General features: G+C 53.4%; 235 protein-coding genes, 1 tRNA gene, 3 pseudogenes, 1 riboswitch and 1 other annotated feature (2 of these 241 running past the window's edge). Of the genes and pseudogenes, 38 read left to right on the forward strand and 201 right to left on the reverse strand.

The window, feature by feature from the left end; all coding sequences use genetic code 11:
- Positions 1-817: the 3' portion of a YitT family protein gene (locus PCH01S_RS08605; protein ID WP_042228413.1), read on the forward strand. The gene continues 62 nt to the left of window position 1, outside the view; the window shows 817 of its 879 coding nt (coding positions 63-879); its start codon lies off the left edge, out of view; its stop codon occupies positions 815-817.
- Here the strand turns inward: PCH01S_RS08605 and PCH01S_RS08610 are convergent.
- From PCH01S_RS08610 to PCH01S_RS08915, 63 genes are all read right to left on the reverse strand, one after another.
- Positions 814-1,683, reverse strand: a complete 870-nt coding sequence (locus PCH01S_RS08610; protein ID WP_042228414.1) for a sporulation protein YpjB — start codon at positions 1,681-1,683, stop codon at positions 814-816. The genes PCH01S_RS08605 and PCH01S_RS08610 overlap by 4 nt on opposite strands.
- A 43-nt stretch (positions 1,684-1,726) precedes the next feature.
- Positions 1,727-2,386 carry a DUF1405 domain-containing protein gene (locus PCH01S_RS08615; RefSeq protein WP_042228416.1) on the reverse strand — a complete coding sequence of 220 codons (660 nt, stop codon included), beginning with the start codon at positions 2,384-2,386 and terminating at the stop codon, positions 1,727-1,729.
- A 101-nt stretch (positions 2,387-2,487) separates the two neighbouring features.
- Positions 2,488-3,378: a menaquinol-cytochrome c reductase cytochrome b/c subunit gene (locus PCH01S_RS08620; RefSeq protein ID WP_042228418.1), complete on the reverse strand. Its 891-nt coding sequence runs from the start codon at positions 3,376-3,378 to the stop codon at positions 2,488-2,490.
- A 20-nt stretch (positions 3,379-3,398) separates the two neighbouring features.
- On the reverse strand, positions 3,399-4,070 hold the full coding sequence (gene qcrB, locus PCH01S_RS08625; protein WP_009675629.1) for a menaquinol-cytochrome c reductase cytochrome b subunit: 672 nt from the start codon (positions 4,068-4,070) through the stop codon (positions 3,399-3,401).
- 18 nt (positions 4,071-4,088) lie between these two features.
- Positions 4,089-4,634 carry a QcrA and Rieske domain-containing protein gene (locus PCH01S_RS08630; protein ID WP_016423998.1) on the reverse strand — a complete coding sequence of 182 codons (546 nt, stop codon included), beginning with the start codon at positions 4,632-4,634 and terminating at the stop codon, positions 4,089-4,091.
- Between the two features lie 255 nt (positions 4,635-4,889).
- Positions 4,890-5,339, reverse strand: a complete 450-nt coding sequence (locus PCH01S_RS08635) for a DUF2487 family protein (protein WP_042228420.1) — start codon at positions 5,337-5,339, stop codon at positions 4,890-4,892.
- A gap of 207 nt (positions 5,340-5,546) precedes the next feature.
- On the reverse strand, positions 5,547-5,735 hold the full coding sequence (locus PCH01S_RS08640) for an IDEAL domain-containing protein (protein ID WP_042228421.1): 189 nt from the start codon (positions 5,733-5,735) through the stop codon (positions 5,547-5,549).
- A gap of 54 nt (positions 5,736-5,789) precedes the next feature.
- Positions 5,790-6,305 (reverse strand): gamma carbonic anhydrase family protein, encoded by a 516-nt coding sequence (locus tag PCH01S_RS08645; protein WP_042228423.1) that lies wholly within the window; start codon positions 6,303-6,305, stop codon positions 5,790-5,792.
- Between the two features lie 103 nt (positions 6,306-6,408).
- Positions 6,409-7,524, reverse strand: a complete 1,116-nt coding sequence (locus PCH01S_RS08650) for a hypothetical protein (protein WP_042228425.1) — start codon at positions 7,522-7,524, stop codon at positions 6,409-6,411.
- Positions 7,525-7,697: 173 nt separating this feature from the next.
- The gene (locus PCH01S_RS08655; RefSeq protein WP_174446792.1) at positions 7,698-8,288 is read right to left on the reverse strand and encodes a histidine phosphatase family protein; all 591 of its coding nucleotides are present in this window, start codon (positions 8,286-8,288) and stop codon (positions 7,698-7,700) included.
- A gap of 49 nt (positions 8,289-8,337) precedes the next feature.
- Complete coding sequence (locus PCH01S_RS08660; RefSeq protein ID WP_042228427.1) at positions 8,338-8,964, reverse strand: anti-sigma factor family protein; 627 nt, start codon at positions 8,962-8,964, stop codon at positions 8,338-8,340.
- Positions 8,961-9,557 carry an RNA polymerase sigma factor gene (locus PCH01S_RS08665; protein WP_042228429.1) on the reverse strand — a complete coding sequence of 199 codons (597 nt, stop codon included), beginning with the start codon at positions 9,555-9,557 and terminating at the stop codon, positions 8,961-8,963. Before PCH01S_RS08665 ends, PCH01S_RS08660 begins: the two co-directional genes overlap by 4 nt.
- A 441-nt stretch (positions 9,558-9,998) precedes the next feature.
- The gene (locus PCH01S_RS08670) at positions 9,999-11,087 is read right to left on the reverse strand and encodes a prephenate dehydrogenase (RefSeq protein WP_042228430.1); all 1,089 of its coding nucleotides are present in this window, start codon (positions 11,085-11,087) and stop codon (positions 9,999-10,001) included.
- 25 nt (positions 11,088-11,112) lie between these two features.
- Positions 11,113-12,213, reverse strand: coding sequence for a histidinol-phosphate transaminase (gene hisC, locus PCH01S_RS08675; RefSeq protein WP_042228431.1), 1,101 nt, complete (start codon positions 12,211-12,213; stop codon positions 11,113-11,115).
- A 50-nt stretch (positions 12,214-12,263) separates the two neighbouring features.
- Positions 12,264-13,091, reverse strand: coding sequence for a tryptophan synthase subunit alpha (gene trpA / locus PCH01S_RS08680; protein WP_042228434.1), 828 nt, complete (start codon positions 13,089-13,091; stop codon positions 12,264-12,266).
- A complete protein-coding gene (gene trpB, locus PCH01S_RS08685) occupies positions 13,078-14,283 on the reverse strand; it encodes a tryptophan synthase subunit beta (RefSeq protein ID WP_174446793.1) in 1,206 nt (401 codons plus the stop codon). The genes trpA and trpB overlap by 14 nt, the downstream gene beginning before the upstream one ends.
- Positions 14,283-15,008: a phosphoribosylanthranilate isomerase gene (locus PCH01S_RS08690; RefSeq protein ID WP_042228437.1), complete on the reverse strand. Its 726-nt coding sequence runs from the start codon at positions 15,006-15,008 to the stop codon at positions 14,283-14,285. Before PCH01S_RS08690 ends, trpB begins: the two co-directional genes overlap by 1 nt.
- 93 nt (positions 15,009-15,101) lie before the next feature.
- Positions 15,102-15,905 (reverse strand): indole-3-glycerol phosphate synthase TrpC, encoded by an 804-nt coding sequence (gene trpC / locus PCH01S_RS08695; protein WP_042228439.1) that lies wholly within the window; start codon positions 15,903-15,905, stop codon positions 15,102-15,104.
- A complete protein-coding gene (gene trpD / locus PCH01S_RS08700; RefSeq protein WP_042228440.1) occupies positions 15,895-16,935 on the reverse strand; it encodes an anthranilate phosphoribosyltransferase in 1,041 nt (346 codons plus the stop codon). Before trpD ends, trpC begins: the two co-directional genes overlap by 11 nt.
- A 111-nt stretch (positions 16,936-17,046) precedes the next feature.
- A complete protein-coding gene (trpE, locus tag PCH01S_RS08705; RefSeq protein ID WP_042228442.1) occupies positions 17,047-18,591 on the reverse strand; it encodes an anthranilate synthase component I in 1,545 nt (514 codons plus the stop codon).
- A 350-nt stretch (positions 18,592-18,941) separates the two neighbouring features.
- Positions 18,942-19,319: a chorismate mutase gene (gene aroH / locus PCH01S_RS08710; protein ID WP_042228443.1), complete on the reverse strand. Its 378-nt coding sequence runs from the start codon at positions 19,317-19,319 to the stop codon at positions 18,942-18,944.
- A 2-nt stretch (positions 19,320-19,321) separates the two neighbouring features.
- The gene (aroB, locus tag PCH01S_RS08715) at positions 19,322-20,416 is read right to left on the reverse strand and encodes a 3-dehydroquinate synthase (protein ID WP_042228445.1); all 1,095 of its coding nucleotides are present in this window, start codon (positions 20,414-20,416) and stop codon (positions 19,322-19,324) included.
- A gap of 1 nt (position 20,417) precedes the next feature.
- Positions 20,418-21,581: a chorismate synthase gene (gene aroC, locus PCH01S_RS08720; protein WP_042228446.1), complete on the reverse strand. Its 1,164-nt coding sequence runs from the start codon at positions 21,579-21,581 to the stop codon at positions 20,418-20,420.
- 195 nt (positions 21,582-21,776) lie between these two features.
- Entirely contained in the window at positions 21,777-21,941 is a 165-nt protein-coding gene (locus PCH01S_RS30840) for a hypothetical protein (RefSeq protein ID WP_164977121.1), read from the reverse strand.
- A gap of 62 nt (positions 21,942-22,003) precedes the next feature.
- Entirely contained in the window at positions 22,004-22,783 is a 780-nt protein-coding gene (locus PCH01S_RS08725) for a CheR family methyltransferase (RefSeq protein ID WP_042228447.1), read from the reverse strand.
- Positions 22,784-22,902: 119 nt separating this feature from the next.
- Positions 22,903-23,346, reverse strand: a complete 444-nt coding sequence (gene ndk / locus PCH01S_RS08730; RefSeq protein WP_009671982.1) for a nucleoside-diphosphate kinase — start codon at positions 23,344-23,346, stop codon at positions 22,903-22,905.
- 124 nt (positions 23,347-23,470) lie between these two features.
- Positions 23,471-24,445 carry a polyprenyl synthetase family protein gene (locus PCH01S_RS08735; RefSeq protein WP_042228449.1) on the reverse strand — a complete coding sequence of 325 codons (975 nt, stop codon included), beginning with the start codon at positions 24,443-24,445 and terminating at the stop codon, positions 23,471-23,473.
- A complete protein-coding gene (locus PCH01S_RS08740) occupies positions 24,442-25,305 on the reverse strand; it encodes a menaquinone biosynthesis protein (RefSeq protein ID WP_042228450.1) in 864 nt (287 codons plus the stop codon). The genes PCH01S_RS08735 and PCH01S_RS08740 overlap by 4 nt, the downstream gene beginning before the upstream one ends.
- Positions 25,265-25,900, reverse strand: coding sequence for a UbiX family flavin prenyltransferase (locus PCH01S_RS08745; RefSeq protein WP_042228452.1), 636 nt, complete (start codon positions 25,898-25,900; stop codon positions 25,265-25,267). The genes PCH01S_RS08740 and PCH01S_RS08745 overlap by 41 nt, the downstream gene beginning before the upstream one ends.
- Complete coding sequence (locus PCH01S_RS08750) at positions 25,897-26,781, reverse strand: UbiA-like polyprenyltransferase (RefSeq protein WP_042228454.1); 885 nt, start codon at positions 26,779-26,781, stop codon at positions 25,897-25,899. Before PCH01S_RS08750 ends, PCH01S_RS08745 begins: the two co-directional genes overlap by 4 nt.
- Positions 26,762-27,511: a demethylmenaquinone methyltransferase gene (locus PCH01S_RS08755; protein WP_042228890.1), complete on the reverse strand. Its 750-nt coding sequence runs from the start codon at positions 27,509-27,511 to the stop codon at positions 26,762-26,764. The genes PCH01S_RS08750 and PCH01S_RS08755 overlap by 20 nt, the downstream gene beginning before the upstream one ends.
- 14 nt (positions 27,512-27,525) lie before the next feature.
- Positions 27,526-28,389 (reverse strand): heptaprenyl diphosphate synthase component 1, encoded by an 864-nt coding sequence (locus tag PCH01S_RS08760; RefSeq protein ID WP_042228455.1) that lies wholly within the window; start codon positions 28,387-28,389, stop codon positions 27,526-27,528.
- 82 nt (positions 28,390-28,471) lie between these two features.
- Entirely contained in the window at positions 28,472-29,005 is a 534-nt protein-coding gene (locus PCH01S_RS08765; protein WP_042228456.1) for a hypothetical protein, read from the reverse strand.
- A gap of 71 nt (positions 29,006-29,076) precedes the next feature.
- Positions 29,077-29,298, reverse strand: coding sequence for a trp RNA-binding attenuation protein MtrB (gene mtrB, locus PCH01S_RS08770; RefSeq protein ID WP_009672001.1), 222 nt, complete (start codon positions 29,296-29,298; stop codon positions 29,077-29,079).
- Between the two features lie 86 nt (positions 29,299-29,384).
- Positions 29,385-30,683: a PQQ-dependent sugar dehydrogenase gene (locus PCH01S_RS08775; RefSeq protein ID WP_042228457.1), complete on the reverse strand. Its 1,299-nt coding sequence runs from the start codon at positions 30,681-30,683 to the stop codon at positions 29,385-29,387.
- A 172-nt stretch (positions 30,684-30,855) separates the two neighbouring features.
- Positions 30,856-30,932: transfer RNA gene (locus PCH01S_RS08780), tRNA-Pro, on the reverse strand.
- Positions 30,933-31,055: 123 nt separating this feature from the next.
- Entirely contained in the window at positions 31,056-31,328 is a 273-nt protein-coding gene (locus PCH01S_RS08785) for an HU family DNA-binding protein (RefSeq protein WP_009671985.1), read from the reverse strand.
- Between the two features lie 280 nt (positions 31,329-31,608).
- Entirely contained in the window at positions 31,609-33,087 is a 1,479-nt protein-coding gene (spoIVA, locus tag PCH01S_RS08790; RefSeq protein WP_042228459.1) for a stage IV sporulation protein A, read from the reverse strand.
- Positions 33,088-33,377: 290 nt separating this feature from the next.
- Positions 33,378-34,133, reverse strand: a complete 756-nt coding sequence (locus tag PCH01S_RS08795; RefSeq protein ID WP_241688843.1) for a hypothetical protein — start codon at positions 34,131-34,133, stop codon at positions 33,378-33,380.
- 45 nt (positions 34,134-34,178) lie between these two features.
- Positions 34,179-34,532, reverse strand: a complete 354-nt coding sequence (locus PCH01S_RS08800; protein ID WP_042228462.1) for a 2Fe-2S iron-sulfur cluster-binding protein — start codon at positions 34,530-34,532, stop codon at positions 34,179-34,181.
- Positions 34,533-34,651: 119 nt separating this feature from the next.
- Entirely contained in the window at positions 34,652-35,287 is a 636-nt protein-coding gene (locus tag PCH01S_RS08805; RefSeq protein WP_042228463.1) for a nucleotidyltransferase domain-containing protein, read from the reverse strand.
- Between the two features lie 10 nt (positions 35,288-35,297).
- Entirely contained in the window at positions 35,298-35,591 is a 294-nt protein-coding gene (locus PCH01S_RS08810; RefSeq protein ID WP_042228465.1) for a 2Fe-2S iron-sulfur cluster-binding protein, read from the reverse strand.
- A 150-nt stretch (positions 35,592-35,741) separates the two neighbouring features.
- Positions 35,742-36,014: a stage VI sporulation protein F gene (locus PCH01S_RS08815; protein WP_042228466.1), complete on the reverse strand. Its 273-nt coding sequence runs from the start codon at positions 36,012-36,014 to the stop codon at positions 35,742-35,744.
- Positions 36,015-36,102: 88 nt separating this feature from the next.
- Complete coding sequence (locus tag PCH01S_RS08820; protein ID WP_042228468.1) at positions 36,103-37,143, reverse strand: NAD(P)H-dependent glycerol-3-phosphate dehydrogenase; 1,041 nt, start codon at positions 37,141-37,143, stop codon at positions 36,103-36,105.
- A gap of 35 nt (positions 37,144-37,178) precedes the next feature.
- Positions 37,179-37,775: a glycerol-3-phosphate 1-O-acyltransferase PlsY gene (gene plsY / locus PCH01S_RS08825; RefSeq protein ID WP_042228470.1), complete on the reverse strand. Its 597-nt coding sequence runs from the start codon at positions 37,773-37,775 to the stop codon at positions 37,179-37,181.
- Positions 37,776-37,787: 12 nt separating this feature from the next.
- On the reverse strand, positions 37,788-39,110 hold the full coding sequence (gene der / locus PCH01S_RS08830) for a ribosome biogenesis GTPase Der (RefSeq protein ID WP_042228471.1): 1,323 nt from the start codon (positions 39,108-39,110) through the stop codon (positions 37,788-37,790).
- A gap of 105 nt (positions 39,111-39,215) precedes the next feature.
- Entirely contained in the window at positions 39,216-39,398 is a 183-nt protein-coding gene (locus PCH01S_RS08835; RefSeq protein ID WP_042228473.1) for a capping complex subunit for YIEGIA, read from the reverse strand.
- A 3-nt stretch (positions 39,399-39,401) separates the two neighbouring features.
- Positions 39,402-40,310 (reverse strand): YIEGIA family protein, encoded by a 909-nt coding sequence (locus PCH01S_RS08840; RefSeq protein ID WP_042228474.1) that lies wholly within the window; start codon positions 40,308-40,310, stop codon positions 39,402-39,404.
- A complete protein-coding gene (locus PCH01S_RS08845; protein WP_042228476.1) occupies positions 40,307-40,933 on the reverse strand; it encodes a YphA family membrane protein in 627 nt (208 codons plus the stop codon). Before PCH01S_RS08845 ends, PCH01S_RS08840 begins: the two co-directional genes overlap by 4 nt.
- A 54-nt stretch (positions 40,934-40,987) precedes the next feature.
- Complete coding sequence (gene fni, locus PCH01S_RS08850) at positions 40,988-42,043, reverse strand: type 2 isopentenyl-diphosphate Delta-isomerase (protein WP_042228477.1); 1,056 nt, start codon at positions 42,041-42,043, stop codon at positions 40,988-40,990.
- 27 nt (positions 42,044-42,070) lie between these two features.
- A complete protein-coding gene (gene rpsA / locus PCH01S_RS08855) occupies positions 42,071-43,327 on the reverse strand; it encodes a 30S ribosomal protein S1 (protein WP_009674424.1) in 1,257 nt (418 codons plus the stop codon).
- A gap of 106 nt (positions 43,328-43,433) precedes the next feature.
- Positions 43,434-44,021 carry a lysophospholipid acyltransferase family protein gene (locus tag PCH01S_RS08860; RefSeq protein ID WP_042228478.1) on the reverse strand — a complete coding sequence of 196 codons (588 nt, stop codon included), beginning with the start codon at positions 44,019-44,021 and terminating at the stop codon, positions 43,434-43,436.
- Positions 44,018-44,701 carry a (d)CMP kinase gene (cmk, locus tag PCH01S_RS08865; protein ID WP_042228481.1) on the reverse strand — a complete coding sequence of 228 codons (684 nt, stop codon included), beginning with the start codon at positions 44,699-44,701 and terminating at the stop codon, positions 44,018-44,020. The genes PCH01S_RS08860 and cmk overlap by 4 nt, the downstream gene beginning before the upstream one ends.
- 428 nt (positions 44,702-45,129) lie before the next feature.
- On the reverse strand, positions 45,130-45,789 hold the full coding sequence (locus PCH01S_RS08875; protein ID WP_042228486.1) for a flagellar brake protein: 660 nt from the start codon (positions 45,787-45,789) through the stop codon (positions 45,130-45,132).
- 129 nt (positions 45,790-45,918) lie between these two features.
- Complete coding sequence (gene ypeB, locus PCH01S_RS08880) at positions 45,919-47,304, reverse strand: germination protein YpeB (protein WP_042228487.1); 1,386 nt, start codon at positions 47,302-47,304, stop codon at positions 45,919-45,921.
- A 134-nt stretch (positions 47,305-47,438) separates the two neighbouring features.
- Positions 47,439-47,594, reverse strand: coding sequence for a hypothetical protein (locus tag PCH01S_RS30845; protein WP_164977120.1), 156 nt, complete (start codon positions 47,592-47,594; stop codon positions 47,439-47,441).
- A gap of 65 nt (positions 47,595-47,659) precedes the next feature.
- Complete coding sequence (gene prsW / locus PCH01S_RS08885) at positions 47,660-48,358, reverse strand: glutamic-type intramembrane protease PrsW (RefSeq protein ID WP_042228491.1); 699 nt, start codon at positions 48,356-48,358, stop codon at positions 47,660-47,662.
- Positions 48,359-48,400: 42 nt separating this feature from the next.
- The gene (locus tag PCH01S_RS08890; protein WP_042228494.1) at positions 48,401-49,651 is read right to left on the reverse strand and encodes a Glu/Leu/Phe/Val family dehydrogenase; all 1,251 of its coding nucleotides are present in this window, start codon (positions 49,649-49,651) and stop codon (positions 48,401-48,403) included.
- Positions 49,652-49,839: 188 nt separating this feature from the next.
- Positions 49,840-50,445, reverse strand: a complete 606-nt coding sequence (locus PCH01S_RS08895) for a genetic competence negative regulator (protein WP_042228496.1) — start codon at positions 50,443-50,445, stop codon at positions 49,840-49,842.
- A gap of 250 nt (positions 50,446-50,695) precedes the next feature.
- Positions 50,696-51,052, reverse strand: coding sequence for a hypothetical protein (locus tag PCH01S_RS08900; protein WP_042228499.1), 357 nt, complete (start codon positions 51,050-51,052; stop codon positions 50,696-50,698).
- Positions 51,053-51,279: 227 nt separating this feature from the next.
- A complete protein-coding gene (locus tag PCH01S_RS08905; RefSeq protein WP_042228501.1) occupies positions 51,280-51,510 on the reverse strand; it encodes a hypothetical protein in 231 nt (76 codons plus the stop codon).
- A gap of 6 nt (positions 51,511-51,516) precedes the next feature.
- Entirely contained in the window at positions 51,517-52,128 is a 612-nt protein-coding gene (locus PCH01S_RS08910) for a CPBP family intramembrane glutamic endopeptidase (RefSeq protein WP_042228502.1), read from the reverse strand.
- A gap of 255 nt (positions 52,129-52,383) precedes the next feature.
- A complete protein-coding gene (locus PCH01S_RS08915) occupies positions 52,384-52,710 on the reverse strand; it encodes a rhodanese-like domain-containing protein (RefSeq protein ID WP_042228504.1) in 327 nt (108 codons plus the stop codon).
- Between the two features lie 215 nt (positions 52,711-52,925).
- Positions 52,926-53,161 (forward strand) — a binding site (T-box leader).
- A gap of 58 nt (positions 53,162-53,219) precedes the next feature.
- Between PCH01S_RS08915 and serA the strand changes: the two genes are divergently transcribed.
- Positions 53,220-54,803, forward strand: coding sequence for a phosphoglycerate dehydrogenase (gene serA / locus PCH01S_RS08920; protein ID WP_042228505.1), 1,584 nt, complete (start codon positions 53,220-53,222; stop codon positions 54,801-54,803).
- Between the two features lie 304 nt (positions 54,804-55,107).
- Here serA and PCH01S_RS08925 read toward each other — a convergent pair whose 3' ends face one another.
- From PCH01S_RS08925 to PCH01S_RS08965, 9 genes are all read right to left on the reverse strand, one after another.
- Positions 55,108-56,976, reverse strand: a complete 1,869-nt coding sequence (locus tag PCH01S_RS08925; RefSeq protein WP_042228507.1) for a sensor histidine kinase — start codon at positions 56,974-56,976, stop codon at positions 55,108-55,110.
- Position 56,977: 1 nt separating this feature from the next.
- On the reverse strand, positions 56,978-57,691 hold the full coding sequence (locus PCH01S_RS08930; RefSeq protein ID WP_016423993.1) for a response regulator transcription factor: 714 nt from the start codon (positions 57,689-57,691) through the stop codon (positions 56,978-56,980).
- Positions 57,692-57,745: 54 nt separating this feature from the next.
- Positions 57,746-59,002 (reverse strand): c-type cytochrome biogenesis protein CcsB, encoded by a 1,257-nt coding sequence (ccsB, locus tag PCH01S_RS08935; RefSeq protein ID WP_042228510.1) that lies wholly within the window; start codon positions 59,000-59,002, stop codon positions 57,746-57,748.
- Positions 58,999-60,666, reverse strand: coding sequence for a cytochrome c biogenesis protein ResB (gene resB, locus PCH01S_RS08940; protein ID WP_042228512.1), 1,668 nt, complete (start codon positions 60,664-60,666; stop codon positions 58,999-59,001). The genes ccsB and resB overlap by 4 nt, the downstream gene beginning before the upstream one ends.
- Before the next feature lie 36 nt (positions 60,667-60,702).
- Positions 60,703-61,248 carry a thiol-disulfide oxidoreductase ResA gene (gene resA, locus PCH01S_RS08945; protein ID WP_042228514.1) on the reverse strand — a complete coding sequence of 182 codons (546 nt, stop codon included), beginning with the start codon at positions 61,246-61,248 and terminating at the stop codon, positions 60,703-60,705.
- Positions 61,249-61,309: 61 nt separating this feature from the next.
- Positions 61,310-62,056: a pseudouridine synthase gene (locus tag PCH01S_RS08950; protein ID WP_042228515.1), complete on the reverse strand. Its 747-nt coding sequence runs from the start codon at positions 62,054-62,056 to the stop codon at positions 61,310-61,312.
- Between the two features lie 302 nt (positions 62,057-62,358).
- The gene (locus PCH01S_RS08955) at positions 62,359-62,895 is read right to left on the reverse strand and encodes a spore maturation protein (RefSeq protein WP_042228518.1); all 537 of its coding nucleotides are present in this window, start codon (positions 62,893-62,895) and stop codon (positions 62,359-62,361) included.
- A gap of 7 nt (positions 62,896-62,902) precedes the next feature.
- On the reverse strand, positions 62,903-63,502 hold the full coding sequence (locus tag PCH01S_RS08960) for a nucleoside recognition domain-containing protein (protein ID WP_009674409.1): 600 nt from the start codon (positions 63,500-63,502) through the stop codon (positions 62,903-62,905).
- A 28-nt stretch (positions 63,503-63,530) separates the two neighbouring features.
- Entirely contained in the window at positions 63,531-64,706 is a 1,176-nt protein-coding gene (locus tag PCH01S_RS08965) for a D-alanyl-D-alanine carboxypeptidase family protein (RefSeq protein ID WP_042228519.1), read from the reverse strand.
- A gap of 368 nt (positions 64,707-65,074) precedes the next feature.
- Between PCH01S_RS08965 and PCH01S_RS08970 the strand changes: the two genes are divergently transcribed.
- Positions 65,075-66,382 carry an ArsB/NhaD family transporter gene (locus tag PCH01S_RS08970; RefSeq protein ID WP_042228522.1) on the forward strand — a complete coding sequence of 436 codons (1,308 nt, stop codon included), beginning with the start codon at positions 65,075-65,077 and terminating at the stop codon, positions 66,380-66,382.
- A 91-nt stretch (positions 66,383-66,473) separates the two neighbouring features.
- Here the strand turns inward: PCH01S_RS08970 and ytfJ are convergent, their stop codons facing one another.
- The 8 genes and pseudogenes from ytfJ to ribD form a co-directional block, all read right to left on the reverse strand.
- Positions 66,474-66,950: a GerW family sporulation protein gene (gene ytfJ / locus PCH01S_RS08975; protein ID WP_042228524.1), complete on the reverse strand. Its 477-nt coding sequence runs from the start codon at positions 66,948-66,950 to the stop codon at positions 66,474-66,476.
- 125 nt (positions 66,951-67,075) lie between these two features.
- Positions 67,076-67,810, reverse strand: coding sequence for a DUF2953 domain-containing protein (locus PCH01S_RS08980; RefSeq protein WP_042228534.1), 735 nt, complete (start codon positions 67,808-67,810; stop codon positions 67,076-67,078).
- A 372-nt stretch (positions 67,811-68,182) separates the two neighbouring features.
- Positions 68,183-68,785, reverse strand: a pseudogene (gene scpB / locus PCH01S_RS08985) (SMC-Scp complex subunit ScpB); the annotation flags it as partial.
- Entirely contained in the window at positions 68,754-69,536 is a 783-nt protein-coding gene (locus PCH01S_RS08990; protein WP_042228538.1) for a segregation and condensation protein A, read from the reverse strand. The pseudogene scpB and the gene PCH01S_RS08990, both read right to left, overlap by 32 nt.
- Positions 69,537-69,633: 97 nt before the next feature.
- The gene (gene ribH / locus PCH01S_RS08995; protein ID WP_009674421.1) at positions 69,634-70,104 is read right to left on the reverse strand and encodes a 6,7-dimethyl-8-ribityllumazine synthase; all 471 of its coding nucleotides are present in this window, start codon (positions 70,102-70,104) and stop codon (positions 69,634-69,636) included.
- Positions 70,105-70,170: 66 nt separating this feature from the next.
- Positions 70,171-71,394 (reverse strand): bifunctional 3,4-dihydroxy-2-butanone-4-phosphate synthase/GTP cyclohydrolase II, encoded by a 1,224-nt coding sequence (locus tag PCH01S_RS09000; protein ID WP_042228540.1) that lies wholly within the window; start codon positions 71,392-71,394, stop codon positions 70,171-70,173.
- Positions 71,395-71,433: 39 nt separating this feature from the next.
- Positions 71,434-72,102, reverse strand: coding sequence for a riboflavin synthase (ribE, locus tag PCH01S_RS09005; RefSeq protein ID WP_042228542.1), 669 nt, complete (start codon positions 72,100-72,102; stop codon positions 71,434-71,436).
- Positions 72,087-73,226: a bifunctional diaminohydroxyphosphoribosylaminopyrimidine deaminase/5-amino-6-(5-phosphoribosylamino)uracil reductase RibD gene (gene ribD, locus PCH01S_RS09010; protein ID WP_042228543.1), complete on the reverse strand. Its 1,140-nt coding sequence runs from the start codon at positions 73,224-73,226 to the stop codon at positions 72,087-72,089. The genes ribE and ribD overlap by 16 nt, the downstream gene beginning before the upstream one ends.
- 603 nt (positions 73,227-73,829) lie before the next feature.
- Positions 73,830-74,010, reverse strand: a riboswitch (FMN riboswitch).
- 326 nt (positions 74,011-74,336) lie between these two features.
- Between ribD and PCH01S_RS09015 the strand changes: the two genes are divergently transcribed.
- On the forward strand, positions 74,337-74,600 hold the full coding sequence (locus PCH01S_RS09015; protein WP_042228545.1) for a hypothetical protein: 264 nt from the start codon (positions 74,337-74,339) through the stop codon (positions 74,598-74,600).
- Between the two features lie 48 nt (positions 74,601-74,648).
- Here the strand turns inward: PCH01S_RS09015 and PCH01S_RS09020 are convergent, their stop codons facing one another.
- From PCH01S_RS09020 to PCH01S_RS09040, 5 genes are all read right to left on the reverse strand, one after another.
- The gene (locus tag PCH01S_RS09020; protein WP_009674443.1) at positions 74,649-75,080 is read right to left on the reverse strand and encodes a peptidylprolyl isomerase; all 432 of its coding nucleotides are present in this window, start codon (positions 75,078-75,080) and stop codon (positions 74,649-74,651) included.
- Between the two features lie 171 nt (positions 75,081-75,251).
- Positions 75,252-76,583, reverse strand: a complete 1,332-nt coding sequence (gene lysA, locus PCH01S_RS09025; protein WP_042228891.1) for a diaminopimelate decarboxylase — start codon at positions 76,581-76,583, stop codon at positions 75,252-75,254.
- A gap of 142 nt (positions 76,584-76,725) precedes the next feature.
- Positions 76,726-78,981 carry a spore germination protein gene (locus PCH01S_RS09030; protein WP_042228547.1) on the reverse strand — a complete coding sequence of 752 codons (2,256 nt, stop codon included), beginning with the start codon at positions 78,979-78,981 and terminating at the stop codon, positions 76,726-76,728.
- 18 nt (positions 78,982-78,999) lie between these two features.
- Positions 79,000-79,419 carry a stage V sporulation protein AB gene (locus tag PCH01S_RS09035; RefSeq protein ID WP_042228548.1) on the reverse strand — a complete coding sequence of 140 codons (420 nt, stop codon included), beginning with the start codon at positions 79,417-79,419 and terminating at the stop codon, positions 79,000-79,002.
- Positions 79,416-80,054, reverse strand: a complete 639-nt coding sequence (locus tag PCH01S_RS09040) for a stage V sporulation protein AA (protein WP_164977119.1) — start codon at positions 80,052-80,054, stop codon at positions 79,416-79,418. The genes PCH01S_RS09035 and PCH01S_RS09040 overlap by 4 nt, the downstream gene beginning before the upstream one ends.
- A gap of 192 nt (positions 80,055-80,246) precedes the next feature.
- On the opposite strand from PCH01S_RS09040, the gene PCH01S_RS09045 reads away from it, so the two are divergent.
- The gene (locus PCH01S_RS09045) at positions 80,247-80,456 is read left to right on the forward strand and encodes a DUF378 domain-containing protein (RefSeq protein WP_042228551.1); all 210 of its coding nucleotides are present in this window, start codon (positions 80,247-80,249) and stop codon (positions 80,454-80,456) included.
- 132 nt (positions 80,457-80,588) lie between these two features.
- Here PCH01S_RS09045 and sigF read toward each other — a convergent pair whose 3' ends face one another.
- From sigF to PCH01S_RS09120, 15 genes are all read right to left on the reverse strand, one after another.
- Positions 80,589-81,344 carry an RNA polymerase sporulation sigma factor SigF gene (gene sigF / locus PCH01S_RS09050; protein WP_009674438.1) on the reverse strand — a complete coding sequence of 252 codons (756 nt, stop codon included), beginning with the start codon at positions 81,342-81,344 and terminating at the stop codon, positions 80,589-80,591.
- A 12-nt stretch (positions 81,345-81,356) separates the two neighbouring features.
- Positions 81,357-81,803, reverse strand: coding sequence for an anti-sigma F factor (gene spoIIAB, locus PCH01S_RS09055; RefSeq protein ID WP_042228552.1), 447 nt, complete (start codon positions 81,801-81,803; stop codon positions 81,357-81,359).
- Entirely contained in the window at positions 81,800-82,153 is a 354-nt protein-coding gene (gene spoIIAA, locus PCH01S_RS09060; RefSeq protein WP_042228554.1) for an anti-sigma F factor antagonist, read from the reverse strand. The genes spoIIAB and spoIIAA overlap by 4 nt, the downstream gene beginning before the upstream one ends.
- 36 nt (positions 82,154-82,189) lie before the next feature.
- Complete coding sequence (locus PCH01S_RS09065; RefSeq protein ID WP_272509712.1) at positions 82,190-83,449, reverse strand: D-alanyl-D-alanine carboxypeptidase family protein; 1,260 nt, start codon at positions 83,447-83,449, stop codon at positions 82,190-82,192.
- A gap of 194 nt (positions 83,450-83,643) precedes the next feature.
- The gene (locus PCH01S_RS09070) at positions 83,644-86,346 is read right to left on the reverse strand and encodes a CHASE3 domain-containing protein (protein WP_241688842.1); all 2,703 of its coding nucleotides are present in this window, start codon (positions 86,344-86,346) and stop codon (positions 83,644-83,646) included.
- A 269-nt stretch (positions 86,347-86,615) separates the two neighbouring features.
- On the reverse strand, positions 86,616-86,996 hold the full coding sequence (locus PCH01S_RS09075) for a cupredoxin domain-containing protein (protein ID WP_042228555.1): 381 nt from the start codon (positions 86,994-86,996) through the stop codon (positions 86,616-86,618).
- Between the two features lie 169 nt (positions 86,997-87,165).
- Positions 87,166-87,987, reverse strand: a complete 822-nt coding sequence (locus PCH01S_RS09080; RefSeq protein WP_042228557.1) for a purine-nucleoside phosphorylase — start codon at positions 87,985-87,987, stop codon at positions 87,166-87,168.
- Between the two features lie 251 nt (positions 87,988-88,238).
- On the reverse strand, positions 88,239-89,138 hold the full coding sequence (gene xerD / locus PCH01S_RS09085) for a site-specific tyrosine recombinase XerD (protein ID WP_042228559.1): 900 nt from the start codon (positions 89,136-89,138) through the stop codon (positions 88,239-88,241).
- A gap of 82 nt (positions 89,139-89,220) precedes the next feature.
- Complete coding sequence (locus tag PCH01S_RS09090; RefSeq protein WP_042228562.1) at positions 89,221-89,457, reverse strand: DUF4227 family protein; 237 nt, start codon at positions 89,455-89,457, stop codon at positions 89,221-89,223.
- Between the two features lie 125 nt (positions 89,458-89,582).
- Positions 89,583-90,392 carry an SDR family oxidoreductase gene (locus PCH01S_RS09095; RefSeq protein WP_042228564.1) on the reverse strand — a complete coding sequence of 270 codons (810 nt, stop codon included), beginning with the start codon at positions 90,390-90,392 and terminating at the stop codon, positions 89,583-89,585.
- 237 nt (positions 90,393-90,629) lie between these two features.
- The gene (fur, locus tag PCH01S_RS09100; protein ID WP_042228567.1) at positions 90,630-91,151 is read right to left on the reverse strand and encodes a ferric iron uptake transcriptional regulator; all 522 of its coding nucleotides are present in this window, start codon (positions 91,149-91,151) and stop codon (positions 90,630-90,632) included.
- A 102-nt stretch (positions 91,152-91,253) separates the two neighbouring features.
- On the reverse strand, positions 91,254-91,895 hold the full coding sequence (gene spoIIM / locus PCH01S_RS09105) for a stage II sporulation protein M (protein WP_042228570.1): 642 nt from the start codon (positions 91,893-91,895) through the stop codon (positions 91,254-91,256).
- Positions 91,896-92,075: 180 nt separating this feature from the next.
- Positions 92,076-92,579 carry a PCYCGC motif-containing (lipo)protein gene (locus PCH01S_RS09110; protein ID WP_084706560.1) on the reverse strand — a complete coding sequence of 168 codons (504 nt, stop codon included), beginning with the start codon at positions 92,577-92,579 and terminating at the stop codon, positions 92,076-92,078.
- A gap of 57 nt (positions 92,580-92,636) precedes the next feature.
- Positions 92,637-93,878, reverse strand: a complete 1,242-nt coding sequence (locus PCH01S_RS09115) for an endonuclease Q family protein (protein ID WP_042228572.1) — start codon at positions 93,876-93,878, stop codon at positions 92,637-92,639.
- Positions 93,878-94,444 (reverse strand): NUDIX hydrolase, encoded by a 567-nt coding sequence (locus PCH01S_RS09120; RefSeq protein WP_042228574.1) that lies wholly within the window; start codon positions 94,442-94,444, stop codon positions 93,878-93,880. Before PCH01S_RS09120 ends, PCH01S_RS09115 begins: the two co-directional genes overlap by 1 nt.
- Positions 94,445-94,660: 216 nt before the next feature.
- Between PCH01S_RS09120 and mciZ the strand changes: the two genes are divergently transcribed.
- On the forward strand, positions 94,661-94,798 hold the full coding sequence (mciZ, locus tag PCH01S_RS29675; RefSeq protein WP_084706561.1) for a Z-ring formation inhibitor MciZ: 138 nt from the start codon (positions 94,661-94,663) through the stop codon (positions 94,796-94,798).
- A 35-nt stretch (positions 94,799-94,833) separates the two neighbouring features.
- Here the strand turns inward: mciZ and PCH01S_RS09125 are convergent, their stop codons facing one another.
- Positions 94,834-95,859 (reverse strand): LCP family protein, encoded by a 1,026-nt coding sequence (locus PCH01S_RS09125; protein WP_042228577.1) that lies wholly within the window; start codon positions 95,857-95,859, stop codon positions 94,834-94,836.
- A gap of 258 nt (positions 95,860-96,117) precedes the next feature.
- Positions 96,118-97,254 carry a M20/M25/M40 family metallo-hydrolase gene (locus PCH01S_RS09130; protein WP_042228580.1) on the reverse strand — a complete coding sequence of 379 codons (1,137 nt, stop codon included), beginning with the start codon at positions 97,252-97,254 and terminating at the stop codon, positions 96,118-96,120.
- 71 nt (positions 97,255-97,325) lie between these two features.
- Here PCH01S_RS09130 and prli42 point away from each other — a divergent pair, with 71 nt between their 5' ends.
- Positions 97,326-97,427: a stressosome-associated protein Prli42 gene (gene prli42, locus PCH01S_RS30335; RefSeq protein WP_016423989.1), complete on the forward strand. Its 102-nt coding sequence runs from the start codon at positions 97,326-97,328 to the stop codon at positions 97,425-97,427.
- Positions 97,428-97,433: 6 nt separating this feature from the next.
- On the opposite strand, the gene PCH01S_RS09135 is transcribed toward prli42, so the two are convergent.
- From PCH01S_RS09135 to lpdA, 4 genes are all read right to left on the reverse strand, one after another.
- The gene (locus PCH01S_RS09135) at positions 97,434-98,843 is read right to left on the reverse strand and encodes a dihydrolipoamide acetyltransferase family protein (RefSeq protein ID WP_042228582.1); all 1,410 of its coding nucleotides are present in this window, start codon (positions 98,841-98,843) and stop codon (positions 97,434-97,436) included.
- 14 nt (positions 98,844-98,857) lie between these two features.
- Positions 98,858-99,838, reverse strand: a complete 981-nt coding sequence (locus tag PCH01S_RS09140) for an alpha-ketoacid dehydrogenase subunit beta (RefSeq protein ID WP_042228583.1) — start codon at positions 99,836-99,838, stop codon at positions 98,858-98,860.
- 26 nt (positions 99,839-99,864) lie between these two features.
- Positions 99,865-100,866, reverse strand: a complete 1,002-nt coding sequence (locus PCH01S_RS09145) for a thiamine pyrophosphate-dependent dehydrogenase E1 component subunit alpha (protein ID WP_042228586.1) — start codon at positions 100,864-100,866, stop codon at positions 99,865-99,867.
- A gap of 120 nt (positions 100,867-100,986) precedes the next feature.
- On the reverse strand, positions 100,987-102,411 hold the full coding sequence (lpdA, locus tag PCH01S_RS09150) for a dihydrolipoyl dehydrogenase (protein ID WP_042228588.1): 1,425 nt from the start codon (positions 102,409-102,411) through the stop codon (positions 100,987-100,989).
- Positions 102,412-102,730: 319 nt separating this feature from the next.
- On the opposite strand from lpdA, the gene PCH01S_RS09155 reads away from it, so the two are divergent.
- A complete protein-coding gene (locus PCH01S_RS09155; RefSeq protein ID WP_042228589.1) occupies positions 102,731-102,991 on the forward strand; it encodes a DUF2627 domain-containing protein in 261 nt (86 codons plus the stop codon).
- A 247-nt stretch (positions 102,992-103,238) separates the two neighbouring features.
- Here the strand turns inward: PCH01S_RS09155 and PCH01S_RS09160 are convergent, their stop codons facing one another.
- Together PCH01S_RS09160 and PCH01S_RS09165 are read right to left on the reverse strand one after the other, a co-directional pair.
- Positions 103,239-103,604, reverse strand: a complete 366-nt coding sequence (locus PCH01S_RS09160) for a carboxymuconolactone decarboxylase family protein (protein WP_084706562.1) — start codon at positions 103,602-103,604, stop codon at positions 103,239-103,241.
- Between the two features lie 145 nt (positions 103,605-103,749).
- Positions 103,750-103,956, reverse strand: a complete 207-nt coding sequence (locus PCH01S_RS09165; protein WP_042228592.1) for a hypothetical protein — start codon at positions 103,954-103,956, stop codon at positions 103,750-103,752.
- A 206-nt stretch (positions 103,957-104,162) separates the two neighbouring features.
- Between PCH01S_RS09165 and PCH01S_RS30340 the strand changes: the two genes are divergently transcribed.
- On the forward strand, positions 104,163-104,417 hold the full coding sequence (locus PCH01S_RS30340; RefSeq protein WP_129112474.1) for a hypothetical protein: 255 nt from the start codon (positions 104,163-104,165) through the stop codon (positions 104,415-104,417).
- Here PCH01S_RS30340 and PCH01S_RS09170 read toward each other — a convergent pair.
- The gene (locus PCH01S_RS09170) at positions 104,360-104,635 is read right to left on the reverse strand and encodes a hypothetical protein (RefSeq protein ID WP_042228594.1); all 276 of its coding nucleotides are present in this window, start codon (positions 104,633-104,635) and stop codon (positions 104,360-104,362) included. The genes PCH01S_RS30340 and PCH01S_RS09170 overlap by 58 nt on opposite strands.
- 108 nt (positions 104,636-104,743) lie before the next feature.
- Here PCH01S_RS09170 and PCH01S_RS09175 point away from each other — a divergent pair, with 108 nt between their 5' ends.
- On the forward strand, positions 104,744-105,013 hold the full coding sequence (locus PCH01S_RS09175) for a hypothetical protein (RefSeq protein WP_042228596.1): 270 nt from the start codon (positions 104,744-104,746) through the stop codon (positions 105,011-105,013).
- A 129-nt stretch (positions 105,014-105,142) separates the two neighbouring features.
- Here the strand turns inward: PCH01S_RS09175 and PCH01S_RS09180 are convergent, their stop codons facing one another.
- Together PCH01S_RS09180 and PCH01S_RS09185 are read right to left on the reverse strand one after the other, a co-directional pair.
- Positions 105,143-107,137, reverse strand: a complete 1,995-nt coding sequence (locus tag PCH01S_RS09180; protein WP_042228597.1) for an ATP-binding cassette domain-containing protein — start codon at positions 107,135-107,137, stop codon at positions 105,143-105,145.
- The gene (locus PCH01S_RS09185; RefSeq protein WP_053228681.1) at positions 107,118-108,029 is read right to left on the reverse strand and encodes an energy-coupling factor ABC transporter ATP-binding protein; all 912 of its coding nucleotides are present in this window, start codon (positions 108,027-108,029) and stop codon (positions 107,118-107,120) included. Before PCH01S_RS09185 ends, PCH01S_RS09180 begins: the two co-directional genes overlap by 20 nt.
- 118 nt (positions 108,030-108,147) lie before the next feature.
- On the opposite strand from PCH01S_RS09185, the gene PCH01S_RS09190 reads away from it, so the two are divergent.
- Positions 108,148-108,747 (forward strand): biotin transporter BioY, encoded by a 600-nt coding sequence (locus PCH01S_RS09190; RefSeq protein ID WP_042228600.1) that lies wholly within the window; start codon positions 108,148-108,150, stop codon positions 108,745-108,747.
- Between the two features lie 73 nt (positions 108,748-108,820).
- Here PCH01S_RS09190 and PCH01S_RS09195 read toward each other — a convergent pair whose 3' ends face one another.
- Positions 108,821-109,270 (reverse strand): FixH family protein, encoded by a 450-nt coding sequence (locus PCH01S_RS09195; protein ID WP_042228602.1) that lies wholly within the window; start codon positions 109,268-109,270, stop codon positions 108,821-108,823.
- Positions 109,271-109,587: 317 nt separating this feature from the next.
- Between PCH01S_RS09195 and PCH01S_RS09200 the strand changes: the two genes are divergently transcribed.
- Positions 109,588-111,420, forward strand: a complete 1,833-nt coding sequence (locus PCH01S_RS09200) for a UbiD family decarboxylase (protein WP_042228604.1) — start codon at positions 109,588-109,590, stop codon at positions 111,418-111,420.
- Positions 111,421-111,772: 352 nt separating this feature from the next.
- Here PCH01S_RS09200 and PCH01S_RS09205 read toward each other — a convergent pair whose 3' ends face one another.
- Positions 111,773-112,273: a DUF6884 domain-containing protein gene (locus PCH01S_RS09205; protein ID WP_042228605.1), complete on the reverse strand. Its 501-nt coding sequence runs from the start codon at positions 112,271-112,273 to the stop codon at positions 111,773-111,775.
- 350 nt (positions 112,274-112,623) lie between these two features.
- Here PCH01S_RS09205 and PCH01S_RS09210 point away from each other — a divergent pair, with 350 nt between their 5' ends.
- Positions 112,624-113,547, forward strand: coding sequence for a S66 peptidase family protein (locus PCH01S_RS09210; protein WP_042228606.1), 924 nt, complete (start codon positions 112,624-112,626; stop codon positions 113,545-113,547).
- Between the two features lie 72 nt (positions 113,548-113,619).
- On the opposite strand, the gene PCH01S_RS09215 is transcribed toward PCH01S_RS09210, so the two are convergent.
- A complete protein-coding gene (locus PCH01S_RS09215; RefSeq protein WP_042228607.1) occupies positions 113,620-114,057 on the reverse strand; it encodes a hypothetical protein in 438 nt (145 codons plus the stop codon).
- Between the two features lie 378 nt (positions 114,058-114,435).
- On the opposite strand from PCH01S_RS09215, the gene PCH01S_RS09220 reads away from it, so the two are divergent.
- From PCH01S_RS09220 to PCH01S_RS09240, 5 genes are all read left to right on the forward strand, one after another.
- Positions 114,436-114,747 (forward strand): ArsR/SmtB family transcription factor, encoded by a 312-nt coding sequence (locus tag PCH01S_RS09220; RefSeq protein ID WP_042228608.1) that lies wholly within the window; start codon positions 114,436-114,438, stop codon positions 114,745-114,747.
- Between the two features lie 337 nt (positions 114,748-115,084).
- Positions 115,085-116,041, forward strand: coding sequence for an LLM class oxidoreductase (locus PCH01S_RS09225; protein ID WP_042228609.1), 957 nt, complete (start codon positions 115,085-115,087; stop codon positions 116,039-116,041).
- Between the two features lie 217 nt (positions 116,042-116,258).
- Positions 116,259-116,555 (forward strand): DUF3219 family protein, encoded by a 297-nt coding sequence (locus PCH01S_RS09230; protein ID WP_042228610.1) that lies wholly within the window; start codon positions 116,259-116,261, stop codon positions 116,553-116,555.
- Positions 116,556-116,561: 6 nt separating this feature from the next.
- A complete protein-coding gene (locus PCH01S_RS09235; protein WP_042228611.1) occupies positions 116,562-117,563 on the forward strand; it encodes an LLM class flavin-dependent oxidoreductase in 1,002 nt (333 codons plus the stop codon).
- A gap of 19 nt (positions 117,564-117,582) precedes the next feature.
- Positions 117,583-118,095, forward strand: coding sequence for an LLM class oxidoreductase (locus tag PCH01S_RS09240; RefSeq protein ID WP_053228682.1), 513 nt, complete (start codon positions 117,583-117,585; stop codon positions 118,093-118,095).
- Between the two features lie 751 nt (positions 118,096-118,846).
- Here the strand turns inward: PCH01S_RS09240 and PCH01S_RS09245 are convergent.
- From PCH01S_RS09245 to PCH01S_RS09255, 4 genes and pseudogenes are all read right to left on the reverse strand, one after another.
- Positions 118,847-123,175, reverse strand: coding sequence for a polysaccharide lyase family 8 super-sandwich domain-containing protein (locus PCH01S_RS09245; protein ID WP_042228612.1), 4,329 nt, complete (start codon positions 123,173-123,175; stop codon positions 118,847-118,849).
- Positions 123,176-123,209: 34 nt separating this feature from the next.
- Entirely contained in the window at positions 123,210-124,268 is a 1,059-nt protein-coding gene (locus PCH01S_RS09250; protein ID WP_042228613.1) for an Ig-like domain-containing protein, read from the reverse strand.
- 349 nt (positions 124,269-124,617) lie between these two features.
- Positions 124,618-124,746 (reverse strand): annotated as a pseudogene (locus PCH01S_RS29685) (sporulation initiation factor Spo0A C-terminal domain-containing protein); the annotation flags it as partial.
- 498 nt (positions 124,747-125,244) lie between these two features.
- Positions 125,245-125,979 carry a YheC/YheD family protein gene (locus tag PCH01S_RS09255; RefSeq protein WP_053228683.1) on the reverse strand — a complete coding sequence of 245 codons (735 nt, stop codon included), beginning with the start codon at positions 125,977-125,979 and terminating at the stop codon, positions 125,245-125,247.
- A gap of 142 nt (positions 125,980-126,121) precedes the next feature.
- Between PCH01S_RS09255 and PCH01S_RS09260 the strand changes: the two genes are divergently transcribed.
- Positions 126,122-126,826 carry a M14 family metallopeptidase gene (locus PCH01S_RS09260; protein WP_042228614.1) on the forward strand — a complete coding sequence of 235 codons (705 nt, stop codon included), beginning with the start codon at positions 126,122-126,124 and terminating at the stop codon, positions 126,824-126,826.
- A gap of 98 nt (positions 126,827-126,924) precedes the next feature.
- Positions 126,925-127,143 carry a hypothetical protein gene (locus PCH01S_RS30345; RefSeq protein ID WP_129112473.1) on the forward strand — a complete coding sequence of 73 codons (219 nt, stop codon included), beginning with the start codon at positions 126,925-126,927 and terminating at the stop codon, positions 127,141-127,143.
- A 625-nt stretch (positions 127,144-127,768) separates the two neighbouring features.
- Here PCH01S_RS30345 and PCH01S_RS09265 read toward each other — a convergent pair.
- From PCH01S_RS09265 to PCH01S_RS09400, 28 genes and pseudogenes are all read right to left on the reverse strand, one after another.
- Positions 127,769-128,176 (reverse strand): annotated as a pseudogene (locus tag PCH01S_RS09265) (recombinase family protein); the annotation flags it as partial.
- A 299-nt stretch (positions 128,177-128,475) separates the two neighbouring features.
- Positions 128,476-129,459, reverse strand: coding sequence for a tyrosine-type recombinase/integrase (locus PCH01S_RS09270; RefSeq protein WP_042228615.1), 984 nt, complete (start codon positions 129,457-129,459; stop codon positions 128,476-128,478).
- 163 nt (positions 129,460-129,622) lie between these two features.
- Positions 129,623-130,417: a sporulation transcription factor Spo0A gene (gene spo0A, locus PCH01S_RS09275; RefSeq protein WP_042228616.1), complete on the reverse strand. Its 795-nt coding sequence runs from the start codon at positions 130,415-130,417 to the stop codon at positions 129,623-129,625.
- A 196-nt stretch (positions 130,418-130,613) separates the two neighbouring features.
- Positions 130,614-131,948 (reverse strand): SpoIVB peptidase, encoded by a 1,335-nt coding sequence (gene spoIVB, locus PCH01S_RS09280; RefSeq protein WP_042228617.1) that lies wholly within the window; start codon positions 131,946-131,948, stop codon positions 130,614-130,616.
- A gap of 111 nt (positions 131,949-132,059) precedes the next feature.
- A complete protein-coding gene (recN, locus tag PCH01S_RS09285; protein ID WP_042228618.1) occupies positions 132,060-133,796 on the reverse strand; it encodes a DNA repair protein RecN in 1,737 nt (578 codons plus the stop codon).
- Positions 133,797-133,828: 32 nt separating this feature from the next.
- Positions 133,829-134,275 (reverse strand): transcriptional regulator AhrC/ArgR, encoded by a 447-nt coding sequence (gene ahrC / locus PCH01S_RS09290; protein ID WP_042228619.1) that lies wholly within the window; start codon positions 134,273-134,275, stop codon positions 133,829-133,831.
- The gene (locus PCH01S_RS09295) at positions 134,272-134,742 is read right to left on the reverse strand and encodes a hypothetical protein (RefSeq protein WP_042228620.1); all 471 of its coding nucleotides are present in this window, start codon (positions 134,740-134,742) and stop codon (positions 134,272-134,274) included. The genes ahrC and PCH01S_RS09295 overlap by 4 nt, the downstream gene beginning before the upstream one ends.
- A gap of 129 nt (positions 134,743-134,871) precedes the next feature.
- A complete protein-coding gene (locus PCH01S_RS09300; RefSeq protein ID WP_042228621.1) occupies positions 134,872-135,714 on the reverse strand; it encodes a TlyA family RNA methyltransferase in 843 nt (280 codons plus the stop codon).
- 127 nt (positions 135,715-135,841) lie between these two features.
- A complete protein-coding gene (gene dxs / locus PCH01S_RS09305; RefSeq protein WP_042228622.1) occupies positions 135,842-137,743 on the reverse strand; it encodes a 1-deoxy-D-xylulose-5-phosphate synthase in 1,902 nt (633 codons plus the stop codon).
- Positions 137,744-137,837: 94 nt separating this feature from the next.
- Positions 137,838-138,728 carry a polyprenyl synthetase family protein gene (locus PCH01S_RS09310; RefSeq protein WP_241688889.1) on the reverse strand — a complete coding sequence of 297 codons (891 nt, stop codon included), beginning with the start codon at positions 138,726-138,728 and terminating at the stop codon, positions 137,838-137,840.
- A gap of 8 nt (positions 138,729-138,736) precedes the next feature.
- A complete protein-coding gene (gene xseB, locus PCH01S_RS09315) occupies positions 138,737-139,009 on the reverse strand; it encodes an exodeoxyribonuclease VII small subunit (RefSeq protein WP_042228624.1) in 273 nt (90 codons plus the stop codon).
- Positions 138,993-140,360, reverse strand: a complete 1,368-nt coding sequence (gene xseA / locus PCH01S_RS09320) for an exodeoxyribonuclease VII large subunit (RefSeq protein ID WP_042228625.1) — start codon at positions 140,358-140,360, stop codon at positions 138,993-138,995. Before xseA ends, xseB begins: the two co-directional genes overlap by 17 nt.
- Positions 140,361-140,363: 3 nt before the next feature.
- Complete coding sequence (gene folD, locus PCH01S_RS09325; RefSeq protein WP_042228626.1) at positions 140,364-141,236, reverse strand: bifunctional methylenetetrahydrofolate dehydrogenase/methenyltetrahydrofolate cyclohydrolase FolD; 873 nt, start codon at positions 141,234-141,236, stop codon at positions 140,364-140,366.
- Between the two features lie 148 nt (positions 141,237-141,384).
- Positions 141,385-141,846: a transcription antitermination factor NusB gene (nusB, locus tag PCH01S_RS09330; protein WP_042228627.1), complete on the reverse strand. Its 462-nt coding sequence runs from the start codon at positions 141,844-141,846 to the stop codon at positions 141,385-141,387.
- Between the two features lie 104 nt (positions 141,847-141,950).
- On the reverse strand, positions 141,951-142,181 hold the full coding sequence (locus PCH01S_RS09335) for a DUF2273 domain-containing protein (protein ID WP_042228629.1): 231 nt from the start codon (positions 142,179-142,181) through the stop codon (positions 141,951-141,953).
- 14 nt (positions 142,182-142,195) lie between these two features.
- Positions 142,196-142,762, reverse strand: coding sequence for an alkaline shock response membrane anchor protein AmaP (amaP, locus tag PCH01S_RS09340; protein ID WP_042228630.1), 567 nt, complete (start codon positions 142,760-142,762; stop codon positions 142,196-142,198).
- Positions 142,763-142,841: 79 nt separating this feature from the next.
- Positions 142,842-143,252 carry an Asp23/Gls24 family envelope stress response protein gene (locus tag PCH01S_RS09345; protein ID WP_042228632.1) on the reverse strand — a complete coding sequence of 137 codons (411 nt, stop codon included), beginning with the start codon at positions 143,250-143,252 and terminating at the stop codon, positions 142,842-142,844.
- Between the two features lie 85 nt (positions 143,253-143,337).
- Positions 143,338-144,696 carry an acetyl-CoA carboxylase biotin carboxylase subunit gene (accC, locus tag PCH01S_RS09350; protein WP_042228633.1) on the reverse strand — a complete coding sequence of 453 codons (1,359 nt, stop codon included), beginning with the start codon at positions 144,694-144,696 and terminating at the stop codon, positions 143,338-143,340.
- Between the two features lie 18 nt (positions 144,697-144,714).
- On the reverse strand, positions 144,715-145,209 hold the full coding sequence (accB, locus tag PCH01S_RS09355; RefSeq protein ID WP_042228634.1) for an acetyl-CoA carboxylase biotin carboxyl carrier protein: 495 nt from the start codon (positions 145,207-145,209) through the stop codon (positions 144,715-144,717).
- A gap of 158 nt (positions 145,210-145,367) precedes the next feature.
- A complete protein-coding gene (locus PCH01S_RS09360; RefSeq protein WP_042228636.1) occupies positions 145,368-146,177 on the reverse strand; it encodes a SpoIIIAH-like family protein in 810 nt (269 codons plus the stop codon).
- A gap of 96 nt (positions 146,178-146,273) precedes the next feature.
- Positions 146,274-146,915, reverse strand: coding sequence for a stage III sporulation protein AG (spoIIIAG, locus tag PCH01S_RS09365; RefSeq protein ID WP_042228637.1), 642 nt, complete (start codon positions 146,913-146,915; stop codon positions 146,274-146,276).
- A 43-nt stretch (positions 146,916-146,958) separates the two neighbouring features.
- A complete protein-coding gene (spoIIIAF, locus tag PCH01S_RS09370) occupies positions 146,959-147,744 on the reverse strand; it encodes a stage III sporulation protein AF (RefSeq protein WP_241688841.1) in 786 nt (261 codons plus the stop codon).
- Positions 147,745-147,886: 142 nt separating this feature from the next.
- Positions 147,887-149,086, reverse strand: coding sequence for a stage III sporulation protein AE (gene spoIIIAE, locus PCH01S_RS09375; protein ID WP_042228640.1), 1,200 nt, complete (start codon positions 149,084-149,086; stop codon positions 147,887-147,889).
- Between the two features lie 51 nt (positions 149,087-149,137).
- On the reverse strand, positions 149,138-149,530 hold the full coding sequence (gene spoIIIAD, locus PCH01S_RS09380) for a stage III sporulation protein AD (RefSeq protein ID WP_042228641.1): 393 nt from the start codon (positions 149,528-149,530) through the stop codon (positions 149,138-149,140).
- A 10-nt stretch (positions 149,531-149,540) separates the two neighbouring features.
- Positions 149,541-149,744 carry a stage III sporulation protein AC gene (gene spoIIIAC, locus PCH01S_RS09385; protein WP_009674926.1) on the reverse strand — a complete coding sequence of 68 codons (204 nt, stop codon included), beginning with the start codon at positions 149,742-149,744 and terminating at the stop codon, positions 149,541-149,543.
- A gap of 15 nt (positions 149,745-149,759) precedes the next feature.
- A complete protein-coding gene (gene spoIIIAB / locus PCH01S_RS09390; protein ID WP_042228642.1) occupies positions 149,760-150,281 on the reverse strand; it encodes a stage III sporulation protein SpoIIIAB in 522 nt (173 codons plus the stop codon).
- A 4-nt stretch (positions 150,282-150,285) separates the two neighbouring features.
- Positions 150,286-151,509, reverse strand: coding sequence for a stage III sporulation protein AA (locus PCH01S_RS09395; RefSeq protein WP_042228643.1), 1,224 nt, complete (start codon positions 151,507-151,509; stop codon positions 150,286-150,288).
- Positions 151,510-151,590: 81 nt separating this feature from the next.
- Positions 151,591-151,857, reverse strand: coding sequence for a YqhV family protein (locus PCH01S_RS09400; protein ID WP_042228644.1), 267 nt, complete (start codon positions 151,855-151,857; stop codon positions 151,591-151,593).
- Positions 151,858-152,003: 146 nt separating this feature from the next.
- Here PCH01S_RS09400 and comA point away from each other — a divergent pair, with 146 nt between their 5' ends.
- The 3 genes from comA to PCH01S_RS09415 all read left to right on the forward strand — a co-directional run bounded on the left by comA (position 152,004) and on the right by PCH01S_RS09415 (position 154,134).
- Positions 152,004-152,849, forward strand: coding sequence for a phosphosulfolactate synthase (gene comA / locus PCH01S_RS09405; protein WP_042228646.1), 846 nt, complete (start codon positions 152,004-152,006; stop codon positions 152,847-152,849).
- On the forward strand, positions 152,839-153,576 hold the full coding sequence (locus PCH01S_RS09410) for a 2-phosphosulfolactate phosphatase (protein WP_042228647.1): 738 nt from the start codon (positions 152,839-152,841) through the stop codon (positions 153,574-153,576). The genes comA and PCH01S_RS09410 overlap by 11 nt, the downstream gene beginning before the upstream one ends.
- 93 nt (positions 153,577-153,669) lie before the next feature.
- Positions 153,670-154,134 (forward strand): DUF441 domain-containing protein, encoded by a 465-nt coding sequence (locus PCH01S_RS09415; RefSeq protein WP_009674889.1) that lies wholly within the window; start codon positions 153,670-153,672, stop codon positions 154,132-154,134.
- A 166-nt stretch (positions 154,135-154,300) separates the two neighbouring features.
- Here PCH01S_RS09415 and PCH01S_RS09420 read toward each other — a convergent pair whose 3' ends face one another.
- From PCH01S_RS09420 to PCH01S_RS09455, 8 genes are all read right to left on the reverse strand, one after another.
- Positions 154,301-155,557 (reverse strand): aspartate kinase, encoded by a 1,257-nt coding sequence (locus tag PCH01S_RS09420; RefSeq protein WP_042228648.1) that lies wholly within the window; start codon positions 155,555-155,557, stop codon positions 154,301-154,303.
- A 203-nt stretch (positions 155,558-155,760) separates the two neighbouring features.
- Positions 155,761-156,555, reverse strand: a complete 795-nt coding sequence (locus tag PCH01S_RS09425) for an ABC transporter ATP-binding protein (RefSeq protein WP_042228649.1) — start codon at positions 156,553-156,555, stop codon at positions 155,761-155,763.
- Positions 156,542-157,465: an ABC transporter permease gene (locus PCH01S_RS09430; RefSeq protein ID WP_042228651.1), complete on the reverse strand. Its 924-nt coding sequence runs from the start codon at positions 157,463-157,465 to the stop codon at positions 156,542-156,544. The genes PCH01S_RS09425 and PCH01S_RS09430 overlap by 14 nt, the downstream gene beginning before the upstream one ends.
- A 64-nt stretch (positions 157,466-157,529) precedes the next feature.
- Positions 157,530-158,561: an ABC transporter substrate-binding protein gene (locus PCH01S_RS09435; RefSeq protein WP_042228652.1), complete on the reverse strand. Its 1,032-nt coding sequence runs from the start codon at positions 158,559-158,561 to the stop codon at positions 157,530-157,532.
- A gap of 225 nt (positions 158,562-158,786) precedes the next feature.
- On the reverse strand, positions 158,787-159,344 hold the full coding sequence (gene efp, locus PCH01S_RS09440; protein ID WP_042228653.1) for an elongation factor P: 558 nt from the start codon (positions 159,342-159,344) through the stop codon (positions 158,787-158,789).
- A gap of 26 nt (positions 159,345-159,370) precedes the next feature.
- Positions 159,371-160,441 (reverse strand): M24 family metallopeptidase, encoded by a 1,071-nt coding sequence (locus PCH01S_RS09445; RefSeq protein WP_042228654.1) that lies wholly within the window; start codon positions 160,439-160,441, stop codon positions 159,371-159,373.
- A 4-nt stretch (positions 160,442-160,445) separates the two neighbouring features.
- Positions 160,446-160,889 carry a type II 3-dehydroquinate dehydratase gene (aroQ, locus tag PCH01S_RS09450; protein WP_042228655.1) on the reverse strand — a complete coding sequence of 148 codons (444 nt, stop codon included), beginning with the start codon at positions 160,887-160,889 and terminating at the stop codon, positions 160,446-160,448.
- A 94-nt stretch (positions 160,890-160,983) separates the two neighbouring features.
- On the reverse strand, positions 160,984-161,541 hold the full coding sequence (locus PCH01S_RS09455) for a YqhR family membrane protein (protein ID WP_042228656.1): 558 nt from the start codon (positions 161,539-161,541) through the stop codon (positions 160,984-160,986).
- 159 nt (positions 161,542-161,700) lie between these two features.
- Here PCH01S_RS09455 and PCH01S_RS09460 point away from each other — a divergent pair, with 159 nt between their 5' ends.
- Together PCH01S_RS09460 and PCH01S_RS09465 are read left to right on the forward strand one after the other, a co-directional pair.
- Entirely contained in the window at positions 161,701-162,651 is a 951-nt protein-coding gene (locus PCH01S_RS09460; RefSeq protein ID WP_042228658.1) for a DUF1385 domain-containing protein, read from the forward strand.
- Positions 162,648-162,935 carry a hypothetical protein gene (locus PCH01S_RS09465; protein WP_042228659.1) on the forward strand — a complete coding sequence of 96 codons (288 nt, stop codon included), beginning with the start codon at positions 162,648-162,650 and terminating at the stop codon, positions 162,933-162,935. The genes PCH01S_RS09460 and PCH01S_RS09465 overlap by 4 nt, the downstream gene beginning before the upstream one ends.
- Before the next feature lie 193 nt (positions 162,936-163,128).
- On the opposite strand, the gene PCH01S_RS09470 is transcribed toward PCH01S_RS09465, so the two are convergent.
- Positions 163,129-164,094, reverse strand: coding sequence for a patatin-like phospholipase family protein (locus tag PCH01S_RS09470; RefSeq protein WP_042228662.1), 966 nt, complete (start codon positions 164,092-164,094; stop codon positions 163,129-163,131).
- 119 nt (positions 164,095-164,213) lie between these two features.
- A complete protein-coding gene (gene mntR / locus PCH01S_RS09475; protein ID WP_042228664.1) occupies positions 164,214-164,648 on the reverse strand; it encodes a transcriptional regulator MntR in 435 nt (144 codons plus the stop codon).
- Positions 164,649-164,851: 203 nt separating this feature from the next.
- Here mntR and splB point away from each other — a divergent pair, with 203 nt between their 5' ends.
- The gene (gene splB / locus PCH01S_RS09480; RefSeq protein ID WP_042228665.1) at positions 164,852-165,910 is read left to right on the forward strand and encodes a spore photoproduct lyase; all 1,059 of its coding nucleotides are present in this window, start codon (positions 164,852-164,854) and stop codon (positions 165,908-165,910) included.
- A gap of 23 nt (positions 165,911-165,933) precedes the next feature.
- Here splB and PCH01S_RS09485 read toward each other — a convergent pair whose 3' ends face one another.
- The 8 genes from PCH01S_RS09485 to PCH01S_RS09520 form a co-directional block, all read right to left on the reverse strand.
- Positions 165,934-166,647, reverse strand: coding sequence for a cytochrome c biogenesis CcdA family protein (locus PCH01S_RS09485; protein ID WP_042228667.1), 714 nt, complete (start codon positions 166,645-166,647; stop codon positions 165,934-165,936).
- Positions 166,648-166,681: 34 nt separating this feature from the next.
- Positions 166,682-167,485 carry a metal ABC transporter permease gene (locus PCH01S_RS09490; RefSeq protein ID WP_042228668.1) on the reverse strand — a complete coding sequence of 268 codons (804 nt, stop codon included), beginning with the start codon at positions 167,483-167,485 and terminating at the stop codon, positions 166,682-166,684.
- A 51-nt stretch (positions 167,486-167,536) separates the two neighbouring features.
- On the reverse strand, positions 167,537-168,310 hold the full coding sequence (locus PCH01S_RS09495) for a metal ABC transporter ATP-binding protein (protein ID WP_042228669.1): 774 nt from the start codon (positions 168,308-168,310) through the stop codon (positions 167,537-167,539).
- A gap of 66 nt (positions 168,311-168,376) precedes the next feature.
- The gene (locus PCH01S_RS09500; protein WP_042228670.1) at positions 168,377-169,348 is read right to left on the reverse strand and encodes a metal ABC transporter substrate-binding protein; all 972 of its coding nucleotides are present in this window, start codon (positions 169,346-169,348) and stop codon (positions 168,377-168,379) included.
- Positions 169,349-169,562: 214 nt separating this feature from the next.
- A complete protein-coding gene (gene metG / locus PCH01S_RS09505) occupies positions 169,563-171,581 on the reverse strand; it encodes a methionine--tRNA ligase (RefSeq protein ID WP_042228671.1) in 2,019 nt (672 codons plus the stop codon).
- 449 nt (positions 171,582-172,030) lie between these two features.
- Entirely contained in the window at positions 172,031-172,270 is a 240-nt protein-coding gene (gene yidD / locus PCH01S_RS09510) for a membrane protein insertion efficiency factor YidD (RefSeq protein ID WP_042228672.1), read from the reverse strand.
- Positions 172,267-172,680: a Fur family transcriptional regulator gene (locus tag PCH01S_RS09515; RefSeq protein WP_042228674.1), complete on the reverse strand. Its 414-nt coding sequence runs from the start codon at positions 172,678-172,680 to the stop codon at positions 172,267-172,269. Before PCH01S_RS09515 ends, yidD begins: the two co-directional genes overlap by 4 nt.
- 242 nt (positions 172,681-172,922) lie before the next feature.
- On the reverse strand, positions 172,923-173,819 hold the full coding sequence (locus PCH01S_RS09520; protein ID WP_042228675.1) for an MBL fold metallo-hydrolase: 897 nt from the start codon (positions 173,817-173,819) through the stop codon (positions 172,923-172,925).
- Between the two features lie 191 nt (positions 173,820-174,010).
- Here PCH01S_RS09520 and PCH01S_RS09525 point away from each other — a divergent pair, with 191 nt between their 5' ends.
- On the forward strand, positions 174,011-174,646 hold the full coding sequence (locus PCH01S_RS09525; protein WP_042228676.1) for a DsbA family oxidoreductase: 636 nt from the start codon (positions 174,011-174,013) through the stop codon (positions 174,644-174,646).
- 240 nt (positions 174,647-174,886) lie between these two features.
- Positions 174,887-174,979, forward strand: coding sequence for a YjcZ family sporulation protein (locus PCH01S_RS31090; protein ID WP_206735010.1), 93 nt, complete (start codon positions 174,887-174,889; stop codon positions 174,977-174,979).
- Between the two features lie 96 nt (positions 174,980-175,075).
- Here the strand turns inward: PCH01S_RS31090 and PCH01S_RS09530 are convergent, their stop codons facing one another.
- A complete protein-coding gene (locus PCH01S_RS09530) occupies positions 175,076-176,389 on the reverse strand; it encodes a hemolysin family protein (protein WP_255246833.1) in 1,314 nt (437 codons plus the stop codon).
- 389 nt (positions 176,390-176,778) lie between these two features.
- On the opposite strand from PCH01S_RS09530, the gene PCH01S_RS09535 reads away from it, so the two are divergent.
- Entirely contained in the window at positions 176,779-177,591 is an 813-nt protein-coding gene (locus PCH01S_RS09535) for a divergent polysaccharide deacetylase family protein (RefSeq protein WP_042228679.1), read from the forward strand.
- A 191-nt stretch (positions 177,592-177,782) separates the two neighbouring features.
- Here PCH01S_RS09535 and PCH01S_RS09540 read toward each other — a convergent pair whose 3' ends face one another.
- Together PCH01S_RS09540 and PCH01S_RS09545 are read right to left on the reverse strand one after the other, a co-directional pair.
- Positions 177,783-179,606: a fibronectin type III domain-containing protein gene (locus PCH01S_RS09540; protein WP_206735009.1), complete on the reverse strand. Its 1,824-nt coding sequence runs from the start codon at positions 179,604-179,606 to the stop codon at positions 177,783-177,785.
- A gap of 709 nt (positions 179,607-180,315) precedes the next feature.
- Positions 180,316-181,317: an NAD(P)H-quinone oxidoreductase gene (locus tag PCH01S_RS09545; RefSeq protein WP_042228683.1), complete on the reverse strand. Its 1,002-nt coding sequence runs from the start codon at positions 181,315-181,317 to the stop codon at positions 180,316-180,318.
- Positions 181,318-181,598: 281 nt separating this feature from the next.
- On the opposite strand from PCH01S_RS09545, the gene PCH01S_RS09550 reads away from it, so the two are divergent.
- Positions 181,599-182,714 carry an NAD(P)H-dependent flavin oxidoreductase gene (locus tag PCH01S_RS09550; protein ID WP_042228684.1) on the forward strand — a complete coding sequence of 372 codons (1,116 nt, stop codon included), beginning with the start codon at positions 181,599-181,601 and terminating at the stop codon, positions 182,712-182,714.
- 403 nt (positions 182,715-183,117) lie between these two features.
- Here the strand turns inward: PCH01S_RS09550 and PCH01S_RS09555 are convergent, their stop codons facing one another.
- The 12 genes from PCH01S_RS09555 to PCH01S_RS09610 form a co-directional block, all read right to left on the reverse strand.
- A complete protein-coding gene (locus PCH01S_RS09555) occupies positions 183,118-184,803 on the reverse strand; it encodes an alpha/beta hydrolase family protein (RefSeq protein WP_042228685.1) in 1,686 nt (561 codons plus the stop codon).
- A 159-nt stretch (positions 184,804-184,962) separates the two neighbouring features.
- On the reverse strand, positions 184,963-185,418 hold the full coding sequence (locus PCH01S_RS09560) for a Dps family protein (protein WP_042228687.1): 456 nt from the start codon (positions 185,416-185,418) through the stop codon (positions 184,963-184,965).
- A gap of 170 nt (positions 185,419-185,588) precedes the next feature.
- Positions 185,589-187,736 (reverse strand): DNA topoisomerase III, encoded by a 2,148-nt coding sequence (locus tag PCH01S_RS09565; RefSeq protein WP_042228689.1) that lies wholly within the window; start codon positions 187,734-187,736, stop codon positions 185,589-185,591.
- Between the two features lie 214 nt (positions 187,737-187,950).
- The gene (locus tag PCH01S_RS09570; RefSeq protein ID WP_042228692.1) at positions 187,951-189,126 is read right to left on the reverse strand and encodes a tetracycline resistance MFS efflux pump; all 1,176 of its coding nucleotides are present in this window, start codon (positions 189,124-189,126) and stop codon (positions 187,951-187,953) included.
- Between the two features lie 40 nt (positions 189,127-189,166).
- The gene (locus PCH01S_RS09575) at positions 189,167-189,802 is read right to left on the reverse strand and encodes a KinB-signaling pathway activation protein (protein ID WP_042228693.1); all 636 of its coding nucleotides are present in this window, start codon (positions 189,800-189,802) and stop codon (positions 189,167-189,169) included.
- A gap of 76 nt (positions 189,803-189,878) precedes the next feature.
- The gene (locus PCH01S_RS09580; protein WP_053228684.1) at positions 189,879-190,232 is read right to left on the reverse strand and encodes a DUF1516 family protein; all 354 of its coding nucleotides are present in this window, start codon (positions 190,230-190,232) and stop codon (positions 189,879-189,881) included.
- Between the two features lie 248 nt (positions 190,233-190,480).
- Entirely contained in the window at positions 190,481-191,467 is a 987-nt protein-coding gene (locus tag PCH01S_RS09585) for a Gfo/Idh/MocA family protein (protein ID WP_042228694.1), read from the reverse strand.
- Positions 191,464-192,465, reverse strand: coding sequence for a Gfo/Idh/MocA family protein (locus PCH01S_RS09590; RefSeq protein WP_042228695.1), 1,002 nt, complete (start codon positions 192,463-192,465; stop codon positions 191,464-191,466). Before PCH01S_RS09590 ends, PCH01S_RS09585 begins: the two co-directional genes overlap by 4 nt.
- A 114-nt stretch (positions 192,466-192,579) precedes the next feature.
- The gene (locus tag PCH01S_RS09595) at positions 192,580-193,824 is read right to left on the reverse strand and encodes an NAD(P)/FAD-dependent oxidoreductase (RefSeq protein ID WP_042228698.1); all 1,245 of its coding nucleotides are present in this window, start codon (positions 193,822-193,824) and stop codon (positions 192,580-192,582) included.
- Between the two features lie 143 nt (positions 193,825-193,967).
- Positions 193,968-195,641 carry a b(o/a)3-type cytochrome-c oxidase subunit 1 gene (locus tag PCH01S_RS09600; RefSeq protein ID WP_042228700.1) on the reverse strand — a complete coding sequence of 558 codons (1,674 nt, stop codon included), beginning with the start codon at positions 195,639-195,641 and terminating at the stop codon, positions 193,968-193,970.
- Between the two features lie 29 nt (positions 195,642-195,670).
- On the reverse strand, positions 195,671-196,141 hold the full coding sequence (locus tag PCH01S_RS09605; RefSeq protein WP_009677258.1) for a cytochrome c oxidase subunit II: 471 nt from the start codon (positions 196,139-196,141) through the stop codon (positions 195,671-195,673).
- Between the two features lie 54 nt (positions 196,142-196,195).
- Positions 196,196-196,369: a cytochrome c oxidase subunit 2A gene (locus tag PCH01S_RS09610; RefSeq protein ID WP_009677255.1), complete on the reverse strand. Its 174-nt coding sequence runs from the start codon at positions 196,367-196,369 to the stop codon at positions 196,196-196,198.
- Between the two features lie 210 nt (positions 196,370-196,579).
- Here PCH01S_RS09610 and PCH01S_RS09615 point away from each other — a divergent pair, with 210 nt between their 5' ends.
- Entirely contained in the window at positions 196,580-198,679 is a 2,100-nt protein-coding gene (locus PCH01S_RS09615) for a sulfatase-like hydrolase/transferase (RefSeq protein ID WP_042228704.1), read from the forward strand.
- Positions 198,680-198,763: 84 nt separating this feature from the next.
- Here the strand turns inward: PCH01S_RS09615 and PCH01S_RS09620 are convergent, their stop codons facing one another.
- The 4 genes from PCH01S_RS09620 to PCH01S_RS09635 form a co-directional block, all read right to left on the reverse strand.
- A complete protein-coding gene (locus PCH01S_RS09620) occupies positions 198,764-199,606 on the reverse strand; it encodes an SMP-30/gluconolactonase/LRE family protein (protein ID WP_042228706.1) in 843 nt (280 codons plus the stop codon).
- Between the two features lie 102 nt (positions 199,607-199,708).
- Complete coding sequence (locus PCH01S_RS09625) at positions 199,709-200,920, reverse strand: ROK family transcriptional regulator (RefSeq protein WP_042228708.1); 1,212 nt, start codon at positions 200,918-200,920, stop codon at positions 199,709-199,711.
- Positions 200,913-201,449, reverse strand: a complete 537-nt coding sequence (locus PCH01S_RS09630; protein WP_042228710.1) for a chromate transporter — start codon at positions 201,447-201,449, stop codon at positions 200,913-200,915. The genes PCH01S_RS09625 and PCH01S_RS09630 overlap by 8 nt, the downstream gene beginning before the upstream one ends.
- A gap of 14 nt (positions 201,450-201,463) precedes the next feature.
- On the reverse strand, positions 201,464-202,138 hold the full coding sequence (locus PCH01S_RS09635) for a chromate transporter (protein WP_042228713.1): 675 nt from the start codon (positions 202,136-202,138) through the stop codon (positions 201,464-201,466).
- Between the two features lie 381 nt (positions 202,139-202,519).
- On the opposite strand from PCH01S_RS09635, the gene PCH01S_RS09640 reads away from it, so the two are divergent.
- Positions 202,520-203,524 (forward strand): phosphatidylinositol-specific phospholipase C/glycerophosphodiester phosphodiesterase family protein, encoded by a 1,005-nt coding sequence (locus tag PCH01S_RS09640; RefSeq protein ID WP_042228715.1) that lies wholly within the window; start codon positions 202,520-202,522, stop codon positions 203,522-203,524.
- A gap of 152 nt (positions 203,525-203,676) precedes the next feature.
- Here PCH01S_RS09640 and PCH01S_RS09645 read toward each other — a convergent pair whose 3' ends face one another.
- From PCH01S_RS09645 to PCH01S_RS31305, 15 genes are all read right to left on the reverse strand, one after another.
- Positions 203,677-203,910 carry a CsbD family protein gene (locus PCH01S_RS09645; protein ID WP_042228717.1) on the reverse strand — a complete coding sequence of 78 codons (234 nt, stop codon included), beginning with the start codon at positions 203,908-203,910 and terminating at the stop codon, positions 203,677-203,679.
- 298 nt (positions 203,911-204,208) lie between these two features.
- Positions 204,209-204,868 (reverse strand): HD domain-containing protein, encoded by a 660-nt coding sequence (locus PCH01S_RS09650; RefSeq protein ID WP_042228719.1) that lies wholly within the window; start codon positions 204,866-204,868, stop codon positions 204,209-204,211.
- 321 nt (positions 204,869-205,189) lie between these two features.
- Positions 205,190-205,909 carry a KDGP aldolase gene (locus tag PCH01S_RS09655; protein WP_042228720.1) on the reverse strand — a complete coding sequence of 240 codons (720 nt, stop codon included), beginning with the start codon at positions 205,907-205,909 and terminating at the stop codon, positions 205,190-205,192.
- 40 nt (positions 205,910-205,949) lie between these two features.
- Positions 205,950-207,050: a DgaE family pyridoxal phosphate-dependent ammonia lyase gene (locus PCH01S_RS09660; RefSeq protein ID WP_042228722.1), complete on the reverse strand. Its 1,101-nt coding sequence runs from the start codon at positions 207,048-207,050 to the stop codon at positions 205,950-205,952.
- 76 nt (positions 207,051-207,126) lie between these two features.
- Positions 207,127-207,777, reverse strand: coding sequence for a DUF4310 family protein (locus PCH01S_RS09665; protein ID WP_042228724.1), 651 nt, complete (start codon positions 207,775-207,777; stop codon positions 207,127-207,129).
- A gap of 1 nt (position 207,778) precedes the next feature.
- Complete coding sequence (locus PCH01S_RS09670; protein ID WP_042228726.1) at positions 207,779-208,564, reverse strand: DUF4311 domain-containing protein; 786 nt, start codon at positions 208,562-208,564, stop codon at positions 207,779-207,781.
- A 77-nt stretch (positions 208,565-208,641) separates the two neighbouring features.
- Entirely contained in the window at positions 208,642-208,980 is a 339-nt protein-coding gene (locus PCH01S_RS09675; protein WP_042228729.1) for a DUF4312 family protein, read from the reverse strand.
- 3 nt (positions 208,981-208,983) lie between these two features.
- Entirely contained in the window at positions 208,984-209,349 is a 366-nt protein-coding gene (locus tag PCH01S_RS09680) for a glycine-rich SFCGS family protein (RefSeq protein ID WP_042228730.1), read from the reverse strand.
- Positions 209,350-209,362: 13 nt separating this feature from the next.
- Entirely contained in the window at positions 209,363-209,728 is a 366-nt protein-coding gene (locus PCH01S_RS09685; protein ID WP_042228731.1) for a PRD domain-containing protein, read from the reverse strand.
- The gene (locus PCH01S_RS09690) at positions 209,712-210,851 is read right to left on the reverse strand and encodes an amidohydrolase/deacetylase family metallohydrolase (RefSeq protein WP_042228732.1); all 1,140 of its coding nucleotides are present in this window, start codon (positions 210,849-210,851) and stop codon (positions 209,712-209,714) included. The genes PCH01S_RS09685 and PCH01S_RS09690 overlap by 17 nt, the downstream gene beginning before the upstream one ends.
- Positions 210,852-210,853: 2 nt before the next feature.
- Positions 210,854-212,776: a BglG family transcription antiterminator gene (locus PCH01S_RS09695; RefSeq protein ID WP_042228733.1), complete on the reverse strand. Its 1,923-nt coding sequence runs from the start codon at positions 212,774-212,776 to the stop codon at positions 210,854-210,856.
- A gap of 195 nt (positions 212,777-212,971) precedes the next feature.
- On the reverse strand, positions 212,972-214,726 hold the full coding sequence (gene ptsP / locus PCH01S_RS09700) for a phosphoenolpyruvate--protein phosphotransferase (protein ID WP_042228734.1): 1,755 nt from the start codon (positions 214,724-214,726) through the stop codon (positions 212,972-212,974).
- An 8-nt stretch (positions 214,727-214,734) separates the two neighbouring features.
- Entirely contained in the window at positions 214,735-214,992 is a 258-nt protein-coding gene (locus tag PCH01S_RS09705; RefSeq protein ID WP_009677256.1) for an HPr family phosphocarrier protein, read from the reverse strand.
- A 202-nt stretch (positions 214,993-215,194) separates the two neighbouring features.
- A complete protein-coding gene (locus PCH01S_RS31300) occupies positions 215,195-215,947 on the reverse strand; it encodes a hypothetical protein (protein ID WP_241688840.1) in 753 nt (250 codons plus the stop codon).
- Positions 215,947-216,441, reverse strand: a complete 495-nt coding sequence (locus PCH01S_RS31305) for a hypothetical protein (RefSeq protein ID WP_241688839.1) — start codon at positions 216,439-216,441, stop codon at positions 215,947-215,949. The genes PCH01S_RS31300 and PCH01S_RS31305 overlap by 1 nt, the downstream gene beginning before the upstream one ends.
- A 218-nt stretch (positions 216,442-216,659) precedes the next feature.
- On the opposite strand from PCH01S_RS31305, the gene PCH01S_RS09715 reads away from it, so the two are divergent.
- The 5 genes from PCH01S_RS09715 (at position 216,660) to PCH01S_RS09735 (ending at position 223,256) form a co-directional block, all read left to right on the forward strand.
- Positions 216,660-217,877 (forward strand): S8 family peptidase, encoded by a 1,218-nt coding sequence (locus PCH01S_RS09715; RefSeq protein WP_042228736.1) that lies wholly within the window; start codon positions 216,660-216,662, stop codon positions 217,875-217,877.
- A gap of 412 nt (positions 217,878-218,289) precedes the next feature.
- A complete protein-coding gene (locus PCH01S_RS09720) occupies positions 218,290-220,035 on the forward strand; it encodes an ABC transporter ATP-binding protein (RefSeq protein ID WP_042228738.1) in 1,746 nt (581 codons plus the stop codon).
- A complete protein-coding gene (locus PCH01S_RS09725; protein ID WP_042228740.1) occupies positions 220,028-221,929 on the forward strand; it encodes an ABC transporter ATP-binding protein in 1,902 nt (633 codons plus the stop codon). Before PCH01S_RS09720 ends, PCH01S_RS09725 begins: the two co-directional genes overlap by 8 nt.
- A gap of 326 nt (positions 221,930-222,255) precedes the next feature.
- Positions 222,256-222,546, forward strand: coding sequence for a helix-turn-helix transcriptional regulator (locus PCH01S_RS31740; RefSeq protein WP_327195255.1), 291 nt, complete (start codon positions 222,256-222,258; stop codon positions 222,544-222,546).
- An 11-nt stretch (positions 222,547-222,557) separates the two neighbouring features.
- On the forward strand, positions 222,558-223,256 hold the full coding sequence (locus tag PCH01S_RS09735; RefSeq protein ID WP_042228742.1) for a DUF4386 domain-containing protein: 699 nt from the start codon (positions 222,558-222,560) through the stop codon (positions 223,254-223,256).
- Between the two features lie 942 nt (positions 223,257-224,198).
- On the opposite strand, the gene PCH01S_RS09745 is transcribed toward PCH01S_RS09735, so the two are convergent.
- Positions 224,199-224,717: a hypothetical protein gene (locus tag PCH01S_RS09745; protein ID WP_042228745.1), complete on the reverse strand. Its 519-nt coding sequence runs from the start codon at positions 224,715-224,717 to the stop codon at positions 224,199-224,201.
- A gap of 966 nt (positions 224,718-225,683) precedes the next feature.
- On the opposite strand from PCH01S_RS09745, the gene PCH01S_RS09750 reads away from it, so the two are divergent.
- On the forward strand, positions 225,684-227,129 hold the full coding sequence (locus tag PCH01S_RS09750) for an alpha/beta hydrolase family protein (RefSeq protein WP_042228747.1): 1,446 nt from the start codon (positions 225,684-225,686) through the stop codon (positions 227,127-227,129).
- Here PCH01S_RS09750 and PCH01S_RS09755 read toward each other — a convergent pair.
- Together PCH01S_RS09755 and PCH01S_RS09760 are read right to left on the reverse strand one after the other, a co-directional pair.
- Positions 227,126-228,244 carry a sensor histidine kinase gene (locus tag PCH01S_RS09755; protein ID WP_241688838.1) on the reverse strand — a complete coding sequence of 373 codons (1,119 nt, stop codon included), beginning with the start codon at positions 228,242-228,244 and terminating at the stop codon, positions 227,126-227,128. The genes PCH01S_RS09750 and PCH01S_RS09755 overlap by 4 nt on opposite strands.
- On the reverse strand, positions 228,237-228,889 hold the 3' portion of the coding sequence (locus PCH01S_RS09760) for a response regulator transcription factor (protein ID WP_042228749.1). 34 nt of this gene lie beyond the right edge of the window; 653 of the gene's 687 nt are visible here — the last part of the coding sequence; its start codon lies beyond the right edge, outside the window; it ends in the stop codon at positions 228,237-228,239. The genes PCH01S_RS09755 and PCH01S_RS09760 overlap by 8 nt, the downstream gene beginning before the upstream one ends.

Genomic DNA, 228,889 nt, shown 5'->3' on the forward strand with positions numbered 1-228,889 from the left:
CGGAACCGCCATCTTTTCGTTCGGAGTCCATTATTTTGTCATTCCCAATGAGTTGATGGAAGGCGGGCTCACGGGCATATCGCTGCTTCTGCACTATATTTTCCTGCTTCCGCCTTCCGCGACGACGCTCGTTCTGAATGTGCCTCTCTTTTACTTGGGATGGAGGCATTTCGGCTCTAAAGCTATGGTCTACACGATTTTCGGTTCTCTTTCGTCTTCGTTTTTCTTATGGGTGATGGAAATCATGATCGGAAAAGGATGGATTATCCCTTTTGCCACCAAGCAGGATTATTTGCTTGCCGCCTTATATGCGGGTTTTACGATAGGCTTGGGACTCGGAATCGTATTCCGTTTCGGGGGAACGACCGGGGGATCGGATATTCTTGCCCAACTGGGCAACAAGTGGAAAGGATGGAGTGTCGGGCAGGTCATCCTGCTGATCGACCTCATCGTTATCGGCACGTCTTTACTCTACATACCGAAGGAAAAAGTACTCTACTCGCTGGTCAGCGTGTTTATCGGCTCCAAAATGATTGATTACATCACGGAAGGCTCGCATTCCGCCAAAGCCTTTACGATCATTACCAATGAAGCGGAAAACGTGTCTCAGGCGATTCAAAAGGAATTGGACCGGGGCGTCACTCTTTTTCCGGCTAAAGGGGCTTTCTCCCGTCAAGAGAAAGAAGTGGTCTACTGCGTGGTCTACCGACAGGAAATGCGGCGGCTCAAGGAACTGGTTAAATCCATTGACCCCACCGCATTCATTATTATCAATGAAGTGCACGAAGTATTGGGAGAAGGCTTCAAGGTTGACTAGAAGCCTTCTCTATTTTTATGCCGGACGGTATCGTAGCCGGGCTTTAACCGGAACATCCGCCAGCCGGCAAAGAGCAGGACGCCGATAATGAACGCGCCGACGACAAGCGACCAGAATACGGGCTCCTGCGTGTCGGGCAGCGGCAGGAAAGCTTCACGGTCGGAGCGGCCGAATATCCCGTCGATTGTCCTGCCGAACTCTCCCGAGGCTTGAAGTAAATTCGTTTTGTCCAGTGCCGGAGCGGCCAATCCCTTTCTCATAAACATGAGCAAGGAATCCAGCTTCTCCACTTCCGCAGGAGCACGGCTGATCAGCAGCGCCGGTCGGATGGTCGACATATGCCGGTACAGCTTGTTGTAGTCCAGTAGAGCTTCAAGCTTTTTTCGGGCCGCTACATTCGTCTCAATCCGTTTCAAGTCATCTTTGATAAGCTTGTAGTACTGGAGCCACATGGGCTGTCCCCGGTGAGTGAGCGCGTCGGCGGCCAGTCTAATCTTGGCGGCGGCAAAGCGCCCTTCATCCTGGGAAAAGGAAACAGAGGCATAAGTTTTCTTCGCCCCCGTAATCGTTTCCGTCAGTGCATGCAAACCTTCTATCGTAATCGAACCGTCATACGTCAGCTTAGTCGCAAGTTCTCCGAGCTGTTCGAGTTCGATTCTGGCTTCCGTCGTTTTCCCCTGTTCCGACAGCTTGTACAGCTCCTCTGCGGCTTCATTCAAGGATTCAGCCGTCTTCATTTGAACCGGAGTCATCGATGCCGCGGGAACTGCTTCTCTCGGGGCCGGCCCACAACCAACCGCCGCCGAAGCGAAGATTGCCCATGCTCCGAGCAATCCGATGATCCGCTTGCAAGAACTAAACAACATGTGGACATCCCTCCTACCACATCATATGGAGGGATGTCCACATTTAGACCTTGCGGAGCCGGTGTTTTTGATAAGGCAGACAGGCAAGAGCCGCAAGAATGCCTGCTGCGCTTAATCCGATGGTAAACCACTGGATCGTGTCCAGATGCGGCATTAGTACCTCGGAAAGTCTGGGAAAGATCCCTTTCGTATAGTCCATCCAATCGTTCGCAAATGCCCAGACAGCCACCAGCAGCACGGCGGAAACCGAGTAAGTCATCACTGAGGCGAATAAAAGCACTTCAATCGCCATACCCAAATGAGAAAGAGTAAGCATCCAATCCTGCCAGGCGACGGGGTCTCCCAGCGCATAACCGGACCAGATCATGGCTACGGCCCAGATGCCGTATTTAAAGGAAGTCACGAGACCGAACGCTTCAATAAATCCCCGCAGCAGTGACCGTTTCCCCAAACCGACTCCGGTCGTCCGCTCATCTCTTAACAAATACAGCAAGGTTAGCGTAAAAAACAGGCTTGCCGTCGGACTATCCGGAACAAAGGGCAGGTACCAGGCAGGCTCGAAATCATACGTATCTATTAACTGATATTTATACCAGTAGTAGCCGTAAACGGTTCCTAAAGCATTAATCCAAAACAGCAGCCATAGCATAGGCCGGCTTCTCAAGAGAGTAAGTGCCTGATGCAGGGTGGCGTTATTTCTCATCGTTCTGCTCCCCTCGGAAATCCGGCTAACGGATCTCTTGCGTACATTTCGTTTTACAAAAAAACCTGACCGTCTGCGTACGGTCAGGTTCTTAGACATGCTTATTGGGCTTTCTTTTGTTTAGCAAGCCAGTCAGCCAGTTTGTCCAAATCGGCATCGGTTAACCCTTTGGCGATGTTGTCTTTATACTGAGGCTGCATGCCCCCCTGGCCGTTCTTGATGATGTTCATGATCTGTTCCTTATCATGCTTGTCGCCCACACCGCGAAGTGCCGGGATTCCGTTGTTCGGCATCCCTTTCAGGTCGCCGCCATGACAAGATACACAGGTCGCTTTCTTGTAAATCTCAGCTGCCGGGTCGTCCGCTGCGACGACGCCTGCCGCTTTCTGCTGCTGTCCGCCACCGCCGGAAGCGGCGCCTCCGGCTGCTTTCTTCTCTTTCATTTCTTCTTCACGTTTGATGTGCTCCGGAATCGTGTTAGTCGCTTTCAATTCCAACTGGTAATGGTGCCAGGAGGTATACGTCAAGTATGCGGAAGCGATTAACGTCAGAAGCGCCAGAGAAGAAGCGATCGGGCGTCTGTAAAACCGGCGCTCTTTCCCTGTATCCAGGAAAGGTGCCAGAAGAAGTCCGCCGAACATCAGTCCGGGTACGATCAGCGTACCGATAACGACGTACTGATCCGATGTATACGGATATTTCAGCAGTTGGTACATAAACAGGAAGTACCAGTCCGGAATCGGAATAAAGGATGTGTTCTTAGGATCAGCCGGGTAGCCGAGCGGCGCCGGTTCTGAAATAACCAGACACAATACACCGACCAGAAATACAACGGCAACCATCCATTCTTTCAATAGAAAGTTCGGAATGAACGCTTCGGATTTCCCCGGATAAGACGAATAATCCGGAGGTACGGTGTTTTTTACTGTTTTCTTAACACGAGAATCGCCTACATAGACGACTTTCTCGCCATCTTTTTGTCCGTGAGCCACTTAAGTACCCTCCTTTCATTTTATAGCGGTCCGGAAATCCCCTGCCTGCGAATCATCAAGAAGTGTCCGGCCAGTAATGCGAGGAGAGCTGCAGGTAGGAAGAACACGTGAAGTGCGAAGAATCTCGTCAGCGTCTGCGCACCTACAATATCTCCACCCTGCAGGAACGTTTGAACGTATTGGCCCAAGAATGGGATCGATGCCGCGATCTTGATCCCTACTTGCGTAGCATAGTAGGCTTTGTTATCCCAAGGAAGCAGGTAACCGGTAAAACCAAGACCAAGCATAACAAAGAAGATCAGCATGCCGACGACCCAGTTCATTTCACGAGGCGCTTTGTACGAACCCGTGAAGAAAACGCGGAGCGTATGTAACAGCATCATAACGATAACAAGGGATGCTCCCCAGTGGTGCATACCGCGCACGATAACGCCGAATGCTACCTGGTGCTGCAAATAGTCAACGCTTGCATAAGCGTTGATAATGTCCGGTGTATAATACATCGTCAGGAACATACCGGACAAAATTTGAATTACAGTGACAAAGAACGTCAGACCGCCGAAACAATAAACGAAAGCGGAAAAATGGTGAGCCGGGTTGACGTGTTCGGGAACCTCGTGATCGGCTACGTCCCTCCAGATCGGCGTGATATCTAGACGTTCGTCGATCCAGTTGTACATATTTTTAAACATCTGATCGTTACGCCCTCCTTATTTCGCCCTTGTGTTAGCGTGCAGCTGTCCCAGATAGACGAATCCTTTATCGATTTTTACGTCGTATTCGTCCAGCGGAGCTGGAGCTACCGCAAGGTTTTTGCCGTCAGCGGTGTAATGCGCGCCGTGGCATGGGCAAAAATACTGGTTTTTGTACTCCGGATTGTTGTTCCAGTTAACCGTACAACCCAAGTGCTTACATGTCGGGTTCAAGGCGAAGATTTTGCCGTCTTGACCCTTGGTGATCCATGCGGTCAGTTCCACATCGCTCTCGTACCAGCCGTCCACCTGATGGACCTGAAACGTGAATGATGTGGGCTCATTCGTAATTTTGGCTTCTTCAACTACTTTGATCCAATCCGAAGCCTTCTTCGGCTGAAGCACCGGATCCACCGCGAATCTCAGCATTGGAGCTACCATACCGGCCGCCATGAAAGCGGTGGTACCGCCGAGCGTGTACGAAAGAAACTGGCGGCGGGACATTTGACGCCGTACTACTGGCTTCTTGCCATGGTGCTCATTCGAATTGTTGCGTTCACTCATTTCGCGTGCTACCCCCCTAAGCCATTCAATTTGTCGGCATGACAAATCGAACCTATATCACGTGTCGTTCGACATTATCTTACACTTCATAGACTAGGACATTACTAATAATATCCTACGACCTTTGGGGCGTCAAGGATGTAGCCGCAAGGTCTTGGGAGTGCCTTCTCGGGTTGTGTTGCGATTTTAACAAAATTGTCACAATTTCCCCCGGGAAACACGCCATCCTTTTTATCTTTACCAAATTTTCGAATTCTAACGAATCTCTTCAGATTTTTTTGAAAACCAGAGCTGTTCGATCCGTTCCCCTATCTCTTTCTTCGCTTCCTGTCCGGGATACCGCAGCGCCTCGGGGGAAATGTGTACGATCAGATCCGCATTCTGCAGCTGCCAGGCCCCGATCTCCGGATGTGCGGTTACCACGACGACATAAGTGAAACCGGCCTTCCTTAGCTGCCCGCAGGTCCTTTCCACGTATTCACGATCCGTATCCTCCGGGGTGCAGTAATGGAGAGCCGGGTACGTGACGACTCTTCCTTTGTAAGGTATCTCCAGCACGTCCAGGACGTCCCTGAGGCTTTCCAGGGCATCTCCCGCTTCCCAGGGCTGCTCCCCGCCGCCTAACCCCGTAACGGGAAGCAGACAGGTGTCCAAATACGGCTGCAGATCCGTCCAGTCTTTTTCCGTAATTTCGCTAAACTTCATCGTTCTCTCCCCTTCCGGTCAATAGAGCTACTTTACCATATCGGGACAAACGCCGGGTACCCTTTTTATCCCGTGAAAATCAAAAAACCCCCTCCTTCCGCAGAAACGCATCCACCTGGATGGTCCGCAAGAAAGAGAGGGTAATGACGGGACATGCCCGGTTGCGGCAGTCCTGTTTTTTAACAAGTTTTGTGACAACAGGGCAGCCTAGCTGGGGGATTGGATGGATTTGAGTTCGGCGGTAAGCGCTAGAAATGTAGCTTCATCACCCTCGGCTAGAGCGCTGTCAATCTGTTGATAGAGATGATTTTCTTTATATTTCCGCATGGCGTCGTCCATTACCAATTCAGCGATCAGACCCAGCAGCGCTTCATTTGAAACATTCATTCTTCCCATAGGGATCTACCTCCAGGTATCGTCCGCACAATGCAGAGCAGCGATAGGATTGTATTACTTCCCTGGTTCCATCCGGTACTCTCTTCCCTTGCCTACATAGTTATCCGTCGTGCGTTTCATCCGTTCGAGATCCTGAGGTGTTAATTCCCGCACAACTTTTGCCGGAGTTCCCAGCGACAGCGTATAAGCCGGAAGAATCGTACCTTCAGTCACGAGAGAACCTGCCCCTACTAAAGCATATTCACCGATCTCGGCGCCGTTTAGTACGATCGCCCCCATTCCGATTAATGTGCCCCTGCCTATACGGCAGCCGTGTATGAGGGCACCATGACCGACGGAAACGTCGTCTTCTACGATCAGCGGCTGGTCCGTGTTAACATGACCGATGCATCCGTCTTGAATATTGCACCGGTTCCCGATCCGGATCGGAGCCAAATCTCCTCTCAGGACGGCATTGAACCAGATGGTGGAATCTTCACCGACAGAAACATCTCCGATAATTTGTACGCCCGGGGCGATGTAGACCGAAGACGCGATAGCGGGAAATAAGCCTTTAAAAGGATGCAGCATAGCGCCACTCACTCCTCTGGATTTTTTTCTCATCATAAATGCCGGAAGGAGAGGCCGTCAACGTACCGGGCGCCCGCTAAGGACAGCCGGAGTTGACGGGGCGCTATTCTTTTAATTCGATTTTGTCTTCCTCGGCAATCATGTTGCCGGCAATCGTTTTGCCGCCCAGAGGGGTGATGCGGACCACGGCTCCGGCATGCTCTTCTTCCCCGACGGCAAGCAGTCCCAGATGCATCATCATGGCGATAATCCGCTGTTCGAAAATCGACTCCGGCGTATCGTAGTAAAACGGCCGGATTAACGGACACAGCACTTCCGCAAGCGACGCGGTCGTCACCCAAGTGCCCGCCAGCCGGGCCGTCCATTGTACGATCGACTGGAGGTTGTAGACAGGGCCTTTGTAAAGCCGGAGCCAGAAGCGGTACAGTTCGTCCTGGCCCGGCTTAATCCCGGCGTCCGTCATTTCCGCGCCTTTCTCCGTCAGGTGCAGCAGCCCGCTCCGTTCCTGGAGAAGCTCCTGGAAGAAGCAGTAATCGTAGATCAGCGAGAACCGGTTCGGATATTCCTTGAATTTGCGTCCGTAGCCGAATCTCCATGCCGTCTTGCCTACAAGCTCTTCCTTGACCGCCATGCCGCCCAGTATCTGGGACAGCTGCCGCTTGTACATGACGTCTTCATGGGTCAGCAGCACTTCATGGTCCCTGATATACCGCATTAGCTGAAGCACATCGTCAGCCATCAGGGTATGTTCCTCACGATAGACGGCAGGATCGTTCGTATAAATAAGGCGGCTTTTGTAATTGCGGGTCAGCACATCGCCGAAACGCCGCTTCAAATCATTTGGCACTTGAAAAAGATACTTGGTCTGCTGGGAATAGCCGTGAAACAGCCAGCCGTGCTTTTTGAATTTCGAGATCGTGTCGCGCGGGTTGGAATTTTCCTTCTCTTCCTTCAAAAACTTGGCTTGCTGCACGCGGGCAACGAGCTCTTCCAGACTGAGCAACCCCCGCTCTTCAAACAATAGGGTGTTTAAAAACCGGAGATCTTCCATCGTCAGCGCGTCTACCCGCTCTTCGAAAATGTCCCTGCGGCTGACCGTAGTCAATATAGACTGGATCAGCTCGTTCTTGGAATGCATATTGCACTCGCAGGCATAGGTATCCGCTATCCGGTTTAAATCGTGGATATCCGCGTAACTGAGCATATCGGCCAGATTCAAGTCCGCCACCTCCTTTCACGATTCCTGTCCGTCTTTCATGAACGCAATCCTTCTAGTTAGCCGTATACTTGTTGGTACTACTCAGTATGGGAATAAATCCCTGAATTAAACCTTTTCACGCAAAAAAAAGCACATCCGCCTTCCGGCAGACATGCTTTTCCTGTTTCCGTCGCTCACACGATTAAATGCTCCGTACAATTATACAGCGTGCATTCCCAAACGGCCGTGCCTTGGCGGACAATCGTCAAAGACGCGTTCGTAAGCGGGTCGTCCCGACGCTCCAATCTCATCGTCTCCAACGCTCGTCCGATAAACGCTCCATGGCTGACGATCAGCATCCGGCTGCGGGGGTATTTCACGCTTAAATCCGCATAGAACGAAAGCCAACGGCTGCGGACCTGTTCGTCCGTCTCCCCGCCAAGTTCGAGCTGCAGCCAGTCCGGTCCCCAGCGGTCGAGCCGTTCCTGAAGCGTCGTACCCTCTACCTGACCGAAGCCTTTCTCCCTGAGCCTGCCGTCCGTTCCGGCTATCGGGATGCCCGATCGTTCGCTGATCAGCTGCGCGCTTTCCTTCGCGCGTTTCAAATCACTGCTGATGATGCCGTCCCACGCTTCTCCGCGCAGCCGTGTACCCAGCCGCCTTGCCTGCTCTCTTCCCTCTTCGGTAAGCTCCGTGTCGAGCGCTCCCTGTATTTTTCCCAAAAGGTTCCATTCAGTACTGCCATGCCGGATTAACCCGATTGTGGTCAATATAATCTCCTCCATAAACAAACCAGCTCCGTAAGAGCTGGCGGGTGCTTTCCTAAGTTTTCTCTTATCGTTTGCCGCGTTGGATCCAGGCATGAAACAAGAAGCTCGCAAACAAGCCGATCAGCGATAACGCGATGAGATGATGAACGTAAGGCGGTAAAACAAACGTACTCTTATTCGGCATAACCGCCGAAACATTCAGGCCCGCAACGGCCTGCTTCATCGTGCGGCCGTTCATCGCCGAAGCCCCTTCCATTCCCGGCGATCCGGCATAGGCATGCTCATACGTCAAGCTTAACCCTTTCCCCAGAAAAGCGGGAGACGAGTTCAGTGAGAGGCACAGCAGTACGCCTACGAAAAGCAGCAGGCAGAAGGAAGCCGCCAAACGGCCCGCGCCGCGAAATTTGCCCGCGCGTCCGGAGCTTGCCGCGGCTCCCGCCTCTGCGGGATAACGCCACGGCTCGTAAGCGCCGATCCGCTGCATGACCGAATCCGCGATGGATACTCGCGGGACAGGCGTATCGGTACGCAGCGATAAGCGGATCAGGTCCCGGCACTCCTGCCACGCGAGGAACTGTTCCGAGCATCGCTTGCAGCTGTCCGAATGTACCCGGACGGCCTGGCGCCTCAGCTCGCTGGCCGTGCCTTCTATGCATTCAAGCAGCCATTCCTGAACATCCTCACATTTCATCTCCGCGTCATCCCCTCGCATTCTTCCAGCCAATTATCGGTGTGGTAGTAGGGCTCCATCTGCAGCTTTACACTGGCTCTGGCCCGAAACAACAGCGATTTGACCGAACTGACGGTTTGTCCCAAAATGGATGCGATCTCCTGGTAATCCAGCTGATCGTATTCCCTCAGGATCAGAGCCGATCTCTGCTTCTCCGGCAGACTATTGATCGCAATCCGGACCATGGAGACTTTCTCCTTCCGTATGACGGTCTGTTCGGGAAGCGATTCAAACGAAGTTTGAGGGGTATGTCCGCAATTGTCCAACGATATTTTAACGATTTTGTGTTTGCGCATTTCACTCAGCACGGTGTTCCGTGCGATCGTATACAACCAGGTAGAGAAGGAAGCTTCCGCTTCACGGAACGAACTCAGGCTCCGGTAAGCTTTGTAAAAAGTTTCGTTGCACAAATCCTCAGCCATCAGCTCCAGTTGGGCGCTTTTGAGCATATGATAAATAAAAACGAAAATTTTGCGCTCATAACGGTGCATCAGCTCGTTATATTTCCCTACATTTCCATCCTTAACCTCACGAATCAACTGGGTATCCGTCATTACGTGCACCCCTCCTGCACAGTACGTTCGGGTTCCCCGCTTCCGTTACATGCTTATACCGGGCGGGAACCAAAAAGTTGCGCGGTCTGCGGGCTAACTTCCATCAATCGAAGCACAACATGATATCACTATAACAAATATTGCATAGAGCTGTAAAATTTTCTCCCGTCCGCTGCGATATCGAAAAAAGGCAAAAAAAAACCACCTCTACGAGGCGGCTGCACAATGTGCGATTATCGGATAGGAGTGGAGAGAAACCATACTGTACTTTTATTATATGAATCCGTTTACAAAAAGTCAATGCTTTTTTTGAAAACGTTTACGAAAAAGTTTTTGAAGGCCGGTTGCCTCCACTAAAAAAGCCTCTCCCCCGCATAAGCCTGCATAAAGCATCTATGCATATCGGGAAAGAGACTTCATTGTTTCACACAAGAAAACGACCTAAACGTGGATGGAAAATTGCTCGCTGAGCAGGGCCGATGCTCTGTCCGCGGTTTCCTGGTCCCGAAAAGACAGACGGAGTACGCCCGGCACGTCGAGCCGGCTCTCGATGATCTGCAGGTTGCTCAAGTTGAGCCGATGCTTACCGAGCAGCGTTGCGATCTGCCCGATCATTCCCGGATGGTCCGGAATATCCGCGTAAATATCGTACAGCGGCGTAAGCATTCCTTTCCGGCGGTCCGGTACCTGCTTGCGGAATGTCCCGGCTACCTCAAACTGCTTCTCGATGCCCTCAGCGTCTTCTTTCTCGAGAAGCTCGCGGAACACCGAAATCTGCTGATCCCAGTCGTCCAGAAGCTTCAGCAGAACGGTGCGGTTGTTGATGAGGATATCCCGCCATATAAAAGGATCGCTGGAAGCGATGCGCGTAATATCGCGGAAACCACCGGCCGCCAGGTTTTTGTAAAGCTCATTGGATTCGTTGTACGTGCGGATCTGGTTAACGAGCGCGACTGCAATCATGTGCGGCAGGTGTGAGATGGCTCCCACGATATCGTCGTGTTCGCGTGCGTCCACTCGGATAATCTGGGCTTGCGTATACGCAAGGAGTTTGGCCAAACGCTCGACTTCAGCAACAGGCGTGTCCGTGCCCGGTGTCAGAACGTAGAATGCATTCTCGAACAAATGCGAAGAGGCGGCTTCCATGCCGGAACGCTCCGAACCGGCCATAGGATGACCGCCGATGAAATAAGCGTCCTTAAAGCGCAGTTTCTCCGCACACTGAACGACGGACAGTTTGGTGCTGCCCACATCCGTTATAAGGCAGCCCTTTTTTAAGGAGAACTGCTTTAACCGTTCGAGATACGTTTCCAGCGCCCCTACGGGCACACACAGAAAAATGATATCGGCGGCTTCGGCCGCCGCCTGCATCGAAGTCGTTCCTTCGTCCACGATGCGTCTTTTCACCATATTTTCCACCGACGTCGGGTTATTGGAGTGGCCAATGACCGTAATGTCCGGTTTGCCTTTGAAGCATAAAGCGAGCGAGCCGCCAATGAGCCCGACGCCGAAAATTGAGATTGTCGTCATGTTTGATAACCTTTTCCTATACGTATTATGATTCTTGGACAGCCCCGTGAAGCACAAGCTCAAGCGCACGAACGAACGCTTCGTTCTGCTCTCTGCTGCCCACCGTTACTCTCAGCATGGTCGGGAAATCGAGCTTTTCCCCGCTGCGGACGATGATGCCGTGACGAAGAAGCTCGTCAAATACCGGACCGGAAGGACGGCCGATATCCACCAGGATAAAATTGCCGTGGGCCGGATACGAGAAAAGGCCGAGTCTTCGGAACTCGCCGAGGAGATACGCGATCCCTTCCCGGTTGAGCTTGCGGCACTGCTCCACAAAATCCTGGTCTCGGATAGCCGCAGCCGCAGCCGCTTGGGCCAAACGGGTCGTATTAAACGGCTCCCGCACCTGATTGATCGTGCGAATCACGTCCGGATGTCCGATTCCGTAACCGATCCGCAGGGAAGCAAGCCCGTAAATTTTCGAGAACGTTCGGAGGATCACGATATTGGGATATCTGTTTAGCAGCTCCAGACTATCCGGGTAGGCCTCATCGGTCGTATATTCGTAGTAAGCCTCGTCGAGAGCCACCATGACATCAGAAGGAACCTTGTTCATAAAAGCTTCCAGCTCCTGTCCGGTCACTATCGTTCCGGTCGGGTTGTTCGGGTTGCAGATCCAGACGATTTTCGTCCGTTCATTGACGCGGCGGAGCATTTCGTCCAGATCGTGTTTGCCGTCTTTTAAAGGAACCTCAACCGAAATCGCGCCTTCGATCTCCGCGTTATGTTTGTATTGAGGAAACGTGTGGGTCGCCATGATCGTCTCGTCTCCGGGTACGAGATAGGCCCTGGCGATCATAAGGATCACATCGTCCGACCCGGCTCCGAAAATAAGCTGGTCCGCGTTAACGCCATAGTGACCGGCAACGGCTCGCGTCACCTCCGCACCGGCTCCGTCCGGATACAAGGTCAAGTTGTCCAGGTCAGCCAAAATCGCTTCTTTGGCTTTGGGCGAAAATCCGAACGGATTTTCGTTGGAAGCCAGCTTGATTACGTGCTTCAAGCCAAGCTCCCTTTTCACTTCGTCAATCGGTTTGCCCGGCTGGTAAACCGGCAGTTTCGTTACCTGTTGTTTGGGACGCATATCCATCACCTCTGCCAATCTCTCTGTCTGCATTCTTCGTGCTATATTCGTTAACTTTGCGTTTGATAAGACGCGCCTTTCAAGTCTCTGACAAATTCACCGATTTGCTTCAGCGCATCTTGTTTCGTACTTTCGTCCTGTAGACGGTGTTCCTGTTCGCCGATCCGGCGGACGATGGCGCTGCCTACAACGACCGCGTCGCACGTTTTCTCGAAGCGTTCGACCTGCTCGCGGTTCGAAATGCCGAAGCCGATTGCGATCGGCAAATCCGTGGCCGCTTTTACCGAAGCCAGGAAATCGTCTACACCCGCATGAAACTCGGAGCGCACACCCGTCACTCCCATGGAGGACACGCAGTAGATAAAGCCCGAAGCCCGGCTGACGATTTTCTGGACACGCTCATTGGAGGTCGGAGCAATCAGCGGAATCAGATGAATGCCGTTGCGCTCCGCGAGCTGCTTGGCTTCAGCGTCTTCTTCCATCGGCAGATCCGGAATGATCACACCGCTGATATCACTTTCTTTCATGAGTTCAAAAACGCGCTCCAGCCCGATGCGAAGGAGCGGATTGTAGTAAGTAAACAAGATCATGGGCAGCTCGGAGCCCTCGCTGCGCGCCTGCTTGGCGATTTCAATGACCTTCAGCACGGTAATCCCGCTTTTCAGGGCGCGTCCGGAGGACTCCTGAATAACGGGGCCGTCCGCGAGCGGATCGGAGTACGGAACGCCGAGTTCCAAGAGGTCCGCGCCGGACTTCTCCAGTTCATGGATAATATCCAGGGTAACGTCCGCTGTAGGATCTCCAACCGTAATAAAAGGAATGAGTGCGTTCTTGCCGGCGGATCTCAGCTCCGCGAATTTACGATCAATGCGATTCATGATCTGCACCTCCGAGATAGCCCATGATAGCTTCCACGTCTTTATCTCCGCGACCCGACAAGCAAATGATAAGAAGCTCCTCCGGGGACATAGTCGGAGCCGTTTTTATCGCCTGCGCGACCGCATGCGCGCTTTCCAATGCCGGAATAATACCTTCCGTCTTACAGAGAAGCTGCAAAGCGTCGAGCGCCTCGGCGTCGGTGATTGGCAAGTATTCAGCCCGCTTCAAGTCTTTCAGGTAAGCGTGCTCGGGTCCAACGCCGGGATAATCAAGGCCGGCCGAAATGGAATGGGCCGGAATCACCTGGCCGAATTCGTCCTGAAGCACGTAGCTGAGAGATCCCTGGAAAACACCCGGGCTTCCCTTCGTCATCGTTGCCGCATGCTCCTCGGTATCCACGCCGCGTCCGGCCGCTTCCGTCGCGATCAGGCGCACCCCTTCATCGCCGACGAACGGGTAGAACATCCCCATCGCGTTGCTGCCCCCGCCTACACAGGCGATGACCGCATCGGGCAACCGTCCTTCGAGCTCCAGAATCTGCGAGCGCGTCTCGTCGCCGATCACACGCTGGAAATCGCGGACGATCATCGGATACGGGTGCGGACCGGTTACGGATCCGAGGATGTAATACGTATCGTGCACGTTGCTGACCCAGTAGCGTAGCGTCTCGTTGCACGCATCCTTGAGCGTACGGGTGCCGGACATGACCGGAACGACTTCCGTTCCGAGCAGACGCATGCGGAATACGTTCAACTGCTGGCGCTTCATATCTTCTTCGCCCATGAACACCTTGCATTCCAGGCCGAGCAGTGCCGCAACGGTGGCCGTGGCGACGCCGTGCTGTCCCGCTCCGGTTTCGGCGATCACTTTCTTCTTGCCCATTCGTTTAGCCAGAAGCGCCTGGCCGATCGTGTTGTTGATTTTGTGCGCGCCCGTATGGTTAAGATCTTCGCGCTTCAAATAAATTTTAGCGCCGCCAAGCTTCTCGCTCAGCCTTTGCGCGTGATAAAGCCGTGTCGGTCTGCCGGAATAATCGTGCAGCAGCGTTTCAACCTCTTTCACAAATTCGGGATCCTGTGAATATTTACGGTAAGCTTCTTCCAGTTCGATCAGTGCGTTCATTAATGTTTCAGGTACATATTTCCCCCCGAAACGTCCGAATCTTCCATGTTCATCTGGTACTGCTGCCATTATCCTGTCACCCTTTCCACAAAAGCTGCAATCTTGGCGATATCTTTGACACCGTCCGTCTCGACTCCGCTCGAAACGTCGACTCCGTCGATTTCATATTGTTCAATGAGGTCGCCGACATTGTCGGGATTTAACCCTCCCGCTACAATCAAGGGCATGCCCGCGGACAACGCCCATTTACGGGCTGCGGGTATACAATCCCACGAGAATGTCCGCCCCGACCCTCCGCCGTAAACCGGATCGAACGTATCGATCAATACGGCATCCACTGCATCGCGATAAGGATCCAACCGCTGTATCCAGCCGTTCACTCCGTCTTTTATATCCGAAAAAGAGCTCTCGTTGACAGGAGGCTCTTCGTTTTTAATCGAGGATACTTTCCAAAGCTCCACACCAAATTGTTCTTTGATGCTTCTGCACGTTTCAGGCGCCTCTTCCCCGTGAAACTGGATAATATCCAGTTTGGCGACGGACAAAACATCCGCGAGCTCATCCCGGGTGGGATTGACAAACACCCCGACCGTCTTGGGAACACGGTGACCCTGCTGAGCACGTTCATGCAGAAACGAAATCATCTCGGAAGCTTGCTCCGGTGTGATTCGTCTTCTGCTGGGTGCAAAAACAAACCCGATCTGGCTAATCGGGAAATGTACGATTGATTTTAACACTTCAACGCTTTGAAGTCCACAAATTTTTACGTCCGGTCTTTTTGAAACCGATCCCATTTTCTTCACTCCCCGGCAGTCAAAAAGCCTGTTTTACCGCCATTACTTCCACTCGCTTACGAAGGAAACTTCTTCTACGGCTATTCCTTTGCATTAAAAATTCCGGGTCATACTGCGTTCGCCCATCAAGTCATGGACGGCTTGGCCGACATCCGGCTGTCTCATAAAATGCTCTCCGATCAGCACGGCCTGTGCGCCGGCTTTACGGACGAACTCCAGATCGTCCCGGGAAGATATCCCGCTTTCGCTGACTAGAATCCGGTCGTTCGGCACGATCGCCGCCAGTTCTTCCGTCGTCTTGATATCGGTCACGAACGTTTTCAGATTCCGGTTGTTAATGCCGACTAGTGTCGCGTCCTGCTCCAGAACCGTTTCCAGCTCCCGGCGGTCGTGAACTTCCACGAGAACGTCGAGCCCGACATCCTGCGCGAGCTGCTTGAGTTCCTTAAGTTCGGAAGGCTTGAGAATGGCCGCAATCAGCAAAACGGCATCCGCGCCGATGACTCTCGCTTCCAGAACCTGCAGCGGGTCGATGGTAAAATCTTTGCGGAGCAGCGGCACGTTTACCGCTTCACGGACGGCGCTTAAATAGTCGTTGGCGCCTTGGAAATAATCTTTGTCCGTCAGCACCGAAATGCAGTCCGCTCCGGCTTCGGCATAGGCCGAAGCCAACCGGACGGGATCGAAATCGGCGCGGATGAGTCCTTTGGAAGGAGAAGCCTTCTTCACTTCCGCAATGAGTCCCGTCGGCCGATTTCTTCCGTCCCGCAAGGCACGTTCGAATCCCCTGCATGCCTGCAGGCCGGAAATACGGCGCTCCAGCTCGGAGGAGCTTACCTGTCCGCGAAGCTCTTCAACTTCTCTGCGTTTGGTTGTTACGATTTTTTCAAGAAACATAGCTCAGATCTCCTGTATAGTGGGCTAATTGCTGTAATTTATCCATAGCTTTGCCGCTGTCAATGACATCGGCCGCCACCTTGACGCCTTCTTGAAGCGTGCCGGCAATTCCGGTCACGTAGAAGCAGGCGCCCGCATTGGCAAGCACGATTTCGCGGTGTGCGCCTGTGGCGCCGGTGAAAATCGTGCGGATGATTTCCGCATTCTCCGCCGCATTCCCTCCCTGGATGTCTTGCAGGGAATAAGTTTGCAGGCCGAGATCGTCCGGAGTAACGGCGTACGTGTTCACCGTTCCGTTTTTCAATTCCGTCACCTGGGTAGGCGCGGAAATGCTGATTTCGTCCAAACCGTCGTAGCTGGAAACCACGACCGCCCGTTTAAGGCCGAGCGCTCCCAGCACTTCGGCGACCAGTTCCGTCTTAGCGCGCTCGAACACTCCGAGCACCTGACGGTCGGCGCCGGCCGGGTTGGTCAACGGGCCCAGCAGGTTAAACACCGTCCGGACACCCAGCTCACGGCGGGGACCCGCAGCGTGCTTCATCGATTGGTGATACCGCTGGGCGTACATGAAGCAGATGCCGATCTGATCGAGGCACTGCGCCGCCTGATTGCCGTCGAGCTCGATGTTTACTCCGAGCGCTTCCAGCACATCCGCGCTGCCGCTGCTGCTGGACATCGCACGGTTGCCGTGCTTGGCGACCCGGATGCCCCCGGCTGCCGCCACGATAGCGGAGGCGGTCGAGATGTTGAACGTTCCTGCCCCGTCCCCTCCGGTTCCGCAAGTATCCAGCAGATTATCCTGGATGGTCTGCACCGAGGTCGCTTTAAGCCTCATCGCTTCGGCAAAACCCGTCACCTCTTCGATTGTTTCTCCCTTAATCCTCATCGCGGTCATCACACTGCCGATTTGAGCGGGAGTCGCTTCCCCATCCATAACCGACAGCATGACCTCCCTCGCTTCATCGCGGGATAAGTTCCCGCCTCCAATGAGTGTCGAAATCGCCCGCTGAATGGTACCATTCGCCGCCATCTGACCGTCCTCCTTCTTCGAAATGGATTTTAACCTGCCGTTCATCTGCCATCTATCTGCCGTTCGTTCCGTCTTCTAATTCCGGCCTTACAGGCCGCCTAACCTTCCCGCCTAAAGGGCCGGGACGTGGACATAGTAGTCGAGGTTCGGATTATCCGCCGCACGTCTAAACATCGCTTCCGCGGTACGGATCGCTGTCATCATCCCCCGCGCCTTGTTCACCGTCTCCTCGTATTCTTTCTCGGGATCGGAATCGAAAACAACGCCCGCTCCGGCCTGGATGTAAGCTTTGCCGTTTTTGAAAACGATGGTCCGGATCGTAATCGCCGAATCCATATTCCCCGAGAAGCCAAGGTAGCCGATAGCGCCGGAATAGGTGCCTCTTTTTTCATTTTCAAATTCGGCGATAATCTCCATCGCTCTTAGCTTCGGCGCCCCGGACACCGTGCCCGCCGGCAGACAGGAGAGGAAGGCATCGAAGAAGTCCTTTTCTTTGTTCATCGTCCCCGACACGTTCGACACGATGTGCATCACGTGCGAGTAGCGCTCGATCTGCATAAAGCTGTCGCAGGACACCGTACCGTACTCGGCAACCCTTCCCACATCGTTGCGCACGAGATCCACCAGCATCAGATGCTCCGCACGTTCCTTCTGGTCCGCGAGCAAATCTTGCTCAAGCTCAAGATCGTGTTCGGGCGTTTTGCCTCTCGGTCGTGTACCCGCAATGGCTCTTGTATCCACTCTCTCGTCCTCCACGCGCACCAGCATTTCGGGAGAGGTTCCCACGATGATTTCATCGTCCATTTTCAAATAATACATGTACGGAGAGGGATTCAATGTCCGAAGCACCCGGTAAACCTGCAGCGGAGAAACATCCGTATCCGTTTCGAAACGCTGGGACAGCACCACCTGAAAGATGTCACCGGCCTTAATATATTCCTGGGCCGCTTTCACATTCGATACGTACTGTTCTTTACTCAGATTGGAACGAAAACCGTTCAGATCCGCAGTCGTTTCCACTTCACTATGGGTCATCATGGTCGAAGGGAGCGGCTTTTTGAGCTTTTGTATCGTCGCGTCCAGCTTCTGACAAGTTTGCCGGTAAGCCTCCGCTATCGTTTCCTCGCTGGCTCCGTCGGGGATATGCACGTTCGCGATCACGTTCATCTGCTGTTTGAAGTGATCGAAGGCAATGACCTGGTCGCAAAACATGAACTGGATATCATCCATCTGAATATCGTCGACGCGGTGTTTGGGAAGGTTCTCATAATACTGGAGAAGATCATACCCGAAAAACCCGACCGCTCCGCCCGTGAATCTAGGCAGTCCCTCAATCGAAGGGCTCCGGAATAACGCAAGCTGGCTTTTCAAAGCTTCGAGCGGTTTTTCTTCCGTCGTGACCGTTCTTCCCTGCGTCTCCAGATGAGTCTTGCCGTCGCGTGCCCTTATAATGAGAAACGGGTCTGTACCGATGAACGAATACCGGGCCCACTTAATGCCGCCCTCTACGCTTTCAAGCAGGAACGCGCGTTTCTCTTCGGCAACATGCTGAAATACTCGGATGGGTGTCTCCGTATCCGCCAGCAGGCAGCGTACAATCGGTATCAGATTGTATTCTTTTCCTAAGCGGATCACTTCTTGAAGCTCGGTATTCATTCTTGTTTTCCCCTTTCTACGGGCAGCATTTGTAAAAATAAAAAAACCTCTACGCATCCGTAGAGGTTTGGTTGAGTTCATTTGATTGGTAAGAGTGCAGAAATTCATGGCGCACCGTCTAAAGCCATAAAGGTTCGCTAAAAGAACCGGCTGTAAGACTACTGTTCCCCGATCTGCAGAAAAAAACTACAGAACCCCCTTTGTTATCAAAGGAACGGAACGGTTATTATCGTCCTTTCGCAACTCATGCGAAATGCTAACGATAGTTATGCGCTGCCTATGCTCAACTCTACTCTTCTCAACTGATCTCATCTAAGCTCTACTCATCTATAATAACTATACTATCCGGATTAAGGATTTGTCAATTTCACAATATCCGGACGCAGAACCTGCGCGCCTTTTAAATAAACGTGCCGCATTTCATCCTGCCGTTTCGTCGTATTGGCCAGTACCATAAGCCGGATACATTTCGGAAGACTGTTGTCTACATCGATTTCGATGGAGCACATAAGCGGTACGAGGTCCCAGCCCGGCATCTGGCGGATGGCTCTCGCAGGGAACGTTGCGGTCAGTTCTTTGGTGACTGTAATAAAAACCGAGGAAATCTCATCGGGTTTCACTTCGTTCTCGCGGACAATCTTTTCCAAAAGCTCCAGCGTAGCCGCCAGAATCTGTCCTTCTTCGTTGCTTTCCACGGTTGTTGCGCCGCGGATTCCTCTAACGAACATGATTATGCCTCCCGCTTAAGTTGTTCCACGACTTCTTCCACCCATTCCCGGCGGACGTCGTTTCGGATTTCCACCTGCCCGACAGCCGTAGGTATAATGAACGTCATGGTGCCTTCCTTAAATTTCTTATCGTGCATCAATGCGCTCATAATCCGGGCCGTGTCGTACTGCTCCGGCAGACGGACCGGCAGCCCGAAGCTTTGCAGGATGCGCTTGGTCACCGTATAGATGTCCTCGGAGTATCCGAGCTTCATGGCAAGCCGCGCCGAACCGACCATCCCGATGGAGATGGCTTCGCCGTGCAAGAGCTCGTTATAGCCCGCGACCGCTTCTAGAGCATGGCCGATCGTGTGGCCGAGGTTCAAAATCGCCCGGAGACCGTTCTCACGCTCATCCTGTGACACAACCAGAGACTTGACCTTGCAGCCCTGGTAAAGCCCGTACTGCAGAGCTTCCGGGTCCAGGGACAGCAGCTTCTCCCGGTTGTTTTCCAGCCACGTCACAAAATCGGCGTCCCAAATCAGACCGTGCTTGATCATTTCCGACAATCCCGCGGAAATGTCCCGCTGCGGCAGAGTTTGTAACGTGGTTACGTCGTACAGCACCATCTCCGGCTGGTGAAAAGCGCCGATGATATTTTTCGCCAAAGGATGATTGACCGCAACCTTGCCCCCGACACTGCTGTCATGAGCCAGAATGGTGGTAGGCATTTGTACAAAGGCGATGCCGCGCATAAAACTTGCGGCAGCGAAACCGGCGAGGTCTCCGACGACGCCTCCGCCCAGCGCGACAATGGCGGACTTGCGGTCCAGCCCGGCTTCAAGGGCTGCTGTAACGATTTTCTCCAGCATCTGCAAAGATTTCGAGCCCTCGCCCGGCGGCACGATAAAAGAAGACGCCTTGTACCCGCCGGCTGTCAGGCTGTCCATGACGGGCTGAAGATGATGGCGCGCAACCGACTCATCCGTAACGACCAGCAGCGGGGCGCGTTTACTGATGGCATGTTTGTCGAAATACGCGGCACAGTCCTTCAGCAGCCCTTCTCCCAAGTAGATTGGATACGAGCGCTCGCCGAGATCAACTTTCAGCTCCATCATCTTAGTAGCTCTCCACTTGCTTCAAGTAATTCTCATAATTGCGGCGAATCTCTTCGAGAGAATCTCCGCCGAATTTCTCCATGAACGCCTGCGCGACTTCCCAGGCCACCACGTTCTCCATGATGACGCCGGCAGCTGGCACGGCACAGGTATCGGAGCGTTCCACTTGAGCCGTGAATGCTTCTTTCGTATCGATATCCACGCTCTGAAGCGGTTTGTATAGAGTCGAGATCGGCTTCATGACGCCTCTTACGACAATCGGTTCGCCCGTCGTCATTCCGCCTTCGAAACCGCCTGCGCGGTTGCTCGCCCGGCGGAAGCCTTTCTCGGGATCATATTGAATCTCGTCGTGCACGCTGGAGCCGCGCAGTTTGGCCGCTTCGAATCCGATTCCGATTTCGCAGCCTTTGAACGCCTGGATGGACAGAACCGCCTGAGCGATGCGGCCGTCAAGCTTACGGTCCCACTGCACGTGGCTGCCCAGACCGACCGGCGCTCCTTCCACGATAACTTCCACGATGCCGCCAAGCGTATCTCCGTCGGCCTTCGCCGCGTCAATAGCCGCGATCATCGCCGCTTCCGCTTCGGGATCCGTCACTCTTACCGGAGACTCTTCCGTAATCGCGATGAGTTCGTCGATCGGAAGCTGCGGAGATTTCGCCTCCACTTCGCCGATGCGGACGACATGGCTCGCCAGCTTGATGCCGAACGCTTCAAGCAGTTGTCTGGCGACGGCGCCGCAAGCTACGCGCATCGTCGTTTCCCTGGCGCTGGAGCGTTCCAGGATGTTGCGGAGGTCGCGCTGGTTGTATTTCAAGCCGCCGTTGAGATCCGCGTGACCCGGACGCGGCCGGTTAACCCGACGTTTTCCCTCGTCCGTATCCGGCTGCTCCTCTATGTTCATAATGGAAGTCCAGTGCTTCCAATCATTATTCTCGACGACCAGGGCAATCGGCGCACCTGTCGTTCTGCCGTGGCGCACACCGCCGGCAATGCTTGCGGTATCTTTCTCGATCTGCATCCGGCGTCCGCGTCCGTGGCCTTTCTGCCTTCTATGTAATTGGAAGTTCATGGCTTCAAAATCAATCGTTACATTACTCGGAAATCCTTCGATGATCGCAGTCAGCTGCGGACCATGTGTTTCCCCCGCCGTTAAGTATCTCACTACTCTTGCTCCCTTCTAATCCGTACAACTACGGTACCGACAAACACTTTAGCGCTTTCAAGTGCCTAAGTTTTTCTATCATTATAGTATACCCCTATGCGTTTGACAACCGCACGCACAAAAAACACGCCCTGCGTGCCAGGCGGCATCAAAGCGTGTTTTATCCGGTTTCCATTAGACCTGTGCTTCCGATCGTCAGCCGCCGGCAGATTGCTTCTGCCAAGGACCGGACGGACCGGCCATCTTCGGATCGTTCATCATCCCGAGAATCTGCACGGAATCTATGCCTAGAATCTGCGCACACTCCTGCATGGTGATAAACCCCCGGCGATAGGCGGAAATAACTTTTCGTTTATCCATTTGAGTCCTCCTTGAAAGACAGTACTCCAAGTATCGGTTTCAAAAGGAAAAGTTATACATTCCTACCCCTTTTTCCGGTAAAAAAAGGTATCCGCGGGTTCGAGGTCATACTGGGCCGGAGAAAAAATCTGCTCGGTGGAACCGACGAACAGAATGCCTCCCGGTTTCAACGCTTTGGAAAATTTCTGATACAGCCGGTGCTTCGCTTCTTCCGTAAAATAAATGATAACATTGCGGCAGACAATCACGTCGAAGCCGCTGTCGAAACGGTCCTCCAGCAGATTCTGCTTCTGGAATTTCACCGCTTTCTTGAGTTCGTCGGAGACGTGGAAACCGAGCTGCTCCTGTTTGAAATACGTTTTCACGTAGTGGGGCGGAACGTCCTTGAGTGATCTTTCCACATAGATGCCCCGGCGCGCCTTTTCCAGCGCTCCTTCGTCAATGTCCGTCGCAAGGATGGAGGCGTCACGCAAAGCGCCCATGTGGGACAAGATCATAGCCAGCGTATACGGCTCCTCGCCGGTTGAGCAGGCTGCGCTCCAGACCTTAAGATTCCGGCTCGCGTTTCTCAGTTCCGGCAAAAATTTCTGTTCCATCACTTCCCAGCGGTTCGGGTTGCGCCAAAATTCGGAGACGTTGATCGTCATCCGGTCCAGAAATTCGTAAAAGAGTTCTTTGTCTTTCGACATGGCATCGAAATAGGCCGAGAACGTATTGTAGCCTTTTTTGATCCGCAGCGTCGTCAGACGCCTTTTCATCTGAGCTTCTTTGTATAATGCGAGATCTATCGATGTGAAGTCTTTGATTTTGCGGATAAATAACGGAAAATCGTCGTTTTCCAAGTTGTATCCCACCTCTGATGTATTTGTCCAGGTGTTGATATTCCCTATCCCGGGCGAATTCTCCTGCAAAAAAGAAAAAGATATAGGCAAAAATGCCCATATCTTTTTCCCTAATCCGATTAAAGCCAGCGGGATACGTCGCGCTTGTAATCCAAAATTTCTTCCGGTTTGAAGAAATGGTTGATCTCGCGCTCCGCGCTCTCCGGTGAATCCGAGCCATGAATCAGGTTTAATCTCGTATGTAAGGCGAAGTCGCCGCGGATCGTTCCGGGAGCCGCTTCCAGTACGTTCGTTTTACCGTTCAGAATGCGGGAAAGCGCAATAACCTGCTCGCCCTGCCACACCATGGCAAATACGGGACCGGAAGTAATAAACTCTACAAGCGGTTCGAAGAAGTCTTTGCCTTTATGTTCGGCATAATGCTCTTCCGCCTGCTCTCTTGTCATCAGCATCAGTTTAGCGGCTACCAGCTGGAAGCCTTTCTGCTCCAGTCTCTTGACGATCTCTCCGATCAGTCCGCGCTGGACGCCGTCCGGTTTTACCATTAGAAAAGTTTTTTCCATGTAATCTGCCTCCAATTGGTAGAAAAGTAATCTCTCTTACTGTACCACCGTTTCAGCAGCACGTACAATGAACAATTGCACACATCCGTGAAACCGGAGTCCGGCGGGCCGATAAAATATAGGATTAGTGCGTGCGGTTGCCGATAAAATGGGCGACCTGGATGAGATCCTGCTTGGCCCGGATGTTCGGAAGCGTATCCAGAGCCGCAATGGCTTTAGCGATATAGCGGTCGGCAAGCGCGCTGGATTTCTCGATTCCTCCGCTGCCGCGGATCATGTCCAGAACGCGGCTGACGTCCGTCTGCCCGTCCACTTTCTGGATGCGTTCGATCTCGCTCAGAATCGGGCCTCTGAGCTTCTCGTCCTGCAGAGCGAAAATAACGGGCAGTGTAATGTTGCCCTGTTTGATATCGCTTCCCGGAGGTTTGCCGATCTCCTTCTCGGTGCCGCACAAATCCAGAATGTCGTCCCGGATCTGGAAAGCGAGCCCGACGTTGTAGCCGAAAGAATACAGCCGGTTGGATACGTATTCGTCGGCTCCCGCCACCATAGCTCCGAGCTGGCAGGATATCGCGATAAGAAGAGCCGTCTTCCGCTTGATGCGGAGAAGATAATCGCGCAGCGTCTGCTCCGTATGATAGAAGAAACGGATCTGTTCCATTTCCCCAATGGACATTTCCACAAGCGCCTTCGATAGAATCATATGGACGCGCGGGTCCTCCAGTCTGGCGGCAATCTCCAGCCCTTTGGCAAAAATAAAATCCCCTGTGTACATCGCAATCCGGTTGTCCCACTTGGACTTCACCGTATCCTGGCCGCGCCGGGTGTCTGCATCGTCAATGACATCATCGTGAACGAGCGAGGCCGAATGGAAAAGCTCCAGAGGAACAGCTATCATTTTCAACCGTTCGATATCATAGGTTCCGAATTCGCCGCCCAACAGGACAAGAACAGGCCGGATTCTTTTGCCCCCGGCCTTTAGCAGATGCATGGATGTTTCCGTCAATAATGCGTGGTCGGTCTGCAGGTTCGCTTCCAGTTCCCGCTCGATCGCGCCCACGTCTTTTTTCTTGCGCACGTATATGTTAAGAATTTTCATTCCGTCACCCGCACCCTCGTATTATCGGACCAGATCTGGATGGAGACCTCTTCCGGTAAAAAACCAAGCTCCCAAGCATAGCGGTAATACAGCTCCAGACCGCTCCACTGCTCGGGACCGAATTCGTAGCAAAGATTTCTGAAATAATGTTCCCAATAAGATTCCGTACCCCCGATTTTGAGGACGGCTTCATTAATAACGCCCGTTAGGTCTTCCAGTGACTTACGTTTGCTTTCCACGAAACCGTCGAAGATGCTTTTAACCAGTTCGGGCGACCGTTCGATGGTATCTTTGCGGACCGCCCATACGGCAAACGACATCCAATGCCCGGTCCATTCCTTCCATTCTTGCCCTAGGTCGGTTACGGTATACCCGCTGTCCTGCCAGTTGGCTTTGATGGCATGATCCCCGATCAGGAGGGCCGCGTCATTGTCTTTCATCATGTCTTCCAGTACGGGCGGAGCATAGCTGTAGGTCGGATTGCCGCCGTATTTTTTGTTCATGATGATTTTCAGCAGGTTTGTCGTTGTTGCGGAGGTCGTCGGAAGCGCAAATCTTCCGTTTTTCAATTGTTCCAGCGGTTTTTTATGAAAAAGCAGCAGTGAATTCACATGCCCGTAAGCGCTGACCGACAAATCGGGAAACAGGACGTAATCCCGGAAATTTTCTCCATAGGAAAACGAGGAGATAGCGCTCATATCGATCTCTCCCGCCGCCAGAGCCCGGTTTAAACCTGTCGGGACCTGACTTACGAACTCTACTGAATTTGCCAGCTTTTGCACCGGAAAATGGTAAAACACAGGCCAAGCATTCGTAAATTCAATTCTCCCGATGCGCAGTTTCTTCTCTGTTGTCGTCATTGCCTTCTCCCCATCTTCTGAACAATTCATGATCCAAATCCATGTTGTCTAGTACCTTCCCCACAAGAAAGGCAACGATGTCATCCAATGTCTCAGGTCGCTGATAGAAGGCCGGCATGGCCGGAATCAGCTTCACGCCCATTTTGGCAAGGACTAGCATGTTCTCCAGATGAATGGCGTGCAGCGGCGTTTCCCTGGGAACCAGAATGAGCCTGCGGCCTTCTTTCAGCATCACGTCGGCTGCCCGCTCCAGAAGGTTGTCCGAGGCGCCGCGGGAAATTCCCGCTAAGGTGCCCATGGAACAGGGCATGACCACCATGCCCTCTGTGCGGAACGAGCCGCTTGCTATGCCGGCCCCGATGTCCTGGAGCGGATAATACGTGTACGTGCCCGGAAAACCGCCGAAATGAGCTTCCAGCGTTTCTTTCCTCTTGGCGGCCACCCAATCCAGTTCTTCGTGAAGCACCCGCCAGCCGGCATCCGTAATGACCAGATGGACGGGAACGCCCCTTCTCAGAAGTTCCTTAATGAGCGTCACTCCGTAAATCGCGCCGCTTGCCCCCGTAATGCCGACGACCCAGCCGCGTTTCTTCATCGGAACGTCTCCACCAGAATATCCACCAGCGTGAAGACGAAAACGACCGTGCTGAGTATCCCGTTCATGGTGAAAAACGCCGTATTCAGCTTAGATAAATCCGTCGGTGAAACAAGGCGGTGCTCGTAAAACAAAATGATGTACGCGATGATAATGCCGACGAGGTACCACCAGCTGAGATTGGTCATAAAGAAAAGCGAGATCAGACCTACGGCGGTCAGCGTATGGAGAACGCGCGCCGTTATGAGCGCCACCGGAATACCGAAGCGGCTCGGGTAAGAATGCAGGCCTTCCTCGCGGTCAAATTCCACGTCCTGGCAGGCATAGAGCAGGTCGAAGCCGGCGCTCCACATCGCTACGGTAATGAACAGGACAAGCGCGGCCGGCGTAATTCCTCCGGTGATCGCCACCCATCCGCCGAGCGGGGCAAGTCCCAGGGTGATACCGAGAACAAAATGGCACGCCCACGTAAACCGTTTGGTGTATGAATAAAAGACAAGAAAAAAGACCGCAACCGGTAACAGGTAAACGGACAGCAGGTTGAGGTGATAAGCTGACCAGAAAAGCAAAAGGAATGAAAGAATAATAAATACCGTAACTTCCGCGACTGAAATCAGCCCAGCCGGGATCGCCCGGTTCGCTGTCCGCGGGTTTTTCTTGTCGTACTTTTTGTCTATGACTCGGTTCAGGGACATCGCGGCCGTGCGGGCGCCGATCATCGCAAGCGTAATCCACATGATCTGCGTCCACGTCGGCAGGTCCCCCGTTTCCACAACGGCTCCGAGAATAGAACCCATGTAGGCAAAAGGAAGGGCAAATAGGGAATGCTCGAATTTGATCATTTCCAAGAAAATTTTTGTTTTATGAATGAGTTGTCGCATCTGTCTTACTCTCCTGACTCGAATTCCCTTTGACGCCTATATGAAGCGCCGCAATTCCGAAGGTCAGCGGGTAAGCTTCGACTTTCTGAAGCCCCGTTCGGCGAAAAATTTCGGCAAGCTCTTTATAGTCAGGGAAACTGATTAGCGATTCCGGCAGCCATCTGTACTGCTCATAAGACTTGGCAATCAATTTGCCTAGCAGCGGAAGCACTTTCTGAAAATAAAAATAATACAAAGCTTTAAAAGGCCGCCAAGTAGGCTTGGACAGCTCCAGAGAAACGACGAGTCCGCCCGGTTTCACGACGCGCTGCATTTCACGGAGCACCTGCTCCACGTCCGGCACGTTCCGAAGCGCGAACCCGATAGTGGCATAATCGAAAGTGTTATCGTCAAAAGGGAGGCTCATGGCATTGCCGTGCACGAGGCGGATCTGGTTGTCCAGCCCCTCCTCACGAACCTTGCCCGCGCCGTAATCGAGCATGTTCTGGCTGAAATCCAGCCCGACCATCTTCCCGGTGCCGCTTGCCTTCGCCATGGAGATCGTCCAGTCGCAGGTGCCGCAGCAAATATCGATCGCGGTCGAGCCCGGCTTGACGTTCATTTTGGCCATCGTAAATTTCCGCCAGGCCTTGTGCCTGCGGAAACTTAGGATACTGTTCATTTTATCGTATTTGGGCGCGATACTTTCAAACACGGAATGAACAAATTGTTCTTTCGTTTTGCCTTGCACGGCTTTCCCCACCTTTATCTCTCTTCCAGTAATCTGGTTTTGGAAATGAAACGAAAAAATGGCTCGCCAATGTGAAACAGTTCACTTGCGAGCTTGTCCGAATCAAGCTGCTTTACTTTCGCTTCCAACTGTTGAAGCTGGGTGACAAGCAGGTTGTACAATTGGGACGGCACGTTGTATTTGTGGATCAGCGCTTTGAGTTTAGCCGGATCCTGCTCCTGCGCTTCGAGCAGCTTCCGCTCTTCTTTGGAGCCGTTCTGGATAATGTGCCAATAGCCCCAACTCCCATGAAAATCCTGAAGAGATTCCGAACGGAAAATTTCCTTGAAAATCACTTCGCAGCGGGTAAACGCTTCGAGAATTTCCGGCCATGAACGGCGGTTTACTTCTTCCATCAGTCCCCCGAACGACTTAAACAGATGGGACTTGATATCCACGGACTGCCGCACGTAGTCCTCTGTGGTGACTTTAAGATGCTTCATCGTCACATACAGATTCGTTTTGAGCCGGTTCAGCTCGCAGATGGCCGTGGACAACCGTTTGATCAGGTCGATTTGACCGGCTTGCGATAGCAGGTGGTAAAATCGGGAGCTGAAATAATCGCCGGCCAGCACTTTCAGCTGACGGGATCTGGCGGCTTTCTTCTCTTTCACCTCATTAGAAACCGTTACCTCGTCATGCGTATCGAGTCCCATCTGGACAAGCGAAGTGACGAGCGCAAACAATTCCGACGAAGGGTTAAGCCGGGAATCCCTGCTCAAAAAAGCATACAGAAGCTGCGCCCGAAAGTTCGGGAAATCAGGCAGATCCGTATGCTGGCGGATCATGTCATAATCCGTATATTGTTTAGCGATCTCAGGGATCCGATATGGGTTCATACAAAAGCCTCCGTACGTGTGCCAGTTTCATAGATCGTATCTAAGTAATTATAGCATAACCTTTTGAGTGGCGCACAAGCAATTATTCTGGAAAGTGCCGCTGCCATTTCTTTGTAAAGGTCAGAAGAAATCTGCGCTGCAGCTCGGCAGCGACCTTCTCTTCGCCGTCGGTTCCCTTCAAGGAGGACAATGCCTTCGCCTCCGTGCGTGCCGCTTCCATCGCCATGACGAGCTGCGGACCGTTCTCGCCCGGTTTTGCGCCGTATTCCACGATCCTGATGAACACCCGGCTAATGTTGGAGGTCCGGAGCAGAGACGATTGTGCGATCCGCAGCAGATCGCCGTAAACCACCTTCTTCTCGGCCGTTCCCGGCAGCAGCAGATCGAGCGAGAGAATGGAATGCGTGAGCTCCACCTTGCGCACGCGCAGTTGAAGCGGGAGTCCGTTTACGTAATCGGGCAGATTAGCCTCCGTCAATTCCGGACCGGAAATATTTCTCCAGGCTTCCGAGCCTTGACCGCCGTTCTTTCTGTCCAGAAACGGGACGAACGCCATCGTTAGCACAACTGCCGCCGACAGGCCGCCTATCGTCAGCAGACGGGCAATTTTGTTCATCGTACAAGGGCACCTCCTGTCTATATCCCATTGTACAATGAAAAAAAGCAGGCTATGCCTGCCGACGCAAATTATTGTTCGGTTTCGATATTGCCGAACTTCGTCATGATCAGCGCCTTGCCGCGGACCTTCACCGCCGAAGTGTGCTCCGTGAACTGGGCGATCATAACCTCGCCTTTGTCCAGCTTTTCGGTATGATGAAAGCGCGTGTCGTGTCCTCTTGTCAGGCCGATCACATGTACGCCGTTTTCTTTCGCCTTAATAATAAAATAATCTCCCTGTGTCTGATCCATAAATCGGTACCCCCTTCTATCCGTACTGCTTATCCGTATATGGCTTACAATTTATCATGCTTTAAAAAGAAGCCGCCTGTCAACCCTTATTCCGCGCCGGACCGCTTAGGCTTCAGGCGGATGATTTTGTCGTCGTCTCCCGCCGGTTGACCCCGCCCGTCCCGGTTGTTCGTCAGCAGGTACAGAGAGCCGTCAGGGCCTTCCGTTACCGAGCGAAGCCGTCCGAAGGTGCCCGCGAATGAGGCTTCCGCCTTGGTAAGCTTATAAACGGGTACGGAAGCCCCTGCTCCGGGAGCTGACGTGCGCTCAGGTTCAAGCGTGAACAGCAGCAGCTTCGTCCCTCTCAGCCCGGCGACGGCTAGTCGTCCCTGCCACGGACCCTGGCGGATAAACGTCATTCCCGAAGGGGCCCATGTGTCTTTGCCGCTATGCAGAAGCGGCGGGATAAGCGCTCCGGCCGCCTTGGGCGATCCCGATTCGTCCCCTTCGATCAGAGGCCAGCCGTAGTTTCCCCCGGGGACGATGACGTTCAGCTCGTCATGAGCCGACTGTCCGTGTTCGGAGCTTAGCAGGGTGCCGCTTCGGGGGTCCCACGCCAGGCCCTGTGCGTTGCGGTGACCCCAGGAGTACACGGGCGAACCTTGAAACGGATTGTCTTCGGGAATCGAACCGTCCGGCCGTATCCGGAGGATTTTGCCGCCGAGGCTGTTCTTCTCCTGAGCCAGGGGCGGGTCGTATTTCTCCCCCGTTGTGACATAAAGCATGCCGTCGGGGCCGAATTTGATCCGTCCGCCGTTGTGATTCTCCGCACCCGGTATGCCATCGAGCAGCACGCGGTCGACCAGAGCCTGATCCCCCTGCAGTTTCAGCCGGAGCACCCGGTTCTTCGTCTCTCCTTCTCCGGCGTACGTGTGGTAAACGTACAGGTAGGAATTGACGGCGAAGCCCGGATCGAGCGCCAATCCGAGCAGCCCGCCCTCCCCGCTGCTGATAAAAGGGTCTTGCAGCTTCAAAAGCGGCTTCTCCATCAGCTTGCCGTCCCGGATCATCCGCAGCTGCCCCGGCCGCTCCGTGAAAAATATGCGGTCATCCGCCGCAAAAACCAGTTCCCACGGCACATTAAGGCCGGAAGCCACGATCTCCCGCGTGTAGTCCGCAGCGTTCTGCTCGACGAGCTCGGGTACGACGGGAGCATTCCCGGAGCCGCTCCCCCGTGCCTCGCCGGCGTTGGCTGGACCGGGCGCTTCCGTACCGGCAGGGCCGGCTCCCGTGCCTCCTGTGGAAGCAGGCTTCCCTTCACACCCCGACGCCATGACGGCTATCGCCGCCGCTGCCGCTGCCGTTAAAAGGGCGCTTTTAACACGTGTTTGACCGTTCTGCCGCATCTCCGTTCCCCTCCTGCGGATTTGTTGATTCTATCGTAACACAATTGGGCGCCGCTTCCAAAAGAGACCGCTGCCTGGCCGGAGGGAGGAAGGAGCTTTCCGAGCCGCATTAAAAAATGCTTCCGTCAGGATGAGTTCCTGAGCGAAAGCATTTGGTGTATGTATGGTTTCATGGTCGGAGTAGCGGGATTTGAACCCACGGCCTCACCCACCCCAAGGGTGCGCGCTACCAGACTGCGCCATACCCCGACGCCGTATCCCTATTATACCGGATAATCGTAAGTTGTCAATGCGGAAAAAAGGGCAGATAAAAACTAAACCGCGCGCCCGAAGGCACACGGTCTACACAAAATCCATATGTAAGAGAAGCGATTATTGAATGCCGTCTCTCAGCGCTTTGCCAGGTTTGAAAGCAGGAATTTTGCTTGCAGGGATTTCGATTTCATCGCCTGTTTGCGGGTTGCGTCCTTTACGTGCGGAGCGCTCGCGAACTTCGAAGTTGCCGAAACCAACAAGCTGAACTTTGTCACCCTGTTGAAGAGCTTCGGAAATTGCATCGAATACAGCGTCAACCGCTTTCGTCGCATCCTTCTTGGAAAGCTCGGAGGTCTCAGATACTTTAGCAATCAGTTCGGATTTATTCATGCCTTTCACCTCCCTCCCAAAATATCTACTGTTTTACTTTCTGTTTTCACCGTTTCGTTAAAAAATATACATGAACCGGGCAAAAGCCCAAGCCCATCAACGAAAAACGAGTACCGAAGAAAACGAAACAAACTTATAGTAATATACGCTAGAGCTTATTTCAAGTCAAAGTCACTGATTTTGTGGAAAATGCACAAAAAAACAGGGAGATTCTTGGAGAACGTGAAGTTCTCTGAAGAATTTCCCCGCCAAAACGGTAGAAAACGAAATGTCAAGTTCGTTATAAAATAATGGCGATGAGCCCCCCGGAGCCTTCGTTGATAATACGTCCGAGTGTCTCCTGAAGCTTGTAGCGGGCATTGTCCGGCATCATGGCAAGCTTTCCCTGAATACCTTCCCGGACGATGGAGTGCAGAGAGCGGCCGAAAATATCGGACTCCCAAATTTTGAGCGGGTTGTCCTCGAAATCCTGCATGAGGTAACGGACCAGCTCCTCGCTCTGCTTCTCCGTTCCGATAATCGGGGAAAACTCCGACTCCACATCGACACGGATCATATGTATCGAAGGAGCCGTCGCCTTCAGCCTCACACCGAAGCGGGAACCTTGACGGATAAGCTCCGGCTCATCCAGAGCCATTTCCGCCAGCGTAGGCGGCGCGATGCCGTAGCCGGTCGTTTTGACCATTTCCAGCGCTTCGGCGAACTGGTCGTACTCCCTTTTCGCATGGGTGAACTCCTGCATCAGTTGAAGCAGGTGATCCTTACCGCGAATCTCGACGCCGACCACTTCGACCAAAATTTTATCGTACAGTTCATCCGGTGCGTACAGGTCGATCTCGGCCACACCTTGCCCCATATTCATTCCGGCAAGAGCCGCCCGGTCGATGAACTCATATTCGGAGAATTGTCCGACAACCCGTTCCACGTCGCGCAGACGTCGGATGTCCTGAACGGTATCCCGGACGGAATTTTCAAAATGCGTGCGCAGCCAGTGCTTCTCCGGCAGCACCATCACCCAGCTCGGCAGGTTTACGTTCACTTCGTGCACTGGGAACTCATACAGAACTTCACGGAGCACGCCGATCATTTCGTCTTCGCCCGCCGTTGCTACGCTCATCGTGACGACCGGAATGTCGTACTTGCTTTGCAGTTCGCTGCGCAGTTCCTGGGCCGGATCGCTGTTCGGTTTTTGCGAATTGATGACCACGATGAACGGCTTGCCGACTTCCTTCAGTTCCGCTATAACTCTTTCTTCCGCCAGAACATAAGACGAACGCGGAATATCTGAAATCGTTCCGTCGGTCGTCACGACAACCCCCAGCGTCGAGTGTTCCTGAATGACTTTGCGCGTGCCGATTTCGGCCGCTTCCTGGAAGGGGATCGGTTCGTCGAACCACGGCGTCGAAATCATCCGGGGACCGTTCTCGTCCTCGTAGCCTTTGGCGCCTTCCACCGTATAGCCGACGCAATCGACCAGCCTGACGTTGACGTTCAGTCCTTCCGCTACGGAAATCTGCACGGCGTTATTCGGCACGAACTTCGGTTCGGTCGTCATAATCGTGCGCCCTGCCGCACTCTGCGGGAGCTCATCCGTGGCTCTGATGCGATCGGTTTCACTCTGGATGTTAGGCAGTACAACTGATTCCACGAAGCGTTTAATGAAGGTCGATTTTCCCGTACGGACCGCTCCAACGACCCCCAGGTAAATATCTCCTCCCGTTCGCTCAGCAATGTCCTTAAAGATATCCACTTTCTCCAAGAGAATCCCTCCTACAGGTTGTTAAATGAAGCGAGAGCCACGATACGTTCTTCAGCCGGCCTTCCCTTTGCCATCCGTATGCGACATAACTCGTACATCATTTGGACTTGTAACAAATATATGTGCCGGTCGTCGAAATATGCCTGGCAATAATCTCTGAAAAAATATATGATTCCCGGAACCCGGATATGCGCCGGACGTGAAAAAAACCCTTTTCTCCATGAAGAAGAAAAGAGTTTCGAAAGCCCGTATAGGGTAAATAAAACGGCCTTGCAGACTTATACTATCGGCTATTTCATGAAGGGAACAGGTTTGCTTGTCGCGCTGTCCCATTTGTACTCAAACGACATGATAGGTACGAAATAAGAGTCTTCCACCAGAAGGGGAAGAAGGTCCTGACCGTCCTTCAGCGCGGACTGAAGCTGCTTTTCCTTGATCTTTTGAGCCAGATCGGGTGCATAATCAATCGCAACTTTGCCGGAGTCATGAACAAGGAAGTTAATCAGGCTCTGACGGTTGTAGACACTTTTGATTTCAGGCGTTTTCATGCCGATTTTGCCGAAATCCACATACTTGAAGCCGGGAGAATAGGTTTCTCCGCCCGGAACGGCGCCGTTGTTTTTACTGATATAGTCGTTTACTTTCTTCTGGATGTCAGCCGTGGTCCGGTAGGCTACCAGATCGAAAAGTTTCACTTTTGCCTTCGTGTCGGGGTCGACGAGCACATAAATAAAATCTCCGCCGCTTTCGTAAGCATTGCCCGGGAGGTTGGACAAATAACCGCTGTTTTTCAGCTTTTGAAAATCAATGACGTACTTCTCATAAAGCGGTGTTTCCATATCGCTGTTTTTAATGGGAAAGACGCTTTTCTTGGTATGATATTCGTCGATACTCTGCTGCACTACGGCAATAAACTCGCCCGGATTCGTCTGGTTCTCTTTGCGCATTTCTTTGGGATACATGCAGCCGCCAAGCAAAGCCAGCGAAAATAAAGCGGCCATCAGTACCGTCAGGCGCCCTGCTAGAGCGCCCTTTGCGATAGTCATCATCGGTTCTCCTTTGGTTTCGTTTCTCCGGATCGCTGAGAGGTTCTAAGGCCAGTCATCCTCTTCCCGCTGCTTGGCCAATTGGGCGCGCACAGCGGCTTTCAACGGGTCTTCGGGGACGGTAACCGTCACATCGCCCGTAATCCGGGCCTGACAGGACAGGCGCAGCCCTTCCTGCAGTTGGCTGCCGAGCTTGAGCCGCTCGTTCTTGCCGGGCTCGGACAGGCCGCTCTGGTCCCCGGCGTGCACTTTGCACATCAGGCAGGCTGCCTGTCCGCTGCACCGGGTGCGGATGTGCACATTGGCCCGCCGTGCCGCATCCAGCAGGGTGGTATTCAAGCGGACGGAAGCGCTGCGGTTGTCCGGCATAAATGTCACTTTCGCGTTGGTCTGGCTCATTCTCGTCCCTCCCTCTGTCTAAGGCACTTGCTTATTACCGTGGCGCGGCTCGTTCCCTTTGCGCTCCGGCTTCCCGTCATGGAGACGGAAGCCGCCGCTGCCGCAAACCGCGGGTGCTTCTATAATCCGGGAATAAGTCGCTTGACGACTGACAATGCGGGCTCTCCCCAGCTGTTTCTGGAAAGCAGATCCGTCAGGGCGGCTTCATGCCGGGATGGACAGCCGTTGATCGTCCTTGCGATAGCCTCGTACCGGTCGGGACGTTCGCGTAGGATGTTGAAGAGCAATTCATGCGCAAGCGGCATTAACGCCAGACTCTCGCCTTCCAATTGCCCCACTTCCGCGTGCTTCTCCCTCAAGTAGGCCGCTTCGACGATGTACTGCGATCCCGCCGCACATACTTTAAACCCGCCGACGAGCTCCACCTGAATGCCGCCGATGGCGTAATGGCTGAGCAGCGATTCGTAGATGCCCGTGCGGTCCAGTTTCTGCTCATCGACGGCATAGGGTTCCAGGACACGGGCCGCCGCTTCCGCCTGATCCGTATCCACATACAGGTCCAGATCCCGCGGCTGGGCCCCAATCTCCACGCCCTGCAGCGCCAGAGCGCAGCTTCCGCCGATCACCCAGCCGGTTCCCGTGCCGTTGAGAAGACGGGCCGCCTGACGCATGACCCGGACTAACGGCTCCTCCAGCGGAAGATCCGGACGCATCTCGAGCGCAATCCGCCGCTCCTTTGATCGTTCGCTTTTCATGCCGGTCCTCCTAGAAGTAAGGCTTGTGAGTAACGGAAACATCGCCGGTTTCCTGAATCACGGCCTGACATCCCAGACGGTAGCCCAGCTCAATTTCTTCGGGTTCCAGACGGTCAAGTTCCGCTTCCGTAGGCGGTGCGAGCCGCTCCCGGCCTTCTTTGACGAAACAGCGGCAGCGCGCACATGTACCGCGCTTGCAGGAATGTCCCCATTCGAGTTTATGTTTGAGGGCCAGTTCAAGTACGGTAAGTCCCGTCTCGCTTTCGACCGTCTTGTCCCCTTTTCTCGTGCGCAGTGTAATCATCTCTGTTTCCCCCTTCGAGTTAAACGATGCTGCTTCATTCCTAGGTTGATTATAGCATTTCGGCCGAAACTTTGTGAATCACGAGTAAAAGGACCGCGGGCTGCCTTACGGCCTCCTACGGTCCCCCTGCGCTTCCGCTGGCGTTTATCGTTACCTTTTCATGATGAGGTTCATCATCTGCTGCAAGTTGCCGCCGTCGAGTTTGCTGCTTTTAACCGCATGAACGATTTCTTTGACGGTTTCTTCCGCCACATCAATCCCGACAAGCTGGGAAACCTGCTTAATCAGCTGCCGCAGCTGTGCTTCATCCTGAACGGTCGACGGTTTCACGCCGCTGGCCAGCTTCTGGATATCTTTCTCGGTTACGCTTTTACCCGTTTTTTTCTTAACGGTATTAAGAATGTCTTTCGGATTTCTAGGCACGCTGCCGCCTCCCAACCATAGTGTCCGCTATAAGGAACTGGACTTGAATCTATGGTAGTGTATGAAGGCTCGGCAGGAATGGTGTAGGCTACAGAATCCATTTATCCGTCTGATTGGCGACCTCTTCGATCTCATGCGTACGGCCGCGGCCCATCAGATCTTCAACCGCCGCCCGCGGAGTTTTCCCTTCGAACAGAACGTGGTGAAGCTCGCTTGTGATGGGCATTGTGACGCCGTACTCCTGGGCAAGCGCATAGGCGGACTTCGTCGTTTTGACGCCCTCGACGACCATGCCCATTTTATCGAGAACCTGGTCGAGAGGTTCTCCCTGGCCCAGCAGGTAGCCCGCCTTCCAGTTACGGCTGTGCGTACTGGTACAAGTGACCACGAGGTCGCCGATTCCCGCGAGACCTGCGAAGGTCATCGGGTTGGCGCCCATCTCCGCACCGAGGCGTGCGATCTCGGCGAGCCCCCGGGTTAAGAGGGCCGCCTTGGCGTTGTCGCCGAAACGGAGACCGTCGGAGAGACCCGCGCCGAGGGCGATGATATTTTTGAGCGCGCCGCCCACTTCGACTCCCGTTACGTCCGGGTTCGTGTAGACGCGGAAATACGAATTAATGAACAGATCCTGCGCCGCTTCGGCGGCTTCGATCGTCGGCGATGCCACAACGACAGTCGTCGGGCATTCCCGGATCACTTCTTCCGCATGGCTCGGTCCCGACAAAACGACGATACGTCCCGGGTCGCACTGCGGAAGCTCCTCGGCCAGCACGGTGGTCATCCTTTTCAGCGTGAGCGATTCAAAGCCTTTGGTCGCGTGAATCACGAGCGTGTCCGGGCTTAAGAATTCTCTCACTTGGGACGCCACCTCGCGCATTCCTGCCGAAGGTACCACAAATACGACGGCGTCCTTATTTTCAACCGCTTCGCGAATCGATGTAGTGGCACGGATGCGCGGGGACAGCGCGATATCCTGCAAATAACGGCTGTTGGTATGTAAGGTATTGATCTCTTCCGCCTGTCCGGCGTTTCTCGTCCAAATCGTTACGTCCAGATCGTTAGCGGCCAGTACGGAGGCAAGAGCCGTTCCCCAGCTCCCCGCTACCAGTACGGATACGTGTTTAGTCATGGCTGTCTCCCTTCTAAGCCGTTTCATCGAGCAGGCTACGCCTTTTTGGAGCCGATCTTATTTTCTCGGCCTTGAACCAGTTTACTGATATTTGTACGGTGCCGCCAAAAAGTAAATACCCCGATTACGATAACGCCCCACAAGATCTCGACCGGTCTTCCCATGCCCCATACGAAAAAAGGTAAAAATGCGGTAAACAGCAGGGAACCCAGCGATACGTAACGGGTCAGAAAAATGGATGCAATGGCGATAATACCCGCGAAGATCGCGGGAAGAAAGCATAGGGTAGCCGTTACACCGATGGCAGTAGCTACGCCTTTCCCTCCCCGGAAACCGAAAAATACCGGCCAGTTATGACCGATAATGACGGCGAGCCCGCAAGCGACATGGACCCAGATCAGATCCGGAGCCATCCACTTGCCGATCCAGACAGCCAGTATCGCTTTTACGACATCCAGCACAAGTACCAGGACAGCCGGTCCTTTGCCAAGTACGCGCAGCGTGTTGGTGGCTCCGGCATTTCCGCTTCCGTGCGACCGGATATCAATCCCCTTGACCAATTTCCCAATTATAAAGCTGAAGCTGAGCGAACCCAGCAAATAAGCTGCTACTGCGGGAATGATGTAGATCAAACGAACTCTCCCCTATTCGTCGTCGGATTTTCTTCGCGTGAACAAACGGATCGGGGTTCCCTCAAAACCGAAAGCTCCGCGAATTTTGTTTTCAAGATAGCGCTCGTATGAGAAGTGCATCATATCCGGCTCATTCACAAAGAAAACAAAGGTCGGCGGCTTAACGGAAACTTGTGTGGCATAGTTAATACGCAGACGTTTGCCCTTGTCGGTCGGAGGAGGATTGAACATGACCGCATCGGAGACCACGTCGTTGAGAACGTGTGTCTGAACGCGCATCGTATGCTGCTCCGCCACCTGGTTGACCATGGGCAGGAGTTTCTGGACACGCTGGGTCGTACGGGCGGACACATACAGAACCGGCGCGTACGTCATAAACAGGAAGTGATCGCGGATTTTCTGCGTGAACTGGTGCATGGTCTTGTCGTCCTTCTCCACCACGTCCCATTTGTTGACGACGAATATAGCCGCTTTGCCCGCTTCGTGCGCATAGCCGGCGATATGTTTGTCCTGCTCGATAATCCCTTCTTCGCCGTTGATGACCACAAGCACGACGTCTGCGCGCTCAATGGCTTTCATCGCGCGCATTACGCTGTATTTCTCCGTATTCTCATACACTTTGCCGCGTTTGCGCATGCCGGCCGTATCGATAATGACGTATTTCTGATCGTCAAGCTCGAAAGGCGTATCAATCGCATCCCGGGTCGTACCGGCCTGGTCGCTGACAATGACCCGGTCTTCTCCGAGGATGGCGTTTACAAGCGATGACTTGCCGACGTTCGGACGCCCGATCAGCGCGACCTTGATGACTTCCTCGCCGTACTCTTCATCCGCATGATCCGGGAAATGGGCGGCCGCGGCTTCCAGCATATCGCCGATTCCGATGCCGTGCGCGCCGGAAATCCCGATCGGGTCTCCGAAGCCGAGGCTGTAAAATTCATAAATTTCATCCTGCCGCTGAATGTTGTCCACCTTGTTAACGGCCAGGACAACCGGCTTGCGGGACCGGAAAAGAAGCTGGGCAACTTCCTGGTCCGCCGAGGTCACGCCCGCTTTGGCGTCTACCATGAAAATAATAACGTCCGCTTCTTCAATCGCGAGCTCGGCCTGGACGCGTACGGACTTCATGATCTGGTCTTCGCCTTCGACTTCGATACCGCCGGTGTCGATGACGCTGAACTCACGGTCCAGCCATTCGCCGATCCCGTACAATCTGTCTCGGGTCACCCCCGGTTTATCTTCAACGATGGCCAGCCGATCGCCGATTATCCGGTTAAAAATCGTCGATTTACCGACGTTCGGACGCCCCACAATCGCTAGAATGGGTCTTGCCATTCGGTTCACTCCTTACTGATGGTCACTCAAATTCTCGTTATTGGAAATTTCACATTCTTCATCATAGCAAAAAAGCGCTGGATTGGCTAATGTTTTCAACGGACGCTATCCCTTGTGATCGACAAGGATGAAGGTTCCCGGTTTTAAAACGTGAGCGTTGACATCCAGAATTTTCTCCAGATTAAAAGCGAGCTGCTGGAGTTCCGCTTCATCTTTTGCATAAAAAATGGGAGCCCCGCCATCGACTTTAATGCCTTCCACAACCGCAACCGCTTTGATCGTCGCCACTCTTCACGCCTCCTTGTGGGGCCCGGCCGCCGACTCCGTCGGCATGCGGATGGCGCTTTCCAGCACCGGCACCCGTTTGAGCGCGGCGGCCGCCTTTTGTGCGTCCTTCACTTGGGGAAGGACAAAAATACCGAGCGTCCCCGAGTCCAGATGGAGCTTGGCCATCGGCATCAGGGCGGGTTCTCCGGTGTCCCTGTACACGCCGAGAACCGTGGAGATATCATGCAGAATGGCCTGGCGCTGGCCCAGATTCGCCAATGTAACGCGGGCGTCGGGATTTTTCGGTACGGCCAGCAGGCCAACTCCCTGCCTCGCGATCAGCTCCCGGTCGCTCTCCAGCCCGACGTTCATGATGTAAATATCGCCTACATACAGATTCGGCCCGTCCAGCCGTACTTCGCTGATTCGGATATCCGCAATGTGGGTCATATTTTTTCCCGTCTTAAAATAAATCGATACTCCGACAGCAGCCAGCCCGGCAACCGCCCCCCAATACCAGGCGAAAAGCAGGGTGAACAGCGAAGCCATCATCGAAGTAAAAATCACGAGATAGTTTCGGCCTTCGAAAACCATCGCAATGCCTTCAATGTACGAAACGCCCCGCGGGACAAGCTCCATCTGATCCACCTGCATCAGGCTTTGACGCTCCATATTCCGCACATCGCGGAACTGCTGGGCCGCAACGGTCAAAAAAGTGACAGCCGTGTAATTTTTGTCGAGCAGCGCGGGTACCGCCACCGAACCCAAGCCGGCTGCAATCACTCCCAGCGAAACATGAATGATTTTGCCGTGGGGATAAGTCGGATATTGACGATAATCCGTTCTTAATAAGTAGAGACGCGACGCGATCCCGAAAAACAATCCGACAAAAACCGCGACTGTTTCTTTTTGCGACAACATATGCGCAATCATTTCCTCCAACCTCGCTTTCGCTGGATCCATTGCCGGGCGGTTGTCCTGCATCCCGAATAAACCGATTCAAGGAAGACGGTCAGCAACCGCGCCGTAAAAAAGGAGAGCCACCATTTGTCCAGAAACGAGGGTGTACCGAGATGAACCGGCATCGTGCCGCCGTGCATACAGGCAAAAGCAAGGTCTCCCGCAATCATGGCTGTCGTCAGCGAGACATACTGCTCGGCCGCTCCCCAGTGCATTCCCATTACCAATACCGCAAGGACAATGGCGATATCCCATTCGGGTTTCAGCACAATCATGACGGGATCCACGCTGTACAGCTCCAGCATCAGCAAATGAACGGCCCCGAGAAGCAGACCGGTCGCGAACAGATGCCCGCCTTCCCAGAGGCTCTTTTTACGGATACCGATCAGAAGAGCCGTACAGAAGGCGACCGGCACGGTGCCGTTGATTTGAGCGCCTCCTACGTAGAAGGTCATCAAAGCGGCAGGCAGCGCGAACATAAAAAAAAGAAGTATGTCACGTCCGGATATACTTCTCATAAAAATTTCCCGCCATCCGCTGAGCAGAAAAATGACAGAGATGGCGAGGAGTACGGAAGCAAGATAACCTGGATTCATAGTTTGTCACCCTAGCTCGTTTCGTTACTCCTAGTATGACAAAACATCCCGTTTTTACTCCGCTTCCGTTCTACAGGCATATTCAGTTAAATCAATCCGGCGGGCCCTGCACCATTCCGCGGTCGATCCCGTGATAATCACGGGACGTGTCCACAGCTGCTCGATGCGTACCGCTCCTAGAGCCGTCATCATGAGAACGATGCCGTGATGCAGCTCGTCGATGTGATCGATTAAAGCTTGCGTACCTTCGTTTCGCAAAATTTTAAGCAGAGCTCCGGCCATTCCGGCCGCCGAAGCGCCGAGGGTAAGCACCTTGACGATGTCTTCGCTGGTGCGGATGCCTCCCGTCGCCATAACCCGGCCGCGTTCGTAGACTTGCAGCGCTTCGATCAGCGTCACGCTCGTCTTCATGCCCCAGTCGTTCAGCCAGTCAAGGGGCAATTTTCGCCGCACATTCTCTATCGCGGCGAAATTGGTGCCGCCGGAACCGCCGACATCCAATATTTGTACGCCTGCCGATTTGAGCAGTCTCGCGTTTTCAAGCGGGATGCCGAAACCGACCTCTTTGACGATCAGAGGCACTCCTGTACCCTCAGCAATACGGCTGACGCGCTCCAGCATGCCGTGAAAGCTGCGGTCGCCTTCAGGCATGATCAGCTCCTGCATGACGTTCAGATGGATTTGAAGCGCATCCGCTCGAAGCATGTCCACGGCGCGTGACGCTTGCTCCACGGTCGCTTCACTTCCCAAATTGGCAAAGACGAGCCCGTCCGGATTCATTTGCCGGACAATGCGGTAGCTTGATTCCTGCATAGGGTCCCGCAAAGCGGACATCTGCGAGCCCACGGCCATGGCCAGTCCCCGTTCCCTGGCCGCCACTGCTAGCTCACGGTTTATTTCTTCGGTTTCGTGTGCTCCGCCGGTCATCGCATTTACGACAATCGGCGAACTCAAATTGAGTTCGCCGATTGTCGTAAAGAGAGCGACAGACTCGGTGGAAGCGTCTGGCAGGCAGTTAGGCACCAGCTTGACATCCGTCAACCCCTGGTTGCCGGACTGACCCGTCTGGAGCGCAAACTGCACGTGATCCATTTTGCGCGATGAGCGCATCCCGCTTCCTCCTGTTCAAGTCGTCTATTATTTTTTGAATTTGGAGAGCTTGTCACCGAAACGCTCGCCGAGCGTCATGGACAGGCCTTGATTGCTAAGGGAAACATTCTCGTTGCCAGCCAGTTCTTTCTGGTGGTTGGAGGATCTTTCCGGTCTGGAAGAGTAGTTAGAAGGCGCGGAAGACGCGGTTTGAGCCGGAGCTTCTTCCGTTTCTTTGATGCTGAGGCTTACACGCTTCTCAGCCGCGTTAACGTCAAGGACTTTCACCTTAACTTCTTGGCCTTCTTTCAGAACTTCCTGCGGAGTCGCGATGTGACGGTGAGCGATTTGGGAAATATGAACCAGACCTTCAACGCCCGGAGCGATTTCAACAAACGCGCCGAAACCTGCAAGACGTTTTACCGTACCGGTAATGATTTCGCCGGTTGTGAAAGTTTTCTCGGCCTTTTCCCAAGGACCTTCTTGAGTTGCTTTCAGGCTCAGGCTCACTTTATCTTTCTCCGGATCTACTTTGAGAACCTGCACGCTTACTTTGTCGCCTTCTTTGACGATTTCGGAAGGGTGCTCAACATGGTGCCAAGCCATCTCGGAAATGTGAACCAGGCCGTCGATACCGCCGATATCCACGAACGCACCGAATTGAGTCAGACGCTGTACGGTACCTTCGTATACTTTGCCCACTTCGATTTTGCTGATGATGTCTTTCTTCTGGGCTTCGTATTCTTCATCCAGAACGTCTTTCTGGGAAAGGATCACTTTGTTCTTCTCGCGGTCGATTTCTTTTACTCTCAGGCGCAGAGTGCGGCCCTTGTAGTCGGAGAAATCTTCGACAAAGCTGCGTTCTACCATGGATGCCGGAACGAAGCCGCGCACGCCAACGTCAACAACGAGACCGCCTTTAACCACTTCGGCCACGACAGCTTCGATGATGACTTTCTCGTCCAGTTTCTGCTGCAGGGTTTCCCATGCTTTTTCACTGTCAACAGAGCGCTTGGAAAGAACCAGCTTCTCTTTGTTGTCGTCAATCGTTACGATTTTAAGCTCGATCTCCTGGCCCTCTTGAACGGCTTGATCCGCGTTCTCGATTTGGACGGAAGACAGCTCGCGAAGCGGAATCGTGCCATCGTACTTGTAACCGATATCTACGATTGCTTGATCCTGCTCGACTTTAATGATTTTGCCTTTAACGATGTCGCCTTTCTTTACAGCTGCGACTTGGCTCATCGCTTCTTGAGCTTCTTGGCTTTCGTTCGTTTGATTTTCGTTTTTGATTTCTTCTGACATGGGATACCCTCCTCGAAAATAAACACACCGACGGTTAATTTTGTATAGGCATCTGCACGGCGCAACTTGCGCGGCAGGATTTCCTTACAACCGGGTTCGTTTTTAGTTAAGCGACTTCTTTCCGGTGTTCCCGGATCAAAGTCTGAATTTCTTGCATGATGTACTCGGTCACCTGCTCGAGATCGGCCGATCCGGCTTCGCTGAACGGGGTCAAATCAAGCGGTTTCCCGTAAATGACCGTCATTCTGCCGAACACTTTGTAATCCCCGATGATTGCGGCTGGCACAACCGCCGCGCCGGATTTCAGGGCAAACATCGCCGCGCCCTTCTTTCCCACACCGGGATTTTTACGGCTTCCTTCCGGAAAGATGCCAAGTACGTTTCCATCCCGAAGCAAGTTCAGCGTTCCCTTGATCGTTTCTTTGCTGACACCCCCGCGTTTAACCGGGAAAGCGCCAACTTTACTAATTATTAGACCTAAAACCGGAATTTGAAACAGCTCCGCCTTCGCCATAAAATGGACTTTGCGTTTGAGCCGGATGCCGACAAGCGGAGGATCTAAGTTGCTGATATGGTTGGAACAGAGCAGCACGCCACCGTGCTCGGGGATGTTATCCTTGCCGATCACGCGAATCCGGAACAGCAGGGAATACACCACATTGCAGACTCCCCGCGCGAAATGGTAAAAGCTCATGCTCTTTCACCGCCTGTTCTCATCCGGCACATCTCCAGGATGCTCTCCACCACTTCGGGAATGGTCAGATCTGTACTGTCCAGCATTACAGCGTCGGCCGCTTGTACAAGGGGAGATACTTCCCTGCCTTCATCCAGCATATCGCGGCGGGCAATGTCCTTTTCCATCTCTTCGAGAGTCGTGGCCATTGCCGTGCCCTGAACTTCCTGAAATCTTCTTTCTGCGCGCTTGCGGACGCTCGCGGTCAGGAACACCTTCACTTCCGCATCGGGAAGCACGTGTGTGCCGATATCCCGGCCGTCCATCACGATGCCTTTGGAAGCGGCCATCTGCTTCTGCTTGTCTACCAGAAGCTTCCTCACTTCCGCAATGGCAGCGATTTGTGAAACCCGGTCCGTGACAAGTTTGGTACGGATATCGGAAGATACATCCCGGCCGTCTACAAACACCAGCTGTCCGTCCGGTCCCGGTACGAGTTCGATCTTCATGCCGGCAGCGGTTCTTGCGACAGCCTCCGTGTCCAGAGGGTTAACCCCGTCCTGCAGCACCTTCCAGGTGACCGCCCGATACATCGCTCCCGTGTCCACATAGACAAAACCAAGCTCGCCTGCGACCTTGCGGGCTATGGTGCTTTTGCCTGCACCGGCTGGCCCATCTATCGCGATATTAAATTTAGTCAAAACAAAGGCTCCTCCTAACAAAACCTTACGAACAAAAAAGCAGGCGTAGCCTGCTAACGCTGTAAATTATACCATAGCCGGAAGACAGATGCAAAAGTCTGCGGCCTTCCTGAATTTGCCGGAAAGCGGCTATTTCTCCTCGTGCCATACGTACGGCACTCCCTCCAGAGGATCGACCCGGGTCATTTCTTTTCGCACAGCCGGAAATTGGAGAAGGAGCTGGCTGATCAGCAAACCGGCCAACAGAACATATAGACATCTTAAAAGTATTTTCTCGACCCGCTCGGAAAATTCAACGAACAACAGTTCGTAACGTTCATAAGTTAATGGGCGTTGCTGCCCGGACCTCCGGATTTTCACTGGCATCCTCCCGCAAACGAGCCTTGTTTGGAATGCAGTGTTTCCCGAACGGGCCGATTTTATGTAAGCTATTTTTTGCGGAAATCGAATTGTTTCTCGAAGCAGTATTGAATCAGCTTCTGACGGTCGCGGTCCGTAATTTCGCTGAACTGCAGCATGACGATTTTTCGTCCCGTTTCCAGCGTTTTAACCCGGACGACCTCCGCTTTGAAAGGCAGATGCTCCAAGGTCCCGTTCTTGTAAGTCACAAGAAGCCAGCAGTTCACCTGAGTGACGTTGTCCGGAAATTCGCTGTCCTTGCAGGTGAAGGAAACCCCGCCCCCTCCGACGTCTTCCGTCAACGCTACGATAGGAACGGTTTCGCCGGCCTGTACGGAAATTTCCAGCTCGGCGGGAATCCGCAGAAAGCTTCTGCGCTGGATTTTCGTAATCGAGGCCGGATCGGGCATCGCCAGCGCGACCAGCCGGATTCCTTCCTCCTTGAAGCCGATGACCGAGGTCTGGAAATAATTTTTCACGCCTCCGTCCGTCACAAAAAAGGCGCTTACTTCGTCCCCCGTGTACAGCCGTTTCAAACGGCCCGTCCGCTCGTTCATAGGGGTTTCGATCCATAGACGGTCCGGGAGCACGTCCGAAATTCTCGCTTTGTATTCTTGTTTCGCTTCTTCCTCGTCAATCGTATTGACATGAAGATGCAGCAGCTGGTTGATTTTCATAAGCTGAGCCACGGTAACCTCATCCTTTTTTCGGTTAAATCCTTCCTGTTTCTACTTGATTATAGCATGCCGCAACCATTTAGGAAGACACAAAAAAGAGGCCCCGGGTTTCCCCGGAGCCGCTTATTCGAAAGGATTCCGTCAAGTTCCCTGCGTGACAGGCTGCTGTTTGGCCTGCTCGGCGTCTTCCTTGCGGATCGTTTCCACCTTTTCTTCCGTACCGTCTTCGCCGTTGACATAAATCCGGTACGTTTGACCGTTCAAACTTCCGATAAATTCATGGCAAAGCACTTCCTCATTCAGATCGTTGACGATAAGCGCCTTGGTGTGACGGGTCACTTTCAACTGAGGGCTCAGGTGGCTTCTCGCCTCTTCTTTGGAAAGCCTCGGCTCTTGGTCGATATTTTTGTGATTCCGGTTGGCAAACACGAAATCGGTTCCCTGGAGCCCGAGAATCTGGCCGTCGTCCAGAGCGACGTTTACGACAAGCTTCTCCGGGTAAATAACGGTATCCTTTTCCTGCTTGGCGAACGTCATATTGCAGATGTTCGAGTGACGGTCGAAGCTGACCGCAGTCATATTTTTATAGCCGTGCCGCTCCAGAAACTGGGCCGCCGCTGCACGCGTTTGCTCGACTTGAAGTTTGGTCGACTTCACATCGCGGGGATTCATGAAGTAGATCAGATGCCCGCCTTTTTTCGTAAAGTCCATCGTGATATCGGTTCCGTTCTTACCGGGCAGGGTACACGTATACGATTCGTACTCGACCGCGCCGTTGCCGTTTTTGACCACATGAAAGATGGCCGGATTGTTTACCCCGAGGAATGCCGCCGCTTTCTTACGGACCTCCTGTTCGTCGATCTCGGGACCGTCCAGCATTTGAGCCGTGTATTTCGACTGCGTCGACATGGTGAAGGGGCCTTCTTTCAAGTCGTTGTACGACCCGACTTTTTTGTCCACCGTTTTGAAACCGTCTATAATCGTGTTGTCGTTCGGTTCCTTGTTGGCTCCGAGCGCCAGGTCCACGTCCATCCAGCGCAGGTTATTGGCGATAACCTTCTCCTGGACTCCGCGCAAATCCCCCGTAATTTCCTTGGAATGCTGATACAAGGTGCTCAGCGTTTTTAATTCGCCGTCCGTCAAAGGCTTTTTCGTCAAGTCCCGCGTCGAGGTCTGGTAACTGAATTTCGATACGTTGGACAGGAACTCTTCCGTTTTGTTAAAAGGAAGCAGGCCCAGCGGCAGCTGGTTCACTTCGTTCTGCGCCTGGCTGGTCAGCCTCCAGACATTCACCAGACCTTTACGGTAGGTGTCATTCGAGGTGGAATTGATCGCCAGCGTATTGCCCAGCTCCGTATGTAGCTTCTCGACATGGTAGGACAAATCGTGAAAAGCACGCTGATACTGGTTTTCCGCCTTAATGGAGACTTGATTTTTCTGTTTTTGCTGAGAATACCCCCAAACCCCCGTACCGACCAATGCCGCAGCGCAGACTGGAAATAAAACCATACTCATTTTTCTGTACATGCTTGTAAGCTCCTTTCTTAGGCGATATTGCCGTTATTGTCTGCCTTCGAAACGAAGTTTATACAGCAAAAAAAGCCTGCACGCCATGCGCAGACTTTCTTGCTCTTCTTACTTACATTCGGTTGGATTACTCTTCAATCTTCCGTTTCAACCTCTAAATCGTGCTCATTGTCGCAGATACAGCGTTTAAAGCCGGTTTCGATTTTGCCTTTGTCGCGGCGCCCCTTCAGGATAAATCGTTCTCCGCACTGTCTGCAACGGATCGTAACTTTCACCCGGTTCACGGTCATGTGTTCACCTTCCGCGCCTTTGCTCGCGCATCAAATAAGTGTTCTCACAACCAGTATGGTCACCGTTATCCGATTTTAAACTCCTCTTCCCCGCGGACGACGCGAAGCGGAGAACGATCGTTGGCACGGTCCACTTTCCAGAGCGTGCGGATCCAGAGAAGCGTCATAAAAGGCAGCATGAACCAGATCCAGTTATTCGCCGCCACCAGCAAAATGTAGTCGAACGCCCCGTGCCATAAAATAGGCAGGAACAGGGAAGCTAGCAAATACTTGCGCTCCTGGGAACGCATAAACTTGGCTTTGCCGAGATAGTAGCCCATCATAACGCCGAAAAGCGCATGTCCCGAAACGGGAAGAAGGGCACGCATGAGCAGCGAAGACATGCTGATCCCATTGGCGAACGCATAGAGAATATTCTCCAATGTGGCGAATCCAAGGCTGACGGCCACGGCGTAAACGATCCCGTCGTACGGCTCGTCGAAAGAATCGTGACGGTATATCAAGTGGTACACGACGAACCATTTCAAAAACTCTTCCAACCCGCCGGAGATGAAGAAAGCAAAGGTAAAATGATTATCCCCGCCGATCTCCTGCATAAACGAATTCTGAAGCACCATGGCCGGAATAACGAGTAACACTCCGCACAAAAACAGCTTGCCGACCAGATGGATCGGCTCCGTTTCATAACGGTCCTTCAAATAAAAATAAGCAAGAAGGGAGATTCCGGGAGCAACCGCCGCCATTAGAACGGAAAACACGTTCATCCCATTTCCCCCTTTCCGATCCGGTGAACGATTCCGTCCTTCTTATACCCAACCACGGAAACGGGCGGCTTCCGCCATTTTGCGTACGCCGGTCATGTAGGCCGCCAGACGCATATCGATTCCGCGTGTTTTATGAATATTATAGACATTTTCGAAGCCTTTTTCCATCACTTCTTGAAGTTTGGAATGAACTTCTTCTTCTGTCCAGTAATATCCTTGGTTATTTTGTACCCACTCGAAATAGGACACAACAACACCGCCGGCACTAGCCAGGACGTCCGGAACGAGCAGCACGCCGCGCTCCGTCAAAATTTTGGTCGCTTCCAGCGTAGTCGGTCCGTTCGCCGCTTCGACCACGATACCCGCTTTAATGCGATGAGCATTCTCTTGCGTGATCTGGTTCTCGATTGCGGCCGGTACCAGAATGTCGCAATCCTGCTCCAGAATTTCGGTGCTAGGCATTACGTTCGGGAATAAGTTCGTCACGGTTCCGAAGGAATCGCGGCGGTCGAGCAAGTATTCGATGTCGAGCCCTTCCGGATTGTACAAGGCCCCGTTCACATCGGCGATCCCGACCACTTTGGCTCCGGCTTCGTGCATAAACTTGGACAAGTAGCTTCCCGCGTTGCCGAATCCCTGAACGATGACACGAGCGCCTTGCAGCGGAATGCCGCGCTTCTCCAGCGCTTTGTTGATCATGATCGTGACGCCTTTGGCAGTCGCCGTCTCGCGTCCGTGAGAACCCCCCAGCACAATCGGCTTGCCCGTGATGAATCCCGGGGAATCGAACTCGCGGATGCGGCTGTACTCGTCCAGCATCCAGGCCATGATCTGGGAGTTCGTCATGACGTCCGGCGCCGGAATGTCCTTGTTCGGACCAACCAATTGGCTGATCGCCCTTACGTATCCGCGGCTGAGCACTTCCAGCTCACGGAAAGACATGCTCCGCGGGTCGCAGATGATGCCGCCCTTGCCTCCGCCATAAGGAAGATCCACGATGCCGCACTTCAAGCTCATCCAGATAGAGAGAGCTTTCACTTCGTCTTCGGTTACGCCGGGATGGAAACGGACTCCGCCCTTCGTAGGACCGACCGCATCGTTATGCTGGGCGCGATAGCCTGTGAATACCTTGACTTTTCCGTCGTCCATCCGGATCGGAATCCGAACCGTCAGCACGCGGAGCGGCTCCTTGAGAAGCTCGTACATTTCGTCGGAATATCCGAGTTTCTTCAGGGCATCTTCAATAATCGTTTGAGTAGATTCCAGTACGTTCAAGTTTTCGGTGTTAGCCATGTTGACCACCTCGTTTATGTATTATAACGCAATGAAAATAAAGCATCCTGCAAAAACACTTGTTTTTGGAGAATGCTTTATGAAGCAGGTGCCGCCTATATCTTGTCCGGCATGCAGCCACCCGGAGCCGTGCACATTCGGGCAAGGTCGGGAATGGTCCACGCCGGTAGTTGGAGTGTAGGGCATACTCATGCGAAATGCCGGCATAATTCCTGGACCGCATTAGCTTCAATAACAGCTTTTCCATACTCTTCGAGTACAGCCTTCGTCACGTTGGTCGCATCTCCGTACTCGGATAGAACGGCGATGAGCGTATGGAACTTGCCTTCCGGCAGTTCAGTCGGTTCGAGCTGAAGGATCCATTTGTTTTTATACGTATAAAGCGCTCCACCATCCGTTAGCATCGGATTGACGACTTTTGAAGCACGAAGCAAATCTTCGAAATCGCGGAAGGCGTAAGAAACGATGTCGCTTTGTTCAAGCGTCACTTCCATCTCGTACACTTCTTCGTCATCATGGTCATCCAGCAAATCGGCTTGCAAGGACAAATCCATGCTGCCCCTGGTCACAATGACGACCATTCCTTGGGCAGGGAGCGCAAAAACTTCTACAGCTAAAGGTCCTGCAGGTTCGAAACCCAATTCGGAATAGGCCTGATCCATCATGTCGCTGAAAAGATCATGAACTTTGGGGATTTCCCTCCACATGTCGTCTTTCTGGATGCCCCGTTCCGTCAAATCATCGAATGTAAGGAAAATCCGTATTTTGTCCGGGCTTAAACGTTCGATTTTCATGACAGGATCCTCCTTTCCATGACACCTCTGTTTGAATGGTTATAAACAAAATATGCCGGTTTGAAAACCATGGTGTGTGTGCTTGCGGAAACAAGCACGCTTATGGGTGCCACCTAGTATTAGTATACCATGTTAAAGCCAAAATGTTAGCTATGCGGCAAAAATTTAAAGGCACCTTTTCTGCGGAATGCAGAAGAGGTGCCTTTCGGTCTTTCACGCTCCCCGCGGAGCGGTCAGCGCAGCTTTATACTCAGTGAGTCGCCGAGGAAGACGCGGCGTTTTTCACCAGTATTTCGTCTACTGCCGCTTTTACCTGCGAATCTTTGGCGATCAGGTTTTCCAGCGCTTCCTTGCCGTCCGAAGAATGAGATCCGCCGGATCCGTGAGAAGAGCTGGAGCTCTGATGCGACTGGTGCTTGGAGCTTTCCTTGTGGCCGGAACCGGAAACAAAATTTTTCGTCTGGCCGAATACATCGTTCAAAGAGCTGCCGATCCCGCTGCTTTCCGAACTGAACATCGCGGACCGCATGTTTTTTATCCGCTTGCCGGCATACATAGCAAGTGCGGCGCCCGCGACGCTTCCGATAAGGAAACTGCCTAAATTCATCCCGTATCCCTCCAAGTTTTTTAGAATGTATGAGGCTTAGTTAGGTTGCGTCCGATGGGCGGGGGCCATTCGCCCGCAAAGTGGGAATAGGAGGGATTCGGACTTCAGGAAATGAGCCGCCTGACAAGACAACAAAAAGCCCGACCAACCTTGCGGCAAGACGGCTTATAAACGACGCGCGTCTTCCGGGTCTGTCAGGCATCCGGATTACGGCCGGATTTGACTTGTCAAGCTCCGGATGTATATCGGATTCCCCACCAGCCGAGCCCCATGACGAGAAGAATGAACAAAAACAGAAGCAGACGGTAAAACCAGCGTGTAACTTTGGCCCGTTCGGACGGATGTACCGAGCTTCTCGGAGGCAGGTAGTGGCTTTCTTCCTCATTTTCATGCACTAAATCGCTTTCTGCGAGTATCGGCTGTTCGTACTCTATCTCCTGTGTCTTGTTGCCTTCCATGCCGGATTACTCCTCCTTGCCGTAACGTAAGATGCAGCCCGAAATAAAATCAATCATAAAATGGGCGAAAATAGCTGTCCACAAGGACCCCGTATGGATAAAAATCCAGCCGATCCCGTAAGAAATGCTAAAAACAAGACCCGTCATCAGCCAATGCTGGAGATAACGGATATGAATGGCCGCAAAAACAATGCTTGTCCAGTATGGACCCAGGTAATGTTGAAGGCCCGCGCGGAACAGGAGTTCTTCGCATATCGAAACCAGTAGGCAGATGAGCGCGATATGCCACAGCGGACGCCTGCCGAAGATACGCTTGTTCACTCCCCCGTCGTCCGTAACTTCTTCGGGGACATATTTGGACACGATCAGGTCCGCGGCCAGCACTGCCAGTGCGATACCGCCTCCCCAGAGGACGATGGACCAGCCGGGCGCAAAGCTGAAAAGACTCCGCCAATCCGCTCCTTGAACGAACAGCATAATAACGCCGATCACCAGCAGAATCGCCTGGGTTCCATATAAGTTAATAAGCAGCATCCGGTCATTAAGATCATCGACCCGGATGTCCGTCTTAATGCGGATATTTTTCAGCTCTTTCCATTTCCAGTTCCATTTTCTCATGATGGTCCTTCCCAGGGACTTCCCCTATTATCCGGTATTATTTGTCTATGATTCCGAGACTCGATACCATCATCTTCATCCTTATTAACATACCATGAATCTCACATAGAGGAAATCTTGTCCTCTTAATAGAACGGATAAGTCCGGCAAAAGTTCCACTCCGAACATAAAAAAGCGCCTATCCGCAGCGGATGGCGCTTCACTTCACTCAGCCGGGCCGCCACGCCTTTTCTAAGACATGACCGACGGCGACTCCTAATCGTAGGCAAAACCGCGCAGCATAGCCAAAGCCGCCATGCCGCCTTGAACATTGACCAGCTTGTCCGGATCGAAGCCGTTTCTCTCCAGATAACCGCACACCATCTCGCTGCGCACACCGTGCGCACACAAAACATACAGGTCGACGTCACCGGCCAGTTCATCCAATCGCTCCGGAATGGTATTCATAGGAATGAGTTCCGGTTCATCCAGATGGTAGTAGTCCCATTCGTACGGCTCGCGGACATCCACGATTTTTATCTTTTTAACCATCTCCGGTTTGTCCAGCAGCTCAAGAAATTTTTCGGGCGCAAGATGTTTCATGTAGGCTTCTCCTTTTTTTACATGCGCTTACATGTGGAAAATTTTCGTAATAACTGAAGAATAGCGAATATTACATCCGAATACAAGAGGAATAGTACGGATTTATCACCCTATTTGGCGTTTCATTTGTTAAAACGGCATGAATATTCGGTTAACCCTATTGACACGTTGCCGGGGCCATGTTACATTAAGTGAAACTTAACGACATATACCACGTTAAAGCGTTGACGGAGACACGTATGTATGACAGCCTTTCAGAGAGCCGATGGTTGGTGGGAATCGGCAGGACGCATGCTTACCAAGCACTCCGGAGCATTGAACCGAAGCGAAAGCCGCAGGCTCAATCGGCAGAACCCGTTATCGTTCAGGTCCCGACACGGACCAATAAGGCCTTGCGTGAGAACGCCGGGTGAAGTAGGGTGGCACCGCGAAGATAACTTTCGTCCCTTCATACGGGTTACGTATGAGGTTCGGGAGTTTTTTTATTTCCCAAGAGGAGGCTATATACAATGTTTAAAGTACTTGTATCGGATCCGATCAGCGATATGGGGATCCAAATGCTCTACGACGCAAGCGATGTTGAGGTAGACAAGAAACCGGGATTAAGCGAAGACGAGCTTGTTGCGATCATCGGTGAATACGATGCCCTTCTCGTGCGCAGCCAGACCAAGGTTACACCGCGCATCATGGAAGCCGCGCCTAAACTGAAAGTAATCGGCCGCGCCGGTGTCGGCGTCGACAACATCGACCTCCAAGCGGCAACCAAACACGGTATCGTGGTGATCAACGCGCCGGACGGCAACACGATTGCAACCTGCGAGCATACTTTCGCGATGATGATGTCGGTAGCCCGCTCTATTCCGCAAGCCTACAAAAAGACGGTCAGCGGTGAATGGGACCGCAAATCGTTCGTCGGCGTCGAGCTTCGAAACAAAACGCTCGGCATCATCGGAATGGGACGCATCGGAAGCGAAGTCGCCAAACGCGCCAAGGTGTTCGGCATGAAAGTCATCGGCTACGATCCGTTCCTTACGGAAGACAGAGCCGAGAAAATCGGCGTCAAGCTCGGAACGGTCAACGATATCGCGGCCGCGGCCGACTTCATTACCGTCCATACGCCGCTGACGAATGAAACGCGCCATATCGTAGGCCCGGCTCAATTCGCCATCATGAAAAAAGGCGTCCGGATCATCAACTGCGCACGCGGCGGAATCATTGACGAGAACGCCCTCGTAGCCGCAATCGAAAACGGCACTGTAGCCGGAGCCGCTTTTGACGTATTCGAGCAGGAGCCTCCTCAGGCAAGCCACCCGTTCCTGAACAACCCGAGCATTATTGTCACGCCGCACTTAGGCGCTTCGACCGTTGAAGCTCAGGAGAACGTAGCCATTGACGTTTCGGAAGAGCTCCTTCATATTCTGCGCAACGAACCTTTCAAAAATGCCGTGAATATGCCGCCTGTGCCGGCTACCGTGATGAGCAAACTGCAGCCATACTTCAACCTCGGGGAAAAGCTCGGTCTTATCGCCGGTCAGCTGACCGAAGGACCTGTCAATGAAATCGTCGTCAGTTACTCCGGCGATCTCGCCGACGTGGACACGAATCCGTTGACCCGTTATATCGTTAAAGGCGTTTTCACCCAGCATCTCGAAGGCATCAATCTCGTGAACGCCATGCATATGGCCAAAACCCGTGATATCAATGTCACGACGCAGCAATCGTCCACAACCGGAACGTTCACCAATCTCGTGACGATTACCGTTAAATCCAAACAAGGCGACCGCACACTGGCGGGTACGCTGCTGGCCGGTTACGGCGAGCGCATCGTCCGCATCGATCAATACCCGGTGGACTTTGCGCCGGAAGGCTCGCTTCTTCTCATCTCGCATAACGACAAACCCGGCATTATCGGCAGCGTAGGTACGCTGCTCGGAAGCAATGACGTGAACATTGCGACCATGCAGGTAGGCCGTACGATCGTCGGCGGATCGGCGATCATGGTTCTGACCATCGATAAAACCGCTCCGAAAGAAGTTATTGCCGAGCTGGAGAAACAGCCGGAAATCGTCAACGTTCGTCAACTGGGCATTTAAGCACTTCTCAGCCGATTTATACCGGGCCGGCGCTTGTAACATCCGTTACGGCGACGGCCCTTTCTTATCCGGCCTGCGATATGTTTCACGAACAACAAGATTTAGTTCGTTTTTTCAACAAAAAAGGCGGAAAGCTGCTGAATGACTCAGCAAGCTTTCCGCCTTTTGCATATAATCTTGCAGAGTTCGGGCCGAAACCGCCCGGAGCCTTTTACGGTTCGTCGGCCCAGCCCCCCGTTGTCGGCTCTCCCATCCCCTTTTCGTCTTTAAGGACGCTGCGGGGATTAAACGGGCCATGCGCGTCTTAACAAGCTTTGCACGGCAGGACGATCGTAAACGTCGTCCCCTGCCCGAGCTTGCTGCGCATCGTGATCGTCCCCTGATGGGCGTCCACGATGTTCTTGACGATGGCCAGTCCAAGGCCCGTGCCGCCTGTCGCTCCCCGTGTCCGGGCTTTGTCCGCTTTATAGAAGCGCTCGAACACGTAAGGGACATCTTCGGCCGGAATCCCCTGGCCTTCGTCCGTCACTTCCAGCTTGCAGCCGGGAGAAGACTTGTACGCGCAAGGCTCCGCCTTAATCGTAATCGTCTTCCCGCCCGGCGTGTGCCGGAAGGCGTTGTCGAGCAGGTTGGTCAGCACCTGCTCCAGCCGGTCCTCATCCGCCGTACAGACCAGCTCCCCCTCGGGGAGCACGAAATTCAGGCGGATGTCTTTCTCCCTCGCCAGGACCGTAAATTTGCGGTGCATCCGTTTCACGAGCCCGCCTATATCGGTCCTGCCAATGTTCATCTCGAGATGCCCCGCTTCCATGCGGGCCAGATCGAGAAGATCCCGGACGAGGCGGCCCATCCGCAGCGCCTCGTCATAGATCACCTGAGCGAGCTCCTTGCGCTCCTCGGGAGAGCCGGCGATGTCGTCGAGCAGCGCCTCGCTGTAGCCCTGCACCATCGACAACGGCGTGCGCAGTTCGTGCGAAACGTTCGCGACGAAGTCCTTGCGCAGCTTGTCGAGCCGGAACTCCTCCGTCACGTCGCGGAGCACGGCGACGGCGCCGCGTACGCCGTCGCGCGAAAGCAGCGGCGTCATCGCGACGGACCAGACCTCGTTCTCGACGTGAAGCTTGTCGGTCTGCTCCCGCGCCTCCGTCACCACCTGGTGGAACATCGGCTGCAGCGGAGCGGGAATATGCCGGTCAAGCGGCAGAGGAAGCGCGGCCGGAACGCCGCCGTTAACGGGCGGCCCGTCCGGGTTCCAGGTGAGTTCTTCCCACTCCTGGATGATTTTGTCCCCCTGCGGGTTCGTCACAATGACTTTGCCGCCGGCATCGAACGTCATGACCGCGTCGGTCATGCTCCTCAGAACACTCGAAAGATTCTCTTTCTCGTGCCGCAGGGCTTTCACGTTCTCCTGGAGATCTTCTCCCATCACGTTGAACGATTTGGCAAGCTCCCCGATCTCGTCGGAAGAAAGAATCGGAACCTTCGTGCCGTATTCACCCCGGGAGATTCTGCCCGCCGCGTCTTTGAGCTGAAGCAGCGGACGCGTGATCCGGTAGAACAGGAAGAACGCGAATACCGTCGTCATCAGAAACCCGATAATCGAAACGATCACGAACAGCCGGAATACGTCCCACTGGGTAGCTTCCAGGGATTTCAGGGATTGATACAGGACAATAGCGCCCTCCGTATCTTTGGCCCCTCCGTCCGGCGTGTGATAGAGCGGCACGGCCACGGCGATATAATCGTTGCGCTGGTTGATTTTACCCTGTTTGTTGTAGGGAATTCGCTTCTCCAGCATCTGGCCGTTCAAGACGGTTTTCAGCTCCGTGTCCGAAAAAAAGTCGGCCGTTTTGAACCGGAGCAGCTCCTGGTTTTTGCCCTCGACCGACGGATTTAGTTCTTTCAGATCTTTATCCAGCGCAATCATACGCGCATCCTGAAGTTCCAAGAGCTGATTGGCCATCTTGTAAAACTCTTCGTCCCGCAAATGAAGGGCGGCTCCGTTCGAATAATCGCCCGCAAGCTGTTTCAGATTGTGAACCTGATCCTCGGACTGGGAAAAATACTGTTCCAGCGACTGCACGAGAAACACGCCGAGCGTGATCAGAATAACCGCCACAAGACCGATAATGGTCAACCACAGCTTGCCGACTACACTGCGCAGGCTAAACACGTTACTTCGGCACCTCTAGCTTGTAGCCTACGCCCCAGACCGTCGTAATCATCGCAGCCGCTTCTGGCGATACTTTGTTGAGCTTTTCGCGCAATCTTTTCACATGGGTATCGACCGTGCGCAAATCCCCGAAAAATTCGTAATTCCAGACATCTTTGAGCAGTTCTTCCCGCGAAAATACCTTATCCGGCGATACGGCCAGATAGTGCAGCAGTTCATACTCTTTGGGCGTCAATGCGACTTCCTGGCCGCCTGCCGTTACACGGTGAGCATCGTGCTCGATAACGAGGTGCGGAAACACGATGTTGTTGCTCGAATTCGCATCCTTGGACAGAAAAGCCGTTGCGGACGAACGCCGCAGGATCGCCTTGACCCGGTAAATCACCTCGCGCGGACTGAACGGTTTCACGACGTAATCGTCGGCACCGACTTCGAACCCGTGTACGCGGTTCGTTTCTTCGCCTTTCGCGGTCAGCATGATCACCGGCGTGGACTTCACTTGACGCAGACGGGCGCAAACTTCCGTCCCGTCAATCCCGGGCAGCATCAGATCGAGCAGAATCAGATCGAAATCGCGCTCGGTCGCCAGCGTCAGGGCCGTTTCGCCGTCTTCGGCTTCCTCGATGCCGTAACCCTCTTTCTCCAGGTACATCCGAAGCAGACGTCTGATCCGTTCTTCATCGTCTACAACCAGAATATTCAATCTCTGTTCCATGACGTTCACAATCCCTTCCGTCCGTAAACGATTGTAATAAATGATTTGCTAAAATTATACACCCGAATAGGAGTGCAGGCCAGCGATGACCAAGTTTACCCCGACCAGCGTAAACATAACCACGATAAAGCCGATTACGGCCAGCCAAGCGGAGCGTTTACCCTGCCAGCCGCGGGAAAGGCGAAGATGCAGGAATACCGCGTAGAAGAGCCAGACGATCAGGGCCCATACTTCCTTCGGGTCCCAGCCCCAGAACCGGCCCCACGCTTTATGGGCCCATATCATCGCAAAGATGAGGGCGCCGAGCGTAAAAATCGGATAGCCGATAGCGATGGAACGATATCCGATCTCGTCGAGGTCCTCCGGGTCCATGCCTTTCATAATAGGTGAGATCGCCTGCCCGATCGGCTTGCGCAGGATCAGTCTGAGCAGCGCATACAGAAGGACGCCGAGCAGAACTGTCCAGATTACCGTATTGAACTTCCGGCCGGCATTTTCACCGCTCATCCAGGAAGGCGCCGTGAAGAGCGGCTTGTCCATGCCGAGGAATGTATCCATTGATTCGAGTGTCGTCTGGTATGGTGCCACGATAGGCGGCAGCACGTAAGTGACGGTCTGGCTTACTTTTTGCTGGGTGCCGTCTTTGGCCACGATTTGTTCCTTGATGAACTTAGCTTCGTAGCCTGCAGCATTGAACGTAAATACGGAAGCGATAAAAGCGATCAGCATAAAAATAATGAGCAGGGTGAATTCCACCCCTCTTTGCTCCTTGCGGTCGGAGGCCGTTTTACCCTGAAAGTTCACCGTCCGGATCAAGTACATTAAACCCGCGGCAAAGCCTACGGCGAAAAATGCTTCACCCGCGGCCGCGGTCGTTACGTGGATTTTAAGCCAGTAGCTCTGCAGCGCCGGAATCAGCGGCTGGACTTCGTTCGGGAAGACGGCCGCGTACGCGATGATGAGCACGACGACCGGCAGAGCAAATACCCCGAGAACCGGGGTACGATAGATTGCGTATACGATAATAAAGGCAATCATGATCATCATACCGAGCATCGTCATAAATTCGAACATGTTGCTGGTCGGAATGTGTCCGCCCCCGTACCAGCGGGTGAAGAAATAAAGAAGCTGGGACACAAGGCCCAAAACAGACAGGCCGTAAGCGGCTCTGCCCCATTTGCGCCCATGAACTTCGGGATCCCGGTTGCTCCATGTTTTGCCGGCGATTGAAAGTACAAACACCAGAAAAGCCACACAGTAGATAACAAATGAAACCAGCAGCGCGTTCCCGCTGAAATTTAACCAATTCATGTAGCTTTTCCTCCTTTTTCAAGCGTTTTCTGATCCACGGTAATGCCTGTTTTGTTTAGTGAGGCCGCTACTTCCTTGCGGACGCCGAACCAGTTCTTGTTCGTGTGTGCGCCGAGTACGAGCCGTCCGTCGTCGATCCGGAGCCACACTCGGCGATGCTGCCAGTAGAAGCCCATGATGAGGCCGATCATTCCGATCGCGGCCCCGATCCAGATATAAGGAAGCGCACGGTCCGTCCGTATATTCAAGTAAGAGGTAAAGGAGGAAAACGTGACGTTTTCCATCGATCCGACAGATAAGTCGAATTTGGCGCCTATTGATCCGTTAATTTCGTCCTGGCGGAACTCCTGCTTGTCTATTTGTCTCGGGAAATAGATGTAAGGTTCACCGTTTGGAGAAAGCCCTGGTCCCGTAATCTGAAAAATAAATGCAGGCGCTTTCGCTTCATTCGATTTCGTAATAGGCTCCCCTTTGTCGTCCAGGCCGAATTCCGGGAAATATCCCTTCAGCGACAGCTTGTAAGGGCCTGCCTGGTACGTATCCTGAGGATCCTTCATCGGAAGCTCGAAGCTTCCGTAAGATTCGCCCGTCTGTTTGTTCGTCAGCGTAGGCTTGACCGAAATAAGCAGCGGATCTTGCTTGTAATCGTATTGAAAAGCGAGAAGGCCTTTGTAATCGAGCGGTTCGTTCACGATAATTTTTTGCCTGTGCACTTCCTGCAGCTCCGGTTTTTTGCCGGGAGTGTCGCAGTCCGCTTTACAGGTGTAGATCACGGCTTCGGTTTCATAAATTTTCGGGACGGCCCGGTCCCTTTTTTTAAACTCTTCGGTCATTTCTTCCGGCTTGTAAAAATCGATGGTGAACTTCTCATTCTTGATATAGAGCGACGTATCGGGAATTTTCTTGATCTCCCCTTCGCGAAGCCCCATATATTCATCCATCTGCCAGCCCGGGAAGCTGCGCATCAGTACGGCCAGCAGAAAAATAATGAGGCCGATATGAAGCACGTAAGGTCCCCAGCGGCTGAACCGGTACTTCTCGGCAAGAAGCGCGGCTCCGTCCGTATGTACGCGGTAATGTTTTTTGCGGAGCTGGCGGGCCATTTGCTCGGTCCACTCTTCTTCGCTGATTCCTTCCGGAATGCGCCCGTCGTAAGCGACCTTCTGGCGGAGCAGGAAGCTGTGGTGTTTCTGGATCTTCTGCTTGGAAAGAGCCCGGTACAGCGGAAGAACACGGTCCAGGCTGCAAATGACCAGCGAGGCCCCGATCATCAGAATCAGCAGCTTAAACCACCACGATTCGTACGTGTGGGATAAACCCAGCAAATAATACACATGACCCAATGTTCCGTATGTATCCTTGTAGTAAGTGGCAGGGTTTACCTGAATAAAATTGCTTTCCTGCGGATATATGGTGCCAAGCGAAGAACCGATCAAGGTCAGGACGATAATCGTCACGGCCACCTTCACCGATGAAAAGAAATTCCAGACCCGGTCCAGCCAGGACGGATTTTCCCGCTGGGATCGACGCGCGACCCCATCATATTTCATTTCCAGCGGTTCGCTCGAAAACGCTTCTTCGGTCAGCGGCTTGCCGCACGATTCGCAGAGCAGAGTCCCAACGTGGTTCTGGTGCCCGCAATCGCACTTCGTGTTCTGAAACACGCCGCATTCCCCCTCTATGCTGTTGAAATGGATACTTTATTGGCCGCCGCCGGTACCGTCTGTCAGCTTTTTCAGCGTGTCAGCGATAAAAGCCTCGTCCATCTCGCCTTTGTGGATCTTCATGACCGTCCCGTCGGGTTTAACGAAGAACGTCGTCGGATATTCCACGACCCCGTACTGTTTCCGCACTTTCTCCTCGTTATCGAGCAGGATCGGCAGATTCAAATTGTACTGGTCCACGAAATTCTGAACCGTCACTCGGCTCGTGTCCAAGTTGACCTCCAAGAACTCCACGTTCTTGTCTTTCCAAATGTCGTACTGCTTCTGCAGTGCCGGCATTTCTTTCTTGCAGGGAGGACAGAAGGTTCCCCAGAAATTAATCAGGACGCCTTTGCCTTTGAAGTCGGAAAGCTTGTAGGACTTGTTGTCGAGTCCGGTGAGTGTAAAGTCCGGCGCTTTGGAGCCCTCGACCGGATATTTTTTATCGTCGGCGGATGTTAGGTTGTTGACGATTGTAAATACACCGATGATAAGAACAATGCCTAAAATGATAATTTGAACCCATTTTTTGTTCTTTTTCATAGCGAGCACCCTCAAAAATAAGACATAACTATCTTAATTATAACGAAAAAAAAGGCCAAGCTTAGCGGCCTTTTTGAATTTTATGTGACTGCAAGGCCGCATCGCGCAGGCTGTTAATTTCGTCATTGCGCAGGACTCTGTACTTTGCTCTCGGAAGACCGGCAAGCAGTAAGGGTCCGTATTGTACCCGTCTTAATTTGGCCACCGGAAAAGACACGGCGTCGAACATTCTTCTCACCTGACGGTTCCGGCCTTCGTAAATCGTAATGGAAATCACGCTCTCATTCTGCTCCGGGCGCACATCGACGTATTCGACCTCGGCGGGAGCGGTCATGCCGTCCTCCAGCTCAATGCCGGCTCTCAATCGGTCGAGAACGGAACCGTGCACGACACCCTTGACGGTCGCATGGTACGTCTTGGCCACATGATGCCTCGGATGCATCATCAGGTTGGCGAATTCCCCGTCGTTCGTCAAAATCAGCAGACCTTCCGTATCGTAATCAAGACGGCCGACCGGATAGACGCGCTCCTTAATCCCCGGCAGGTAATCGGTTACGACTTTGCGGCCCTTCGGGTCCGAAGCGCTCGTAATAACGCCTTTAGGCTTGTTCAGCATCACGTACACTTTCGTCTGCTGCTTAATGGCCCGTCCGTCTACCATTATCAAATCCTCAGCGGGATTCACTTTCACGCCAAGCTGCGTGACGACTTCTTCATTCACGCTCACACGGCCGGCCAGGATAAGCTCCTCGCTCTTCCTGCGGGAAGCTATACCCGCCTCGGCCAGCACTTTCTGCAATCTCTCCATCCTCAACGTTCACCTCAAAGCTAATGATAACCATCCTTGCGTGAAATCACAAGTTCTCTCCCGGCGAATCCGCAAATGTTTTTCAGGGGATACGGGGCTAAAGCCTTCCTTCCCGCTTTCATGGACGGGCGTTGACGGATAAGAGTGCGGAACCGGTCGGTTGTACCGGCGGCGTGAGTTTGGAAGGTTCTTCTGCTAATCGTTCCCTTAAGAGGAGGAAAATAATCATTTTTTTGCCAAAATACAGGCCGGGCCGGACACTTTCCCCGGAAAACGAAGAAGCCGCCCCGTCCGGGCGGTCTTCAGGTTGCGAACACGAGCAGACATATGATGATGGAAGCGATGAACCCGACGACATCGGAGATCAGGCCGACTTTGAGCGCGTAGCCGGCTTTCCGGATGCCGATAGCCCCGAAGTACACCGTTATGACGTACAGCGTCGTATCCGTGCTTCCCTGGACCGTTGAAGCGATCCGGCCGACGAGTGAATCCGGTCCGAACTGGGCGATCAGATCGGTCGTAAAGGCAAGGGATCCCGCGCCCGTGATAGGGCGCAGGACAGCCAGCGGGAGCACTTCGGGCGGAATGCCGAGAGCCTGGAACAGCGGCTTCAGCCAGCCGAGGGTCAGTTCGAGCGCCCCCGATGCCCGGAACACGCTGATCGCGACCATCATGCCGACGAGATGAGGGATGATTTTAATCGCCGTATCGAAGCCCTCCTTCGCGCCGTCGGTGAACGATTCGTACACGGGCACTTTCCGGTAGGCGGCGTACAGCGGAATGAAGACGATCAGGACCGGGATCGCCCACGCCGAGAGCACGTTAACCCATTCGTACATCAGCGGCTCACCCTTTCACTGCGGGGTTCGCCGGCAGCCTGCGCCTGTACCAGCGGTCGACGATGATCGCGGCCGCCGTGGACACGATCGTAGCCAGCAGAGTCGTCCCGACGATTTCCGACGGATTCATGGAATTGTAATTCATCCGGATGGCGATCAAGGTCGTCGGAATGAGCGTGATGCTGGCCGTATTCAGCGCCAGGAGCGTGCACATGGCGGGACTGGCCGTATCCTTATGGGGATTCAGCTTCTGCAGCTCCTGCATCGCCTTAATTCCCATCGGAGTAGCGGCATTGCCGAGCCCCAGAATGTTCGCGCTCATGTTGGACATGATGTATCCCAGCGCAGGATGATCCTTCGGAATGCTGGGAAACAGGAAGCGGACGACCGGACGAAGCAGGACCGCCAGCTTGGACAGCAGGCCGGCATCCTCGGCGATCCTCATCATGCCGAGCCAGAAGACCAGCACGCTGATCAGGCCGAAGCAGACCGTCACGCCGCTTTTGGCGCCGTCGAAGGCCGCCTGCGTTACGGCTTCCACGTTGCCCTGGACTGCGGCAACCGCAAAGCCGGTTACGATGAAAAACAACCAGATCCAATTCACCATCGTGCGTTCCCTCCTTTCCTGTACTTGCTTACACGCCGGGTGAAAGCATCGCCCGGATGGCTTTGCGCAGCGAGAGACTCCATGCGTTCCATGCGGTTACATCCGCATCGGTAGCCTGAAAACCGAACGCCGCCTTGTCGGCCGCTTTCAGCCTCGGGCTTGCCGGATCCACTAGCGGCACGGTTCCGATCAGGCGGTCATCCAGCTTAAGCCGGAGAGTCCCTTTTTCGCCGAGACGCGCGTCCAGCGATTCCAGCGGAAACGACTCCGGTTCGGAGGTGACGCGGTCTTTTTCCACGGAGAGCAGCGGGTACGAGAACTCTCTCTCCGCCACATAAGGCGTCCCTTCTACCGCCTGGCCCTTTTTCAGCAGAGGAACCAGCGGGTAATGCTCATACCCCCATCGCAGCAGCCGGGTATGGTCCGCCCAGTCATCGCCGTCGTTTAAGGTCACGACGACCAACTGCTGGCCGTTCCGAGTGGCCGAAGAAACCAGACAGCGTTTGGCCAGCTTCGTATAGCCGGTTTTAACTCCGTCGGCACCGTCGAAAAGGCCCAGCATTTTGTTTTTGTTAAACCAGGTGTATTCCCACGATTCGTTCGGGTTCGGCACTTTGATCATTTTCGTCTGGACAATTTCCTGGAAAGTCGGATTTTTCAGGCTGTAGGCCGCCAGCTTCGCCAAATCGTTGGCGCTGGAATAATGATCGGCACTCTCGTCCAATCCCGACGGGTTCGTGAAATTCGAGTGATCGAGACCGATCTGTTCGGCTTTCCGGTTCATCATCACGGCAAAACCTTCCACGCTGCCGCCTACATGTTCGGCTATAGCCGTCGCGGCATCGTTGCCGGAACGGAGCATCAGCCCGTAGAGCATATGCTTCAGGCTCATTTCCTGCCCCGCCTTCAGGTACAAGGACGAGCCTTCTTTTCCGGCGGCGCGGGTGCTCACTTTGACAATGTCCGTCAGCTTGCTCTCCTCGATGGCCACGATCGCCGTCATGATTTTAGTCAGGCTCGCTATCCTCATCGGCCTGTCTCCCCTCTTCGAGTAAAGAACTCTGCCCGATTTCACGTCGACGAGGGCCGCGGCCTCCGCATTCGTTCCTATCGCCGGGGGTTCCGCCGCCAAGGCCGCTGTACCCAGCACGTTCAGCATGCACAAAAACGCCAGCATACCGGATACCCATATCCGCTTGCTCATATGTCCTTCCTCCCATTGCCCCTCGCATCCGGGTCAAGACTTGTCTTCCATACAGGGAACTTTGTACAAGTATATGCTTGACCCGCCCGCTTATGACCCGCTTGTCTGACCGCGGGCGGTTCTTTACAAACTCCCGGTTCTCCGGTATACTTCTTTAGGATTGTTTAAGAAACGGCCAGGAACACCAAGCAACTGAATACGGAGATTACCGGAGGAGCCTGTCATCACAGGCTCCTTTTTGCGTTTTTTTCCTCTGCGTCCGTTCGGCGGGCCAGCCGTGCAGCACTCTGAATCCCCTTGAACGCACAGACGCGGGGAACGCTTGAAAACCGCTAACAAGGCCTCTAACAAGAAGGAGAGATCACCTTATGAGTCAAGTCTGGATCGCACTTATCGTTTTTCTGGCAACGTACGCCGTCATCATTTCGGAGAAAAAAAACCGCGCCGTCGTCGCCCTGCTCGGGGCCGCTATCATGGTCATTTCAGGTATCGTAGACGTCCATAAGGTGTACACGGAGTACATCGAATGGGGAACCATCGCTCTATTGGTGGGCATGATGATTCTTGTCGGCATCACCAACAAAACCGGCGTGTTCCAGTATGTAGCCGTACGCGCGGCAAAATTGGCCAAGGGAGATCCGATGCGCATTCTCATCTTCTTATCCCTTCTGACCGCAACCGGCTCGGCCATGCTCGATAACGTAACGACCGTGCTTCTGGTCGTACCGGTCACTCTGTCAATCACCCGGATGCTGAACATTAACCCGGTGCCTTTTCTCATCTCCGAGATCATCGCTTCCAATATCGGAGGGACCGCTACTCTGATCGGAGATCCGCCCAACATTATGATCGGGTCGGCCAATCCGCATCTCACGTTTAACGCTTTTCTGAGCAATCTTGCGCCGGTGACCGTTCTCATCCTTATCGCAACGCTGGCGATGCTGCGTGTCATTTACAGAAAGCAGCTTAAAACCAGTTCCGAACACAAAGAAAAACTGATGAATCTGGACGAAAAAGCCTATATACAAGATCCCGTCCTCATGAAAAAATCGCTGATTATTCTCGGGCTGACCATTATCGGATTCGTGCTTCATTCCGTCATTCATGTGGAAGCGGCAGTCGTAGCCATCACGGGCGCCGTGCTTCTGATGCTTTTCGGATTAAAGGAAAAAGAGGTCGAAGAGGCGTTTGATTCCGTCGAATGGGTCACTATTTTCTTCTTCGCCGGTTTGTTCGCCCTGGTCGGTGCCTTGCAGGAAGTCGGCATCATCAAAAGTCTGGCTCAGCAGGTGCTGAACGTTACGGGAGGGGACGTGAAGCTCGCGGCACCGCTCATTTTGTGGGGATCGGGGATAGCGTCCGCCACCATCGACAACATCCCTTTCGTCGCCACCATGATCCCTCTTATTAAAGATATGGCCGTGAACATGCAGCTTCCCGCCGATTCCATGGAGGTCAATACGCTCTGGTGGTCTCTCGCCCTGGGAGCATGTCTTGGAGGCAACGGGACTCTGATCGGCGCTTCCGCCAATGTCATTGTAGCGGGCATTGCCGCTAAAGAAGGCAAAGGATTCAGCTATTGGGAGTTTCTTAAAATCGGAGCGCCCGTTACTCTCGTTTCTCTGGTTATTTCGCAGTTGTATCTTTATTTCCGCTACATGATTTTCCTGCCCTGACAACGGAAATCCGTCACACCTGCCAAAACGGCAAAAAAGCCCGAAATCGGTTTTATCCGATTCCGGGCTTTTCGCATGACGGGAGAGGAAGTTACATTTTGATGGTATCCGCTTCAATATTAATGTTCGAAGTACCCGAACCGCCAAGGCCCGAAGCGCTGCCGCCCTGTTTGATCATAGACTGCACACGGTCCACGATTTGCGGAGCGGAGTCGATGAGACGCTCAATCAGATGAGTCTGATTATCAAGCGGCACAATCCTGACGCCATGTTTGCCTACGACAAGAAACGCAATCGGGGTAATGGAGACGCCGCCGCCGCTTCCGCCGCCGAAAGGCATTTCCACGGCCGCTTTCTCAAGACCGCCACGGCTCCCCACTTCCGGAAGAGTTTCCGTCGTGAATTCGCTGCCGCCTGCCGCGAAACCGAACCCGACTTTACTGATCGGCATAATGACGCTGCCGTCCGGCGTTTCTACCGGATCGCCGACAATGGTGTTCACATCCACCATTTGCTTGATGTTTTCCATGGCTGTTTTCATCAGCCCTTGAATCGGATGATCGGTCAATGAAGTCTCCTCCTTTGGTTCCTTCAAAGCGGAAGTTCCATGCTTGAAGGAGTGTTAGGTCTGCATCCGATAGGTTGCCCCGGGAATGATCTTCGTATGTAAACCGCCCTAAGCCCGTGCCGGTTTTACGTCGAGGCCGGCTCCGGCCTTTTGGCGCGCGTTCTGTCTCCGGGAATGACTTGACGCAGGAGCTTGAACCAGGCGCGCATTCCTCCGGGCGTCCTGAAAATCCTGTAGATCAGTCTGCACCCGGAAAGACCGAGTGCCCCCGCTTTAGCCTGAATCACACACACAAACTGGATTTGAAAAGCGGTGCGGTTATACTGAGGATTCACAGCCAGTTTCGGAACGGCGGACAGCGGCACATATTTCGTCAGCAGCCCGACAACCGCCGATTTTAGAGTCCATACGGTACCGGCCAGTATAGCGGTCTGTACCGCGTCGCCGGCCCCGACTCCCGTGCTCCATTTCAGCTCCGTGCAGCGAAAGGCGCTCATGGTCTGCTTAAACCAGGCGTTTAGCCCCTGCGTATGCCGCAGCAGATCTTTTCCTTCTCGATAAAAAGCCTTAATATATGCTTTATCGATCCTGCTTTTGCTTTTTTTAGTGATATCCATCTTATTCTGATCGGTTTGATTGATTTTTAGCGTCAGTCCGTCAACCAGATTGTTGAACTGCATGGCCGGCACATTAAAACGGTATTTAATCCAGCCGTACAACGCACGGACCTGAACGTACATTTCGTCATTTTCCCCGACCCGGTTCCAGTAAAGCGTAAGCTGAACGGAGCTGAGCATGGCCAGGACGGCCGCCAGGACCAATACAAGCAAGATGGCGGTTATTATTCCCCCGATTAACACAAGCACCCTCCTCCGGCAAACCGACCTTCCTAGTATCACCCGCTCCATCCAGATCATTCAAACATTTTGAGAGATCCGGGCATCGGTTCCAACCAAAAAAAGCGCCCCGCTTGCATACAGCAAGCCAAGACGCTTCTCTTTTGCTTATTCTTTGTCGGATACGTCCGGACCTTTGACAAGCCCTTCAGGCCGTTCCGGCAGTTCCGGCACTTCTGGAAAATCCCAATCGTTCGGTTCCGATGACGCAAAGTCGTCCGGTTCCCGAATAGAGGCGGGCTTCTCACCGTCATTTTCCAAGAACGTCAAGTCCTCCCCGTTGTCCGCGGACAAACCGGCATTCCTTGTATCCAGCTCGTCCAGCAGCTCCCGTCCCAAATCTTCGAAAGTAAGCTGGTCGGTTTCGTCCCCGTTCAATTTGTCAAAAAGAAGCTTCGTCTCTTCCTCAAGATCGAAATCGCCCACAAAAGCCGGTGACTCCGGCAAATCGTCGATCGAACTGAGGCCGAAGTATTCCAGGAAAGGCTTCGACGTTCCGTATAAAATCGGCCGTCCGATCGCTTCCGCGCGCCCCGTTTCCACAATGAGCTCCTTCGCCATAAGCGTATGAAGGGCCCGTTCGGATTTGACCCCACGGATTTCCTCGATCTCCACCCGTGTGATCGGCTGTTTGTAAGCGATGATAGACAACGTTTCAAGCGCGGCCTGCGATAAAGAGGAACGGGAAGGAGAATAGGCCAGCCGTTCGAAATAAGGCGCATGTTCCGGAACCGTCGTCATCTGGTAGGCACCGGCTACCCTCGTAATCTGAATGCCCCTGCCTCCGCGGCGCAGATCTTCCTGGAGCTCTTCGATAAGCTCGGTGACGATGTGCGCGTCCGTCTCCAGAATTTCGGCGAGCTGTTTCTTGTCCAGACCCTCGTCTCCCGCCACGAAAAGCAGTCCTTCAATAATCGATTTCATCTGTTGAAAGTCCATCCGTCAACTCTCCCTCTTTGGCCTGAATGACGATGTCTTCAAACAGCCGGTGCTGAAAGCATTGAATCTTTTTCATCTTCATCAGTTCCAATATTGCCAAAAACGTGACCACGATTTCCTCGCGGCTGCACTGCTTTTCGAAAAGCTTCGAGAACAGGAGCCGTCCGCCTTTATTGCGCAGAAGCTCCACCAGATCCGTGATCCGGTCCTTAACGGATATTTCGTCCCGGCGGATTTTGGTGACCTGGTTGCGGTGCACCATCTTTCGGAGCGTCCGCTGGAAGGCCAGCATCAAGTCATTGACGTCCAGCCCTTTAACGGGATTCTCCTGCACCTGGGGTACGTAGGGGGTCAAGTCCTCTGGCTCGCGCGTGAACACGAGGCTCCGCTCCACTTCCTTGTCGCGCAGCAGATCGGCAATCGCTTTGTACTTGCGGTATTCGATCAGCTTCTGCACGAGTTCGGCCCGAGGATCGAAGTCGTCCTCTTCGTAATAATCGAAGTCCAGATCGAGTACGGGAGGCTTCGGCAGCAGCATTTTGCTCTTGATCGCCAGCAACGTGGCGGCCATGACCAGAAATTCGCTCGTCACTTCCAGCTCCAGCTCATGCATGGCCTGGACATATTCCATGTACTGCTCCGTAATGTCCTTGATCGGGATATTGTAAATATCGACCTCGGACTTATCGATCAAGTGAAGCAGCAGGTCGAGCGGCCCTTCGAACGCTTCAAGTTTATACAGCATTTTCATGAATCTGCTCTCCCAAAAAAAGATCCCCGTCCTAAGTGGCCGGGGCTCCGAATCGCTTGCTAAGCGCTGTAGGGAGGCGCGAGCTTAAAAACCGCGGTCAGCCCTGCAGCTGCTTCGTAAGATTAGCCATTTCTATCGCGGTAACGGCGGCATCCCAGCCTTTGTTGCCCGCTTTCGTACCGGCCCGTTCAACCGCCTGTTCGATGGAGTCGGTCGTCAAGACTCCGAAAATAACCGGAACACCCGTTTTTAATGAAATGGCGGAAACGCCCTTGGCCACTTCGTTGCAAACATAATCAAAGTGAGGCGTAGAGCCGCGAATAACGGTTCCCAGCGTAATGACGGCGTCGTATTTGCCGGTTTCCGCCAGTTTTTGTGCAATCAGAGGAATTTCGAATGCGCCCGGTACCCAGGCGACTTCGACTTCGGTATCTTCCACTCCGTGGCGCTTCAGCGCGTCGAGCGCTCCGCCCAGCAGCTTGGACGTAATGAATTCATTGAAACGGCCCACAACGATGCCGTATCTTTGTCCTTGGGAAATCAGATGACCTTCATAATTTTTTACCACAATAACCGACTCCTTCTAGTATACAAATTGATGACGCAGATAAAAAGAGATTTTTAGAAAAAAGCATCAGTTTGGATCAAATTGGAGCAAATGACCGAGCTTTTCCTGCTTGGTATGCAGATATCTGGCATTATCTTCATTATGCGGCATCTGGATCGCGACTCTTTCGACGACCTCCAGTCCATAGCCTTCCAAACCTTTGATCTTGCGAGGATTGTTCGTAAGCAGGCGAATTTGACGGATTCCAAGATCTTTCAGAATCTGGGCCCCTACTCCGTAGTCGCGCAGATCGGGAGCGAATCCCAGCTTCACGTTCGCTTCGACCGTATCGAGGCCTTCTTCCTGCAGGACGTAAGCCTTAAGCTTGTTGATAAGTCCGATGCCGCGCCCTTCCTGGCGCATATAAAGCAGCACGCCCGCTCCCGCGTCGTTTATCTGCTGCAGAGCGGCAGCAAGCTGGGGACCGCAGTCGCAGCGGTGGGAGTGGAACACATCCCCCGTCAGACACTCGGAATGTACACGCACCAGCGTCGGGACCGAGGCGTCTATCTCCCCTTTGACAAGCGCGACATGCTCCTTCTCATCCAACTGGTTTGTATACGCGATGGCCTGGAACGTGCCGAAATCCGTCGGCAGCTTCGCCTCCACTTCGCGTTTGACCAGGTTCTCCTTTTCGCTGCGGTAATGGATAAGGTCTTTGATCGTAATGATCTTCAGCCCGTGAGTGCGGGCGACTTCCATCAGATCCGGAACCCGCGCCATCGTCCCGTCTTCCTTGATCACCTCGCAAATAACCGCCGCGGGATACGAACCGCTCATGCGGGCCAGGTCGACGGCCGCCTCCGTATGGCCCGCGCGGCGCAGGACGCCGCCTTTTTTCGCAATGAGAGGAAATATGTGCCCCGGCCTGCGGAAATGAAGCGGCTTCGCTTCCGGATCAATGAGAGCCCGGATCGTCAGGGAGCGCTCGTGGGCGGATATCCCCGTCGTCGTCTCCGCATGATCGACAGACACTGTAAAAGCCGTCCCGTGATAATCGGTATTCCGGGATACCATGGGAGGCAGGTCCAGTTCCTGCGCCCGTTCCTCCGTGATCGGGGCGCAGACGAGTCCGCGGCCTTCCTTGATCATGAAATTGATAACCTCGGGCGTCGTTTTGTCGGCCAGAGCGATAAAATCGCCTTCGTTCTCGCGGTCCTCGTCGTCCACGACAATAATGATTTTCCCTGCGGCCAGGTCGTTGACCGCTTCTTCGATCGAATGAAACGAATAGGTTTCTGTCTCTGTCATTGTGTTCCCTCCTTCAAAAAAATATCGTCCGGCTTGCCGTCAGAAAAATCCGTTCTCCGCCAGAAACTTCTCGGTCAGCCCGCCCTGCCCGGCGCGGGAAGGAGTCCTCCCGCCCGAACCTGTGCGGAGCAGCTTTTCTATATATTTCCCAAGCACGTCGCATTCGATATTCACGCTGTCACCGGGTTGTTTGTCCTGCAGAATCGTTTGGGACAGGGTGTGCGGAATGATCGAAACGGCAAACGCGCTGTCAGTCACGTCTATAAGTGTAAGCGAGATTCCATCGATCGTGATGGAACCGCCCGCGATCATGTAGCGGAGGATAGCATCGTCGTCCGGCTCCAGCCGGTAGACGACCGCATTCTCCTCGGGAGTTCTCGCCCGGATTCGGGCGGTCCCGTCCACGTGGCCCTGCACGAGATGGCCGCCGAAACGGCCGTTCGCCGGCATCGCCCGTTCCAGGTTGACGCGCGCTCCCGTCTGAAGCGAGGCCAGGTTCGTTTTGCGGTACGTCTCCGGCATGACATCGACGGAAAAGGTCTCCTTGTCATAGGCGACGACGGTCAGACAGACGCCGTTGACGGCTATACTGTCGCCGAGCTTTACATCTTCCAGCACCAGGCCGGCGCCGAGGGTCAGGACCATCGCCTGGCCCTGCTTGTGTATGCGGCGCATCACGCCGATTTCTTCGATTAATCCGGTAAACATGATGAAGCCTCCTTCTCGGCGTACTGCGGGTAACCCGTGAGACAGACGTCTTCGCCGACGGTCTCGACGGTCATCCGCGCCAGCCGGATCGCCTCGCTCATGCGGCCGAATCCGGCGAACGCCGCGTTGTCCGGCGCCTCCGGCCCGCCGCCGATCCATTTCGGGGCGAAAAACAGCACCGCCTTGTCCACCAGGCGGTTCTCCAGCATCGCCCCGCTGAGCCGTCCTCCGCCTTCCAGGAGGACGGAGGGCACCTCCCGCTCGCCCAGCAGCCGCATCGCGAGCGGAAGATCGACGTGCGGGCCGCTGCCGCACGCCAGCACTTCGGCGCCGAGGGCTTCAAGCGCTTCGCGCTTGGCGGGATCGGCGCCGTCGGTGGTCAGGATGAGCGTCGGCCGCTCATCCTGCTGCCGCAGCACCCGCGCGGACAGCGGCGTCCGGAGCTGCGAATCGACTACGATTCGCAGCGGGTGGAGCGCCGGCACGGACAGCCGGGTGGTCAGCTCGGGATCATCGGCAAGCACAGTGCCGATGCCGACCATGATCGCGGCGTGGCGGTGCCGCATCGCGTGGACGAGCTCGCGGGCGGGCGCGCCGGTGATCCACTTGCTGTCGCCGGTTTTGGCGGCGATCTTGCCGTCGAGCGTGCTCGCGGATTTCATCGTGACGAAGGGCAGGCGCGTCACGATGAACTTGCCGAACGCCTCGTTCAAGGCGTTCGCCTCGTCCGCGAGCAGACCGGCTTCCACGTCGATGCCCCGGCTCCGCAGTCTCGCGATTCCCGATCCCGCCACAAGCGGGTTCGGGTCTACGGATGCGACGACGACCCGGCGGATGCCGCTCTCGATGAGCCGGTCGCTGCACGGGGGCGTCTTGCCGTAATGGCTGCACGGCTCCAGCGTGACGTAAGCCGTGGCGCCTTCGGCTTCGCGGCCGGCCATCTGCAGCGCGAGCACTTCCGCGTGGCCCTCGCCCCGCTTCAAATGGGCGCCCATGCCGACAATGCGGCCGTCCTTGACGACGACGCAGCCGACGACGGGATTGATGCCCGTCTGTCCGAGCGCCGCCTGGGCCATTTGCAGCGCCAAGCGCATGTAAGTTTCGTCCTGCAGAGGGTGAAGCATGAGCGGTCTCCTTTCTTTCAGGGAGGGGCCCAAGACAGGTTCTTCTTGTGTAAGCATCCGTCAAGTTTGCCGGCTTTGGCGTCCTAACGTCCTGGCATCTTGATGCCGCACTCGTCCTAACGTCCTTACCTCTTGGCGTTATGATGTCCTGTTATGATGCCCTGTCGTCCTGTCCCAGCCGTCTTGTCGCCTGTTTCTAGTCTCTCCCGTTTCGGCCAAAATGTTGAACCTGAAAAAGCCCCTGTCCGTTTCGGACAAGGGCGGTTGGTTGGAATAGCAAGAACGCGCGTGAAGCCAGTCTGCGGGTACGGGAAAGTACCTCCGACCCCTCAATGAGGACGGATACGGGATTCTCCGGCAGGTATGCCAAAGAAACATGCTGTTACCGGACATTCGGATCTTGCTTGCAGAAAGGACGTTATCGGAAATAACGGCAGTGGAAAGATGCATAAGTTAAGGCCGCGACGGCTCACCGTCCGGTCTCGTCTCTGCAAATGAACTTCAGAGCACAAATAAGCCGGCCAAACCAGGCCGCGTATGTACCTAAAAAAGCCCTTTCTGCGCGAATGCAGGTAAAGCTGCGTATGCAGACTGAATCGTTTCGTTCTCCTTCTCCCATCCAGACTTTAACTGTCGGTCTCGGACTTTCACCAAGTCAGCCGGTTGTCCTGCGTTCGAGCGCTTAAAAACAGACAAACCGGGTCACGGACTGAGCTGCAGACCAGATAACCGGTACTGCGGCAACACCGCCGGTAGGGACTTTCACCCCGCCCCGAAGGATTGATTCAATCTTATTCGATTGTTGACTGAATAGTACCACTGTCATTTCCAAATTGCAAGTGTCAAATTGACTAGTCCGGTCGGAAAACAGTATAAGCAGGGCCAAATCGGGGAAAGGCTGGATAAGGTCTGTCATTGGGATGTCATGCGAAACGAATGCGTAATAAACGCGGAATGAACGCGGAACGGGTCTCAAATGAAGGAAAGATATGTGCCCCACCTAAATGGAGATGACAGCGAGGGACAGAAGGGTATTCAGCCATCCCGATACTCAAGCTAGTACCGGGAAAACCCGGACGATCGTCTTATACGAAAGGGAAGCCAAAATAGATGAAAAGGAACTCAGACTTTTCCCGAAAGGGCCTAAAGACGGCCAAAAATACGGCGGCTGTCGGCCTCGCAAACCTCTATCCTTGCAAATCTGACGCGATTCCCGTTATTGTGCGCGGCCATGTACTCGATGAAGGATTGGCAGTCAGCAAATGGGATAAAGCGCGCCTCTGGGACGAACTCGATAAAGCCGGTGTAGATTCCCTGCTGGACGTTGCGTACGCGGAAATACGCCGCGATGCCCTGATCCTGAAAAGCCCCTGACCAGCCGCTTGTTACAGCAGTTGTCCAGGGGCTTTTTGGGGGAGGCCATTAAACTTCTACGATTTCAACTTTCTCCATCGTGTCGCGGCCTTTGAATGCGTCCACATATTCCATACCTTTGGTTACTTTGCCGAAAACCGTGTGCTGGCCGTCAAGATGCGGCTGCGGCTGGTAGCAGATGTAGAACTGGCTGCCACCTGTATTGCGGCCGGCGTGTGCCATAGCAAGCGTGCCGCGCTCATGCTTGTTCGGGTTGATTTCGCAGTCGATCGTGTATCCGGGACCGCCGGTGCCGGTGCCTTGAGGGCAGCCGCCTTGGGCTACGAAGCCCGGGATAACGCGGTGGAAATTAAGTCCGTTGTAGAAACCGGAATTAGCCAGTTTCTCGAAGTTTGCCACCGTGTTCGGGGCATCCTTTTCAAAGAGGTCGATCAGCACTTCGCCGCCGCCTGCCATTGTGATTTTCGCTTGTTTTGCCATGTGGGACACTCTCCTTTTATGTATCGGTTGCTGCTTAGATTGCGGGGTTCATGATTGTGAAAGCAATCACTCTCATTGTACTCCATATTGGATGGATGTACAAATAAACAAGCCGGAGGCAGCCCTCCGGCTTGTCAGCCGTTTCCGGGAAATCATCCTGAAACTCTGAAATCAGCGGACCGACTGAATTTGTTTCATCCGTTCCGGCACGACATCGTTGCGGACCAGATCTTCGTACGTTTCGCGTTTGACCGCCATGTCGGCCATTCCGTCTTTTACGAAAACGACGGCGGGTCTGCGAATCCGGTTGTAGTTGCTGGCCATGGAGTAATTGTACGCTCCCGTACTGGCAACGGCCAGTATATCTCCCGTCTGCACGAGAGGAAGCTCCACGTCCCAGATCAGCATATCGCCGCTTTCGCAGCACTTGCCCGCGATGGAGACCGTTTCCTGAGACGGTTCCGAAGCCCGGTTCGCCAGCATCGCTTCGTACTGGGACTGGTATAGGGCCGGACGTGGATTATCCGTCATGCCCCCGTCAACGGAAACATATTTGCGAACGCCCGGAATATCCTTGTGCGTTCCTACGGTGTACAAAGTCGTTCCGGCATCGCCGACGATACTCCGGCCGGGTTCGATCCAGATCTCCGGCATTGGATAAGAAACGGCCTCGAAGCGGGTTTTGACCGCTTCCGCGATCGCTTCGACATAGGTCGACATCGGCAGAGGCGTGTCGCCTTCCACATAGCGGATTCCGAAGCCGCCGCCCAGATTGATGACCGAGAAAACCACGTTCAGTTCATCCCGTACCTGCGAGGCGAACTGGGCCACCTTCTCGGCTGCCACCCGGAAACCTTCGACCTCGAAAATTTGCGATCCGATATGGGAATGAACGCCGAGCAGAAGCAGATGATTCGCCGCGGCGGATTCTTGGACCGCTTCGAAAGCGGCCCCGTTCCCAAGGTCGAATCCGAATTTCGAATCGATTTGGCCGGTGGAAATATATTCGTGCGTATGGGCTTCGACGCCCGGTGTTATTCTCAGCAGAATCGGTACGCGCTTGCCTTTCGAGCCCGCAATCGCATCCAGCATGCGGAGCTCCGTGAAATTGTCGACCACGAAACAGCCGATTCCGGCGTCAAGCGCCATTTCGATCTCGGCCGGCGTTTTGTTGTTGCCGTGGAAGTGAATGCGCTCGGGAGGAAAACCCGCCTGCAGCGCCGTAAACAATTCCCCGTCGGATACGACATCCAAGGATAGTCCTTCTTCAGCTATGATGCGGCACATCGCCATGACACAGAACGCTTTGCTTGCGTAAGCAACCTGAAATTTTAACCCGGACGCCTGAAAAGCATCGACAAACTCGCGGCAGCGTCTGCGAACGAGCGCCTCATCCACAACATATAACGGTGTTCCATAGCGGGCGGCCAGTTCCGTGGTATCCACACCGCCGACTTCCAAATGGCCTAGAGCATTAACTCGGCTTGTTCCATGAAGATGCATCGTCCGTTTCCCCTCTTCGTTATCCGTATCCATGACTGCTTCCGTCTTGTTTCTCTATTACATTATTAACTAAAGTAACACAATGTCACTTAGCTGACAATACAACTTTCGCAGAAGGAGACAAGCCGGATAGGACGCGCTGTCATTCGGGCGCAGGCTGACGGGTTCCGTCTTTGGAACGCGTGATGCTGAGCCTTGTTTTGTTCTTCAGAACCGGCAGACGGAACAAGATGTTCATCAGCCCCATCGCATTGAACGGAAGGAAAGGCCACATGTACGGAGCCGTGTGCGAACGCTGGAGGGACAGGAACATCAGCCATACCGTAGTCGCGATGACCAAACCCGGAACTTTGAAGAGCGCCACTGAAAACAGCAGGATAAGCCGGACGATCCGGTTGGCTAAACTCAGCTCGTAGCTGGGGGTGGCGAACATGCCGATCGTCGCGATTGAAATGTAGAATATAATTTCATTCGTGAACAGCCCCGTTTTAACGGCAATGTCTCCGATGAGAATAGCCGCGACCAGCCCCATCGCAACGGATAAAGGCGTCGGCGTATGGACCGAAGCCATCCGCATCAGATCGATCCCGAGTTCGGCCAGAAGAAACTGGATGAGAACCGGAATTTGGCCCGGATGCTGCGGTCCGATAAACTCCAGGCCGGTCGGTTTGAGACCGGGTTCCAGTACCATCAGATACCAAAGCGGCAGAAGAAACAACGACGCCAATATCCCCAGAAAACGGACCCAGCGCAGATAGGAACCGATAATCGGAAGCTGCCGGTACTCTTCCGCATGCTGGAGATGATGGAAGAACGTCGACGGCATGATCATGACACTCGGCGAAGTATCGGACATCAAGATAACGTGTCCCTCCAGCAGATGGGCGGCAGCCACGTCAGGCCTCTCCGTGTAGCGAACCAGCGGATACGGGTTCCAGCCTTTCGCTACGATCGCTTCCTCCAACTGTTTCTCGGCCAGCGGAATTCCGTCAAGTTCCACGCTCTTGACTTTGTCACGAATGGCCTCAACCAGCTTCGGATTCGCGATATCTTCGATATAACCGATGCAGATATCGGTGCTGGTCCGCTTCCCCACCTGCATAATTTCGGCCCGCAGTTTCGGATCGCGCACCCTTCTTCTCACAAGCGCCACGTTCGTCATCAGCGTTTCCACGAATCCGTCCCTGGAGCCGCGCACGACTCGCTCGAGGTCAGGCTCTTCTGTCGAACGGACGGGGAAGTTTTTGGCGTCGATGGCGAGCGCCGTCTTTTCGCCTTCGATAAAAACACCGGTCGCCCCGGCCATAACCTGGCCGATGACTTCTTTCATCGTCTGGTACGGCGACACTTGGATGTGCGGAATGAGATATTCTTTGAGGCTCTCGGCCGGATTTTGCTCCATCGCAGCGTGATCCGCGTAACTTAGCCGGTCCAGGACCATCGTGAGAACCTGGTCTTTGGCCAGTCCGTTTACGTAGTAAAAGCCGACCCGGATCGAGCCGAACACCATCTCACGCAGCACAAGGTCAAACGATGTCCCCAGGCCCGAACGCTCTTCCAGCATATCCTTGACTTCCTGCATCGAGAGCGGGATCGGGTCGTCCACCGGCTTCGATTCATCGCCATTCGACGGCCCCTTGCCTTTCTGGCCTTGTTTATCCCCCTTGCCGCCGGAAGCCTGCTTCTGCTGCCCGGTGCTCTCGCTGCGTCTGACATCTGCCGCGGCGCTATGGTCTTCGGCGTTCGCCCGCTGTTCCCCGCCGCCTTGATCCGAAGCCGAGCGCTTCCGGGAGAAAGAAGCTTGAATTGGCCCCTTGTTCCCATCCCGCAACAGCTTCTTGATCCCGAAAGCGTCTTCTTCCATCAAGCCCGCGGAACGGTCCTGCTCCTTGCTTCCGCTTTCACGGCCCTGGGATTCTTGCTGGGATTCTTCCGGGGATCGCAGTCCGGCTGCCCGGAAGCCTTTTCTTGCCGCGGACCCTTTCCCGGATCGGGCAGCGCCGCCTGATGAGTCGTCACGGGTTCCGGTTCGTAATCCGGCGTCGGCTGCGTCGTCTCCTGTTTCACGCCGGGATTCGTCCGGTTTTCCGGCTCTTTGCGCCGGTTCCTGCCTTGCCCGTCCGGGCTCTTCTTTTTCCGGAGTCTCTTGCGGGGCATTCGCCCGGCTTTGCAGCTGATCCTCACGCCCAGTATTCCCCGCGTCTTCGTTCAGCTCCGTACCCGATGGAGTATTCTCCTCCATCTCCGGAGCGGCAAAAACGTTGCCTTCCTCATCGATCTGGAGGGCGGGTGCTTTAGATCTGTCATCGGCGTCGGCGCCGGAACCGGAAACTCCCCCCGCCCCCCCATGCCTGTGGTCTTTATCTTTCACCATCATCTTACCGATCAACTTCTTCATGCATACTCCTCCTCAGCCTCAATAAATAAACCATTCGAACAAGGAGCCCAGAACCTTGCCTGCGATCATGGCCATGAGCAGCCATACCATATAAGACGTCATGCCCACCCGTTTGGCGAGAACCGGCAGGACATTGATGATTTCCGTCAGGGCCGCGGACAGCATGCCTATAAACGCTCCCGCAAACAACCCGAAAACACCGGTCCACCAGACAGGAACGGACAACGTCCAGTTAAAGAAATCCATCACGGTAAAAACCAGCGAACCCGCAATGACCGCGATCTCGCAGCTGCGGATGCGGTTTTGAGCCCGGCTTACCTGAAGCAGCCGCGGTATGATATCCAGCACTAGCAGGAAAGCCACCATCCCGCTTCCGACCGCGATACCTCCGGCAAGTCCTGTCACGACCGCAGCAGACCAGCCCAGCAGCGTGATCATGGGGAAGACTCTCGCTTCTCGCGGTTTAAAGACTGGTATTCCTCGGCAATCGTATAACGGTCGATATTTTCCTGATAGGTAAACATCTCGACTTCGAGCGGGCTCGGCTCTTCGTTGAATTTTTTCTTGAAAAAATGATTAAAAAAGACCGCCATGCCGATTCCGATACCAAGCGAATACGGAATTTGCAGAAACAGCGGATGCTCGGTCTTTTTGCCGGTTACAAGCTCATACACCCGCTGATGCACCTCCAGCATGCTGACGTCCGCATGAAAATTCATAATCGTAAGGCCCGACCCGATAAAAAGCAGAACCCAAACCGCCGCGAGAAACAATAGATTAGGTTTACGAGTACCGGAGTCGATCTCCACGAGCGTATGCGGCTCGCCGAAATGTTCAATCTGCAAATTAGGGTGCACGTTTTTGACAGCCGCCACGATGCTGAGCATATCGATCAGAATACGGTTGCCGTCTTTGACTTTCGGTTGGACCAGAACAAGCCCCCGAAGCGTGCTTTCGTACGCGGGCTCGACGATCATCTGGGCGACCCTCCCCAAGGTGACCGGTTCCCGTGCGGGTACCCGTATTCTGCGGCGCAAGCGGATATAGAGACAGGCGTCTGCGGTTTGATTCAACCCTCATCCCCCCAAAAACATCCTTTTGCCAGTAGTATGCGGCGTATTCGGCAAAATCATCCAAGGAACAGTTCCCAAACTTTGTACGCGATGATTTCCCCGTTTAAAATCCCGCCATGAATAAAAAATTCCCGCCGTGGAACATTAGGAACGAACAAGTTTTTTCAACTTTCAAACAGGTGGTGAACACCCATGTCTCGAATTGCTCTTACCCTGATTATCGTAGGCGCGCTGAACTGGCTCCTCGTAGGTATCTTCGAGTGGGATCTGGTATCCGCGATTTTCGGCGGCGAAGTGCACCGCACCTCTTCCGCCTTCAGCCGTATCATTTATACATTGGTCGGATTGGCGGGCATTTACAGCCTTTCGTTCTTCTTCCGGGACGATGCGTCCGTACGCTAGCCGGGCATTTCCCCCGGCCCTTCTCCGGAGGGAAATCGGGGACAGGTCCACGAAACGTTTCAGCTCCCGGCGGGCGGACGATTCGTGGATTTTTTCGCGTCCGCTCCGGCAAAAAGTAAAAAGACCAGAACGCTATTGAGCGATCTGGTCTTTTATGGATTGCAAGATTTTTTTCTCCAGCCTGGATACCTGGACCTGTGAAATACCGAGCCTGCTGGCGACCTCCGACTGAGTCTGATCCCGGAAATACCGGAGATACACGATCAGCCGCTCCCGTTCGTTTAGAGCGCCGATGGCTTCGTTAAGAGCCAGCTTCTCGAACCATTTATCCTGGGTTTCGTCGGCGATCTGGTCCATCAGGGTGATGGGGTCCCCATCGTTCTCAAAAACCGTTTCATGGATCGAGGAGAGCGGCTTACTCGCCTCCTGGGCGAAGACGACTTCCTCCGGCGTAATCCCCAGCGCATCCGCGACCTCCTTGATCGTCGGAAGGCGGTTCATGCCTTTGGAGAGCTCGTCCTTGGTCTTGCGGATTTTGCTGGCCAGTTCTTTAAGCGATCGGCTGACTTTCAGCGTTCCGTCATCACGGAGAAACCGCTGGATCTCTCCGATAATCATCGGAACCGCATAGGTCGAAAATTTCACATCGTAGGACAAATCGAACTTGTCCACCGATTTGAGCAGTCCGATGCAGCCGATTTGAAACAAATCCTCGGCTTCGTAGCCGCGGTTCAGAAAACGCTGAACGACGGACCAGACGAGCCGGATGTTAGAGTTAACCAGCCGTTCCCGGGCGAGCGAATCTCCCGATTGGCTGAGTGCGATCAAACGCTTGACTTCACTGTCATCCAGGAAACTGTGCGAGGAACCTTTCAAATCGACATCCATCGTATCAAACCCCTAGTTTACCAAAGCTTTTTTGGATTCAATTCTTTTCTTCATCCGGATGCGGGTGCCGGTACCGACTTCGGTAACCACGTCGACCTCATCCATAAAGTTTTCCATAATGGTAAATCCCATTCCGGACCTTTCCAGCTCCGGCTTGGATGTATACAGCGGCTGCTTGGCTTCTTCCAGATCTTCGATACCCGCTCCGTTGTCTTCCACCGTGATATAGACCTCATCGTCCACGATTTCCGTCATGATCGTTACGACTCCGTCGGGTTTATTGTCATAGCCGTGGATAATGCAGTTCGTTACCGCCTCCGAAATGACGGTCTTGATATCCGTCAACTCGTTCATGGTCGGATCGAGCTGGGAGATAAACGAAGCAACGGCGACACGCGCGAAAGCTTCATTCTCGGACTTGCTGGCGAATTGGAGCTTCATGAAATTCGATTCGCTCATAACGCGACCTCCAGACTGGAGATAGCGGATCTCTCGTTGTCTTCAATCGTTATGATCTTGAACATACCCGATAACTCGAACAAGCGGTAAACTTCAGGCGAGATGTCGCAAACCACCATACGGCCGCCCTTGCCCGTAATCTGCTTGTAGCGCCCGAGAATGACACCCAGACCCGAGCTGTCCATGAAGGAAAGATCCTTCAGACTCAAAATGAGGTGCTTGGTATCCTGCCGGAAAATGGCATCTTCCATGCGGGTTTTGACCACATCGGCCGTATGGTGATCCAGTTCCCCTTTCAGACGAACGACCAGCGCTTTACTTCTGTGCTCAAATTCGATTTGCAAACTCATGTGCCATGTCACTCCTTCCCACATGACTCACAAGTTCTACAATCCCTTTGGCATTTCCTGCCTGCTGACAAAACTAGAAGAAAAGCGCCAAAAGCTCTTCGGAAGCGGGAAAATGCGACTTTGTTCTCCGCCGAACAGACTGCGCGCCGACCGCTTCATCAGGGTCCACCAGCCGGCTTTTTTGACATCGGCGGGAGACTCGATCGGGTACTCCGTCAGCACTTCGTTGTTCTTGTACACCACGATTTTGCCGATAGGCTGCCCTTTGGCGATCGGCGGCTTCAGATCCTGATTGAGCTGGAGCTCGTGGCGGATTCCTTCTTTGCTTTCGCCCTTTTTCATCAGAATGCTGTAAGAACGCGTTGCGGTCAGTGGCACCGAAGCGACATCGCCCTTGCTGATCTTAAGCTCTCCCAGGGCGTCTCCGGCTTTGAAAATCGGGAAATTGCTGTACTGGGCAAACGCGTAGTCGAACAGCTTCGTCACTTCTGCATTGCGGGTCTTCGTGTTCGGTTCTCCGAGCACGACGGCAATCACGCGAAACCCGTCGCGGGCGGCGGTTGCCGACAAGCAGAACTTCGCTTCGCTCGTATAGCCGGTCTTCAAGCCGTCGGCTCCCGAATAGAAACGGACGAGCTTGTTTGTATTGACGAGCCAGAAAGGTTTCGCGGAATCTTTCCGCAGATGGTCCTGATAGCTGCCGGTAAACTTCGTGATGCCGGTATGTTTGAGAAGTTCCCGCGACATAATCGCGATATCGCGCGCGGAGGTATAATGATTTTCCGTCGGCAGTCCGTTGCAGTTCGAGAAATGGGTGTTGTTCATTCCGAGCTGCTTGGCGCGCTCATTCATCATCGCGACGAAGTTTTCCTCCGAGCCCGCCAGCTTCTCGGCCATCGCCACGGACGCATCGTTCCCCGAAGCCATCGCGATACCCTTGAGCATTTCTTCAACGCTCATCTCTTCGCCGGGCTCCAGGAAAATCTGCGAGCCGCCCATCGACGCCGCATATTCACTGGTGCTTACCTTATCCGTCATCTTGATTTTTCCGCTCTCTACGGCTTCCATGATGAGAAGCATGGTCATAATTTTCGTGATACTGGCCGGCGGAAGCTTGGTATCCATGTTTTTGTTCACAATAATTTCGCCAGAATCCGCATCCATTAGAACTGCCGATTGCGCACTGGGAGTGAGATCAACCTGCTGAGGCTTCTCCTCCTTAGCCCATACGGCCGGTCCGGCTGCGGACAGCAGCAGACTCAGCGCCAGAACCGCACAGCTCATTTTCTTCCACATCGTCTTCTACCCCTCCTGCTCAACAATTAGACATACGATTCACAAACTGGGTGGCTAGTAAGTAAACCGGGAATTTCATTAAGCAGTCTTGACGGAACCGGGCAAAAATATTCCAGAGATTCCCTATCCGAACAAAAGACTTCAAGAAAAAAAGAGCGGGCTCCTCGGCCGCGCTCTTCATCCGTAACGAATTTTCAGTTTTCGTTCAACCATACATTCAGCAGAGAGATCAGCTGATTCAAATCTACCGGCTTGGAGATATAGTCGGAAGCACCGGCTTCGATACATTTATCCCGGTCGTTCTTCATCGCTTTGGCCGTGACGGCAATGAGCGGAAGATCCGCCCACTCTGCGCGTTCCCGGATGCGGGTCATCGCCTCATACCCGTCCATCCCCGGCATCATGATGTCCATCAGCACGACGTCGATATTCGGCGTACGGTCCATCAGCGCCAGACATTCGATGCCGTCGCCTGCCGTCAGCACGCGCATTCCCCTGCTTTCCAGCGCTGCGCTGAGCGCCGTGACGTTGCGGGGATCGTCATCCACGATAAGCACGGTTTTCCCCGCGATTACCGTTCCGGTTCGGCCGGAAGCTTCGCGCTTCGGTTTCGCGGGCGCCGGCAGGGCGGAGGCCTCCGCTTCCAGTGCGGACGCCGCTTCCATGCCGGCCGTATCCGCCCGGTCCAGGCAGCAGATATACAGTGTGAAGGTGCTTCCCGCTCCTTCCTCGCTCGCCAGATGGATGCAGCCGTTCAGCAGGCCGGCCAGGTCGCGGGAAATGGAAAGCCCCAGCCCCGTGCCTCCATACTGCCGGCTCGTCGCTCCGTCAGCCTGTCTGAACGCCTCGAAGACATGCTCCTGCTTGTCCTTTGGGATGCCGATCCCCGTATCCCGGACGGATATCGCCAGTGCCGTCGTCCAATCAAGGCCGGGCAGCAGGTGATTCTCTTCGTCCTCTTTCGCCCGTCGCAGCGACAGGGTTACCTCACCGTAATGCGTAAATTTAAGCGCATTAGACAGCAGATTCTTGACGATTTGCTCCAGCCGCTGTCCGTCGGTCTGGATGATCTCCGGCAGTCCCGGCTCCAGGCTGCGTTTGAACGCAACGTCTTTGTCCTCCAGCATTTTGCCGAAAAGATGTTCCATTTTGTCGGGCAGCTCCGTCAAATTGAACGGTGCGTAATTAACTTCGAGCTTGCCCGCTTCGACTTTGGAAAGATCGAGAACGTCGTTGATGAGCGCGAGCAAATCGTTGCCGGCCTTATGAATCAGCTCCGCATATTGAAGTTCCTCTTCGCTCAGCGTGTTGTTCTGATTTTCGGCGAGGAACTGCGACAGCAGCAGCATACTGTTCAGCGGTGTCCGCAGTTCGTGGGACATATTCGCCAGAAATTCCGATTTGTATTGGGAAGCCAGCTGGACCTGCTCCGCCTTGGCTTGAAGTTCCAGCGACGCCTGCTCAAGCTCCAGCGTTTTTTGTTCCGATACCCGGTACTGGGCTTCGAGTTCTTCGTTCGTGACTTGCATTTCTTCCGTCTGGGTGCGAAGCTCTTCGGACTGGACTTGAAGTTCCTCCGCCATGACTCTGGATTCCTGAAGAAGGCGCTCCACTTCCATGCGGCTTCCCACACTGTTGAGTATGATGCCGAACGAAGTGAGAAGCTCTCTCAACACTTGGCGCTGTGAAGCCGTAAACGGTTCGAAGGAGGCAAATTCCACCACAGCCGTAACCGAACCTTTGAATGAAGCCGGGGCAATCAGAATGTGCCGCGGCGCCGCTTCTCCGAGTCCGGAACGGACCGTCACGTAGTTTTCCGGCAGGTGATCGACGGCCAGCATCCGGTTTTCCTCCGCGCATTGTCCGACGAGGCCTTCGCCCAGTTTAAACATGCGGGAACGCTCCCCGTTTCCGTCATCGGACGCGTACGCCGCCATCCGGTGAAGGCCGTACTCCCCTTCCACGGTTTGAAGCATGTAAACCACGCCGTACGGGGCGTTGAACAGTTCCGCGACTTTGCGTACGAACATGCCGGACAAAGCCGCCGTGTCCGTAAAGCCCTGCAGAGCGGTCGTCAACTCGGCCACCTGCGTTTTCTCCCCGGTTTCCCTCTGCACATTGTCGAGCAGACGGTTCGTCGCATCTCCGAGGTCGCGTATTTCATCGCGTGACTTGACCTCGATCCGTTCGGAAAGATCGCCGTCCGACGAAGCCAGGTGGTCGATGGCGCGAATTACCTTACGGATCGTCCCCTGAATCGACCGGGAGATCAGGATCGCAGTCGCGACGGCTACAACGGCCACGCCGAGCATCATGAGGTACAGGGCGCTGCGCATATCCTTGTTCCGCTCGTCCAGATTAGCCACCCGGTCTAGGGTCAATTGGGTTTCCGTACTGCGGAAGGTGTCAATTATGACACGAATCCGATCCATATATTTTTTACCGGGGTCCTCTTGAAAATATTGCTGGATTTGCGGTGTATTGCCGGCCTTTTTCCACGCAATGACAGGCTGTCCCGCTTCCGCGATCCATTTCTCGATAACGGACCGCAGCTCCTCCAGCCGTTTCTGCTGGGAAGGATTGTCGGCAACAAGACCGTGAAGCGTATCGTAATCCGCCAACCAATTAGCTTGCGCTTTCTCGTAAGGCTCCAGGTAACGGTCATCCCCGGTAATGACGTACCCCCGCTGCCCCGTTTCCATGTCGAGAAGCTGCTTTTCTACCTCCGACGTCAAATCATGGACCTGAATATCGTGTTCCGTGACAAAATCGATCTCTTTCTGCAAAGAGACAATCCGTCCGTTTACGGCAAAAATCGAGGCCGCCAGGCAGATCAAGATAAGCAGATAACCGGACATAATTTTCCACCGGATACTGAAACGCCATGCTCGCGCCACTCTTACTCCCCCTAGTTACGGATACTTTTCTTTAACGAACAAAAAAGGGCACGGCTGAAAAAGGCCGCATGCTTCCTGACGGGCATGCGACTTCGTAGAGACCTGAATAACCCGGCCTTTTGCAGTTCGTAACAAACAGCTTAATTTAACTAGTATACTATTGATCGCTGTTATTTGCTAACCGGCTTTACTAGATTTTTGTAAAACTTTCCTCCGCTCGGACAAATAAAAAGGAGCCCTCCAGGGCCCCCTTTTCAAACCGACTACTCTTATTCCACTATCAGTACCGACTTCATATCGTTGTGGCCTTCGCCGCAAGGCAGGATACATTTAATTTCGTATTTGCCCGGCTTCTCAAAGTTCACTTCCTGGGATTTGTTCGTTCCGTCCAGTTTAACGTCAATGCCTTCACCCGTAATGTCGATGGCGTGCACGCCTTCTTTCATAAGGAGAGAGACTTTGGTCTGGCCTTTCGGAATTTTGTACTCCGCTTGATCGAATTTCCAGTTGGATGCTGCAATTTTGAGAGAAGCGCCGGCTGTTTCTTCCGCGGCTCTTTCCGCTTGTCGGGCATTGATATCTTGAAAGAGGAAACCCACTCCCATAGCACTCGCGCCGATAAATAGTACAAACATGATCCACTTGTACATGAAGATCCCCCCATCGCGTAATTACCTAATTATTGTACCTAAAATAACGGAAATTGCCTAATCCTTTCCTGAGGCAAACTTCGAATAATTTGTGACAATTCCGTGATATTTTGATCCGTAAGCCGCTTGGGACCGTCAACGGTCCCAAGCAAAGCCGTTTGCGTAAAGCCTACAGCTCCTCGATAATGCCGAGAACCAGCTGCAGAAACTTCGGCTTGACCCGCTCCGTCGTCTCCATCACTTCCTGATGGGATAGCGGCTGGTCCAGGATGCCCGCGGCCATATTCGAGATGCAGGAGAAACCGAGCACCTCGATGCCGGCATGACGTGCGACGATCACTTCCGGCACGGTCGACATACCGACGGCGTCCGCTCCGAGCGTACGGATCATGCGGATTTCCGCCGGCGTTTCGTAAGTAGGGCCGAGAAGCCCGAGGTAAACCCCTTCGCGCAGCGAGAAGTTCTGTTTCTCGGCAACGCTGTGCGCAAGCTTGCCGAGTCTCCTGCTGTAAGCTTCCGACATATCCGGGAAGCGAACTCCGAGCTCGTCGTCGTTAGGACCGATGAGCGGATTGCGGAACATGAAGTTGATATGATCCTGGATCACCATCAGATCGCCGACTTCGTAAGACGTGTTCACGCCGCCCGCCGCGTTGGTTACGATGAGCGTCTGAACGCCCAGCTCTTTCATGACGCGCACCGGAAATGCGACCGTTTCCGCGCCGTAGCCTTCATATTGATGGAAGCGGCCTTTCATCATGACGACTTGTCTGCCCTTTATGGTGCCGGCTACAAGCTCGCTCGCATGACCTTCCACGGTCGAAACCGGGAAATGCGGGATATCGCTGTAGTCGATAACGACCGCTTCTTCGATAAGATCGGCCAGGACGCCGAGTCCGGAACCGAGGATGAGACCGATGGTCGGACGGAAGCCGAGCTTCTTCTCGATATAGGCCGCCGCTTCATTGACGCGTTGTTTTTCTGTGCTCATGTAAGAACACTTCCTCTCTTATTGTGTCCGATTATTTGAATTTCTTGAATAAAGTTGTTCATTTGGACAACCCCCTCCGGTTGTCAAATGCGGGTTAAAAGCCCCGTAAATGTTTATGTAAGGCAAAAACAGCATGGACATTATCTCATTATTGCCTCCGGGATGCAAAAATACCCAATGCCGCATTGACGCGTTAAAGTATTTTCATATTCCGCCCAAAAGAAGAGCCCCTTAAGGGGCCGGGTAACCGTTCACGTCATTTTCGCTCTCGGATGCGTCCGGTCGTAAACTTCCTTCATCTTCGACTTCGTCACATGCGTATACACCTGTGTAGTCGAAAGATCGGCATGACCCAGCATTTCCTGCACAGAGCGCAGATCCGCCCCGTTCTCCAAGAGATGCGTGGCGAAGGAGTGCCTCAAGGTGTGCGGCGTAATGTCCTTGTCCACTTCGGCGTCCGCGGCGTAACGCTTCAACATTTTCCAAAAGCCCTGGCGTGTCATGCGCGTACCGAGATGATTCACGAACAAGGCCGTTTCCGGCTTGTGCGCCTTCATCAGCTGCGGCCGCGAGGCGGACACATACTCGTCGACCACTTTGGCGGCCATGCTTCCGAGCGGAATAATCCGCTCTTTGGCCCCGCTTCCGACGCAGCGGACAAAGCCGAGGCTCGTGTTGACGTCGCCGACATCCAGGCTGATCAGCTCCGATACGCGGATGCCGGTCGCATACAACACTTCCAGCATGGCCTTGTCCCGGATGCCGTTGCTCGTGTCCGTCTGAGGCGCCGCGAGCAGACGCTCCATTTCGTCCATGGTGAGCACCTGGGGCAGCTTCTTCTCCTGCTTCGGATTCTCGATATCGCGCGTAGGATCGAAATCCATCCTGCCGCAGCGGATCATATAACCGTACAAGGAACGGATCGAAACAAGCGTCCGGGACTGGGTCGCCGTAGCCCTGCCGAGCTGCTTGAGACGGGAGATGTAGCTGACCACATGCACCTTGCTCGTCTCTCCGAGCGTCCGGATGTTCTGCTGCTCCAGAAATTCTATATACTGCTGCAGATCCCGAGCATACGATTCAAGCGTATTCCGGGACAAGCCTTTCTCATGTTCCAGATAGTCCATGAATACTTCCAGATCTTCTCTCAAGTTTCCTTGCTCCTTCATGGCATTTCTAAGCTAGCCGGTTTTAAGTCTTTATACCATTCGTCACAAAACCGATAATTCCTCTTTATTCCCCATACCAATAAAACAAACGGAGCCTCGTCGCCATACTCTCGCTGCCTTCGGTCTGAATCGCGTGCTGCTGGAACACTTTTACCGACGTGCCGCTGGGATGACGGTACTTGTCAACGGGTTCGACCCAAACCGAAAACAGGGCAAACACCCTGTACAGAATATATGTAAGCGTGACGAACAGAATGAGAAACTTGGTCCTCTCCAGCCATTTATGTACGGATACGATCATACAACCCGTCCCCCCTTTATAACAAGCGTATGAGAGGGGAACGCCGGATATGCGGCTCCGCCGCACCTGTGTAAGGGTTTCGGGTATAAAAAGAGGGAGCGCCCCGTCGGGACCCTCCCTGGCCGTTAAAGAAGCGATTCCGCGCCGTCGATGTAAACTTCCGTCCCCGTAACGTGGCTGGAAAGGTCGGAGCCCAGGAAGACCAGCAGGTCCGCCACCTGATCCGCCGTTCCGGGACGGTCCGCCAGCGGCATGCTCGTTTCCGGATATTCCACCGGTATCCGGATTGCCTCCAGCTCCGGCGTACGTTCCGTGCTGTCCTCAATGTTCGTGTCGATCGAACCCGGACAGATGACGTTGACGCGGATTTTATAGCGGGCCAGCTCAAGCGCGGCCATTTTCGCGAAAGCTGCCTGCCCCGCCTTGGAAGAGCTGTAGGCCGTAAAACCGAAGTTTTTAAAAATCCTCGTTCCGTTGATGGAACTGGTGATCACGATGCTGCCTCCGTTTTCTTTGAGCAGCGGCACCGCGTATTTTACGGTCAAGAACGTCCCCTTCAAATTGGTCTGCAGGGTTGCGTCCCATTCCTCCGGTTCCAGGTCTTCGATCGGCGCTATTTTACCGTTAATGCCCGCATTGGCCAGCACGATATCAAGCCGTCCCCATGTTTCCTGCAGCTTCGCGTAGGCCTCTTTGACCTGTTCCGGGTCGGAAATGTCCGCTTCGGCGACGATCGCTTCTCCGCCCTTGCGCATAATAATTTCCTGGACATCCTCGGCATACTCTTTGCGGATGTCCACCAGGCAGACCTTAACTCCCAGCTTGGCGAGTCTCAGCGCCGCCGCTTTGCCTATCCCCGAACTTGCTCCCGTGATAAGCGCCGTTTTCCCGGCCAGGCCGTATTCCCCCGTATGTATGGTGTTGGTCTGCTCCATGGACCGTCCTCCTCTGAAAGCCGACACCCGCAAGGCAGCGGCATGTTGGCGATGGGTATGTTCCACTGCCTCCTTACCCGGTGGACCGCCCGAAGAAACGAAAGAACGCGCCCGATTTTCATCTGTGTGAAAAGGGCTGTGAGCGGCTGCAGACGCGCCAAAAAGCCCGCTGAACGAGCAGCGGGCTTCAAGGGGCTTGCGGGACGCATCAAGCAGACAAAAACCTTCCGCATCTGTTTAAACGAGCGTAGAAGGTTTTGCGCTTGTATGGTGATGGTGATGCTTCGGATTAGCGTCTTTATTTTTCGGCTGATCGGCGCCTTTCTCCAGACATCTGTGGCAGATACCTTGAAAGTCGAGCCGGTGATCCAGCACTTTAAAATTATATTCACGGGCGAGCCGTTCTTCCAGCGGTCCCAGCCAATCTTCCATAATTTCGTCCACTGCGCCGCACTGCACGCAGATCAAATGATGATGATGGTGATGTGTGCTGTCGCTGCGAAGATCGTAACGGGCTACGCCATCTCCAAAATTCATTTTCTCAAGCACATGCATATCGCTGAGCAATTCGAGCGTCCGGTACACGGTAGCAAGTCCGATCTCAGGAGCTTTGTCCTTGACGAGCATAAATACGTCCTCGGCGCTAAGGTGATCTTCTTCATTCTCGAGCAGCACTCGAACCGTCGCTTCCCGCTGGGGAGTCAGCTTGTAACCTTGGGATTGCAGCTGCTGCTTGATCTTCTCAATACGTGCTTCCATACTCCTCCCCCTCTTACAACGCGTCTAAACGGCGCGATAGTTTCCCTTTTTTCATTATAGAGGGAGGGAGTCACGAAAGTCAAACGACTATTTAGAATTATTCTAGTTAGTAAGAGCCGCCAGCATCGGCGTAACCCACTTCATCATCGTCGGAGATACGAATGCTTCCAAAAGCGCCGCCCCAAACATGCAGACGCCCATCGCCAGCGTAACGCCGGAGTAACGCATGAACGGGTGGTAGATGGTTCCGCTCCGGCGGACGAGCCTGTTTTTGATAATGAACAGAGAGAAACTGATGGAAACGACGCTGCAGATCAGAATGGCGGGAACCACGATCAGATTCGGGGGCGCGATGGAAACAAGGGCGAAAGCGATGCCTTTCCAGGAAAGCTGCCCGACCATAAAGCCTACGCTGAAGCCGATCAGAACGCCTTTTAGAAAATCCAGCACGAGAATAAGCGGCAGCCCGATAACGGACAGCCCGAGCGTCCAGATGAGCAGAATCCACTTCATATGAAGCGAGAACGCCGCCAGCATCGACTGCTTCCCGTCCACCTGGGCCCCGTCCTGTATCGTCCGGTAGAACGAACTGAGATAGCGCCCCAGCTCCTGCTTCTGTTCGAGAGACAGCGCATTGACCATGACGGCGCCGAACACGACACCCACAACGAAGAGGACCGAGACGAATAGAAAGAGCGTAAACTGTTCTTTGAAATACTGCTTCAGGGTCTGCATAGCCGGCATGATAAGTCCTCCTTGTCCGCTTGTTCACTATAGGCAGTATATGCGGCGGATAACCGGGATAGACCAAGCCGTACGGCAATGTGAAAAAAGCAAAAAAGCCCTCTCGACTTGAGGGCTTTTGCTTTTTGCGAATCAGCAACCGGCGGTCATCCGGCAGAAGCGGTTTCCCGCGTTCCTGTCCTACGCCTCCGGCAGAGGCGTATCGGTCGGCTTGCCCGCGGTGCCTTTATAGGTCTCGTCGATCTGCTTACGGATTTCCAGCGGCGTTTTGCCGTCCTTCTTAAGCGAGATGGCCTTTACCGCGATCTCCATGCAGATGCCGCAGCGCGTCCCGTGATCATCCCAGACGACGGAACCGTCCGCATTCATTTCGCGGATGAAGCAGTTCTGGTTGCTCTTGTGGCCGGCGCTTTCGCCGCAGCCGCAGTAGCACGGCATGGACTGCAGCAAGTCCGCGTTTTTGCCCGCCAGCTCGTAAACAAGGCGGATTTCTTCGCGCTGCTTGTTCAGAAATTTCGGCAGGACGGCGGACGAAGCCGTCTTCTCCTGCAAGTCTCCGTTGGCGGCATGATGCGCCGCGCCGTCACCGTTCGCCTCCTGCTTGGCTCCGCCGCTTTCGCAGGCGGCTGCCAGCATGCTCGCGCACAGAAGGGTCGCCGTAAGCAGGCCCCATTTTTTCATCATGTCCAGATTCCCCTCTCCCTTTGCGGGAATTCGATCGTTTCCATTACGGGCCCGTGTTTATCGCTTTGCGCGGGTCCCCTTCGTTCCCTTGTCAGCCTGCTCCGCTTTCGAGGTCGCCTTCTCTGGCGCTTTGACTTTACCGTAAGTGCCTCCGCCGCCCACCTGGAGACCGAGGACGCCCGTGCGGGCCTCCAGAATCATCCCGGCAATGTCGTCTCCCACCGTCTCGGCCAGCTCTTCCCGTGTTGCCCGGTGCAGGATGTTCATTTCGGTGCCAAATCTGGCCAGCAGCCCGTCCAGCTTTCTTTTGCCCAGTCCCGGAATAAATTCCAGCGGTACCTGGTAGTAATAAGGCGGCCGGTAATCCGGCACATACGGCTCCTCGCGGCCCGCAAGCTCCATGATGCGGTCCATAACGCCGCGGACTACTTTGGGACTGCCGCAGTACAGGCATCTTCCGACGGCCGCCTCGCTCTCGTCCAGGATGCTTTCACAGCTCAGACAGTAGGTGCGGTGATATTTGCCGAGCCGCGGATTCAGACCGTAGTTCGCGGTAACCGCGCGGCCTCCTTCTCTGCGGAGAGCGAGCAGAAGCTCCGCGAACGTAGGCTCCGCCAGCCGCAGCTCGTTGTATTCGCGGCCGATTTTCCCGAGCGAATGGGCATCCGAATTCGTGACGTACGTGTAGCGGTCCAGCTCCGGCAGATAGCCCGCCATTTCCGAATCGGAGCTGAGTCCGAGCTCGACACCCGCCAGCCCGTCCAGATCCAGCATATGCTCCATGCGGGTCGATCCGCTGCCGTAGATGCTTTTGTGCGGCGTAAAAATGTGCGCGGGGATCATGATGCCTCCCCGCCTGAGCACCTCGGCCTGAAGCTCCCTGGCCGTGACATACATGCGCTGGGAGCTCAGCTCCACATTTTTCATCCGCGGGCGCATCCACTCCGTGAACTCTTTCATCTGGGCCAGCTTCGGGAGAAAAACAAGCAGATGCACGGGGCCCATACCCGGATCGCGCACCTCGATTTCGCTTCCCAGCAGAACCGTGGTCTGGTGATAACGGATGCCACCGCCGTCCAGCTCCTTCATTTCTCCGGCAGCGAGATAGTGCTCGATCTCTTCCTGTACAGCCGGCGAATGGCAGTCGATGATGCCGACGATCTCGATTCCTTTGCGGTCGGACGCCTCACGGGCAATGTTGTAGAACGTCAAGTTCCGGGCTCCGCTGATCTTGACTGCGGCTCCCTTCTCCGTCCGGCCGATATGAATGTGAAGATCCGCGTAGTACGTCCGCAGCATCAGAACGAGCCCGTCAGCTTGTACGCTTGCCAGGCGTATACGGCCGTGATGGTTTTGGCGTCGCTGATACTCCCGCGCGCAATCAGCTCTTTCGCCTCCTGGAGGGTGATCGCTTCGCATTCCAGAAATTCGTCCTCGTCCGGCCGCGCTTCTCCGCGGACCAGGTTTTCGGCTACGAACAGATGAAGAATTTCATCGGCAAAGCCCGGAGACGTATAGAAGGAGCAGACCGGACGGACCGACTCCGAACTATAGCCGGTTTCTTCCTCCAGCTCGCGGACCGCCGCCCGGATCGGCTCTTCGCCGGGATCGAGCTTGCCGGCCGGAATTTCCACCTGGCTTTTTTCCAGCGCCTTGCGGTACTGCTCCACCACGATCATCCGGTCGTCGTCCGTTAAGGCCAGAACGGCCACCGCACCGGGATGCTTCACGATCTCGCGCGTAGCCGTTTCCCCGTTCGGCAGGCGGACATGATCCACCTGCAGCGTAATGATTTTGCCCTCGAAGATGGGCTCGGTTTTTATCGTAACTTCCTCAAATTTCCGATTATTTTGATCTGCTGACATGTCCTGCTCCTCCCCCGGGTGAATCCCGGAAACGCTTGTTTTCTCCCCTATTATATCAAATGGCTGAAAAAAAACGTCTTTACCCTGTGTTGAATTATGGCAAAACGGGGAAAGAATGAATACAGGGTTTTGTGCCTTATTTTAACAGCTGACATAACTCGTCCCTTACTCGCATAGGTTTTAACCTAAACTAATTGCGGAAATGAGGAATGAATCATGAAAAATTATACAGCTTCCGAAAGCCTCTGTCTCGTCGGAAAGGCATGGGAAATTAAACAATTTCTTCAGCTTGCCGTTCAGAAAGGCGGACGCGATCTGCCTCTCGTCGTCTTTTTGGAACAAAAATCCGGTTGAACCCGCGCAGATCTCTCCATTCAAGTATAAAACGGTTACGGCCTCCCGAACCGGTTGCCCGCCCCTGGATCAATCAAGTCGTAAATCCCGTAAGATTGTAAAGGAAGCGCGGTATTTTCCGGCTGTTTACGGATGAGCCTCTGTAATTCGGCCGCAACCCGGTTTCGCTCGCTCTCCGTTATATTCATATACGATACTCCCCCGATCATCCCTGTGGTAGCTTCAAGCGGCATTGTAACCACATCGTTTCCGGTAAGAGCGGAAAATGTGCTTGCAAACTGGAAAATAGTTCGGGCAGGTATGTCCATGCGGACATTGCCTCCCATAATTTTAAGAAGGTTATTGATCTTGGCCACGTTGCGGTATTGAACCGTCTGGGTAAGCAGCTCGCGCACAACCTGCTGCTGGCGGCGCATTCTGCCGAAATCTCCGTCCGCATCTCCCCGGTACCGGGCATAATTAAGCGTCTGCTGACCGTTCAGCGTCTGCCTGCCTTTCTTGAGATACACATGACGGTGGGTGATCCGGTCGTCGAAGTCCATATTTTTCTCCACATCAATCGACAGTCCCCCGAGCGTATCCACGAATTCTTTGACTCCGTTAAAATTAAAAGCCACATAGTAGTCTACCGGGATGCCGAAAAACGCTTCGACGGTTTTCACGGCCAGATCCGCTCCCCCGTAAGCGTAAGCGTGGGCCAGTTTCTCTTTGCCGTGTCCCTGAATGCGGATCCGGGTATCCCGCGGGATCGAAAGCAGCGTTATTTTCTGGCTTGAAGAATCGGCAACCGCCAGCATGTTCGTATCCGAACGCCCCTGCTCCACGTTCCCCGAGTCTATTCCCAGCATAAGAAACACATACGTCTCCTTGGCGAGGGTTTCACGGACCGGCGCGGGGTTAACCGGTGTCGTTTGCGGAACCCCCGTTTCGGTCCGTTCTTTGTACACCATATTCCAGCTGTGATAAGCGTTCCACGCGTAATAGCCGCCGACCGCGAGCAGCAGGGCAAGCGGCAGCACAGCCCAGAGCCAGAACCGTCTTCTTCTGCGTTCTCGTTTCATCCGTTCCGTTTCACCCCCCGATTCTGCAAAATGTGCAATATCCGTAGTATGGGGAAACCGCCGGCAAAAAAAAGATCCCCGCCCCTAACATCTTCTGTAGAAAGCGGGAAACTTTGTGAATCCGAAACAAAGACGTACGGCTCCCGGAGGAGAAGTACGTCTTTGCCGATAAAACGGGCAGAACGGAAACCTAAAGACAAAACCTCCATCCGGACTGCCTTAGGCCTGTCGGGATAGAGGTTTTTGGGTTCGAGCCGCTTATTTCGCTTGTTCCGTTACTTCGCGAACGATAGCCACGACCGCTTCGGCTGTTTTCACGAGATCGGATACCGCGATATGTTCATTGGTGGTGTGAATTTCCTTGTAACCTACCGCCAGGTTCACCGTAGGAATTCCCATGCCGTTGAAAATATTCGCGTCACTTCCTCCGCCGGAGTGGAACGTGCTGGTTTTGCAGCCCATGCCTTCCAGGGCCTTCATGGCCAGCTTCACAACCGGCGATGTTTCGTCGTGCATGAAAGCGGGATACACGATATCCGCTTCGAAATCGCACGTCGTGCCGAAATCGGCCGCCGTGTCTTTGCACGCCTGCTCCATCGCGGCCAGCTGTGCCTCCAGCTTGCTTTGAACGATGCTGCGCGCTTCCGCTTCGAGAAGCACGCGGTCGCAGACCACGTTAAGCGGACCGAGGCCGGAGAAGCTGCCGATGTTGGCTGTCGTCTCCGAATCCAGACGGCCCAGCTTCATGCGGGATACCGCTTTGCTTGCCACCTGGATGGCCGAAATGCCGTCTTCCGGGTTCACACCCGCGTGAGCGGATTTGCCGTACATGACGATCTTGATTTCGGCGCGGGCCGGAGCCGCAACGGCGATTTCGCCGATCTCGCCGTTAGAGTCCAGCGCATAGCCGAACTCGGCCTTCATGACGGACGGGTCCATCGCGCGTGCGCCTTTCAGCCCGGATTCTTCGCCTACCGTGATCACGAACTGGATCGGACCGTGAGCGATATTCTGCTCCTTCAGCACCCGGATCGCTTCGAACATCGCCGCGATACCGGCTTTGTCGTCGCTTCCCAGAATCGTGGTTCCGTCGCTGCGGATAATTCCGTCTTCACCGATTTGCGGCTTGATTCCGTTGCCCGGAGCCACCGTATCCATATGGCTGGTAAAGAAAATGCACGGAGTCGATTCCGGCGCGCCGCTGGCTTCCAGCATACAAATCAGGTTGCCGGCCCCGTGGCCGGTTTTCTCGGCCGCATCATCCGTCTGGACGGAAAGACCGAGTTCCTTGAATTTCGTCTGCAGGACTACACTGATCTCCTGCTCGTATTGCGTAACGCTATCGACCTGTACAAGCTCGATAAATTCTTTTATTAACCGTTCCTGCTGGATCATGGGTTCCCTCCGTTGTTGCTATGGTTTACAATAGAGTCAGCGAAAAGTTTGTCCGAATAGGAGTGATTGGTATGAAACGCAACCGTCTGTTCAAAATCGTCGTGTATATCATGCTGTTCAGCATGGTCGCTTCGACCTTGATGGTCTCCCTCAGCTTCCTGACAACCTCATAATACGCCTCAATACAGCTTGGTTTCAAGATTGTAGGCTTCCATATTTTCCTTCACGCGCTGCAAAAAGCGTCCGCAGATAACCCCGTCCAGAATCCGGTGGTCCAGCGACAGGCAGATGTTTACCATCGAACGGACCGCGATCATATCCTGGATCACGACCGGCCTTTTCACGATGGATTCGAAGGTCAGGATGGCCGCCTGCGGATAGTTGATAATCGGCTGCGAAAGGATGGAACCGAAGGAGCCCGTGTTGTTCACGGTAAAAGTGCCCCCCTGCAGGTCGTTTAACGACAGCTTGCCGGTGCGGGCCTTTTTCGTTAGGTTGTCCGCTTCGAGGGCAAGCCCCGCGATATTCATCTGATCCGCTTTCTTGATCACGGGCGTTAGAACGGATTCTTCCGTACCGACCGCAAGCGCGAGGTTGATATCCCGCTTGATGATGATTTTATCGACCGCCCAGACCGAGTTCATGATCGGATAGTCTTTGATGGCGTTGACCACAGCTTTCAGAAGAAACGGAAGATAGGTGAGATTGATCCCTTCGCGGCGCATGAATTCTTCTTTGACCTTGCTCCGCAGGGTCACGAGATTCGTTACGTCCACTTCGATCATCGTCCAGGCGTGCGGAATTTCCGATACGCTCTGGCGCATGCGGCTCGCGATCGTGTTGCGGATCGGCGTCACATCGATGAACGTTTCCCCCCGCGAATCCGAATTCGCGTCGAATTCGAGCGGCGTCGGCGGATTCTGCGAAAGGTGAATGCCGCTGCTGCGCACCGGAATTTGCGGCTCGGGCCTGTAAGGATTAGCAGCCGGCGCTTCCGCAGACGGTTGATGCGCCGGTGCGGATGGCGCATGCGCTTGCGGCACGGCCGGCGTCTGAACAAGCGGTGCAGCTGCTTGGCTGCCGCCGCTGGGAGCCGCCTGTGCCCCGCCCTGCGCTATGTAGGTTTCGACGTCCTTGCGCGTGATGCGCCCGCCGAATCCCGTACCCTTGACGCGGCCGAGATCCACGGCGTTCTCCGCGGCAAGACGCTGCACGGCGGGCGAGTACCGGCCGCGCATGCTTTGGTCGGCACTCTCTTCCGCGATTGCCGCCGCGGAGTCTCCCTGCGATGCAGGACCGCCGCTTGCGCCCGCGGAAGCCGCTTCTGCCGACTCCGGCACTTCCAGGAGGCAGATCGGGTCTCCTACGGCTGCGGTCTCGCCGCTGCCGACGAGAATTTTGACCAGCCGGCCTTCGATCGGGCTGGGCATTTCGACGTTGACTTTGTCCGTGTACAGCTCACAAAGCACGTCGTACTGCTGGATATAGTCACCGGGCTGCTTCAGCCAGGTACCGACCGTAGCGGAAACGAGACTTTCCGCCAGATGAGGCACCGGCACTTCGGCCAGCCGGAATTTTGATTCGCTCATATCGCGTTCCCCCATTAAAACTGCGCGAGTTCTCTCATCGCGTCCGCTAATTTGTCCGTGTTAAGCAGGAAAAACTTCTCCATCGGCGGGTTCATTCCGACGGCCGGAACATCCGGGCCGCATAACCGGCGGATCGGCGCATCGAGATCGTACAGCAGCTCTTCGGCTACGATAGCCGCAACTTCGGCCCCGATCCCGCCTGTTTTGTTATCCTCGTGGGCAATCAGAACCTTGCCCGTCTTGGCCGCCGCTTCCAGAATCGCCTCAACGTCCAGCGGCTGGATCGTGCGCAGATCGAGCACGTGGGCGCTGATGCCTTCCTTCGCCAGCTCTTCCGCCGCCTGCAGGGCGTAGTGCACGGCAATTCCGTACGCGATCACGGTCAGATCCGTGCCTTCGCGTTTTACTTCGGCTTTGCCGATCGGTACGATATAATCCCCCTCCGGCACTTCCGCCAAAAGCGAGAGGTAACATTTCTTATGCTCAAAATAAAGGACCGGGTCCGGGTCCCGGATAGCCGCCAGAAGCAGCCCTTTGGCGTCGTAAGGATTCGACGGCGCGACCATTTTGAGGCCGGGCGTTCCGAAGAATACCGATTCCGGGCACTGCGAGTGATAAATCGCTCCGCCTCCCGCCGCTCCGTAAGGGGCGCGGATGACGATCGGGCAGCTCCAGTCGTTGTTGGAACGGTAGCGGATTTTGGCCGCTTCGCTGATAATCTGGTTCGTCGCCGGAAAAATAAAGTCCGCGAACTGGATTTCCGCGATAGGTTTCATCCCGTACATAGCGGCTCCGATCGCCGTTCCGACGATAGCCGATTCGGCCAGCGGCGTATCAAGGACACGGCTCTCGCCGTACAGGTCACGCAGACCTTTCGTCGCGTTGAGCACGCCGCCTTTGCCGACGTCTTCTCCCAAGACAAACACATTTTCGTCGCGCTGCATTTCGTCCTGCATCGCCGAACGGATTGCTTCCAAATAGGTTATTACTGCCACGTTGCTGCCTCCCTCTGCTCTTACACTTACGCCTCGGCGTATACGTGCTTCAGCGTATCTTCGCCTGTCGGATAAGGAGCCGCGTCCGCATAGGCTGTCGCTTCATTGATTTCCTGCTGAATCGCAGTCAGCAGCTCCTGGTCCTTCTCTTCGCTCCAGATACCGCAGTCGATCAGATATTGACGGAATTTCGGCAGTCCGTCTTTGGCGCGGTTCTCTTCCACTTCTTCCTTCGTGCGGTACAAAAGATCGTTATCCGACGTGGAATGCGGAGGAACCCGGTACAAATCCGCCTCGATCAGCGTCGGGCCTTCGCCCCGCAGAGCGCGCTCGCGGGCTTCCTTCACCACGCGGTACACTTCCAGCGGATCGTTGCCGTCCACCTTCACGCCGGGGAAGCCGTAGCCGATCGCCCGGTCGGCGATATTGCCCGCAACCTGCTTGTGATGCGGAACCGAAATCGCGTACCGGTTATTCTCGCACATGAGAATGACCGGCAGCTTGTGTACGCCGGCGAAGTTGCAGCCTTCGTGGAAGTCTCCCTGGTTGCTGGAACCTTCTCCGAAGGTCACAAAGGAAACAAGCTCGTCGCCCTTCATCTTGGCGGCCAGGGCAATTCCGACCGCATGCGGCACCTGCGTCGTAACCGGGCTGGAGCCCGTCACGATCCGGTGCTTGCTGTGTCCGAAGTGGCCCGGCATCTGGCGGCCGCCGCTGTTGGGATCTTCCGCTTTCGCGAATACCGAAAGCATCAGTTCCTTCATGGTCATGCCCACCGAAAGAACAAACGCGTAATCGCGGTAATACGGCAGGAAATAATCTTTCTCGGCGTCGAGAGCGTATGCCGCTCCGGCCTGAGCCGCTTCCTGGCCTACGCCCGATACGTGAAAGGCAATTTTGCCGGAACGCTGCAGAAGCAGGGACCGCTCGTCGAATTTGCGCGCGAGCAGCATGGATGTATACATTTGAATGACTCTTTCATCGGAAAGTCCTAATTGCTGATGTTTAACGTATTGACCGATGGACATTGGGGCTGTGCCTCCTTTTTGTTACCTGGTCTTAATACTAGACACTATATGCTTATTATAAACGGTATTCTTGTCCAATTCAACGGACATTTGGCACAGACAGCCGTTTTCAACCTCTGGTTAAATGTGGATGGCCCGTCCTTCTGCGGCGAGAACCGCTTCCGCGAACGCCTCCGAAAGCGTCGGATGCGGATGAATCGTGCTGCCGATTTCCCACGGGGAAGCTTCCAAAAGCTGAGCCAGTGCGGCTTCGGCGATATAATCCGTGACGTGAGGTCCGATCATGTGAACGCCGAGCAGATCGTTCTTGTCCGCGTCGATCACGACTTTGATAAAGCCGTCGTTCTCCCCGTACACGATGGCTTTGCCGAGCGGCTTGAAGCCGAACTTGCCGGTCTTGATCCGGAAGCCTTTCTCCTTGGCTTCCGCTTCCGTCCAGCCCACGGACGCGATTTCCGGCCGTGTGTAGACACATCTCGGGATGCGGTGCGCCTCGTGTGTGTGCGGCTCCAAGCCGCAGATGTGCTCGACCGCGACGACGCCTTCGTGGCTGGCCGCGTGGGCCAGCTGCAGACCGCCGATCACATCGCCGATGGCGTAGATGTGCGGGATGTTCGTCTGCATGTGCCCGTTCACGCGGATAAAGCCGCGCTCGATCTTCACATCGGTGTTCTCCAGCCCGAACTGTTCCACGTTCGGCGCTCTTCCCACCGATACGAGGATTTTGCCGGCGGCGAGCTCCACGCGCTCGCCTTTCTGCTCGGCGGCGACCGTGACGCCGGAAGCGTCCTTGCGGAGCGTGTCCGCGAGTACGCTTGCGTTCGTGAGCACCTTCACGCCGCGCTTGCGGAGCAGCCGGTCCAGCTCGCGGGAGATTTCTTCGTCCTCGGTCGGCACGAGGCGGGAGCCCGCTTCCACAACGGTTACGTCCACGCCGAAATCGTTCATCATCGAAGCCCATTCGACGCCGATAACACCCCCGCCGACAATGATGAGGGAATCCGGCAGCGCTTCAAGCGCCAGAGCCTCGTCGCTCGTCAAGATGTGTTCACCGTCCGGCTCCAGACCGGGCAGGACGCGCGGCCGCGATCCCGTGGCGAGGATAAGGTGTTCCGGAATCAGTGTCTCGAAGCTGCCGTCCGGCATTTCGACGGATAGCGTCCCGCTTCTCGAAGAGAAAATCGACGGAGCCATAATGCGGCCGATTCCGTTAAAGACGTCGATTTTATTTTTTTTCATAAGATACTGCACGCCCTTGTGGATCTGAGCCACGATCCCGTCTTTACGTGACTGCACACGGGTGAAGTCCAGGGAAACTTCGGGCGCAATAACGCCGAACTCTTCCGCTTGCCTCGTTGTCGCCAGAACCTCCGCGCTTCTAAGCAGCGCTTTGCTCGGGATACAGCCGCGGTGCAGACAGGTTCCGCCCAGTTTATCTTTCTCCACCAACGCCACTTTCTTGCCGAGTTGGGCCGCACGGATAGCGGCGACATAACCGCCCGTTCCGCCTCCCAAAATTACGATATCGTACGCTTGTCCACTCATTTTTATGTTCCTCCTGTTCTTTTCCGAAGCCTTGGGTCGTTCACGGTCTTTCATGCTTTTATGTGTATGAACCTGTTATGTATGGCAGGGTTGATTCGTCCTCATTGTACAACGTACAAGGGCCTTCCGTAAAAGCCGGCTGCCGGGCAGGCGCGTGCCCCCGTACGGCCGATCCCCGTCCCGTTCATTGTAACCCCTCTACGCCCTTAAAATATAGTAGGCATCCAAAATAGACAGAACCATCCGGACACGGTATCATGGGAATAAAGGCGCTGAGCCCTCACTTATTCTCTTCTCTGATCTGTAAAGGAGCCGCATTATGAAAGATAAATTAAGCCGTTTTGTCGCGATCATGCTTCTCGTAATTCCCGGCGTTATGGCGACCTACGGTTTTCTGTCCATGAAAGACGCGTTTTTCCATCAATTCGAGGCGGAAGGCTATATTCATTGGGGCAAATTCGTCCTCGGTTTCATTCTATTCGGTCTCGGCGTCGCCTTTATCGGCGGTTGGACTTTCTTCCGGGACCGCAAGCGCAATTACGTCGCACCGCGGTTCAAAGCGAAGCGCAGACGGCAGTAATCCGTCCTCCGTCCGGCCCGCCCGGCACGAAAGAATCCTCCGCTCCCGGGCTTCCGGTTTGGCATCGCATGACGCATGACGCATGACCAAGATTACCCGTCCGGCACAGATTCATTCCGCTCCGGCCGTTAAGATCGGGGGCAGGCACCTGTGCAGCCCCCGCTACAGACAAACAGCCCCACCGCCCGAAAGGTAATCCTTTCAGCAGGGAGCTGTTTTTTTATGCCGCGTAAAAAATCATCAATCGTTAATGAACGACACCTTGGAGAGCCTGCTCTACCCGTGTAACTCCCTGGGACATGGCGTGTCCTCCGCCGATTGCGGCCGCGACCGCGACCGTTTCTCTGATTTCCTCGGCGTTCGCCCCTGCGCTCAGCGCTTCTTGGACGTGGTAGAACGTGCAGACCTCATTGTTGGCAAAAAGCCCCATGCCCAGTGCGATCAGCTGCTTGGTTTTCCCGGGAAGCGCGCCGTCTTTGAAACATTCGCCCGTAAACTGATGATAAGCGTCCGCTACCGACGGAAGTTGTTCTTGCAGCTGTGAAATTCCGGTTTTATAGGCGCCGATCTTGGCGTCCATCGCCCCGCCGCCCGCATGTGTTACAGAACTCATTGTATTCACCCCACTGGCAGATTCCGTTTTGGTCTCCTGTAGAGTGCCCCAAGCGCCTTGCGCCCATACGAAAAAGTAAATAAGGCAGCGTCGGCACCGTTCCGTGCTCCCGCACCCTAACAGCTTGAATACCGGCCGCGGCGTTTTAGCCTTCTTCTTCCTCGGGCCGCACGGGAAACTCCACGATTTCCCAGGAAATTCCGATTTCCCGGTCCGCCCAGCTGCGGATATTGATCTCAACGGCTTGCAGAAGTTCTTCCTCCGTTAAATGATCCACTTTACGATCCTCTATCTGAAGAAAAGCTTCTTTTATGTTCTCGCCGCCTACGGAAAGATCTATTCTGATTTTCACGCTTCCCTGCACCTCCCTCTATGTTCGCGATTTTTGCAGGACAACAAGCGTCCGTCCGTTTCCTGCCCGCCAGTTCCGCTTGCCCGGCCGCGCTTCATTCCCGACTTTTTCTGCCGGCACTATTCATTGTCAATCCGGCGCTTTAAGGAGTATACTAGATAAAGTATTCAAAAGTCTGCGAAGACTTAAAAGGAGGCCAATCCGACATGGCGATCAGCCGAGCACGCAAGCTGCGGGACAAACAAATCCGCGAAGGAAAACTCGATCCCGCAATCAAACGAAGATCGTGGGACGGCGTTCAACCCGTCACCAAATCCACACCGACTCTGCAGGAGAAAAAAAGAAGAGTCGCGCACAAACATAAACGGAACTCGTTCCCGCATACGGAGGACGGTTCCGTTTATTATTTTACACCGGCTTCTTCATCCGGGATCACCCAGGGCAGAGCAAGCGGGTTATGAGCGTTTAAGTAACGGACAAGCTGCTCCTTCTCGTCCGGCTTGAAGGTATATTTGCACGAAAAACCGTTAAATAGCAGCTCCAGGCTGCGGATGCGTCCTTCCGGCGAAGCCAGAATATCCACGACGTAGTAGGAATCCGGTTCGTCTTCGAAATGAACGCCGACGGCAAGATTCAGTTCGTTTTCCGCCGAAATCACTTCCGCATAATCGATCTCCAAAGGGCCTCCAACCTTTCTATTGAATACAACGTGTTGAATTTATTATAATATAAAAATCCACTGCCTGTCTTTGTCCGAAGACGCAGGAGTGACTAAGGAGGAAGAAACATGGCATATGATCCGCAGGTTGTTGAAGCAACCAAAGTAAGCGATAACCCGAAAAACGGCTTGTTTGAAGTCGTTGTCGTTCTGAAAGACCGTACACACGGCCGTATTTTCTTCGAACGCAATCTGGAATCCGGAGAAATCAAAGCATCCCGTATTTCCCGGCTTCTGAAGGAGCCATGCCCGATCTGCCGCAAAGATTTCCTTTGCAACTGCCTGGATCGGTACCTGGACAACATCTCCGGCCAAGCCCTTCAAAAAATCGAATCCTAACCCTTCCCCGGAAGGAAGCATAAAAAGCCTGTGGAACGTTCATCCGTTCTGCAGGCTTTTTATATACCGGGCGTATGAGACGGTTCAGAGCCGCTGCGTCCGCCTGTATACGCGGAAAAGCCGCTGTGTTTATCCGAGTATGCCGGCCAGGGCGGCCAGGCAGAGGAACACAAGGAGGAAAACACCCATCGCGGCATAATCGCGAGCCTTCATCCGCAGTGTCAGGCTTCGGGTCCTTCTGCCTCCCGTCCGGCTGTAGCCTCTGATCTCCAAAGCCGTCGAGAACTCGTCGGCCATGCGGATCAGAGAGAACATGAACGGCAGCGCCATAATCCGGAACTCGGCAAGCCCTAGCCCGCTTTTGCCGCTGCGTCCCTGTCCCCTGGCTTTAGCGATACGGCCGAACCGGTTCCACTGCCCGCCGATAAGCGGAATAAACCGGAACATAAGTGAAGCCGTCAGCGCAATGGCCTCAACCGGGAACTTCAGCTTCCCGAGAAAGGCCAGCCCCTGCTCCACTCCCTGCTTCATCCGCAAATAGCCCACCGTAAGCGGAAAGAGGACGCCCAGGACAAGCACCAGCATCAGGTTCGATAACGCCCGTACCGCCGAAAGGGCCGCATGCGGGTCGAAGCCTACGGGGCTTCCTCCTTGACCGGCCCCAAGCGTCAGTCCGGCAATTACAGCCGACAGGCCCGTAAAAATCAGAAAAGCGCGCAGTGGCTTCCAGACGGCTCTGAAAGGGACCTGCGACAGCAGAACGGCCGCCGCGGTCAATGCCGCGGATACAGCCAGGCCGATCAGCGAATGCTGCAGCAGGATTCCCGCCGACAAAAGCACATACCCGATCCAGAAGGTACGAGGATCGAAAAGGCGTCCGACCGTTAGGGCGCGCGGACGGGGGGCCGCTGCCGGGGCAGACGTGCCGCTTGCGGCGGAAGCAGGCTGTGTGCCGGACTCCGGTGACCGTACCTCTTCCGGGGTGCGGTCCGAGGTGCCTGCCTGTACGGTCTCCGCGGCGGACGAGTCATCCTCGATAGCCGGTGTGACTCCTCTGCCGCATTCAAACGGGCCGGCTGAACCTGCACCTGCCGCGGCGGCCTGGCTGCCTGAAGCGGCAGACGCGCCAACGCTGCCGCAAAGCATGGCCTCGCGGGACGCGCTCCCGGCGCACACGGACGCATGCGCGGAAGCCGCGGCGCTTTCCGCTTGCGCCGCCCGCTCCTCCGGCGCGGAAAGACCCGCGTCCGCATTCGCGCCGTGCCCGCGCCGCGCCCCCGCCGCCAGCGCGGCGGCAATCGCCCGCGCCGTCTCCTCCGGCGCGGGGAGACCTGCCGGCACGTCCACGCCGTGCCAGCGAAGCAGGCTGCCGAGCGCCAGCGCTTCCGGCAGCAGAAGCCCCGCGTCCCCCAGCATAGCGGGACGCGCGGCCAGCTCCGCAGGGGTACAGTCGTGCACGACTGTGCCCTGCGAGAGCATCACGATGCGGTCCGCCACCGGCAGGAACGCATCGAGATCGTGCGTCGCGACGAGCGCGCCGCCGCCTGTCCGCCGCGTCCAGTCGCGCAGCGTGCCGGTGAGCCTCGCGGCCGCCTCGTGGTCGAGGCCCGCCGTCGGCTCGTCGAGCAGCAGCCAGCGGGGCCGGGACGCGAACACGGACGCGAGGGCCGCCCTGCGCTGCGTGCCGCCGCTGAGCTCGTGAGGGCGCTCGTCCAGCAGCTCGGGGCCGAGGCCGAACAGCTCCAACGCTTCGGCTGTGCGGGCTTCCCGCTCCTCTCCGCTCAGCTTGAACGGTCTCAGCGTATAGTGGAACTCCCCCCGGACCGTTGCCGCGAAAAGCTGCTCGTGCGGGTGCTGGAAAACAAGCGCCAGCTTCCGCCTCGCCTCCCTGACGCTTTGTTTGCTGCCCGGCCACAGCCCCGTGTCCCCGTACCGGATGACGCCCCCGTCCGGAACGGACAGCCCTCCCAGCATATCCAGCAGCGTCGATTTCCCCGCTCCGCTCCGGCCGATGAGCAGCGTGATCTCCCCGGGGACCGCCGTGAAAGATACGTCCCGGACGGCAAAAGAAGCGTCCGGCCCGCCGACGGTTTTCGAAAGGTTTTTAACGTACAGGTAGTCCATATCGGTTCAAAACCTCCATCAATTCGCCCGGCGTGACCGGCCGCTCTTCAAGGCCGAAGGCCCCCAGCCTGTGAAGCTCCCTTGTGACCTCTACCGTGTAGGGGAGCTCGTATCCCAGCTCCAGACAAGGAGAAGCGGCCGCGCTGTTCCCCCGGCTTTTATCGCGAGAGTCGTCATCCGACATACTTCCATAGAAAAAATCCCGCACATCGCCCGAATAGACGGTCTTTCCTTCGTCCACAACGATAACCTTATCCGCGAGCGCGAGCTCATCCAGCCGCTGGGTGATCCAGACGATAGTCACGCCCTGTTCGTGAAGCTGCGAAAGGGCGCCTAGCACCATACTGCGCGAAAAGGAATCAAGCATCGAGGTCACTTCATCCATCAGCAGAACGGAAGCGCCGACAGCCAGCGCTCCCGCCACAGCCGTCAGCTGTTTCTGGCCGCCCGATAAAGCTTCGCAGCTATCATCGCGCTTACCCGCCAAACGGACGAGCCCCAATACATGACGGGCTGTTTCCAGCATTCGTTCGGGATCTATTCCGGCGTTTTCCATTCCGAAGCATAAATCTTCGTACACGGTCTCCCCGATAAGCTGGGTATCCGGATTTTGCAGCACCATGCGCATCCGCTCCCCTGCCGTCCAGCCGGGTTCGATAGTTCCGTCCGCCGCCGGAATGAGCCCGGCCATCACTTTCGCCAGGGTGCTCTTGCCGCTTCCGTTACGGCCGACGACGGCGAGCCATTCACCTTTGTTCAGCTCCATATTTATTTCGTTCAGAAGTGTTTGATCCGCGGCGGAAACGCCCTCCTCAGGCTCTCCTCTTTTGACGACGGACACTTCGTGCATGCTATAGGGGGATTGCATATGCTTCTCATGTTCGTATTCCATTTCCCGTGCAATACCTCCAGCCTGTTCACAAACCTATTCACAAAACCGCCCTTGCTATGCTACAATGCGGATTGTCAACCGAAATACATAATACAAAGTTAACAAATGATTGGAGAAGATGCAATTGAAACGTTCGTCATTCACCGTCCGCGGGATTACGTTCAGCGCCATGTTTGCGGCACTGCTTGTTGCGCTAAGCTTCGTCAATATTCAATTCGGTTTTTCGCAGGTGCCTTTTACGCTGGCGAATTTCGCCATCATGCTCGCAGGGGCTCTGCTGGGCGCCCGCTACGGCTTTTTCAGCATCGCTCTTGTAGTAGGCTTAACGGCTATCGGGCTTCCGCTCTTGCACGGAAGAGGAGGACTGGATCTGGTTCTCGGTCCGACAGGCGGGTTTATCTGGGCTTATCCTTTCGCCGCTCTGTTCATCGGCCTCATTGTTCCGCGTATCAAAGGCAGCGGAGTCACCGCTTTCGTGCTTACTTTCGTGACTCTCTTCGTATTCGGTTCGCTGCTGCTTTACGTTACCGGTGTGCCCTGGATGGCCCACGTCGTTTCCAACATGACCCTGACAAAGGCTTTGTCCGTCGGCTGCATCCCTTATCTCCCCGGCGATGCGGTAAAAGCGTTTATCGGGGCTTTGATCGTCCTTCCCGTCCGGAGAATATATCCCGTTTCCCGTCTGGTCGGTGCGGAGAGCGCATGGGCTTCCAGATAACGGTGCTTAGGCCCCGCATTTCACAGCAAAAGCCGTGTCTGCTTCCGCAGATCCGGCTTTTTTACGTGCACTGCTATTTTTTCTTCACATTCTCTTCAAACGTCTTGATCTCTTCGTCGGACACGTTGCCGGCAATAATTCTCTGCTTGGGCATGATGTGCTGATTGCGAGCGATTACATGAGTCCGGACAAAATAAATCCCGTCCTCTTTAAACGTGTTTTTTACGCTATAGACCCCCTTGTCCTCGTAGGTTGCAACCACATTTACGGCGGTGTCGACGTTCTTGATATTCCAGATTTCGAACTGGATATCTCCCGCATCTTTGACGGGTTCTTGCCCCTGTTTGACCTCTACCTTCAAAACGGTTTCCTGGTTCAGCGGCACTTTCTCCGGAGCCATAATGGTCACGGTTAACCCGTCCGTCGACTCCTGCTTGGTCCCGCCAGATGTGCTTGCCGTCTGCGAACAGGCCGATAGCGCTAATGAAGCGGCCAGGACGGTTAATGCGAGTATTTTTTTCATAGTAGACGCCTCCGGTTATCCGTTTAGCTTGACGGGCCGCGGTAACCTTCTATTCGTATCCACGCGTTCTCACTCTTTTAGAATAGGAGATTTAAGCACGTTAAACAAGCTTTTTTTACAAAATGTTACACGTAACGACTTTTATTACAGCAAACACAAAAAACCTTTAAAACCAGATGAAAAGGGACTATTTCCACCCGTTTCCGAAAATCCGGACGGATTCATTTGACACCCGCGCGAAATTGGCTTTAACTGATTTTAAAGGCTGGCGTCTCTCGCGTAAACAGCCGACCTCAAGAGAACGGAGACTATCGACCATGTACGCCCATTTAGAAGACTGCATAGCTGATTTGGAGAAAAACGGACACCTGATCCGCATCAAAGAAGAAGTCGATCCTTACCTGGAAATGGCGGCCATTCACTTAAAAGTCTATGAAGCCGGAGGTCCCGCCCTGCTGTTCGAAAAGGTCAAAGGCTCGAAATTCCAGGCGGTTTCCAACCTGTTCGGCACGCTGGAACGAAGCAAATTTATTTTCAGACATACATGGCAGGATGCCGAAAACATCATCGCCCTCCGCAACGATCCCGTCAAGGCGCTTAAGCAGCCGTTCAAAACCGCGGGCAACGGCCTGGCCGCTTTTAAAGCTCTTCCGTTAAAAAAATCCGGCCTTCCCGCGGATTTCAGGGAAATCTCGATTTCCGATCTTCCCCTGATTCAGCACTGGCCCATGGACGGCGGAGCTTTCGTCACCCTGCCGCAGGTTTATTCGGAGGACCCGGAGAAGCCGGGCATCATGAACTCCAATCTGGGGATGTACCGCGTCCAGCTCACCGGCAACGATTACGAAACGGACAAGGAAATCGGCCTGCACTACCAGATTCACCGGGGCATCGGCATTCATCAGGATAAAGCCAACAAGCAGGGCGCTCCTTTAAAAGTAAGCATCTTTGTCGGCGGGCCTCCCGCTCACACGCTGTCGGCGGTTATGCCTTTGCCGGAGGGCCTGAGCGAAATGACGTTTGCCGGCCTACTTGCCGGACGCCGCTTCCGCTACAGCTATGCGGAGGGCTACTGCGTCAGCCACGATGCGGACTTCGTCATTACTGGAGAAATTCATCCCGGCGAAACGAAACCGGAGGGTCCTTTCGGCGACCATCTCGGCTACTACAGCCTGACGCATCCGTTCCCGGTTCTGCGCGTACACAAAGTATACGCCCGGGAAAACGCCATCTGGCCGTTTACCGTCGTCGGACGTCCTCCCCAGGAGGACACCTCGTTCGGCGAACTCATACACGAGTTGACGGGGGATGCGATCAAACAGGAGATTCCCGGCGTCAAGGAAGTTCATGCCGTCGATGCGGCGGGTGTGCATCCGCTTCTGTTTGCGATCGGCAGCGAACGGTACACGCCCTATCAGCAGGTCAAGCAGCCTGCGGAAATTCTTACGCTGGCCAACCGGGTGCTCGGCACAGGCCAGCTGAGCCTCGCCAAGTATTTGTTTATGACGGCGGAAGACAAGCAGCCGCTCGATACCCATAAAGAAAAAGATTTTCTCGCCTATATCCTCGAACGGATCGATCTGAGGCGAGACATTCACTTTTACACGAACACCACCATCGATACGCTCGATTATTCGGGTACGGGCCTGAATACCGGAAGCAAGGTGCTTTTTGCCGCTTACGGGGATAAGAAAAGAGACTTGTGCACGGAAGTTCCCACTGCTCTGACGGAACTTTCTCCGTTCGGTGAGGCACAGCTCGTCATGCCGGGCGTTGTCGCGATGCGGGGACCTGCCTTCGAGACGTACGAGAAGGCTTCGTTGGAGCTGGAGCATCTGTGCGGTGCCATTGCTGGCAAAGGAGCGCTCCCAAGCTGCCCGATGATCGTTTTGTGCGACGACAGCGAGTTCCTGAGCGCGGACTTCGCCAATTTTCTGTGGGCCACGTTCACGCGCAGCAACCCGTCGCACGATATATACGGCGTGAACAGTGCCTACGAGTATAAGCACTGGGCCTGCGACAACGTCATCATCGACGCCCGTGTTAAGCCGCATCAGGCCCCGCCTCTCGTTCCCGATCCGGAGGTAGAGAAGAATATCCGGCGGCTGTTTGCTCCGGGAGCAAGCTTGGGCGGTGTGCTGAAAGGCTGATCGGCAAAAGCAAGCTCAACTGTTCATGCGACCGCAACTGAAAGCCGTTTCGGATTTCACACAGCCCTAGGCTGCATTTAAGCTGCAAACAGTGTGGTCAACCGACCACAGCGAAACACCGTTTATGTGCAACACCACAGGCCCGGGCCTGTGGTGTTTTTTTATGTTCAGAAGGGAACATATCGGCGGGACTAACCACTCAACCGTATTCGGCCAGGACAACCGCAAAAATAAGAGCGGCCGATTTCGGAATTTTTCGGTAGACGCTTCAATCTTTTTGCTTACTTTTTCGCGCAGTTTTTCCTTCGGCCGGCTTTAATCTTCGGTTTGTTTCGATGCGCACGCCATCGCCTTAATCGTTCATAGGACCTTTCATTCCACGTCCGCCTTTTTCGTCATCCGTTTTCATCATTCGTACTGTCCAAGCATCGAGCGAGTGCAGCATATCCCCGATTCCGCGGCTATTTTCGAGAGGAAAATAAACGGCTGCCGTACCTGCCAGCGCCCCGATAATCGGACGGAATTTTTTGCCGCCCAGCACTTCAATCCGGCTGTAGGTGTGAAGGCCTTTCTCTTCCCACTGCCGGGCCAGTTCGTCCGAAGAGATGATGCCGGCATTCGCGGCTCCGAAAGCCGTGTCGTAATTGCCAGGCACCGTATCCGCGGGCATCAGGAAGCCGTATCTGGCAGATAAAATGATCCAATCGTAGCCGCTGGCTTCCGCGTAGGCACGCGCTTTCCGGTTCAAGGTTCCGGTGTAAGCGTCTCTCGCCGATGCCGGTCCGTGGGTCGCATCCCGGTCCCATATTTTTCTTTTGCCGGGAGGGATAATGCACAAGGTGTCGGATTGCATAGTCTGACTTCTCCATTCAAGTGAGTTTGCCTTAAGTGTATCAGAGATCATCTGCCGACGCTCCCGAAACCGGATCAGATCGGATCGGGCGAATTGACCGCACAGAGACAACAGCACAGAGACAACGGTACAGAGACAGATAGAATTTACGTTTCGCCATGTTGTACAGAAACACACGGCAGTCTTCTCGACGCGTGAAAATGCCCGTGCATGATACGGCGTCAGAGGAATATAGGGTGCGGAGCCTCTATCGCTCGAATGTAAACATACGGCTGCGCCCAAGTTGCTAGCCTATTCCCTCTCCCTCTCTCATACGTTAGTAATAAACGAGCGGGAAAGGAGGCGGTTCTATGGCGATCAAGCCAGGCGCACTGCTGCCCGGCGATACAGTCGGAATCGTCACCCTGGGCAGTCCGCTGAGCGCCGAAACCATTCAGGCACGGATTGCCTATTTGCAAAGCTTGGGACTAAACGTTCTTCTGGGCCGCTACGTGTACTCCGTAAACGGGTATCTCGCCGGAACGGACCGGGAACGCGCCGAAGATTTTATGTCGGTCTACGCCGATCCACGCGTGAAAATGATCCTGCCGACAAGAGGCGGCGTAGGCGTCGCGGACATCCTGCCGTACCTGGATTATGCTTTTATCCGGCAAAATCCCAAAATCGTGACGGGCTACAGCGACATTACCGTCCTGCTCAACACCCTCTATAAGCTGGCGGATCTGATTACGTTTCACAGCCTGCTGCTCATCGATTTCAGACCGGACACGCCGTCGTACAATTTCGAGCAATTTTTTACGGCGACATCCTCCATTACGGCCCCGCGCCCCATCGCGAACCCTCCCGGCATCCCTTTAATCGGGCGAGTTCCCGGTAACGTCTCCGGCCCGATCATCGGCGGAAACCTCACCTCCCTGGTGGGGTCGCTGGGAACGCCGTTTGAAGTCGACACCGCAGGAAAAATATTGCTCCTGGAAGAAACGCACGAGCCGGTCAACACCGTGTACCGCTACGTCGACCAGCTTCGGCTGGCCGGTAAGCTCCAGGCTTGCGCCGGTATCGTCATGGGCGAATGCACCAACTGCGAGGCCGCCTACGGCAAGACGTACGAGGACCTGATCAGCGAAGTGATCGTCCCCTTGGGAAAACCGCTGCTGACCAACCTGGCTTCCGCGCATGGCCTCTACAAAGCCGCCGTTCCGATCGGCGCCAATGTGAATTTGAACGCGTCGGCCGCAGCGCTTACGCTGCTGGAGCCGGCTGTAAGGTACTGAACGTAAAAAACTCACTCCGCCACAAGGGCAGGAGTGAGTTTTTTATGTGTTTTGTTCCATGTTCCATAGTATCTACTGCTTTTCGTTAAATTTCATCGTCTCCATTAATTGCTGAAAATTCTCCAGCGAACTTTTATAAGTTTCCGTATAGGATGAGTTCCTGATCGTATAAAATTGGGAGTCCGATTTGAATACGATAAGCGTATCAATTCTGCTGTTCCAATCCAGATGATTCTTGTAAGTCAATTGCACAGCGTCATGTCCAAACACACTTATTTGTTTTTCATCCAGAATATCATCGTTAGAAATAGCCGCCTTCTTTTTGACAAAATCCACGTATTGTTTGAGCGTAAAGTTTTGGGTCTGCTGGTTTTCGGGTTCATCGGCTATAAATAACATCGTATAATTAAAATACTTTAACGCCAAGCGGATATTTTTCTCATCTTCTATGCTGATATAATCTTGAGCTTGTTCATCCACTTCAGGTTGTATGGAATCAATTCCGGTCATATTTCTCCAGAGCCCGTATGCTGTAAAGCGGAACTTGTTATCGGTACAGTATATCAGAATATTTATGGTGTTTCACCTCAAATGTATTCGGCTTTACTTGCGACAAATGCAGTTGGTCTAATTCTTGGTTCCCAGGTTATTGGGCGGCTCAATCATTTGATGGCAGAACGCAGTTTTCTTATTCTTGCATTAATTCTTTCTTGTATTAGTAGTGTTTCAGCATTGTCCGTTATTCTTTTACACGGGACACCGTAAGTATTTCATTCTCTAAACGCTATCCTTTATTTGTGGAGCTTCAATCTACTGAAGAGCTATGGTGATAACTTTTTACGGCACAACACATTGACAAATTACAATATGTTAGTGTAATATGTCTCTATGGAGCAAATTGAAGTATTTAAAGCATTATCAAATGAGGCTCGTTTGCAAATTTTAGAATGGTTAAAGAATCCGGCAGTATATTTTTCTCCCCAAGAAGGGATTGATCTTGAAGAAATTGGGGTCTGTGTAAGTCACATCACGGAGAAATTAGGTATGAATCAGTCGACAGCCTCTCAGTACCTTGCAATATTACAACGAGCTGGTCTAATTACAGCTACTCGCATTGGTAAATGGACTTATTACAGAAGAAACGAAGATGCAATTAATCAAGTAGGGTTATTTTTGAAAAAAGAATTAAAAAAAGACTGAATCCAGGTTTCAAATCTGTTTTCAGTATTTTTTTCAGATTAAATATTTACAATTTGCGATATAACAATATAATTCTATAAATTAGAAAGGAGTATAAATAATGAGTAATGAAAAACAAAATTTGGTGCTGTCATTGGGGGTCTTGGTTGGAATCATATAGCGACATCCTCTTTTATTTACCCTTTATATATTGATATATTTTAATATATTAATGTGTTAGAATGCATATTATTATTTTGTTTCATATCATCAATTCGTAATATGTTGATTCATTATGTGTACTTTTGTGATTTCTGCTTTATTGCCTAACTACATTCATGTACGGAGGATAAGAAAAATGGATAAATTTGCTTCACATACAGGCTATTCAAACATGTTTAAAGAGAAGGAACTTACTCTCGGGTTGTATTTCCCTTTAGAGTCTTATGAGGGAAGTATCGCGGAGATGGATTTGGAACATCAAATGAACTTGGCAAAAAAGGCAGAAGAAGCACGCTTTGCTTCATTATTCGTTAGAGATGTGCCGTTAAATGTCCCAAGTTTTGGAGATGCAGGACAGCTATACGATCCATGGGTTTTTCTTGGTTACTTGGCTGCCCATACAAAACAGATTTCATTGGGTACCGGGAGTATTGTCACAACGCTACGCCATCCGCTGCACGTGGCCAAAGCAGCAGCTTCTGTTGATCGAATTTCTGGGAAACGACTTGTTCTTGGAATTGCTACGGGTGATCGCCCTAGCGAGTTTTCAGCGTTTTCAGTAGACCGAGAACAACGGAGTAATTTATTTCGAGAATCTTTGGATGTCATGAGAAAAGTGTGGAATGAAGAATTTCCGGAAATTCATTCACCAAGGCTGAACCTTCGGGGTGGCGATTTGTTACCCAAACCGGAATTAAAAGATATTCCAATTTTGGTAACGGGTCATTCGACGCAGACGCCAAAATGGATAGCAGAAAACAGTGATGGCTGGTTTTATTACCCACGAAATATAAATAATCAAGCAGCGCTTATTAAAGAATGGCGTACATTAACAAATATATTTAAGCCTTTTAGTCAGTCTTTATATATAGATTTATCAGAGAACCCGAATGAAGATCCCACTCCTATACACTTAGGATTCAGAACTGGACATCAATTTTTAATTGACTACCTCCATGCTTTAAAAGAAATCGGTGTAAGCCATCTTGCATTCAACTTGAAATATGGTCAGCGGCCGGTTGAAGAGGTAATCCAAGAATTAGGGGAGGAAGTGGTTCCATTCTTCCCGGCATTATCCAATAAAGAAGTATAAAGTTTTTCTGTTAGTTACGAGAAATGGCTTAAATCAGCGAGTGGCACGAGAAAAAGGCTACGAGGATCAACTGGACATTATATGTGTATTTAACAGAAAACACATATAATGTCCAGTTTCAATTTAATATTAGAGTGAGACAAAACTTTTTGATTCAACCAATATTTACAGTTTATCCATTTTTATATTTAATATTAACTGAAGAAGGAGTGTTTTTTTGGTGAAAAAGATGTTCTTGAATGGCACTTTGATTTATTTACGTAGTTATCAGGAAGAAAAAACAAATGGATTGCATAAAGTTTCAGTTGATTTTAACGTAACAAGTGAAGAATATCATGACATTTCGACTTTGCTCTATAGCGGAACATTTGACGTGGAGATTCCCGAGAGAGACTTAACATTTAGGGGAACCATTTATGAATATTCTACTTCCCTTACTAATTTGTACGTAAAGGACCAAGTCGGACAATATAAATTGACTTTGATGGAAGTAGGTCATGAAGCAAAGGGCTGAGTTGTAATGAGATTAAGTATTTTAGATCAATCCCCCATATCTTCAAATCAAACAGCTAATGATGCATTGATTGAATCAATGAAGTTAGCGCAAGCCGGAGAAGCACTAGGATATACAAGATATTGGATTGCCGAACACCATGGTTTACCTGGACTTGCCTGCTCTGCACCTGAAGTGATGTTAAGTTATATCGGGGCTAACACGAATCGAATTCGAATTGGCTCTGGGGCTGTTTTGTTACCTCATTATCGACCCTATAAAGTTGCAGAAGTATTTAATATGTTAGCTACTCTATTTCCGTATCGGATTGACATAGGAATAGGACGAGCGCCGGGTGGATCAGCTGAAGTGACGAACGCTTTATCTGACAACTTTTTGCAAAAAGTTTGGGAGTTACCTGCGTTAGTGAAAGAATTATTCCATTTTTTAGAGGATGATTTTTCAGCAGATCATGAGTATTCGAAGATTTCCGCGTCTCCCATACCTGAAAATTCGCCTGTGCCTTGGCTTCTTGGTACAAGTGAAAAAAGTGCGCTACTTGCAGCAAGAAATGGCATGCCGTATACTTTTGGTCATTTTATGAGCGACGATGATGGGATAGCTATCATCCAGGCATATAGGGATGCTTTTAGACCAAGAAAGGAAGCACAGGCTCCACAAGTCATCGTAACTGTTTCAGCCATTTGTGGAGAAACTACGGAACAAGCAGAAGAAATTGCAGAAAGCTTTCTCATCTGGTCTCTGCAAGGGGAGGGACATCAAGGTGTTCCCTCGATTAAAGAAGCTAAGCAATACAAGTTAACTGAAAAAGAAAAGGATTCGTTAAACAAAATGAGACAGAACATGATCATCGGCAATCCTCATGAGGTGAAACGGAAATTAATGGAGTTACAAACTAATTATCAAGCAGACGAAATCATGATCAACACAATTACGTACTCTCCGAAAGATCGGATTCAATCATATAGACTAATTGCAAAAGAGATATTTTCGAAAGAAAACCTTTGAATAGGTGTCTGCTAATTCAATGAATAGTGCTGCTAAATATGCGGATGTTATGCTGGCACCACGCCTCGATTTTGGACCTAGTCAGGATCCTTCTCTTCTTTTGAATTATTATTTTGAATATACTCTGAATTTTAGTAAAGATGTTAAAAGAAGAATAGCCTTAGAAGGATGTTCACCAGAAGATTTTTTCATCGCGTCAATACAAAGACCGATTGTTGGCAGAACAGAAAAAGAAGCAGAAGAGATGTTCCAAGAATTACAAAGTTTAAAGCCTTTCTACAAGATACCAAAACCTTTATTTTTCGGTTCAGCCGAGAAAGTAGCCGATCAAATTCAGGAGTGGTATGAAGCAGGGGCGATGGATATCTTAATCGTAAGACAGGAACATCCTTCGGGTTTAGAGAATTTTATTGAATTAGTTGTTCCAATTTTGCAGGATAAAGGCATTTTCCGTACAGAATACGAATCAAATACGTTACGAGGAAACTTGGGATTACCCTTTCCAGAAAATAGATACGCAAAAAGGTATTAGGAAATATTAAAATGACTAGTCGATTCTCAAAACGTGGGAATCGACTTTTTTTGTCTTAAAAGAAGCTTATAGACTATAAAGTTTCGTGTGGTGTAATAAGTAAATTGGGTAAGAGCATTTACTTGTTTATTTAAAAATATATAAACTACCCGCTTGCGGAACTCAAAATTCGGGACTGTCAATAGGCATCAGCATAGTCAATAGTTATTCACCTACATATCTTGAAATATGAATTTTTTAATGAATACCTGATTAAAGGAGTGGAATTAAATGTCATTTTTACAACCCCCGCCGCCTCCTCATCCTCCTGCATTCGTACAACCAAATCCCTGTTTATATAAACTAACTTATGTCCAGCTCTGGACTGGAGAGAAATTCTGGTTCTATCCAATTAGTGTAACGTACAACGAAGCTTCAGGTTATATATGGACTGGAGCATTCTGGGTCCGTTATCGGTTTGATTTAAGATTAGCTTATATTTTCGATTGTTCTCCCGTTCCAACTCTTTATTGAGCCGGCTATGTAACCTATTCAATTTTTGCTTATTCATTGAACTTGCTCTTGAGGCAACTTCGCGATATTCGTACGACCTTGTTTACCCATAAAAAAACTTACGGTAGACAACATAAAGAACATCTTGGCAGAGGTCTTCATTTCGTTGTCTACCGTAAGGGGATATTACCATCGTAAGAAACTACGTGAGAAGCTCCACTTTCTTTTTTTCAATATAAAGTGCTCTTTCGAGTCCGAACTACTTCCTCAAGGATAATAAATTCAGAAGAATGACAACCGCTTCCGCACGAGTTGCCGGTGCTAGAGGAGCGAATGTCTGGTTATCCCGACCTGTAACGAGGCCTTTGCTTACTGCAGCTGCTACCCATCCCCGTGCCCAGACGGGAATATCGGCTTGGTCAACGAAGGATATTAAATCTGGAGATTCTTCCGCCAAATTCAATGACTTCACCGCCATCATCGTAAGCTCTGTTCTCGTTATATCCTTTTCAGCACGGAATGTGTTGTCTTCATAACCAGAGATAATTCCCTTTTTAACCGCCTTCGCGATGTCCGATTTTGCCCAATGATCTTTTAGATCGTGATCGCTGAACGTAAGCTCGGTCTCTTCATTCAGCTTTAATCCTCTGACGAGCAAGGAGGTAAATTCGGCGCGTGTGATCTTCTTGTCCGGCTGGAATGATCCGTCCGGGTATCCTAAAATCAACCCTTTTTTAACAGCTTCTTGTATTTTTTCTTCTGCCCAATGTCCATTCAAATCATTTAAAACAACAGCTTCTGTGTTGTCTGTTGGAATTTCGGGCTGTACATGGCCTCCATTATCCGTACCGGTACCGTTGCCATTGCCATTACCGTTACCATTACCATTACCATTACCATTACTATTACCGTTATCGGTTCCGGTTCCGTTTCCATTGCCGTTACCGTTACCGTTGCCGTTATCTCCCGGGTTAGGTTTAACCGGACCAGGCCCTTCCGTTGAATCTTGGACGCTAAAATGAAGAGAACTCGGTGTCACCGTCATTTCGCTTCCCTGTTTATCGGCAAGGATCGCTTGGACCACCTCAATCTTGCCGCTTACAGCGTCCGTTGCTTTTTTCACTTTAAATGTAAGCTTCAATAAGTCGGCGTTCCCTTGGATTTCTTGTCCCTCGCCAGCAATCGCTAGCCGCAGACGTCCGGCGTCTTCCGCCTTCGACTTGAGTATGGATACGCCTCTTTGCATAGACTCGGCGGAGACAAACTCCAGCACATGAGCATCATAATCGAGTGTCAAGTCATGGGCATACATATCGCTCACAGCTTTTTTGATTCGGTAAGTAACAATGAGTGGCTCACCTTTAACTACGGATTGATTTCCGCTCAATTCAGTATCCGCGTTGGCTAGGACGACGGTCAATTTTTGTGCTTCTTCCATATTGCCGGCCTTGTCTATCGAGCGATATTCGATGTTTTGCACGCCTTTTTCTCGAATAATGACCTGACCTGCTTTAACTGCCATCCATTTCCCGCCATTGATTCGATACTCGCTCCTCAAAACACCCCAACCGTTCGGATCGTCCACCGCGGTAAAGTGTAGGGTCACGTCCTTGTAATTCTCTTGATCGGCTCCGCTATTTCCATCGACACGCACGGAGGTTGTAGGTGCTTTCGTGTCTTTAAGCAGCACTTCCAAATAAGCTTGGTATTTTCCTTCTTCACTTTTGCGGCTTCGAATCGTTGAAGCCAAGTTGCTTCCGACCTGCTGCAGAGCAAAGCTTGCCACTTTGTCCCCTTGCTGTTGTGTCATCACGAACGGAGTCACATCGAATTTACGCCATTGCTCCGGTGTTGTGAACGTAGCCACATCAATTTGTTTACCTGGGGCCGGCTTATTCGCAAAAGTTAAGGTTGTTTCTGTCCAGCTATCATCAGGCACCTCATAAACGCCAATATCCGAGATATTACCGCTTCCGTCTTTCGTCTCCCCATATACATTCAGGCTCACAGAATGAATTTCCTGTATAGAGGAAGGCAGCGCAAATTTCAGAAAAACTTTGCGGTCCGTGTTGCCGCTTCCGTTTCGAATATTTAGAAATCCTCTTGTTCCAAAATTGTTGTTCGCATCTGTCCCGCCATTAACGAATGTATCTTCCGTGACTGGAATTCGAACCTTTGCGGCCGGATCAGGTTCATAATCGGTTTCCCCAGGAAGCTCCACTTCCTGATCCGGGTTAATTTTCAATTGAATCGTATGGCTTTTTCCCAAAGAACCTCTAGTATCTACTTCCAGTTGCAGGGTTGGCAGCGTCCGCAATACTTTAACGCTAGGATCACTTGCAAGCACCTGCGAGGCGGCGGCCGCCAGCTCCACTTTCACTTTGGACTGGGATTGCGTCGGGTCTGACACCGAGATCGTAAGCTCATCGCCTTTTTCCTTCATCATGAGCGAAACAGGCTGATAAGCGCGTATGCGATCCAGCGTCCCCGGTACCCAAAAGTGAATGCCGGTCAAGCCCAATTTGGTTTCTTGAACCGCTTGGATTTTCGCCGTGTTGCTCAAGATACGCACATCCGGGTTTTCACTATAAGATTGGGTAGCCGCCGCATTTAAAGTAGGCAGCAGCACGTAGGAATAAGATTGATCGGTCGGCTTGGTTCCATGATCAATCGCTAAGCTTGCATAATTACGCGTGATGGTGTCCGTCGGGCCTGTTGGATTGATATCTCTCCACGAACCGCTTCTCGCCTCCCGTAAAGCGCTGACATTTGCCGTTTCGGGAAAATAGTAGCCGATATCGGCTCCGGCTGCCGTACCTTGCAAGTTGGCCCATTTCACTCCTGTAAGGTTCTTGGACCAGCCCAGATTACTCGGCATCGTCTCGCCGTTCACAATCAGCTTGTTGTCTCCCGCCGAATTAATCATCCGGTTCTCGACAATCGTTTCGACTTTCCGGCTATCGGAGGTTGTGATCCCCGCTCCCAATGCAACAATCTCGTTATCGAACATAAACCACGATTTTTTTCCCGTTAATTTACTTCCTGGCGGAGCCAAGTCCATTCCTGCCGCACCATACAACTGGTCCATCGATGCTCCGCCGACCCAGCTTTTCGAGGTTACTTTACTGCCTGTCCTTGGCAAGCCGTCAGAGGTTGTTCCCGGCATCCGATAGGAATCCACCGTCGGCCAGAATGCGTCTCTGAACTGAGCGGCATCGTTATTGTACAAATACGTCATGCCGTCGCCCGTGTACCAGCCCTTCGTATGCTCGCCGTTGATTCCTCCCTCATAGTTGGAAATCCGCGAGGACGACATGCTGATCGCATAGGCATATCCCTTACGCGCATGAACAACACGGTCCATCGCCGAAAATTGATGATGGACAATCAAATCCCCGCGAGGCACGACAGACGTGTCCTTCATTAAAGCTTTGAAAAGAACAAGGTCCCGAATCGGCATGCCCTCATATTTGTTGGACACACTTGTATCAGATAAAACCCATTCTTTTACCATGCTTTTGTAACGGGCCGCAAGATCAGGAGGTGCAAATTGTGACATCCGATTAATGGTCCACGCAGTTCCGCGGGTATTGTTGTTATACCGCGATACCGCCCGCCCGCTAACCATTTCCATCATATGTCCGCTGTAAATGAGCGGCTCGAACGAATTGGTGATCCAATCGTATGTATTCGCCAAATTCGGATCTTGAATCGGCCATGGCGAATCATTCAATATCGTCAAAAGCTTAGCCATATCGCCAAGCAGGACGCTTCCGTAACTTCCGGTATACGCAATATTGTTATGCTGAATAAAAGAACCGTCGGAATAAAAACCGTCGCCGCTTGTTACCGGCGGGAACACCGGGCTAATGGAGCTGCGCGCCTGAACGATTTTCGTTTCACTTTTGCCGATAACGCCTCGAATCAGTACCGCCAATGCTTTATCCAAAAGGTTTGCGCCTGTTTCTTTCAATGTGCTGCCCAGTCGTAGGGTGGGATCGGGTATAAACTTGTCAATCGTTCGGGTATAACGGGCAACTTGCTCAGGAGAAAGGTGATCATACATTAAAGTCATGATATCGCCGAGAGACAGCGGTGATCCGATTTCCCAGTCCCACCAGTTATTGTATTTCGCTTTATTCTCATTAAAACGATTCGTATACATCCAATCCAAACCCGCAATAATATCTTGTTTTAGCTGCTCATTTCGGTACAAGTTCGAGCCTTGAGTCGAGTAAGCAATCGCCATGTCTTTCAACCGGTTATAAGAAAGGGTAATATGGCTTGAATCCGTCGTACTTGCATAATCCGCCCACAACGATTTGCGGGCCGGGTCTTTAAGGAGCAGGTCCCAAAAGCCGTTTTTTTGGTCGTTGGTTACTTTTTTGGCGTTGGCCTCCACCGCTTGACGGATATCTTCATCGTTCAAATCGATTTGCTGGCCGCCCGTCAAAAACGCAAGCCACTTGTCCCTCATGGAATCAATCGGGTCCGGCTGCTGTGCCTGAACAGTAACGGGATAAGAGGTAAAAATGAGCGCCACTATCGTTAAAGCAATGACTGCAACTTGCAAAATGGATTTTTTCATGAAAATAAACACTCCTTTCGTTCATGTAACTGACTTATGGAAAAATCCGTTCCGTGAACCACATCAGGTCACTACGATCGATTTTATGGTCTCCATTCACATCAGCAGCCTTTACCGTATCCCAATCCGGGCTGCTTGTATCTTTACCGAAATGTGCGGCCGCCATGGCTAAATCACCGACGGTTATTTTTCCATCGTTCGTAAGATCACCTGGGATGCTTGCTTCTTTTACTGTAATTTCACTTGTAGCCGCAAAAGCACCGTCATCTGTCATCACCGTTACGATCGCCTTCCCCGGCTTCAAAGCTGTCAAAACAGCAAGAGAACCTTGAGCCTCCACCTGCACAACATCTTTGTTATCTACCCGCCACTGGAGCGATAAACCGCTTACATTTTCAGGCGTCACCTTGGCCGTTAAGACGGCAGTTTGCAACTTTTCCAGCGTTACGTTCGTTTGATCCAGCGCCAGGCCCGTCACGCTGTTCCATTTGACTAAAGAAATATCATCAAACCACACCGTGCCTGTCCCTGTTTCGAAAAACGGTTCCAGCCGGATATATTTCGCTTCCTCTGGAGTGGATATGATGACTTCCCGCTTCATCCAGTCCTGGGTTCCCGTTAATTCTTCCGTCGAGGGTCCGGACCCTATCTTGTCATCTTGCGTTTTCCCGTCAAGACCTTTGATGCTTTTAAATAACTGCGTTCTAACAAATACGCCGATGCCCGAATTGACATCCTTCGTTTTTACCCAAACACTCAGTTTATACGTTTGTCCACCCGTAATCGGTAAATCTTGAGAAAGACCCGTTCTGCTCAGTGCCGCATGTTCAAGCTGGACCGCTTGAGTCCCTGTATGGTAAACATCCTTGGTCACAGAGGCCTTTCCTGTTCCGCTTGCTAGCCATAATCCCCAACCAGCGGGTTCAACTCCGGCTTCCCACTTTCCTGCCCCAGACTTTACACTTTCAAATCCCCCATTTGAAACCAAATCCGGCTGCAGCTCGCTTGCATGGACTGCCGTCCCAAATGAAAGCGCCTGCATCATGAAGCAAAAAAACAGAAATACAGAGATTCTTTTGCTCATCGAAGTCATTCCACTTTGCTCCTCTCTCATTCTGAATTTACAAGAAAAAAATTCCTCTCAATAATCATAGAGAACTATTTAGCAGCGTCATAGTTCATTTTTTTGCTCTATCGTGAACGATTTTGACTTTATTATGTCTATTTTTTACCTTAGGATGGCATCTTTTGCAATTTAACAGGATTCATATGACCTGATTAAACTTTCTTTACTTCCTCCATTTGAAATTGCTTTTTGAGATTTGTCATCAAAAAAATACCGCCCTTCATTGGATTTTTGCAAACCCAATAAATAACGGTATTGGTTGGTAGGCTGCAAAGAATTTTAACGGCTTAGAATTACTGATTCGCTTCTAGCCCTCTTAACTGACCTTGTGCTCAATCCGCAGCTTATCTGTTACCATCGCGATGAATTCGCTATTCGTCGGCTTCGACTTCGCGATGTTGATCGTGTAGCCGAACAGGTGGCTGATGCTGTCGATGTTGCCGCGACGTTTTGGCCTGTTTTGATCGTATAAACCCATCCATCTCGACGAGTGTTTGTAGGTTTAGTGACCGTTGTTTGTTGGTCTATGGAGATTATATAATGCATTTCTAAGCGAGGCAATACGTAAGCCTATAAACTCTACAATGGGGGCTACGTTGTTTTACGAAAGGATAGTCATCACGATGACCGCTAATTGGACGAGCGGCATTAATGTCGTGGCTCCAACTGATTAGGAACCGGTCACGCTGTAGTATTGCTGCATGACGAAATGACATTGAATCATGGGCGTGTATAATCTCGTAATCCCTGTTTTTTTAAACGAATTTACAAGTGCCCCTCCATTAGTAACAACGCCAACTCGAAATCCTTTTGTTATTAAATATCGAGAAATAGATTGAATGTATTTCTCGGTTCCTCCAATATCTAACCGCGAAACCAGCATCAAAATTTTCACGTTTCCACCAGCCTTAATTACCGACTTGCTATCCAGAATTGTGAATGCTTACTGTCGACCATACGCTTTTTGATACCGACAAATCTTCTGGTATATGCTCTTATCCTTTAATGTCTTAAAGCCATAAATCGCGGGTTGAGGATTAGCTTCAAGTATCCACGGATGTAATTTACAGTCAATGCCAACATCTAAACCTAATTCCTTAATTCTGGGGAATGTTTTGTTTAATTGCTTAGCTGCTCGATACCCCAAATTTTCCAACCATTTCTTATACTCTGGAATGTTCGTCACATGATCTTTAAGTAGAACCTCAATTGGCTTGGAACTGCCACCTTTGCAGACATTAGTCACAATCTTCTTTGGATGACCTAAACGACCGATTACACCGGTGGTTTCCCATTTGCCGTTTGGGTTTTTCTGAACCATAATTCTCAGGTCAAAAAGACGGTTTTTATGTTTCATTAAATGGATTCCGTGCTGAATCGCATATTTTTCACTTTTTGTTTTAATATTGATGGATTTTGCCATGCTGTCAAATGACTCAAACGTCTTAGTCATTGTATTTATTTGGTACTTATATGAACCTGCCCCTAACTTTTCTACTCGAAATATGCCCTTGCCACCAGTTCCCCTGTTTGGTTTCACGTATACCATGCTGTACTTATTCAACATTGTTTTCAGCATCGACTCGCTATATATCTTTGTCTCAGGAACATTTCCGCTAAGTAGCTCATTGGTTTGTAAAGATTTACTTACGTTATTTTTAGTTATTAGTCCGCCCATTAACAGCCAACTCCCTGTCGAAAATTATCATTCGTATAAGAGTATGTGCTTTTTGTAGTGGCTGCTTGTGCTAATGCCCACGTTGCATATGGCCTGATTGGTGCGTACATTAGTCACTATATTTTGGAGGTGACTACTGCATATGCAAATAACGAAGCATCAATTAGCAAAAGGCACAAAGTTCGAAACGCCATATTACATTATCAAAGGTAATACAGCGGGGAAAACAGTGATGATTACGGCGGGAGTTCATGGAGATGAAACAGCAAATGTACTCGCGGCTAAAAAACTTGTGGATTTACTACAGAAGAACGTTCACCATATCGACAAAGGCACACTGATTATTGTTCCAATCGTCAATCAGATTGCTTATAAACGGCGTTTTAGAGGCATTCCTGATTTGAATCGGACTTTTCCATGTAAACCTAACGTTGCAGCACGTCACCCGCTAGCGTCAGAACTATTTCGGCTAGCTAAGCAATTTCAGCCTGAGTGGTACATTGATCTGCATGAAGCTAGGGGTTTTTCAAAAATAGACCCTAGTGTTCTAGGACAAACATTGCTTACGAACCCCAGAAGTGAGGCAATACCATTAGTAAAACGAATTGTAAATCATTTGAACCGTTCCATCGCTCAGAAATCAAGGCAATTTTCAATTCGCATACGTCACTTACCAGGTTCGGGCCGAACCGCTGCGTACCGCTTACTAAAATCAAACTCCATTACAGTGGAGACGAGTACCAGTATGCCTAAAGCTATTCGGGTAGAGTACCAGATGAAGATATTACGTTACCTATTGAATGAAACTGGATTAATCAAAGACGAAAGAACCTCAGCAACAGCGTAACTTTTAGTTTTGCTGTGCAGTTGTATCGAATCGCCGACACAATAAAATAACACTTCACATCTACTGGATTATCCTTTGTAGAAATTGAGGTGGTAGATATGGCTAAAATTGCAACAGACGTAGTAGTGATCGAATTTGTAGTTGTTGCTGGTGTAAGAAGGATACAAGAATTCCGCGTTATCGGTAGTGCTAAGCCGTGTCAGGGCTTCTTGGCAGTAGGCAAACGAGTAAGAGCCGCCGAACGTTGTTTGCTGACTCATGGTTTCAAGCTTCTGGCAAGCAGCCGCGACGTTCTGGTATTTACACGTCCATCGTAATAGCAACAGGACGATTGTCCCATCATAGGGCAGTCGTCTTTTTACGTTATTGCAAGAGGAGTATGTAGCACACGGGAACCGCCCCGCCAATTGACGGTTCCATTATGTGAATGGGTACGTGTGGAGGGTAATCCACGAGCTCGACAATAACATTGTATTCTGTATATCGAGGATTCGTAACGAGTAAGTACAGTACAGATGCCTAATAAAATCGGTCAGTAAAGCAGTAAACCGACACCTGTGACCGTATATCCCCAACGATGACAGCTAGTATCCAAGATTCAGCTTCACAAAACGGACACCCATGACTATGAAACGTTCTAGCGGAAAAACGTTTACCCCCGAGGTTCTGAAATCAACCACGAAAAATTTTCTATGGAAGGCTATAATGAAAGCGATCTGGACGGAACAGGGGAGCATATAGTCGGCTAGTCGGATGGTACCGTCTCGCGGCGATCAGTTACCGTCTAGGTTCGGAAATAGGCGTCCATGTGCGTCAATCACTAGGCGTATAGGCAAATACAAAGTGGGGTCGCTCTTGCAAAGGGGTGGCAGGGAGCAGCTTAGACTTACAAAAACAGACGAACCGTTCGCCAGTTCGTCCGTTAACGTCAATTCGAATAGTTTACTGCTCCTTAATCTTCGCATAGATCGTCGAACGTGGAACGCCTGTCATGTTCGATATTTCATTGACGCTTAGACCATTCTCGTCCCGTGCCGCGTACAGCGATAACGCCTTTTTAACCTGTTTCTCGTCCTGTCCTTTGCGTCCCATATGTGTACCCTTGGCCTTCGCCCTAGCACGGCCTTCCGCAGTCCGTTCGTTGATTAAGTCCTTCTCGAACTCTGCAACGGCTCCTAGCATCGTGAACATCAATTTACCGGCTGGCGTGGACGTGTCGATCTGCTGTTTTAGAATGACCAGATGTATGCCGCGTTCTTCTAACGACTTGGCGATTCGATGCAGATCAAACGTGCTGCGTGCCAGTCTGTCTAGCTTTGTAACAACCAGTGAGTCGCCTTCGCGTAGATACAGCGGCCTTTCTAGCATCGCTTCCTTCGGCAAGGAAAAAGTCGTTCAGGTTCATCATTGTGTATTCCTCCATTTGGGTTCATATTGTCAAGGCGTCTCACCTTGCATTGATGTTTCTGTTCCGTCATGAGCAAAAGTAACGGTTAGCAAAAAATAAATGCTAAGTCACGATATAATCGCCGCGGGAACGTCCGGCTCGTTCCTTGGCGTGAATCTATCTGTCTGGAAAAGGCCGAAAGTAACGGCTGTATAAAAAAAAAGCCCGAACCAAGAATGGTCGGGACGCGTTGTCGTATAAATTATCCTTGAATTTTCCAGCGGCCAAGCGGACTATGATTCTGATACTTCTTCGCGATTTCTTCCCGCGTCAAATCCATATACGCTTGCTCCGTAACGGTAACGGAACTATGACCTAATATGCGGGATAACGTATAGAAATCGCCGCCATTGAGCAGATACTGCCTTGCAAAGTTGTTCCTAATCTGATGGGGATGGACTTCAACGCCAGCATTTCGCCCGGCATCACGCAATTGCTTCTCGAACGATTGAACGCTAAGTGTCGTACCTTTCGTTGTCGGAAACAACAAACTCGTCTCCGTATAACGATCTCGGTGCTTTAGATACTGCTTCAATTCACGACCCATTACGTTAGAGAAGTATACGTAACGCTCCTTATTCCCTTTCGTCTTCGTAAGCAAGATCATCTTGTGCTTGAAATCAATGGCGTCAACGCCTAGTTCAAGACATTCCCCGATTCTCATGCCGGTATCCTGCAATAGCAAGACGATAATTTTATTCCTATACCCGTGGAATGTGGTGTAATCGAATTGTTCAAGCAGCTTGTTGAATTCGTCCTGATTGATTCCTTTCTTCTGCCTTCTGACTGTCTTGATGAGTGAAATATTGTCAACGGGGTTCTTGACTAACTCCCCTTCCTGTTGGAGCCAGTTGAATAACACCTTGATGTTTCGGATGTAGTTATTCACAGTGATCGTCGAGATCGGCTTCTTATAGTCTGTACGGTTCTCAGGAAAATTAACGAGTTTCGACGACTCCCGATTGACTACGGTATATTTTCCCCGCTCCTGCACATAGGCAACGTACTGACGAATATGACCCGTACGAACCTCCGTTATCTTCTCAACGCCATGTTCATTCTTCAAATATGCCAGAAACAACTTTAATGTCTGGTCATAAGATAAGATCGTCTTTCTCGACAAGTTCTTGTTCTGACAGAACGTCAGAAAATCCTCTACGTAAAATTCCAAATCCGTCATTTTCATACCGCTTTCCCCCATCTCGCGAACAAACACAAAAGCCCGATAAATCAAAATGATTTATCGGGCGAGATGTGAAAAGTTTATCGGCTTCAAAACAAGTTTATAGGTTTTTATATACTGGATGGAAGCGTAATCCAGCATCATCAAACCCACGTCACCCTTACTTTCAGCTCACCTTATGCTCAATCCGCAGCTTATCCGCCACCATCGCGATGAATTCGCTATTCGTCGGCTTCGATTTGCTAATATTCACGGTGTAGCCGAAAATAAACGAAATGCTGTCGATGTTGCCGCGCGTCCAGGCGACTTCAATCGCGTGACGGATGGCGCGTTCGACGCGGCTCGGGGTAGTTTTATATTTTTCCGCAATGGCGGGGTACAGCGTCTTGGTGATGGCGCCGAGAATTTCGATGTTGTTGTACACCATCGTGATCGCTTCGCGCAGATATTGATATCCTTTAATATGCGCAGGAACGCCGATTTCATGTATGATTGTCGTAATGTTAGCGTCCAAATTTTTGCTTTTCGGCATCTGAACGACATTCGCTTTAATGGAACTGGTTGACGTGATAGCCGGCTGGTTGCCCACCAGTTGACGGATGCGGTTCGTGAGAACCTCCATGTCAAACGGCTTCAAAATATAATAGGAGGCGCCAAGCTGCACGGCTTTCTGCGTAATATTCTCCTGGCCGAAGGCCGTGAGCATAATGATCCGCGGAGCCGGATTTAAGTTCATTTCGCGAAGCTTCTCGAGTACACCCAGGCCGTCCAGATGAGGCATGATAATATCCAAAATGAGAATATCAGGCACATCCTTCTGCGATTCCATAAAACGGAGCACTTCGTTTCCGTTATAAGCGATGCCTGCAATCTCCATATCTTCCTGTTCACTGATAAATTCGGAAAGTAAATGTGTAAACTCTCGGTTGTCGTCCGCTAACAAAACTTGAATCTTTTGCAACTTGAAAGCCTCCTTTATTTGTAAAAAAATCGAGGGTTTTCTAATTCCTTGTTTTATCATTTCGACACGCCAAATCAAATTCCTTCTGTCGAAAAATTATTTTCTTTATTTTTGTGAGCCGTTATTTTATAATAGAGTTTTATTTGGGTATTTCAACATTTTTCGACAAATCGTTTGCAAAAAAAAGAACCAAAGGCTAGCTCGCCTTCAGTCCTTTCGCATCTGATTCGGGCCGGAGCAGAATGCCTGCATCCTGGAGCATCCATTCGATAAAGCAGCCGTACCCGCTGGACGGATCGTTCACGAATACGTGGGTGACCGCTCCGATCATTTTGCCGTTCTGGATAATCGGGCTCCCGCTCATCCCCTGTACGATACCGCCGGTCTTCTCAAGCAGCCGCTTATCGGTTACTTTGATGACCATCCCCTTGGTTGCGGGGTTTCCCTGCTTGGCTACATGCACAACCTCGATATCGAACTTCTCCACTTTCTGTCCGCTCACGACCGTATAAATTTGAGCCGGTCCTTCTTTTACCTCTTCCGCGAATGCGACCGGAATCGGCGTTCGGGATAAACTATACTCAGGAGCTTGTTCCATTTTGCCGAAAATGCCGAACGGAGTATTTTTCTCAATCGTCCCGATCACCTTGCTGTCCCGGAAAATTTGCGCATGCTTCTCGCCGGGCTCGCCGTTCTGGCTTTTGGCAATCGACGTCACGTTGGAGTGAACGACCTCGCCGCTGCCGACCACAATCGGGGTCTGCGTGTCCATATCGGTAATCACATGACCCAAGGCACCGTAAACGTTCTGCTCGGGCGCGTAGAAGGTCAGAGTGCCCACTCCGGCCGCGGAATCGCGAATGTACAGGCCGAGCCGGTACGACTTATCCACGACGTCATAAGCGGGCTTCAGCTTCAGTTCGAAGCGCTGTTGACCTCTTTGAACCGTCAGTTCCAGCGGCTTCTTGCTTTGACCGGCTTTATTGACGAGACCGGATACCTTGGACACGTCCGCAGAGGGACTACCGTTGATCGCAACAATCAAATCACCGACCTGCACCTTCGCTTCTTCCCCCGGCGAGATCTTCTGCTTCTCGGTCACGGCGACCAGATGATGGCCTACAACCAGAATGCCGGCTGACTTGATTTTGACGCCAATGGTTTGCCCGCCGGGAAGGACTTTCAGGTCCGGCACGACATTGACCTTAACGGTCTTGAGAGGAATGGCTCCGAACAGCTTCAGTTTCATCTCGGTGTAGCCCTGCTGGTTGGACTGGAGGGAAATCGGATCTTTCAAATTAACTTGAAATGAGTGCCGGGAGTTCCCGTTAACCTTGACTATTTCGGGGTCTTCCACCGTAAGCATGGCGTTGACCGGCATGGAAAGCCTGAGTTCTTTGGCTTGCCCGCTAAAAAGCCGGAGCTCATCGGGGAAGGAGGCGAAGCTTTGGAAAGGGGCGGATACACTTAGGATACAAACAAAGAAAACGAGCAGGAGACCAATGAATCTTCTACGACGATTCGATTTCACAAGACACCCTCCTTCTGCTTTCTTGCCCTGACGAACCCTCGTCAAATGCGTACCCTTAAGGTATCCTCCCTCCATTCGTTTTATAACTGCAAATGCTTCTAGAGACCTCAGTTAGTTCCTTGACTTTTTTTCATCCGCCAAAGCAAGCATTTCTTGAGCGTGATGAAGGGTCGTTTCCGTCACTTCGACGCCTCCGAGCATCCGTGCCAGCTCTTCGATACGTCCGCGGCGGTCCAGATCGGTCACGCGGGTAAACGTGCGTTCGCCCTGTACTTCTTTATGAATGTAAAAATGTACGTCGGCCATGCATGCCACCTGCGGTAAATGCGTAATGCTAAAGACCTGGCAGCTTCGCGAAAGCAGCGAAAGCTTCTCGGCAATCGCCTGAGCCGCGCGTCCGCTGACACCCGTATCCACTTCGTCGAAGACGAGTACGGGAATCTGGTCCAGCCGGGCGAAAATACTCTTCATGGCGAGCATAATCCGGGAAAGCTCCCCGCCCGATGCGATTTTGCTGAGTCCGCGGAGCGGCTCTCCGGGGTTCGGCGCCATCAGGAACTCGACAAGATCGATTCCGTCCCGGGTGAATTTAACGGGCTGGTCGCCAATCTCCAGCCCTCCGCCACCGGCGGGAACCGGGGTATGCGACACCTGGACGCGGAACTGCGTGCGCTCCATATGGAGGTCGCGGAGCTCCGTTTCGATTTCACCGGCCAGACGGTCCGCGATTTTTTTGCGGGAATCGGACAGCTTCCGGGCCGCTTTCGTGAGCTGGACGATTTCACGGTCGAGCTTCTCCTGCAGCTTCTGTATTATCTCATCCTTGTTCTCGATCGTGGCGAGTTCTCCGCTCACTTTCTCGCTGTACGCCAAAATCTCCGCAATCGTGTCGCCGTATTTACGGCGCAGCGAAGCGATCATATCGAGGCGCAGCTCGATTTCGTCCAGCCGCTCCGGATTGAATTCAATGTCGTCGCGGTAATCCCTAAGCTGGTAAGCGGCATCTTCAAGCTGGTAAAACGCGCTTTGCATCTGCTCCAGCAGAGGAGCGATTCCCGCGCTGTCAATTGCCGCCACGTCCTGGATGCGGGCGATGGACTTGCCTATGGCTTCCAGCCCGTTGCTCGCTCCGTACAGCGTATCGTAGGAGGCCGCCACGCTCGAATACAGCTTCTCGGCGTTCGCCAGCTTGCTTTTCTCCTCCGCCAGCGTGACGTCTTCGCCCTCCTTCAAGGAAGCCGCGGCGATTTCATCCACCTGGAAACGGTACAGGTCGATCATCTGCAAGGACTGCTTGCTCGTTTCCTGGAGCGCCCTCAGCTCTTTGCGGAGCTTCGTGTAGCGGTCGTACGATTCGCGGTATGCCGCCAGGTTGGGACCCACCTCTTTATCTCCGTAAGCATCCAGCCAGTGGATGTGTTCGTCCGATTTGAGAAGAGACTGATGCTCATGCTGGCCGTGAATATTGACGAGCCAGCCGCCGACTTCGCGCAGCATCGTCAAATTAACGAGCTGGCCGTTGATCCGGCTGGAGCTTTTGCCGCCTGCCGTGACTTCGCGGCGGATAAGCAGCTGCTCCTCCCCCTCGGCTTCGATGCCGAGCTGGGCAAGCGTCGTCCATACGGGGTGTCCTTCGCCGATTTCGAAAACAGCCTCGATCTCGGCTTTCTCGCTGCCGTAGCGGACCAATTCGGAGGAACCCCGGCCGCCGACAATCAGGCTCAGCGCGTCGATAATGATGGATTTACCGGCGCCTGTCTCACCCGTCAGAACATGAAAGCCGGATTTAAATCCGATGTGAACGTATTCGATAACCGCCAAATTGCGGATAGACAGTTCTGTGAGCATAGGTCCTCCCCTGAATTCGCTGCATGACCGAGTCAGATCAGCGACATAATCTGATTCACGACTTTCTGGCTGACATCCTTCGTCCGGCAGATGATCAGAATCGTGTCATCCCCGCATATCGTCCCCATGATTTCAGTCCATTCCAAATTATCGATCAAAGCGCAAATCGTATTTGCCGTTCCGGGCATACACTTCATGACAACCAGATTTTCGGTAAAATCGATGTTGATAAAATGATCGCTTAGCGCCCGTTTGAGCCGCTGCATCGGATTGTAGCGCTGATCAGCCGGCATCGAATATTTATATCTTCCGTCATCAAGCGGGACCTTGATCAGATGCAGTTCTTTGATATCCCTGGAAACCGTCGCCTGAGTCACGTTGAAACCCGCGGTGCGCAGCGATTCCACCAGCTCGTCCTGAGTTTCGATCTCTTGGCCCGTAATGATTTCCCGGATTTTAACGTGGCGTTGCCCTTTCATTCGAACACCTCAATGTGAAACGTAATTTGTTTGATCTTGCGTCCGTTCATGTCCACGTAAAGCACCCCGGCCGCTTCCGGCACGAGGAGCGAGTACACCAGCAGCATGTCGCGGATAGCGCTTCCTGTCATCTCGAGCGGCTTGCGTTCGCGCGCCACCTTGACGAGATACAGATTGTCCTCTTTTTCAGCAAAATAGTCGATAAACAGGCGGCTGTACAGCTCTTCCTTCTGATTCAGGGTCATCGAAATCGGGATTTTGGTTTTCCCGCCCACCACGTCAAACCCGGCACCGATCAGAAGTTCGACGACATCATCGTCTTCCGGGACTTCGTTATAGTCCGTAATGCGGTTAGGTTGGAAGGAATCAGCGTAAGGCTCATACAGCCACTTTCGGAAACTTATGCCGGCCCATGCTGCGAGAAGTCCTAAGAGCAAAATTAGGATAAGCGTATCCCCGTGCTGCATACCGGATCACCTCGACGTACCTATTCGCTAAGCGAGGCGGGGATTCCTTTTGGTTGTGACGTCTTTTTCCAAGTGTTTTCCTGTGTTTACTTGCGGAAAACCTGGCTTTCTGTTAAAACCGCCCTACCGTCAATACCGGGTTTCCGGTTTGGCGAACATGGCCTTGGCCTCCGGAACGACGCGGTCGATCAGGGATTGAAGAGGTTCCTCCAGCTTTTCCGTATCTTCGGGGTTGCAGGTCCAGTACGCAAGAAATTCAATGTTTCCTTCGCCGCCGGTAATCGGGGAAAACGTAAGTCCTTTTAAGTAAAAACCGATCTCCTTCGCGAATCCGAGGACACTTTCCAATACGTCCTTATGCACTTCGGAATCCCGGATCACTCCGGATTTGCCGACTTTCTCGCGTCCCGCTTCGAATTGAGGCTTGATGAGGGCAACCGTCTCCCCTTTTACACCCAGCATCGTTTTCAGCGGAGGCAGAATGATTTTCAGGGAAATGAAAGATACATCGATCGTGGCAAAAGACGGGGGCGGACCGGTCAATTCCTCCGGCGTCAAGTAACGGAAATTCGTGCGTTCCATAACCTGGACGCGCTCATCCTGACGAAGCGACCAGTCAAGCTGGTTATATCCTACATCGATCGCGTATACATACGAGGCCCCGTTCTGAAGCGCGCAGTCGGTAAAACCGCCGGTAGAAGCCCCGATATCGAGCATAACCGCGTTTTTTACGTCGATGTTAAATTGTTTCAACGCTTTTTCCAGTTTTAAACCTCCGCGGCTTACGTAAGGATGCACCGCACCCTTTACTTTTAAGGCGGCCGCGCGGCTAATTTTCATTCCCGCCTTATCGACAGGCTCCTCATCAGCAAAAACAAGGCCAGCCATAATGGCGGCCTTGGCTTTTTCTCTGCTTTCAAAATAGCCTTGTTCGACGAGCAGTACATCAATTCGTTCTTTATCTGTCGCCATTCCATAAGCTCCTGTTATCGTTCGTCGTTTGGGCCGGCTGCCGCCGGCACGTGTAAGCTGGTTCCCGTGGTTGACCTCGTCATGCGACGCCAAACCAGGCCCTGCCCTTCGGGTTTCTTTTGCCGCGTTAGGCGTTCAGGCCGGCGGAACGCTGGCGTTTGCGCGGCAGCAGCGTGTGCACCTGCGTAATCAGGTGCTCGGCGGTTAAGCCGACTTCTTGGCGCTGTTCTTTGATGGAACCGTGTTCCACAAAGTAATCCGGCACGCCCATCGTGCGGACACGCATGCCTTCGATGCCCTGTTTCGCATAAAATTCGAGCACCGCGCTGCCGAAGCCGCCTTGTTCCGATCCTTCTTCCATAGTGATGATCGGCATGTGCTCTTTGGCAAGCTGGAGAAGCATGGCCTCATCCATCGGTTTGATAAACCGGGCGTTGATAACGCGCAGGTTGATGCCTTCTTTTCTCAGCATATCCGCGGCTTCCAGAGCAACCTGGTTCATCGGGCCGACGGCCAGAACCGCCATCGTTTCCCCTTCGGTCAGCGTTTCCCAGGTGCCGATCGGAATCGGCTGCGGATTCTCATCCATCGGGACGCCTAGCCCGTTGATTCGGGCATAACGGACGGCGATCGGCCCTTCGTTATAGTCAATCCCCGTCCGCATCATGCGGCGGAGTTCATTCTCGTCTTTGGGCATCATGAGCACCATATTCGGCAAGCTGCGCAGGAAGGAGATATCGTATACGCCCTGATGCGTTTCCCCGTCGGGCCCTACGAAACCAGCACGGTCAATGGCAAACATGACATTCAGCTTGGGACGGCAAATATCATGCACGACCTGGTCGTAGGCACGCTGGAGGAAAGTCGAGTAAACCGCAAATACCGGTTTCATCCCTTCCGCCGCCATGCCTGCACATAATGTAGCGGCATGCTGTTCGGCGATGCCTACATCAATCATGCGCTCAGGGAAGCGGGCGGCGAAATTCATCAGCCCCGATCCTCCCGGCATGGCCGGCGTGACCGCCACTACGCGCTCGTCTTTCTCGGCAAACTCAATAAGCGTATTGCCGAATACTTCGGTGTACATGGGATTCCCCACGGCTTTAAGAAACTGGCCGGACTCGATCTTGTACGGGCTGGCCCCGTGCCATTTATGGGAATCCATCTCGGCGGGGGAGTACCCTTTGCCCTTGGTCGTAATGACGTGGATGAGCACAGGGCCCTCCACTTTCTCCGACTGCTTCAACGTTTCAAGCAGCAGAGGCAGATTATGACCGTCAACCGGACCGATGTAGTTGAACCCGAGTTCCTCGAACCAGACACCGGAAACAAGCAAATATTTCAGGCTATCCTTGACTTTCTCCGCCGTCTTGGCCAGAGTCCCTCCGATAGCCGGGATTTTCTTAAGGAGACTTTCGACTTCTTCTTTCGCTTTGCGGTAGTGCTTGTCGGACCGGATCTTGCTCAAATAATTGTGGATCGCGCCCACGTTCGGGGCAATAGACATCTCGTTGTCGTTCAGAATAACGGTCAGATTCTTCTTCTCATGGCCGATATGGTTCATCGCTTCAAGCGCCATACCGCCCGTCATGGCTCCGTCGCCGATCACGGCAAAAACACGGAAGTCTTCGCCTTTCAGATCCCGGGCCATGGCCATCCCCATCGCAGCCGATAGCGAGGTGCTGCTGTGTCCCGCTTCCCATACATCGTGATCGCTTTCCGCCCGCTTGATGAAGCCGCACATCCCCTTGTACTTGCGCAGGGTATCGAAACGGTCTTTACGCCCGGTTAAAATTTTGTGCACGTACGCCTGATGCCCCACGTCGAAAATAAATTTGTCCCGGGGGCTGTCGTACAGCGTATGCAGCGCGATGGTCAGCTCCACTATGCCCAGATTGGAGGAGAGGTGCCCGCCGGAAGCAGACAGCTTTTCAACGAGAAATTGCCGAATTTCCTCTGCCAGCTGTTCAAGCTCCGCCGTAGACAACCTCTTTAAATCCTCTGGCTGGTTAATATGATCGAGCAGCACATTAATTTCCTCGCTTTCCAAAGGTGAAAATTAGCAAAATTTATGAAATACGTTCATGTGTTCGTGTAATTGATTTCACCATTATACCATAATTTCAGCGGTCACGCTTCATCAGGTAATCGGCCAGCTCCAGCAGCCTTTGCGGTTTCGGCAGAACCCCGCCTGCGATGGCCGTTTTGGCTTCGTCCGTCAGCTGCGCGACCCGCCGCTCCGATTCCTCCATCCCGATGAAAAAAGGATAAGTCACCTTGTGCTGCTTCTCGTCGCTGCCTACGGCTTTGCCCAGCTTCTCCTGCGTGCCGGTCACATCCAGAATATCGTCCTGGATCTGGAACGCCAGCCCGATCGAGCGGCCGAAGTCCGTAAGCGCTTCAAGCTGCTTGTCGTCCGCGCCCGCAACCCTTCCGCCCGCGCGGAGAGAGAACATGATGAGATCGCTCGTTTTGTGCTGATGGATATATTCCAGGCCGCTAAGCTCCGTAATGCCCTGCTCGCCCTTCATATCGGCCACTTGCCCGCCCACCATTCCCCGGGCTCCGGAATATTCGGCGAGTTCCTCGACGATGTTCAGAACCTGTTCGGCCGGAACACCGTGCCGGCGCGCCTGTGATGCGCTGTAAAACGCCTGGGTCAACAGAGCGTCACCCGCAAGGATGGCCATCGCTTCTCCGTAAACTTTATGGTTGGTTAGTTTGCCCCTCCGGTAGTCATCATTATCCATAGCAGGCAAATCATCGTGGATCAGCGAGTACGTATGCACCATTTCAATGGCGCAGGCTACCGGCATAGCGGCTTCCTTCCGTCCCCCCAGCGCTTCCGCCGCTGCAAGAACGAGAATCGGCCTAAGCCGCTTGCCTCCCGCATCGATCGAATACTGGGCGGACTGCCGCAGCACATCCGGAATGTCCCAAAGCCGGGGGAACAGCTCCTGAAGCTCTCCCTCGACTTCTTTCGCATAGGAAGCGATATATTCTTGGATGTTCATGTCTGTGTTCAACGGGATTCCCCTTTGTCCTCGATCATATTGGCTCCGAACGGCTTCTTCGAGAGGCCGGCTTCGCTTTCTACGAGCATTTCGATCTTCTTCTCCACCGTTTCAAGCTTTTGGCCGCACAGGTGAGACAGCTTCATGCCCTCCTGGTACAGCTCGATCGCCTGCTCGAGAGGGACATCCCCGCTCTCCAGCTTCGCAACGATTCCCTCCAGCTTGTCCATCGCTTCCTCAAAGCTGATGGCGGTTTCTTCCTGATTACTTTCGTTCCCCATTTGTTTTCTCCTCCATCGCCCAGACGTGGCAATCGAGCCGTCCGTCGGTCAACTGAACTCGGACCATGTCGCCGATCTGAACCTGCTCGATTGAATTTAATACGCGTTTTTCTTTCTCGTCGTAAACAAGGCTGTATCCGCGCTGCATCACTTTAAGCGGGCTGAGCGCATCCAGGTGGCGCAGCGTGGATACGAGCTGCTGCCTGCGTCCCCTGGCGACGCCCTGCATCGCCAGCGTCAGCGCCCGCTCCGCGCCTTCGACGCGTTTGCGGGCGTAGCGTACCTGCTCCTGCGGGTTGAAGCCCGACAGGGTGCGTTCCAGACGCATGCGGCGGTCGCCGGCCCGGCCGACAAGCTGACGCATGCGGAAAGAAAGCTGCTCGCCCAGCCGGTCCAGCCGCTGGGCCGGATGCTGCAGAAGCTGCCGGTGCGGATTCGTCAGGTAAGGCGAGCGGCGGAGCCGCTCCAGCCGGTCCTGACGGCGCTGCAGCTGCTGCAGCAGGCCGCGGTGCAGGCGCTGGCCGAGATGAGCCATCTGCTGCTTCAGCTCCAGATGGTGAGGCACCGCCAGCTCCGCCGCGGCCGTAGGCGTCGCCGCCCTGAGATCGGCGACGAAGTCCGCGATGGTGAAGTCGGTCTCGTGGCCGACGGCCGAGATGATGGGGATCGCGGAGGCGAAGATGCTGCGGGCAACGATTTCTTCGTTGAACGCCCACAGCTCCTCCAGCGATCCCCCTCCGCGGCCGACGATCAGCACGTCGACTTCACCGAGGTTGTTCATCGTCTCGATCGCGCGGACGATGGACGGGGCTGCCTGAGCGCCCTGCACCAGCACCGGATGCAGCAGAATCGGCACATTCGGGAACCGCCGCTGCAGGGTGATGATGATGTCCCGGACGGCGGCTCCAGTCGGCGAAGTAATCACGCCGACGGCTTTCGGCATCCGGGGAATCGGCTTCTTCCGCTCGGTGCGGAACAAGCCCTCGCTATCGAGCTTCTGTTTGAGCTGCTCGAACGCGAGGTACAAGCCGCCGATTCCGTCGGGCTGCATCTGCGTCACGTAGAACTGGTACTGCCCGTCCCGTTCGTAGACGGAAACGTTCCCCCGGGCGATCACCATCGTACCTTCCTTCGGACGGAACGGAAGCCGCTGGTTGTACGACGCGAACATAATGCTTTTGAGGCGGCTGTCTTTATCTTTCAGTGTAAAATACATATGACCGCTGGAATGATGCGTAAAGTTGGAAATCTCCCCGCGCACCCAAACGTCCTGGAGACGGTTGTCGCCTTCCAGCTTCATTTTGATATAGCGGTTGAGATCCTTAATGGATAATACGGCGCGCTCGCTCATGCGTTACACGCCCGCTTCTGTACCCGTATTGGACGCGCGGCGGGCCGAGCTCAGCGTATTCTTGAGCAGCATCGTAATGGTCATCGGACCTACACATCCCGGAACCGGTGTGATGTAACCCGCGATTTCTTTAACGGCATCGAAATCGACATCCCCGCAAAGCTTGCCTTCGGCGTTCCGGTTCATCCCGACGTCAATCACGACCGCACCCGGTTTCACGTGCCGGTCCTCGATCACGCCGGCTTTGCCTACCGCGGCAACCAGAATGTCCGCCTGGCGTGTAATATCCTGAAGATTCGGCGTGCGGGAGTGGCAGATCGTAACCGTCGCATGCTCGCGGAGCAGCAGCATCGCCATCGGTTTGCCGACGATGTTGCTTCTTCCGACGACGACGGCGTGTTTGCCTGCCGGGGATACTCCGATTTTTTTCAAAACTTCCATGACGCCGGCCGGCGTACAAGGAAGCATGCCTTCTTTGCCGATCATCAGATTGCCCACGTTAACCGGGTGGAAACAATCCACGTCTTTCTCCGGAGTTATCTCGTCCACAACCTGCTCCTCGTTGATGTGGCCGGGAAGCGGAGACTGTACAAGAATACCGTGGAACTCCGGATTCCGGTTATACTCATGGATCAGCTTGACAAGCTCTTCCTGGATAGTGTCTGCCGGAAGACGGTGCACATGAGACTGGATGCCGACCTGGGCGCAAGCTTTTTCCTTGTTATTGACATAGACATGGGAAGCCTGGTCATCACCTACGATAATCACCACGAGTCCGGGGGTCGTGCCCCGGGCGGAAAGTTCCTCGACTTCCTGTTTGATTTCTTCCCGGATGGAACGGACGATTTCTTTGCCGTTAATCACTTCTGCTGCCATGACGGTTCTCCTCCCTAGTTATCCGTTAATGGTTTTCTTTGTTTACCTGTCGTGCGTGTTGTTTCCTTATTGTATCCCGCAATAAGCAGATAGCGCAAAGCTGTCCGGACGACTTCTCATAAGTCCCGACAACCATGCGCCCGTTTCACTACTCTTTGCCGCTGCGGATATGTTCCCTCAGCGTATCTACGTCTTTAATCATTTTGCCGAGTACGCCGTTTACGAATTTACCGGAATCGTCCGTACCGAAATGCTTCGCCAGATCAATGGCCTCGTTAACGACAACCTTTGGCGGAACATCTTCCTGAAACAGCATTTCGAATGCGGCCAAGCGCAGCACTTCACGGTCTACGCGGGACAGCCTGTCCATTTTCCAGCCTTTCAGATAACCGGCCAGAAGCTGGTCGATCCGGTCCCGGTTGTTTAACGTGCCGTCCACGAGTTCACGGATATACTCTGGCATGATTTTTTCCTTATGATCCACCTGGGCTTCGTTATCGTTCTCCGCTTCATGTACGGCAACGTTCACCGCTTCCGCCGCCGAGACCCCGTTCATATCGATCTGATACAAGCTCTGCAAAGCTATTTCTCTGGCTACTCTACGCCTCATTGTATGCCTCCCACATCTTAAACCGCTAGTTCGTTCGTCTACGTCTAGTATACGTCATTTTAAATCCAACCCAAACAAAAAAATCCAAGGATGAACCCAGGATTTCAGCGAAACATTCTCCATTTTTGCGTAAGAAATTGCCAAAGGTTCTGGAACGGGAGCAAAAGATCTTCTCCCCGATCTACTTTTTTGCCGATATAATACCCCAGGAACACGATAAATGCAAAGATCAGCATATTCCAGAAGCCGAAAAACAGATAGACCAGGCCCAGAACAAGTCCGGCTCCTCCGCCGGTTATCGTTCCGGGGTGTTCCTGCCACAATTTTCTCCACATGAGAGGACCCACCTCTATTCTACCCGGCTTTTAAACGTTGGGGTATTCTGCACGATATTCGCCACATAGACGGATACGCCGGAGACCGGGATTCCCGTAATCTCTTCCACGTGATTCTTGATCGCGGATTGTATTTCCTCCGTAAGTTCCGGAATGGAGGATTCCCCGTCCACTACGGTACGGATGCCGATCTCAAGTCCGGCTTCGCTCACCTTCACACGGGCACGCAGATCGCGAACTCCGCGGCTTCTTCCGGCCGCTTTCAACGCCAGATTCTCCACCGTTTCCACCGAAATCCGGATGTCCCCGTACTCACTGCGCTGGTCGATAGACGGCGCTTGCGTGCGGCTTCTGCGTACGGATATGTAAAAAAAGCGGATGCTGATCAGAAAAATGACGATTCCGGCACCGATCACCCATGCCTTGGATACGGTAAAACCGCTGTCAAATACATCCTGGAGAAAATAATCGGTCGATCTCATCGGAATGAGCTGAAAAGCTGTGAGTACGGCGATGGCGGATAGGAACATGATCGCGAGGCTGAATAGAAATAACAGGAGTCTGTCCAATAGTTTGACCACAGCAAATGGCTCCTTCCGAAATAAGTGAGGAACCCCCGTCCTTAGCGGTTGGGGGTCAATGTGTAGCCGCTGCTATTTATTATTTTACGCGCAGTGCGGCTGAATCTTCTTCAACCGGCTTCTCGGCCGTCTTGAATTGGACGTCGTGAATGTGAACGTTTACTTCCACGACACTCAGCCCTGTCATCGATTCGATTGCCAATTTCACGTTCTGCTGGATCTTGCCGGCCACTTCGGGAATCCGGTGTCCGAATTCCATCACGATAGACACATCGATCGCCGCCTCGCGCTGACCGACGTTCACCTTGATGCCTTTGGCAAAGTTTTTGCGTCCGAGAAGCTCGGTAATGCCGTTGACAAAACCTCCGCTCATGCCGGCCACGCCTTCAACCTCGACGGTAGCAAGTCCCGCAATCACTTCTATAACTTCCGGAGCGATCTGAATGGTGCCCATATCTGTCTTTTCATAATCCGCTGCAATTATCGTCATCCTATGCACACCTCCTGCACGTTTGGGATAAGCCCACTAATTTAATACTATACCATTCCGGAATTTTTATGACAATGAATCCCGCTTAGGATTCCGGGTCGTTCACGTCGTGCTCTTCCAGGAATTTAATATCGAAATCTCCGCTCAGGAATTTGCGATGATTCAAAAGCTTCAAATGAAAAGGAATCGTCGTATGGACGCCATCGACTTCGAACTCAGCCAAAGCACGCTTCATCCGGTTCACGGCTTCCTCGCGGGTCGCTCCCCATACGATCAGCTTGGCGATCATGGAATCGTAATGCGGAGGAATCACATAACCCGGGTAAGCCGCGCTGTCCACGCGGACGCCTATACCGCCCGGAGGCAGGTAGAAGTTAATGCGTCCCGGCGACGGCATAAAGTTGCGCTCGGGATCTTCCGCGTTAATCCGGCATTCGATCGACCAGCCGTTGATCTGAATATCTTCCTGCGTAAACGGAAGAGGGTTGCCTTCGGCGACGCGGATCATTTCCTTGATCAGGTCGACGCCCGTTACGAATTCAGTGACCGGATGCTCGACCTGGATACGGGTATTCATTTCCATGAAATAGAAGTTCCCGTCCGGTCCCAGCAAAAATTCGAGCGTGCCCGCGCCGGAATAGTTGACGGCCTTCGCTGCGCGAACGGCCGCTTCCCCCATCGCCTGACGGATTTCCGGCGTCAAGGTCGGGCAAGGCGCTTCTTCGACGAGCTTCTGGCGGCGGCGCTGCACCGAGCAGTCGCGTTCGCCCAGATGGACCGCGTTGCCGTGCTTGTCCGCAATGATCTGAATTTCGACGTGTTTCATGCCCGTAAGGTACTTCTCCAGGTAAACGCCGGAGTTGCCGAAGTTCAGCTGAGCCTCCTGCTGGGCCGTCATAATATGCTGGATCAGCATATCCTCGCTCTCGGCGATCCGGATGCCTTTGCCTCCGCCGCCGGCCGTCGCTTTGATAATCAGCGGGTAGCCGATGTCACGGCCTAGGGAAATGGCGTCGTCGAGGTCCTCGATCAGTCCGTCGGAGCCGGGAATAACGGGAACGCCCGCGTCCTTCATCGTCTGCTTCGCGACTGCCTTGTCCCCCATTTTGGTAATGGCTTCCGGGGAAGGGCCGATAAACGTGATGTTACAGCTTTCGCAGATTTCCGCGAAATCCGCATTCTCCGCCAGAAACCCGTAACCCGGGTGAATGGCGTCCGTATCCGTAAGCGTGGCCACGCTCATGATATTTGTAAAATTCAAATAGCTGTCTTTGGAAGGCGTAGGTCCGATGCAGTACGCTTCATCGGCAAGACGGACGTGAAGAGCGTCCCGGTCCGCTTCCGAATAAACGGCAATCGTCTGAATGCCAAGTTCACGGCAGGCGCGAATAATCCGCACGGCAATTTCACCGCGGTTTGCAATTAAGACTTTCTGAAAACCCATTTTGTTCCCTCCGTTCAATTACTCCGGCTTCACCAAGAACAGAGGCTGGCCGTACTCGACAAGTTGGCCGTTCTCGACCAGGATTTCAACGATTTCGCCTTTCACTTCCGCTTCGATCTCATTCATCAGCTTCATGGCTTCCACAATGCAGACGACCGATTTCTCGCTCACGTTCGAACCTTTCGAAACAAACGGGTCAGATCCCGGAGAGGAAGCCTGGTAGAATGTACCTACCATAGGCGATACGATTTTATGTAAGGTAGAATCCGATTCCTTCTGTTGATCCGCTTTCGGAGCTTCTGCTGCCACTTGTGCGGGAGCGCTTCCGGGTACCGCTTGAGCAATGGCAGGCACGTACGCTTGCTGCACGGGAGCCGCCGTAACGACTACGGACTCGGTTTTGTTAGGTTTGCGTATCGTCAGACGCGAACCTTCGTTTTCAATTTCGAGTTCCTGCAGGGACGTCTGGTCCATTAGTTTCATTAATTCTTTAATTTCGCTCAGCTTGAACATCCATGTCACTCCTTCAAAAATGGTGAACCGATGCCGTAATACGACGTATGTATTATATCACAACCGTAAGAAATGGAAAGAGTCCAGTTTGTCCGGACTCTTTCCACTCTTGATTAATATGCGGTTTATGCGGCCGGACGGGCTTTTCTTAAGGCCGCTTATTTCACGTACTGGACCGAAATTTCGGGTCCGACCTTCAATTCTTTCATCACCGTTTCCACGATGGAAACCGCCTGGCTTTTCTCCAGTTTATCCGATTGTACGGTCACTTTCCACTTGCTCCCGTCCTGGGTCAGCACCGCATTCGGATAGTCTTTGGAGAGAACGTCCTCCACATTCGTCACGCGGGTGTTCGTGTCTTCGATCTGCTGAAGCTCCTGCTGTGCTTTGCTCACCGCATCGGAGGATTGATTTTTATCGGTGATGAGCGTCAGCAGCTCTTCGGTCTTCTTGGAGAGGGCGTCCTGGCGGTCGAGCTGAAGCTTCGTCAGGTAGTCACGGCCGGATTTGCTGCTGGCCTGCGTCTGCTGGCTGATTTTGGCTTCTGCCGAAGCCGGAGCGGCCGCCGCATCTTTGCCGTCCTTCGAGGCAGTTGCGCCTGTTTTGGAGTCCTGCGCCTTGGCGTCGCCTGTCTTGGCCTCCGCTTTCGCATCGGTTTTCGTGTCGGTTTTCGCATCGGTTTTCGCATCGGTTTTCGCATCGGTTTTCGCATCGGTTTTGGCATCCGCTGTCGTCTTCGTCCCGTCCGCCTTCGCATCTGCCGCTTTGTCTGCGGAAGCTTTACCCGCATCGGCGACGGCCTGCTCCGGAGACACCTGGCTGAGATCGATCTTGACTTCGTCCGCTTTAGGAGCCGTGGAAGCGACATCCACCTTGCTGACATCCTCGGTAAACAGGTAATAAGCGGACAGTACGACCATCAGGCTCAGCATGGAAACGAGCCATATTGTTTGTCTTTTGGCATTCATGGAATAATTCCTCCTAACGGATTAATAAGTAATGGGATGGCTGTAAAGCTGCTTTACACTTATGCCGGAATGCGGAGTCCTCCTTGCAAGCCCCCGCTATTCGGCTGTTTTCCTCGGAAGAATGGAAATCCGGTGAACCGGAACGTCGATGCCCCGGGCGACGGCTTCGATCATCATTTTCTTGACGGTCAGATCTTCAGCCCCTTTGGCGACTACAAGCACGCCGCTCACTTTAGGTTTGATCGTCTTGACGACAAGGGGCTGTTGATCGCCCGACACCTGATAAAGCACGACTTTGCCTTCCTTCGTAACCTGGGAAATATTCCGGTTGGCGCCATTGGTATCTTTTTCCGTCGTCAGCTGCTGATTTTCCTTCGAATCCTTCTCCACGACGATTTCTTCCGTAGATTCGATCGTAATCAGCACTTCCACATCCCCTACGCCGACTACTTTACGGAGAATATCCCGGAGCCGGGATTCGTAGGCTTCCTCGTACTCCCGGAAAGGCGTCTTGTCCTTGGCCGCTCCGCCCATAAACGTCTCTTTGCCCTGCTGGGTGGAGGGAGACGCCCGGCTGTCGCCGGCAGGCTCCACTTCTTTGAAATTGAGAAACGAGCTTAAAATCATCAAGGCGGCACCGACCAGACCGAGCAGTACAATCCAAAGAAAGGAATTGGAACGTTTGCCGTCCTCGCCTGTCCCGAACCATTTACTCCTCCACTGCTTCCAAGAGCCCATCCGCTCACCTCACCATCGCTCCCTGCCGCTTCTGCTGGTTTTGCTAAAGCTTCGACTGTTCCTTCGTCCATTGCACTGAAATGTGAGACGGGTCAACCTTCCAGCCAAGCTCCGCCGCCTTGGCGAGCTTCCGCTCCGCTTCCCGCTGCGCCGGGCTCGGCTGTTCCCCGGTCTGGGCGGGAACGGCTCTGCCGCCCGGGCCGCTTGCCCCGCCGATGCGGACATCCACGGGTGCCACGGGCGCGATGGGCGCGACCGGCGTCATGCCGGATGCTCCGGCTTCACCCGCGAGGGCATCGCCGTAGGCGTCCGGTTCCGCAGCCGGAGATGCCGCGTCGTCCAGCGTCAGCTCGACGCTTGCTACCGATGCGGCGCCCTGCCCGTCCACCGCCGTCTTCACCCGGATGTCCCGGATGGGATAAGGCGTTTCCTTCTGCAGCGTCTGCCTCATCTCGGCGGCAAGCTTCTCTTCCAGCAGGCGGACCGCTTGTTCCCGGCTGCCCGCCTGGAGCCGGTCCGCCTGCTCCATGACTGTCTGCAGCGATGCCGGCTGGCCGGAAGGACCGGTCCCTGCGGGCGCCTGACGTCCGTCTGCCGCGCCGCCGCCCCCAAGCTGCTGCCCCGACTGAGCCTCGGCAAGAAGTCTTGCCGGGTCCCAGCTTTTACGGGCCAACTGCAGCACGGGCGAGAGAAGCGTCAGCAGAATGAACAGGCTCATCGCCGTCCGGACATACCGCTGCATCTTGTTCGTCGGGAGCATCAGCTCGATAAACGTGGCGAGCAGAATCAGGGCGACGACCGTCTTAAGCCAACCGCCTAGCCACTCCACGGGGCAAGCCTCCTTCTTAGGCGAGCAAGCCCCCATCCGGCTGTTCCAGGTTGTTTGAGCTTGTTCGCCTATGCTTGTATATATTCGTTCGCATCTCGGGATATACCAACTTTTTTGACGGAAGCCTGCGGGTCACCCCAATCTAGCGCACCATTACGGCGATATTCCCGGCCGTTATCATAATCGTCAGGGCCAGGAAGAACATGAGGCCTACGGCCGATAAGGCGGCGAACACATACACCATGCTCTTGCCGATCGTGGACAAGCAGACGATGATGGGGCTGTCGCCCAGAGGCTGCATAACCGCCGCACAAACGTGATAGATCAGGGCCAGCACCAAAATTTTGATCGCCGGGAAGGCGCACAGCAGAATCACAATGACGACCCCGGTCAGGCCGACCGCATTCTTCACAAGCAGCGAGGCTCCCAGCACTGTTTCCGTCGCGTCCGAGAACAGCCTGCCAACAATCGGGATAAAATTGCCCGCAATATATTTGGCGGTCCGCAGCGTCACGCCGTCGGTCACCGCCCCCATGCTTCCCTGCACGGAAATGACGCCCAAAAACACGGTCACGAATACCCCAAGTGTGCCGATGGCGATTTTCTGAAGAAGATTTGCCAGCCGGTTTACTTTATACTTGTCCGTCATGGAACTGACGATATGAAGAACGGCCGAGAAGAACAGCAGCGGAAACACGAATACGTAGATCACCGTACCGATGGTATGGATCATAAACACGATCAGGGGATGCAAAATGGCCACCGACGTGATCCCTCCCGATGAAGCGAGCAGGGACAGCAGAAGAGGCATCAGGGCGATCATAAACTGGATCATGGACGAAATCGCGCCTTTGGCGTATTCGATGGCCACCTGAAAACTGTTCACGGCTATGATCAGCAGCACGAGATAAGACACGACGAAGGCAACCTTGCTGACATTATTTCGTTCAAACGAGCTCTGCAGCGTCTCCAGCAGCATGCTGAACACCGTCAGGATCACAATCGACACGAGAAGCTTCCCGTTGACCACAATCTCGTGAAACAGATATTTCAGCGCCCCTTTCCACAGGTTGGAGAAATCGAACGTTTTGGTCCCGGTAATCAGGTCGGAAAAGCTCGGAGGCCGGTTATCGGGAAAATAGCCCCCGTATTCTTTCATCAGCTTGTCCCAGAATTTCTCGACGGACTCCGTGTCAAGCTGGTTCGTCTGCTCTTTCACAAGTGTATCGATCGGGTTTACGGGGTTTAGTTTTTGCGCCCCCGTGTGGCTGAGAAAGCCCAGAAATAGTGCGACGAATAAGACGAGGGTTGTCCACGTCCGGTGCGACAGCTGCTGCGCCAATGCTCTCCACTCCCTATCCGGTCCGCTTCCGGCACACGCTTGTCCGGTTGATCAGGTGGCCGGAAACAGTTTAATCACGGTTTCGATAATGACGGTGATGATCGGAATGGCCATGACCATAATGAGAATTTTGCCGGAAAGCTCGATTTTCGAAGCGATTGATTCCTGCCCGGCATCCCTTACGATCTGCGCCCCGAATTCCGCTATGTATGCGATGCCGATGATTTTGAGGATCGTTTTCAAAAACACCATATTGACGCCGGACTGCTGCGCCAGATTATTAAGCACTTCAATGACCGAAGCGATTTTGCCGATCAGAAAAAGAAAAATCAGGATGCCCGTAAACGCCGCCAGCAGGAAAGCGAACATCGGTTTCTGTTCCTTGATAATGAGGATGAGGACAGTGGCGATCAGGCCGAGTCCGACGATTTGAATAATCTCCACGTCATCCCCCCTACTGGAACAAAAAGATGGTTTTGATTTCCTGGAACAAATTATCGAGCAGCCTCACCACCATAAACAGCACGACGACGAAACCGATGACGGTTACCCAATGGGCCATGTCTTCCTTCCCCATCTGCTTCAGCACCGTGTGGATCATGGCGATAATAATCCCGATCCCGGCGATCTGGAAAATGGCGTTTACATCTACGTTCATGTTCGGCACCCCACTTTAATACATCAAAATAACGATCAGTGCTCCCACCAGGACGCCCAGGCTCTTCCACATCGCTTCGTATCGTTTCTGCTCTTCCGCAGCCGTCGTCTCTTCTGCTTGTAGCTGAAGAACCGCCAGGCGCAAATGCTTGGCCTGATCGCTGCGGTCGCTGGCCCCGAGCGTCTGCCCGAGCCGGAGGACGACCTGCAGCTCGGCCGGTTTCATCGCGGAGTTCCGCCAGCCGTGCTGCACAGCGTCGCGCCAGACGGCGCTCAGCGTGTCGTCTTGCGGCTCCGACAGGCGGTCCGCCACCTCGCGGAACACGCCCGCCAGAGGCGCCCGCGTCTGCTCGCTCAGCGTTGCGATCGCATCGGGCAGCGGCGTCGAGCCGTAGACGATTTCGGTTTCCAGCCGCTGGAGCGCCTGAATCACTTCCCGGATCTGCTGCGGCCGTCTCCGGTACCTTCTCGCTTTGGCGAATCCGAAGCCAGCTCCGGCTCCGAGCACGAGAGCGGCTCCCGCAAGTTTGACCCACATCGCTTCATCCCCTTCCGCCGGTTGAAAATATAGTCTCCCAGCCGCTCGGCTTTTCTTCGGCCGGAGCACGATAAGCGCCGAAGACGGCAAGCTGGCGGCCTTCCCCGTCCAGCACTTGCACGCGGCGCCCGCCCGCGGCCGAGCGGCCGAGAATCACGTAGCGGCCGAAAACGCCGCTTTCGAGCAGCTCCCGCAGGGCCGGTCTGCGCAACACATCGCCCAGGTCCCGTCCGTGAGCCGTGGCGATGATCCGGATGCCCGCATGAAGGGCCTCGCGGATAGCCTCGGCGTCTTCCTGACGCCCGATCTCATCCACGATCAGCACCTCGGGGGACATCGAGCGGATCATCATCATCATGCCCTCCGCTTTCGGGCAGCCGTCCAGCACATCGGTGCGCGGCCCCAGGTCAAAGCGCGGCACCCCCCGCTCGGAAGCGGCGATTTCGGAGCGTTCGTCGACGATGCCGACTTTCCAGCCGGCGCTCCTCCGCGGACTGTGCCGCGCAGTCGGCCTTGTGACAGGCTCCCGGCTCCCGGCTTCGGGACCGGCACCGGCCGGCGAGATCCCGGTGCTGCCCGTTCCGCCCGGCAAGCCAGGTCCGCCGCTTGTGCCGGTTCGGGAACCGCCACTGGGAGAGGCACCGGCCCCGCCGGGACTGCCCTCGCCGCCGGCTGCCGGAAATGCCGCTTCGCCGCTGCTGATCATCCGCGCCAGATCGCGGATCAGCGTCGTTTTCCCAAGCTGGGGAGGCGAAATCAGGAGCGTATGGTGAACCGTGTCCGCCTCCCGGTCAAGGAGATGAGGCAGAACCGGTTTACCGGCTCCGGGGAGTTCCCTCGCGATCCGGATGTTAAACGAGCTGACATCGCGGATATGTTTGACGCTTCCCCCTTCGAGGACGACCCGTCCCGCCAGCCCTACCCGGTGACCACCCGGAATCGTGATAAAGCCGCGCTTCAGTTCCTCCTCGAAAGAATAGAAGGAGTGCCGGGTCAACAGTTCGAGCAGACTTTTGCATTCTTCGCGGGACGGCCTGTACGCCCGCGAGGCGTCGGCGTCCGTCAGCCCTTCACGCGTAACGAACGCGCAGCGCCGGTCAAAGACGATCTCAAGGGGACGGTCCTGACGGACCCGGATTTCTTCCAGCCCCGAATGCAGGTTCACCGGCAGCGATTCGAGTATCCCGCGTATGGAAGCGGGCAGATGGGCGAATACGGACGCAAGCACAGCCTCACCTCCGGAATTGTCTTGTCCTTTGTCTTTATATGTATGTCCCGGTGCAGTGAATATGTCGGTTTACTTTTTGATTTACTTTTTGAGAATGCCGATAAAAATGCAGCTCACGCCGGCCACGACCCAGAGCATCTTGCCGATGGAAAGCTTCTCCGCAATGCCGACCAGACCGATAGTAGTCGTCGCCAGAAGAATCAGCGGCCCCGCCATGGCTAGTCCCGTATTGACCAAGAGCGCTTTCTCAATCTGGTTAAAACGGATCATCAGCAGCGCCGCAATAATTTCCAGCGATCCCGACAGCAGACGCAAAGACGCCATGCTGAGCACGATTTTGTTAATCACAGCCGTCACCTCTCCTTTTTTGCAGCTATTCGATTCACCATATGCGGGCCTGTCTGATTTTAGGCATACGCGGCACCTACCCAGAAGCGCCCGCATAAGATGACTACGAAATTTACTCCACCGGAAAGTACTGAGGTGAGGACGTTATGGAAGAGTCTTCTTGCAAAAAGTGGCATCCGACTCTCGCCGATCCGACAGGGTGCCGCCAGAGCAAACCCCGGGCACTCGGGAAAACGATGGTGATGGATAAAGGCCTCGGCCTGAACGCTTACGACGATTTGCTGCAGGCCGCCGGAGAACATGTGGACTATATAAAGCTGGGCTTCGGCACTTCCCCGCTCTATCCGCGGGAGCTGCTCCGGCACAAGATCGAACGGGCGAAGGCCTTGGGAATCGACGTCTATCCCGGAGGCACGTTTTTGGAGGTGGCGGTTCAAGAAGGACTTATTTCGTCTTATTTCGACACCGTCGCGGCTTTGGGCTTCACCTGCGTCGAAATATCGGACGGAACGATCGAGCTGGACCGCAGCCTTCGCAGCGAGCTGATCGTCCGGGGAATAGAGGCCGGGCTTAAGGTGATCACGGAGTACGGCAAAAAATGCTGGGGGTCTTCGGTTGAAGCGGAGGCGTTGGTCGCTACGGTAACCGGGGATGTGGAAATGGGCGCGGAGCTAGTGACGATTGAAGCCCGGGAATCGGGGATGGGAGTCGGTATCTTCGACGAGAACGGCGCCTGTAAAGACGAGGAGCTGAACGGTGTGCTCCGCTCGGTCCCCAGCCCCGATATTCTTCTCTGGGAAGCTCCGCTCAAAAACCAGCAGATTCATCTGCTGGAGCTGCTGGGTCCGGACGTTCACCTGGGCAACGTCGCTCCGGCCGATGTGATTGCCCTGGAAGCGCTGCGCCGCGGCCTGCGTTCCGATACGTTTCACTTCGGAGAACGGCTTAGAAAAAGCGCCCGGAAAGAAGGCATCGAAGTCCATGCGGATTGACGTCATCCCTTCCCTAAGCGAAGTACGAAGCGAACTGCTGGCCGGACGGACCGCTATCGTCATCGACGTGCTCCGGGCGACGACCACGATCGTTTCCGCTCTGGAAAGCGGCAGCGCCGGCGTCCTTGCCGCCGAGTCCGTCCAGCAGGCGGTCATGCTGCGCGGGAAGCGGGATGTGCTCGGCGGGGAACGCCGCTGCCGGCGCATTCCCGGCTTCGACCTCGGCAACTCGCCGCTGGAGTACACGCCCGAAGCCGTAGGCGGCCGCAGGGTCGTGCTGACCACGACCAACGGCACACGGGCGATGCAGAAGGCGGCTCCGGCGGATAGAATCGTGGCAGCCGCCCTGCTGAACGGCGAGGCGTGCGCCAGGGCCGCCGCCGGGTGGAAGCGCGACGTCGCGCTTCTTTGCGCGGGAACGGCAGGCGCGTTCTGCTTCGAGGACGGCCTCTGCGCCGGACTCGTCGTCTCCGCGCTGCAGCGGCTCTGCGGGGGCACCGCCTTGGTCTGCGATCTCGGCCGCAGCCTTGCGGCCTGCTACGAGCGGCATGCGGACGATCCCGCGACGCCGCTGGCGGCCTGCGACAGCGGGCGCAGGCTGTCTTCCATCGGCTGCGAAACGGACGTCGCCTTCGCAGCCCGCGTGAACGTCTCGGACGTCGTCCCCCTGCTGAAAGACGGCATCCTCGTCCCCTTGGCGCCGGCCAGAGTGCATCTTTCCAGCTGAATGGGAGGCGTTCGCACGCCTGCAAGAGCCGCTTCGTTCTAAACCTTGTCCCCGCTCATACAATAAAGGGAGACTGGTACAAGGGGTTTTCTCATGAACGGAGATCTGCTTCTCGTAATTCTGATCATTGTCGGCCTGATCGGACGCTCCCCCATCATTACAACGGCGGCTTGTGTCCTGCTCGTCGTCAAATTGATCAGCCTGGACCGCTACCTGCCCGCCATCGAACGAAGAGGGCTGGAGCTCGGACTGCTGTTTTTGACGATGGGCGTGCTCGTCCCTTTCGCGAGCGAACGGATTTCGTATAAAGATATCTTGACGGTATTTACGACTTGGCCCGGCATTCTCGCTTTGTCCGGCGGCGCCATCGCCACTTACATGAACGGCAAAGGGCTCGATTTATTGAAAATCGATCCCCAATTGATCGTCGGGCTCGTGATCGGCTCCATTTTCGGTATCATTTTTATGCGGGGTATTCCCGTCGGACCTTTGATGGCGGCAGGCATTACAGCCGTTTTGCTGAAAATATTCACGTTCGTAGCCGACCGAATCTCCTGAGTTCCGAACGTCCGGATTTCTGCAGCCTGTAAATCAAAAAAGCGCCGAACTGTCTTCGGACAGTTCAGCGCCTTGCCGGCCTTGGGAGGCCGGTTTTATTTTGGTTATACGCATGTGGATCATAAGGCTGGAGTTACGGGACGACTAACCTGACCGGAAAGACGAATTAACGTCTGTCCTGAGGTCCGCCCACGAATACCTGCTCCTGGGCGTCGAGCCCGTAAGCCGTATGGAGAGCCTGTACGGCTTCCGCCAGCTGCTTGCCGTCGATCACGCAGGAAATTTTGATTTCCGACGTGGACACCATGTTGATGCTGACGCCGATTTTCGAAAGCTCGTCGAACATTTTGGCCGCCACTCCCGGTGTGCTGACCATGCCTGCGCCGACGATTGAAATTTTAACGAGATCGCCTTCGGAAGTCACTTCGCGGAAACCGACCTCACCGCGGATGCCTTCGATGGTCTGAAGCGCCTTATCGCGGTCGGAAAGCGAGACGGAGAAGGAGAAATCGGCCAGGCCGTTTAACACGCCGCTTTGTACGATAATATCCACGTCGATCTGTTCAGCCGCCAGGGACGTAAATACCTTGGCCAGCTGGCCCGGTTTGTCCGGTACGCCCAGAATGCTGATTCTTGCGATATTTTTATCGTAGGCGATGCCTCTTACGACAATTCCTTGTTCCATCTCCGCTTCCTCCTTGACATACGTGCCTTCGTTTTGAGTGAAACTCGAACGAACGACAAGCGCCACATTGTAATTTTTGGCATATTCCACTGCACGCGGGTGCAGAACCGCAGCTCCCAGATTGGCAAGCTCCAGCATCTCGTCATACGAGATTTCTTTCAATTTTCGCGCATTTTTGACAACACGGGGGTCGGTTGTGTAGATCCCGTCTACGTCTGTGTAAATTTCACATAGATCGGCATGAATCGCCGCGGCCAGCGCTACAGCGGTCGTATCCGATCCGCCGCGGCCGAGCGTCGTGATCTCGCCGTCTTCGGTCATGCCCTGGAAGCCGGCCACGATCACGACGTTGTCTTTCTCAAGCGCCGTGTGAATCCGGTGCGGCTGAATATCGGTGATACGGGCTTTGCCGTGCAGGTCTTCCGTGATCATGCCGCTCTGCCAGCCGGTGTAAGAAACGGCGGGTTCGCCCATGTTTTGGATCGCCATCGATAAAAGCGCGACCGAAACCTGTTCTCCCGTAGTCAGCAGCATATCCATCTCTCTTGCCGGCGGAGCGCCGTCATACAACTGTTTGGACAAATCGATGAGATCGTCCGTCGTGTCGCCCATCGCGGAAACGACCACGACACAGCGGTGTCCTTCTCTTTTGCGGTCCACGATCCGCTTGGCCACGCGTTTCATCCGTTCGGCATCGCCAACGGAGCTGCCGCCGAATTTCATCACAATTAAAGACAACCCTGTTCACTCCCTATGCTTGCAAATGAATAATTGTAGATCATTATAGCATAAACGTTCGGAATTGTGGGAGCGGAAAACTCCACTTTCCGACATTTCCCCTTATCCCTAGAAGAAATGGAGGAAATCCCGTTCTGTTTGTCTGTAAAAAAAGAAAGCTTGCCCGCTCCGTTGTCCGGAAGCAGACACGCTTTCCTTGACGTTCAGCCCAGTACCACCCGGTCGTCGACGAACTTCTCGCCGCGGATTTTTTCGAATTCCCGAAGCAGCTTCTCCACGGTCAGATCCTGTTTCGAAGCCGCCGGGATGTCGAGGATGATCCGGCCTTTGTCCATCATGATCAGCCGGTTGCCGAGCCGGATGGCCTGCTCCATGTTGTGCGTCACCATCAGCGTCGTGAGCTTGGACTCCTCCACGATCTGCTTCGTCAGCTGGGTAATAAGCTCTGCACGCGACGGATCGAGAGCCGCCGTATGCTCATCCAGCAGAAGAATATTCGGCTGCGTGAAGGTCGCCATCAGCAGGCTGAGCGCCTGACGCTCCCCCCCGGAGAGAAGGCCGACCTTGGCGTTCAGCCGGTTTTCCAGGCCGATACCAAGCCGCTCCAGATGTTCCTTGAACGCGAGTTTCTTCTGCTTGGTCACACCGAGACTAAAGCCTCTTTTGCCGGCGCGGGCATGCGCCATGGCAAGGTTTTCCTGGATGGACATGGTCGGTGCCGTGCCCGCCATCGGGTCCTGGAAAACACGGCCGATCCAGCGGCTCCGCTTGTGCTCGGAGAGCGATGTAATGTCTTTGCCCTCGATCCGGACGACGCCGTAATCGGGCTGCATGACGCCGGAAATGAGGTTCATGAGGGTCGATTTCCCGGCTCCGTTGCTGCCGATGACCGTGACGAAATCGCCGGGAGCGAGATGCAGTTGAATGTCCGAAAGAGCGACCTTCTCATCCGGAGTGGCCGGATTGAATATTTTCGATGCGCGATCAATGTGAAGCATGTTCCACACCTCCGCTCTTCTCCGCCAGCTCTGTTTTCCGTTTGCGGATAACCGCTTTCTGCTTCAATGACCCTTGAATCTTCGGCAGCGTTAACGCGATGATGACGATAAGTGCCGTCATCAGCTTCATGTCCGTCGATTCCAGACCGACTTGCAGCGCAATCGCCACAACGAACCGGTAGATGATGGCGCCGAGAACCACGGCAAACGTGGCCCGGATGATCGTTTTGGCCCCGAACAGCGCTTCCCCGATAATGACGGAAGCCAGACCGACAACGATCATGCCTACGCCCATCTGCATGTCCGCAAATCCCGAATACTGGGCGATCAGCGCGCCGGACAACGCTACCAGCCCGTTCGAGAGAGAAACCCCGAGGATAATCGTGTTATCGGTGTTGACGCCGAAGCTGCGGATCATCCGTTTGTTGTCTCCCGTTGCCCGAAGCGCAAGACCAAGCTCCGTATGAAGAAACCAATCCAGCGCCAGCTTGATGGCGACCACGACGATCGGCATGATATACAGCAGTGATTCCTTGTCAAGCAGAACTTCGCTTCCGAACAACGAAATCGTAGCCTTGCCCATAATTCTCAGATTGATCGAATACAGCGCGATCATCATGAGTATCCCCGAAAGAAGGGCATTAATTTTGCCTTTTGTATGCAGCAGTCCGGTGATAAGACCCGCAACCGCTCCCCCCGCGAATGCGGCTAATGTGGCGAGCAGAGGCGACACTCCGTGCGTAATCATTACCGCCGCGATGGAAGCCCCTGTCGTAAAGCTTCCGTCCACGGTCAAGTCCGGAAAATCCAGGATGCGGAAGGTAATGTAAACGCCGAGTGCCATAATCGCGTAAAACAGTCCTTGCTCCAGCGATCCCTGCAAGACCGTTCCCCAATCGATGGTCATCATGTTCACTCCGTTTCGTGTTCAATCATAAGGCGGCTTCGAAAACCGAAGCCGCCCCCATGTTTACTTATTCAAACAGGTTGGCCTTTTCTTTCACTTCCGCTTTCATTGCGTCCGTGACTTCAACGCCCATATTTTTGGCTGCTTTCATGTTGATGGCCAGATCGAGCTTTTTCGGATACCCGACCGGAATGTCCGAAGGCTTTTTGCCGTTCTTCAAAATTTCGACGGCTTGAAGACCTGTCGTATATCCCAGATCGTAGTAGTTGGAGCCGTAGCCAGCAAAACCGCCGCCTTTAACGGAATCGTTCTCACCTACGAACAGGGGTTTCTTGCCCTGTTCCGCCACCTGGATCACCGCGTTCAAGGCGGAAACGACTGTGTTGTCGAGCGGCACGTAGAGCGCGTCGGCTTTGCCGATCAGCGATTCAGCTGCCTGCTTCACTTCGGAGCTATTGGAAGGCGATGCCTTGACGACCTTGATGTTGTGTTTGGCGAACGCTTCCGTCGCCTGCTTTATCTGCACCTGAGAGTTCCGCTCCCCTTCGTTCGCAACGATTCCGATCGTCTTGACGTTAGGGAAATGCTTGCCCACGAACTCCGTCAGCTGATCGACGGCCTTGGGATCCAGGTCCGAGGTGCCCGTTACGTTGCCGCCCGGCTTCTCGATGCTTTTGACGAGCTTCGCGTCAACGGGGTCCGTCACAGCCGTAAACAGGACGGGCGCGTCTTTTACAGTCTGCGCCGCGGCAAGTGCGGACGGAGTGGCGATGCCCAGCACGAGATCTTTTTTGTCGGCCGCAAATTTCTGGGCAATCGAAGTGTTGTTGTTCATATCGTTCTGCGCATTCTGGTAGTCGATATCGGCCGTCTTCTTGTCTTCATAGCCGTTGTCCTTGAGCGCGGCGATAAACCCTTGGCGGGCGGCGTCCAGAGACGGATGCTCGACGATCTGCATAATGCCGATTTTCACTTTTTTGCCTTCGGGAGCCGCGGAGGCTCCGCCGCCGGTTGATTCCGGTGCCGCCTGTTTGCCGCAGCCCGCGGCGGTGACCAAAGAAGCCGCCAGTAAAAGAGTAACGAACGGTTTCATTTTCATTTTATTTTCCCCCTAAAATTAACCATCGGTTGAATTAATGTTTTACTGCATGAAAGCATAAAACCTGTAAAGCGTTATTGTTATAATAACCCGCTCTCCTAAAGTCGTCAATGAAAACGTTTCATTCCTCAAACGATATTTCTTGCGCCCTTTTCCCGGTGTACGCCAAAGCGCAAAAAGCCCCCGATTCCTTGGCGGGAATCAGGGGCTTGTCGTGCCTGTAAACTAGGCGCGGGAGATATATTTGCCTTCGCGCGTATCGATCAGAAGGACGTCGTTTTCGTTGATGAAAAGCGGCACTTGAACGTTCAGGCCGGTTTCCACCTTCGCGTTCTTCGTTGCGCCTTGAGCCGTGTTGCCTTTAACGCCCGGCTCCGTTTCAACCACTTTGAGCTCAACGCTGTTAGGCAGGTTGATCCCGAGGATTTCTCCCTGGTAGCTCATGATGTGGATGTTCATGTTTTCTTTGAGGAAGTTCAGCTCCCATTTCAGTTGGGCTTCTTCCAGGGAAATCTGGTCGTAAGTTTCCGTATCCATGAACGTGTATTCGGAACCGCTCGCATAGAGATACTGCATTTCGCGGTTTTCGATATGAGCGCGGCCCACGTTCTCGCCTGCGCGGAATGTTTTCTCCACAACGTTGCCGTTGCGCAGGTTCTTCAGCTTGGAGCGTACGAACGCGGCGCCTTTACCCGGTTTTACGTGCTGGAAATCGATAACGCTGAATAAATCATTATCTACTACAATCGTCAAACCTGTTTTGAAATCGTTAACTGAAATCACGTCTCAAGTTCCCTCCTGGAAATAAATCAAATGGTGATAAGCTCTTTCGTTGAATGCGTAAGCAGGCGGATGCCGCTTTGCTCGATGACGACGTCATCCTCGATGCGGACTCCGCCGAAGCCCGGAATATAAATGCCCGGTTCCACCGTCACGACCATGCCGGGTTCGAGAACGCCGGCAAAGCCTTTGGCAAGCCGCGGATGCTCGTGGACTTCCATCCCGAGGCCGTGTCCCGTGCTATGGCCGAAGTTGTCCCCGTACCCGTAGCGCGCAATAATATCGCGGCACAGCGCGTCGCCTTCGCTTCCCGTCATGCCTGGCTTCAAGCTGCCGACACAGTTCAGTTGGGCTTCGAGTACAATGCCGTAAATCTCTTTGTGCCTGTCCGAAGGCTGACCCAGCACGACGGTGCGGGTAATGTCGGAGCAGTAGCCCTTATACAAGGCGCCGAAATCCAGTTTGACGAATTCGTTCGGCTGAAGCACCCGGTCACTCGCCACACCGTGCGGAAGAGCCGATCTTTCGCCGGAAGCGACGATCGTATCGAACGACGAGGATGTGCCTCCGTTCTCCCGGATGAAAATTTCCATCTCCAGCGCGATCTGCTTCTCGGTCACGCCCGTTCTCAATCTCGTTAGTATGTAAGAAAAAGTCCGGTCCGCCAGATCTGCGGCTTCCTGCATGATTTTCAGCTCGGACTCGTCTTTGACGATCCTGAGCTTCTCCACAATACCGCCGGTCGGGATCAATTCAACCCCTTGCAAATCGCCAGTATAGCCGGAATAAGCGGAATAAGTCAAGTCATTTTCTTCAAAGCCGAGCTGCTTGATGGACTCTTTGCCGAGAATATCCAGAATGGTCCGGCCGATTTTACCTTTATGGTCGATGACTTCGTAACCCGCGGCTTCTTTCGGAGCCTGCTCCATATACCGGAAATCCGTAATCAGTACGGCTCTTCCGCCGGTTACCAGTACGATGCCCGCGCTGCCCGTAAAGCCCGTCAGGTATCTGCGGTTGATTGGATTCGTAACGAGTACCGCAGGGATTCCCTGCTCGGTCAGTTGCCGGCGTAGACGTTCCAGACGCTTGTCCTGCATAATATCACCTAGCTTCCACAAAATGTTGATGAAGCGCTCTTAATCCGAGCTCGTAGCCGAAAGCCCCGAAGCCCGCAATCTGCCCTACCATCACGGCGGCCAGAACGGAACGGTGCCGGAACTCCTCACGCTTGTGAATGTTCGACAAGTGCACCTCCACGGCGGGAAGTCCGACCGATGAGATCGCGTCGCGAATGGCGTAGCTGTAATGGGTAAAAGCCCCGGGATTGATCAGAATCCCGTCCATCGTCCCGTGGGCTTCGTGAATCCAGTCGATCAACTGGCCCTCGTGATTAGACTGGTGAAAGGTCAGCTGGAGATCCAGCGTTCCCGCTATTTCCGTCATTGCCGTTTCGATGTCTTTCAAAGACATACTTCCGTAAACGGCCGGCTCCCGTATACCGAGCATATTCAAGTTCGGCCCGTTAAGGACCAGCACTTTATTCACGCTTAGGCGCCTCCTTCATAGCCGGCCGAACGTGCTCCGGCTTCTCGCTTTACCGTAGCCATTTTACCATAAGTTGCTTGGAAAAGGTAGTTTGCTAAGCGGGTTTGCGGCTGTGCTCCTCCGTAAATTCGAAGGCGGTCGAGTAGCCGATAAACAACCCCCAAACCAGAAACAGGCAAAAATCCGTCAGGATCGTGTTCCAGTCGCTGAAATACATCGAGCCCATCATGCCAGTCCAGGGGCCGATCACCAAATAGAGCAGGCACCACCACGCGATTCCGTATCCGACTCCCATCCAGGGCCCTCTTACTTTCCCGAACAGGAACATATAGATGAAAGACGCCAGAATCGAGAAAACGATAAAAAACAGCCAACCCACCAGTGTCCCCTGCCAGGTGAGAAGAAAATCGTGCCGGTAGAACGGTTCGGCCAGAAAGGCGGGAATTACCCTCGTAAATTTGAATATGTACTCGATGATTTTAACGGCTCCCCAGATTATCCCCGCGAAAAACCCCAGATACAGGGCGAAAAAAGCCCGGTTCGTTTTCTTCTCTTCGCCGGCCGCTCCTCCGTTTTGCGAAAACGACTTTCTTTCGCCGCATGCCGAATTTCCATTCCCTGCCGCGGCTGTTCCCTGCGTATGGTTAACCATGTTCCTTTTCCTCCCGGCTAGTCCAATATCCGTAACTTTACGTCCAACCTAGTATGTACCAATTCCCGCTTCTTAACCGAAATAGAAAGCGGTGGCATTCTGCTGGAAAATTCGCTAAAATAGAGAAGAAACCAGCTATTTAGAGAAGGTGGATAGAACGTGTCACAATCCAATACAAGCATTTACGGCGGACAAGCCGTTATTGAAGGCGTCATGTTTGCCGGCCGGAATGTTCATGTCACCGCGGTCCGCAAAAAAGACCGCACCATCGATTTTCTTGAAGTTCCCAAAACCGAAATCGGCTGGGTCAACAAACTGAAGAAAATCCCTCTGCTGCGCGGTATCGTCGGAATTATCGAATCCAGCGCCAAAGGCGCGCAGCACCTCAACTTCTCGGCCGAAAGCTTTGCGGAAGAAGAGGAAGGCGAAGGCAAAGCCCCCGCCAAGGAAGAGAAGTCGGGGTTCAGCCTGTCGATGATTCTCGGGGTAGCCGTAGTCGGCGTCCTGTCCTTCCTGATGGGAAAGGTGATCTTCACTCTCGTTCCGGCAATTCTGGAGGATGTCATGTTCGGCAAGTTCTTCGAACAGCATCAGATCTGGCACAACATCATCGAAGGACTGATCAAGATCGTTTTGCTCGTGTCCTATATTTACATCATTTCGCTCACGCCGGTCATCAAACGGCTGTTCCAGTATCACGGCGCCGAGCACAAAGTCATTTCGGCATACGAAGCCGGCGTCGAGCTGAACGTCCGCAACGTCCAGCAGTTCAGTACGCTTCATTACCGCTGCGGCAGCAGCTTTATCGTCTTTACCGTCATCATCGGCGTCATCATATACTCGTTCTTCACCTACGACAATATGATCGACCGCATCGTACAGCGTCTGGTTCTTCTGCCGGTCATCATCGGCGTCTCTTACGAAGTTCTTCGTTTTACGAACTCGCTTCGTGAAGTGCCGGTTCTCCGTTTCCTCGGTTATCCGGGGCTCTGGCTGCAAAAGCTGACGACCAAAGAGCCTACGGACGATCAGGTGGAAGTCTCGATCGCCTCATTCAACCGGATGCGTGAAGCCGAAAGCCGGCTCACCCAGTCCAAGGCAAGCGCATGAATCGCCGCTGGTCGGCCGCTACCGTCGTCATCGCGGCGCTCGCTCTGATCGGACTTGCCTACAGCTTAAACCAGTTTCTCATTCCCGTCCTGGTACTCGGACTGATTTTCGTCCTGTACAAGATGGCCCCCCGGAAGGGGCAGGGTACTTCCTACAAAACCCGCTCCGCGGGCCGCAAGCCGGACCGGCTCTCGGTGTCGGAGCGGAGGCGCAAAGCCAAGTTCCGGGTCATTGAAGGCAGCAAGCCTTCCGACCCTCCGGAAGACCCGCCGAGATACCACTGAGAAGGCGGAAACCAAAAAAGCGAACCTTTGCAGGTTCGCTTTTTTTGGTTGTCCGGATGCGCTGCCGCTCCCCGCGGCATTAATCTTGTACTGCGATAGGTCCGCATGCCGTACAAGCACGTACCTCCCTTGAGTTTTACGGGGGGATACGTGCAAACGCCGTACGAATCCGACGCAACCGGCATATACCCGCTTATACCGGCTTGCGCAGAACGTATTTTTCGTAAGCGGACTCATACAGATGCATGGACCATTTGCGGAAATAGTCGTCGGAAGCCCGGTACCCCGCCTCGTACAAGTTTTCGCTGTCCTCCAGGGTTAGGTTGAACTGGGTCGAGTTTACGTTGAGCGCAGGTATTTTGACCGTCCGGAAGTAATTGTTCTCTTCGATGTATCGGGTGTCGTGTGCATCCATCATCGTCGTGAACAAAGCCTGGAACATGGAGATAACCCCGTTAATTTTATGAATATGTTTCGGTATTTTGCCGACCAGAGAGAAACCTAGAGTCGGAATCCGGCTCGGCTGCTGCTCCGGCTCGTCGAAAAGCCACAACGGGAAGTTGCTCAGAATCGCCCCGTCCACAATGTACACAAACTGGTTGCGGAACGGTTCATCGTGCCGGGTCTGCCGCGCGGGTTTCCGGATTTTCACGGGATCGAAAAAATACGGAATCGAAGAGCTCATCCGAACGGCCCGGGCAATCGAAAAACGGCCGGGATCGATTCCGTATTGGGCGACGTCGTCGGGAAAAACGAGCAGCTTTCCCTGGGAAATATCCGAAGCCACGATTCGCAGCTGGTTTTTGCGCAGATCGCCGAACTTTCGGATTCCTTTGACCTCCAGCTTCTGGCGCACCCAATCTTCCAGGGCGTCACCGGAATAGAGCCCTTTTTTCCAAATCAGCCTGGCGGCCGACCCCACAATTCCCATATCGAAAATGGGAGAGCGCTTTAAAAATTTGTGAAAGGGGGTTTCGATAATGAGCCGCTTGATTTCTTCCCCCGTATACCCCGCCGCGAGAAAAGCCGCCACGATTGAGCCGGATGAGGTTCCCGCCACGTCGTGAAACTCGAATCCGTTATCCAGCGCCGAGCTGACCGCCCCTGCAAGCGCGATTCCTTTGACACCGCCGCCTTCGAATACCGCGTTGATTTTCATTCCGTCACCTCCGCACACCTTCCCTAGGTATGTATGCGGCAATGGACGTTCCTAGACGCGATTTTCACAGTAAAAAACGAAAAAACGTCCGCCATCTTAGATCGGCAAACGTTCCAGTCTTATTCGGATTCCGAGCTGTTGTCCAGCTCCGTCCTTAAGTTGCGGAGATCTTCCAGTCTGGCTGGGTCCCGGTTCAAATATTCAATCAGCGTTTCGATGCAGGTAATGGAATCCCAGCTCAGATGATGCTCGATTCCTTCCACATCACGGTAGATATTTTCTTCCTGAACACCGATTACGGTTAAAAATTGTTCCAGCAAGGCATGTCTGTCCACCAGCCGCTTGCCCATTTTTTTGCCTTTTGAAGTCAGGACGAGTCCGCGGTATTTCTCATATACCAGATATTTATCTTTATCCAGTTTCTGGATCATTTTCGTCACGGAAGAAGGATGTACTTCAAGGCCTTCGGCAATGTCGGACACACGGGCGTAGCCTTTCTCGTCGATCAGTTTGTAGATCCGTTCCAAATAATCTTCCATACTGGGCGTCGCCATCCCGAGTTCCCCCTGCTTTTGCTAAAATTTAGTTGCTTATTTGCTTTAGTATAATACCGTTTATTAACTAATAAAGCAAGTTAACGGAATGCGCCGAAGCGATTTCCGCGAACTTTTCCCACGGTTACGAGCGCTGTCCCGGGTGCAGACTATAGCCGAACGGAAGGACTGTTCCGTTACTTCCCGTCTTAAAGGAGCACGCCATGGCTACTGAACAGATGACCCGCACCAGAAGCACCGCGTTGTTCGTGCCCGAGCTCGTTTATTTCGAACCGGATGCCCTCCTGTATCCCAAGGGCAAACGCATCCTGGAGTGGGCTCAAAACAAAGGCCTGCCCATCCACATGACGACTTCCCACAACCGGATTACAAATTTTCCGGGCGAAACCGAGCTGGAAAAGTACCGGATCGCGAAGCGGACGCTTGTGGTGGGAATCCGGAAAACGTTGAAGTTCGATACGTCCAAGCCATCCGCCGAATATGCCATGCCGATTGCGACAGGCTGTATGGGACATTGTCATTACTGCTATCTTCAGACGACCTTGGGCAGCAAACCTTACGTGCGCGTATACGTCAATACCGACGATATTCTCAAAGCCGCCAAGCAGTATATCGAAGAAAGAGCCCCCGAAATTACGCGGTTCGAAGCGGCCTGCACCTCCGATCCCGTCGGTTTGGAGCATATTACCGGATCCCTTAAAGAGTATATCGAATTTATGGCAAAAGAGCCGCTCGGCCGTCTTCGTTTCGTTACGAAATATCACCATGTCGAACCTCTGCTTGACGCGAAGCATAACAAGCATACCCGATTCCGGTTCAGCGTAAACGCGGACTATGTCATTAAAAACTTCGAGCCGGCCACTTCGGCGTTTCATGAACGCATCGAGGCGGCCGGCAAAGTGGCCCGCGCGGGTTATCCGCTCGGCTTCATCATCGCCCCGATTATTTGGCACGACGGCTGGGAAAAGGGCTATGAGGAGCTGATCGTCAAGCTCCATGACGCCCTGCCCCCGGAAGCGCTCGACGATTTGACATTCGAGCTGATCCAGCACCGTTTCACGAAAACGGCTAAAAACGTGATCGAACGCCGCTATCCCAAATCCAAGCTGGAGATGGACGAGGCGAAGCGAAAATATAAATGGGGCCGCTACGGCCGCGGCAAGTATGTATATCCCGATGAGCAGGCGACGGCTCTGCGCGAATTTATTACGGAGCAGATTTTCGATAAATTTCCGAACGCCAAAATCGAATATTTTACCTAAACCCAGTTCTTCCAAAGATTATGTTAAAATTGCAGCCATTGGGGCGTTATGTTGTTCAGCCAAATGGTGATTTTGTACATCTGATTGGTGTACAACAAAATGGCGAAAACAATCATGACGCCTCCCCCTATTTTCATAATCATGGCGGAGTAGCGCAAAATCCATTTGGTAGACCCGATGAAAAAGGACAGGACGAAAAAAGGAATCGCAAATCCGAGCGAATAAGCGCTGATCAGCGGAAGCCACGAATCCGGTTCGGCGGCGGCCATCACAAGCATGGACGACAAAATCGGACCGATGCAGGGCGACCAGCCGGCGGCGAAACCGATTCCGATCAGAACCGAGCCGAGATAGCCCGCAGGTTTCCATTTGAGCTGAAGCTTACGCTCTCTCATCATCCACTTCGGCTGGAAAATTCCGAGCAGGAACAATCCCATCACAAGGATGAGCAGAGCCGCAATTTGTCTGAGCAGATCCCGGTTCGTTACAAAAAACTCCGAGACGGAGCTGGCCGCAAGCCCAAGGCTGTAAAAAATGATTGAAAATCCGAGAATGAATGCAAGCGTATGGGCCATCGTCTGCAGTCTGGCCGCGCCTTTCGTCTGCCCCGATTTAAGCTCGCTGACCGAAATTCCGGTGATGTAAGACAAATATGAAGGATACAGCGGCAGACAGCACGGCGAAATAAATGAAGCGAACCCGGCCCAGAAAGCGAGCCAAACATTAACATGCTGCATGTGTAAGCATTCCTCCTGCTTTGGGCCGCCGTTTTTAAGCGCGGCGGACCGTTTTCCAAACCAACTGAACCATGAGAACAACGATCAGGGAAAGAACGATGGTCGCTCCCGGCGCAAAATCGTACCACGCCGCCAAGGCCAGTCCCGCGACAACACCGATCTCCGATATGAGGACGGACAGCACGACCGAATGCCGGAAGCTCTTCGCCGCAAGAAGGCTGCAGGCGACCGGAATCGTAAGCAGCGCCGATACGAGCAGCGCGCCCACAATCTTGATGGACACGGAGATAACCAGCGCCGTCAGCATCGTGATCATGATGTTGTACACTTTCAGCGGCAGCCCGCTTACTCCAGCCGCCTCCTCATCAAAGAACATGAGGAACAATTCCTTAAAATGCAGGGCAACAACGGCGAGCACAAGAATGCACACGCCGAAAACGACCCACAGGTCGCTGGAATCGAGTGTGTAGATGCTGCCGAAGAAATAGCTCATCACATTAATATTATACCCTTTGCCCAGCGTAAACAACAGCGTAGCCAGCGCCACCCCGCCCGACATGATAATCGCGATCGACAGCTCCGCATACGTTTTGTACGCCTTGCGCAGCTTTTCGATTGCAAACGATGCCAGAAGCGCAAAAAGAAGCCCCATGCCGATCGGATACACGCCGAGAAGAAATCCCAGCGCCACCCCCGCGATCGAAACATGCGCGAGAGTATCCCCGATCATCGAAAGCCTCCGCAGCACTAGAAAGACACCCATCAACGGAGCGGTCAGCCCGATCAAGATGCCTCCGATAAGTGCTCTTACAAAAAACGGTTCCGTAAAAATATCCAAGCTGCTCGCCCCTTACTTCCTCTTAATCCGATGTCAACAGGCGGCATGCCTTTATTGACTTGTTTGAAGCTCTCTGACCGTAGAATGCGTCAGGTCGGTCTCTTCGCAATTCTCGGGTTCGTGCGTGTGTTTTACGAAAAACTTCAGTCCCCCGCTCTGCGTCTGCGGCTCCGAACCGAGATAGGACCTCATCATTTCCCGGTCATGAGACACCATGATAAAGGTCATGTGGTGGTGCTGATGCATATGGCGGATCATATTAAAGAATACCGCCTGGCTTTCCGCATCGATCCCCACCGTCGGCTCATCCAGGATGAGCAGCTCGGGGTTGTTGGCGATAGCACGCGCAAGAAACACCCTCTGCTGCTGTCCGCCCGACAATTCTCCGATTCTGCGTTTTGCCAGATCTTCGATGCGCATCGCTTCCATGGCATCGTCACACCGGCGCATATCCTCTTTGGTCAGGCGCTTGTACAGCTTCTTTTTCGTGTAAAGCCCCGACATTACCACCTCGCGGACGGTTGCCGGAAACAGCGGATTGAGCGAATTCTTCTGCGGTACGTATCCGATGCGCTCCCAGTCCCGAAACTGCCGGATCGGCTGTCCGAACAAGCGGATATCGCCTTCCGTAGGCTTATGCAGGCCGACCAGCATCCGCAGAAGCGTTGTTTTTCCCGCTCCGTTAGATCCGATCAGTCCTACAAAATCTCTTTCAAGAACGTCAAAATTTAAATCCGTTATAACCGGCTTGCTTCCGTATGAGAAGGAGATGCCGCTAAATTCCACGATTTTGTTATGGCAGCCGTCCGGTTTCCATGTATCCATTCCGTTCTTCTGCTCCCTTCGCCGCCGGGCGGCTTTCGCTTCTGTCGCTTCAATGATGAGTCACTTCTATTGTAAAGCTTTCGTCAAATTTTTCAAATTTTCTTCCATTACGGAAATATAGTCTTTGCCTTGCTTTACCTGTTCTTCGGTCAACCCTTCCAGCGGATTCAGTACGAGCGTTTCGACCTTCGCGTCTTTGGCCAGCGTTTTCGCCAGTTTGTCCGATACCAGTTCTTCGAAGAAGATATATTTGATCCCGTGCTCCCCGATGTACTCTCTCATTTTCTTCATATCCTGAGCGGTCGGCTCGGCATCCGGGGAAAGGCCCATAATGGCCATCTGAGTCAGCCCGTAGTCATGGCACAAATAGGCGAATGCCTGGTGGGACACGGCAATTTCTTTCTTCGGCAGCCCGGAGAGGCTGTCCTTGTACTGCTTATCCAGAGCGTCCAGTTTGGCCGCGTAAGCCGAATAGTTCGCTTCATAGTCGCTCTTGTGCGCCGGGTCGGCTTCAACGAGTGCGTTTTTGATGTTCTCGGACATTTTTTTGGCGTTCTTGGGACTAAGCCACGCGTGAGGGTCGGTATCTTTGCCGGCCTCTCCGGTATGGCTGTGTTCATCCTTGCCGTGTTCGTCCTTGCCGTGGTCGTGGTCGTGCGTCTCTTCCCCCGCTTTAAGAAGCTCGACTCCCGTGCTCGCTACGACCGGTTTCACCTTGCTGTCCTTCAAGCTTTTGAGGAAGTCGTCCACCCAGCCTTCAAATCCCGCTCCTTGATAGAGGAACAACTGGGAATCACTGATGTTTTTGATGTCCCGGCCTTTCGGTGTCCAATCATGAGGCTCGACCCCCGCCGGCACCAGGTTGATGACGTTCACATGGGCGCCCCCCACCTTGACCGCAAAATCGTAAAGCGGGTAAAAGCTCGTCGTTATATTGATTTTATCTTCCGCGACCGCCGACTTCTGGCCGCCTCCGCAGCCTGCCAGCAGTAGAGATATCGCGAGTGTCAACCCTGTAAGTATACGCCGTCTTTTCATAGAAAATAACTCCTTTCGGCAGCCTGTCACAATAATCAAGCTGTGTAAATCGTAATTATTTTTATTTACTTGCTGATTATACGGACCCGGCCCGCCTTCTGTCAATACTAATCATAAACATTACGATTAATTGACAAAAATTCTCCTCTACACATGTCAAAACCCGGAAAAAACGCGAAAGATGTCCGCATTTTTTCCGGGTCGGGAAAGGGTGTTATTTCACGATGGCGCCGTTCGGCATCGAATCCGGCACGGTTGCCAGCGTCAGTCCGTCGCCTTCGGAAGCCGCCAGGATCATTCCCTGCGACTGTACGCCGCGAAGCTTCACCGGCTTCAGGTTCGTCACGCAGATGACCTTGCGTCCGACAAGCTCCTCCGGCTTGTAGTACTTCGCGATGCCGGAAACGACCTGCCGCTGCTCGTAGCCGAGGTCCAGCTGGAGCTGAAGCAGCTTGTCGGCGCCCTTGACGGGCTCCGCCGCCGTGACCTGCGCCACGCGCAGCTCGACCTTCGCGAAATCGTCGATGCCGATTTCGGGCTTCGCTTCCGGCGCGGGCTTGGCATCCTCCGCCGGGGTCTTCACGGCCGGAGCCGGCTCGGCTGCCGCAGAGGCAGGCTCGGCTGCGGCTTCACCGGCCGGCGCCTGGCCACCGTTCATTGCAGCCGCGATGAAGGCGACCTCTTCCGCCATATCCAGGCGCGGGAAGAGCGGATCGCCTTTGGCCGTTTTGGTGCCGGAAGGCAGCAGGCCGAACGTGTGGACGCTGTCCCACGCGGTAAGCGCTCCGTCCTGGATGCCGAGCTGCTCCCAGATCTTCGCAGGCGTGCGGGTCAGGAACGGCTGCAGGAGCACGCTGACGATGCGCTGCGTCTCGAACAGGGCGTACATGACGGAGCCTAGCGTGCCGTGGTTCACGTCGTCTTTGGCCAGAGCCCACGGCTGCGTCTCGTCAATGTATTTGTTGGCGCGTCTGACAAGCGCCCAGATAGCCGACAAAGCGGTAGAGAACTCCATTTTCTCCATCTGCGCTTCTACGGTTTCAACCGTTTCTTTCGCCGTAGCGATCAGTTCCTTGTCAAAAGCCGTAACTCCCGGCTGGAAGTCCGGAACGACGCCGTCGAAATATTTGCCGAGCATCGCCAGGGTCCTGTTAAGCAGATTCCCCAGGTCGTTGGCGAGATCGTAGTTGATCCGCTCGACAAACGCCTCGGGCGTAAAGGTGCCGTCCGATCCGAAAGGCACTTCCCGCAGCAGGTAATAACGCAGCGCATCAAGGCCGAAATGTTCGATCAGGGTGACCGGATCTACGACGTTGCCTTTGGATTTCGACATTTTGCCGTCCTTCATGAGAAGCCAGCCGTGCGCGAACACTTTTTTCGGCAGAGGCAGGTCCAGGGCCATCAGCATGATCGGCCAGTAGATGGTGTGGAAGCGGACAATCTCCTTGCCCACCAGATGGACGTCTGCCGGCCAGTAACGCTCATACTTCGACGGATCTTCACTGCCGTAGCCGAGGGCCGTAATATAATTCGTCAGCGCGTCGATCCAGACGTAGATGACATGCTTCGGATTGCCGGGCACTTTAATGCCCCAGTCGAACGTCGTCCGCGAAACGGCGAGATCTTCCAGCCCCGGCTTGATGAAGTTGTTGATCATTTCGTTTTTGCGGGATTCCGGCTGGATGAACTCCGGGTTTTCCTCGTAATATTGAAGCAGTCTGTCGGCATATTTGCTCATCCGGAAGAAATAGCTTTCTTCCTTCACCCATTCAACGGGGCGGCCGCAGTCCGGGCATTTTCCATCGACCAGCTTATTTTCCAGGAAAAAAGATTCGCAAGGCGTACAGTACCAGCCTTCGTAAGTATCCAGGTAAATGTCTCCCTGCTGAGTCAGACGGTCGAAAATTTTCTGGACGGCGTCCTTATGCCGCTGGTCCGTCGTGCGGATAAAATCGTCGTAGGAAATATCCAGCCGGCTCCACAAGGATTTGATGCCGTCGACGATTTCATCCACGAACGCCTGGGGAGTCTGCCCCTTTTCCTTCGCTTTCCGCTCGATTTTCTGACCGTGCTCGTCCGTGCCCGTCAAATACATGACATCGTAGCCGCGAAGGCGCTTGTAGCGAGCCATCGTGTCTCCCGCCACCGTCGTGTAAGCATGCCCGATATGAAGCTTGTCGCTGGGATAATAAATCGGTGTCGTCAAATAAAAGGTTTTGCGGTTGTTGTCCATGTTACCCATCCTCTTTCTTCGTAATGTTCTATGCAAACGAGACGCGGAAGCCGTAAATCGCAAAAAGCCCCCGTCCAACAAAGGGACGAGAGCTGTGCTCACGCGGTACCACCCAGATTTCTCCGCCTCTTGCGAGGACGAAGCTCGGCAGCCGCCGGTTTCCCGGCGGCTCCGTCCGTTAACGCCGGACAAGCGATGCCCCCTTACGCCCCTGTCGCGGAAGAAAACTTCCTTCCTCATCGGGGCCGCTCGAAGGCATGTTCTCCGGGACCATACTCCGGGGTTCCGACTGCACCGGCTTTCACCTGACCCGGCTCTCTGCAGCAGCTTCCTCCCGTACTCATCCGTTCATCGAACATGTCTATTCATAAAGTGATGATCATTCTAGTTCCATTGTTCCCGCGAATAGGCAGGTTTAACCAACAATATAGCGAATCCCGCAAATTGTGTCAACCGGTATTTCGCCCCTCTTTCCGCGGCGGCGGAACCGGATCTACTCCGCCCGGGTGAAAAGGGTGGCAGCGGCATATTCGTTTGGCCGCCAGCCACGACCCGTATAACGGCCCGTGCCGCTCTATCGCCTCCAGCGCATACTGGGAACAGGTCGGATAGAACCGGCAGGTAGGCGGTTTGAGCGGAGACACGTATTTACGGTAGGCATGAATGGGTGCCTGGAGCACCTTTTTCATTTCTGGCAATCCTTGCAGTACCCGTAAATTTCGAATTTATGTTTGACCGCCTTGAAATCATCCGGCAATCCCTTTACCTCATCCATAGGACAAAAGACGAACGGGATCGTTTTCTCGCACTGAAGGCAGATCAAATGATGATGGTGATCCATTTCCGAACAGCGCGCACGGAATTTGATCCCGTCTTCGAAAACAAACTGTTCCAGGACGCCCATGTCATGCATGATTCTCAAATTGCGGTAGACCGTATCAAAACTGAGGCCGCCGTATGTTTTCCCCATGATTTCATACACGGCTTTCGGTGTCACATACCCTTCGGACTTGGCGAACAATTCCGCCAGCGTGCGTCTTTGATCGGTTATCCGCATCCCTTGTTCGGCCATGGCCTGTATAATTTCTTCGGCTTTCACTGCGGTCCCTCCAAGCTGCATCATATCTCTTAATAATGCCTTATAAGGACAGCAGCGTCAATAAGGGAGCAGGCCGAAGGTCCCGCTTATAGGCCGCCGATGCGGATACGTCCTCTCGGGTCGCTTATACCGGCCTTGCTGCTGCGCTCGCCGGCACACTTCGCTTCGAAACGCTCGCGGCGGACAGGACGCTCCGTTCAGGCCGTTAAGCCCGCGCGGTCCGGGAACCCGCACAGGGAAGTTTAATCCCCGTTTCCCCCGCCGCTTTCTTTCATCTCATCGTCCCTGTAATAGATCAGCCTCTCTCCCGGCACAAACAGCTTAAACTTCTGGTACGGGTACGTGCGATGGACATAGTCGACGAAATAGGCCGGATTCTCCGTGTTAAAGGCGAAAAGATCGTAGTGCATGGGCACGATCAGATCCGCTCCGATGCCGACGCCGAGGTCCGCGGCTTCCCGGAAGTTCATATTGCCCATGAGATTCGCTTCGTACCGCTTGATATCGCGGCCGTTGATAGGCAGGCAGGCTATATCGATCCGGTGTGGACGCAGCGTCTCCAGCAGACCCGCGTACCCGATCGTATCTCCGGCATGATACAGCGTAACTCCGTTGAGCTCTATGACATAGCCGAGATACTTGTGATTTCCGTTCTCATCCGTTTCGAATTCTTCATGCTTGGCGGCGACCGGCGTAATCCGCATATCCCGGAAGTCGATCATCTGCCCCGCCAGGGCTCCTATGACCGCATCGGGGGCGATTCCGAGCCCCGTCAATTGAGAAACCACCGGAGCCGGACAAATCCACGTCGCTTGCGGAGATGCGATAGCTATCGCACGTACCGAGACCGGGTCGAGATGGTCGGGGTGATCGTGCGTGATGAGGACGAGATCCGCGTGCCCGATGAGTTCCGGCGAGAGAGGCGTTTCGAACTGGCGCGGCGAATTGCCGAACTCGTCATCTATGTAATTGCTTAAATACGGATCTATATATCCGATGATTCCCGCGGCTTTGAAAGCCATTCCTTCCTGGCCCAGATGCCAGAGCGCAATGGCCTTATCCGGAACGAGCGTGCGATCGATTTGTCCGATGACGGATTCGCCCCGTCTGGTTTTGTCTTTGTCTTTTTTGTCTGCCACCTTAAGATCGCTCCTCTTCGCTAGATTGAGAACTCTATGAGGTTTTTAGCCGTTTTTTGCCCGTCTCAAACAATCTTCCGGGTTTTGGCAGGTCGGAGCGTTTCGGTTTCCGGCGGGAAGTATACTATAATGAGTATGCTTTATTTCGATAAACGCATGAAAAGATTCTAGGACGGAAGGAGCTGACTCTATTGATTATCGATGTTTTTCAGGATACCGTCTGTCCCTGGTGCCGGATCGGTAAGTCCTATCTGACGGAGGCTCTCGGTCTATGGAAAGGCGAGCCTGTCTCTGTCCGTTTCAGGGCCTTTCGCCTCGACTCGTCTATCCCGCCTAAGGGCGTGCCCTTTACGGAAGCGATGAACCGGAAGCTGCAGGACCCCAGCGGGGAAAAGCTGCAGGCCGTACTGGACGGCGTCACGAGGGCCGGACGGCAGGCGGGCGTCCCCTTCCGTTTTGACCGGATTTTGTCGATGCCGGATACCCGCCTCTCTCAACAATTGATCGCCGCCGTGCCGGAGAGTTCGAAATCGCTCGTCCTTGACCGCATTTACCGGGCCTATTTTGAAGAGGGCCTTAACATCGGCATGGAATCCGTACTGCTGCGGATTGCCGGAGAATGCGGATTAGATCCGGCCGAAACCGCGAAGCGCCTTTATCACGAAGACGTCGAAAACAGCGTCCGGGCCGATTATGCCCTCGCTAAGCGGCTGAACATAAACGGTGTGCCTTTTTTTATCCTCAATAAAAAAGTCGGCTTCTCCGGAGCCAGGCCTCCCGAAGCTTTGCTGGACATCATGAAGCGCGTAAGCGAGAACCGGGAGTAGCGGGATAGGCCAGGCACCGACAGGATTACGACGACGATAATGACGACGATTTTGTCCTGTATCGGCCGGTCGACCGCCTGCACTCTCTTGCAAATCCTCACAAACAGCGGTGCCGGACGGCTCTTCGTAAAAATTTGGACTCCCCGGGCATCCGTCCATGACAAACGCCCCCGCCCTTCATAAGATAATTCTGTAAACAGAGCTAAACAAAGCAAAACTCAAACTCAGGGAGGCGTTAACATGTCGGGTTACGGAGCAGGCATTGGGTTCACGAGCACAGCGGTCATTCTGGTTCTTTACATCTTACTGGTTATTGTTCTTGCAACATTCTAAACAACTATAAGGGATTCCATTCCAACACAATCCCCCCTATAGAAAAAACACAAGAAAACGCCGCGGGGACGCGGCGTTTTCTTGTGTTTGAATTTATTAAGACACGACCTGCTGAAGCAGCACTTGTTCTTCAGGAGGTTCCTTGCGTACGATCAGCCGTACGATCCGCATATGTTCTACTTCATCAATGATAAACTGAAGCGGCCCCAGATGGATGCGCTGGTTTTTCATAGGCGGAATTTCCACCTGGGAATAAATCCAGCCGCCGATCGTATCGTAATGCTCGGTTTCGATTTCCGTACCGAAGTGATTGTTCACTTCCTCGATGAGCATCATGCCGTCGATCGAGTACGTAAATTCGTCTTTCTTCTCCATAACGGGACGTTCATGGTCGAATTCGTCCTGCAGCTCGCCGACGATTTCTTCCAGAATGTCTTCAACCGTTACAAGACCCGACGTGCCGCCGTATTCGTCGATCAGCAGCGCCACTTCCGTTTTGCGTTTCTGCATCAGCTTGAGCAGCGTACTGATCGGCATCGACTCGGGCACCGTCATGAGCGGTCTTATAATCTTGCGTATATCGTCAAGCTGGTCGCTTGCTTTTAACAAATCCTTGATGTGGACAAAGCCGATAATGTTATCTTTGTCCGGATCGCAAACCGGATAACGTGTGTAGAGCTCCTGAATGGCCATTTCCTTGTTTTCTTCGAAGGAATGAGCGGCATGCAGGCACACCATTTCCGTACGCGGAATCATAATTTCGCGTGCGTTCGTTTCCGTGAACTCGAAAATATTGTCCACCAGGGTGAGTTCCGTATTGTCGATCAGCCCGTTCCGGTGGCTCTCTTTCATCAGCAGCCGGATTTCGTCTTCCGTATGAACCGTATCGTGGTCGCCTTCGGGCTCAATGCCGGATTTGCGAAGCAGCCAGTTGGAGGTTCCGTTCAGCATCCAGATGAAAGGATACATGATTTTGTAAAAAATCAGGACCGGACCGGCAACCCAGAGAGTCACATCTTCCGATTTGCGGATCGCATACGTTTTGGGAAACTGCTCCCCGATAATAATGTGAAACGCCGTAATAACCGTGAATGCGATGATAAAAGAAATGGTGTGAATAATAACAGGTGGTACACCAATGTTCACCAATAGCGGTTCGAGTACAGACGCCACCGTAGGCTCGCCGATCCAACCGAGCGCCAAAGACGTCAAGGTTATGCCGAGCTGGCAGGCGGACAAATACGCATTCATGTTCTGAACGATTTTGCCGGCGAAGCGCGCCTTCACATTCCCTTCCAGGACAAGCGCATCGATACGGCTTGCGCGCACTTTCACCATCGCAAATTCCGCCGCCACAAAAAATCCGTTCAGTAGAACGAGAACCACAATCAGTACAAAATTCAGTAACACTGGTAAAGGGTCACTATCCAATTAATCCCTATCCGCCTCTTGGAAGCAGACAGGTACACCTCCTTTTAAGTTGAAAAATAAGTTGTAAAATGAAAGATCAAAAAAGGTTTGAGTCCTTCCTATTTTACAGTATAGCGTCTCGCGGTTTTTGAAGTCAAAGCCAGGGAAAGCCAGCATAAAGGCGCGAACCGGAGCATCGCCCGGATTGTGACACCCCTTTCGCAATTTTTGAGGATTTACTCCATGCTATTCGCCGCGGCTTGGAATTTATACCATTTTCCGCACCGTTACAGCCTCCTTTTTCTGCTCCCCGCATAACTTTCGTCAGGCATTCCCATATTAAAAAAAGAACGGCATCAAAAAAAATTAGCGCCGGGAGGAATGCGATTATGCCTGGTATCCGGTTCGGGTCCTGCCGTCTGCTCGTTTGGACCCTATTGCTTGCAGGCTTGTCCATATTTACAGGGCTGGAAGGCGCTGCGTCGGCACACGTGGACGAACCCCCAGCAGTCAGAAAGGCCGCCATCATCATTGACGACCTCGGCAACAACATGAAAGGCACCGATGCGATTCTGGATTTGCCTTTTCCGATTACGGCCGCCGTTATGCCGTTTCTCCCTTCCTCGCACAGCGATGCCGAGAAAGCGTTCGTCAAAGGACACGACGTAATCGTCCATCTTCCGATGGAGCCCCTCAGCGGCCGTAAAAGCTGGTTAGGTCCCGGTGTCATTACCACGGATCTGAGCGATGCCGAGGTGCGCAAACGGGTCAACGCCGCCATTGACGATATCCCGCACGCGATCGGGGTGAACAATCATATGGGCTCCAAGGCGACCGGCGATGAACGCGTGATGCGGCTTGTGATGGAAGTGCTGCGCGAAAGAGGGCTCTTCTTTCTGGACAGCCATACGAATTACCGGAGCATCGCCTGCAAGGAGGCCAAAAAAGTCGGCGTGCCTTGTTTGGAAAATCACCTTTTTCTGGATGATATCCATACGAAAAGCAAAGTAACCCAGCAGATTCATCTGATCGGCGCCCACTCCAAAGCGCATCAGCCGTGCATCGCCATCGGCCACGTCGGGGCCAAGGGAGAAATAACGGCCTCGGCCCTGAAGGATACGCTGCCGAAATTGAAGGACACCCTGTCCTTCGTTAAACTCAGCCAGTTATACAAGCCTCCGGCGCCGGAAACGGCTCCATGAACAAGCCGGAGCGTCACTCTATTCCCGGATACGGCATGAGAGAACACCATCGTCATGGGGCGCCTGCACTGCGCCAAGAACTGCGTGCGCCGGGAGCAGCGCCCTATCGTGAACAAAAGACCCTTGATCAGTTTAAGCTGACCAAGGGCCTTTTGTTTGTGGAAGCTTATCTTTTTACGTTGGAGTTCCGATTAATAATTGCTAGGGTCTTCCGGGTTAACCGGAGGCGTGGTTCCGCCGTTTCCGCCTTTGCCGTTATCGTAGGCGTTCACTTCGAACGTAATGATTTTGTCGTACAGGATGTAATCCTTACGGTTTTTGAAAGGTCCCTTGTTGTTCTCGTGCTTGTCGATCGCGAACATAACCGGACCTTTGCCGGCCGCGCGGCCTTCGTACCACGCGATAAACGCGTTAACCTCGTTCATGGAAAGATCGTACTCTTTCTCGGTTCCGTTGTTAAGCGTAATGACGAGAATGGCGCTGTCACCGGATTCTTCCTCCGGCGGAATGACTACGTCTCCCGCTTTAGGAGTAGCGGACGCTTCGTTGGACGGCGCGCTCTCTCCTGCTGGGGCTACTGCCGTTACTACATAGTAGTATGTCGTGCCGTTGACGACATTTGTATCGGTGTACGTATACGTCGCACCCGTAACCGAACCGACGGTTACGTACGGACCGCCTGCAGTTGTGCTGCGTTTAACGTTGTAACTAGTCGCATTGTTTACGCTGTTCCAAGCAAGCGTAACTTTTTTGTCCCCGCCTGCGGCTGTCAGGTTAAGCGGAGCGGCAACCGGCGGCTCGACGGCTTTGCCGAAGACGTTCCATTCCTTAACAAAACCGTTGGTATGCTTCAGGACGACGACACTTACATTTTTCACCGGAGCAGCCAATGTTTCTACCGTATCATTTTGAGCGGGTGTGTAGCTGAAAAGCAAATTGCTGTTAGTATCGTAAAATTCAACGATAGCTCCTGAAGACCCGTTTACAATAACGGCTTCAATATTTTTGGGTGTATCGAAATTGTACCAAGCCATTCCTCTCAGTACAAACTGAGTGGCAATATTATTGTCGGTCATGATTCGTTCCGAACCTGTGGGATTGGAAATTGCTGTCCCCGTTTTCAAAATCTTACGGTCCAACAAGCCTCCCGTATATTTGGTTGCATCCGGTTTAATTTCTTTTTCCGGAGAAGGTGCACTCTCACCGGCTTCGTTGACAGAGGTCACGACATAATAATAAGTCGTTCCGTTTGTTACGGTTGTATCCGTAAACGAAAGTTCCTTCGTATTGGCAACGAGAGTGTAAGGGCCCCCTTTTGTGGCGGAACGTCTGACGTTATACGTTTTTGCGCCTTTGGAATCCCAATATAAATCAACAGTCCGATCACCGGCTTGTATCCAGTTGATGACCGTTGAAAGTGGCTTGGCGGATGGGCTTTCAAACAAGTTCCATTCATTCACGAAAGCATTTGTATTTTTTTTCAAAAGAGCAGTTGTGACGTTTTTCACGGGTGTCGGCAAAGATTCCACTCCGTCTAGTGTGATAGGCGTGTAAGAGGACAATAAGTTGTCGTTTGCGTCATAGAATTCAACGGTTACACCTCCCGTCCCTTGGATGATAACGGAATTGATTTCTTTGGGGGATTGAAAGGTATGCCAGACAAGAATCCCGGGTGTTAACAAATAGCGTGTCGTGGCATCGTTATCCGTCATAACCCGCTCGGTTCCTGTAGGATTGTTTACAGCCGGGCCTGTCTTTAGCCATAAACGATCCAGCAATCCGCCGGTATACTTAGTCGCCTCCGGCTTAATTGATTTTTCCGGAGAAGGAACACTTTCTCCCGCCTCATTGACGGCTGTAACTACATAATAGTAAGTCACTCCATTGGTCACGGTCGTATCCGTGTAGGTTGTTGAAGTAAGATCGGAAGCAAGGAGCGCATAAGGACCTCCGGGCGATACGGAACGTTTAACTTTGTAGGATTTAGCGCCGGTAGAATTCCAATTCAGATCCACCGTTTTGTCGCCGCCTTGGATCCAATCTATCTTTGTGGGCAGAGGAGCGGCCGTTGGATTTACAAACAGATTCCATTCGTATGCAAAAACATCCCTATGTTTCAAAACAACAGTCGATACGTTTTGGACGGGTTGGGGAAGAGTCTCAACTCCATCCATTGTAACAAGCTTATAACTGTATATCAGATTATTGTTTGAATCGTAAAAATCAATGACACTGCCTAAAGAGCCGGCTTTAAAAATCACAGCATTGACTTGTTGAGGTGTGGAAAAGGTGTGCCAGAACATTGAGGGAGCACGAAGTACCGTTCTTGTGGTCGCATCCCCATCCGTGATTTCTTTTACCACTGTTCCCGTCGGCTGCCCGACAGTAGTGCTCGTTTGCAGAGACACACCATCTAACAATCCTCCTGTATATGGGCTAGCCGCTTCGGCACGATAACTCATCATGCCGGAAACAAATAAAAAAGCAAAAAAGAACATAATTATTTTTATTTTACTTATCTTCATTTCTTTTCCTCCAAAAATTTTTATTTGCCATTATTATGATACTATAGAACTATAATTATGTCATTAATAATTTATATTAGGAAATATTATCTGGAAATTAATATGATTTCGGGTTTTCTAAAAATTCATTTCTGAATAAAAAGAAAAAAGAGCTGAATAATCAGCTCTTTTTATCCATATCCCATTTACGAGTAGAGATCTATTCCGCATCCGCGGTAATATCCAGAATCACCTTGCCTTTGTTCCGGTTCGCTTCCATCCACTCGTGGGCTTCACGCACACGGCTCCACGGGAAAATCCGGTCCACAACCGGTTGTAAAGCACCGTCCGCGAAGCCGGAGGATGCCTGCTGCCAGAACTGCTGGGTCAGCCGGATTTTATCTTCGCGGCTGCGGCTGCGCAGCGTGGACCCGATGATGGAAATCCGTTTCATCAGCAGAGGATTCAAATCAAAGCTTTCCATCGGGACTTCGGAACCGCCCGTCATGCCCACGAGGACGATACGTCCGCCTACGGCGGCGCCGGCCAGATGGTCCGTAAAATACGGGGCGCCTACGAGATCGAGGACAATATCGCTGCCGTGTCCGCCTGTCGCCTCGTTTAGCCAAGGGACAAAGGAGCCTTCACGGTAATTCCAGCATCCTTCCGCGCCAAGCTCCCGGCAAAATTCAAGCTTTTCGCTTGAGCCCGCAGTCACCAGAGCATGAGCCCCGAATTCCCTGGCGAGCTGAATCGCAGCCGAACCGACGCCGCTTGCGCCGGCATGAATGAGCACATAGTCCCCTTCCGTCATTCCTGCCAGTTTAACGAGGTTGAGATAAGCCGTCAGAAATGCCTCCGGAATAGCCGCTCCTTCCGCATAACTTAGATTAGCCGGTAAACGCATCGCCATGCCGGCAGGAACGGCTACCCGCTCGGAATAACCGCCCCCGGGAAGGAGCGCACAGACTCGCTCGCCTTCTCTCCAGCCGGTAACGCCGCTTCCTACGCCTATAACAACGCCTGCCATTTCCAGGCCGAGTATGTCCGATTCCCCGGGAACCGCCGGGTACTTGCCTTCACGCTGCAGCAGATCCGCACGGTTGAGACCCGCCGCCTTCACTTGGATAAGCAGTTCGCCTTCGCCCGCAACGGGGTCGGGCCTTTCCCCGATATACAGCTCTTCCGGTCCGCCGTATTGTTTGATCTGTACCGCTTTCATCGGGATCACTCCTCTGGTTGATAAACATCTGCAATAGGTATTAGTATACCACGCACAGATGGCAATTGCTTGCCCGCCGCCCATCAGCAAAATTGTTCCAACCGAGGTATACTTAAAACATCCGCTTGAATTTTAACCGCCGGGGCCGGAATAAACGCAAAGCCATCCTTTTACTTAAAAAGATCCCCCTGCAGCCAATCAGCAATAAGCACTATGCAATAAGCAATCAGCAGTCAGCCGTGCCCGCAAAACAAACAGTTCAGAAAGCGAGGCTCTCGATCATGAATCTTTCCAGCCGTTCCAACCGATTTTGTACGCTTTTTCAAATCCGCTATCCCCTTATCCAGGCCGGAATGGCCGGCGGAAGCACAACGCCGGCCCTCGTGGCCGCCGTATCCGAAGCCGGCGGCCTCGGGACACTGGGCGCCGGCTACATGACGCCGGAGCAGATTTCCGCCGCCATCCGCGAAATCCGCAGCCGGACGGACCGCCCTTTTGCCGTGAACCTGTTCATTCTGCCCGAACCCGGGCAAGGCCCTCATGAACAGGAACAGCGGCAAAAAGCCGACGAAGCATGGCGGCTGCTTGCTCCCCTGCGGGAGAAGACGGGCACCCGCGAGGAGCGGCCTCCCGCCGTGTGGAGCGAATCATACCGGGAACAACTCGCCGTCCTCCTGGAGGAGCGGGTCCCGGTATTCAGCTCCACGTTCGACGTGCCGGATGCGGCTACTCTCGCGGAATGCGCGCGTCTCGGCATCCGGACGATCGGCACCGCGACAACCGTGCGGGAAGCCGCCGCGCTGGAGGAAGCCGGGGTCGACGCGATCGTCGCCCAGGGCAGCGAAGCCGGCGGCCACCGCGGCACGTTTCCCGGCGATAGCGACGGCGAGCCGCCGCTCATCGGCACGATGGCTCTCGTGCCGCAGATCGCGGACCTCGTCCGAGTGCCGGTCATCGCCGCCGGCGGCATCATGGACGGCCGCGGCATAGCCGCCGCACTGGCCCTCGGGGCGGAGGCCGTGCAGCTCGGCACGGCGTTCCTCGCCTGCGCGGAGAGCGGGGCCCACGCCGTCCACAAGGAAGCCGTACTCGCCGCACGCGACGAGTCCACCGTGCTTACGCGATCGGTGTCCGGCAAGCATGCCCGCGGCATCCGGACGGCGCTGCTGGATGAGCTGCGCCCTTTGGACAGCCGACTTCCTTCCTATCCCGCGCAGAACGCTCTCACCCAAGGGATTAGGCGAAGCGCCGCCAAAGCGGGCAACCCGGCTTATATGGCCATGTGGGCGGGCCAGGCCGCATCTCTCGCAAGACGCAGCGGAGCCGCGCAGATCATCGAAGAGCTGGTACGGGAAACCGGCGAGGTGCTGAACCGGCTGAGCGGACAGAAGCTCTGACGATAAGCGGAAGGTCCCGAGGATTTAATGGACCTCGCTCAAACCCATAGAAAAATGGACCGCAACCGGAATCCCCCGCTTCTACTAACAAACATCGCAAGCTCTCGTTAAGCGGAGAAAAGCTCCAAGCCGGAGCTGCCGTCATGCGGCACCGCACTGCTCGAAGGGAGCAGTAAATAGTTGTACACCCGTCGCTTCCCGGACATCGCCGTGCGTTTGCGGCGTCTCAAAAAACACACGGACAGTTGCATCGGTCGTCCGTGATAAAGGAAGCCCGAGGATATTGACGATACAATCGCGAAACCCTTCAAAATCGTCAGCCAAGCTGCCTATTCACGCAAAAAGCCTGCACGGAAGAGAAAATTCCCTTCCGTGCAGGCTTTTATAATGTAGGCATAATGCCTTACTTCGTTTTCTTCACCCAATCGGCGATATCCTTGATAACGGAAGCCGGTGTATTGGCCGGTTCGTTATACTCCGCACCGGTCGATTTTTCGTCAACCTCGGCAAATACATGGTTCAGCTTCGGATACAGCTTGAATTCCACGTTCGAACGGTCCTTAAGGGCTTCTTTCCATTTGTCCAGATGATAAGCGAGCACCTGGGCATCGTTATCCCCTTGCAGGATCAGCATCGGCTTGTCCTGCTTTTTAGCGATTTCGGAGGCGGAATAGTTGCGGAAATCCATCCACCAGTAAGCGTTGCTCAACGCAAGATCTTTGGGGAGGTTGTCCACGGAGTACTGCGGATCTTTGATGAGCTTAAGCTGCTGCTCCCAGAAGGCGACCTGCTGCTCCAGTATGCTCGTATCCAGACCGCGTTCCCGGCTTACTTCGAGCTGGTACTTGGACTGCTCCAGCACGACGTCTTCGATGGAGTTGGTCGGTCCGGCCAGCACGACGGCACCGGCCAGTTTCACGTCCTTGACTCCGTCGATAATACGTGGAACGATCATCCCGCCTTGGCTGTGACCCGCTACGAAAATGCGCTGGGGATCGATTCCCTCCGTCTTCGCGAGCTGATTAACCGCGTATACGGCATCCGCTACAGTCTCGTCCTGTACCGTAAAAGTCGGCGTAGCCGATTTGAACGGGTGCTCGCGCGTCACTTTCTCGTAGCGGAGAGTAGCGATTCCCTCGGCGGCCAGGCCGACCGCCATATCCCGGAACAGCTTGGTGCCGCCGATCGACTCGTCGCGGTCGTTGGCGCCGGAGCCGTGAACGAGGACGACAACCGGATGCGGTCCCGGTTTATTAGGCAGCGTGAGCGTGCCCGGAAGAACGAGCCTGCCTTCGCCGAGCTTCACTTCTTTTTCAACATAAGCGCTGGAATCGTCATAGGACGGTTTCCGGTAAGTATCCGGAGAATAGTAAGGCGGTATGTATAAATCGTCGATACGTTCCTGCTTGTCGAACCGGACTGTCATCTGAAACGGCACGGTGCTCTGCGTTTCATAGGTCAGGTAGACATTTTCATGCACGGAATTGCTTGCCGTTCCGGCCCCAAGCTGCCCGGTTATCGGTCCGTACATGTTGGTGTAATACTGCGATATGGAATGAAGCTGATTGGCGTTGAGAGATTTTTTGAGGTCTTCGTTAAAATAAGAAACCGCGCTCTCGTTGTCTCCCTGCAGCCAGTGACTGGCAAAGGCGCTTGCCGCCGCTTTCAAGTCCCCTTTCGGGATGATCAGCTTGTCGGTTTGCGGGTCCCAGGAGACAGCCGTGTGCAAAGCCTCCGTCAAAAAACTCAGAGGAACGAACGCTTTTTCGTCCTTGATTTGGACCGCAGCTCCTAGTTCCACTTCTTTATCGTTGATCCGGGCGGTAGATTTTCCGATCGCAAGCGTAATCGTATCGCTCCCAAGCGACAAGGTTACGGTACGCTCTTCGTTATTCCAGGCTACCTTGGCACCGGCCGTTTCGCTTACAAGACGCAGAGGAGCGAGAACGGTTGCCGCCTTCGTATCGGAAGCGGAGACGGATCCGGCAGCCCCTGGTGTATCTACGGAAGCCGCGGCCGCGGGTACCGCACCGGCGAGCAGCATGGATGCAATTACGGCAGATTGCCAGATTGGCAGATGTTTTTTCATGAGGTCACCTCAATTTTGAAATAGTTGGGGAATCTAGCAGCCTCTTTCTAGCAGCCGCCATCTATCAGTATAGCACAATCTTCCAAACGGTCGACGGGACTTAAGTAGGAAGTACGCCAAAAAGGCAGGTCCCGAAGAACCTGCCTTTACTAAGAAAATTTAAGCGCGGCCCAGGAAGGCGCCCAACATCCAGACGTGTTTCTGAAGCGATGCCTGCAGCCCGGTCAGCATATCCGCCGTCGGCTCGTCCCCTTCTTCTTCGGCTGCCGCAATGCTTTCCCGAAGAAATCCGACCAGCCGTTCAAAGTCGCCGCGTACCGCTTCTACCATCTGCTCCGCGGTTTCGGATCCCGCAGCTTCCTGCAGACGAGCCAGCTTTAAAGCCTCTGCGAGTGTCGCGACGGGTTTGCCTTTCAGCGCCAGCACCCGCTCCGCGATTTCGTCGATATGCTGCGCCGCTTCGTTGTAAAACTCTTCGAATTTTGCATGAAGCGTAAAGAAATGAGGCCCGTTAACGAACCAGTGGAAGTTGCGCAGTTTCATGGAAAGGACCGTCCAGTCGGCGGTCAGATGATTTAATTGCGTCACAGTTTTCACTTGGGTCAAAGTTTTCATAGTTTGTTTCCTCCTTGTTAACGCTCATGTGAGTTTAATTATTCTTCTTTTGTTGCCGTACATTTAGTTTATCACCACCCTTATTTAAAATCAATACTTAATTATAATAATTATAAATAAGGGTTGTGAAAAAGGCAGGAGATCACTCCCGCCCTTTTGACTTATGAAGGTTAATCGTCTTTTTTGGCCAAGGCCGCCTTAAGAGCATCTCCCAGACTCGACCCTAAATCTTCTTGCTTGCTGTACTGCTTGACGAGCTTCTGCTGCTGATGCTTGGCGACTTTCCCCGTACTTTCGCCCAGCACTTCGACGACATTGCACGGGAGGCACTGGACGTATTTGCCCGCTTTGCCGGTTTTCAGCTCCATCTTCTTATGACACTGCGGGCAGCGCCGGTTGACGAGCTGCTTCTCCGCGGAGCGGCGGTATTCGCACTCACGGTTCGCGCACACGAGCATTTTGCCGCGTTTGCTGTTCCGCTCCATTAACCGTTCTCCGCATTCGGGACACCGGCTGTTCGTCAGGTTGTGCGGCTTGTATTCCGTCTGGCTCGTTCTTACGCCGGTTACAAGCTGCTTGGTCATATCGCGGATTCCGCTGAGGAACGTTTCGGTGCGGCCGCGCCCCCGGGCGATATCCTCAAGCTCCTGCTCCCACTTGGCCGTCAGTTCGGGAGAACGCAGCTCCTCGGCAACCAGCTCGATCAGCTGCGTGCCTTTGCCCGTCGGGTGGAGGGACCCGCCTTCGCGCTCGATCGTATCGGAGCTGACAAGCTTCTCGATAATTTCCGCCCGCGTTGCCGGCGTACCGAGGTGATGCTTCTCCATCTGCGTCAAGAGCGTCGCCTCCGTATGCCGCTTCGGCGGCTGGGTCCGGTGCGTGCCGACACGGCAGCGGACCGTCCCGGCGCTATCCCCGGCGGAGAGCGCGGGAAGTTCCTGCAGATCGGCGCGGTCAGCGCCTTCACCGCCGTCCTCTTCGTCGCCGTCTCCGGAATCCGCAGCGGTTCCCGGGCCGTACACGCTCCGCCAGCCCGCATCTTTCACGACGCGGCCGGCCACGTGGAACGGCTCGCCGTCCACTTCGACGACCATCGCGGTCGTTTCGTAACGGGCCGCCGGATAGAACAGGGCGAGAAAACGCCGGACGATGAGATCGTAGAGCTTCCTCTCGTCCGCAGACAAAGCGGACAGATTCACGTATTCATCCGTCGGAATGATCGCATGATGGTCCGACACTTTCGAATCGTCCACAATCCGCTTCGACACGGGCAGTTGGCCCTTCATGAGCGGCTTCGCGAGCGGCGCGTACGGGCCGACGGCAACGGACTGGAGCCGCTCCTTCAGCGTGCCCGTCATATCGCTGGTGAGGTACCGCGAATCCGTACGCGGGTACGTCACGAGCTTATACTGCTCGTAGAGCCGCTGGAGCGTCGAGAGCGTATGCTTCGCCGAGAAGCCGAACCGGCGGTTCGCATCCCGCTGGAGCTCCGTCAAGTCGTACGCGAGCGGCTGAGGCTCCGTTTTCTCGGTCTTCTTGACGGAGACGACTTTGCCGCTCTTGCCCGAGACGCGCTGCACGAGCGCGTCGACACGCTCGCGCTCGAAAAGGCGGCTCTCGCCGGAGCGCTGGCGCCACGTCCCGCGGAACGCACCGAAATCCGCCTGCACGGTCCAGTACTCCACGGACCGGAAGTTCCGGATTTCTTTCTCGCGGTCCATGATCATCCCGAGCGTCGGGGTCTGGACGCGGCCGGCCGAAAGCTGCGCGTCGTACTTGCTCGTGAGCGCACGGGTGATGTTCAGGCCGATCAGCCAATCGGCCTCGGCCCGGCAGACCGCCGACTGGAACAGGCGGTCGTATTGTTTGCCGGGCTTCAGGTTCGCGAAGCCTTCGCGGATCGCCTTGTCGGTCTGCGAGGAGATCCACAGCCGCTGAAACGGCTTATTCCACCGGATCATTTCCATGATCCAGCGCGCGACAAGCTCGCCTTCGCGGGCGGAGTCCGTCGCGATGATCAGCTCCGCCAAGTCTTTGCGTTTCGCCAGATCGGCAATGGCGCGGAACTGATGCGACGTTTCTTTGAGCACTTTAAGCTTCATACGGCCCGGAATAATCGGAAGATCTTCCAGATTCCACTTCTGATAACGGGTATCGTAATCTTCGGGCTCCGCAAGGCCGACAAGATGACCGAGTGCCCAGGTCACCACATGTCCGGGACCTTCGTAATACGATTTATGCTTTTGACCGCATCCGAGCACACGGGCGATTTCTTTTGCCACGCTCGGTTTTTCGGCCAGTACAAGTGATTTGCTCATCGAATTCTCCTTTAATAAACCGGTAACGGACCTGTATGCCCGATTGCGGGTTTCCCGGTACCGTTCCTCTCGTTTCCTTCTTCTATTGTAAAAACGTTTCCGGTGCCGCGTCAACCAAGGACGCCTTCCGGAACTTTTTTCCGGGTCTGTGTAAACGGAAAAAACCCGCCGGGCAGAGGCGGGTCCTTCATCATGGGCGGATAGAACTGCAGGACTAAACGGTCTCCGGCAGTTCGTCCTTCGATTCGCGGTCCAGTTGGCTGAAACGCAGCAAAAGCAGGCTGGCCAGCACCGATACGACGGCACCGGCCGCGAAAGGAAGGCCGTGCTGGATGCCGAAGAGCGAAGTGCCCGTGATCGGTCCGGCGATCCGGCCCAGGCTGTCCATGGACGAGCTGAGGCCCGTCGTGACCCCTTGACCGTGCCGGGTGCGCTGGGTTAACAGCGAGTTGATGCATGGACGGATCATGGCATTGCCGGCGCTGAACACCGTCAGGGCAAGCGTAGCCGTCCAGAAGCTGTCGGAGCCGAGGACGAGCAGGAAACCGACGGCCGAGGCGAACAATCCGCACAGGATTGCGAGCTTTTCCTTCTTCTTCTTGGCAATGACGCGAACGAGTCCGCCCTGTACCAGCGCATCGGCAAATCCGCTGAACATAAACATCAAGCCGATCTGCAGCGGCGTGACGCCGAAACGGGTGATCTGGAAATACTGGAAAGTCGCTTCCAGACCCGCGAGCGAGAAAGTGACGAAGAAAGTCATCACATACAGATAACCGAGCTTTCCGCGCAGCAGAGACCAGCGGGACGGCTTGTCCCCCTGATTCTGTCCTCTGTTATCCGGCAGCGATTCTTTAAGTTTCAAGAATCCCGCGCAGAAAATTCCCGCGGACAAAAGCGCGGCTCCCCAGAACGGGAGCGACAAACTGACCACACTTAAGGTTCCCCCGATCGCCGGACCAAAAATAAAGCCCAGTCCGATCGACATTCCGACGAAGCCCATGGATTTGGTCCGTTCCTCATGGGTCGTAATATCCGCAACATAAGCCAGCGCGACACCGCTGAGCGCTCCCGAGCAGATGCCGCCCAAAATGCGGGACAAATAGAGAAGCGGCAAATTCGTTCCCGCCAGCGCAAGCAGGACGAAGGAAATCATAAAGCCGAAAATTCCGGTCAGCAGAACGGGTCTGCGGCCGATTTTATCCGAGAGGCCCCCCCATAAAGGAGAGACGAGGAAGGACATGATGGAGTATATGGAGAGGACCCATCCCAGATGCGTCTCTCCTTCCGGTATTCCGTGCAGCAGCTCGGGCAGAACGGGGATAATTAATCCGAATCCGAGGTAGACGGTAAACATCAGCAGCATGATGAAGACGACACGCTTGTTCATACGATCGGCCCCTTTGGAATTTCTTGTACCTATGTAAAGATTACGCTTTCTTAACCTGCGCCTTTTTCATCTGCTGGTGTTTCTTCGTGTTCGTCAGCTTATGGAAAATAAGAATCTGCCACGCGTTGCAGGCGAGCAGGACCAGCGAGACGTAAAGCAGCGAAGTCAAATCGTTGATGCTGAAAGCCGGAAGCATTTCCAGGCAGGTGACCACGACCATAAAGAACAGCGTCGGAATTCTGGCGGAAGCGTTGGTCAACTTCACCTTCACCTGCGAAACGATCAAAGCCGCCGCGGCGATCAAGACCGGAATGCCGGCATACATCGCCAAGCTCTCCTTACCTTCCGCAAAGCCCTGATAGCGCAGGAAAAACAGGTTCGCGATAGCCATGACGATAAAGAACAGCTGAAGACCGGACCACGCGCCTTTGCGGTTCCGGAGAATTCCGATCATGTAATAATTGGTCATCAGGTACGCGAAATACCCGACCACGCTGATCATACACATGGTAAGTGTCGCCATAATGATCATGGAAAATTCACTTGCGCCGCTCACCGCGACATCCATCGACACAAAGTCCGGGAAAACGGCCTTGCCGATCCCCCAGACGGCAATACCGAGAACAAGTCCGCCCAACATCGTAGACCAGAACAGAAACAGCATCGGTTTTAACATGATTTCTCTCCTTAACCGGATACGGACAAAACCGTCCCCCATTTCGCAGGGACGGTTCTACCGCTTTTTCGTTTACTTAAAATATTCCGTAGCCGAGCAGCACGACGATCACGATCAGAACCGCCCAGACGACAAAGAGGATCTTAGTGGAAGATTCCTTGCCTTGTCCTCTTTTCATGCGTCCGAGAATCATTTCCATAAGTCCGATCATAACGATAGCGATAATTCCCTTCACCACGTACTTGACCGGGAAGCCGTAGCCGATCAGCATGCCGATTCCGGAAACCAGCATAATCAGGTAGAACAATCTGAGGATCATAGGAGTAATTTTCTGCCGGTAAAAAATGGCGCTTACCACAAACAGGATGACGATAAACGCCCACGATCCCGAATGCGATTGATGAAAAATGTTTAACAACTTGTCTGACATGTCGATTCCTCCATGTTCGTATATGTATTCCTTGTAGACGCAGCAACGCCCTTATCATATCAAGCCGTCCGAGGGTTTACAAGGTCCTGGAGACAATAACCCATCCAATAAGACACTAGTGTCGGAAAGTGTTCACAAAACTTTACCCGGAAAAAAGACCCGAAAAAACCCTGGCGAAACCGGCAGGCCGCCTGCTCTCGCAAGGCACCCGCCGGAACGCGAGGGTCCGGTTTTGCAGCGGAAAAATGTCAGTCCAGAACGACCGGCTTGCCCGCCTGCGCCGACTCGTACGCGGCCAGGCCGACGGCCGCCGCTTTGAGCCCGTCTTCACCCGTAACCGGCACCGGCTTTCCGCCTAGAAGGGCATCGACGAATCCTTTGATCATGTACTCGTCCATGTTGTCCCCCCAGTAGCTCCACTGGGCCTTGCCGGTGACATCGCTGAAAACTTCGTTCTTCTGCGCGAAGGAGTCGATGGAAATGACCCCTTTCGTGCCGGTGATTTCCATCGTTACGTCGCCCCAGGTCGGGAACGATTTGCTGCGGGACCAGCTCGGATCCAGCACGGCAAAGACGCCGTTCTCGAACCTCACGTGCACCATACCGGCGTCGTCGATATCCAGCTCGTGGAAGCGGGTATCGGCATAAGCGAACACTTCACGGACGTCGCTGCCAAGGAACCACCGCATCAAGTCCATCACATGGACGGTATGGTCGAACACGGCTCCGCCGCCGGAGAGCTTCCTGTCGACGAACCATCCGCCCGGCATGCTGCCGCGATTGGTTCCTTTGATGGCGATAATTTCGCCGATTTCCCCGCGGTCGATCGCATCTTTGGCCTGCATGACAGCCGGTATGTAGCGGCACGGAAACGCTGTCATCAGCTGCACGCCATGGTCCCGGCACACCGTGATCATCTGTTCCATCTCCGCCGTGGAGATGCCGAGCGGCTTCTCGCACAGGATATGCTTCCCGGCTTTGGCGGAAGCGATCGTAAGTTCCGCATGGCGGGAATTCTCGGAACAGATCACGACGGCGTCAATGTCGGTTCTCAGCAGTTCATCCGCCTCGCTGTAGTACGGAATCCCATAGGTGTCCGTTATTTTGGCGACACGGTTCTTATCCTCGTCGGCAATTCCGGCAACCTCGACCTCCGGCAAAGCGTTCAGTGCGTTAAAATAGGAGAACGCATGACCGTGGGCGAAGCTGATCATTCCGATTTTGAGCTTCCTCATCCCGTTACGCCTCCTTTCAGCGGCAGCCGGACAGGCTGTCCCGTACGTACGGATTCTAGGGCGGCCAGCACGATTTCCAGAGCCCGCAGCGCATCTTCCGCCGAAACGAGAGGTTCCTTGTCCTCACGGATACAGGCCAGGAAATGCTCCAGCTCGTAGTAGTACGGGTCTTGGTACGACGGGCTTTTCGGTACCTGCACCCCGCGTGCGCCGGCCGGCGCCGCACTGCTTCTCAGCAGCTTCAAGGAATCCGTCTCCCGGCTGTTCAGCCGGATAATGCCGGTTGTGCCTGCGAATTCGGCAGCTGTCGCGAAAGCCCCCGGATAGCCCCAGTGGCCTTCGAGGTTCGCGATGGCGCCGCCTGCAAACCGCAGGGTCACGAGGGCGTAATCCTGCTCTTCGCTGCGCCGGTTGAGAGCGAATACTTCTTGCACTTCTCCGTACGCCCACCGGGCAAAGTCGATATCGTGAATCATCATGTCCATGATGACGCCGTGACTTTTGTCAAAATCGTTGTACCAGTCCTTAACGGTTCCCGGATGCGAGCCTACCCGTTTCAAGTGAGCCACTCCGGGTTCCCCGGTTACGCCGGCCTCCAGTTTGCGTTTGAGATCCGCGTATTCCGGGAAGAAGCGGACCACATGGCCGATGAACAGACGCACGCCTTTCTTTTGACAGTAGGCGATCATTTCTTCGGCATCTTCCAACGTCAGCGCAATCGGTTTTTCGCAAATCACGTGCTTTCCCAGATCGGCCGCTTTCATGACATATTCCTTGTGCAGGTTGGTCGGCAGAGCAATGCTGACGGCGTCGATCTCCGCCTCCGCCATCATGTCCTCGAAAGAAAAGTACGCTTTCGTCTGCAAGTGTCCGGCCAGGTCCCGTGCCGTTTCCCGGTCGAGATCGCATACTCCGGTTAATTCGACTCCCGGCATTCGATGATAGTCCGTTCCGTGAACGTTCCCCATTGTTCCGCAGCCAACTACGGCGACTTTCATGCTTGTTCTCCTCTCCCTGAAGCAAAAATCTGTGCGGTACACACAGCTCCCTTCATTATATAGGATAGGAAGAAGCCATAAAATGTCCGTATGTTAAGAAGGCATTAATTTTTCTTATCCTACCTGCTTGACCTCGGAAGCCGGAGGGGTATGACGAGGTCTGTCGAACCGGAACAGCCACTCCCCCGGATGGGGAAGTCCTTGCAGCCGATTCACAATCATTTCGGCTCCAAGTACGGAGTAAACCGTACCGTTGCCACCGTATACGAGCGAGAACATGCTGTTCGGAAACCCTTCCTGCACTCCGATCAGCGGATACCCGTCATGCGTTTCTCCGAAAACCGCCGCCCACGAAAATTCCGCACGAAGATCAAACTCCGGAAACAAGGCTTTCGCTTTGTCCAGCAAAATATCCGTCTTGACCGCAAGACGGTTTATCCGTTCTTCTTCGGGAAGCATATCTTCGTCTTCCCCTCCCACAATAATCCGCCCGTCCACAGTCGTTCGCATATACAGATAAGGACGGGCGGTCTCCCAAATCATGCACTCCTTGTACCATCCGGGAAATTCCCCCACCGGTTGAGTAGCAATCGCGTAGGAGGTGAGCAGCTTGGCGTTGCGGTTGCGTTTCATGGCCTGGGTTTCGTAACCCGTCGAATAAACCGCATACTTCGCCAGTATCCGCCGCCTTTCTTTCGTATAAAAGACCGTACCGTTCGCCGTCTCCAGCCGTGAATCGATTTCGGTCCGGGCATAGACTCTCATTCCTCTTGCGGCCGACACTTCGATAAGCCCGTTTACGCAGGCGTACGGATTAATGGCTGCATCCCCGTACGCGAGAATAGCCCCGGGTTTTGTGAAAGAGAATTTATCCGCTATGTCGCTTGGCCGCAAGTACTCGACTTCAAATCCGTATTTGTTCAGCGTCCGGCATTCTTCCTCTAGCATCGGCACATCGGCTTCGGTGGAAGCCATATAAAGCGATTCCCGCCGCTGAAACTGGGCGTCGATCCCTTCCTCTTCGCAAATCCGCCCCAGAGTGCGGACCGCTTCCTCACACAGCTTGTAGAAGGCCGTGCCGTTCTCTTCTCCGTAGGTGTGGATGCAGCTCGTTAACGTTTTGTCGTTGAAAAATTGAATGAGGCCGGTATTCGCCATCGTACTGCCGCCGGCTATTTCCCTTGAATCCACAAGCACGGTATCAAAACCAGCCTTCGTCAGCATGTAAGCGCTCATAGCCCCGGACATTCCGCTGCCGATGACCAGAACTTCGCATTCTATATCTTCCTCCAACCGGGGAAATTGCTTTTTTTCGTTACTTGTATGAGGCCAGAGAGGATTTCCTGTAATCAGATCCATTCGTTCACGGCTCCTTAGTCGTCTGTGTATTCTACCGTTCACTACCCGATTCCGGAACCGTTCTAACTGGGAACGCCTTCCTGTTACGAAAATCGCGAAAAACCCGCTCCGTGTAAACTCACGAGGCGGGTTGTCATTTCAGTCTACCAGGTTACAAAAGGGATAGAGCCCGGCGTATCTCCGCCCATCATTTGGGCGACCGGTATCGTATACGCGACAAGGATCAGAACGGCGGTGACGCCGAGCCAGAGCCCCCAGCGCTCGAACAGCTTCGGAGTCGGCTCCGATGCGTCGCGCACTTCGCCGATCGGGTACTCCGTCTCGCCTTTAGGCGAACGCATAAGCGCGACGACGTTGTAGATCATCATGACGACGGCTACGAAAAGAATCATGCCGCCGATCGCCATCGCGACATGGTACGGCATCCACAGCACCGTGTCGGGATGATTCTCGTACGTCGTGTACGCGGTTCGGCGGGGCGAGCCGAGCAGGCCGACGGTGTGCATGGAGCCCGACATGAAGAACATGCCGACGCACCAGAGAATCGTCTGCCAAATTCCCAGCTTGTGCAGCCTTTGCGTCAGCTGCCGGCCCGTGATCGCCGGGATCAGCCAGTAGGTGATTCCGAAGAAAGTAAGAGCCACGCTGGTCGCGACGGTCAGATGAAAGTGTCCCGTTACCCAGAGGGTGTTGTGCACGACCTGGTTCATCTGGTTACTTGCATTGATAATGCCGCCCGCTCCCGCCGGGATAAAAATCAGCATCCCCATAAACGGAGCGAAGAACCGGACGTCTTTCCAAGGGAGAAACTTAAACCAGCCGAACAAGCCTTTGGCCCCCTTCTCCCTGCCCGTCGTTTCGAAGGTGGCGAACAGCGAGAACGCCGTCATCAGGGAAGGCACGATGACCATGAAGGTCAGAATAACCTGAAGGAATTTCCAGAACGAGCTGATTCCGGGCTCTGTCAACTGGTGGTGAAACCCTACCGGAATCGAGAACAGCAGGAACAGGATAAACGAAAGCCGGGCAAGCGCGTCGCTGAATATTTTGCCGCCGATCACTTTCGGAATAATCGTATACCAGCAAATATAGGCCGGCAGCAGCCAGAAGTAAACGAGCGGATGACCGAAGTACCAGAACAGCGTGCGGCTCAGAAGGACGTTTACGGTGTCGACCCATCCGAACGACCAAGGAATCAGCTGGAGCAGAACCTCCGCCGCCACCCCGATGGTCGCGACCTGCCAGAGCAGCATCGTAATGACCGCCATGAAGGAAAACAGCGGCGAGAGCTGCCCTTTATGAGTCCGCTTCCAGTAGCGGTAATTGATGAAGATGCCGAAGCCGCTCATCCAACTGCCGACGACAACCATCGTCAAAGCGATGTAGAAATACGGCGATGCTTTAAGAGGAGCATAGAACGTGTACAGTACGGACGCTTTATTGAGTAGAATAAAAACCGTTCCCAGCGCCGTTCCGCCCGCCATAAGGCCGAATCCGAGCCAGGCGAGACGCCGCGGCAGCGGCAGCAGCTCGCCTCCGAGCGTTTTGGAGATACCCGAATACAGGAACCCGATAATGAAAAAGGTCGTAAAAATGAGCGCCATCAGCACCCCATGTGCCGTCAGCAGCTGGTAATAGCCGATCCCGGCGGGCAGTTTGATCATGCCTCCGCGGACTAGGCCCTGCAGCACTCCGGCGATACCTCCGAGAAGAAGAGCGCCGAAAGCGAATAAAATGTGAGCGAGAACGAGCTTGCTGTCTTTTGGATTAAAGGCAGCGGCGGCTTGCCGCGCCGGTTGCGTTTCGGTACCGTTCATACATAACGACTTCCTTTCTGCCGGTGGGTTTAATTAACGACAATCGTCGTTTTCATCCATTCGTGGGCTCCGCCGCAGTATTCGTTGCAGAGCACGAGATAAGAACCCGGCTTGTCGAACTTATACGTAAGATGATTCACTTCACCCGGAAGCACCATCATGTTTACATTTGTGCCCGGGATTTCAAACCCGTGGACAACGTCCTTGCTTGTGATCATAAAATGCACGGTCGCTCCCGCGGGAATTTCCATCTTGTCAGGCTTGTAGCCGAACGCGAAGGCGGTCATAACGGCTTCGTATTCGTTCTCCCCGACTTTCTTGAGGCCAGGCTGATCGAAAGGCGGCGTCAAATCGACCTTCGCCGGATCGATCGTGTGCGCATGGCCGGTCGGCGGGTTCATTCCCATCGCAAACGCCGATACGCCGATTACGGAAAGGAATACGATGAGCATGGAGATGCCGAAAACAATCCAGATTTTCTCCAAACGATGAATATGCATGTAATTTCCCCTCTTTTTTTTCCGATTCGCGGAACTTTTTGTGCATCTGTCCCGTTAACTTCTTATAAGATACAGAGCAAATACGCCGAACCAGGTAATCAGAATAAACGCGCCCAGAATCATAACCGATGCGAAAGCGCCTTTCAGTTCCGGTTCCTTCTCGTTCGCCCCGCTTTGCGGAGCGGGCTTAATGTCCTGCTTTTCCTTGGCAGGCGCGAGCTTTGCCATAGCGGCATCCCCCTTTGTCAATGAAGCTTTTCATGGTTTCATCTTACCTTCGGCGTGAGCACCCACATGTGATAAGAATCACAAATTCTTTATGAAATTGTAACGATTTTGTTACAAGGTTTTAGGTATCGAGACCTGGTTCTACATGGTATAATGGCATAGCAAATCATATGTAAAATGTTTGTAAATTGAATGAACAGGAGATCTGTGATGCAGAAAGGTATTCATTTTATAGCGCGTCGGCTGCACTTATTCGTTTGGCCCCTGCTGCTCGTTGTCTTCATTGAGTTTTTAAATCGGGGAGGAGTAATGGCCGCCCTATCCTGGGTCAAGCACAGTCCGGGGGAAATGGTACTTAACTATTTGCTGACCTTCTGCCTGTTCCTTGTATTTACCGCTTTGACCGGCCGGAGCCGCATCGCGTTCTGGATCGTAGCCGCTTTCATGCTGATCTGCGGCCTTATTAGCGGAATCAAATTCAAGATTCTCGGCGTGCCTCTTCTGCCCTGGGATCTGTTTCTCAGCAGCGAGACGACCGATATCGTCCAATACTTGAACGGTTTGTTCGATAAAACGATCGTAATCGGCATTATCGTCTTCCTTGCGGCCAGCGTCGCGCTGCTCTATTTCGTTCCTTGGACCCATTCCCGCTTCCGCTGGAAAGAGAACATCGTTCTCGGCGTCCTTGGCATCGCGCTCGCATGCGTCGTCTATTTCGACAAACCGGTTCCGATCAAATCCGCCCTTCATATTTCCACCATTCCCTGGAACCAGGCCGATAACTATCATGTCAACGGGTTTATGCTGTCCACCGTCATGAATATCGAGCAGATCATTATCGATGCTCCCCAGGGCTACAGCCAGGCGAATATGGACAACTTCGTGAAGCGGGTCGATCGCCGTACAAACATAGATCCGAATGTAAAACCGAACATTATCGTCATTCTCGGCGAAGCTTTCTGGGATCCTACCCGGATGAAGAACGTAACGTTCAGCGAAGATCCGGTCCCGTTCATCCATCATCTCCAGCAGAACTATTCCAGCGGTTACATGCTGTCGCCCCAGTTCGGCGGCGGAACCGCCAATGTCGAATTCGAGGTGCTCTCGGGCAATTCGATCCGGTTCCTGCCAGAAGGCGCCATCGCCTACAATCAGTACATGAACCGTCGCGTCGATTCGCTGGCCAGCATTTTAGCGAGACAAGGGTATCAGACGGCGGCCATTAACCCGTTCCATAACTGGTTTTTCAACAGCCGCAACGTGTACCAGAACTTCGGATTCTCCAAATTCATTTCCCAGGAGTACTTCGAACCGGAATACAACGGTCCTTATCTGACCGACAAAGCGGTGATGAACAAAATCATCGAGCAGGTCGACAGCTCGCCCGGCCCTGCCTTTGTATTCGCGAACACGATGGAGAATCACGCGCCGTTTACACCGGATAAATTCAAACAGAATACCATCAAAGCAAGCGGCAATTTCCCGGAGGAAACGAAGGGCATGATCGAGACACTCGCCCAGGGCGTTCATAATACGGATGCCGCGCTTAAAATGCTTGTGGAGCACTACGAGAAGAAAGGCGAGCCGACGATCATCATGCTGTTCGGCGACCATCTTCCGGCCATGGGCAATAACTTCCAGGCCTACAAAGATACCGGATACTTGAAGGACGATGACGATTCCGCAGCCGTACTGGATAAAATGTACACGCTGCCCGTGGTCGTCTGGGATAACTATTTGCCGAAGCACCAGGATAAGCTCAATATGAGCGCTTCCTTCCTCGGGCCTTATCTCTTGAATTTGGCGCAGAAAGAAGGAACGCCTTATACGGATTACCTGTTCTCTTTGTCCAAAAAGTTCCCGATGATCCCGCCCCGGAATCATTACGACCGGTTGAAGCTGACCGAGCAGGATGTGACGGAATACCGGATGCTTCAGTACGATGTTCTGTTCGGGGAACAGTACAGCTTTAACGGCTTCCGCGATAAGATTATCAATCCGAAATATACGCTCGGCTACGGCGAGATGTCGATCGACAGCGTATCGCCGCTTCATCAAAGCACGGCCGGAGGCAGCGGAGGAGATTCCTCCGTCGAAATCAGCGGCAAGAACTTTGCTCCGAGCTGTGTCGTTTATTTGAACGACAAGGCCTTGAAGACGACGTACGAGGGCCGCCAATCGCTCTCCGCCGTCGTACCGAAAGATGCTATCGAGCCGGGAAAACCGGTCAACCTGCAGGTGAAAGTGATCGATTCCAAAAACCTGCCGATCCAAACGACACCGATCAAACAAGTGAATGAACTGAAATAACGGCACGATAAAAAAGACTTGGCCGTACGCTTCCCGGAGGAAGCGTACGGAACCAAGTCTTTTTTTGATTCAGATGAAAGGAGTCTAAGAAGGGCCGACCCCGCTGAGTACCCGGCATCTGCCGGGAGCGTCCGTGCGGAACTTTTCCACGTTGCCGTTGTCCGCTACCGTGACATAAACCGTTCTGCCGTCCGGACCGCCGAAGGTCAGGTTCGTACAGTTTTTGCCGTGCAGAACGACTTCCTGAAGAATGTTGCCCTCAGGGGAAATTTTCACGACCGTTCCTTTCCCGAAACGTGTGCTGTACAGGTTGCCCTGCGAATCGCAGCGCATTCCGTCCAGTCCGAAGTCGGGAAATTCGATCAGCAGGCGCTTATTGGAAATCGCGCCCGCTTCGGTCAGATCGTATACCCAGATCCGGCGCTGAACGGATTCGTTCACATACAGCCTTTTCCCGTCCGGTGAAACCTCGATTCCGTTGGTTGTCCCCATCCCGCTCTCCAGAAGCGTCACATTACCCGGGGTCACCCGCCAAAGCGTGCCCGTGTTGTTGCTCCAGTTCGGATCGCTTGCAAAAACAATATCGTTAGCCGAGATCGCAATATCGTTCGGCTGGTTCATTCCGGGTCCGTGCGCCCAGACCGTAACGGCTTTGGTGTTCATATCCACTTTCAACACGTTATGATTCTTATAATCAGCGATCAGCATCTCTCCGGCCCGCGTAAAACGGATCCCGTTGCCGATGCTGCCGTTCGGAAGCTCCAGGAACACGCTGCTTTGGCCTGCCGGCGTTACTTTGCCGATGGTACCTTCTTTCGCATAATTAACGGCATACAAATTCCCTTGGGCATCGCAGGCAGGGCCCTCGATTCCACCCGTAAATCCGTGCGGAGGTGTAAATACGCTGCTAGTGAACAATTTCTCCATGTCTGATCTCTCCTTTTTTTATCAACTCCACCAATTAAAGGATATCTTATCTAGCCGAATCAGCGCTCGGCTTTTTTTCTGAGATCATAAACCGCCACAACCTTAGATCGCTGACAGCTGGCGGATAACCAGTCCTGCCGCCCCGATGGCGAGGGCTTCCTCTCCGAAGCTTCCTTTGCTGAATAGCACCTGGTAGTCGGGGTAATAATAAGTTTTCTTTATCGCGGTCTGTGTGGCGGTATAGAAGAATAAATCATTCGTCGAAATAAGCGGTCCTCCGAGCACGACCTTCTCCGGATGCAGCATATTGAGCAGGTTCGCCAGCCCGATGCCGAAATAGACGGCGGCCTGCGTAATGACTTCAACCGCCAGCGGGTCCCGGCTGTGGAGAGCCTGAATAATCTCGCGGAACGTAAGCGCATCCGGACTGCCGAGCGCGGATAGAACACTGGAACGTCCCTGCTTGAGCCGTGCACGCATTTCGCGTTCGACGGCATAAATGGAGGCATAAGACTCCAGCGCCCCGTAATTCCCCTCCTGGAGCCGGGGGGCGACGCCATCCGTCTGGATGATCATCTGCCCGATCGAGCCTTCCATATCGACGGCCCCGTAGATGAGCTTCCCTTCGCTGAGCATGGACGAGCGGAGGCCGACGCCCAGGTGTACATACAGCATATGACGGAAGGAGCGTTTCTGCCTGGACCAAGATTCCGCCAGAAGCGCCGTATTTGCTCCGTTATCGAGAAGTACGGGCAGCCCGAGCCGTTCCTCCAGCATCTTCCGGACGGGCACGCCGTGCCAGCCGGGCGTCGGGAAATAACGCGGATTCAGGATGATGCCTTCCTCCCGGTTTACCGGGCCCACGGCTCCGACACCCATGCCGAGCACGTGTCCGGGGGAAAAACCTCTGTGCTGCAGCATCGCTTCCGCTTCGTCGGCGATGGACGCCAGCAGCACATCCGGCGTCAGCCCCTCCTTCATTTCCCACGTCCTCGATTCAAGTACCTTCATCTGCATGTCGGTCAGAACGAGACGGGAGAGAGTACGGGATATATCAACGCCGAATGCGCAGCCGTAATCCGCCTGAATCCGGTAAAGAACCGGTCTGCGGCCGCCCGTGGACGGGCCGTGCCCCGATTCGGCGATCAGACCCTGCGCGCACAGTTCGTCCAGCAGCCGGGTAAGTGTGCTTACGGTCAAGCCGCTTTCCTCCAGCAGCTCGATCTTGGAGACCGTCCCCCCTTGGCGGATCAGCTCGAACAACTCTTTTTGTTTGCGGTTTCCGATGCGCTCGGAAATCGGACTGTTAACCATAAATCGCCACACCCACTAACGCACTAAGCAGAATAACGGACAACGGATGCATTCGGTAACGGGTAAGCCCCAGCAGCGCCAGCAGGAAAATGGCCGCTGAAACGCCGGTTTTCCAGGTCCACCATTCTGCCCGGAAATAGGTAAAACCAAAGCGCAGAGCCGCTACGACGACCAGCGCGGCCACTACGGGACGAAGCCCGTAAAAGACGGTTTTGACAGTTCGGTGCGTCCGGATGGCATAGAAGAAACGCGCGACGGCCGCGATCAGAACGATCGACGGGAGCACCATGCCCAGCACGGCTGCCGCCGCTCCGGGAAGCCCCATCGTCATTTTGCCGATATAAATCGCGCAGTTCGTCGCCAGCGGCCCCGGTGCCATGCCGGAAATCGCCACGGCCTCCGAAAACTGCTCCGGCGTCAGCCACCCCTGCAGCTCGACCTCATGCTGAATGGCCGGAATCATCGCGAATCCGCCCCCGAAGGAGAGAATTCCGATTTTGAGGAACGTCCAGAAAAGGGTGATCAGCATCGTTACACTCCCCATTATATGCCTTCGCCGAAATAACATTCGAGCTCGGGATAGCGGGGAACGGCCGGGTCAGCGGACCGCTCCCGTCTCCGTTTTTTAGGCTCGAAGCGAACGGCGAAGCCGAAATGTCCTTTTGCCAGCACCAGCACGCAGCCGGCGGTAACGCCAAGCACCATGACGAGCAGAGGATGGATTCCCGTCAGAAGCAGAGCCGCTATAGAACCTGCGAAGACAGTCAGCGAGGCGCCGTCGAATACCGAAGAGCGCAGCAGCTTCAATCCCGCATAAGCGATCAGAGCCAGAACCGCCATCTGAATGCCTTCCATTGCCGCAATAACTTTAGGATACTGCCTGAACGCTGAAAAGCCAATAGCGAGTATAAGCACCAGCACGAAGGTAGGCAGCATTATGCCGAGAACGGCGGCAAGCATGCCGGGAACGCTTCCGAGCTTGTAACCGATAAAAGCGGCCGCATTCACGCCCACTCCGCCGGGAGCGACTCCCGAGACCGAAATCACTTCGCCGAATTCGTCTTCGTCCAGCCAGCGGCGGCGCAGCACGATCTCCCGTTCGAGAATGGGCAGCATGGCAAACCCTCCGCCAAAAGAAACGGGCCCGATGCGGGCAAACGAACCGAATAATTGCAACAGCAGTTTCAAACGGGCAGCGGAAAATTTCAAGAGATTCATCTTCTTTCGTGTCTGAATAAGTGGATATCTCCATTTTAAACGACTTTCTATCATTTTGGAATAAACTTATGCGTATTTCTACTCATTTAGACGGATTCATCTGTTTATTAGCCGAACTTATACTCACTTATCCTTCATTTTATATAAAAGCTGGGATTTTTAACGTCAATTCCCTTTCTTTATAAACCTAAAATCCGATCTTCATAATAGGACTATAATTCCATATTTCGACAAAATATAAGCTTACCTGCCTTTTTTCTTGTTTCACTCCAAATTTACCGGGTAAATAAAGTTAGTTTCTAACAACCCGTACGTCATGCGCTCAATCGCCGTTTTGAGGGGTTGAGACAGAAGATGAATAACATGAAGGAGGTTGTTTTAGTGAAAAAACACTTAACGGGAGTTCTGGCTCTTCTGCTTACGCTGTCGCTGCTGCCTTTCCAGCACGCATCGGCGAAAGAAGCGGAGCCTTGGACCGATCAGACCCTGATCGCTCATGCGATGGGTGGAATTTCCGGTGAAACTCTCACTAACTCATATGAGGCTTTTCTGATCAATTACGAAAAAGGTCACCGCCTGTTCGAAGTCGATCTTAACTTGACATCGGACGGACAGCTCGCGGCACGGCACGACTGGCTCCGTTATTTGTCCGATCGTCTGCAGCCGACCCTTCCCGACAATCTTAAAGACGGACCTGTCACCTTGGAGGAATTCAAACGCCACAAAATTTTGAACAAATACACGCCTCTTGATCTCGATCTGCTGCTTCAACTGCTGGAGCAGTACCCGGACGCGTACATCGTAACCGATACGAAAAGCGAAGACCCGCAAGTCGTTCAGAAACAGTTCCAGCTTATCGTGCAAAAAGCAAAAGCGGTAAATCCGGCTCTTCTGGAACGCATTGTTCCGGAATTGTACGAAATCGACATGATCAACCAAGTGAAACAAATTTATGATTTTCCAAACTATTTCTTCTCTATCTACATGACCAGCTACTCCGAAAAAGAAATCATCTCTCTGGTGAAGAAAAATAACATCAAGGCGGTAGCGATGCCGGTCGAACGGGCTACCTCTACGATGATCGGCGGCCTGAGCAACCTGGGTGTTCCCGTCTATGTCCATACGGTGAATGAGTTGAAGGAAATCAAGAAGCTGAAAAAAATCGGCGTACACGGCTTTTACACCGATTTCCTGACTTACCGTGAGGTTGCGCCGGATTCGGCGGCCGCCAAAACACAGACCGCAGTCAAAGCGGCATCGGCCGCGCCGGCGGGCGACCAGGCAAGCAGCGTGGTACAAGCCGGGGATAAACCCGCTGCCGGGGCGCCTAAAGAGACGCTTATGCAAAAGCTCGCTTCGCTTGTCATTCAGGTTTTTGAAAAGTAAACGATCTAACGGGTTCGCTCATCCGGCGGCCCGTTTTTTTTGCGCCCGAAATTAATGGCCCTGCGGTAAGCCCGGAAATACAAAGAAACCGGATCACGAGGACCCGGTTCTTCCTATAGGAACGGAGCGCGCTCCGTTTCTTTCATATGTGCTTATATACGGCGATCGGCGTCTGCGGGGGCTTCGTCACGGTAGCTGCTGGACCAGCGGTGATATTCGTCCTCCGCGGCATCCTTCGTATGCCCGTAACGCTCTTGAAGCTTGCCTACAAGTTTGTCTTTCTCACCGTTAATAACATCCATATCGTCGTCCGTGAGCTTACCCCACTGTTTTTGCGCTTCCCCTTTGAGCTGTTTCCATTTTCCTTTGAATACGTTGCTGTCCATGGTATCTCATCTCCTTAGAGGGTTATTGGTTATCTCTACAATTCTTACTTACCCGGCAAGGTGCTTGATGAAACCCCGGAGCCCATCCTACAAGAGGCTTCGCATCCAAATCAAAAGAGCCGACTCTCTTGGAATCCAAGCAGCTGTCGGCTATCTTTATTACATCACACTTCCTCCCGCTGCGGCAGGGGGAAATTTTTACAGAAAGGGGTACAAATATCCACTTAAACAGGGCGCTTCGCTGTTACCTTGTGTGAGCGTCATTCCGTTCAACGTCTACCGCTCTCGCCTGCCGAAATTACAGGCCACTTCCATTTCCCAGATTCCATTCGGAATAAAACCGCACCAGATACTGCTCCATAAACTCATGCCGTTCCTCGGCCAGCTGCCTGCCGGTCTCCGTGTTCATCAGCTCTTTAAGCTTGAGAAGCTTCTCGTAAAAATGATTGATCGCAGTGCTCTTGCCTTCCCGGTACTGTTCCGCCGTCATTTCAGAACGCGGTTCGAGCTGCGGATCATAAATCAGGCTTCCCCGCGCCCCCGCGTAAACGAATGTCCGCGCTATGCCGATGGCTCCGATCGCATCGATCCGGTCCGCATCCTGGACGATCCTGCCCTCAAGTGTGCTCATCTTGGTGCCCGTGCCGCCCTGAAAAGACAAGGTTCCGATGATGTCCAGGATATGCCGGATCGTTTCGCCGGGCACCTCGTTGTCCGCCAGCCACTCGGCGAGTTTCTCCGTTTCCCTCTTCTTGTCGTCCACCAGTTTCTCGTCAACCAGATCATGCAGTAAAGCAGCCATTTCACAGACAAACTCGTCTGCATTCTCCTTCTTTGCGATAAGCTTGGCCAGACGCGTTACACGGTGAATATGCCACCAGTCGTGCCCGGTCGGTTCGTCCTTCAGCTTTTCCCCTGCCAATTGATACGCTTTCTCCAAAACAGTCTGTGGTTCCATAGCATACAATCCTTTTTAAATAATAATTGTGGAAAGAACGCCTCGATTTTGCCCCGGTTTGCTTCTGATATGCAGCGGGTCCAATCTCCGGACAAAAAAAAGTGTACTCCCCGGAATTGCGAGAGTACCAGAACGTGTGGAGTGTGAAATTGAAGCTGACCCGTACCCTTATTACACCATAAATAGACAAAGTTCATAAGGGATAAATTCGGCGAATAAAGGGCACAATTGTCTACTCTTTACTTGGAATTGACTTTTCTCAGCAAAAATACCGCATACGGCTTCAGCCTGTATGCGGTATTGAGCTTTTTACAGCGTCTATTATGAAATAGCGCGCATCAATTCCTTCACATCTTCAATGCGTGTCAAGCCGGTTGCGGAATCGATAATCGACGTGTACACGTGAGGAATGATGATTTCCGCACCGTTCTCCGCACAAACTTCCACGACTTTGCCGATGGTATCGATGTCGATGCCGCCGGTCGGTTCGAAAATTTTGATTCCCTGCGCGACGGAGGCTTTTACCATTGCCGCCAGCTCGTCCAAATGATCCGTCCCGCCGATCGGATAGAACTTGACGGAATGAATGCCGATTTCAGCGAGCATGGCTGCTGCCGCTTCACAAGAAATCGTGTCGTTTTCAAAAGAAACGCTGGTCGGTCCCGTGGCGATTCTTACTTGACCGGCCGTTCCGCTTGGCGTGATCAGGGCGTTCACGAGCGTATCCTCACTGCCAACCGCGCGCATAGCTCCGAGCGTGTAGCCCGCAGCCGGGAAAACCTGGTTGACGTGAGCCGGTTTCGTGCGGACGGAAACGTCCACAACCTTGCTCCACATCGCCGGATCGCCGGCGCCGAGACCTACGGAAACCGGCACGCCTGCGGCTTGAAACTCTTCTACGGTTTTAACCGCTTCGTCCACGGAAGGGAAGTTCTTAACCATCAGGCCCACATATACGCGACCTTCCGCCGCTTCTACGATCTGCTTGGCGTTTTCAGCCGTTTTCGCTAATACGTTTAATTTAATCGTCGGTTGTGCCATTTCTCTCCATCTCCTTTATCTTTAAGGGGGTTTTTAAAGACTAGGCTTGCAGAATTTCTTTGATTCTCTGCGCGATCACGCGCTCCTGGCCTTCCAGCAGAGGACGCGGGTCCACGCTGATGATTCCGAGGTTGGAGTAATGATTGCGCGTGTACACGGCCGGACTGCCGGATTCGAGCTCCTTAATGAGCTCGTAGGCGGTTTTGCCGGCGGCTTTCGCGTCAATGGTGAGCTGCGCGCGGTAGATGGCGCGTCCGGCTTCGTCCTGAGTGATAGCACCCTTCACGCCGGGAACGTCTTTCAGCTCCGCGATGAGCCATTCCATGCGCTCACGCTGCTGCTGGGACTCGTCCGGGCGGTTGTCGTAACGGCGAAGCGCCGTCAGGAGGCCGATGATGCCCTCCTTGCCGATCTTCATCGGACGGCCGACGCCTTTGTACTGCGCCCGGCAGGCAACCATCAGGTCCGCGCGTCCGCAGATGAAGCCGGACGTCGGGCCTTCAAGGGCTTTGCCGCCGCTGTACACGACGATCTCCACGCCCATCGCGACGTACTTGCGGAAGTCTTCTTCGGCGGCCGCGTCCACGATAAGCGGAATGCCTTTGTCCTTGGCGATGGCCGCCATCGTTTCGATGGACTGCATGCCCTTCTGCACCGCGTGGTGAGACTTCACATACAGCAGGGCGGCGGTTTTGTCCGTGACCGCTTCCGCGATGTGGTCTTTCTCCACGTGGTTGGCTTGGCCAACCTCGACGACTTTGCCGCCGCCGATAGCGATCATCTGCGGAATGGACGCTCCGAAATGGACGGAGTGGCCTTTCTGGATGATGATCTCGTTGCGGAGGCCGTCGGTGAGCGGAATACGCTCGATCAGCGACAGGCTCGTGCCTGCGATGACGGCCGCGACCGAAATCGCGATGCCTCCGGCCGCGCCCGTGGTCGGACAGCCGTCTTCGGCGCCCGTCACTTCGGCGATGACCTTGCCGGCCTGCACCATCAGTTCGCTGATGTCCACGTAGTCCATTGCCGCCTCGGCAACCGCCGCCGCCACATCTTTGTGGACGGCGCTGGCACCGAGAGCGGTCATTTTGCCGCTTGCATTGATGACTTGCTTACAACCGTAACGCTCAAAAATACTCATGGTCTCTCTCCTCTATCCTTGATTTGAATCCATGGTATGAACATCTTGTCGTGCAGAGCTCTTTCGCCAATCTCGCTTATTTCGTTACGATCGGGAAGATCGCGCCGAGGATCATGGCTCCGATAATCGCGCCGCCGGCGATCGGCTTTTTGTAATAGTAGAAAATAGCTGCGCCGATAGTTGCGCCGATCCCGACCGGAATGGAAGCCATAACGGCGGAAATGACAATCAGCGGGCCCAGATAACGCCCGGAGGCGTTCCCCGCACCCATCATGACATCTGCTCCGAACGTCGAATTCGAGGCGTTGATCGTAAATTTACGAATCAGGATGATGACTGCACCGACGGCTACGCCCAGTACGGCGCCTGTCAGAAGAGCCAGCGGGAAGTTCGTGAGCGGTGCCGTCATACCCGCGCCGAGCATAAGAGCCGGCACACCGATGCCGATTCCGGTTTGAAGCGAGCCGCCGATGTCGAGGATACCGACCAGAGGGGCCTCGAGAATACGGGCGAACAGGAAGCTTGCGCCGAATGCCGCTGCGGCCCCGTAGCTGCCGCCCTTCAGACCGGCTTCCAGCATGGCGACGATTGCGATATCGTTAAAAGCGCCTACATGATATACATAGTATAAGTGAGTTCCGGCGAAAATCCCAGAGGAAAGACAGGCGACGAACAAAACAAATGCCCACTCGGAATACCAGAAGCCTCTTTGCAAGTTGTTTTCCATGTTATTTCACCACCGATCCGAAGAATGCGTGCAGGTCGATAAGCCACTGCGGCGTTGTCAGGCTCATGCTCTTAAGAAGCGCCACGTCAAACGCGCGGAAGAAGCCGCTGAAGATGAACAGCAGGATAACGGCAACGAGCATGGTCTTCGTAATCCGGTTCCAGCCGCTGTCGTCTACGCCTTTACCGATCAAAATCCCCAGCACGATACCCGGCACGGCGTTGCCCATGACGAGATGGGAGAAACCGCCGAGCATGGTCGCCCATACGCCGGTCCGTTTGCCCGCATCCATGGCTGCGGTCCAGAATACGATCGGCATGATCGGATTGATCAGCCAGTTCGCGGCCGGGACAAGTACCTTCGTCGCCACGGATTGCAGCGAAGCCGGAATTGCGGCGGCTGTCGAGTTCAGTAGCGCGACAACTACCGCGCCGATAATCGCGCCGGTCCAAGCCATTTTACGCGGATCGTGGAGAGTTTCTTCCAGCTTTTTGTTGCGGGAAAGCAGCGCAGCGGCCGACCAGTGCGGAATGATCCGATGGTCGACGTCCTGGGTCAGGGCGCCTGCGCCCACGACGGATGCCCAGGCGTTGAACAGGAAGCCGAGGCCGAACGAAAAGTGAGCGACGGCGTCGCCTTCACAGGCGTTCAACTCGCCGAAAGTGCGGAATGCGCCCATTCCCTGCACGTTCGGTGCGTGGAACATCCGCGCTGCGCCGGCTCCGACCCCGAAACCGACCAGGAGTCCGATAATAATGGACTCAAATACGATCATCAATGTATTCATGTGTATCCCCCAAAACTTCAGTATACAGGTGGTCTCCAGTTCTCTCTATCCTCACACAACACAGCTGCCCCGGCAGCTCAGCGCATATGAAGCAGACGCTGATACTTGCTAAGGTTCTCTTTATTTTCTGTAAATTCCACTTCCGAAAGGTTTACATATTTCAGTTTGACCGTTATTCGCAGAGTCACCTCGTAACGAGTTCTCGTCCGCGGAAATAAGAATCCGAGAAACTTCTCACGGTATTGCGTCAAATGGGCCGAAACGACTTCCACATCCTGAGGCTCGATTTGCAGAAGAACATCTGACGTCTCCTTCGAAATTTGGCTTTTCATGCGGGTCAGAGCCTGTTGAAAAGCTCCCTGCTTGGTTTCCGACATCCCGCTTACGACGAGTGTTAACGGCTTTTCCTGAAACATGGTTTACCTCCCGTTTTTCTTGATATATTCTTCGGTTAGACGGCGGCCGAGTTCTTCGACATCCATGAAACCGAACCCAAGAACTTTTTTACCTTCGCGTATCGCCGTAACGCCCGCATCAATGGAACGCATGCCGAATTCCATCGGATATTTATATTTGGTATTCGCCGTAACCGCACCCGCTCCGCCGCTTCCGCAGAAGGAAATGCCGAAATCCGCGTTTTCCTTGTTCATCACGTCGCCGAGCTTCATGTCAGCGCCTACGCCCGGAATCACAATCGCAACGCCTCCCGCTGCCTCTACCCCTTTTGCCACGTTCTGGCCTTTGCCGAGACGGTCACCGATAACTACTTTCACTTTGTTTTCCATGAACTTTCACTCCTCAAAGGTTAGTTTTCGCCGCTTCGAAATGAACAGCCAGGAAGAATACCTCGGCGTCATCCAGTTTCCTTTGCGGCGGCATGTTGTAGCCGGCGAACAAGCGCTTGCTGAGATCTATGGACTCCGCGCTGATCTCCTCGAACATCTCGGGCTCGATTTCCGGCAAATATTCGTCCTGATCGACTCTTCTCAGGAAAGCGAGAAGATGAATGCCGATAATGACGGCTTTCGTATGCGGTATACTAAGCCCGATCTCTTGCGACATCGGACGAAGTTTCGTTAGCAGGTCTTTCACCGCTTCGAGCTTTTCGGGAGAAGCTTCCGTTTTTTGCGGAATTTCTTCCAGGACTTCATTTATGTTGTACATGATGTATCGCTCCAGCTCTTAAAGTATATTGCGGCAGCAGCTGCTGGTCGTATCGGACCGTTGTGCCTTCCGAATCCGTAAGGGAAACGGGCTCCTGCACAAGCCGGAATACGGTGATATCCGCTTCGGCGCCTTCTCGGAGGGTACCGATTTCGTTTTCACGCTGAATGGCTTTGGCCGGGGCCACGGTGGACCAGGCTACCACCTGCTCCAGGGAATATCCCATCGCCAGGAGCTTCGTCATGGTCAGGGCGAGGCTGTAAACCGGCCCGCGCTCCAGGTTTTCCAGATACAAGTCCGTGGAAATGGAGTACGGGTCGATCCCCAGTTCCTTCGCTTTCTTCATCGTGTCAAAGCTGAAACTGGAGCTTCCGTGTCCGACATCGAACAGGACACCGCGTTCAAGCGCGCGGACCGCCTGCGGAATCAAGCCTCCGTCCGGGCTCAGGATGCCGCCCGCTTTGCCGTGGAAAGCATGCGTGACCACATCGCCGGCTTCCAGCAGATCCAGCACGTCTCCAAGCTGGGGCGGGGCGTTGCCGATATGGACCATCACCGGAAGACCGGCTTCTCTCGCCGTATCCTTGGCGATCTGCAGAGGCCGGATGCCGCTTGTTTTGACGACCGAGCCGCTCATACGGGCCTTGATCCCGATAATAGCGTCCCGGTTGCGCTCGATAACCGCCAGAACTTCCTTGGGGTCCAGCTTGGTCAGATCGGCGAGCTCCGAACGTCCTTCGACGAGGCCCGGCGCCGAGATATTCAGCCAGGCGTAAACGCGGCTTTTGCTCGGCTCGATGCTTCTGCGGACGAAATCGTCGAAATTGGCGGCTCCCGAGCTTCCGGCGTCGACCACAGTCGTTACCCCTTGGTCGATTCCGACACGGTCAGGGGCTACGCCCATGGCAGGCACGCCTTCATAAATGTGGGTATGAATATCAATGAAGCCCGGCGATACATAACTCCCCGAAGCATCGAGCGTTTGCCCGGCCTCGACGACAGCCGTACCCGGTTTGAAAACACCTGTGATTTTCCCTCCGCTGACCGCAACATCAAATGCACCGGATATTCCTGTGGAAGGATCGATTACTGTTCCTCCGTGGATCAACAAATCCGCTTTCATGGTTACGCACTCCTCTCAAAATACCGTAGAATGGCCATTACTTCGCCTTCCGTCGCGTGGATGCGATGCTCGGAAAGCAGCATTTTTAATTCCTCCGCCAGCTCGCCTTCCGCCCCTTCGGCTGAAAGAGCGGAGTCCGTCTGGATATAAGCCGTATCGAATGCGATGCGGTTCATCATAAAAAGCAGATGAAGCGTCAGGCCTTCGAGTCTCTCTTCATTCAGATACGGAGCGAAACGTGTCCGGATTGCCCGGCTCAGTTCGAAGCCTTTCCAGATGATATCCTGGAATTTCTGCTCCAGATAGGAAAGCTCGGGCCGCTGCAGGCTCGATGACCGGCCTGCCGACACGCCCTCCGCACCCCCGTGCTTCTCCAGGTTTTCAAGCCTCAGCCGGATCGATTTGAAATCGTTCTTATCCGGAATCGGATTGACTACCACGACGGGGACGTGCGCTTCAATCGGGAAAATACTGATGACCAGATCGAAATCGCCGACAACCTGCTTGTCAAACTCCATCACGGAACAGAAAGCCGCGACCTGGAGTGTCTTGATTTCATTTTCGATGACCGTCTTCAAAAGCTTCGACGTCCCCCGGCCGGTTCCGCATACGACCAGCGCCCGGTACTGCTGGACTTCCTGCCTGCGTTCGAAAGCGGCCTGAAAGTGCAGAACAATATAAGCGATATCCGAGTCCGACAACAGAATGCCATAAGGGGAAAATACTTCACCGCAGGCGGATCTCACGGTTTCGAACATGGTCCGGTAAGATCGGAGTATTTCTTGAAGCAGCGGATTCGGCTCCGCGACTCCGTAGCTGTACTTGTTCAGTTTGTCTGCGATATGCGCATGCAGATGCTGCATGAGATCCGGATCTTTGCGGAACCGGACGTGAACCGACTCACTCACGATGTCGATAAGCTTCTTCGTCACGGCAAAAGCGTCAGGCAGCTGCGCCCCTTCTTCATCCCGTCCTTTAAGCAGCGGAGGGATCAAACCGATTGCCGGGAGGCTGACGTAGCGGATGTTCTCCTCCGAAAGAGGAAGCTCCAGCTCCGCGAACAGTCCCGTCAGCTTCTGCCGGAATAAATCCGAGATGCTGAGGTGATAGCCGGCCAGCGACCGCTGATCGGAGGCGACAGTGCGTTCGCCGGAATCGGCGGCCGGTTGTTCCTCCGCCGGGCGCTGCCTCTGAATGACGATGCAGAGCCGGATAAACACCCCGATGATCGCATTGTCCGTCAGCAGCAGCTGGGTTTTCTCCCGGATCTCGCGGACCAGGGAGCCCACATCCTCGAACACGCGGTCGAGATCGCGCACCGGCTGCAGAAACCATTCCAACAGCTTGCTGAAGTGAAGGTGCGGACGCCGCTCCTGCACGACTCCCTGCACGATCTGGAACATGTCGTTTCCGTCCAGCAGGTCCTGGATCACATGCTCCAGCACTCCCCGCCTTCTCATTTCGGAACCGCTTACCCGGATTCCGTGCCGGGTGCGGTTCAGCGTCAGTCCCGAACCCGCAAGCAATTGATCGGCAAGAGCCAAATCCGCCTGAACCGTGTTCCGGCTTACATCGTGCTTGGCGACGAGCTCGCCGATGGTGAGGTACCCGTCCAGCAGCAGCAGATCGATAAGCATGTGCCTCATCCGTCCCTGCTGGTTCAGAAAGACGTGCTCGCCGACGGCATCCAGCTTCTCCAGCAGATGAATGCGGTCCGTATCGCTGCAGTCGATCCAGATCCCCCGGCTCGGCTTTGACAGCAGTTCAATCTGCTCCTGCTGAAGCCAAAGCCGGATGGATTCGAGATCGTATTTCACGGTTCGTTCGCTGACTTGAAACACTTCCGCACATTCCTTGATGCGGAGCGGACTGTGGGAATAGACGATTTTTTTGAGCAGTGCACGAGATCGCGTTGTGAGCGTCATGATAGCCCTCCTGCATATTCATCCTGTTAACGTCTATTGTACCACTACCCGCCCGCCAGTACGGAAGAAAAACAAGACCTTTCCCGCCGAGATACTGTCTTCGCAGTTTCCGCTGATTTCACTCGTAAGCGTGCGTTGTTTCATTTTGAGGTATTTTTAGACTTACGGGTATATCGGGCCGGCCCGCGCTAAAGTTTACAGCCACTCCGCCACGGCCGGAACCCGGTTTATGATATGCCGACGAATTTCTTCGGCCGTATCCAGTTCCAGCGCTTCGTCCGCCAGACGGCTAAGCTCGCTCCGGTTCAGCTTATGCATAAGCGCCCGCGCCGTAGCGACGGAGCCGCTTCCCATGCTGAACTCATCCAGCCCCATGCCGAGCAGCAGCGGTATCGCGACGACACTGCCCGCCATTTCGCCGCACATGCCAACCCAGCGGCCTTTCGCATGCGCCGCCGTGATGACGTGTCGGATCAGCCGGAGCACCCCCGGATTGAACGGTTCGCTCAAATGCGCGATCGTTTCGTTCATCCGGTCCGCCGCCATCATGTACTGCACGAGATCGTTGGTGCCGATGCTGAAGAAGTCGGCTTCGCGCGCCAATTGGTCAGCCGCCATACCCGCCGCCGGCACCTCGATCATGATGCCTACCTCGACGTCCTGTGCGTACTTGACGCCCTCGGCGTCCAGCTCGGCTCTCGCTTCGGCCAGGACCGCGTTCGCCTGACGGAGCTCTTCGATGTTCGAGATCATGGGATACATGATCTTCACATTGCCGTAAGCGCTCGCACGGAGTATCGCGCGCAGCTGCGTGCGAAACAGATCCTTCCGGTCCAGGCAGAGGCGGATAGCGCGGTAGCCCAGGAACGGGTTCGCTTCCTTCGGCAGAGTCAGATAAGGAAGCTCCTTATCTCCGCCGATGTCCAGCGTCCGGATGACGACCGGCTGGCCGGCGAACATTTCGGCCACGATCTTGTAGGCCAGAAACTGCTCCTCCTCCGTCGGCATCGTATCGCGCCCCATGTACAGGAACTCCGTCCGGTACAGCCCGATGCCTTCGGCTCCGCCGTCTCTGGCAGCCTGGGCGTCCTGCGGACTGCCGATGTTGGCGGCAAGCTCCACATGATGCCCGTCGGCGGTTTCCGTCGGGCGTCCGATGTAGACGCCCAGCCGCGAGCGGCGCTCTTCGTACCGGAGCTGCTTGCTCCGGTACAGCTCCAGCAGCCCGGCATCGGGATTGATGTGGACGGTGCCTTCGCCCCCGTCCACGATCACGTAGTCGCCGGGCTGTACCCGCTCCGCCCCCGCGCCCATGCCGACGACCGCGGGAATTTCCAGCGAGCGGGCCATGATCGCCGAGTGCGAGGTACGGCCGCCCACCGCCGTAACGAAGCCGGCGATGCGGCTGCGGTCGAGCCGCGCCGTATCCGACGGCGTAAGGTCATGGGCGAAGAGGACGACCGCTTCGCCCCCGCCGCCGATATCGCCGGCGGATTCCCCGCGCAGCAGGCGCTGGAGGCGGCCCGCCACATCGCGGATATCCGAGGCGCGTTCGCGCATGTACGCGTCGCTCATGTTCTCGAACAGCTCCACGAGCACCTTCGCCGCGTCTTCCACGGCCGCTTCGGCGTTCAACCGCTCCGAGCGGACGGCTTCGGCCGCCGCCCCGACGAAATCGTCGTCTTCGAGCAGCAGCATGTGCGTCTCGAAAATTTCGGCATGAGCCTCGCCCAGTTTGAGAGCGGTTTCTTCTTTGAGGCACTGAAGCTCGTCAAGCGCCTCCCGTGTCTTCTCCTCCAGCCTGGCAACCTCGGCTGCGATTTCCTCTTCCGGCAGCGTTCTGCGCTGGGCTTTCTCAGCCTGCGGCTGCCATAAATGCGCTTTCCCCATCGCATAGCCGGGAGCGGCCGCGATGCCCTTCACGCTTTCGGTAACTCTCTCCTCTATCATCCGGTCACCTATTCAAGTACGGATTCGAGCATGGTTCCCAGCTCGTTCACCGCTTCTTCTTCCTGCTCGCCGGAAGCTTTGACCGTTACTTTATCGCCGTAACGCATTTCCAAAGAAAGCAGTCCGACGATGCTTTTCGCATTGACGCTTTTGTCGCCCTTGGCAATCGTAATGTCGCATGTAAACGCTTTTGCTTTTTTCATAAGTGCCCCTGCGGGACGCGAGTGAATACCTAACGGATTTTGTACGGAAAACTCTTTCTCCATCTGTGGTATCTCCTTCCGAATTAAAACGGTTTCTGTATGGCTTAAACATTTTGTAAAGGAAAGGTTCCTGTAAGCCCAAGATAACGCAACCGCTTCCAACTGAAAAGATCAAACCTTTTGCACCATCCTCGGTGCAAAAAGAAAACCGGATCTGGGAAGATAGTCCCAAATCCGGTTATTTCGGTCCCGTTTTACAGGGAATTCAGGCGGAGAAAGTAGGCGGTCGAGGCAGATTTCCTTCCTCTCCGAGAGGTTCCGTGCCCTCCCTTTTTTTCCGGCCGTGGGCCATTAGCCTGACGGCTTTCGCCTGCACGACCGGAATCAAAATCAGACTGGCGAGCGTGACGCCGATAATGGAAATGTACAGCCAGCCCTCCAGTTTATCCAAAGACATAATGAATACGAGCAGCACAATCCGCATGCCGACCAGCATGCTCTCCCGCCAGATAAGGAAGGCCGCTTTCCGGCCCGGTGCGTAGTCCTCAATACATTGAAACTGCTGGGCGTTCCAGATCATCGCAAAGAAAAACATGCCGAACGCCGTAAGCACATTCGAAAGGATCAGCAGCGGTTTAAGAGGAAACATCGCGATCACAAACCCGGCCGACAGCAGAAGAACGCCGAGCCAGAGACAGAAATGATCGTTCCATTTGAACTTGCGGTACAAAATCAGCCCCAGAAAAGCCGCGCCCGTATACAACAGATTCAGCAGTGCGATCAGCAGCTTATCCTGGGTAACCGTGAACGTGAAGACAAGTGTAAACAGGTTTTGAAACTGAAGGAATACGCCTCCAGCCAATATTGAGAGGATCAGCCAGACCGAATGGCGGTCGCCGAAAACCCGCTTCCACTGAAGCTGCTGCCAGAAGCCCAGCCGGGGCGTTTCCGTTCTCGGAAGTGATATACGAGGCATCGTAGCCGAGAAAATCAGCATGACGATCAGGAAGACAAACATCAGGACAAACGAGCTTTCATACCCGAACCAGCTGATAAACTGGCCGAAATAATAGGAATAACCATGGACAAAATCGACGCGATGAGATTGTTCGCCGCAAAAAAAGAGGCGATTTCAGTTCCTTTCCCGGAAAAAGAAACGCTTAGATTTTGGGCGACCGTATAGAACCCCCACATGAGACCGACCGGAAATCCGATCAGGGCGATCCACAAAATCCGGTTCTCCAGCGTAAGAAACGTCAGCATAACAAATGCGGCCGTACCTCCGAATGCGGACAGGGCGAGCAGCAGGCGGATCGTACGGTGGTAGAGCAGTTTCGCCCCGAGAACGAACGAAAATCCCCATCCGAGAAACATCACCATGTTGAACCAGGAAATTTCAAAAATGCTGGTATTCGCCTGCCAGATATACAGGTTCACGAAAATCCCGATGTAAATAAAAATAATGGACGACACAAAATTCATGATCAGCATTTTTCGTATGTTCGTCGACAACGGATTCACCCTTCCGGCTTAAGCATCCGATCAATCGGGAAAATTTTCCGATTCTCAGGCTCTTTCCGCATTATAAGCATAAGTTGTAAGCGCGTCCATGATTAAATTTGTTAAATATACGTGATTATTTTTTATAAAGAGACAACCCCCCAATCCTCTCAATCTAGCGGTTCATAACATAGAGAGATTTTTCTAATCGAATCCGGGAGGAATGATCCATGACGACTTTGATCTCCGTACTCGCTTTCATCGCCGCAGCCGCTGTCGTTTATTTCATTTTCCGCAAAAAAGAACTGCCGAAAGAACCCCATCGGCCCTGCCAGCTGATCGTAAAGTTCAAACCGGAAACTCCGGAAGAGCTTATTGCAAACCTTCATAAAAAATACAAATGCAAAGTCGTGGAACAGTGCGGCACGCTCGGTCACCAAGTTCTGTTTACGAAGCGGCCTCTTCTCAAAACGATCAAGCACTATGAAAAACACGAGGTGCTGGAGTATGCCGAATTAAACTACATGTATCAGGCGTTCGAGCCCGCGCCTTCCGGCGGCAAGAAGCCCGGGAAAGGGCAATCCTCCTCGGATGTGCATGCATTAGCCATCCCTAACGATCCTTATTTCGGCCTCTATCAGTACGGTCCGCAAAAAATTTCGGCCCCCTCGGCATGGGATGTGGCGCAAAGCGCCAGTTCGGTCGTCATCGCCGTCCTCGATACGGGAGTCGAACTGACGCATCCGGATCTGGTCGCGCATCTGGTTCCCGGTTACGATTACGTGGACAATGATCCGAATCCGAGTGACGGCAACGGACACGGCACCCATGTGGCGGGCATCGCGGCCGCCGTTACGAACAACGGGATCGGAATCGCCGGCGTCGCCCCGCTCGCTTCCATTCAGCCTATCCGTGTTCTCGACAACTCCGGCAGCGGAACGGTAAGCAATATCTCCAACGCGATCATATACGCCTCCTTCTTCGGCGCCAAGGTCATCAACCTGAGTCTCGGTTCCCCGTACAGCTCGACTACTCTCCAATACGCGCTCGATTACGCCTGGGGCAAAGGCTCGGTCATCGTGGCTTCGGCCGGGAATGACGGGAGCACGACCCCCAACTATCCGGCCGCCTATTCGACGGTCATTTCAGTGGCTTCCACAGATTGGGCCGACAACATCTCCTCTTTCTCCAACCGCGGAAGCTGGGTGCAGGTCGCCGCGCCCGGAACGGCGATCCTCTCGACGTTCCCCGGCTCCAGCTACGCCTATCTCAGCGGCACGTCCATGTCAGCCCCCCACGTGTCGGGCGTAGCCGCGCTCCTTGCGGGACAGGGCCGTACGAATGCGCAAATCCGCGACGCGATTCTGTTTAACGCCGATCCGATTTACGGAACGGGGACGTACTGGGTGTACGGCCGGGTCAACGCGGACCGCGCGGTACGCTCCTGAGCGAGGCAGACAGGGAGACGTACGTAGAGGCTGCAAGTTGATGCCGAATGTGAGGTTACTGGGCCGTTTAGGTGAAGTTTACGAAACCGGTCGTGCCGCCTTGCAGGAAAGCCCGCCATTCTTACGGCGTTCCCCCCGCTTTAGAGATGCACCAGAGGAAAAAAGCTCCCATCACGGGGGCTTTTTATTGTTCTGCTTTTTTATTGTCCGGCCTCTTAATTCAGCCATCCTCAGTCCTTTAATTGGAGACGTTCTCCAAATCTTTCGATTTTCTTGGAAATAAATCGCTTTCAGCCCGTTTTGTCCGCCGTACGGTCTCATTTCCGCCTATATGGCGCTCTAGCTGCCTTGCCCGCTTTTTCCATTGGCCTTTACAATAAAGAAATGAATTTATCCCTGAGGAGGTGGTGGCATGGGCAGTCAGAGGCTGCTTCGGAATTATGTGAAAGCGAACCTGGGGTTGTATTCGGTCGGGGTCGCCTTTATTATCCTGTCTAACGTGGTGCAATCGTTTTTCCCCAGAGTCCTGGGAGAATTTACGGACGATCTGCAGCTGAAAGTCGCCACGTCCCACACGGTTGCCGGCTACAGCTTGCAGCTTCTCGGAATCGGTGTGGCCTACGGAGTGCTTTTCGGTATCGGCCAGTATACGAACGCCCGGCTTGGACGCCGGTTCGAATACGCGACAAGGCAGAAGCTGTTCCGTCATTTCTCCACGCTCAGCGAGCATTATTTCTCCAGGCACGGTGTCGGCAAGCTCCTCAGTTACGTCATGAACGACGTGACGGCAGTCCGAGAGTCCATCTCGAACGGAGTCAACCAGACCACCAATGCCATCTTCTTTATTCTCTCCGCTTTTGTCATGATGTCCTTCAGTTCCATTCCTTTCGGCTTAATAGCGCTGAGTCTCGCGCCTATGGCTCTTATCCCGTTTATCGTCGTGTTCCTCGGGCCGCGCATCCGCTCCCGGTCTCTTGAGGTGCAGGAATCGCTCGCCACGATGACCGAATCGGCCGAGGAACAGTTCGGCGGTATCCGCGTAACCAAAACGTTCGCGGCCGAAGAAATCGCCTACGAGCGTTTCGGCCGGAACGTCGATGATATCCGGGAAAAGCAGCTTCGGCTCGTCCGGATGTCGTCGCTTTTCCAGTCCCTTCTTCCCTTGATGGGCTCTTTTTCGATGATCATTGCCATTCTCGCCGGGGGCTATATGACGCTGCATGGCCAAATTACGCTCGGCAGCTTCGTGTCCCTTACCTTCTACTTACGGATGATGATGACGCCTCTGCAGCAGATCGGCAACGTGATCAATATGATGCAGCGTTCGCGCGCGTCGCTGGAGCGTCTCAATCACCTGCTGGCCGTAAAACCCGATATCCGGGAGGAGGCAAAAGCGGCGCATCTGGAAAACGGTGCGGGAGAACTGGAAATCCGCGGACTATCCTTCTGCTACCCCGGTTCGGACCGCCGCGCTCTGGAAGCCATCGATCTGAAAGTGGAGCCGGGCAGGACGCTTGGCATCATCGGACGCACGGGGAGCGGCAAAACAACGCTCGTCAAGCTGCTCCTGCGCATTTACGATCCGCCCGCGGGTACGATTTATATCGGTGGCCACGATATACGCCGGGTAACGCTCGAAAGCCTGCGCTCGCAGATCGCCTATGTCCCGCAGGACGGCTTTCTGTTCAGCACGACGATCCGGGACAACATCGCCTTCTCCAGGCGGGATGCGGCGGACGACGAAATGCAGCAGGCCGCGCGCGAGGCGCAGATTTACAGCAGCATTACGGAGCTGCCGCGCGGGTTCGAAACGAAGCTCGGCGAACGCGGCATCACCTTGTCCGGCGGTCAGCGCCAGAGAGCGAGTCTGGCGCGCGGCTTCATGAAGCGGGCCCCCATCCTCATTCTCGATGACAGTGTTAGCGCCGTGGATGCCGTGACCGAAACGAACATCGTCCGCCAAATCCGCGCCGCCCATCGCGACAAAACAACGCTGATCATCGCGCACCGGATCAGTGCGGTCAAGCATGCGGACGAAATCATCGTCCTGGATGAAGGCCGCATCGTGCAGCGGGGCACTCACAAGGAGCTACTCGCCCTTCCGGGCTTGTATGCTTCCCTGTATCAGATTCAGGAGGAGGGGACCCGGCATGCCTGATCCGAAATCACCGGACGCCAACGCTCCAAGGGAGCCTGCTTCCACCGGTTCGGCCGGAACTGAGAGGCCCGGGCAAACGGCGGATACCGCGAAAAGCAGCGGAGCCACCGAACCGAAAGAGGGCCCGCGCCCGGGCAGACTCGCCGCATTCAAAGCGACGCTCACGTATGCCAAGCCGCACAAGCTCACGTTCATCGGCATTTTTTTCTGCTCGCTGATCGCCATCATGGCCGAGCTGCTGCAGCCGTATCTGGTCAAAATCGCCATCGACGACCACCTATTCGGCGGAAGCGGAGCCATGCGGCCCCTTCTGATCATCGGCCTCTTTTACCTGGGGCTGTCCGTCGTCAACTTTGCTTTTACCTATATCCAGAACAACCTGCTCCAGTATGCCGGGCAAAGCATCGTCGCCAGTATCCGCAAAAATCTATTCGCTCATATTTCAAAACTGTCGATGTCTTTCTTCGACCGTTATCCGATCGGGAGCCTGGTCACGCTCGAATCGAGCGATACCGAGACGATCAGCCAGTTTTTCACTCAGGTATTCCTCAGTCTAGTCCGGGACGGGATGACCCTGGTGCTTATCATCTTTTTCATGTTTCAACTGGACGCCACACTCGCCTGGTACAGCATGCTTCTTCTGCCGGTCATCGCGCTGATCGCCGTCCTTTTCCGTTCCATGCTGCGAAAAGCTTACCAAGAGACGCGGGCGCAGCTGTCCCGCCTCATCGCTTATCTGGCTGAAAATCTCGCCGGGATGAGCCTGATTCAGACGTACAACCAGCAGGATGAGCAGTTCGGACGTTTCAGCGACCGCAACGGGCAGTACTTGAAAGCCAACCTGAAAGAAATCCGCACCAACGTGCTGTTCAACCGGTCCTTCGATACTTTCGGCAACATATCCGTCGCACTTCTCGTGTGGCTCGGGGGACTCGCTTTTCTCGGCGACAGCATCGAATTCGGTGTGCTTTACGCGTTTATCACTTACATCCGCCAGTTTTTTCAGCCGATCAACCAGATTACCCAACAGTGGAATACTCTGCAATCGACCTCCGTTTCGATGGAGCGGCTGTGGAACATTTTTTCCACGGAACCCGATGTAAAAGAACCTGCCGGCGAAGGTAAAGCCGAAGTCGACTGGAAAAAAACAGCCGGAAAAATCGACTATAATCACGTGGATTTTTCTTATGTGGAGGGAAGCAAAGTCCTCCGGAATCTGGACCTGCACATCAAACCGGGGGAAATGATCGGGATTGTCGGAACGACAGGCGCCGGCAAAAGTTCGCTGATCTCCCTGCTTACCCGCTTCTATGACGTGAACGCCGGAAGCGTCACGATCGACGGAACCGATATCCGGCGCATTCCGCAGGATACGCTTCACCGGATGATCGGGCTCGTCCAGCAGGAACCGTACCTGTACTCCGGGACGATCCTCGACAACGTGCGGCTGTTCCGGCAGGAAATCAGCCGCGAAGAGGTGACCGCCGCTTGTAAGGCCGTCGGCGCCCATCCGCTCATCGCCCGGCTCAAGGACGGGTATGACACGAAGCTTTCGGAACGCGGCAGCGGCCTCTCGGCCGGCGAGAGACAGCTCCTGTCGTTCGCGCGAATTCTCGTATTCAAACCGAGAATTCTTATACTCGACGAAGCTACGGCCAACCTCGACTCCCATACGGAGCAGCTCGTGCAAAAGGCGCTCTCCGTCGTCTCCGAAGGCAGGACGTCTTTGCTCATCGCCCACCGGCTGTCCACGATTATGCACGCCGACCGGATCATTGTCATGAAGCACGGCGAGATCGTGGAGGAAGGCACCCACGGGCAGCTGCTGGCCAAGAAAGGCTACTACGAGGAGCTGTACCGCCACTCGCGGGGCATGCAGGCGATCGGGTCCTGAATCTTCTGCCCGCATGTATAAAAAAAGACCCGCAGCCACACGTTCGGTTACGAACGCAGGCTGCGGGTCTTTTGTGTCAGTTTGCTTCCGTCACTGCAGCGAGGCAGGGTTTACACATACAGAATCCATATCAGGGCTACAAGGGAGGGGAAGCCAATCTCCACGGAGCTCTGCTTGCAACTTTCGCAGCCTCGAATTAGCCTGAACTCCATGCGGCTGTGAGAGTTCAAGCAATATTTTTCTTCTATTGACAGAAAAACACCCTCTTTGTTTAGTATCATGGAAGTGTCGAGCGGCCATGCAAACAAAGAAAGGTGTGTAACCCAATGGTACTCCATCGTTCCCTGTCTGACCAGTCTCGCTTTTCGTCCGTATTTCGATCTCTTAAACTCGGTAAACTGCTCCTCGAGGCAGGGATTCGGAAGTCTTTCGGTCATAGTGCTCTCGTTGTTTTTCAGTTGCTGTTTTCGCTTGTCTTCGAGAGCAAGAATTGGTTTCAAACGATAGTTGCCATCGAGAAGGGGAATTATTCACCTTCATTGGAGCTGGCTTTTCGCATCGCACGTGTTTTCGAAAAGTCCATCGAAGAGGTCTTTCAATATGATGATAAGCAATAAGGAGGTTCATTATGTTGAGGAAGAGTACAAATTCAGGTAGAAGGTCTGCAGTAATTACCGGGGTGTTATTAATATCCGGGTTGGTTACAGGTATATTTAGTGTCGTTCCTGTTATAGATGGAGCAGACTACCTTGTCAAGGCTTCTACAAATGGAAATCAGGTACTAATAGGAGCGTTTTTCCAGTTGTTAATGGTTGTTGCCTATGTTGGTATTCCTATTTTGATGTATCCGATTTTAAGCAAGCCTCATAAAGGTTTAGCTCTTGGATCTGTTGCTTTCGGCATCATTGCGGGTGTGTTCATTATTATTGGTGTAATCATTCTTCTGTTGCTGCTGACATTAAGCCACGAATTTGCAAAATTCGGAACTCTGAATGGTTCGTATTTTCAGACCCTAGGTGGATTGTTACGGGAAGGACGTGATCTGGTGAACCATGTGGCCACGACACTGACATCTGTTTTGGCAATGTTCTTGTTTAACTGCATATTTTACCAAACAAAATTTGTTCCGCGTTGGTTATCCGTTTCGGGTCTTATTGGGTCGATATTGTCCATATTGGCAAGCTTATTATTTATGATTCGCTTCATCGGTCTCGATGCAACCTACATGACGTTGAACGTTCCAATAGCCTCTCAACAATTAATTTTGGCCATATGGCTAATCCTTAAAGGATTCAACCGGGTTGATGTTCTAGAAAAGAAGGTGTAACAGAAATGAATACATCAGAACGTTTCTGGGACAAAACAGCAAGTCAATATGATCAAATCGATTGGAAGATGGGCATATCGTTCTGCGAAGAATGAATGAACTGTTGAAACCAGGAGGATTATTGATTTCTGCAACACCCTGCGTGGGAGAAAAAATATTTCTAAGCAGCTTGTTATTCTTTGCAGGCAGAGTTGGTCTAGCACCGAAGATAAGATCATTTAAAATACGCAATTTAGTCGTTACAATTGAGGAAGGGAATTTTTCAATTGTCGAATCGGATTGCTTGAAGAAAAGCTCTCAGGAATATTTTATTGTTGCCAGGAAGATTTGATAGGTTACTAAGGAGCCGTTTCACTCCAATTTTTTGCCGCCACTTATGGTAAGGTTCCCCGCGATATACCCAAGCACAAAGTAGGATTTGACTACAAAATATACATTGTTGTTTGATGAACACCCACTCTTATATTAAGAGTGGGTGTTATCGTTTTTTTCGCTTACGTGTTCAATATATGATACAAATTAGACCTAAGAGTATCTACCTTTGTGTTTCCTCACTAAACTCTGACAATCCCTCATTAAGAGTAATGCTAAGAAAATCTACGAGCGAATCATTTTTTCAAATGAAGCAGGGATTTAGCTTGATTCTGGCTCTGGCGCTCTGCCAAATTGTTTTGAATGCTTTAGTTCCAATATTTATGATGACACTCCTTTCTCCATTAATTTAGCAGAATTTCGCTTTAGCAATTCTGTACGAGTTATTTTATTGGAAATTTCGTTTTTGACAAGAATAATTTGTTGGAAATAAAATATCCCTCTTTCCATGAAGAAACAACTTAGAAGAGGGATTGATTTACTTTGAAAATATAAATTTTTCTACAGTTTTTAAACTCTAGCTATAACTCAGATGCTTATTAGCAGTGCTATTCATGGAGTCTTTTTCTGTTACAAATTTTCCTGTTCTGATTTTGCTAGTCGCCATTCTCGAACAAAAATATCTGAACCTGTCATAAAAACATTATAAAATTGGTCTAAAAATTCTTCCGTCTCTTGAATAAATGGTTGTATAAATTCATAATCATTGACTTTATCATAATTAATTTTTATTGTATCTTTCTTCTTAATTGTTGATTCATCAAAGCTATTATACATTTGTGTCTTAAAATGTATAATTTTTTGCCCCGCAACTTCCTCAAGAAAGACAAATCCACCAATTGCAAAAGGTCTTCCACTTTCATGACAAGGATAACATTCGACCTCCGCTTCAACTCTCCATTGAGTGTCTTGTCCCCAAATATGTGTTTCAAGTAAACATACAATATTATTCATCACATCAGTGTAATTTCTGTCAGAAATAGCTTTTTCTATATCTCTGCAAATTGCTGGCATTTTTTTACGTAAAAGTTCATTCAACGAATTATATAAAATACTCTTTCTTACTTCTATTTTACTGTCTTGGTTCATTGTAATCTATCCCCCCTAATTCTTCATTATAAATCATCGTATTTGAAGAATCTTTCATTTTTCTAAGCTTTTTTCTCCTGAATTATGGCAACCTTGACGAATGTCATTTGACATTCAGAATTTATTTAAAAATGTTGTGTTGAAGGCTCTGCCTTAAAGCTGTTTTGTCACAGACGACTACTGATTATCAGAATCAGCAAACAAAGGCGCAAGTTTAGATTAATCTTAACATCACTACATGTGTATACCGTTTACAGTGTCCACGCCATAATGGGAGCCACACTAAATTTTTCGCCGTCACTTATGGTACGGTTCCCCGCGTATTGTGTCTCGGTATAACGTTTTGGAGAAGATTGAAGTGCGGTTTGTGATTTAAGGAATAAATAATGTACCGTATTACTGTCTCTTTCTCTAATGCCTTATTCCATATAGATAATAATTCATCAAGCGTAATTAATTCACGTGAAGATTCTGCGTTGCAGAACAAAGTGCCTTAATGGCTAACCAAAGGTACTCTGGGCGCGCGCCCGAGCATGCTTCGGCTAGTACAACGAGCATGCAGCTAAAAAGATTTGGCATGGCAGCATTTTTTTCGATTTTTTTGATTCACCGTCAAACGTCGATGAAATTGCCAATTGCGGAACTTCCGCGCGAGCACGACAAAAAAGCTCAAGCTTATTGAACTTGAGCTTTTTGCCGCGGCAACTCAACGTTCGCGCGCACCGGGATGCGTGCCAATGTAACAGCAAGCTCTGTCGCAATTGCGTTACAGCCTCTCCCCATAACAAATGTAAACATTTGAACCTTCCTAACGATGGTATTTGCCTCGTTTCTACACCTTATAGCGGAAGGACAATTTCCCCCTCGACATTCATAAAAAATTTATAATATTCCCCCTTTCATCTTTATAATTTTTTTGTAAGCTGGATCAAGTTCGTATTTATAATAACGGGAGGTAGAATCGGCATGAGGTTTTGGGAAATAGGCTTGATCGTGGTCAATTTTGGCTTGTTGTACTGGGCGGTAATCGCGAACAAGAAAGGCGGCCGGGGATTGTTCATCCCTTTAGGGACCGCCTACAGTTTGGTAATTGTGCAGATTGTCGTGGAAGGTGGACGGTGGGAGATGGTTCCTGCCTACTTGACGCCACTCTTATTGACGGCTTATTTCTTCATTGGCAAGCGGAGGGAGGGCGGCAGAAGCCGGATTGCGGTTACGGTTCAAGCGGTGCTATTGACCGTATATTTGTTGGTTTCGGTTGCGCCGCCTGCGATATTGCCGGTATTCTCGTTTGAGAAACCGACGGGGCCATATGCGGTCGGAACGACGGTTTATCACTGGGTAGATGAACAGCGGCGGGAAACGTATTCGAGCAACCCTGAAGACCGACGCGAGTTGATGGTGCAAGTTTGGTATCCGGCCGCCGAAGGAAGAGGGGAAAAGAGGAGTCCTTATCTTTTAAACGCGTCAAAAGTGACTGGAGGAATATCGTCCAAAACGCTCGGCCTTCCGGCTTTCACGTTTAGCCATCTGGGACTGATCAAAACGCATTCTTTGTTGGAAGCCAAGCTTTCGGATGCGGAAAGCCGTTATCCGGTATTGATTTTTTCTCACGGAATGAACGGGTATCGCAATCAAAATATGTACCAGGTGGAAGAACTGGCAAGCCACGGCTATATCGTGGTAGGCATCGATTATGCTTATGAAGCTGCCGCTTCAGTGTTTCCCGACGGAAGAGTAGCCCCGAGCAGAACGGACAGCAAATTGACTTCCAATGCCCAGTACGAACAGCATATCCCGCTTTGGACCGACGATGCTACCTTTGTGCTCAATCAAGTGGAGAAGCTTAATCGGAACGATCCTGCAGGCCGTTTTACCGGCAAAATCGATATCGATCGAATCGGCATGCTTGGACATTCGTTCGGGGGAGCCGTTACATTGCAAATGACGAAGAACGATTCGCGCGTGAAGGCTGCCTTATGCATGGACGGCGGGATTTATGGTCCGCCGGTTTCCGACAAAGGATTGGGGAAACCGTTCTTTCAGATGTATTCCGAGGAGATCTACAATTTGGTGATGGCCTCATACGACGATGTCGCTAAACAGTTAGGTGGGGTAAGCCGCGAAGTGTTTGAAGCCCCGAGAAAAGAATATATACAAAAATCGCGCAATGCTTTGGCAGGCGGGGGGTTATCGATCCTTATTCCGGGTTCAAAGCATGCAAGCTACTCCGATCTTGCATTATTCTCTCCGCTGCCGGGCTTGGGCGGCGCAGACCCGCGGCGGGATCACCGCATCGTGAACGAATTCAGTGTTGCCTTCTTCGATCGGTATTTAAAAGGGAAGGACGATTCTGCGCTGAAAGATTTGGAAGCCAAATACCCGGAAGTGAATTATAAGGTGAACGACTAATTTTCATCGTCATGGGCGGCGGTGGTCAAGGGAAGTTCAATGATGAAAGTAAAATGTCCTGATGAATGAACCAGGCTTAAGGTGCCGTTGTGCCGTTCGACGATACTCTTGACAATGGATAGTCCTAATCCTGAACCGGTCTGGATCGCATTGGCCGTTCTCGAGTGGTCGGCTTTGTAAAACCGCCCAAATAGCAGCTCCTCCTGTTCCTTCGATATCGGAGTTCCTTCATTCTCGATCTTGATGGCAACAAAAGGGGGGCGTGCTTCCAATGAAACGCGTACAACTCCCGGCTTCACGGAGAACTTCAAAGCATTCATCAGAAGGTTGTCGATGACTCTCCTTATTTTTCCCGGATCCATAGGTATCGGCATCGACTTGAACGCCAAATACGTCTCTACAGTGACCCCATGTTCTTTGGCGAAGGGTTGAAATTCGGCCGCAATCTGCGAGAGCAGCTCCCGTATATCGAACTGGCCCATTACAAACTTGGCGTCACTGGTTGTGAGACGCGTGTACTCAAATAAGTCATCAATGAGGTTCTTCAGTTGCATGGCTTTATTGTAGGTGATGTCGACGAATCGTTCCTGCTCCTGTTCATTGTGATAGACTCTATTTTTCAACAATTCCAGATATCCAATAATGTTGGTAAGGGGCGTCCGTAAATCGTGGGATACGCCTGTAATCAAGTCCATTTGGGACTTTTGGATTTGCCGTTCCTTTGCGATTTGGCGTTCCAGTTTTTCGGCCATCGCGTTAATGTTTTCCGCAACCCTGCCCAGTTCGTCTTTCCTTAAGAGCGGAACGCGATGGCGCAGATTTCCTCCGGCGATATAATCAAGTCCTTCAGCCAGACTAAGCAAATATTGCACGATGCGCCGGGTCATGAGGGAGAAGCTCAAAATAAAGAGGACGATAAACGAAACGGTAGATAATACGCCATATAGCACGATTGATAGATAGGGGAAGTGTCTAGCGGCAAGAAGACTATTTAGCAAAGATTCGTTGAGTAAGGACGATACGTTCATCGCAAGGGTTAAGCTTAGGATAAACGACCAGAACATGCGCACACGAATGCTTCGTTTCCCGAAAATCAGAGAAAGGAGTTTATTCAATTTTGTATCCCACTCCCCAGACTGTCTTGACGTACCGGGGTTCCCGCGGGTTCACCTCAATTTTCTCCCGGAGGTTTCGGATATGAACTACAACCGTATTATCCGAGATGCTGGAAGACTCTTTCCAAACCCGTTCGTAAATTTTATCCACGCTGAACACATGTCCGCGATGGCTTGCCATCAGTTCGAGTATGGAAAATTCAAGAGGTGTCAGGGATATTTCCTTTCCCTTTACGGTTACTTGGTGCATCGCCCCGTCTATGATTAAGTCTCCGACGACAATGACGTCTTGCTCTGGCTTCTTGACGGAGTAGCTTTGCCGGCGTAGTTGCGCCTTGACTCGAGCCGTCAATTCCAAGAGACTGAACGGCTTGGTCATATAATCATCCGCTCCGGTAGTCAACCCGGTTATAATATCAATGTCTTCTTCCTTGGCAGACAGCATGATAATGGGGATCCTCGAGATTTCTCTGATTTTCAGGCATGCCCTAATTCCATCCATATGGGCCATCATCACATCCAGAATGATCAATTGCACGGATGATGTCTTGACAATCTCCAGCGCCTGCAAACCATTCTCCGCTTCCAGTACATGATATCCTTCATTACACAAGAAGATACGTATAAAATCCCTGATTTCGGAGT

The sequence above is a fragment of the Paenibacillus chitinolyticus NBRC 15660 genome (genome assembly GCF_000739915.1).
Taxonomy (GTDB): Bacteria; Bacillota; Bacilli; order Paenibacillales; family NBRC-103111; genus Paenibacillus_F; species Paenibacillus_F chitinolyticus.

Bases quoted from the DNA above. Each gene is read 5' to 3' on its own strand.
- spoIIAB (WP_042228552.1), bottom strand. From the start codon at position 81,803: ATGAGCGAATCGAATTTCATGAAGCTCCAATTCGCCAGCAAGTCCGAG.
- PCH01S_RS08610 (WP_042228414.1), bottom strand. From the start codon at position 1,683: ATGTTGTTTAGTTCTTGCAAGCGGATCATCGGATTGCTCGGAGCATGG.
- PCH01S_RS09465 (WP_042228659.1), top strand. From the start codon at position 162,648: ATGAATCGCCGCTGGTCGGCCGCTACCGTCGTCATCGCGGCGCTCGCT.
- PCH01S_RS09555 (WP_042228685.1), bottom strand. From the start codon at position 184,803: ATGAAAAAACATCTGCCAATCTGGCAATCTGCCGTAATTGCATCCATG.
- PCH01S_RS08990 (WP_042228538.1), bottom strand. From the start codon at position 69,536: ATGAAAATGCTGTATAAACTTGAAGCGTTCGAAGGGCCGCTCGACCTG.
- serA (WP_042228505.1), top strand. From the start codon at position 53,220: ATGTTTAAAGTACTTGTATCGGATCCGATCAGCGATATGGGGATCCAA.
- nusB (WP_042228627.1), bottom strand. From the start codon at position 141,846: ATGAGGCGTAGAGTAGCCAGAGAAATAGCTTTGCAGAGCTTGTATCAG.
- sigF (WP_009674438.1), bottom strand. From the start codon at position 81,344: ATGGATGTCGATTTGAAAGGTTCCTCGCACAGTTTCCTGGATGACAGT.
- fur (WP_042228567.1), bottom strand. From the start codon at position 91,151: ATGGAAGCACGTATTGAGAAGATCAAGCAGCAGCTGCAATCCCAAGGT.
- trpC (WP_042228439.1), bottom strand. From the start codon at position 15,905: ATGTTTCTTGAAAAAATCGTAACAACCAAACGCAGAGAAGTTGAAGAG.
- PCH01S_RS09680 (WP_042228730.1), bottom strand. From the start codon at position 209,349: ATGGAAAACAAAGTGAAAGTAGTTATCGGTGACCGTCTCGGCAAAGGC.
- PCH01S_RS09185 (WP_053228681.1), bottom strand. From the start codon at position 108,029: ATGGAATACGAACATGAGAAGCATATGCAATCCCCCTATAGCATGCAC.
- PCH01S_RS08760 (WP_042228455.1), bottom strand. From the start codon at position 28,389: ATGAACCCATATCGGATCCCTGAGATCGCTAAACAATATACGGATTAT.
- PCH01S_RS08645 (WP_042228423.1), bottom strand. From the start codon at position 6,305: ATGCTGCATCCTTTTAAAGGCTTATTTCCCGCTATCGCGTCTTCGGTC.
- PCH01S_RS09425 (WP_042228649.1), bottom strand. From the start codon at position 156,555: ATGCTTCACATTGATCGCGCATCGAAAATATTCAATCCGGCCACTCCG.
- PCH01S_RS09550 (WP_042228684.1), top strand. From the start codon at position 181,599: ATGAATCTTTCCAGCCGTTCCAACCGATTTTGTACGCTTTTTCAAATC.
- PCH01S_RS08670 (WP_042228430.1), bottom strand. From the start codon at position 11,087: ATGACGACAATCTCAATTTTCGGCGTCGGGCTCATTGGCGGCTCGCTC.
- PCH01S_RS09455 (WP_042228656.1), bottom strand. From the start codon at position 161,541: ATGGTTAACCATACGCAGGGAACAGCCGCGGCAGGGAATGGAAATTCG.
- PCH01S_RS09745 (WP_042228745.1), bottom strand. From the start codon at position 224,717: ATGAACCAAGACAGTAAAATAGAAGTAAGAAAGAGTATTTTATATAAT.
- PCH01S_RS09600 (WP_042228700.1), bottom strand. From the start codon at position 195,641: ATGAACGGTACCGAAACGCAACCGGCGCGGCAAGCCGCCGCTGCCTTT.
- PCH01S_RS09585 (WP_042228694.1), bottom strand. From the start codon at position 191,467: ATGAGGAAGCTCAAAATCGGAATGATCAGCTTCGCCCACGGTCATGCG.
- PCH01S_RS08930 (WP_016423993.1), bottom strand. From the start codon at position 57,691: ATGGAACAGAGATTGAATATTCTGGTTGTAGACGATGAAGAACGGATC.
- PCH01S_RS09560 (WP_042228687.1), bottom strand. From the start codon at position 185,418: ATGAAAACTTTGACCCAAGTGAAAACTGTGACGCAATTAAATCATCTG.
- PCH01S_RS09245 (WP_042228612.1), bottom strand. From the start codon at position 123,175: ATGAAAAAATCCATTTTGCAAGTTGCAGTCATTGCTTTAACGATAGTG.
- PCH01S_RS08860 (WP_042228478.1), bottom strand. From the start codon at position 44,021: ATGAGCTTTTACCATTTCGCGCGGGGAGTCTGCAATGTGGTGTATTCC.
- PCH01S_RS09670 (WP_042228726.1), bottom strand. From the start codon at position 208,564: ATGAATACATTGATGATCGTATTTGAGTCCATTATTATCGGACTCCTG.
- PCH01S_RS08635 (WP_042228420.1), bottom strand. From the start codon at position 5,339: ATGAAGTTTAGCGAAATTACGGAAAAAGACTGGACGGATCTGCAGCCG.
- spoIIAA (WP_042228554.1), bottom strand. From the start codon at position 82,153: ATGAGTTTGCAAATCGAATTTGAGCACAGAAGTAAAGCGCTGGTCGTT.
- ribE (WP_042228542.1), bottom strand. From the start codon at position 72,102: ATGTTTACCGGATTAATCGAAGAAATCGGCGTGATGCGCCGCATACAC.
- PCH01S_RS09695 (WP_042228733.1), bottom strand. From the start codon at position 212,776: ATGACGCTCACAACGCGATCTCGTGCACTGCTCAAAAAAATCGTCTAT.
- PCH01S_RS08845 (WP_042228476.1), bottom strand. From the start codon at position 40,933: ATGAATCCAGGTTATCTTGCTTCCGTACTCCTCGCCATCTCTGTCATT.
- ypeB (WP_042228487.1), bottom strand. From the start codon at position 47,304: ATGTACAGAAAAATGAGTATGGTTTTATTTCCAGTCTGCGCTGCGGCA.
- lpdA (WP_042228588.1), bottom strand. From the start codon at position 102,411: ATGAGTGGACAAGCGTACGATATCGTAATTTTGGGAGGCGGAACGGGC.
- prsW (WP_042228491.1), bottom strand. From the start codon at position 48,358: ATGAACGTGTTTTCCGTTCTAATGGCGGCGGTTGCTCCCGGAATCTCC.
- PCH01S_RS08775 (WP_042228457.1), bottom strand. From the start codon at position 30,683: ATGCGGCAGAACGGTCAAACACGTGTTAAAAGCGCCCTTTTAACGGCA.
- PCH01S_RS09630 (WP_042228710.1), bottom strand. From the start codon at position 201,449: ATGCTGATCACCCTTTTCTGGACGTTCCTCAAAATCGGAATTCTCTCC.
- PCH01S_RS09345 (WP_042228632.1), bottom strand. From the start codon at position 143,252: ATGACGATAATTGCAGCGGATTATGAAAAGACAGATATGGGCACCATT.
- PCH01S_RS09685 (WP_042228731.1), bottom strand. From the start codon at position 209,728: ATGTACAACATAAATGAAGTCCTGGAAGAAATTCCGCAAAAAACGGAA.
- PCH01S_RS09235 (WP_042228611.1), top strand. From the start codon at position 116,562: ATGAGATTAAGTATTTTAGATCAATCCCCCATATCTTCAAATCAAACA.
- PCH01S_RS09035 (WP_042228548.1), bottom strand. From the start codon at position 79,419: ATGATCACGCTGCTGGGCTGGTCTGCTGCGGTCGTGACAGGACTTGCC.
- mntR (WP_042228664.1), bottom strand. From the start codon at position 164,648: ATGGCGACGCCCAGTATGGAAGATTATTTGGAACGGATCTACAAACTG.
- accC (WP_042228633.1), bottom strand. From the start codon at position 144,696: ATGGGTTTTCAGAAAGTCTTAATTGCAAACCGCGGTGAAATTGCCGTG.
- lysA (WP_042228891.1), bottom strand. From the start codon at position 76,583: ATGCATCTTCATGGAACAAGCCGAGTTAATGCTCTAGGCCATTTGGAA.
- ahrC (WP_042228619.1), bottom strand. From the start codon at position 134,275: ATGAAAGGGCAACGCCACGTTAAAATCCGGGAAATCATTACGGGCCAA.
- PCH01S_RS08900 (WP_042228499.1), bottom strand. From the start codon at position 51,052: ATGAATTTAGGCAGTTTCCTTATCGGAAGCGTCGCGGGCGCCGCACTT.
- PCH01S_RS30845 (WP_164977120.1), bottom strand. From the start codon at position 47,594: ATGACCGTGAACCGGGTGAAAGTTACGATCCGTTGCAGACAGTGCGGA.
- PCH01S_RS09065 (WP_272509712.1), bottom strand. From the start codon at position 83,449: ATGTGGAAGAAAATGAGCTGTGCGGTTCTGGCGCTGAGTCTGCTGCTG.
- splB (WP_042228665.1), top strand. From the start codon at position 164,852: ATGGCTACTGAACAGATGACCCGCACCAGAAGCACCGCGTTGTTCGTG.
- PCH01S_RS09250 (WP_042228613.1), bottom strand. From the start codon at position 124,268: ATGACTTCGATGAGCAAAAGAATCTCTGTATTTCTGTTTTTTTGCTTC.
- resA (WP_042228514.1), bottom strand. From the start codon at position 61,248: ATGAAAAAGAACAAAAAATGGGTTCAAATTATCATTTTAGGCATTGTT.
- mciZ (WP_084706561.1), top strand. From the start codon at position 94,661: ATGAAAAATTATACAGCTTCCGAAAGCCTCTGTCTCGTCGGAAAGGCA.
- PCH01S_RS09580 (WP_053228684.1), bottom strand. From the start codon at position 190,232: ATGTCAGACAAGTTGTTAAACATTTTTCATCAATCGCATTCGGGATCG.
- PCH01S_RS09720 (WP_042228738.1), top strand. From the start codon at position 218,290: ATGGGCAGTCAGAGGCTGCTTCGGAATTATGTGAAAGCGAACCTGGGG.
- mtrB (WP_009672001.1), bottom strand. From the start codon at position 29,298: ATGGATCAGACACAGGGAGATTATTTTATTATTAAGGCGAAAGAAAAC.
- PCH01S_RS09675 (WP_042228729.1), bottom strand. From the start codon at position 208,980: ATGTTTCAGGAAAAGCCGTTAACACTCGTCGTAAGCGGGATGTCGGAA.
- PCH01S_RS09155 (WP_042228589.1), top strand. From the start codon at position 102,731: ATGAAAGATAAATTAAGCCGTTTTGTCGCGATCATGCTTCTCGTAATT.
- PCH01S_RS09075 (WP_042228555.1), bottom strand. From the start codon at position 86,996: ATGTACAAGTGGATCATGTTTGTACTATTTATCGGCGCGAGTGCTATG.
- ptsP (WP_042228734.1), bottom strand. From the start codon at position 214,726: ATGATAGAGGAGAGAGTTACCGAAAGCGTGAAGGGCATCGCGGCCGCT.
- PCH01S_RS09545 (WP_042228683.1), bottom strand. From the start codon at position 181,317: ATGAAAGCGGTACAGATCAAACAATACGGCGGACCGGAAGAGCTGTAT.
- PCH01S_RS09605 (WP_009677258.1), bottom strand. From the start codon at position 196,141: ATGCATATTCATCGTTTGGAGAAAATCTGGATTGTTTTCGGCATCTCC.
- PCH01S_RS30345 (WP_129112473.1), top strand. From the start codon at position 126,925: ATGGCTAAAATTGCAACAGACGTAGTAGTGATCGAATTTGTAGTTGTT.
- PCH01S_RS09435 (WP_042228652.1), bottom strand. From the start codon at position 158,561: ATGAAAATGAAACCGTTCGTTACTCTTTTACTGGCGGCTTCTTTGGTC.
- PCH01S_RS09255 (WP_053228683.1), bottom strand. From the start codon at position 125,979: ATGGGCGGACTAATAACTAAAAATAACGTAAGTAAATCTTTACAAACC.
- fni (WP_042228477.1), bottom strand. From the start codon at position 42,043: ATGCGCTCATCGCGCAAAATGGATCACGTGCAGTTTGCGCTCCAGACG.
- PCH01S_RS09655 (WP_042228720.1), bottom strand. From the start codon at position 205,909: ATGGCACAACCGACGATTAAATTAAACGTATTAGCGAAAACGGCTGAA.
- PCH01S_RS09080 (WP_042228557.1), bottom strand. From the start codon at position 87,987: ATGAGCACAGAAAAACAACGCGTCAATGAAGCGGCGGCCTATATCGAG.
- PCH01S_RS08765 (WP_042228456.1), bottom strand. From the start codon at position 29,005: ATGAACAAAATTGCCCGTCTGCTGACGATAGGCGGCCTGTCGGCGGCA.
- PCH01S_RS09565 (WP_042228689.1), bottom strand. From the start codon at position 187,736: ATGAGCAAATCACTTGTACTGGCCGAAAAACCGAGCGTGGCAAAAGAA.
- PCH01S_RS08630 (WP_016423998.1), bottom strand. From the start codon at position 4,634: ATGAGTGAACGCAACAATTCGAATGAGCACCATGGCAAGAAGCCAGTA.
- PCH01S_RS09090 (WP_042228562.1), bottom strand. From the start codon at position 89,457: ATGATCGTATCCGTACATAAATGGCTGGAGAGGACCAAGTTTCTCATT.
- PCH01S_RS09725 (WP_042228740.1), top strand. From the start codon at position 220,028: ATGCCTGATCCGAAATCACCGGACGCCAACGCTCCAAGGGAGCCTGCT.
- PCH01S_RS08640 (WP_042228421.1), bottom strand. From the start codon at position 5,735: ATGGGAAGAATGAATGTTTCAAATGAAGCGCTGCTGGGTCTGATCGCT.
- PCH01S_RS09615 (WP_042228704.1), top strand. From the start codon at position 196,580: ATGCAGAAAGGTATTCATTTTATAGCGCGTCGGCTGCACTTATTCGTT.
- prli42 (WP_016423989.1), top strand. From the start codon at position 97,326: ATGAAACGCAACCGTCTGTTCAAAATCGTCGTGTATATCATGCTGTTC.
- PCH01S_RS09495 (WP_042228669.1), bottom strand. From the start codon at position 168,310: ATGGATACATGGAAACCGGACGGCTGCCATAACAAAATCGTGGAATTT.
- PCH01S_RS09135 (WP_042228582.1), bottom strand. From the start codon at position 98,843: ATGAGCGAATCAAAATTCCGGCTGGCCGAAGTGCCGGTGCCTCATCTG.
- aroB (WP_042228445.1), bottom strand. From the start codon at position 20,416: ATGATGGAGCTGAAAGTTGATCTCGGCGAGCGCTCGTATCCAATCTAC.
- PCH01S_RS09485 (WP_042228667.1), bottom strand. From the start codon at position 166,647: ATGCAGCATGTTAATGTTTGGCTCGCTTTCTGGGCCGGGTTCGCTTCA.
- PCH01S_RS08970 (WP_042228522.1), top strand. From the start codon at position 65,075: ATGAGTCAAGTCTGGATCGCACTTATCGTTTTTCTGGCAACGTACGCC.
- PCH01S_RS08735 (WP_042228449.1), bottom strand. From the start codon at position 24,445: ATGAAAATTCTTAACATATACGTGCGCAAGAAAAAAGACGTGGGCGCG.
- PCH01S_RS09260 (WP_042228614.1), top strand. From the start codon at position 126,122: ATGCAAATAACGAAGCATCAATTAGCAAAAGGCACAAAGTTCGAAACG.
- PCH01S_RS08950 (WP_042228515.1), bottom strand. From the start codon at position 62,056: ATGGAGAGATTGCAGAAAGTGCTGGCCGAGGCGGGTATAGCTTCCCGC.
- PCH01S_RS09115 (WP_042228572.1), bottom strand. From the start codon at position 93,878: ATGCTGCGGACGTACTACGCGGATCTTCACATTCATATCGGCCGGACG.
- PCH01S_RS09300 (WP_042228621.1), bottom strand. From the start codon at position 135,714: ATGGCGACAGATAAAGAACGAATTGATGTACTGCTCGTCGAACAAGGC.
- PCH01S_RS09195 (WP_042228602.1), bottom strand. From the start codon at position 109,270: ATGAAAAAAATACTCGCATTAACCGTCCTGGCCGCTTCATTAGCGCTA.
- PCH01S_RS09575 (WP_042228693.1), bottom strand. From the start codon at position 189,802: ATGTTAAAACCGATGCTGTTTCTGTTCTGGTCTACGATGTTGGGCGGA.
- metG (WP_042228671.1), bottom strand. From the start codon at position 171,581: ATGGACAACAACCGCAAAACCTTTTATTTGACGACACCGATTTATTAT.
- PCH01S_RS09735 (WP_042228742.1), top strand. From the start codon at position 222,558: ATGTTGAGGAAGAGTACAAATTCAGGTAGAAGGTCTGCAGTAATTACC.
- PCH01S_RS09360 (WP_042228636.1), bottom strand. From the start codon at position 146,177: ATGAATGCCAAAAGACAAACAATATGGCTCGTTTCCATGCTGAGCCTG.
- PCH01S_RS08655 (WP_174446792.1), bottom strand. From the start codon at position 8,288: ATGGAGGAGATTATATTGACCACAATCGGGTTAATCCGGCATGGCAGT.
- PCH01S_RS09200 (WP_042228604.1), top strand. From the start codon at position 109,588: ATGTACGCCCATTTAGAAGACTGCATAGCTGATTTGGAGAAAAACGGA.
- PCH01S_RS09030 (WP_042228547.1), bottom strand. From the start codon at position 78,981: ATGAAGAAGTTGATCGGTAAGATGATGGTGAAAGATAAAGACCACAGG.
- PCH01S_RS08955 (WP_042228518.1), bottom strand. From the start codon at position 62,895: ATGTACGAATGGGTTAACGTGCTCTCGGCGTGGGCGATCCCGGTCCTG.
- PCH01S_RS09175 (WP_042228596.1), top strand. From the start codon at position 104,744: ATGGCATATGATCCGCAGGTTGTTGAAGCAACCAAAGTAAGCGATAAC.
- PCH01S_RS09120 (WP_042228574.1), bottom strand. From the start codon at position 94,444: ATGTCAGCAGATCAAAATAATCGGAAATTTGAGGAAGTTACGATAAAA.
- PCH01S_RS08810 (WP_042228465.1), bottom strand. From the start codon at position 35,591: ATGATTACACTGCGCACGAGAAAAGGGGACAAGACGGTCGAAAGCGAG.
- PCH01S_RS09045 (WP_042228551.1), top strand. From the start codon at position 80,247: ATGTCTCGAATTGCTCTTACCCTGATTATCGTAGGCGCGCTGAACTGG.
- PCH01S_RS09470 (WP_042228662.1), bottom strand. From the start codon at position 164,094: ATGAAAATCAACGCGGTATTCGAAGGCGGCGGTGTCAAAGGAATCGCG.
- folD (WP_042228626.1), bottom strand. From the start codon at position 141,236: ATGGCAGCAGAAGTGATTAACGGCAAAGAAATCGTCCGTTCCATCCGG.
- PCH01S_RS09595 (WP_042228698.1), bottom strand. From the start codon at position 193,824: ATGGATCTGATTACAGGAAATCCTCTCTGGCCTCATACAAGTAACGAA.
- ndk (WP_009671982.1), bottom strand. From the start codon at position 23,346: ATGGAAAAAACTTTTCTAATGGTAAAACCGGACGGCGTCCAGCGCGGA.
- PCH01S_RS09705 (WP_009677256.1), bottom strand. From the start codon at position 214,992: ATGGAGAAAGAGTTTTCCGTACAAAATCCGTTAGGTATTCACTCGCGT.
- PCH01S_RS08805 (WP_042228463.1), bottom strand. From the start codon at position 35,287: ATGAAAAGCGAACGATCAAAGGAGCGGCGGATTGCGCTCGAGATGCGT.
- spoIIM (WP_042228570.1), bottom strand. From the start codon at position 91,895: ATGCCGGCTATGCAGACCCTGAAGCAGTATTTCAAAGAACAGTTTACG.
- PCH01S_RS08615 (WP_042228416.1), bottom strand. From the start codon at position 2,386: ATGAGAAATAACGCCACCCTGCATCAGGCACTTACTCTCTTGAGAAGC.
- rpsA (WP_009674424.1), bottom strand. From the start codon at position 43,327: ATGTCAGAAGAAATCAAAAACGAAAATCAAACGAACGAAAGCCAAGAA.
- PCH01S_RS09130 (WP_042228580.1), bottom strand. From the start codon at position 97,254: ATGATCCAGCAGGAACGGTTAATAAAAGAATTTATCGAGCTTGTACAG.
- PCH01S_RS09215 (WP_042228607.1), bottom strand. From the start codon at position 114,057: ATGACCGGAATTGATTCCATACAACCTGAAGTGGATGAACAAGCTCAA.
- spoIIIAG (WP_042228637.1), bottom strand. From the start codon at position 146,915: ATGGGCTCTTGGAAGCAGTGGAGGAGTAAATGGTTCGGGACAGGCGAG.
- aroH (WP_042228443.1), bottom strand. From the start codon at position 19,319: ATGTTCGTTAGAGGAATCCGCGGCGCAACAACCGTGGAAAGCAACGAA.
- der (WP_042228471.1), bottom strand. From the start codon at position 39,110: ATGGCAAGACCCATTCTAGCGATTGTGGGGCGTCCGAACGTCGGTAAA.
- PCH01S_RS08890 (WP_042228494.1), bottom strand. From the start codon at position 49,651: ATGGCTAACACCGAAAACTTGAACGTACTGGAATCTACTCAAACGATT.
- PCH01S_RS08895 (WP_042228496.1), bottom strand. From the start codon at position 50,445: ATGAAAATCGAACGTTTAAGCCCGGACAAAATACGGATTTTCCTTACA.
- PCH01S_RS09180 (WP_042228597.1), bottom strand. From the start codon at position 107,137: ATGGACTACCTGTACGTTAAAAACCTTTCGAAAACCGTCGGCGGGCCG.
- PCH01S_RS09500 (WP_042228670.1), bottom strand. From the start codon at position 169,348: ATGAAAAGACGGCGTATACTTACAGGGTTGACACTCGCGATATCTCTA.
- PCH01S_RS09445 (WP_042228654.1), bottom strand. From the start codon at position 160,441: ATGCAGGACAAGCGTCTGGAACGTCTACGCCGGCAACTGACCGAGCAG.
- PCH01S_RS09270 (WP_042228615.1), bottom strand. From the start codon at position 129,459: ATGAAAATGACGGATTTGGAATTTTACGTAGAGGATTTTCTGACGTTC.
- PCH01S_RS09625 (WP_042228708.1), bottom strand. From the start codon at position 200,920: ATGGTTAACAGTCCGATTTCCGAGCGCATCGGAAACCGCAAACAAAAA.
- trpE (WP_042228442.1), bottom strand. From the start codon at position 18,591: ATGAATACCGAGCTTCAAGAAGTGATCCGCTTAGGAAAAGAATACAAT.
- PCH01S_RS08750 (WP_042228454.1), bottom strand. From the start codon at position 26,781: ATGCGACAACTCATTCATAAAACAAAAATTTTCTTGGAAATGATCAAA.
- PCH01S_RS09020 (WP_009674443.1), bottom strand. From the start codon at position 75,080: ATGGCAAAACAAGCGAAAATCACAATGGCAGGCGGCGGCGAAGTGCTG.
- PCH01S_RS08965 (WP_042228519.1), bottom strand. From the start codon at position 64,706: ATGAGCAAGCGGATATGGGTATCCGGTATGCTGGCGTTTTTGTGCATG.
- PCH01S_RS08915 (WP_042228504.1), bottom strand. From the start codon at position 52,710: ATGAAACATCTTGCGCCCGAAAAATTTCTTGAGCTGCTGGACAAACCG.
- PCH01S_RS09415 (WP_009674889.1), top strand. From the start codon at position 153,670: ATGAACGGAGATCTGCTTCTCGTAATTCTGATCATTGTCGGCCTGATC.
- PCH01S_RS08690 (WP_042228437.1), bottom strand. From the start codon at position 15,008: ATGGGATCGGTTTCAAAAAGACCGGACGTAAAAATTTGTGGACTTCAA.
- spoIIIAC (WP_009674926.1), bottom strand. From the start codon at position 149,744: ATGAACGTAGATGTAAACGCCATTTTCCAGATCGCCGGGATCGGGATT.
- PCH01S_RS08800 (WP_042228462.1), bottom strand. From the start codon at position 34,532: ATGAGCCAGACCAACGCGAAAGTGACATTTATGCCGGACAACCGCAGC.
- xseA (WP_042228625.1), bottom strand. From the start codon at position 140,360: ATGAGCGAGCGCGCCGTATTATCCATTAAGGATCTCAACCGCTATATC.
- PCH01S_RS09535 (WP_042228679.1), top strand. From the start codon at position 176,779: ATGCCTGGTATCCGGTTCGGGTCCTGCCGTCTGCTCGTTTGGACCCTA.
- yidD (WP_042228672.1), bottom strand. From the start codon at position 172,270: ATGAAAAAGGTGCTCCAGGCACCCATTCATGCCTACCGTAAATACGTG.
- PCH01S_RS08820 (WP_042228468.1), bottom strand. From the start codon at position 37,143: ATGACTAAACACGTATCCGTACTGGTAGCGGGGAGCTGGGGAACGGCT.
- ccsB (WP_042228510.1), bottom strand. From the start codon at position 59,002: ATGAATTGGTTAAATTTCAGCGGGAACGCGCTGCTGGTTTCATTTGTT.
- PCH01S_RS08740 (WP_042228450.1), bottom strand. From the start codon at position 25,305: ATGACGACAACAGAGAAGAAACTGCGCATCGGGAGAATTGAATTTACG.
- PCH01S_RS09220 (WP_042228608.1), top strand. From the start codon at position 114,436: ATGGAGCAAATTGAAGTATTTAAAGCATTATCAAATGAGGCTCGTTTG.
- PCH01S_RS09000 (WP_042228540.1), bottom strand. From the start codon at position 71,394: ATGACAGAGACAGAAACCTATTCGTTTCATTCGATCGAAGAAGCGGTC.
- PCH01S_RS09225 (WP_042228609.1), top strand. From the start codon at position 115,085: ATGGATAAATTTGCTTCACATACAGGCTATTCAAACATGTTTAAAGAG.
- PCH01S_RS09335 (WP_042228629.1), bottom strand. From the start codon at position 142,181: ATGTGGAGAAAATTGTGGCAGGAACACCCCGGAACGATAACCGGCGGA.
- PCH01S_RS08665 (WP_042228429.1), bottom strand. From the start codon at position 9,557: ATGACGGATACCCAGTTGATTCGTGAGGTTAAGGATGGAAATGTAGGG.
- PCH01S_RS09635 (WP_042228713.1), bottom strand. From the start codon at position 202,138: ATGAATCTCTTGAAATTTTCCGCTGCCCGTTTGAAACTGCTGTTGCAA.
- PCH01S_RS09410 (WP_042228647.1), top strand. From the start codon at position 152,839: ATGCGGATTGACGTCATCCCTTCCCTAAGCGAAGTACGAAGCGAACTG.
- PCH01S_RS09750 (WP_042228747.1), top strand. From the start codon at position 225,684: ATGAGGTTTTGGGAAATAGGCTTGATCGTGGTCAATTTTGGCTTGTTG.
- PCH01S_RS08960 (WP_009674409.1), bottom strand. From the start codon at position 63,502: ATGGTGAATTGGATCTGGTTGTTTTTCATCGTAACCGGCTTTGCGGTT.
- PCH01S_RS09160 (WP_084706562.1), bottom strand. From the start codon at position 103,604: ATGAGTTCTGTAACACATGCGGGCGGCGGGGCGATGGACGCCAAGATC.
- PCH01S_RS09145 (WP_042228586.1), bottom strand. From the start codon at position 100,866: ATGTCCATCGGTCAATACGTTAAACATCAGCAATTAGGACTTTCCGAT.
- PCH01S_RS09125 (WP_042228577.1), bottom strand. From the start codon at position 95,859: ATGAAACGAGAACGCAGAAGAAGACGGTTCTGGCTCTGGGCTGTGCTG.
- PCH01S_RS09690 (WP_042228732.1), bottom strand. From the start codon at position 210,851: ATGAAAGCGGATTTGTTGATCCACGGAGGAACAGTAATCGATCCTTCC.
- PCH01S_RS09650 (WP_042228719.1), bottom strand. From the start codon at position 204,868: ATGGAACCACAGACTGTTTTGGAGAAAGCGTATCAATTGGCAGGGGAA.
- PCH01S_RS09015 (WP_042228545.1), top strand. From the start codon at position 74,337: ATGAAAAGGAACTCAGACTTTTCCCGAAAGGGCCTAAAGACGGCCAAA.
- trpB (WP_174446793.1), bottom strand. From the start codon at position 14,283: ATGGCAGCAGTACCAGATGAACATGGAAGATTCGGACGTTTCGGGGGG.
- PCH01S_RS09210 (WP_042228606.1), top strand. From the start codon at position 112,624: ATGGCGATCAAGCCAGGCGCACTGCTGCCCGGCGATACAGTCGGAATC.
- PCH01S_RS09240 (WP_053228682.1), top strand. From the start codon at position 117,583: ATGAATAGTGCTGCTAAATATGCGGATGTTATGCTGGCACCACGCCTC.
- ribD (WP_042228543.1), bottom strand. From the start codon at position 73,226: ATGCTTCACCCTCTGCAGGACGAAACTTACATGCGCTTGGCGCTGCAA.
- hisC (WP_042228431.1), bottom strand. From the start codon at position 12,213: ATGCGTCCCAAACAACAGGTAACGAAACTGCCGGTTTACCAGCCGGGC.
- PCH01S_RS09205 (WP_042228605.1), bottom strand. From the start codon at position 112,273: ATGCAATCCGACACCTTGTGCATTATCCCTCCCGGCAAAAGAAAAATA.
- recN (WP_042228618.1), bottom strand. From the start codon at position 133,796: ATGCTCACAGAACTGTCTATCCGCAATTTGGCGGTTATCGAATACGTT.
- PCH01S_RS09570 (WP_042228692.1), bottom strand. From the start codon at position 189,126: ATGAACAAGCGTGTCGTCTTCATCATGCTGCTGATGTTTACCGTCTAC.
- PCH01S_RS08840 (WP_042228474.1), bottom strand. From the start codon at position 40,310: ATGATTGCGCATATGTTGTCGCAAAAAGAAACAGTCGCGGTTTTTGTC.
- qcrB (WP_009675629.1), bottom strand. From the start codon at position 4,070: ATGTTTAAAAATATGTACAACTGGATCGACGAACGTCTAGATATCACG.
- PCH01S_RS09715 (WP_042228736.1), top strand. From the start codon at position 216,660: ATGACGACTTTGATCTCCGTACTCGCTTTCATCGCCGCAGCCGCTGTC.
- trpD (WP_042228440.1), bottom strand. From the start codon at position 16,935: ATGGCGGCGAATGGTACCATTCAGCGGGCGATTTCGACACTCATTGGA.
- PCH01S_RS09190 (WP_042228600.1), top strand. From the start codon at position 108,148: ATGCAATTGAAACGTTCGTCATTCACCGTCCGCGGGATTACGTTCAGC.
- comA (WP_042228646.1), top strand. From the start codon at position 152,004: ATGGAAGAGTCTTCTTGCAAAAAGTGGCATCCGACTCTCGCCGATCCG.
- PCH01S_RS09295 (WP_042228620.1), bottom strand. From the start codon at position 134,742: ATGCAGCACGGGGATACGCTTATCCTAATTTTGCTCTTAGGACTTCTC.
- PCH01S_RS31740 (WP_327195255.1), top strand. From the start codon at position 222,256: ATGGTACTCCATCGTTCCCTGTCTGACCAGTCTCGCTTTTCGTCCGTA.
- PCH01S_RS09110 (WP_084706560.1), bottom strand. From the start codon at position 92,579: ATGATGAAAAAATGGGGCCTGCTTACGGCGACCCTTCTGTGCGCGAGC.
- PCH01S_RS09310 (WP_241688889.1), bottom strand. From the start codon at position 138,728: ATGAACATCCAAGAATATATCGCTTCCTATGCGAAAGAAGTCGAGGGA.
- PCH01S_RS31300 (WP_241688840.1), bottom strand. From the start codon at position 215,947: ATGTTTGTCTTCCTGATCGTCATGCTGATTTTCTCGGCTACGATGCCT.
- PCH01S_RS09665 (WP_042228724.1), bottom strand. From the start codon at position 207,777: ATGGAAAACAACTTGCAAAGAGGCTTCTGGTATTCCGAGTGGGCATTT.
- PCH01S_RS08660 (WP_042228427.1), bottom strand. From the start codon at position 8,964: ATGAAATGTGAGGATGTTCAGGAATGGCTGCTTGAATGCATAGAAGGC.
- PCH01S_RS08795 (WP_241688843.1), bottom strand. From the start codon at position 34,133: ATGACTATCGCAAAGGGCGCTCTAGCAGGGCGCCTGACGGTACTGATG.
- PCH01S_RS08785 (WP_009671985.1), bottom strand. From the start codon at position 31,328: ATGAATAAATCCGAACTGATTGCTAAAGTATCTGAGACCTCCGAGCTT.
- trpA (WP_042228434.1), bottom strand. From the start codon at position 13,091: ATGAATCGCATTGATCGTAAATTCGCGGAGCTGAGATCCGCCGGCAAG.
- PCH01S_RS09095 (WP_042228564.1), bottom strand. From the start codon at position 90,392: ATGGAGCAGACCAACACCATACATACGGGGGAATACGGCCTGGCCGGG.
- xseB (WP_042228624.1), bottom strand. From the start codon at position 139,009: ATGGGGAACGAAAGTAATCAGGAAGAAACCGCCATCAGCTTTGAGGAA.
- PCH01S_RS09660 (WP_042228722.1), bottom strand. From the start codon at position 207,050: ATGAGTATTTTTGAGCGTTACGGTTGTAAGCAAGTCATCAATGCAAGC.
- PCH01S_RS09645 (WP_042228717.1), bottom strand. From the start codon at position 203,910: ATGGACAGCAACGTATTCAAAGGAAAATGGAAACAGCTCAAAGGGGAA.
- PCH01S_RS31090 (WP_206735010.1), top strand. From the start codon at position 174,887: ATGTCGGGTTACGGAGCAGGCATTGGGTTCACGAGCACAGCGGTCATT.
- PCH01S_RS30340 (WP_129112474.1), top strand. From the start codon at position 104,163: ATGGCGATCAGCCGAGCACGCAAGCTGCGGGACAAACAAATCCGCGAA.
- PCH01S_RS09610 (WP_009677255.1), bottom strand. From the start codon at position 196,369: ATGGCAAAGCTCGCGCCTGCCAAGGAAAAGCAGGACATTAAGCCCGCT.
- accB (WP_042228634.1), bottom strand. From the start codon at position 145,209: ATGTTCAAGCTGAGCGAAATTAAAGAATTAATGAAACTAATGGACCAG.
- PCH01S_RS09430 (WP_042228651.1), bottom strand. From the start codon at position 157,465: ATGATGACCATCGATTGGGGAACGGTCTTGCAGGGATCGCTGGAGCAA.
- PCH01S_RS09590 (WP_042228695.1), bottom strand. From the start codon at position 192,465: ATGAAAGTCGCCGTAGTTGGCTGCGGAACAATGGGGAACGTTCACGGA.
- PCH01S_RS08910 (WP_042228502.1), bottom strand. From the start codon at position 52,128: ATGAGAAAATGGAACTGGAAATGGAAAGAGCTGAAAAATATCCGCATT.
- spoIIIAB (WP_042228642.1), bottom strand. From the start codon at position 150,281: ATGTGGGTCAAACTTGCGGGAGCCGCTCTCGTGCTCGGAGCCGGAGCT.
- PCH01S_RS08905 (WP_042228501.1), bottom strand. From the start codon at position 51,510: ATGGAAGGCAACAAGACACAGGAGATAGAGTACGAACAGCCGATACTC.
- PCH01S_RS08745 (WP_042228452.1), bottom strand. From the start codon at position 25,900: ATGAAGAAACGCGGCTGGGTCGTCGGCATTACGGGGGCAAGCGGCGCG.
- PCH01S_RS30840 (WP_164977121.1), bottom strand. From the start codon at position 21,941: ATGGATAAACGAAAAGTTATTTCCGCCTATCGCCGGGGGTTTATCACC.
- PCH01S_RS09620 (WP_042228706.1), bottom strand. From the start codon at position 199,606: ATGGAGAAATTGTTCACTAGCAGCGTATTTACACCTCCGCACGGATTT.